Source organism: Xanthomonas sp. F14 (assembly GCF_014199865.1).
In genome coordinates, this window is the sequence record NZ_JACHOM010000001.1 from 1,508,875 (window position 1) to 1,708,119 (window position 199,245).

Annotated in this window: 149 protein-coding genes, 2 tRNA genes and 5 pseudogenes (1 of these 156 only partly in view); 64 read left to right on the forward strand and 92 right to left on the reverse strand. The window is 66.1% G+C overall.

Annotated elements, in window-relative coordinates; genetic code table 11:
- Nucleotides 1–237: the 5' portion of an ATP-binding cassette domain-containing protein gene (locus tag GGR73_RS06550; protein WP_184456095.1), read on the reverse strand. 1,656 nt of this gene lie to the left of the window's left edge; 237 of the gene's 1,893 nt are visible here — the first part of the coding sequence; the start codon lies at nt 235–237; its stop codon lies beyond the left edge, outside the window.
- Between the two features lie 109 nt (nt 238–346).
- On the opposite strand from GGR73_RS06550, the gene dbpA reads away from it, so the two are divergent.
- Nucleotides 347–1,723, forward strand: coding sequence for an ATP-dependent RNA helicase DbpA (gene dbpA, locus GGR73_RS06555; RefSeq protein WP_184456097.1), 1,377 nt, complete (start codon nt 347–349; stop codon nt 1,721–1,723).
- A gap of 146 nt (nt 1,724–1,869) precedes the next feature.
- Here dbpA and GGR73_RS06560 read toward each other — a convergent pair whose 3' ends face one another.
- Nucleotides 1,870–2,430, reverse strand: coding sequence for an adenine phosphoribosyltransferase (locus GGR73_RS06560; RefSeq protein ID WP_024939306.1), 561 nt, complete (start codon nt 2,428–2,430; stop codon nt 1,870–1,872).
- Between the two features lie 94 nt (nt 2,431–2,524).
- The gene (locus GGR73_RS06565) at nt 2,525–4,081 is read right to left on the reverse strand and encodes a protein adenylyltransferase SelO (protein WP_184456100.1); all 1,557 of its coding nucleotides are present in this window, start codon (nt 4,079–4,081) and stop codon (nt 2,525–2,527) included.
- A gap of 169 nt (nt 4,082–4,250) precedes the next feature.
- On the opposite strand from GGR73_RS06565, the gene GGR73_RS06570 reads away from it, so the two are divergent.
- Nucleotides 4,251–5,126, forward strand: coding sequence for an alpha/beta hydrolase (locus tag GGR73_RS06570; RefSeq protein ID WP_184456102.1), 876 nt, complete (start codon nt 4,251–4,253; stop codon nt 5,124–5,126).
- 106 nt (nt 5,127–5,232) lie between these two features.
- On the opposite strand, the gene GGR73_RS06575 is transcribed toward GGR73_RS06570, so the two are convergent.
- On the reverse strand, nt 5,233–5,931 hold the full coding sequence (locus GGR73_RS06575; protein ID WP_024939303.1) for a glutathione S-transferase: 699 nt from the start codon (nt 5,929–5,931) through the stop codon (nt 5,233–5,235).
- A 175-nt stretch (nt 5,932–6,106) separates the two neighbouring features.
- A complete protein-coding gene (locus tag GGR73_RS06580) occupies nt 6,107–6,316 on the reverse strand; it encodes a cold-shock protein (protein ID WP_006451993.1) in 210 nt (69 codons plus the stop codon).
- A 267-nt stretch (nt 6,317–6,583) separates the two neighbouring features.
- Here GGR73_RS06580 and GGR73_RS06585 point away from each other — a divergent pair, with 267 nt between their 5' ends.
- The 4 genes from GGR73_RS06585 to GGR73_RS06600 all read left to right on the forward strand — a co-directional run bounded on the left by GGR73_RS06585 (nt 6,584) and on the right by GGR73_RS06600 (nt 11,040).
- A complete protein-coding gene (locus tag GGR73_RS06585) occupies nt 6,584–7,063 on the forward strand; it encodes a YaiI/YqxD family protein (protein WP_104542165.1) in 480 nt (159 codons plus the stop codon).
- 62 nt (nt 7,064–7,125) lie between these two features.
- Nucleotides 7,126–7,674, forward strand: a complete 549-nt coding sequence (locus tag GGR73_RS06590; protein ID WP_184456104.1) for a YaeQ family protein — start codon at nt 7,126–7,128, stop codon at nt 7,672–7,674.
- Nucleotides 7,671–8,852 carry a BaiN/RdsA family NAD(P)/FAD-dependent oxidoreductase gene (locus GGR73_RS06595; RefSeq protein ID WP_184456106.1) on the forward strand — a complete coding sequence of 394 codons (1,182 nt, stop codon included), beginning with the start codon at nt 7,671–7,673 and terminating at the stop codon, nt 8,850–8,852. Before GGR73_RS06590 ends, GGR73_RS06595 begins: the two co-directional genes overlap by 4 nt.
- 118 nt (nt 8,853–8,970) lie before the next feature.
- Entirely contained in the window at nt 8,971–11,040 is a 2,070-nt protein-coding gene (locus GGR73_RS06600; protein ID WP_046343058.1) for a GGDEF/EAL domain-containing response regulator, read from the forward strand.
- A 104-nt stretch (nt 11,041–11,144) separates the two neighbouring features.
- Here GGR73_RS06600 and htpX read toward each other — a convergent pair whose 3' ends face one another.
- Nucleotides 11,145–12,023: a protease HtpX gene (htpX, locus tag GGR73_RS06605; protein ID WP_039516150.1), complete on the reverse strand. Its 879-nt coding sequence runs from the start codon at nt 12,021–12,023 to the stop codon at nt 11,145–11,147.
- A 97-nt stretch (nt 12,024–12,120) separates the two neighbouring features.
- Here htpX and gluQRS point away from each other — a divergent pair, with 97 nt between their 5' ends.
- The 3 genes from gluQRS (at nt 12,121) to phaR (ending at nt 14,568) form a co-directional block, all read left to right on the forward strand.
- Nucleotides 12,121–13,020, forward strand: coding sequence for a tRNA glutamyl-Q(34) synthetase GluQRS (gene gluQRS / locus GGR73_RS06610; protein WP_184456108.1), 900 nt, complete (start codon nt 12,121–12,123; stop codon nt 13,018–13,020).
- A gap of 84 nt (nt 13,021–13,104) precedes the next feature.
- Nucleotides 13,105–13,845 (forward strand): beta-ketoacyl-ACP reductase, encoded by a 741-nt coding sequence (gene phbB / locus GGR73_RS06615; RefSeq protein ID WP_184456109.1) that lies wholly within the window; start codon nt 13,105–13,107, stop codon nt 13,843–13,845.
- A 159-nt stretch (nt 13,846–14,004) separates the two neighbouring features.
- The gene (gene phaR / locus GGR73_RS06620) at nt 14,005–14,568 is read left to right on the forward strand and encodes a polyhydroxyalkanoate synthesis repressor PhaR (RefSeq protein WP_024939296.1); all 564 of its coding nucleotides are present in this window, start codon (nt 14,005–14,007) and stop codon (nt 14,566–14,568) included.
- A gap of 47 nt (nt 14,569–14,615) precedes the next feature.
- On the opposite strand, the gene GGR73_RS06625 is transcribed toward phaR, so the two are convergent.
- From GGR73_RS06625 to GGR73_RS06650, 6 genes are all read right to left on the reverse strand, one after another.
- Nucleotides 14,616–15,554 (reverse strand): TraB/GumN family protein, encoded by a 939-nt coding sequence (locus GGR73_RS06625; RefSeq protein ID WP_184456111.1) that lies wholly within the window; start codon nt 15,552–15,554, stop codon nt 14,616–14,618.
- Between the two features lie 28 nt (nt 15,555–15,582).
- Nucleotides 15,583–16,521, reverse strand: a complete 939-nt coding sequence (locus GGR73_RS06630) for a DUF1684 domain-containing protein (RefSeq protein ID WP_104552612.1) — start codon at nt 16,519–16,521, stop codon at nt 15,583–15,585.
- Complete coding sequence (gene mutL, locus GGR73_RS06635; RefSeq protein ID WP_184456113.1) at nt 16,521–18,383, reverse strand: DNA mismatch repair endonuclease MutL; 1,863 nt, start codon at nt 18,381–18,383, stop codon at nt 16,521–16,523. The genes GGR73_RS06630 and mutL overlap by 1 nt, the downstream gene beginning before the upstream one ends.
- A gap of 137 nt (nt 18,384–18,520) precedes the next feature.
- Nucleotides 18,521–20,221 (reverse strand): N-acetylmuramoyl-L-alanine amidase, encoded by a 1,701-nt coding sequence (locus GGR73_RS06640; RefSeq protein ID WP_184456115.1) that lies wholly within the window; start codon nt 20,219–20,221, stop codon nt 18,521–18,523.
- A 70-nt stretch (nt 20,222–20,291) separates the two neighbouring features.
- Nucleotides 20,292–20,792 (reverse strand): tRNA (adenosine(37)-N6)-threonylcarbamoyltransferase complex ATPase subunit type 1 TsaE, encoded by a 501-nt coding sequence (gene tsaE, locus GGR73_RS06645; RefSeq protein ID WP_054592731.1) that lies wholly within the window; start codon nt 20,790–20,792, stop codon nt 20,292–20,294.
- Nucleotides 20,789–22,276 (reverse strand): NAD(P)H-hydrate dehydratase, encoded by a 1,488-nt coding sequence (locus tag GGR73_RS06650; protein WP_184456117.1) that lies wholly within the window; start codon nt 22,274–22,276, stop codon nt 20,789–20,791. The genes tsaE and GGR73_RS06650 overlap by 4 nt, the downstream gene beginning before the upstream one ends.
- Nucleotides 22,277–22,300: 24 nt before the next feature.
- Here GGR73_RS06650 and queG point away from each other — a divergent pair, with 24 nt between their 5' ends.
- Together queG and xseA are read left to right on the forward strand one after the other, a co-directional pair.
- The gene (queG, locus tag GGR73_RS06655) at nt 22,301–23,368 is read left to right on the forward strand and encodes a tRNA epoxyqueuosine(34) reductase QueG (protein WP_024939290.1); all 1,068 of its coding nucleotides are present in this window, start codon (nt 22,301–22,303) and stop codon (nt 23,366–23,368) included.
- Between the two features lie 54 nt (nt 23,369–23,422).
- Nucleotides 23,423–24,763: an exodeoxyribonuclease VII large subunit gene (gene xseA / locus GGR73_RS06660; RefSeq protein ID WP_054592734.1), complete on the forward strand. Its 1,341-nt coding sequence runs from the start codon at nt 23,423–23,425 to the stop codon at nt 24,761–24,763.
- A gap of 231 nt (nt 24,764–24,994) precedes the next feature.
- Here xseA and GGR73_RS06665 read toward each other — a convergent pair whose 3' ends face one another.
- Nucleotides 24,995–26,242 (reverse strand): virulence factor, encoded by a 1,248-nt coding sequence (locus tag GGR73_RS06665; RefSeq protein ID WP_039529874.1) that lies wholly within the window; start codon nt 26,240–26,242, stop codon nt 24,995–24,997.
- A 249-nt stretch (nt 26,243–26,491) separates the two neighbouring features.
- Entirely contained in the window at nt 26,492–28,357 is a 1,866-nt protein-coding gene (locus tag GGR73_RS06670) for a formylglycine-generating enzyme family protein (protein ID WP_184456119.1), read from the reverse strand.
- 97 nt (nt 28,358–28,454) lie between these two features.
- Between GGR73_RS06670 and rnd the strand changes: the two genes are divergently transcribed.
- The 5 genes from rnd (at nt 28,455) to GGR73_RS06695 (ending at nt 32,215) form a co-directional block, all read left to right on the forward strand.
- On the forward strand, nt 28,455–29,549 hold the full coding sequence (gene rnd / locus GGR73_RS06675) for a ribonuclease D (protein WP_184456121.1): 1,095 nt from the start codon (nt 28,455–28,457) through the stop codon (nt 29,547–29,549).
- Nucleotides 29,550–30,021: 472 nt separating this feature from the next.
- On the forward strand, nt 30,022–30,423 hold the full coding sequence (locus tag GGR73_RS06680; RefSeq protein ID WP_039516171.1) for an H-NS histone family protein: 402 nt from the start codon (nt 30,022–30,024) through the stop codon (nt 30,421–30,423).
- An 89-nt stretch (nt 30,424–30,512) separates the two neighbouring features.
- Nucleotides 30,513–30,588 (forward strand) — tRNA-Ala (locus GGR73_RS06685).
- 172 nt (nt 30,589–30,760) lie between these two features.
- Complete coding sequence (locus GGR73_RS06690; protein ID WP_162839012.1) at nt 30,761–30,937, forward strand: hypothetical protein; 177 nt, start codon at nt 30,761–30,763, stop codon at nt 30,935–30,937.
- A 198-nt stretch (nt 30,938–31,135) separates the two neighbouring features.
- Nucleotides 31,136–32,215 carry a sensor domain-containing diguanylate cyclase gene (locus GGR73_RS06695; protein WP_184431318.1) on the forward strand — a complete coding sequence of 360 codons (1,080 nt, stop codon included), beginning with the start codon at nt 31,136–31,138 and terminating at the stop codon, nt 32,213–32,215.
- Nucleotides 32,216–32,437: 222 nt separating this feature from the next.
- Here the strand turns inward: GGR73_RS06695 and GGR73_RS06700 are convergent, their stop codons facing one another.
- Nucleotides 32,438–32,947 (reverse strand): chemotaxis protein CheW, encoded by a 510-nt coding sequence (locus GGR73_RS06700; protein ID WP_184456123.1) that lies wholly within the window; start codon nt 32,945–32,947, stop codon nt 32,438–32,440.
- An 11-nt stretch (nt 32,948–32,958) separates the two neighbouring features.
- On the reverse strand, nt 32,959–34,617 hold the full coding sequence (locus GGR73_RS06705; RefSeq protein ID WP_039813729.1) for a methyl-accepting chemotaxis protein: 1,659 nt from the start codon (nt 34,615–34,617) through the stop codon (nt 32,959–32,961).
- Between the two features lie 300 nt (nt 34,618–34,917).
- Between GGR73_RS06705 and GGR73_RS06710 the strand changes: the two genes are divergently transcribed.
- Complete coding sequence (locus GGR73_RS06710) at nt 34,918–35,538, forward strand: DNA-3-methyladenine glycosylase (protein ID WP_184456125.1); 621 nt, start codon at nt 34,918–34,920, stop codon at nt 35,536–35,538.
- Here the strand turns inward: GGR73_RS06710 and GGR73_RS06715 are convergent.
- Nucleotides 35,478–39,872, reverse strand: a complete 4,395-nt coding sequence (locus GGR73_RS06715; protein WP_184456126.1) for a DEAD/DEAH box helicase — start codon at nt 39,870–39,872, stop codon at nt 35,478–35,480. The two genes, GGR73_RS06710 and GGR73_RS06715, sit on opposite strands and share 61 nt — an antisense overlap.
- Before the next feature lie 366 nt (nt 39,873–40,238).
- On the opposite strand from GGR73_RS06715, the gene GGR73_RS06720 reads away from it, so the two are divergent.
- On the forward strand, nt 40,239–40,619 hold the full coding sequence (locus GGR73_RS06720; protein ID WP_039516191.1) for a DUF3301 domain-containing protein: 381 nt from the start codon (nt 40,239–40,241) through the stop codon (nt 40,617–40,619).
- A gap of 207 nt (nt 40,620–40,826) precedes the next feature.
- Here the strand turns inward: GGR73_RS06720 and GGR73_RS06725 are convergent, their stop codons facing one another.
- From GGR73_RS06725 to GGR73_RS06755, 7 genes are all read right to left on the reverse strand, one after another.
- The gene (locus tag GGR73_RS06725) at nt 40,827–41,267 is read right to left on the reverse strand and encodes a ClpXP protease specificity-enhancing factor (protein WP_016901612.1); all 441 of its coding nucleotides are present in this window, start codon (nt 41,265–41,267) and stop codon (nt 40,827–40,829) included.
- Nucleotides 41,268–41,345: 78 nt separating this feature from the next.
- On the reverse strand, nt 41,346–41,981 hold the full coding sequence (locus GGR73_RS06730; protein ID WP_024939278.1) for a glutathione S-transferase N-terminal domain-containing protein: 636 nt from the start codon (nt 41,979–41,981) through the stop codon (nt 41,346–41,348).
- A 386-nt stretch (nt 41,982–42,367) separates the two neighbouring features.
- A complete protein-coding gene (locus tag GGR73_RS06735; protein WP_172454219.1) occupies nt 42,368–43,126 on the reverse strand; it encodes a cytochrome c1 in 759 nt (252 codons plus the stop codon).
- Nucleotides 43,119–44,378, reverse strand: coding sequence for a cytochrome b (locus GGR73_RS06740; protein WP_024939276.1), 1,260 nt, complete (start codon nt 44,376–44,378; stop codon nt 43,119–43,121). The genes GGR73_RS06735 and GGR73_RS06740 overlap by 8 nt, the downstream gene beginning before the upstream one ends.
- Entirely contained in the window at nt 44,378–45,022 is a 645-nt protein-coding gene (petA, locus tag GGR73_RS06745) for a ubiquinol-cytochrome c reductase iron-sulfur subunit (protein WP_026064126.1), read from the reverse strand. The genes GGR73_RS06740 and petA overlap by 1 nt, the downstream gene beginning before the upstream one ends.
- 373 nt (nt 45,023–45,395) lie before the next feature.
- Nucleotides 45,396–46,382 (reverse strand): lytic transglycosylase domain-containing protein, encoded by a 987-nt coding sequence (locus GGR73_RS06750; RefSeq protein WP_184431326.1) that lies wholly within the window; start codon nt 46,380–46,382, stop codon nt 45,396–45,398.
- A 49-nt stretch (nt 46,383–46,431) separates the two neighbouring features.
- Nucleotides 46,432–47,400 (reverse strand): WYL domain-containing protein, encoded by a 969-nt coding sequence (locus GGR73_RS06755; protein WP_184456128.1) that lies wholly within the window; start codon nt 47,398–47,400, stop codon nt 46,432–46,434.
- Between the two features lie 156 nt (nt 47,401–47,556).
- Between GGR73_RS06755 and GGR73_RS06760 the strand changes: the two are divergent.
- The 8 genes and pseudogenes from GGR73_RS06760 to GGR73_RS06795 all read left to right on the forward strand — a co-directional run bounded on the left by GGR73_RS06760 (nt 47,557) and on the right by GGR73_RS06795 (nt 55,890).
- Nucleotides 47,557–48,145 (forward strand): annotated as a pseudogene (locus GGR73_RS06760) (glutathione S-transferase family protein).
- A 38-nt stretch (nt 48,146–48,183) separates the two neighbouring features.
- Nucleotides 48,184–49,638: a tRNA (N6-isopentenyl adenosine(37)-C2)-methylthiotransferase MiaB gene (gene miaB / locus GGR73_RS06765; RefSeq protein ID WP_026064129.1), complete on the forward strand. Its 1,455-nt coding sequence runs from the start codon at nt 48,184–48,186 to the stop codon at nt 49,636–49,638.
- A 756-nt stretch (nt 49,639–50,394) separates the two neighbouring features.
- A complete protein-coding gene (locus GGR73_RS06770; protein WP_184456130.1) occupies nt 50,395–51,384 on the forward strand; it encodes a PhoH family protein in 990 nt (329 codons plus the stop codon).
- Nucleotides 51,385–51,625: 241 nt separating this feature from the next.
- Complete coding sequence (gene ybeY / locus GGR73_RS06775; protein ID WP_102581541.1) at nt 51,626–52,111, forward strand: rRNA maturation RNase YbeY; 486 nt, start codon at nt 51,626–51,628, stop codon at nt 52,109–52,111.
- Nucleotides 52,111–52,629, forward strand: coding sequence for a hypothetical protein (locus GGR73_RS06780; RefSeq protein WP_184456132.1), 519 nt, complete (start codon nt 52,111–52,113; stop codon nt 52,627–52,629). Before ybeY ends, GGR73_RS06780 begins: the two co-directional genes overlap by 1 nt.
- A 98-nt stretch (nt 52,630–52,727) precedes the next feature.
- The gene (locus tag GGR73_RS06785; RefSeq protein ID WP_024939270.1) at nt 52,728–53,606 is read left to right on the forward strand and encodes an HlyC/CorC family transporter; all 879 of its coding nucleotides are present in this window, start codon (nt 52,728–52,730) and stop codon (nt 53,604–53,606) included.
- Complete coding sequence (locus tag GGR73_RS06790) at nt 53,603–54,874, forward strand: lipoprotein N-acyltransferase Lnb domain-containing protein (RefSeq protein WP_184456134.1); 1,272 nt, start codon at nt 53,603–53,605, stop codon at nt 54,872–54,874. Before GGR73_RS06785 ends, GGR73_RS06790 begins: the two co-directional genes overlap by 4 nt.
- A gap of 14 nt (nt 54,875–54,888) precedes the next feature.
- Nucleotides 54,889–55,890, forward strand: coding sequence for a magnesium and cobalt transport protein CorA (locus GGR73_RS06795; RefSeq protein WP_184456136.1), 1,002 nt, complete (start codon nt 54,889–54,891; stop codon nt 55,888–55,890).
- A gap of 178 nt (nt 55,891–56,068) precedes the next feature.
- Here GGR73_RS06795 and GGR73_RS06800 read toward each other — a convergent pair whose 3' ends face one another.
- The gene (locus GGR73_RS06800) at nt 56,069–57,433 is read right to left on the reverse strand and encodes an NAD-dependent succinate-semialdehyde dehydrogenase (protein ID WP_166770903.1); all 1,365 of its coding nucleotides are present in this window, start codon (nt 57,431–57,433) and stop codon (nt 56,069–56,071) included.
- Between the two features lie 270 nt (nt 57,434–57,703).
- On the opposite strand from GGR73_RS06800, the gene GGR73_RS06805 reads away from it, so the two are divergent.
- On the forward strand, nt 57,704–58,126 hold the full coding sequence (locus GGR73_RS06805) for a hypothetical protein (RefSeq protein ID WP_054592748.1): 423 nt from the start codon (nt 57,704–57,706) through the stop codon (nt 58,124–58,126).
- A 156-nt stretch (nt 58,127–58,282) separates the two neighbouring features.
- On the opposite strand, the gene GGR73_RS06810 is transcribed toward GGR73_RS06805, so the two are convergent.
- The 10 genes from GGR73_RS06810 to GGR73_RS06855 all read right to left on the reverse strand — a co-directional run bounded on the left by GGR73_RS06810 (nt 58,283) and on the right by GGR73_RS06855 (nt 70,941).
- Nucleotides 58,283–59,131, reverse strand: a complete 849-nt coding sequence (locus tag GGR73_RS06810) for an ABC transporter permease subunit (protein WP_184456138.1) — start codon at nt 59,129–59,131, stop codon at nt 58,283–58,285.
- Nucleotides 59,128–60,036, reverse strand: coding sequence for an ABC transporter permease subunit (locus tag GGR73_RS06815; protein ID WP_184456140.1), 909 nt, complete (start codon nt 60,034–60,036; stop codon nt 59,128–59,130). Before GGR73_RS06815 ends, GGR73_RS06810 begins: the two co-directional genes overlap by 4 nt.
- Nucleotides 60,033–61,163 carry a polyamine ABC transporter ATP-binding protein gene (locus tag GGR73_RS06820; RefSeq protein ID WP_184456142.1) on the reverse strand — a complete coding sequence of 377 codons (1,131 nt, stop codon included), beginning with the start codon at nt 61,161–61,163 and terminating at the stop codon, nt 60,033–60,035. Before GGR73_RS06820 ends, GGR73_RS06815 begins: the two co-directional genes overlap by 4 nt.
- Before the next feature lie 251 nt (nt 61,164–61,414).
- On the reverse strand, nt 61,415–62,905 hold the full coding sequence (locus tag GGR73_RS06825; protein ID WP_039526823.1) for an efflux transporter outer membrane subunit: 1,491 nt from the start codon (nt 62,903–62,905) through the stop codon (nt 61,415–61,417).
- A gap of 4 nt (nt 62,906–62,909) precedes the next feature.
- Nucleotides 62,910–64,496, reverse strand: a complete 1,587-nt coding sequence (locus GGR73_RS06830; RefSeq protein ID WP_024940507.1) for an MDR family MFS transporter — start codon at nt 64,494–64,496, stop codon at nt 62,910–62,912.
- On the reverse strand, nt 64,493–65,695 hold the full coding sequence (locus GGR73_RS06835) for an HlyD family secretion protein (protein ID WP_184456144.1): 1,203 nt from the start codon (nt 65,693–65,695) through the stop codon (nt 64,493–64,495). Before GGR73_RS06835 ends, GGR73_RS06830 begins: the two co-directional genes overlap by 4 nt.
- Nucleotides 65,696–65,891: 196 nt before the next feature.
- A complete protein-coding gene (locus tag GGR73_RS06840) occupies nt 65,892–67,007 on the reverse strand; it encodes a polyamine ABC transporter substrate-binding protein (RefSeq protein WP_024940509.1) in 1,116 nt (371 codons plus the stop codon).
- 209 nt (nt 67,008–67,216) lie between these two features.
- Nucleotides 67,217–68,593: an aspartate aminotransferase family protein gene (locus tag GGR73_RS06845; protein WP_184456146.1), complete on the reverse strand. Its 1,377-nt coding sequence runs from the start codon at nt 68,591–68,593 to the stop codon at nt 67,217–67,219.
- Between the two features lie 200 nt (nt 68,594–68,793).
- Entirely contained in the window at nt 68,794–70,179 is a 1,386-nt protein-coding gene (locus tag GGR73_RS06850) for a glutamine synthetase family protein (RefSeq protein WP_184456148.1), read from the reverse strand.
- A gap of 6 nt (nt 70,180–70,185) precedes the next feature.
- Nucleotides 70,186–70,941: a gamma-glutamyl-gamma-aminobutyrate hydrolase family protein gene (locus tag GGR73_RS06855; protein WP_184456150.1), complete on the reverse strand. Its 756-nt coding sequence runs from the start codon at nt 70,939–70,941 to the stop codon at nt 70,186–70,188.
- A 288-nt stretch (nt 70,942–71,229) separates the two neighbouring features.
- Here GGR73_RS06855 and GGR73_RS06860 point away from each other — a divergent pair, with 288 nt between their 5' ends.
- The 4 genes from GGR73_RS06860 (at nt 71,230) to GGR73_RS06875 (ending at nt 75,965) form a co-directional block, all read left to right on the forward strand.
- Nucleotides 71,230–72,609 (forward strand): glutamine synthetase family protein, encoded by a 1,380-nt coding sequence (locus tag GGR73_RS06860; RefSeq protein ID WP_184456152.1) that lies wholly within the window; start codon nt 71,230–71,232, stop codon nt 72,607–72,609.
- The gene (locus GGR73_RS06865; protein ID WP_104568327.1) at nt 72,609–73,925 is read left to right on the forward strand and encodes an NAD(P)/FAD-dependent oxidoreductase; all 1,317 of its coding nucleotides are present in this window, start codon (nt 72,609–72,611) and stop codon (nt 73,923–73,925) included. The genes GGR73_RS06860 and GGR73_RS06865 overlap by 1 nt, the downstream gene beginning before the upstream one ends.
- 97 nt (nt 73,926–74,022) lie before the next feature.
- Complete coding sequence (locus GGR73_RS06870) at nt 74,023–75,321, forward strand: diguanylate cyclase (RefSeq protein WP_039512053.1); 1,299 nt, start codon at nt 74,023–74,025, stop codon at nt 75,319–75,321.
- A 182-nt stretch (nt 75,322–75,503) separates the two neighbouring features.
- On the forward strand, nt 75,504–75,965 hold the full coding sequence (locus GGR73_RS06875) for a bacteriohemerythrin (protein ID WP_054592757.1): 462 nt from the start codon (nt 75,504–75,506) through the stop codon (nt 75,963–75,965).
- A 59-nt stretch (nt 75,966–76,024) separates the two neighbouring features.
- Here the strand turns inward: GGR73_RS06875 and GGR73_RS06880 are convergent, their stop codons facing one another.
- The 5 genes from GGR73_RS06880 to GGR73_RS06900 form a co-directional block, all read right to left on the reverse strand.
- Nucleotides 76,025–77,317 carry an MFS transporter gene (locus GGR73_RS06880; RefSeq protein ID WP_184456154.1) on the reverse strand — a complete coding sequence of 431 codons (1,293 nt, stop codon included), beginning with the start codon at nt 77,315–77,317 and terminating at the stop codon, nt 76,025–76,027.
- 1,010 nt (nt 77,318–78,327) lie between these two features.
- A complete protein-coding gene (locus GGR73_RS06885) occupies nt 78,328–78,606 on the reverse strand; it encodes a hypothetical protein (RefSeq protein WP_184378383.1) in 279 nt (92 codons plus the stop codon).
- On the reverse strand, nt 78,596–80,944 hold the full coding sequence (locus tag GGR73_RS06890) for an FdhF/YdeP family oxidoreductase (RefSeq protein WP_184456156.1): 2,349 nt from the start codon (nt 80,942–80,944) through the stop codon (nt 78,596–78,598). The genes GGR73_RS06885 and GGR73_RS06890 overlap by 11 nt, the downstream gene beginning before the upstream one ends.
- Nucleotides 80,941–81,786, reverse strand: coding sequence for a formate dehydrogenase accessory sulfurtransferase FdhD (gene fdhD / locus GGR73_RS06895; protein ID WP_184456159.1), 846 nt, complete (start codon nt 81,784–81,786; stop codon nt 80,941–80,943). The genes GGR73_RS06890 and fdhD overlap by 4 nt, the downstream gene beginning before the upstream one ends.
- A gap of 6 nt (nt 81,787–81,792) precedes the next feature.
- Entirely contained in the window at nt 81,793–83,472 is a 1,680-nt protein-coding gene (locus tag GGR73_RS06900) for an OFA family MFS transporter (protein ID WP_047125188.1), read from the reverse strand.
- A gap of 410 nt (nt 83,473–83,882) precedes the next feature.
- Here GGR73_RS06900 and GGR73_RS06905 point away from each other — a divergent pair, with 410 nt between their 5' ends.
- The 6 genes from GGR73_RS06905 (at nt 83,883) to GGR73_RS06930 (ending at nt 95,017) form a co-directional block, all read left to right on the forward strand.
- Entirely contained in the window at nt 83,883–85,235 is a 1,353-nt protein-coding gene (locus GGR73_RS06905) for an aspartate aminotransferase family protein (RefSeq protein WP_184456161.1), read from the forward strand.
- Nucleotides 85,236–85,347: 112 nt separating this feature from the next.
- Nucleotides 85,348–86,205 carry a plasmid replication/partition related protein gene (locus GGR73_RS06910; protein ID WP_104628159.1) on the forward strand — a complete coding sequence of 286 codons (858 nt, stop codon included), beginning with the start codon at nt 85,348–85,350 and terminating at the stop codon, nt 86,203–86,205.
- Nucleotides 86,206–86,665: 460 nt separating this feature from the next.
- On the forward strand, nt 86,666–87,970 hold the full coding sequence (locus tag GGR73_RS06915; RefSeq protein ID WP_024940197.1) for a DUF445 domain-containing protein: 1,305 nt from the start codon (nt 86,666–86,668) through the stop codon (nt 87,968–87,970).
- A gap of 152 nt (nt 87,971–88,122) precedes the next feature.
- Nucleotides 88,123–92,217, forward strand: coding sequence for a CHASE domain-containing protein (locus tag GGR73_RS06920; protein ID WP_184456163.1), 4,095 nt, complete (start codon nt 88,123–88,125; stop codon nt 92,215–92,217).
- A gap of 31 nt (nt 92,218–92,248) precedes the next feature.
- On the forward strand, nt 92,249–93,241 hold the full coding sequence (locus tag GGR73_RS06925) for an HD-GYP domain-containing protein (RefSeq protein ID WP_046343123.1): 993 nt from the start codon (nt 92,249–92,251) through the stop codon (nt 93,239–93,241).
- A gap of 339 nt (nt 93,242–93,580) precedes the next feature.
- Nucleotides 93,581–95,017 carry a DHA2 family efflux MFS transporter permease subunit gene (locus GGR73_RS06930; protein WP_184456165.1) on the forward strand — a complete coding sequence of 479 codons (1,437 nt, stop codon included), beginning with the start codon at nt 93,581–93,583 and terminating at the stop codon, nt 95,015–95,017.
- A 194-nt stretch (nt 95,018–95,211) separates the two neighbouring features.
- On the opposite strand, the gene GGR73_RS06935 is transcribed toward GGR73_RS06930, so the two are convergent.
- The 4 genes from GGR73_RS06935 to GGR73_RS06950 all read right to left on the reverse strand — a co-directional run bounded on the left by GGR73_RS06935 (nt 95,212) and on the right by GGR73_RS06950 (nt 97,732).
- Nucleotides 95,212–95,634, reverse strand: coding sequence for a hypothetical protein (locus GGR73_RS06935; RefSeq protein ID WP_184456167.1), 423 nt, complete (start codon nt 95,632–95,634; stop codon nt 95,212–95,214).
- The gene (locus tag GGR73_RS06940; protein WP_184456169.1) at nt 95,631–95,981 is read right to left on the reverse strand and encodes a hypothetical protein; all 351 of its coding nucleotides are present in this window, start codon (nt 95,979–95,981) and stop codon (nt 95,631–95,633) included. The genes GGR73_RS06935 and GGR73_RS06940 overlap by 4 nt, the downstream gene beginning before the upstream one ends.
- 180 nt (nt 95,982–96,161) lie before the next feature.
- Nucleotides 96,162–97,016, reverse strand: coding sequence for an oxidoreductase (locus tag GGR73_RS06945; protein ID WP_184456171.1), 855 nt, complete (start codon nt 97,014–97,016; stop codon nt 96,162–96,164).
- A 140-nt stretch (nt 97,017–97,156) separates the two neighbouring features.
- Entirely contained in the window at nt 97,157–97,732 is a 576-nt protein-coding gene (locus GGR73_RS06950) for a TetR/AcrR family transcriptional regulator (RefSeq protein ID WP_016904436.1), read from the reverse strand.
- A 131-nt stretch (nt 97,733–97,863) separates the two neighbouring features.
- Here GGR73_RS06950 and GGR73_RS06955 point away from each other — a divergent pair, with 131 nt between their 5' ends.
- From GGR73_RS06955 to GGR73_RS06965, 3 genes are all read left to right on the forward strand, one after another.
- Nucleotides 97,864–98,946, forward strand: coding sequence for an alkene reductase (locus tag GGR73_RS06955; protein WP_184456173.1), 1,083 nt, complete (start codon nt 97,864–97,866; stop codon nt 98,944–98,946).
- A 48-nt stretch (nt 98,947–98,994) separates the two neighbouring features.
- Entirely contained in the window at nt 98,995–99,783 is a 789-nt protein-coding gene (locus GGR73_RS06960; RefSeq protein WP_039522015.1) for an SDR family NAD(P)-dependent oxidoreductase, read from the forward strand.
- Between the two features lie 224 nt (nt 99,784–100,007).
- Nucleotides 100,008–101,009, forward strand: a complete 1,002-nt coding sequence (locus tag GGR73_RS06965; protein ID WP_184456176.1) for an NADP-dependent oxidoreductase — start codon at nt 100,008–100,010, stop codon at nt 101,007–101,009.
- Between the two features lie 266 nt (nt 101,010–101,275).
- Here the strand turns inward: GGR73_RS06965 and GGR73_RS06970 are convergent, their stop codons facing one another.
- Nucleotides 101,276–106,285 (reverse strand): NAD-glutamate dehydrogenase domain-containing protein, encoded by a 5,010-nt coding sequence (locus tag GGR73_RS06970; RefSeq protein WP_184456177.1) that lies wholly within the window; start codon nt 106,283–106,285, stop codon nt 101,276–101,278.
- A gap of 289 nt (nt 106,286–106,574) precedes the next feature.
- On the opposite strand from GGR73_RS06970, the gene GGR73_RS06975 reads away from it, so the two are divergent.
- Genes GGR73_RS06975 through GGR73_RS06985 form a run of 3 tightly spaced genes read left to right on the forward strand, consistent with a single transcriptional unit; the run spans nt 106,575 to nt 111,739 of the window.
- Nucleotides 106,575–107,234: a TetR/AcrR family transcriptional regulator gene (locus GGR73_RS06975; RefSeq protein WP_024940186.1), complete on the forward strand. Its 660-nt coding sequence runs from the start codon at nt 106,575–106,577 to the stop codon at nt 107,232–107,234.
- A gap of 14 nt (nt 107,235–107,248) precedes the next feature.
- A complete protein-coding gene (locus GGR73_RS06980) occupies nt 107,249–108,556 on the forward strand; it encodes an efflux RND transporter periplasmic adaptor subunit (RefSeq protein ID WP_046343141.1) in 1,308 nt (435 codons plus the stop codon).
- A gap of 12 nt (nt 108,557–108,568) precedes the next feature.
- Nucleotides 108,569–111,739 carry a multidrug efflux RND transporter permease subunit gene (locus GGR73_RS06985; protein ID WP_065031636.1) on the forward strand — a complete coding sequence of 1,057 codons (3,171 nt, stop codon included), beginning with the start codon at nt 108,569–108,571 and terminating at the stop codon, nt 111,737–111,739.
- 580 nt (nt 111,740–112,319) lie between these two features.
- Here GGR73_RS06985 and GGR73_RS06990 read toward each other — a convergent pair.
- Nucleotides 112,320–113,309: a LacI family DNA-binding transcriptional regulator gene (locus tag GGR73_RS06990; RefSeq protein WP_184456178.1), complete on the reverse strand. Its 990-nt coding sequence runs from the start codon at nt 113,307–113,309 to the stop codon at nt 112,320–112,322.
- 162 nt (nt 113,310–113,471) lie between these two features.
- Between GGR73_RS06990 and ptsP the strand changes: the two genes are divergently transcribed.
- The 4 genes from ptsP (at nt 113,472) to GGR73_RS07010 (ending at nt 120,251) form a co-directional block, all read left to right on the forward strand.
- Nucleotides 113,472–115,991: a phosphoenolpyruvate--protein phosphotransferase gene (ptsP, locus tag GGR73_RS06995; RefSeq protein ID WP_184456180.1), complete on the forward strand. Its 2,520-nt coding sequence runs from the start codon at nt 113,472–113,474 to the stop codon at nt 115,989–115,991.
- Nucleotides 115,988–116,944: a 1-phosphofructokinase gene (pfkB, locus tag GGR73_RS07000; RefSeq protein ID WP_184456181.1), complete on the forward strand. Its 957-nt coding sequence runs from the start codon at nt 115,988–115,990 to the stop codon at nt 116,942–116,944. Before ptsP ends, pfkB begins: the two co-directional genes overlap by 4 nt.
- A 113-nt stretch (nt 116,945–117,057) precedes the next feature.
- Nucleotides 117,058–118,788, forward strand: a complete 1,731-nt coding sequence (locus GGR73_RS07005) for a fructose-specific PTS transporter subunit EIIC (RefSeq protein WP_184456183.1) — start codon at nt 117,058–117,060, stop codon at nt 118,786–118,788.
- A gap of 185 nt (nt 118,789–118,973) precedes the next feature.
- The gene (locus GGR73_RS07010; protein ID WP_016904598.1) at nt 118,974–120,251 is read left to right on the forward strand and encodes a carbohydrate porin; all 1,278 of its coding nucleotides are present in this window, start codon (nt 118,974–118,976) and stop codon (nt 120,249–120,251) included.
- A 343-nt stretch (nt 120,252–120,594) separates the two neighbouring features.
- Here the strand turns inward: GGR73_RS07010 and secF are convergent, their stop codons facing one another.
- From secF to GGR73_RS07040, 6 genes are all read right to left on the reverse strand, one after another.
- Nucleotides 120,595–121,563, reverse strand: coding sequence for a protein translocase subunit SecF (gene secF, locus GGR73_RS07015; RefSeq protein ID WP_016903296.1), 969 nt, complete (start codon nt 121,561–121,563; stop codon nt 120,595–120,597).
- Nucleotides 121,564–121,675: 112 nt separating this feature from the next.
- Nucleotides 121,676–123,520, reverse strand: coding sequence for a protein translocase subunit SecD (gene secD / locus GGR73_RS07020; protein WP_039516458.1), 1,845 nt, complete (start codon nt 123,518–123,520; stop codon nt 121,676–121,678).
- Between the two features lie 168 nt (nt 123,521–123,688).
- Nucleotides 123,689–124,042, reverse strand: coding sequence for a preprotein translocase subunit YajC (yajC, locus tag GGR73_RS07025; protein ID WP_016903294.1), 354 nt, complete (start codon nt 124,040–124,042; stop codon nt 123,689–123,691).
- Between the two features lie 131 nt (nt 124,043–124,173).
- Nucleotides 124,174–125,319, reverse strand: coding sequence for a tRNA guanosine(34) transglycosylase Tgt (gene tgt, locus GGR73_RS07030; RefSeq protein ID WP_016903293.1), 1,146 nt, complete (start codon nt 125,317–125,319; stop codon nt 124,174–124,176).
- 69 nt (nt 125,320–125,388) lie between these two features.
- Nucleotides 125,389–126,459 (reverse strand): tRNA preQ1(34) S-adenosylmethionine ribosyltransferase-isomerase QueA, encoded by a 1,071-nt coding sequence (gene queA, locus GGR73_RS07035; RefSeq protein WP_047125172.1) that lies wholly within the window; start codon nt 126,457–126,459, stop codon nt 125,389–125,391.
- 204 nt (nt 126,460–126,663) lie between these two features.
- Complete coding sequence (locus GGR73_RS07040; RefSeq protein WP_016903291.1) at nt 126,664–127,095, reverse strand: Lrp/AsnC family transcriptional regulator; 432 nt, start codon at nt 127,093–127,095, stop codon at nt 126,664–126,666.
- A 121-nt stretch (nt 127,096–127,216) separates the two neighbouring features.
- Here GGR73_RS07040 and GGR73_RS07045 point away from each other — a divergent pair, with 121 nt between their 5' ends.
- Nucleotides 127,217–128,713, forward strand: coding sequence for an aminotransferase class III-fold pyridoxal phosphate-dependent enzyme (locus tag GGR73_RS07045; protein ID WP_184456184.1), 1,497 nt, complete (start codon nt 127,217–127,219; stop codon nt 128,711–128,713).
- A gap of 247 nt (nt 128,714–128,960) precedes the next feature.
- Here GGR73_RS07045 and GGR73_RS07050 read toward each other — a convergent pair whose 3' ends face one another.
- The 4 genes from GGR73_RS07050 to GGR73_RS07065 form a co-directional block, all read right to left on the reverse strand.
- Nucleotides 128,961–129,668: a glycosyltransferase family 32 protein gene (locus tag GGR73_RS07050; RefSeq protein ID WP_104607926.1), complete on the reverse strand. Its 708-nt coding sequence runs from the start codon at nt 129,666–129,668 to the stop codon at nt 128,961–128,963.
- 233 nt (nt 129,669–129,901) lie between these two features.
- Entirely contained in the window at nt 129,902–131,281 is a 1,380-nt protein-coding gene (locus tag GGR73_RS07055) for a purple acid phosphatase family protein (RefSeq protein ID WP_184456186.1), read from the reverse strand.
- Nucleotides 131,278–132,414, reverse strand: a complete 1,137-nt coding sequence (locus GGR73_RS07060) for a phytase (RefSeq protein WP_456362927.1) — start codon at nt 132,412–132,414, stop codon at nt 131,278–131,280. The genes GGR73_RS07055 and GGR73_RS07060 overlap by 4 nt, the downstream gene beginning before the upstream one ends.
- Nucleotides 132,411–134,972 carry a TonB-dependent receptor gene (locus GGR73_RS07065; protein WP_184456188.1) on the reverse strand — a complete coding sequence of 854 codons (2,562 nt, stop codon included), beginning with the start codon at nt 134,970–134,972 and terminating at the stop codon, nt 132,411–132,413. The genes GGR73_RS07060 and GGR73_RS07065 overlap by 4 nt, the downstream gene beginning before the upstream one ends.
- A 151-nt stretch (nt 134,973–135,123) precedes the next feature.
- Between GGR73_RS07065 and upp the strand changes: the two genes are divergently transcribed.
- The gene (gene upp / locus GGR73_RS07070) at nt 135,124–135,756 is read left to right on the forward strand and encodes a uracil phosphoribosyltransferase (RefSeq protein ID WP_024940024.1); all 633 of its coding nucleotides are present in this window, start codon (nt 135,124–135,126) and stop codon (nt 135,754–135,756) included.
- Nucleotides 135,757–136,060: 304 nt separating this feature from the next.
- Here the strand turns inward: upp and GGR73_RS07075 are convergent, their stop codons facing one another.
- The 7 genes from GGR73_RS07075 to rsmD all read right to left on the reverse strand — a co-directional run bounded on the left by GGR73_RS07075 (nt 136,061) and on the right by rsmD (nt 142,089).
- Nucleotides 136,061–137,818, reverse strand: a complete 1,758-nt coding sequence (locus GGR73_RS07075; protein ID WP_184456190.1) for a glycoside hydrolase family 9 protein — start codon at nt 137,816–137,818, stop codon at nt 136,061–136,063.
- 242 nt (nt 137,819–138,060) lie between these two features.
- Nucleotides 138,061–139,839 (reverse strand): gamma-glutamyltransferase, encoded by a 1,779-nt coding sequence (gene ggt / locus GGR73_RS07080; RefSeq protein ID WP_184456192.1) that lies wholly within the window; start codon nt 139,837–139,839, stop codon nt 138,061–138,063.
- The gene (locus GGR73_RS07085; RefSeq protein ID WP_003489796.1) at nt 139,836–140,120 is read right to left on the reverse strand and encodes a YfhL family 4Fe-4S dicluster ferredoxin; all 285 of its coding nucleotides are present in this window, start codon (nt 140,118–140,120) and stop codon (nt 139,836–139,838) included. Before GGR73_RS07085 ends, ggt begins: the two co-directional genes overlap by 4 nt.
- The gene (locus GGR73_RS07090; RefSeq protein WP_184431395.1) at nt 140,111–140,293 is read right to left on the reverse strand and encodes a hypothetical protein; all 183 of its coding nucleotides are present in this window, start codon (nt 140,291–140,293) and stop codon (nt 140,111–140,113) included. Before GGR73_RS07090 ends, GGR73_RS07085 begins: the two co-directional genes overlap by 10 nt.
- 58 nt (nt 140,294–140,351) lie before the next feature.
- The gene (locus GGR73_RS07095; RefSeq protein WP_184456194.1) at nt 140,352–140,849 is read right to left on the reverse strand and encodes a hypothetical protein; all 498 of its coding nucleotides are present in this window, start codon (nt 140,847–140,849) and stop codon (nt 140,352–140,354) included.
- A gap of 47 nt (nt 140,850–140,896) precedes the next feature.
- The gene (gene coaD / locus GGR73_RS07100; protein WP_016903280.1) at nt 140,897–141,403 is read right to left on the reverse strand and encodes a pantetheine-phosphate adenylyltransferase; all 507 of its coding nucleotides are present in this window, start codon (nt 141,401–141,403) and stop codon (nt 140,897–140,899) included.
- Nucleotides 141,400–142,089 (reverse strand): 16S rRNA (guanine(966)-N(2))-methyltransferase RsmD, encoded by a 690-nt coding sequence (rsmD, locus tag GGR73_RS07105; RefSeq protein WP_184456196.1) that lies wholly within the window; start codon nt 142,087–142,089, stop codon nt 141,400–141,402. Before rsmD ends, coaD begins: the two co-directional genes overlap by 4 nt.
- Nucleotides 142,090–142,260: 171 nt before the next feature.
- Here rsmD and htpG point away from each other — a divergent pair, with 171 nt between their 5' ends.
- A complete protein-coding gene (gene htpG, locus GGR73_RS07110) occupies nt 142,261–144,165 on the forward strand; it encodes a molecular chaperone HtpG (RefSeq protein ID WP_184456198.1) in 1,905 nt (634 codons plus the stop codon).
- 158 nt (nt 144,166–144,323) lie between these two features.
- Nucleotides 144,324–145,426 (forward strand): annotated as a pseudogene (locus GGR73_RS07115) (IS3 family transposase).
- A 158-nt stretch (nt 145,427–145,584) separates the two neighbouring features.
- Here the strand turns inward: GGR73_RS07115 and GGR73_RS07120 are convergent.
- The 8 genes from GGR73_RS07120 to GGR73_RS07155 are packed head-to-tail and all read right to left on the reverse strand — an operon-like array spanning nt 145,585 to nt 154,096.
- A complete protein-coding gene (locus GGR73_RS07120) occupies nt 145,585–145,764 on the reverse strand; it encodes a hypothetical protein (protein WP_184456200.1) in 180 nt (59 codons plus the stop codon).
- Nucleotides 145,765–145,800: 36 nt separating this feature from the next.
- Nucleotides 145,801–147,009 (reverse strand): ABC transporter permease, encoded by a 1,209-nt coding sequence (locus GGR73_RS07125; protein WP_184456203.1) that lies wholly within the window; start codon nt 147,007–147,009, stop codon nt 145,801–145,803.
- Between the two features lie 12 nt (nt 147,010–147,021).
- On the reverse strand, nt 147,022–148,278 hold the full coding sequence (locus GGR73_RS07130; RefSeq protein WP_184456205.1) for an ABC transporter permease: 1,257 nt from the start codon (nt 148,276–148,278) through the stop codon (nt 147,022–147,024).
- 35 nt (nt 148,279–148,313) lie between these two features.
- Nucleotides 148,314–149,045: an ABC transporter ATP-binding protein gene (locus tag GGR73_RS07135; RefSeq protein WP_184456207.1), complete on the reverse strand. Its 732-nt coding sequence runs from the start codon at nt 149,043–149,045 to the stop codon at nt 148,314–148,316.
- Nucleotides 149,042–151,162 carry a peptidase domain-containing ABC transporter gene (locus GGR73_RS07140; RefSeq protein ID WP_267477612.1) on the reverse strand — a complete coding sequence of 707 codons (2,121 nt, stop codon included), beginning with the start codon at nt 151,160–151,162 and terminating at the stop codon, nt 149,042–149,044. The genes GGR73_RS07135 and GGR73_RS07140 overlap by 4 nt, the downstream gene beginning before the upstream one ends.
- Nucleotides 151,163–151,167: 5 nt before the next feature.
- On the reverse strand, nt 151,168–152,268 hold the full coding sequence (locus tag GGR73_RS07145) for an aKG-HExxH-type peptide beta-hydroxylase (protein WP_184456211.1): 1,101 nt from the start codon (nt 152,266–152,268) through the stop codon (nt 151,168–151,170).
- On the reverse strand, nt 152,262–153,500 hold the full coding sequence (locus GGR73_RS07150) for a radical SAM protein (protein ID WP_184456213.1): 1,239 nt from the start codon (nt 153,498–153,500) through the stop codon (nt 152,262–152,264). The genes GGR73_RS07145 and GGR73_RS07150 overlap by 7 nt, the downstream gene beginning before the upstream one ends.
- A 5-nt stretch (nt 153,501–153,505) precedes the next feature.
- The gene (locus GGR73_RS07155; protein ID WP_184456214.1) at nt 153,506–154,096 is read right to left on the reverse strand and encodes a 2OG-Fe(II) oxygenase; all 591 of its coding nucleotides are present in this window, start codon (nt 154,094–154,096) and stop codon (nt 153,506–153,508) included.
- 719 nt (nt 154,097–154,815) lie between these two features.
- Here GGR73_RS07155 and GGR73_RS07160 point away from each other — a divergent pair.
- From GGR73_RS07160 to GGR73_RS07165, 3 pseudogenes are all read left to right on the forward strand, one after another.
- Nucleotides 154,816–155,778 (forward strand): annotated as a pseudogene (locus tag GGR73_RS07160) (IS5 family transposase); the annotation flags it as partial.
- A gap of 403 nt (nt 155,779–156,181) precedes the next feature.
- Nucleotides 156,182–156,482: pseudogene (locus GGR73_RS20290) on the forward strand (SymE family type I addiction module toxin); the annotation flags it as partial.
- A pseudogene (locus GGR73_RS07165) lies at nt 156,479–156,806 on the forward strand (transposase); the annotation flags it as partial. The pseudogenes GGR73_RS20290 and GGR73_RS07165, both read left to right, overlap by 4 nt.
- Before the next feature lie 159 nt (nt 156,807–156,965).
- Here GGR73_RS07165 and GGR73_RS07170 read toward each other — a convergent pair.
- The 4 genes from GGR73_RS07170 to GGR73_RS07185 form a co-directional block, all read right to left on the reverse strand.
- Entirely contained in the window at nt 156,966–159,341 is a 2,376-nt protein-coding gene (locus GGR73_RS07170) for a glycoside hydrolase family 127 protein (RefSeq protein ID WP_184456218.1), read from the reverse strand.
- A 148-nt stretch (nt 159,342–159,489) separates the two neighbouring features.
- Complete coding sequence (locus tag GGR73_RS07175; protein WP_184456221.1) at nt 159,490–162,387, reverse strand: TonB-dependent receptor domain-containing protein; 2,898 nt, start codon at nt 162,385–162,387, stop codon at nt 159,490–159,492.
- Nucleotides 162,388–162,971: 584 nt separating this feature from the next.
- A complete protein-coding gene (locus GGR73_RS07180) occupies nt 162,972–165,341 on the reverse strand; it encodes a S9 family peptidase (RefSeq protein ID WP_184456223.1) in 2,370 nt (789 codons plus the stop codon).
- Nucleotides 165,342–165,400: 59 nt separating this feature from the next.
- Complete coding sequence (locus tag GGR73_RS07185; protein WP_184456225.1) at nt 165,401–167,758, reverse strand: glucosidase family protein; 2,358 nt, start codon at nt 167,756–167,758, stop codon at nt 165,401–165,403.
- Nucleotides 167,759–168,037: 279 nt separating this feature from the next.
- On the opposite strand from GGR73_RS07185, the gene GGR73_RS07190 reads away from it, so the two are divergent.
- Nucleotides 168,038–169,204 carry a DUF5694 domain-containing protein gene (locus tag GGR73_RS07190; protein ID WP_435012167.1) on the forward strand — a complete coding sequence of 389 codons (1,167 nt, stop codon included), beginning with the start codon at nt 168,038–168,040 and terminating at the stop codon, nt 169,202–169,204.
- Between the two features lie 621 nt (nt 169,205–169,825).
- Here the strand turns inward: GGR73_RS07190 and GGR73_RS07195 are convergent.
- The 13 genes from GGR73_RS07195 to GGR73_RS07255 form a co-directional block, all read right to left on the reverse strand.
- Nucleotides 169,826–170,122, reverse strand: coding sequence for a flagellar basal body rod protein FlgC (locus tag GGR73_RS07195; protein ID WP_184456227.1), 297 nt, complete (start codon nt 170,120–170,122; stop codon nt 169,826–169,828).
- 230 nt (nt 170,123–170,352) lie between these two features.
- Nucleotides 170,353–171,993: a DUF5597 domain-containing protein gene (locus GGR73_RS07200; RefSeq protein WP_184456229.1), complete on the reverse strand. Its 1,641-nt coding sequence runs from the start codon at nt 171,991–171,993 to the stop codon at nt 170,353–170,355.
- Nucleotides 171,990–174,338, reverse strand: a complete 2,349-nt coding sequence (locus GGR73_RS07205; RefSeq protein WP_104554146.1) for a S9 family peptidase — start codon at nt 174,336–174,338, stop codon at nt 171,990–171,992. The genes GGR73_RS07200 and GGR73_RS07205 overlap by 4 nt, the downstream gene beginning before the upstream one ends.
- The gene (locus GGR73_RS07210) at nt 174,328–175,914 is read right to left on the reverse strand and encodes an APC family permease (protein ID WP_104554145.1); all 1,587 of its coding nucleotides are present in this window, start codon (nt 175,912–175,914) and stop codon (nt 174,328–174,330) included. The genes GGR73_RS07205 and GGR73_RS07210 overlap by 11 nt, the downstream gene beginning before the upstream one ends.
- A 65-nt stretch (nt 175,915–175,979) precedes the next feature.
- Nucleotides 175,980–177,851: a DUF885 family protein gene (locus tag GGR73_RS07215; protein WP_184456231.1), complete on the reverse strand. Its 1,872-nt coding sequence runs from the start codon at nt 177,849–177,851 to the stop codon at nt 175,980–175,982.
- The gene (locus GGR73_RS07220; RefSeq protein ID WP_184456233.1) at nt 177,848–179,665 is read right to left on the reverse strand and encodes a DUF885 domain-containing protein; all 1,818 of its coding nucleotides are present in this window, start codon (nt 179,663–179,665) and stop codon (nt 177,848–177,850) included. The genes GGR73_RS07215 and GGR73_RS07220 overlap by 4 nt, the downstream gene beginning before the upstream one ends.
- 115 nt (nt 179,666–179,780) lie before the next feature.
- On the reverse strand, nt 179,781–180,980 hold the full coding sequence (locus tag GGR73_RS07225; RefSeq protein ID WP_065031657.1) for a M24 family metallopeptidase: 1,200 nt from the start codon (nt 180,978–180,980) through the stop codon (nt 179,781–179,783).
- Entirely contained in the window at nt 180,977–182,593 is a 1,617-nt protein-coding gene (locus GGR73_RS07230; protein ID WP_184456235.1) for an aldehyde dehydrogenase family protein, read from the reverse strand. The genes GGR73_RS07225 and GGR73_RS07230 overlap by 4 nt, the downstream gene beginning before the upstream one ends.
- 186 nt (nt 182,594–182,779) lie before the next feature.
- Nucleotides 182,780–183,688, reverse strand: a complete 909-nt coding sequence (locus tag GGR73_RS07235; protein ID WP_054592585.1) for a dihydrodipicolinate synthase family protein — start codon at nt 183,686–183,688, stop codon at nt 182,780–182,782.
- The gene (locus tag GGR73_RS07240) at nt 183,685–184,998 is read right to left on the reverse strand and encodes an NAD(P)/FAD-dependent oxidoreductase (protein WP_046343194.1); all 1,314 of its coding nucleotides are present in this window, start codon (nt 184,996–184,998) and stop codon (nt 183,685–183,687) included. Before GGR73_RS07240 ends, GGR73_RS07235 begins: the two co-directional genes overlap by 4 nt.
- Complete coding sequence (locus GGR73_RS07245) at nt 184,991–185,236, reverse strand: 2Fe-2S iron-sulfur cluster-binding protein (protein ID WP_016902001.1); 246 nt, start codon at nt 185,234–185,236, stop codon at nt 184,991–184,993. The genes GGR73_RS07240 and GGR73_RS07245 overlap by 8 nt, the downstream gene beginning before the upstream one ends.
- On the reverse strand, nt 185,233–186,423 hold the full coding sequence (locus GGR73_RS07250; RefSeq protein ID WP_260301107.1) for an NAD(P)/FAD-dependent oxidoreductase: 1,191 nt from the start codon (nt 186,421–186,423) through the stop codon (nt 185,233–185,235). The genes GGR73_RS07245 and GGR73_RS07250 overlap by 4 nt, the downstream gene beginning before the upstream one ends.
- Nucleotides 186,423–187,361: a proline racemase family protein gene (locus GGR73_RS07255; RefSeq protein ID WP_024937897.1), complete on the reverse strand. Its 939-nt coding sequence runs from the start codon at nt 187,359–187,361 to the stop codon at nt 186,423–186,425. The genes GGR73_RS07250 and GGR73_RS07255 overlap by 1 nt, the downstream gene beginning before the upstream one ends.
- Nucleotides 187,362–187,521: 160 nt before the next feature.
- Here GGR73_RS07255 and GGR73_RS07260 point away from each other — a divergent pair, with 160 nt between their 5' ends.
- The 5 genes from GGR73_RS07260 (at nt 187,522) to GGR73_RS07280 (ending at nt 191,808) form a co-directional block, all read left to right on the forward strand.
- A complete protein-coding gene (locus GGR73_RS07260; protein ID WP_024937898.1) occupies nt 187,522–188,238 on the forward strand; it encodes an AraC family transcriptional regulator in 717 nt (238 codons plus the stop codon).
- Nucleotides 188,239–188,443: 205 nt separating this feature from the next.
- Complete coding sequence (gene ftsY, locus GGR73_RS07265) at nt 188,444–190,096, forward strand: signal recognition particle-docking protein FtsY (RefSeq protein ID WP_184456237.1); 1,653 nt, start codon at nt 188,444–188,446, stop codon at nt 190,094–190,096.
- The gene (locus tag GGR73_RS07270; protein WP_024937900.1) at nt 190,097–190,360 is read left to right on the forward strand and encodes a hypothetical protein; all 264 of its coding nucleotides are present in this window, start codon (nt 190,097–190,099) and stop codon (nt 190,358–190,360) included.
- A 73-nt stretch (nt 190,361–190,433) separates the two neighbouring features.
- Nucleotides 190,434–191,507 carry an A/G-specific adenine glycosylase gene (gene mutY / locus GGR73_RS07275; protein ID WP_184456239.1) on the forward strand — a complete coding sequence of 358 codons (1,074 nt, stop codon included), beginning with the start codon at nt 190,434–190,436 and terminating at the stop codon, nt 191,505–191,507.
- 22 nt (nt 191,508–191,529) lie between these two features.
- Nucleotides 191,530–191,808 (forward strand): oxidative damage protection protein, encoded by a 279-nt coding sequence (locus GGR73_RS07280; RefSeq protein ID WP_016902008.1) that lies wholly within the window; start codon nt 191,530–191,532, stop codon nt 191,806–191,808.
- Nucleotides 191,809–192,070: 262 nt separating this feature from the next.
- Here GGR73_RS07280 and GGR73_RS07285 read toward each other — a convergent pair whose 3' ends face one another.
- Both GGR73_RS07285 and GGR73_RS07290 read right to left on the reverse strand, forming a co-directional pair.
- On the reverse strand, nt 192,071–193,696 hold the full coding sequence (locus tag GGR73_RS07285) for a hybrid sensor histidine kinase/response regulator (protein ID WP_054592577.1): 1,626 nt from the start codon (nt 193,694–193,696) through the stop codon (nt 192,071–192,073).
- Nucleotides 193,697–193,830: 134 nt separating this feature from the next.
- Entirely contained in the window at nt 193,831–194,163 is a 333-nt protein-coding gene (locus tag GGR73_RS07290; RefSeq protein WP_039523025.1) for an SMR family transporter, read from the reverse strand.
- Between the two features lie 270 nt (nt 194,164–194,433).
- Here GGR73_RS07290 and GGR73_RS07295 point away from each other — a divergent pair, with 270 nt between their 5' ends.
- A complete protein-coding gene (locus tag GGR73_RS07295; protein WP_184456241.1) occupies nt 194,434–195,093 on the forward strand; it encodes a class I SAM-dependent methyltransferase in 660 nt (219 codons plus the stop codon).
- A gap of 149 nt (nt 195,094–195,242) precedes the next feature.
- Here GGR73_RS07295 and GGR73_RS07300 read toward each other — a convergent pair whose 3' ends face one another.
- Nucleotides 195,243–195,434 (reverse strand): hypothetical protein, encoded by a 192-nt coding sequence (locus GGR73_RS07300; RefSeq protein ID WP_080931335.1) that lies wholly within the window; start codon nt 195,432–195,434, stop codon nt 195,243–195,245.
- Between the two features lie 251 nt (nt 195,435–195,685).
- Nucleotides 195,686–195,761: transfer RNA gene (locus tag GGR73_RS07305), tRNA-Phe, on the reverse strand.
- A gap of 179 nt (nt 195,762–195,940) precedes the next feature.
- On the opposite strand from GGR73_RS07305, the gene GGR73_RS07310 reads away from it, so the two are divergent.
- The 3 genes from GGR73_RS07310 to GGR73_RS07320 all read left to right on the forward strand — a co-directional run bounded on the left by GGR73_RS07310 (nt 195,941) and on the right by GGR73_RS07320 (nt 198,923).
- On the forward strand, nt 195,941–196,477 hold the full coding sequence (locus GGR73_RS07310; protein WP_102251776.1) for a lipocalin family protein: 537 nt from the start codon (nt 195,941–195,943) through the stop codon (nt 196,475–196,477).
- Between the two features lie 138 nt (nt 196,478–196,615).
- Nucleotides 196,616–197,092: an NDR1/HIN1-like protein gene (locus GGR73_RS07315; RefSeq protein WP_039522095.1), complete on the forward strand. Its 477-nt coding sequence runs from the start codon at nt 196,616–196,618 to the stop codon at nt 197,090–197,092.
- A 37-nt stretch (nt 197,093–197,129) separates the two neighbouring features.
- Nucleotides 197,130–198,923 (forward strand): acyl-CoA dehydrogenase C-terminal domain-containing protein, encoded by a 1,794-nt coding sequence (locus tag GGR73_RS07320; RefSeq protein ID WP_184456243.1) that lies wholly within the window; start codon nt 197,130–197,132, stop codon nt 198,921–198,923.
- The last annotated feature ends 322 nt before the right edge of the window (nt 198,924–199,245 follow it).

Consider the following 199,245-nt stretch of genomic DNA (forward strand, 5'->3'; position numbering starts at 1 on the left):
GGTACCCTGCGGCACTTCCTGCTCCAGCCGCGCGATGCGCACGCCCTGTTGCACGCGCACTTCGCCGTCGTCGGGCTTGAGCTCGCCGGCAATCAGTTTCATCAAGGTCGATTTGCCGGCGCCGTTGCGGCCGATCAGGGCGATACGCTCGCCCGGCTCGATCGTGAGGTCGGTTTTTTCCAGCAACAAGGGGCCGCCGACGCTGTAGTCGACGCTTTGCAGAGTGATTAAAGGCATGGCGTAATTGTACGGGATTGGTGATTGGGGATTCGGGATTGGCACAAGCGCACGCTGCCGCGGTGACGAATCCCGAATCCCTACTCCCCAATCCCGGCTAAAATGCGCCATGAACGAATTCTCCGCGCTGCCGCTGTCGCCGGCCCTGGCCCCCGGCATCGACGCCCTTGGCTACACCGTCCTCACTCCCATCCAGGCGCAGAGCCTGCCGCCGATCCTGCAAGGGCTGGACGTCATCGCCCAGGCGCCGACCGGCAGCGGCAAGACCGCCGCCTTCGGGCTGGGCCTGCTGCAGAAGCTCGACCCGGCGCTGACCCGCGCGCAGGCGCTGGTGCTGTGCCCCACCCGCGAACTGGCCGATCAGGTCGGCAAGCAGTTGCGCAAGCTGGCCACCGGCATCCCCAACATGAAGCTGGTGGTGCTCACCGGCGGCATGCCGCTCGGCCCGCAGCTGGCCTCGCTGGAAGCGCATGACCCGCAAGTGGTGGTCGGCACGCCCGGCCGCATCCAGGAACTGGCCCGCAAGCGCGCCCTGCATCTGGGCGGCGTGCGCACGCTGGTGCTGGACGAGGCCGACCGCATGCTCGACATGGGCTTTGAAGAACCCATCCGCGAGATCGCCAGCCGCTGTGACAAGCACCGCCAGAGCCTGCTGTTCTCGGCCACCTTCCCGGACATCATCCGCACACTGGCGCGCGAGATCCTCAAGGACCCGGTCGAAATCACCGTCGAAGGCGCCGACAACGCGCCGGAAATCGACCAGCAGTTCTTCGAGGTCGACCCGACCTACCGGCAGAAGGCCGTCGCCGGCCTGCTGCTGCGCTTCAATCCCGAATCCAGCGTGGTGTTCTGCAATACCCGCAAGGAAGTGGACGAGGTGGCCGTCTCGCTGCAGGAGTTCGGCTTTTCCGCGCTCGCCCTGCACGGCGACATGGAGCAGCGCGACCGCGACGAAGTACTGGTGCGCTTCGTCAACCGCAGCTGCAACGTGCTGGTGGCCAGCGATGTAGCTGCACGCGGGCTCGACGTGGAAGACCTGTCGGCAGTGGTCAATTACGAGCTGCCCACCGATACCGAAACCTACCGCCACCGCATCGGCCGCACCGCGCGCGCCGGCAAGCGTGGATTGGCGCTCAGCCTGGTGGCCTCGCGCGAGACCGGCCGCGCGCAGGCGCTGGAAGCCGAACAGGGCCAGCCACTGAAGTGGTCGCGCGCGCCCCTGGCCACCGCCCGCCCGGCGCAGCTGCCGCAGGCGGCCATGACCACGCTACGCATCGACGGCGGCAAGACCGACAAGCTGCGTGCCGGCGACATCCTCGGCGCACTGACCGGCGAAGCGGGACTGTCGGGCGCGGCGATCGGCAAGATCGCGATCTACCCCACCCGCTCCTATGTCGCCATCGCCCGTGCGCAGGTCGCCAAGGCGCTGGCGCATCTGCATGCGGGCAAGATCAAGGGACGCCGGTTCCGGGTCAGCAAGCTGTAATCAACGCGCGGCAGCGAGCCTGCCGACCAACCGATCGGGCGGCGGCGATAGCGCCTGCCGCATGCTCCACAGGGATGCGCACGCTTGCGCATTCCCGTTTTCAGAAAGCCCGATCGGCGAGCTGCTCGATCGGCAAGACGCCTGGGTCAGTAGCTCAAGGTAGCCAGCAACGGCACGTCATTGGCCCACTTCTCGCGGCCCTGCAGCGCCAGCAACTCGACCAGCACCGCCGCGCCGACCACTTCCAGTTCCAGCTGTGCAGCCAGACTCAGGGCCGCGCGCAGCGTACCGCCGGTGGCAAGCACATCGTCGACGATCAACACGCGCGCGCCGCGTGGCAACGCGTCTTCGTGCATTTCGATGCGGTCGGTACCGTATTCCAGCGCATATTCCTGGACCAGCGTACGCCCAGGCAGTTTGCCGGGCTTGCGCACCGGCACAAAGCCGGTGCGCAGTTCGCGCGCCAGCGCCGAGCCCAGGATGAAACCGCGCGCCTCAATGCCCAGCACCGCATCCAGCGGCGTGGTGCGCCAGGGCTGCGCCATTTCATCCAGCGCCGAGGCAAAGTCCGGGCCATCCGACAGCAGCGGCGTAATGTCCTTGAAGACGATGCCCGGCTTGGGAAAATCGGCGATGTCGCGGATCCGTTCGGACCATTGATTGGGTCCGGAAGAATTGGTGCCGGCGCAGCGGGTGCAGTCAGTCATGGTGGTGGTGGCGTCTAGGCCGGTGGGGACCACCCTATTCTAGGCTGCGCGCGCTCAGGACGCCGCGTTTACGACATACCTGCATCTGAGCGCGTCAGGAACTGCAGGACAGCATCGAGCAGCCGGCGCGGTCGCGCGCCCAGTCCGGCCGCCGTGCGGCAAACGCCTCGCGGCCCGGCTGCTCGTCGTATGGGTGACGCATGACCTCCAGCAACTCCTGCACGCCGGATGGATCGCCCTGCTCGGCCAGGTCGATCGCCTGCTGCGCCAGATAATTGCGCAGCACGTAACGCGGGTTGGCCAGACGCATGCGTTCGCGCCGCGCCTCCGGCGACAGCGTGTCCTGCTGCAGCCGCTCAGCGTAGCGCTGCAGCCATTCCTGCAGCTGCGCGGCATGCGCGAGCCGCTTGTCCTGGTCATAGAACGCCTCACGCAACAGCTCAGGATCGGGATGCTCCGGCGCAAATGCGATCAGGCCACGGAAGGTCAGCGTCATGTCCATTTCCGCGTTGTGCATCAGCGCGCGCAGCGCATCGATCAGCTGTAGATCCTCGTCGCGGCAGTCGGCCAGACCCAACTTGGCGGCAGTGTCGCGGCGGTCGCAGGCCAGGTAGGTATCGCGGAAGCGGTCCAGCCCCAGCTGCAACTGCGGCTGGTCGGCGAACAGCGGCGCCAGCGCCTGTGCCAGGCGCCCCAGGTTCCAATACGCGACCTGGGGCTGGGTGCCAAAGCGGTAGCGACGGCCCTGCGCATCGGTGGTGTTCGGCGTCCAGTCCGGGTCGTAGTCGTCGACCCATCCGTAGGGGCCGTAATCGATGGTCAGCCCCAGGATCGACATGTTGTCGGTGTTCATCACCCCATGCACGAAGCCCACCCGCATCCAGTGCGCCACCATCACCGCGGTGCGCTCGCAGACCTGCGCGAACCAGGCTGCGTACAGCGCCTCGCCAGCATCTTCCAGCTGCGGGAAGTCGCGCGCGATGGTGAAGTCCACCCATTGCCGCAGCAGCGCCAGATCGCCGCGCGCACCGGGCAGCTCGAAGTTGCCGAAGCGGATGAACGAGGGCGCCACCCGGCACACGATCGCGCCCGGCTCGCGCTGCGGCCGGCCGTCGTAGAACATGTCGCGCACCACCGCATCGCCGGTGGTGACCAGGCTCAGCGCGCGCGTGGTCGGCACGCCCAGGTGATGCATCGCTTCGCTGCACAGGAATTCGCGGATCGACGAGCGCAGTACTGCCCGGCCATCGGCACCGCGCGAATAAGGTGTCGGGCCGGCACCCTTGAGCTGCAACTCGTAGCGACCGCCATCGACCCCGATTGCCTCGCCCAGCGAGATCGCCCGGCCATCGCCCAACTGGCCGGCCCAATGTCCGAACTGGTGCCCGCCATAATTGACCGCCCACGGCTGCATGCCCGGGTACAGCGCATTGCCGGCGAATACCTCGGCAAAGTGCGCGCTGCCGATCTCGGCCTCATACAGCCCCAGCCGTTGGGCGACATCGGCCGAATACGCCAGCAGGCGCGGCGCGGCCACCGGCGTCGGCATCACCGTCGACCATGCGGCGCGTACCTCGCGGCGGCGTGGACCTTGTTCGGAATCACCGGGCAGCTGCTGGCGCAGGCGGTTGTCAAACTGCAGAGTCGTCATGCGTGCCAGCGTAGGCCAACGACAGTGAACTTCGCATGGGCAACCACGCATCCGGCGTTGCGCACGTACCGTATCTTCGAGCAGCTGGCCGTCGGCAAACGGGCTCGTCCTGCACACGTTGGCGACAGCCTTAGCGTTATTCCTCCCCGCCCCTCACATGACATCGCCCATGCCCTCGCGCACTTTCCGCTGGTTTCGCCCCGCCCTGCTGCTGCTCGGCTCGCTGACACTGACCGCCTGCAGCAGCGTGTTCTTTGGCGGCATCAACGCCGCCTCCAGCCGAGACGGCATTGTCGAGCACCGCGACCAGGTGTTCGATCCGGCGCATGGTCTGGCCCTGGACGTCTACCAGCCGCGCGGCGCGGTGGATGCACCGGTGGTGGTGTTCTTCTATGGCGGCACCTGGAAGCACGGAACGCGCGCCAACTATCGCTGGGTCGGACGCGCGCTCGCGCGCCAGGGCGTGGTGGCAATGGTGGCCGACTACCGCAAGTATCCGCAGGTCGGCCTGCAGGGCTTCATGTCCGACGCTGCCGGCGCCACCGCCTGGAGCTATCGGCATGCGCACGACTACGGTGGCGACCCGACGCGCCTGGCGGTGATGGGCCACTCTGCAGGCGCGCATATGGCCGCGCTGCTGGGTACCGACGCACGCTGGCTGCAGGTGCAAGGCCTGCAACCCCGGCAACTGTGCGGGGTGGTGGGTCTGGCCGGGCCCTACGACTTCCTGCCGCTGACCGATCCGGAGCTGATCGAGATCTTCGGCAAGGCACCGGCCGCACAGCAACAATCGCAGCCGGTGCACTACGTCGGCGGCGACGAACCGCCAATGCTGCTGCTGCACGGCGATGCCGATCGCGTGGTCGAGCTGCAGAACAGCACCTCGTTGCAGCACGCCCTGCAACGCAAGGGCGGCACGGCCGAGTTGAAGGTCTACCCGGGCATGGGCCATCTCGGCATCGTGCTGGCGCTGCGCAAACCGCCCGAGCGCTCGCCCGTGCTGCGCGACACGCTGCAGTTCCTGCGGCAATGTCGGGCGCCTTGATTGGGCGAAACGGGATTGGGGAGTCGGGATTGGGGATTCGCCAAACCCTGGCAGGACACCGTCAAGGCACGGTGACCTGTAGCTTCCCTGGGCGCATACCGCAACGTCACTCGGCGGGCTTGCGCCCCATCAGCTCGAACGGGCCGCCCTTCTTCAGCGCGGCCTGGTACGCCGGACGCGCTTCGATGCGCGCGAGAAACGCGCGCAGGCGCGGATAGCTCTCCAGCCCGCCGCCACGTGCAGCGGCGGCCTGTACCGGGAAGCTCATCTGGATGTCGGCTGCGGTGAAGCGCTCACCGGCAAACCATTCGCTTGCCTGTAGCGACTGCTCCATCCAGTCCAGATGCAGCTTGAGCTGCGGACCGACAAAGCCGGACATCGCCTTGTCCACGATGGCACGTGCGATCGGCTTGGCGAAGAACGGCATCGGCGCACTGCGAATCCGCCCGAAGATCAGTGTCATCAGCAACGGCGGCATTGCCGAGCCTTCGGCGTAATGCATCCAGTAACGGAACTTCAGGCGCTCCGGCGACTCCAGCGGACGCGGTGGTGGCGACAGCGCGCATTCGGTGTCGTAGCGTTCGGTCAGGAACTCCAGGATCGCGCCGGACTCGGCCACGGTCAGCTCGCCGTCGACAACCACCGGCGACTTGCCGAGCGGGTGGATGGCACGCAATGCCGCCGGCGCCAGCATGGTCTTGGGGTCGCGCTCATGCCGCACGATCTGGTACGGCAGCGCCAGTTCCTCCAGCAGCCACAGCACGCGCTGGGAACGGGAATTATTGAGATGGTGGACAGTGATCATGGAAGAGGCTGCACGCGGAAAACGCACATGCTACCGATTGGCGTGTCGTCGCTGCGCTCACCTGGGCGGGTCGAATCGCCCGCACTCTCTATTGCACTGATCAAACCGCGCCCAATAAAAAACGCCGGTCGCTTGCGCAACCGGCGTTTTTGGCAACCTTACGGTTGCAGACGGATTAGACCGCCTGCACCTGGTCAGCCTGCATGCCCTTCTGGCCCTGCACGGCGACGAAGGTCACCTTCTGGCCTTCCTGCAGCGACTTGAAGCCGGTGCCCTGGATGGCACGGAAGTGCACGAACAGGTCCGGGCCGCTTTCCGGGGTGATGAAGCCGAAGCCCTTGGCATCGTTGAACCACTTCACGGTACCGCTCTGACGATCTGACATTTACAAACTCCTGAACTATAGATGGATAAATCGCAGCGTCCGAAAAGCCGGAGCTGAGACTGAGTTGCAGGCGTTGGTAAAGCGGAACGATGAAGCGAGATCTGTAACGATCCGGCTGCATCAGGCCACGATTCACGGTGACCCTTGCAAACACAGTGCGTGCACAGTACTCGCGTTCCCAGCAAAAAGCGACACCTTGCGTCAAATTTTTTACTGTCAGGCCGAATCCGACCACCTGTCAGGCCCCTTCCCTCTCGATTTCAGCACATGAATACGCCTCCCTTGCCGTCCCGCCCGCATATCTGGGTCGATGCCGATGCCTGCCCCGCAGTCATCCGCGACATCCTTTTCCGCGCCGCCGCACGTACCGGCACGGCGGTGACGCTGGTCGCCAATCATTTCCTGCCCACCCCTCGCCTGGCCCACGTGCGAGCGCTGCAGGTGCCTGGAGGCGCGGACGCGGCCGACGATGCCATTGCCGCACGGGTGGCCGCAGGCGACCTGGTCGTCACCCAGGACATTCCGCTGGCCGCTCGGGTACTGGAGGCGGGAGCGGCCGCCGTCAGCCCGCGTGGCGAACCGTTTACCCGCGACAGCATCAACGAGCGCCTGTCGGTCCGCGGCTTTCTGGAGCAACTGCGCGGTGCCGGCGTGGTCACCGGTGGACCGGCGGCCCTGCACCCGCGCGACCGCCAGGCATTTGCCGCCCAGCTGGACCGTTGGCTGGCCGAGATGGCGCGGCGCTGACCGCAACACGCCGGCATTGCAACGGGGGCGTATCATAAGTGCCCTTTGCAACCGGCATCCTGATGGCCCTTACCGCCACCGTCCGCAGGGCGGAACTCCAGATCAGCGACATGGACCGTGGCTACTACGCCAACCATGCGTTGACCCTGGCCCAGCACCCCTCCGAAACCGACGAGCGCCTGATGGTGCGGCTGCTGGCGTTCGCGCTGTTTGCCGACGACCGTCTGGAATTCGGTCGCGGCCTCAGCAACGAGGACGAACCCGACCTGTGGCGGCGCGACTACACCGGCGACCCGGACCTGTGGATCGACCTTGGCCAGCCGGACGAAAGCCGGGTGCGCAAGGCCTGCAATCGGTCGCGCGAGGCGGTGGTGATCGGCTATGGCGGCCAGGCCACCGAAACCTGGTGGAAGAAGCAGGCCAACGCGCTTAGCCGCCAGCGCAACCTGCGCGTGATCGAGCTGGACTCGCAGGCCACCGAGGCGCTGGGCGCGCTGATCCAGCGCGGTATGCGCTTCGACGTGATCATCCAGGACGGCGAGGTGCAGATGCTGGCCGACCACGGCAGCGTCACCCTGACCCCGATGGTGCGGCAAGCCCCCACCGAATGAGCACGCGTTGCGATGTGCTGGTCATCGGTGCCGGCGCGGCCGGACTGATGAGCGCCTTCACCGCGGGCCGGCGCGGCCGCCAGGTGCTGGTGATCGACCATGCCAACAAGGTCGGCAAGAAGATCCTGATGTCCGGTGGCGGCCGCTGCAACTTCACCAATACCGGCACCACGCCGGGCAACTTCCTCTCGGCCAACCGCCACTTCTGCAAGTCCGCCCTCGCCCGCTACAGCCCGCTGGATTTCGTGGAGATGGTCGAGCGCCACGGCATTGCCTATCACGAGAAAGAGCTGGGCCAGCTGTTCTGCGACATCTCGTCCAAGCAGATCGTGCGCATGCTGCTGGACGAGTGCGAGGCGGCGGGCGTGCAGGTGCGTACCGACTGCAAGGTGCAATCGGTGCAGCGCGGCAGCGACGGCTTCAGCGTGGAGACCAGCCAGGGACGCGTGCAGGCGCAGTCGCTGATCGTGGCAACCGGCGGGCTGTCGATTCCGAGCATGGGCGCCAGCGGCTTCGGCTACACGCTGGCCCAGCAGTTCGGCCACACCCTGTTGCCGACGCGTGCCGGGCTGGTGCCGCTGACCCTGAGCGGCAAGCACCAGGAACGGCTGCAGGACCTGTCCGGGCTGGCGCTACCGGTCCAGGCGCAGTGCAACGGGGTCAGCTTCCGCAACTTCATGCTGGTCACCCACCGCGGCGTCAGCGGCCCGGCCATCCTGCAGATCTCCTCGTACTGGCAGCCCGGCGACGACCTGCGCCTGGACCTGCTGCCCGGCCAGGATGCCGCGGCCTGGCTGCGCGACCAGAAAAATCAGCGCGGCGCCACCGAACTGCGCAACGTGCTGGCCGACGTGCTGCCGCGGCGGTTCGCCCAGCGCCTGTGCGAAGTGTGGTTGCCGGACAAGCCGGTCCGCCAGCTCGACCCACCGCAGTTGCAGGCCGCAGCCGACCTGCTGGCCGGCTTCCCGCTGATCGCCAGTGGAACCGAGGGCTATCGCACCGCTGAAGTAACGCTGGGAGGTGTCGATACCAACCAGGTCTCCAGTGCGAGCATGGAGTCGCGCCTGGTGGCCGGCCTGTACTTCGTCGGCGAGGTGCTTGATGTGACCGGCTGGTTGGGCGGCTACAACTTTCAGTGGGCATGGGCATCCGGCCATGCCGCCGGAAGCGTCGCCTGAGGTCGGCTTCGACACATGGAAACGTGGCCTGAGTCTCACCCCGGATGCGGCCGTGTCCACAGACATGGACGCAGCCGAGTTCCTTCGTGTATTAAAGCCCGTCGCTAGGGAAACGCGCATGCAAAAAGGCAAAGATCTCACCCTCCGCCTGATGATCGTCGACGACAGTGTCGAAAGCGCGGAGGCGATCGTGACCGCGCTGCGCAACGGCGGCATCGCAGTGCGTCCGTCGCGGCCGCAGACACCGGAAGAGCTCGCCAGCATGCTGTCGGGACAGATCGACCTGGCCCTGCACGGGCAGGCGCTGCAGATCCCGATGAGCGCGTTGCGGCAGCAGATCGCCGGCAGCGGCAAGGATATTCCGATCATCCTGCTGGCCGAGCGGATCGAGGAAAACGCGCTGGTCGAGGCCGCAGCGCATGGCATTCGCGCCATCGCGCTGCGTCATCGCCCCGAACACCTGCTGTCGCTGGTGCGCTCGGAATGGGCTGACCTGCAGGCACGCCGTGGCCTGCGCCGCATCGAGGCACAGATGCGCGAGACCGAGCGGCGCTGCGACGCCCTGATCGCCTCCTCGCGCGACCCGATCGCCTACGTGCACGAAGGCATGCACATCCGCGCCAACGAGGCGTATCTGGACATGTTCGGCTTCGAGTCGTTCGACGATGTCGAAGGTGTGTCGCTGCTGGACATGATTGCCGCCCAGTACGTCGACGATTTCAAGCAGCTGCTCAAGGCCATGTCCAAGGGTGAGCCGCCGCCGGCGCAGTACAAGGTCGACGCGCGCCGGCTCGAAGGCGACACCTTCCCGGCGACGATGGAGTTCGCCACCGCGACCTACGAAGGCGAGCCGTGCATCCAGGTGGTGTTCCGCCGTCGCGAGGAATTCGACCCGGAGCTGGCGCGCGAGGTCGAGGACCTGCGCCAGCGCGACCAGGTCACCGGCCTGCTCAACCGCCCCACCTTCATGGTGGCGCTGGAACAGGCGGTGGCGCGCGCCGGCCGCAGCGAAGGCCAGTCCGGCTTCCTGTTGATCGAGCCCGACCACTATGCGCGCCTGCTGCCCGAGATCGGCCTGGATTCGGCCGATGCGCTGATCGCCGCACTGGCCGCGCACGTGGCCAGCGTGAGCGATGACAGCGTGGTCGCCGCACGTTTCGGCGAGCACAGCTTTGCGTTGTTGATGGACGGCAATTACGCGCGCACGCATGCACTGGCGGAGCTGGTACGCGACGCCTTTGCGCAGCACGTCTTCAGCATCGGCGCGCGTTCGGCCACGGTGACGGTGAGCATCGGCGGCGTGCAGATCGGCGAGAAGATCGCCAGCATCGGCCAGGTGCTCAACCGCGGCACCGAGGCAGTGCGCACCACCGCCGAGCTCGGCGGCAATGCGGTCAGCATCTACGACCCGGCAGCAGCCGACCGGGCTGAAGAGGAACGCATCGAGCGCTGGGTGCAGCAACTGCGCGAGGCGCTGGTCGGCGACGGCTTCCTGCTGCATTACCAGCCGGTGCTCAACCTGCAGGGCGAGCCGCTGGAGCTGTACCAGGCCTTCCTGCGGCTGGAGCGCAACGGCGAGATGATGTCGCCGAACGCCTTCATGGCGATCGCCGAAGAACACGATCTGATCACCGAGATCGACCGCTGGGTGGTGGCACGCGCGATCCGCCAGCTCGGCGAGCGGCAACGTGCGGGACACAGGACGCACCTGCTGGTACGCATCGGGCCCAACTCGTTCTCCGATCCGCAGATGATCGACATCATCCGCGAGCAGCTGGCCGTGTACGGCGTGCCGGGCGAACGGCTGTGGCTGCAGACGCCGGAATCGAAGGTGTTCACCCATCTGCGCAATGCCCAGCAGTTCCTGGCGGCGGTGTCGGCGATGGGCTGCAAGGTCGGGTTGGAACAGTTCGGCTCGGGCCTGGACTCGTTCCAGCTGCTGGCGCATTTCCAGCCGGCCTTCCTCAAGCTCGATCGCGGCATCACCGGCGAGGTGGCCTCGGCGCGCGAAAGCCAGGAGAAGATCCGCGAGATCACCTCGCGCGCGCAGCCGGCCGGCATCCTCACCGTGGCCGAGTTCGTGGCCGATGCGCAGTCGATGAGCACCTTCTTCAGCGCCGGGGTGGACTATGTGCAAGGCGATTTCGTCGCCCCGACCGGGCCGTTGATGAACTACGAGTTCGGCTGAGACCTGCAGCCGTAGCGCATCACTGCCGCCGCGCTCCAGCCAACAAAAAACCCGCAGGACGCGGGTTTTTTGTTGGGCGGCACGCATCGGTTGGCGCTACCGTCTTACATCGCCGCACCGTTGGCGGCGCGCAGCGCGGCGATACGCTCGGACAGCGGCGGGTGGCTCAGGAACAGCCGGCGCAACCCATCGCCACCACCGCCGGAAATGCCGAACGCCTGCACCTGCGAAGGCAGGCTATTCTGGCCATGGTTGAGCGACAGGCGCTCCAATGCGGCGATCATCTTGCCGCGGCCCGCCAGTTGCGCGCCACCGGCATCGGCGCGGAATTCGCGGCGCCGCGAGAACCACATCGCGATCATCGTCGCGAACAGGCCGAACACCATCTCCAGCACGAACACGATGATGTAGTAGGCAAAGCCGCGGCCACCGTCGCGGTTGCCCGACATGGCGCTGTCGATGACGCCGCCGACCACGCGCGCCAGCACGATCACGAAGGTATTGAGCACGCCCTGCAGCAAGGCCATGGTGACCATGTCGCCATTGGCGACATGCGCGATTTCATGGCCCAGCACCGCCTCGGCCTCGTCCTGGCTCATGTTCTGCAGCAGCCCGGTGGACACCGCCACCAGCGCGTTGTTGCGGTTGGCGCCGGTGGCGAAGGCATTGATCTCCGGGCCGTCGTAGACCGCCACTTCCGGCATGCCGATGCCGGCCGCCTCGGCCTGGCGCCGCACCGTCGCCAGCAGCCAGCGCTCGGTTGGCGTGCGCGGCTCGCTGATCACCTGCGCGCCGGTGCTGCGCTTGGCCATGAACTTGGACAGCAGCAACGAGATGAACGAGCCGCCGAACCCGAACACGGCCGCCATCACCAGCAGGCCGCTCATCTGCGCGGGATTGACGCCCAGCACGGACATCACGATGCCGGCCAGCATCAGCACCGCAAAATTAGTCAGCAGGAACAGGAAAATGCGGTTGAACATGGTGCGACGACTCCACGCGAGCAGGATGGACTGCAGCGGATCTGCGGTCGTCAGCGCTTGAAATCAAGCGATCACCTGACCGACGATTCAGCCGATCATGCCAGCTCTCCCCTACCGCGGCCGCTTCGCACCCTCCCCGACCGGCCCGCTGCACTTCGGCTCCCTGCTAGCGGCATTCGGCAGCTGGCTGCTGGCGCGGCATGCCGGCGGTCAGTGGTGTGTGCGCATCGAAGACATCGATCCGCCACGTGCCGAACCCGGCGCCTCCGCACGCCAACTGCGCACGCTGGCCGCCTTCGGCCTGCACTCGGACTTGCCGGTGCTGTATCAATCCGAGCGCCACGCACAGTACGACGCCGCCGTCACCACCTTGCTGGAGGCGGGACTGGCGTTCGAATGCAGCTGCAGCCGGGCCGACCTTGCCGGCATGGGCGGCATCCACCACGCCTGCGTGGCGCCGCTGGGCGCTCGCCGTGCGGTGCGCCTGCGGGTGCCGCCACAGCCGCCGGTCAGCTTCGACGACGCGCTGCAGGGCCACGTGGTGCAGGACGTGCATGCCGAGGTCGGCGACGTGGTGCTGCGCCGCGCCGATGGCTACTGGGCGTACCAGCTGGCGGTGGTGGTCGACGATGCCGCGCAGGCCATCACCGATGTCGTGCGCGGCGCCGACCTGCTCGACTCCACCCCGCGCCAGTTGTTGCTGCAGCGCGCACTGGGCCTGCCGCAACCGCGCTACCTGCACCTGCCGCTGATCCTGGATCACACCGGCCGCAAGCTGTCCAAGTCGCACGCTGCGCCTGCGCTGGACGATGCCGATCCGCAACCGACCCTGCGCGCCGCCTGGGCCGTGCTGGGACAGCAGCCGGCAGCCTTGCCGCGCCGGGCGGCGCTGGACACCTTGCTGCAGCATGCGGTGCAGCATTTTTCGCCACAGCGCTTGCCCCGGCACCTGCATCTGGACGCGAACGGACGCGCATCGCAGCCCCGGCGTGACTAGAATTGCGCCCCGGCACCGGCGTCGGGCCAGGCAGCGCGCCTGTGCCCCGCCCGCCCCCAGTCTTACCTGTCCATTGGAGTCGTCATGACATCTCGCGTCGTATTGGTCACCGGCGGCACCGGCGGTATCGGCACCGCCATCTGCAAGCGCCTGGCCGACCAGGGCCACCGGGTGGCCAGCAACTTCCGCAACGCCGAAAAGGCCCAGGCGTGGCAGCAGCGCATGCAGACCCAGGGCTACGACATCGCCCTGTTCCACGGCGATGTGGCGTCCTCCGAACATGCGCGCAGCCTGGTCGAAGACGTCCAGGCAGCGCTGGGGCCGATCGAAATACTGGTCAACAACGCCGGCATCACCCGCGACACCACCTTCCATCGCATGACTGCCGAGCAATGGCATGACGTCATCAACACCAATCTCAACTCGGTGTTCAACGTCACCCGCCCGGTGATCGAAGGCATGCGCCAGCGCGGCTGGGGACGGGTGATCCAGATCAGTTCGATCAATGGCCTGAAGGGCCAGTACGGGCAGGCCAATTACGCGGCCGCCAAGGCTGGCATGCATGGCTTCACCATTTCGCTGGCACGCGAAAATGCCGCGTTCGGAGTGACCGTCAATACCGTGTCGCCGGGGTATGTGGCCACCGACATGGTGATGGCGGTCCCGGAAGAGGTGCGCGCCAAGATCGTTGCCGACATCCCCACCGGCCGCCTGGGCCGGCCGGAAGAAATCGCCTATGCGGTGGCATTCCTGGTTGCGGAAGAGGCCGCCTGGATTACCGGCTCCAACCTGGATATCAACGGCGGCCACCACATGGGCTGGTGAGCTTTGCTGCAACTTTGCGATGCAGCATAAAAAAGCCTTGAAAATCATGCTGCGCAACATTTTTTATGTGTCTACTTAAGAAAATAAGGCCTTGTGGCGGTTGCAAGGGCTGCTGCGGTGCGCCATCCTGCGCGCACTATCGTTGTGAGTGAACGTTCCATGGCCGGACTTCGCATCATCAAGAAGTATCCCAATCGCCGTCTCTACGACACGGAAATTTCCAGCTACATCACCATCGAGGATGTGCGTCAGCTCATCATCGACGGCGAAGAATTCGAGGTACGCGACGCCAAGAGCGGCGAAGACCTCAGCCGCGCAGTCTTGCTGCAGATCATTGCCGACCGCGAGCAGGACGGCGAGCCGATGCTGTCGACCCAGTTGCTGAGTCAGATCATCCGTTTCTACGGCGACTCGCTGCAGGGCTTCATGGGCAACTACCTGGAGCGCAGCATGCAGGTGTTCCTGGATCAGCAGCAGCAGTTCCGCCAACAGATGGGCAACCTGCTCGGGCAGACCCCGTGGGCGATGATGAACCAGCTGACCGAGCGCAACCTGGAGTTGTGGCAGGAGTTCCAGCGCAACTTTGGCGCCGGCTTCGGCCGTCCGGGCGGCCCCGGCACGCCGCCGACCCCGCCGGGTGCCAGCGGCATGGGCAGCGGCCCGATGGGCACCGGCACGCACGGCACTGCCGGCAGCGCCGGCAAGGCCCGCAACCGCGGGTAACCCACGCGCGGCGCCGGGAGCCGTGACACGCTCCGCGGCGCCACCGATCAGCGGCTTGCCTGCCCCGCGCAGGCCGAGCAGATCCGCTCCACGTGATAGCCCCGTGCGCGCAGACGCTCCACCACGCCATCGCTTCCCAGCAGGTGCAGCGCACCGACCACCACCAGCGTGGTCCCGCTGCCCTTGCCCAGCCGCTGCTCCAGCCGCGGCACCCAGCGCGCATTGCGCTCGACATTGATGTCCTGGTACAGCGCCGGGTAGTGCTGCCGCATTTCTTCGGCCATCTGCATGGACAGGGTACGCACATCGCCACTGCGCCAGGCCGCGTGCAGCTCACGTAGCTGATCGTTGGCGCCGGCATCGTCCAGCGATTCCTCCAGCAGCTGATGCTGTTCGGTGGGCGACATGCCATCGAGCAAGGCAATCTGCTCTTCGGCACGCTCCAGCCCATCGGCCGGTTTGCCACCGGCCTGTGCCTGCGCCATCAGGTAATGGTCCAGACCGGCGTTCGGGTCCATGCCTTGCCGGCTCATCTCCGCCAGGCTGATCGTCAGCGCCACGAACCAGGGTTCCAGGGTCTGCAAGCTGTCCACCGGCATCCCGTGTTTGCGGGCATAGGTGGTCAGCGCCTGCCAGGTCTTCGGATCCAGTACGTCCTGCAGGCGACGCCCGTCGCTGCGCTGCGCCGCCTGCAGCATGCGGCCGGCCAGCTCGGGCGATTGCGCATCGGAGGGCGGCAGTTCGAACACCAGCCGGTCGGCCTTGGCGAAGGCCTGCATCACATCCGGCGACAACGGGTAATCGCTGGGCTTGAGCACATGGAACGAACCCAGCAGATACAGCGTGCCGCCCTTGCCATCCACCTTCCACAACAGCGGCACCGGCGCATCGCTGCCGGCGCGCGCCCAGGTCGGCGCGACCGCTCCGCTCCATAACGCCAGAGCGATGACCGCACTGTTGGACCAGGCTATCAACCGGGCGCGCATGCTTGCCTTCACCACGTTGGTCTCCACGTCAGTGCGGCACCTTGTAGGTCTTCTCGCCGGCCGACACCGCCAGGTCGATGCGGTTTTCCGGTGGCGGCAGCGGACAGGTCGCAAAGGGGGTGAACGCGCACGGCGGGTTGTAGGCACGGTTGAAATCGACGACCACATGCCCGGAGGCGTCGGGCACGTCCAGGTCGAGAAAGCGCCCGGCCGGATAGCTGCCGTGCCCACTGGTGCGGTCGGCGAACACCACGAACATCGGCCGCCCGGGTTCGCCAATGGTCTCCAGCCGATACGCCTTGCCATCGCGCTCGAAGGTGATTGCCCCGGCGTTGGGTTGTTCGCTGCTGATGCCGACGATGTCCACGATCGGAATGGTCTTGCCGACATCATTGGGCACATAGCGCGCACTGATGCGCCAGGACGGATCGACCGGCCAGTAGTCCAGCCCGGCGAAGTGGCTGCGCGATGGCGCGTCGGCATGCTTGACCCGCAGCGCGTTGCGGTCGCCGCGATGGATCAGGCTCAACACGCCCTTGCCGTCATCGAAATGGATGAAGGTCGGCTGCGGGTCGCGATCGGACTGGAAGCGGATCCTGCCGGTCAGCGGCTTGCCGTCGACGGTCAATGCTGCGCCGCGCTCGGGCACGAACCAGACCGTATCGGCCTCGGTCGCGACCATGCCCATCTTGGGTGGCCCGACCGCCAGCCTGATGCCGCTGTCGGCACTGCTGCCGATGTAATGCGCCTTCAGCGACAGCCAGTGCAGGCCGACCAGGCTGGTCCAGCCATCGGGCGCGCGCAACTCGGTCAGGCGCGCTTCGCGCCAGGCCGCGTTGTCGGCCAGGAAGGCCTTGTCGAGTGCGGCCGGCGCTGCCGGTGGCGATGCATCCTTGCCGCAGCCGGCCAGCGCCGCACACACCAGCATGCCGAGCAGCCAGCGGTTCCCCTTGTGCAATACAGCCATCAGCGCCCCCTCAGGAACCAGCGATCGATTTCGCCCAGCGTAAACCGTGCCCAGGTCGGTCGGCCATGGTTGCATTGGCCCGAGCGCTCGGTGACTTCCATATCGCGCAGCAGTGCATTCATTTCCGGCACGGTCAGGCGCCGGTTCGCGCGCACCGCGCCGTGGCACGCCATCGTGGAGAGCAGTTCGTCGCGCGCACTGGCAATGCGCCGGCTCTGGCCATGCTCGCGCAGATCGCCGAGCACATCGCGCAACAACGCCTCCGGGTCGGCATTGGCAAGCAGCGCGGGAATGCTGCGCACATGCAGCGACTGCGGGCCGGCGCGGGTGATCTCGAAGCCCAGGCTGGCCAGCGTGTCGGCTTCGCGCTCGGCGGTGTCGGCCTCGCGCTCGCCCACCGCCAGCGTCATCGGCACCAGCAGCGGTTGTGCGTGCAGGCCGATGCTGTCGTGCGCGTTCTTCAGCCGCTCGTAGCCGATGCGTTCGTGCGCGGCATGCATGTCCACCACGATCAGGCCTTCGGCGTTCTCGGCCAGGATGTAGATGCCGTGCAACTGCGCGACGGCATACCCCAGCGGCGGCACGCCACTGTCTGCGGCAGTCGCCGGCAGGCCCATCCCGGCGCCCTCCGGCAAGGCGGCAGACTGCTGCGTGCCACTGGACGGCGGCGCATACAGCGCGCTATAGGCCGCACGCGCCTCGTCCACGCGCAGGCCCAGTGGAGTCTGCGATGGCGTCCACTGACCATAGCCGGCACCGCCGCCACCGCCTCCGCCTCCGCCTCCGTAGTTTGGTCGGTCGAGCATGCCGCCCGGCGCCGCAACCGCGTCGCTGGCGCCCTCGGCGCCAAGGCTGTTGGGCATCGCACCGGCACGCGTATGCGCCAGCGCGTCCTGCAAGGTGCGGTAGACGAAGTCGTGGATCAGCCGCGCCTCACGGAAACGCACCTCGTGCTTGGCCGGATGCACGTTGACGTCCACACGCGCCGGATCCAGTTCCAGGAACAGCACGTAGGCCGGCTGGCGCCCATGGAACAGCACATCGCCATAGGCCATCTTGACCGCGTGCGCGACGCTGCGATCGCGCACCGAGCGGCCATTGACGTAGAGATACTGCTGGTCGGTACTGGCGCGCGAGTAATGCGGCTGCGCGACCCAGCCATGCAGCCGCAGGCCGGCGCCACTGTGATCGACGCGCAAGGCCTGCCGTGCGAAATCCTCGCCCAGCGTTTCGCCCAGCCGCGCATCCGAATACAGATCGCCCGGCTTGTAGCGACGCGACGGTTTGCCGTTGTGCGAGACCCGCAATTCCACATCCGGGCGCGCCAACGCCAACGAGCGCAGCCATTCTTCGATATGCCCAAGCTCGGTGCGCTCGGCACGCAGGAACTTGCGCCGCGCCGGCACGTTGAAGAACAGCTCGCGCACTTCGACCGTGGTGCCGGGCGCATGCGCGCGTGGCATCACCTCGCTCAGGCGCCCGCCATCGATCTCCAATGCGGAGCCATGTTCGGCATCGTGGCGCCGCGAGATCAGCGTGAAACGGCTGACCGAGGCGATCGACGGCAGGGCTTCGCCGCGGAATCCGAGCGTGGCCACGGTCTCCAGATCGTCCAGCGATGCGATCTTGCTGGTGGCATGCCGCGACACCGCCAGCGGCAGTTCGTCGGGGGCGATGCCGCCACCGTTGTCGCGGATACGGATCAGCCGCACGCCGCCCTCTTCCAGCTCGATATCCACGCGGGTGGCGCCGGCATCGAGTGCGTTTTCGACCAGTTCCTTGACCACCGACGCAGGCCGCTCGACGACTTCGCCGGCAGCAATCTGGTTGATCAGGATCTCGGGGAGCTGACGGATCGCCATCAGCACAGGCGCTCGCACTGGACGCAGACTGCAGAGCGCATCGGGGGTGTCACAGGCAAGACAGAGGTCGGCACGGCAATCCGGCGGCGCGCAGGCGCCGTCATCAAGGAATCAGTGCGGAATGATAGCCGAGCGGCTCAGCGGCTGCCGCCGGCCACGGTGCCAGCGCTGGCATCGGCTTCGGCCTGCGCGCGCGCGGCAAACAGGGTGCCCGGCGGCGGCTGGCGGGTGAAGAAGGTATCGATGCCATCCAGCACGGCCGAGGCGATCTTGCGCTGGTAGGCCGGGTCGATCAGCCGGCGCTCTTCGTCCGGATTGGAAATGAAGGCGGTTTCCACCAGCATCGCCGGCATGTCGGAGGTGCGCAGCACCGCAAAGTTGGCGCGCTCCAGCTGCGGCTTGTGATTGTTGCCGATCCGCTTGAGGCCGCCGAGCACGTGCCCTGCCGCATCTTCGGAGGCCTTCATGTGGCCACTCTGCGCCAGGTCCAGCAACACGTTGGCCAGCGTGCTTTCGGTCTGCTGCAGACGCACCCCGCCGACCAGGTCGGCGGCATTTTCCTTGTCGGCCAGCCAGCGCGCGCGCTGCGAGGAGGCGCCCTTGGTCGACAGTACATAGACCGACGAGCCAGTCGCACTGCGGTTTTCGGCAGCGTCGGCGTGGATGGAGATGAAGATGTCGGCCTTGGCGGCGCGTGCCTTCTGCGCGCGCATCGGCAGCGGAATGAACACGTCGGTATCGCGCGTCAGGTAGGCCTTCATGCCGGGCGTGGCATTGATCTGGCGCGCCAGTTCGCGGCCGACTGCCAGGGTGACGTCTTTTTCGCGCTTGCCAGTGGGACCCATGGCGCCAGGATCCTGGCCGCCGTGTCCCGGATCGATGGCGACGATCAGCGGCCGCATGCCCGGTGCCATCTTGATCCGCGAGGCCTCGCTGGGCAGCACCGGACGCGGCGGCAGGTCATCGCTGTCCGCCGAGGCCATACTGCCGGCAGCCGCATTCGGCATGGCAGCCATGGCATTGGCGGATGCAGCACCCAGCGGCGCGTTGCCGCCATTCAAGATCGCAGCTGGCGATGCGGCGTTGCCTGGCAGCGCCGAGCCGGGCGCGGCACCGGCGGTGGAGACGGTGACGCGGTTCGGGGTGCCGGCGGTGCTTGCTGGCGTGGCCGTGCTGGTCGTCACCGCGGTCGTGGCGGTGCCTGGACGCGGTGTCGGCACGCCGGTGGCGACCGTGGTCGGTACCGGTGCCGGAGTCACGCTGGGCATGGCCGACGCAGGCACATACGGCGCGGGCGCCGGAGCAGGCGGCACCACCGACGCACGCTGCGCAGACGCCGCCAACGCAGCGGTTGCGCGGGCGGCTTCCGATTGTGCATTGGCCGGGCGCGGCAGCGGCGCGGCAGGCGCGGCGGTGGTGGCCACCGTGCCGGCAGCCGGCGGATCGCCCGGCCACTCGATCACCAGGGTGGATGCACTACCCAGTGTCTGCATCTGCGGCTTCAACGGGGTCACCGGCGTTGCCAGCTCGAATACCACCCGGAAGGTGCCCGGTACCGGTTGACCGGTACGCACCGACGTCACCAGGCCGGCAGCCGGCGGCAGCTTGAGGCCGCGCACACCCGAGGAATCGGGAAAGTCCACCACCAGCCGATTGGGGTTGGCCAGCGACAGCGTCTTGAATCCGCCGCTACCGGCGAGCTGGATCTCCGCACGCGTGCCGGTGGCACCGGTGCTGACGCCCACGCCCTTGATTTCGCCGGCCCACGCAGCAAAAACCGCCAGGCTGAGGCTGGCGGTCACGGTGGAAACACAGAACTGGCGGAACCCCGGTGTCATGGCGCTGGATTCAATCACCCAAACGTGGGAATTGCAAGGTGATTTCCCTTAATAATCCACAACCTGGCGTTCATTCTTCCTGTGAGCTGGCACAAAGGGACTGCAACTGAGGCAAGTCCGACAGCCGCCTCAGCCAGTCGCGGCCGGTTTCGCTGCGGCCCAGCAACGTCACGCTGCGCCCCTCGCCGTCGACTGCCAGTTCCACGTCCAGATCCACCGGCGGCAATGCACCAGCGCCGCGTTCCGGCCATTCGACCAGCCACAGGCTGGCGCTGCCCTCGTCGAGCCCGAGAAAATCCAGTTCCCCGGCCTGCCCGATGCGGTACAGATCCAGATGCCAGGCCTCGTCGCCAGTGCCGAGCGGATAGCGCTCGACCAGCGTGTAGGTGGGGCTGCGAATCGGCCCGGTGACGCCTAGTGCGCGCAGCAGGGCGCGCGCCAGCGTGGACTTGCCGGCGCCGAGATCGCCGTGCAGTTGCACCATCGCGCGGGTGGGCCGCACCGCGGCCAGGGCCTGCCCCAGGGTTTCGGTGGCCTGCGCATCGACCAGGTGTGCGCTGAGTTGGCTCATGCAATGGCTCCGGCATTGGCGAGGCGGCGCAGTTCGGGCAGCAGATCGGTCGGCAGCAGGCCGCGCTCGCCCGCGCGCGCAGCTGCATCGCCGGCACAGGCATGCAACAAGGCGCCCAAGCTGGCGGCATCGAAGGGCGACCAGCCCTGGGCCAGCAAGGCCGCGATCACGCCAGTCAGCAGGTCGCCCATGCCGCCGACCGCCATGCCCGGATTGCCGGCATCGATGATGCGCGGCACTGCGTGCGGCGCGGCGATCACGCTGCCGGCGCCCTTGAGCACCACCACTGCATCGAAACGTTTGGCCAATGCGTCTGCGGCAGCCAGTCGATCCTGCTGAACCTGCCTGGTCGACATCCCCAGCAGACGTCCAGCCTCGCCGGGATGCGGGGTCAACACGCGCGGGCCGCGCGCCGGAACCGGGTTGGCAGCCAGCAGATTCAGGCCATCGGCATCGATGACCACGGCGCTGTCCGAGGCCAGCACCGCGCGCCACAACTGCTGCGCCCAGGCGTCCTGCCCCAGGCCCGGACCCAGCGCGACCACGTCGGCGGCGTCAGCCAACGCGGCGATGTCGTCGTCGGCCTGCACCGCACGCACCATCGCTTCCGGGCAGCGCGCCAGCAGCGGTGCGACGTGCTCGGCGCGGGTGGCGACCTGCACCAGCCCTGCCCCGCTGCGCAGGGCCGCTTCGGCGGTGAGCATGATCGCGCCGCCGCTGCCGAGGTTGCCGCCGACGCACAGCACGCGACCGGACTCGCCCTTGTGCGTATTGCGTCGCCGCGGGCGCAACTGCGCGGCCAGGGCGTCGATGTTCCAGCTGTGCGCGGCCGGCGCCAGGCCGTCGAACGCGGCATCCGGCACGTCCAGCGACGCGGTTGCGCGCGTGCCGGCATGCTCCAGCGCATCGCCGGTATAGAGCCCCAGGTGCGGCACGATGAACTGCAAGGTGGCCTGCGCGCGCACCGCGGCACCGAAGGCCACGCCATGATCGGCATCGATGCCGCTGGGCACATCCAGTGCGAGCACCGGCACACCGGCGGCGTTGATGGCGTCGATCAAGGCGGTGGTCTCGGCGTCGGGCGCGCGGTTGAGGCCGATGCCGAACAGCGCATCGACGATCACATCGGCCTGCGCCAGCGACGAGGGAAACAGCTCGATCGCGCCGCCCACGCCCAGATAGTCGGTACAGGCGCGTTGCGCCAGCGGCGATGCCGGGCCGTGCTCGGGGAGATGCACCACCTGCACCTGGCGCCCGGCCCGCTGCGCCAGGCGTGCCAGCACATAGCCATCGCCACCATTGTTGCCGGTGCCGCAGACCACCACGATGCGGCGCGCCCGCGGCCAGCGCTCCAGCAGATGCTGCCAGGCGGCCTGCCCGGCGCGCTGCATCAAGATGTAACCGTCGCCGCCGAGCAGCGTGGTGGCCTGCGTGTCCAGCCTTCGCGCGGCGGCGGTGTCGTAAAGATCGAGCGGTGCGTACATGCCGGGAATTCTATACTTGTCGCCATGTCTGCCGTCCTTGCCCGCCCCGACCCCACCGACGCTGCCGCGCGCATCCGCGCGCTCGCGCGCGAGGCCGGCTTCCAACGCTGCGGCATCACCGGCATCGAGCTCGGCGAAGACGAGGCGCATCTGCGCAGCTGGCTGGAAGAAGGCCTGTACGGGACCATGCACTGGATGGCCCAGCACGGCGACAAGCGTTCGCGCCCGCAGGAGCTGGTGCCGGGCACCTTGCGCGTGCTGTCGGTCGGCATGGACTACGGCCGCAAGGACGACACTGAGGCCTGGAACACCTTGCACGACGGCCGCCGCGCCTACGTGGCGCGCTACGCACTGGGGCGCGATTACCACAAGCTGATGCGCAACCGGCTGCAGAAACTGGCCGAGCGTATCCAGGGCGAAGTCGGCGCGTTCGGCTATCGGGTCTTCGTGGATTCGGCACCGGTGCTGGAGCGCGCACTGGCGCGAAATGCCGGGCTGGGCTGGATCGGCAAACACACCTGCCTGATCGATCGCAATGGCGGCTCATGGTTCTTCCTGGGCGAGATCTACCTCGATCTGCCCTTGCCCATCGACACCCCGGCCACTGCGCATTGCGGCACCTGCACGCGCTGCATCGACGTCTGCCCGACCCAGGCCATCATCGCCCCGTACCGGCTGGATGCGCGCCGCTGCATCGCCTATCTCACCATCGAACACGACGGCGCGATTCCCGAGCAGATGCGCAAGCCGATCGGCAACCGCATCTTCGGTTGCGACGACTGCCAGCTGGTCTGCCCCTGGAACAAGTTCGCCCAGCGCACCGACGAAGCCGATTTCCGCGCCCGCAACGAGCTGGATGTGGCGACGCTGCCGCAGCTGTTCGCCTGGGACGAAGACGAGTTCCTGCGCCGCACCGAAGGCAGCCCGATCCGTCGCAGCGGCCATCAACGCTGGCTGCGCAACATCGCGGTCGGCCTGGGCAATGCGCCCGGTACGCCGGAGGTGTTGGCGGCGCTGGAAGCGCGCCGCCACGACGCCTCGGAGCTGGTGCGCGAACACGTGGGTTGGGCGCTGGCGCAACACGGCTTGTGAGGTCCCGCCCGATGCGCTCACGCATGCGCATCGCCGCTGCGGGATAATGCGGCGATGGCCGACCGCAACGAACAGATCCTCACCCCCAGCCAGCTCAATACGCTGGCACGCGACCTGCTGGAAGGCAGCTTTCCGCTGGTCTGGGTGGAGGCAGAGCTGAGCAGCGTCACGCGCCCCTCCTCGGGCCATCTGTACTTCACGCTCAAGGACGCGCGCGCGCAGATCCGTTGCGCGATGTTCAAGCCCAAGAGCACCTGGCTGAAGTTCCAGCCGCGCGAAGGGCTGCGCGTGCTCGCGCGCGGACGTCTCACGCTGTATGAAGCGCGCGGCGACTACCAGCTGGTACTCGACCACATGGAAGAGGCCGGCGAAGGCGCCCTGCGCCGGGCCTTCGACGAACTGCGTGCACGCCTGGCCGCCGAGGGTCTGTTCGACGCCGAGCGCAAGCAGCCGTTGCCGGCGCATGTGCGGCGGCTGGCAGTGATCACCTCGCCCAGCGGTGCGGCGGTGCGCGACGTGCTCAGCGTCCTGGCGCGCCGCTTTCCATTGCTGGAAGTGGACCTGCTGCCCTCGCTGGTGCAGGGCGACAGCGCCGCGGCGCAGATCACCTCGCTGCTGCAGCGCGCCGATGCCTCCGGGCGCTACGACGTCATTCTGATCACCCGCGGCGGCGGCTCGCTGGAAGACCTGTGGGCCTTCAACGACGAACGCCTGGCCCGCGCGATTGCCGCCGCGCACACGCCGGTGGTGTCGGCGGTCGGGCACGAGACCGACTTCAGCCTCAGCGATTTCGTGGCCGATGTGCGCGCGCCCACGCCCTCGGTGGCGGCAGAACTACTGGTGCCCGATCAGCGCGAGCTGGTCGCGCGCGTGCGGCGTGCGCATGCCCGCATGGCCCAGCTGCAGCAGCACGCGCTGGGCAATGCAATGCAGCGCGCCGACCGGCTCGCCCTGCGCCTGCGTGCGCACAGCCCGCAGGCGCGGCTGCAATTGCTGCAACGCCGGCAGCAGGACGCCGGCCGCCAGCTGCGCGCGCGCATGACCCAGGTGCTGGAGCGTCTGCAGGCACGCCTGCAACGGACGCAGGCGCGCCTGCACGCGCACAACCCGCAACGTGATCTGGCCAGGCTGCAGCAACGACTGCGCGCACTGCATCCGCAGGCAGCGATGCAGCGGCGCCTGCAGCATGACCAACTGCGGCTGCGCAGCCTGGCACGCTCGCTGGAAGCGGTCAGCCCGCTCGCCACCGTCGCGCGTGGCTATGCCATCGTGACCCGCCCCGCCGATGGCAGCGTGGTGCGCAGCGCCGCCGAGGTCAGCGCCGGCGAGCGCCTGCGTGCGCAGCTGGCCGATGGCAGCATCCAGGTGCGGGTCGAACCAGGCAACGACGACTGACGGCGGTAACCACGCTTGCCTGGTTGCCGTGGGCGACCAGCAAGCGCGCACGCATCGCTTTGTCGCGATAACGATGAGCTGAAGGGCGGTCGCCCGAGCAGCGCCGTGGATTGGCACAGAGGGCGCGCCTGGGTGGCGCTATCCAATTCGCCCAGGCGGGCCAAGCCTGGATCAACCCTTCAACGCGCCGCTGACCGCTCCGCGTGCAGATCAGAGGGCATCACCGGCTCTCTAACCATGACTGGGCGTCTGCGCGGCCTGCTGCCAGCCCTGCAGCAGCAGCCCGGCCAGCACCACCGGATCGTGGTCGAAGTGATGCCCGCCCGGACGCGCCACCACCTGCACGCCACGCGCACGCAACTCCGGGCACAGCGTGTCCTTTTCCTGATCGCCATAGATGCATTGCAGGCGATGCGCGTCCAGCGACTGGATCGCCGGCTCCACATCGCGCTCGGCATCGTTATGCCAGCCCAGCCAGCCACCGACACGCACCTTGAAATCGGCTTGATGGGCAAGGCCGAGCAGGCTGACAAACTGCACCGATGCGCGCTGCTGCGGCGACAGCTCGGGATAGGCAAACGGCAGCACATCGGCGCCGAACGAGTAGCCCACCAGCGCGACATGGTGGATATGCCAACGCTGTTGATAGGTCGCAATCACCCGATCCAGGTCCGCCCCGACCTGCTGCGGCGTGCGGCTGGCCCAGAAGTAGCGCAGGCTGTTCCAGCCCACCACCGACACGCCCTGCTGCTGCAATTGCGCGGCAATGCCCTTATCGAGTTCGCGCCAGCCGCCGTCGCCGGACAGCATGACCACCATGCGGTCGCTGCCGGGCGCATGCAGTTCGACCAGCGGCAGATCGCCCACGCCCTGCGCCTGGGCCGTCAGGAAATGGCCCCGGGTGGCCGCAGCGATCTGCATGGGGCTGGCAGCGTCGACCAGGTCGTCGAGGAAGCCTTGATTGGCATCGGGCACGTCGCGCGAGCAGGCCAGGCCACCATCGCTGGCGTCGCCATCGGCGACAACCGCGCCACCCAGCACGTCGGGCGCGGCCGAGGCCAGCGCCTGCCGCGCCAGCACCGCGCCATCGCCCTGCCCCACCAGCACCGGCGGCAGGAACGCGTCGACATGCTCGGCGCGCAGCAACTTCTTGCCCAATCGCTCGGCATCGTCGGCCAGGGAGCTGCAGGCTGCGTGATGCGCGCGCACCCGTTCGCGATAGCTGGCGGTATCGACCACCGCGACCAGCGCGCCGTCGTTGCTCAGCATCTCGGCAAGCCGCTGGCCGTCCTGCGCATGGCCGCTATCGGGCAACAGCACCACCATGGCCTTCGGCGTGCCTTCCGGACGTAGCACCTCCACCGAGCGGTAATGCCCGGCAGTATTTCCGTCCTGCAGATGACGCGCTACGGCGTAGCCACTGCCGCCGATCAGCAGTGCCGCGATGACCCAACGAAACACCTTGATTCCCCAGTCCATCACCGCAATCCTCGCAAGCGCTGGCGCTTGGACCGCGGCCGAGGCGGCCGGTTCCATGGCGATTGCGGGCAGCGTTCGCTGCGGTTAAGCCTGCGCGTCCTGGTCCTGCGGCGGTAAAGGCTAGGCCCTGCCTAGTGCGTTGCGGCCGACGGGCACTGCGGGGGGCGCAAGCCACACCCGGACGGCACGGCGATCGATCTGCGTGCCGGCGCAAAACGCGCATGCGCACTTAATTACTGACTACACCTGCTAGATCCCGCGCGCCACCCGGAAGCCGATCCGTGCGCTGGTGCTGTCCGAGTCCTGCGACTGCCGCCAGGCCGCACGCGTCTGCTGCGGCGAGTTGGCCCAGCTGCCGCCGCGGATCATGCGCTGCCGGCAGCCGGGATTGAACCAGGCGGCACCGTCGGCCGGCGCGCGTCGGTAGCTGGCATGCCAGCAGTCGGCCACCCATTCGCTCAGGTTGCCGCCCATGTCGTGCAGCCCCCAGGCATTGGCGCGAAAGCTGCCGACCGGCGCCGGGCCCCAGAAGCCGTCGCCGTAGCCGACAAAGCCGTTGTTCCAGTGCCGGCCGCTGCGCGAGACATCGTTGCCGCCGGTAAAGTTGCCCGCATCCAGCGGCGGCGAGCCGGCATTGCCCCAGGGATAGCGCCCGCTGGTGCCGGCGCGCACCGCGTATTCGAACTCGGCCTCGCTGGGCACGTGGTAGTGGCGGCCGGTCTGTTCCGACAGCCAGCTCGCATAGGCTTCGGCGTCGCGGATGCTGACGTGCATCACCGGGCTGTTGGGCGCGGCCTGCGCGCCGTTGTAGTCGGACTGCCAATCCACCCCGCTGCGGCGGATGAAGTTGCCGCTGCGCTCGTCGTACACCACCGAGTGCCCGCGCCGGGTGGCACGCGGGCGCGCGCCGGTCGCCTCGACGAACTGGCGGAACTCGGCAACCGTCACTTCGGTGATCGACAACGCAAAGCCGCGCGCGAAACGCACGTAATGCGCCGGGCGCTCGTTGTCGGAGGCGCCGGGCTCGGCATCGCCGGCGCCCATCTGGAACGCGCCATGCGGCACCACGATCATCTGCGGACCGCGCCCGCCGACCTTGAGCCCGTCGGTGAACACCTGCCCGGGGCGGAAGCTGCCGTAATGGGTGGCCAGTTCCAGCCGCCGGCGCAGATCGCCAGCCACCGCATCGCCCGGGTCGGCGATGCGCAGCACCTCGGCCAGTGTTTCGCCAGCCGCCTTGAGGCCGCGGGGCGAGGTGAGATCGTGCAGGCCGGCGTCGTGCAGGGCGGCGATCTGGGCACGACGCATGCGCTCGATGCGCGCACGTGCATCGGCAATGGTCGGTGCGCGCTCACGCACCTGCCCGGCCATCTGCAACCAGTAGCGTGCGCCGATGAAGTCGCTCGCCTCGGCCGCCTGCTCGGCGCGTGCCAGCAGGCCGCTTTCCACTGCAGCCAGCCCCTGGCGCGTGCGCGGGTTGTCCGGATCCAGCTGCGCCGCATCGCGAAAGTTCACCAGCGCCCCGTTGCCGTCTTCGCCCAGGCGGCCGCCACGCAGATCCTCCTCGCCGGCACGGTTGAAGCTCAGCACCCGCTGCGCAGTTTCCACTGCGCGCTGCAGTGCGCGCACCTTCGGGTCCTGCGGAGCGAGCGCCAGCGCCACGATGGCCAGCTCACGCGCCTGTTCCAGCGCGCTGTCCTGACGGTCGGTCTGCGCGATCAGCGCCTGGCCGCGCTCGATCAACCGGCGCCGCGCCTGCTCCAGCCCGCGCCGGCTGGCCGCGTCCTTGCCGTCGGCGCGTTGCTGGATTGCCAGATACAGCGGAATCGCATCGTCGGCGTCGCGATAGAGCCGATCGTCCTTCAATGCCTGGTCGGCGCGCTTGCGCACCTGCGCCAGCGGCTCATCGCCCAGGTCCACTGGCGGCGGCTGCCATTGCGTCACGGTTTCGGCGGATTCTTCGCCACCGATGGACACATTCGGCTTGCTCGGCACCGCGGCGACGGCGGCAGGTTGCGGCGCAGCGGCAGGCGCTGGCGTCGGTGTCCGCGAACAGGCGCACACGCTTAGCGCAACCAATGCCCACGCTGCGATCCGGTTACCGCACTCACCCACCACCTGCTCCTTCCAGTGCTCTGCCGCACGACAGGCGATCGCGACGTTAGGCTATTCTGCGCGTTCTGCGCAAACCCTTGCTGTCGACGGAAATCACGTGCCCCATTGGATCACCCACCCCTCCGAGCTGAGCGAACGCCTGCAGGCATCGCGTCCGTCCCGCATTGGCCTGGATACCGAATTCATTCGCGAACGCACCTACTGGCCGCAACTGGCGCTGGTGCAGATGGCCATCGGCGAGGAGATCCTGCTGATCGACCCGCTGATCCCGGGCATGAACGAGGCGCTCAGGGAATGGTTGACCGCCACCGACATCGTCAAGGTAATGCATAGCGCCAGCGAGGATCTGGTCACCTTCAAATGTGCGTGCGGGGTATTGCCGCGGCCATTGTTCGATACCCAGATCGCCGCCGCGCTGGTAGGTGTGGGGGGTGGCATGGGCTACCAGAAACTGGTGCAGGAAGTGACCGGCACCTTGCTGACCAAGGGCGAGACCCGCTCGGACTGGATGCGTCGCCCGCTGTCGCCTGCGCAGCTGGAGTACGCCGCCGACGATGTGCGTTATCTGTTCGCCATCCACGACGAACTCACCCGCCGCCTGACCGAGCAGAATCGCCTGGGCTGGCTGGCCGAGGACGCCGAGCGCCTGCTCGCCACGGTGGAGCATGACGATGGCGAGCGCTGGCCGCATGTGAGCCTGCGCACCGCGCAGTTTCTTGAGCCTGCAGCGCAGCGCCGCCTGTTGCGCCTGTTGCGCTGGCGCGACCTGCAGGCGCGCCAGAGCGATCGCCCGCGCAGCTGGATTTTGGACAACGAACTGGCCAGCCAGCTGGCGCGGTTTCCGCCCGCCGATTTGGACGCCTTGCTGCGCCAGTTCGACAAGTTTCCCAAGGCGCCGCGCAAGCTCGCCGCCGCAGTATGGGAAGCGCTCAACACGCCGTTGCCCGACGAGGACCATGCACCGCTGGCGCAGGCCGCCACCGACGGCAACAAGGCCGTGCTCAAGCGCCTGCAGGACGCGGTGGCCCAGCGCAGCCGCGAGCTGGGATTGCCCGACGGCATCCTGGCCTCGCGCCGGCATCTGGAAACCCTGATCGAACAGCGCAGCTGGCCCGCACCGCTGGGGCAATGGCGCCGCGAAGCGCTGGAAGCGCAGCTGACGCCGTTGCTGGAAGACGCTGCAGCGCAGTGAGGTGATGTAGTGGTCGCCAGGCCAGACATCCACGCGGTCGTGGCGATGCAGGCAAGGCGCAGGCTGACGTTCGCCAGCTGCGCCTGCACATCGCCCGGCCATGGATCGGACCAGCCATTCGAGCAGCATCCCCGTCGATCGCCGCATCTGCCCTTGCACAGCGCGCCATCGAAGCTCGCGCAGTCCATCGGACATGGTTGGCCATCATGCAGTCAATCTCTGGCCGGCGCTGCACGGAGATGTCATCCCGCCTGGCCTGCTGCTGTATCGTTACGGCCGGGGTCGCCGCCTGCGCAAGCACGCTCGGCGACCTCGCCAGGATACTGCGAACCCGCGACCAGACCCTGTGAATAGCCTGCTCGCGTCATGTGCAGGTGCAGGCACACGCAACGGCCGCCCCCGGGCCACATGCCATAATGACGCGCGCCCATTGGGCAACGTCTCCACCCCCTTATTCCGAGGCCATACCTCTGTGAGCAATACCACCTCCAAACTGGATTCCATTGCACAAGCCAAAGCCAAGCTGCTGGACGAGCTGCAGAAGCTGGAAGAACAGGAAAAGACCGAGCGCGCGAGCGAGGCATCCTCTGCGCATGCCACCATCGTCTCGCTGCTTGAGCAGTTTGCCGGCCACTTCAATACCAAGCAGCGCAACGATATTGCCGCTTACCTGGGCACCACCGCTGCACGCAAGGAAGTGGTCAAGAGCGGCCGCAGCGAAGTCAAGCCGAAGTACGAACTGCCGCACACCGGCGAGACCTGGTCCGGCCGCGGCCGCACGCCCAAGGCCTTTGCCGCCTGGGAAGGCTCGGTGTCGTACAAGGAATGGAAGGCCAAGAACCCGGACCTCAAGTTCCCGCTGGTTCGCGAGTGATTGCCGCAGGATCGCGCCCCCCGGGCGGCGATCCAGGCCGCCAGACTGCTTGGCGAATCGCGCGACATGTGGTTAGAATCCAGGCACGTGGGGCGGTAGCTCAGCTGGGAGAGCGTCGCGTTCGCATCGCGAAGGTCGAGGGTTCGATCCCCTTCCGCTCCACCATTGCTTCAATCGTAAAGGCCTCGGAAACGTCATGTTCCCGGGGCTTTTCCGTTCTGGGCCCCTGCACCGGCAGCGCGTCGGCCTGGTGCATGCCAGGCCCCGGTACGGCCATGTCGCCAGGATCACATCGCGCGCGCTAACGTCCGTTTCATCACCATCCCGGACGCAAGCCATGAGCAACAAGCAGAGCCAGCCCGACAAGGCCGCCGACAATCAGCACGGTGTTTCGGAGAGCCAGCAGGATCGCAAACAGGATGAGGCCGCCAAGCAGCGCCCCGGGCAGAAGGACATGCAGATCCATGACGAACAAACCCGCCGCCCCAAGGGCAACGACGGCCAGGGCGAATGAGGCGCCCGGCAAGGCGGCCCTGCAGCGCGCCAGCGTAACGTCGCTGCCCCGCCCTGCCCGATGTGGCAAGATCGGTGACGGGCGTCATCCGCTGGGGCGGATGAGGTCTGCGCCAACCAACGCGTGCGACGGTCCAAGACACGGTATCGCCATGCGCACATCCATCGCCTGACGGCGCCTTGTTCCGGTGGTCTATCCATGCAGATTCCTGACGCGTCCGCGTTGCACCTCTTTCACGCGACGCTGCTGCCGCGCAACGCCGCCGTTGCGGCGCGACTGCCGGCGAACGAAGACGAACGTCTGGCCGCATTGCAGGACTACCAGCTGCTGGACACTGCACCGGAGCCGGTCTACGACGCCTTCGCCTCGAGCGCGGCCGAGGTCTGCGGGACGCCGATGGCCCTGATTTCGCTGATCGACACGCAGCGCCAGTGGTTCAAATCGAAACTGGGCATGGCGCCACGCGAAACCCCGCGCGAACTGTCGTTCTGTGCGCACGCGATCCTCGAGCCCGATCAGGTGATGGAGGTTGGCGACACCCACCAGGATGCGCGCTTCGTGGGCAATGCGCTGGTCACCGGCGAGCCGCAGATCCGCTTCTATGCCGGCGCCCCGCTGCTGACCTCCGATGGGATCGCGCTGGGCACGCTATGCGTGCTGGATCGCACACCCCGGCGCCTGTCGGCAGCCGAGCGCGACGCACTGCAGGCGCTGGCACGGCAGGTCGTCGACACCATCGAGCTGCGCCGTGCGGCCAAGCTGGTCGAGCTGGACGCGCTGCGCGACGAACTCACCGGCATGTGGAACCGCGCCGGTCTGGAACATGCGCTGCAGACACACGCACAGAGCTCGCCCACTGCCGCCACGCCATCGCTCGCCCTGGCGCTGATCGAGCTGGATGGCTTCAAACGGCTGAGATTGCAGGCGGGCGCCGCGGCGGCGGATGCAACGCTGATCCAGGCTGCCAGGGTGATCGAAGCGCAGTTGCCGGATGCCGCCACGGTGGCACGATTGAGCCGGGATCAACTCTGTATTGCCTTGCCGGAAACAGCGGCAACCAAGGCAATGGAGCTGATCGAGGCTGTGCGCAAGGCGATCGACACGGCAAGCTGGCCAGCCGGCGCACTGACGATCAGCGCAGGGCTGGTCGAGGTGGCAGCCGGTGCCTCGCTCGACAGCAATGCCTTGCTGGCGCGCGCGCGGCACGCCCTGCAGGGCGCGATCGGCAATGGACGCAACCGCGTGCAGCGCTTCAATGGCTGGCATCTGCAGGCCTGAGCGGCAGACCGCGCGTGGGCTCGGCGAGGTAGGCCAGCAGGGCGCTGATCGACACGACTGCGCAACCTTGAATCGCTAGATCGATGCCTGTGTACGGCTGCAGGCTCTCCACTTACGACCGCAGTGCACACACACCCGCCAGCGCGCCTGTCTTGCGTGGCTAACGCGTGTAGCGATCAGCTGCCAGGCGGCAGCCGTATCGCCAGCTGCGCTTGGCCAGGCTCAGGCTGCCAGCGCATCGGCGTTGCCGGCGATTTCGTCCACCTGCAGCACCTGCTCCATCTCCAGCAGCACCACGAAGCGCTCGCCCACCTTGCCCATGCCGCGCAGCAGGTCGCGGCGGATATGCGTGCCGAACGATGGCGCCGCTTCGATGTCCTGATCGGCCAGTTCGATCACCGCGTTGACCGCATCGACCAGCACCCCGATCACCTGCGTTCCCTGCGCCTGCTCGGTGGCCAGGATCACGATGCAGCTGCGCTTGCCGATCGCGCTGTCGGCGCGCCCCAGCCGTGACTGCAGATCCACCACCGGCACCACCGCACCGCGCAGGTTGATCACCCCGCGCACGCAGGCCGGCATCGACGGCACCGGCGTGGGTGCGCGGTACTGGATGATTTCGCGAATGCCAAGAATGCTGATGGCGAAGGTTTCGCCATCCAGCTGGAAGGTCAGGTACTGGGCCGCCGCATCGGCGTCGCCAAGCATCACATCGGGGGTCTGTGCAGTCATCGATCGGTCTCTCAGAAGCGGGCGAACTGGCCTTCGTCCGGGCCCTCGGACATCGCATAGGCCGGTGCTGCGGCACTGCGCCAGCCGCGCGCACCGGGCGCACGTGCCGGGCGTGCGGCGGCCACCTTGCCGCGCTTGGGCGGCGTGCTCGCCGGCCCCTGCCCGCCCAGGCGGAAGAACGCCATGCTCTGCTGCAACTGCTCGGCCTGCGCGCTCATTTCCTCGGCAGTGGCGGCCAGTTCTTCGGATGCGCTGGCGTTCTGCTGGGTGGTCTGGCTCAGCTGCACCACCGCCGAATTGATCTGGCTGACACCGGAGGATTGTTCTTCGGAAGCCGCGGAAATCTCCTGCACCAGGTCCGAGGTGCGCTTGATGCTGGGCACGATGGTGTCGAGCAGACGGCCGGCGCGATCGGCCAGTTCGACGCTGGAACTGGCCACCTCGCCGATCTCCTGCGCGGCCACCTGGCTGCGTTCGGCCAGCTTGCGCACCTCGGCGGCCACCACGGCAAAGCCCTTGCCGTGTTCGCCGGCGCGCGCCGCTTCAATCGCTGCATTGAGCGCGAGCAGATTGGTCTGATATGCGATGTCGTCGATGATGCCGATCTTCTGCGCGATCTGCTTCATCGCCTGGGTGGTGGCGACCACCGCTTCGCCGCCTTCGATGGTCTCCTTCGCGGCCTGCGTGGCCATGCCATCGGTGATGCGGGCGTTTTCGGTGTTCTGGCTGATCGATGCGGTCATCTGCTCCAGCGAGGCGCTGGTTTCCTCCACACCGGCGGCCTGTTCGCTGGCGGCCTGCGACAACGACTGCGCGGTGGCGCTGACTTCCTCCGACGCGCTGGCCAGGGTTTCGGCACTGGTGTTGACCTCGCCGACCACCTGCGACAGCTTCTGCACCATCGTGCGCATCGCTTCGAGCAGCTGCGCGGTTTCGTCGCGGCCATGCACGTCGATGCGCATGGTCAGATCGCCTTCGGACAGCCCGTTGGCCACCGTTACCGCGCGGCGGATCGGGCCGGTGACGCTGCGGCTGATCACCACGCCGAGAACCGCGCCGAGCAGCACACCGCCGCAGATGATGGCCATCAGCAGCTTGGAGCTGCGCGCGTGGATGCTGCCGGCCTCGGCATTGGCCGAGGCAGCGCTGCGCTCGCGCAGGCCGCTCAGATCGGTCATCAAGGTATCGACTTCATCCGAGCTGGCACGCACCGCACGCGAGAGTTCGGCCAGTTCCGGATTGGCGTCGCGCAAGGCTTCGCGGTTGGCGGCGTCGATGAAGCGGCCGCGCTCTTCCAGGTATTTCTGCCAGGCGCGGTCGAACTGCGCCAGCTTGTTCCTGCCTTCCTCGGTCTGGAAGCTGGAACGCGCGCGCGTCATGTAATCGACCACCTTGGCGGTGTACTTGTCGATGTTCTGCACATGCGACTGGCGCTCTTCGGCGCTGCTGGCCAGCAACAGGTTGGCGCGTGCGCGGCCGGCGTAGATCAGATTGATATTGGCCTCCTTGACGTTCGACAAGCCGAGCAGCTCGCGCTCGTAAAGCGAGGTCGACAGGTCGCTGATCCGACCGGAGTTGGAATAACCCACCCACCCGATGCATGCGCCGATCGCCGAGACGATCAGGAACGCCACGATCAGCCTGGTTCCGATTCTGAAGTTGCCTAACATTGGGGAGTTCTCTTGAAGGTAGTGCATGCGCGACCTGCGTCGCAGGGTCGCCCGATGGCCTGGTGCGGGTGCCGCTCACTGTGTGCGGCTTGTCTAACCAATCGCTAATGGCTATCGGCGACGGCAAAACGCGCTTGAGATGCAAACGGCACTTAACCGCGTATTCACACCATCGGATATGCGCTTTTGTGACCGGTCACGCGCTCGTACGGTCCGCGTTCGGAAAATTCCTACCCCTGATTTCTGCCGTGTCCGGAACAGTCCGCTGGGACATCACGACTGCGCGGTTAGGCTTGGCGCATGTCATTACAAGCACTTCCACGCAGCTTCTATGCGCACGATGCCCGCCAGGTCGCGCCGCGCTTGCTCAACAAGGTATTGGTCAGCGCGGAAGGACGCCGCGGCCGCATCACCGAGGTCGAGGCGTATTGCGGCAGCGAAGATCCGGCCGCACATTCGTTTCGCGGCATGACCCCGCGCACGCAGGTGATGTTCGGCGCACCGGGGCATCTGTATGTGTATTTCATCTACGGCATGCACTGGGCGATCAACGCGGTGTGCGGTGGCGCGCCCGGGCATGCGGTGCTGATCCGCGCGCTCGAACCGCTGGCCGGGATCGCCACCATGCAGGCCGCGCGCAACGCCGCCCCGCTCAAGACCTTGACCACCGGTCCCGGTCGCCTGGCCCAGGCATTCGCGGTGAGCGCGACGGACAACGGGCTGGATCTGACCGACGCAGCCGCACGCCTGTGGATCGAGGACGATGGCCTGCCGCCGCCCTCCGCAGCGCTGGCGACACCGCGCATCGGCATCCGCAAGGCGGTGGATGCGCCGTGGCGCTGGGTGGTCCCAAACAATCCCTATCTGTCGCGTCCGCTGCCGCGTGCGACCGGCGCACGCGCGGTGCTGCCGGGCGACTGAGCCAGCCATTGCTCCATCGGCGTCTGCTCGGCGGCGCCCGGCCCACGCTGCAGCAGTCGCAAGGCCTGCTCGGCCTGTTCGTCGCTCAAGTCCTGCAGCGGCTGGAAGCGATCTGCCGCCCACACCGCCATCGGCAGGCCATCGAGATACGCCACACGGTTGCCCGGCACGCGCGCCACACGCTCGCCCGGCAGGAGGCTGCCCAACAGATTGCTCGGGTCGCTCGCACTGACGCACACCCATTGCTGCGGCAAGGCTTGCGCACGCACGCGGCGCAGCGCCGCGATCGCATCCGGCAACGCGAACTGCTCGCCGGACAGCCCGGCGATGAAACGCCCGCCACGGATTTCGCCACGCGCTTCCAGCCGCTGATACATGCGCAGCAACTCGCGCCACGGCGGCAACCACGCCGCCTCGCGCTCCAGCAGCCGCCAGCAGACCACGCCGTAGCGCCGCAACAAGGTATGCGCCACATGTTCGAGCATGTCCTGGTGGCGCTCGCCGGCTTCGGCCAGCGGCAGCTCCGGCAGCGCGCGCACCGGCGCCCAGCGTCCGGCATCGCGGATGCCCAGCGCGCTGGCGCGGCGCCGGTGGCGCGACAGCGCCGAGGGACGCTTGGAGGCCGGCACCAGCAGCGCGCGCAGCCCGGCGTAGCTGTCGCAATGCGCACGCCCACGCATCACCAGTTCGCTCAGGGCATCTTCCAGCTCGGTGCTCATCAGGCGGGCCGCATCGGCAATCTCGTCGAAGAACAAGGCGCCCTGCTGCTGCAACACCCCCGCCACCCGTTGCGCGCGCGAGCCCAGCGGCGCGTCGTCGGCATCGCGTGCCAGGCCGCTCCAACGTTGCGCCTCGCGACGCGGCAGCAACACGATCGGCGTGCTGCGCAACGCGGCACCGCTGCGGCCACCACCGGGCCGCAGCCGCGCCCACACGGTGCGCCCGGCGGTGCACAGCTCGTCCAGCCAGGCCGGTTGATAGTCGCGCACGCGTGCCGGCAGCAGCTCGCTCTCCCACAGCACCGCAGGCGCCTCAAAACCTTCCAGCTGCCCGACCACGCCAGCCAATGCGTCCGGCCCCGCCACCCGGCTGGCACTGTCGAGGTGCTGCCACTCGAACAGGAACCGCGCGTAATCGCGTTGCGCCACCGGCTCGATCTCGCGACGCAAGCGTCCCAGGGTATAGCGATGGATGCGCGCCAGCAGATGACGTTCGCACCATTCTTCCGCCTGTGCCTGCGCGTTGAAATGGCCGGCCATGACATAGCCCTCGCGCTGCAGGGCGGCCAGGGCAAGCACGATCTCGGACTCGGGCAAACGCAAGGCGCCGGCCAAGGCCGGCACCTGCGCCGGGCCGACCGCAGACAGGCGGCCGCGCAGCAGCTCGCGCACGGCCCAGTCGCGCTGCCAGTCGGCAACGCGGCAATCTGCCGGCGCCTGTAGCGGCGGTAGCGCAACGGCATGCGCATACAGTGGCGCAAACCAGTCGATGCGCTCGGCACTGATCCACAGCGCAGGCACGCCATCGAACGCAAGACAGCTGGCACGCCCATCGCCTGCGAGTGCAGCCAGCCAGCCCTGCCAGTGCGCATCGCCCGCTTCATCGACCGGAAGCACGCCAAGCCCAACCAACGCTTCGTGCATTTCTTCGCCATCGCGCGGCTGCGGCCAAGCCTGTTCGCGCACCGAGGCGATCGCCTCGGGATTGAGCTGCCCCAGGTCGTCGCTGCTCTGCGGGGTGTAGCGACGGCTTTGCACGGCCTGGGTGCGGCGTTCTTCCAGCGGTGCATCGTCCAGGAATGCGTACGGCCGCGCATTCAAGGCTTCAGCCGCCAGCGGCGACGGTGCCGCCAGATCGCGCGCGACCAGCGTGATCGCGCCCGACTCCAGCCCGCGCAGCACCTGCAACCAGCCCTCGCTGTCCATGGACTGATGCAGGCAGTCTTCCAGTGTCTGCGCCACCAACGGATGATCCGGCACCTCGCGCTCGCCGACCAGATTCTCCGCGCAGGCGACCTGATCGGGGAACACGGTCGCCAGCAGATCTTCCGACTTCATCCGTTGCAGTTGCGGCGCGACCTTGTTGCCACCGGCAAAGCGCGGCAGCGCCATCGCATTGGTCGCATTCCAGCGCCAGCGCACGCCGAACAGCGGCGCATCCAGCAAGGCCTGGATCAACACATGCTCTGCCGATGACGAATGCAGGTAGCGCGCCACCTCCTCCAGGGCAAAACTATGACTGGTGGACAGCGACAACACGATCGCATCCTCGGTCGCGGCGGCCTGCAGTTCGAAGTTGAAGGTGCGGCAGAAGCGCTTGCGCAACGCCAGCCCCCAGGCACGATTGATGCGGCTGCCGTACGGCGAGTGGATCACCAGCTGGGTGCCGCCGCTGGCATCGAAGAAGCGCTCCATCACCAGGCACTGCTGGGTGGGCATCGCGCCCAGCGCGGTGCAGGCATGGGCGAGATAGTCGACCAGCTGGCGTGCCGCTTCCACCGAGAGATCCAGCACGTTGTGCAGCCAATCGCAGGCCGCCTGATGTGGCGGGCTATCCAGCCGCAGCGCAATCTCGCGACGCAGACGCGACACCGCCGCCGACAATTCGTCGCTGCGGCCGGGCGCCTCGCCCAGCCAGAACGGGATGTTCGGTGGCGCGCCCTTGGCGTCCTCCACCCGGACGCGCCCGGCATCCACGCGTAGGATGCGGTAGCTGGCATTGCCGAGCTGGAACACGTCGCCGGTAAGACTTTCGACCGCAAAATCCTCGTTCACCGTGCCGATCTTTTCGGCCTGCGGTTCCAGCACCACGCTGTAGTCGCCGGTTTCTGGGATGGTGCCGCCGGAGGTCAGCGCAGTCATGCGTGCGCCGCGGCGCGCATGCAGGCGTCGATGCACCGCATCGCGATGCAGGTAGCCTGCACGCGGCCCGAGCCGTGTGCTGAAGCCGTCGCACAGCATGCGCACCACGTCATCGAAGCGCGCGCGGCTCAACTGCGCGAACGGCCAGGCGCGGCGCACCAAGGCGAACAGCGCATCTTCGTCCCAGTCCTCGCACGCGGCCTCGGCCACGATCTGTTGTGCAAGCACATCGATCGGCGCCAGCGGAATGCGCAAGGCGTCCAGCTCACCGCGGCGCACGCTGTCCAGCAATGCAGCACATTCGACCAGTTCGTCGCGGGTCTGCGGAAACAGGCGCGCCTTCGGCGTGCCGCCAACCGCATGCCCGGAGCGTCCGGCACGCTGCAGGAAGGTGGCGATCGAGCGCGGCGAACCGAGCTGGCAGACCAGGTCCACATCGCCGATATCCAGGCCGAGTTCCAGCGATGCAGTGGCCACCAGCACGGTAAGGTCGCCGGCCTTGAGTCGCTGCTCCGCCAGCAGACGCGTTTCGCGCGACAGGCTGCCGTGGTGCGCGGCGACGCGCTGCTTGCCGAGCAGATCGCCAAGATGGCGCGCAGCGCGCTCGGCCATGCGCCGCGTGTTGACGAACACCAGCGTGGTGCGATGCTGCTGCGCGAGCGTGGCGACATCGGCATACACCTGCAGCCACTGATCGTTGGACATCACCACGCTCAACGGCGTCGGCGGCAAGGCCAGGGCCAGATCGCGCCTGCGGGTGTAGCCGATATCGACGATCTCGCACTGCGGCGGCCGGCCGGCATCGCCCGCCCCGACCAGGAACTGCGCCACGGTCTCGATCGGCTTCTGCGTGGCCGACAGCCCGACGCGGGTGATCGGGCGCTCGGCCAGCCGCTGCAATCGCTCCAGGGTCAGCGCCAGATGACTGCCGCGCTTGTCCGCCGCCACCGCATGGATCTCATCGACGATGACGGTGCGCACATGCCGCAACGCAGTGCGCCCGGAGGCCGAGCCCAACAGCACATACAGCGACTCCGGCGTGGTCACCAGGATATGCGGCGGCGTGCGGCGCGCCTGTGCGCGCTCGCGTTGCGGGGTGTCGCCGGTACGCACCGCCGTGCGCACCGCCACATCCGGCAGACCGCTCGCGACCAGCGCCGTGCGGATGCCTTGTAACGGCGCATCCAGATTGAGGTGGATGTCGTTGGACAACGCCTTCAGCGGCGAGACGTAGACCACCCGGGTTTCGTCCGGCAGCGCGCCGCCATTGGCCAGGCCATCGCGGATCAACGCGTCGATGGCCGCGAAGAACGCGGTCAGCGTCTTGCCCGAGCCGGTCGGCGCGGCCACCAGCGTGTGGCGTCCGGCCTGGATCGCCGGCCACGCGGCAATCTGCGCCGGCGTGGGCGCAGCGAAGGTCTGCGCAAACCACGCAGCCACGACAGGATGGAACTGCTGCAGGACAGGATGCATAGGCGATGCCGCAGGCCGCGATGCCAGGCCAGAAGCGGCGTGTGGATTCAACGGGGCGAAGCCCAATGAATGGGGTTGCGCTGCGCCCGACACAAGCCGAGCGCGGGAATGGCGGTGAATGGTTAAAGCGGCTGTCGGCCTGACCGCGCAGCGGCCAAGCCCGGTGCGTCCGCTGCACCGCTTCGACCTGCTGCAACCTTGCCGTCAACTCCAGTTCGAACGGGCGCAATGCCGAGCACTCGCGCGACGTGACGACAGCCGTTGCTGGTAAAGCGAAGGGCTGCCTGGACGAGTGGCGGATGCCGGCCGGCGCATCGGGTCGCCAGCCACCAGCCATCAACGCAACGCTGCGGCCCGGCGCGACGATTGTCGATCGGGCGCAGGCCATGGCACATTGACGCCATGCCCAGCCTTATCCTCTTCATGATTGCCGGCGCCGCGCTGTACGCGTTCTGGAACTCCTCGCGCGCAGCGGCCGAACGTGCCGATATCCTCGGCCGCAATGCCTGCCGCGCCGCCGATGTGCAATGGCTGGATCAGAGCGTGCATTCCACCAATATCCGCATCTGCCGCAAGCCCAATGGCTGGCTGGGCTTCGAGCGGACGTTCCGGTTCGAGTATTCCTACGACGGCATCGACCGTCATAGCGGTCGCCTGGTGCTGCGCGGCGACCAATTGATCGCCTTCACCGGACCGCAGGTGGCTACGGTGACGCCGTTGAGCCCGGACCATCAGCGCCTGAATTGACCGCGATTGGATCGATGTGTGCGTCTGCAGGCAGCTTGCCTGCATGCAGCGCCGTACGACCGAAGATCAGCGTCGCTGCCGCCGATCCGCAACGCCGATGCACACATGCAACGGCGTCTTCTGGTTGAAAGATGCGCGTGCGATGCAAACCACACGCGTACATGGCGCAACAACGCACGGACGCGCGATGCGCGTCCGTGCGTGTGCTTACTTGACCACGCGCAGATGCGGACGCTTGCCCGCGCTCGGCGGCTCGTCCGGCGTGGGCGCGCTTGGCGGCGGTGCACCCGGATCCGGCGGCTCGGTACTGGTGCCGGGAATATCGTCCGGCAAGGCCATGCCCTGCCCGGTCTCGCGTGCATACACCGCAAGGACCGCGGCCATCGGCACCATCACCGGGTAACTGACGCCGCCAAAGCGCGCGGTGAACTGCACGCTTTCGTTGTCGACCTGCAGCCCGACCACGGCGCGCTCGGCGATGTTCAGCACCACACGGCCGTCCTTGACGGCACTGGCAGGCACCTGCACGCCGGGCAGCCCGGCGTCCACCAGGACGTGCGGGGTCATGCCATTGTCGTTGATCCATTCGACCAAGGCCCGCAGCAGGTACGGGCGATGGCTGGTCATGCGGGGGAAATCTTCGCTCATGACGTCATTTTACCCGCACACGGCCCGCAGCGGCGGCTGCACGATGGGGCGTCGGTCTGTTGGCATACAGCCGTCGCATCAGCCCGGCAGGTCGCGCAGTTTCTTTTCCTGATCGGTCAGGCTGCGGATGAAGCCGGGATTGCGGAAGATCCGGTTGCCGTAGTCTTCGATCGCCTTGCCGTCCTTGGGCAGACCGATCTCCAACGCGTCCAGTCGCCAGATGATCGGCGCCATCGCGCAATCGGCCAGACTCATTTCCGGATTGAGGAAGAACTTGCTGGCCTTGAACAGCGGCACCGACGCGGTGAGCAGTTCCTTCAGGCGCTTGCGGCCGGCCTCGGCCTGGGTCTTGTTGCCGAGCTGGATGGCCTGCACCTGCGGCACCCAGTCGTGCTCGATCCGCAGCATCGCCAGACGCAGACGTGCGCGCGAGAGCGGATCGACCGGCATCAACGGCGGATGCGGGTAGCGCTCGTCCAGGTATTCGCTGACCACCGATGCCGCGTACAGCACCAGGTCGCGTTCGACCAGGGTCGGGACCGAATGGTAGGGATTGAGATCGATCAGATCTTCCGGGGGATTTTGCGGGTCGACCGGCACCAGGTCGTAGGTCACCCCTTTCGCCGCCAGGACCAGACGGACCCGGTGGCACAACACGTCGTCGTTGGACGAAAACAAAGTCAAGGTATTCCGCATACGCACACTCGTCGCCATTCAAGGCTCTCCGACGACCGGAATCCGCCGGCCGCATCGGCGCGGCCGGCCCAACGCCGACCGTCACCACGGTCCTTCGAGTGTGCAATCACGTCACGCAAAAGCCAAGAGTGATAGGGCCGATTAATGCCCGGACAGGCCGCTTGTTGCGCCGAGATGCAGCTTCCGGTCACGTGCGCGTGCGGTGACGGCGCGGCAGCTAGTGCACGACATCGGAAGCGGCAGAGGCGATTTGTCGTCAACCGAAGCAGTGATTGCTTGCCGACCCTCACCGCCCCCCTCTCCCGCGGGGAGAGGGGCTCAGCGGTCGGTTTGCTGCAGCCGTTGCATGACTTGCGCATGCATGGCCGATGCGCTCTGTAGCCGATGACCGGCCTGCAGACCGGTCAGTGCACGTCCTTCCAGTATTCCTTCTTCAGCAGGTAGGCCATGAAGGTGAGCAAGGCCAGGAACAGGATCACCCACACGCCCATGCTCTGCCGCTTCAAGGCCGCCGGTTCGCCGGCGTATTCGAGGAAGTTGGCGATATCGCGCACGGTCTGATCAAACTCGACCGGCGTTTGTCGCCCTGGCTGACCGAGTTTGAGCGCCTGCACCGGCTTGTCGCCGGTCGCCTTGTCGGGCGGGCCGAACTGCGCCTGCTGCAGGCCCTGCAGCTCCCACAGCGGGTTGGGCATGGAGGCATTCGGAAACAGCTGATTGTTCCAGCCCAGGGGGCGGGTCTGATCCAGGTAGAACGACTTGAGATAGGTATAGACCCAGTCGGTGCCACGCACGCGGGCGATCAAGGTCAGATCCGGCGGCGCCTTGCCGAACCACTTGGTGGCCGCATCGTGCGGCATGGTGCCTTCGATGTGTTCGCCGATCTTGGCGCCGGTGAAGTTGAGGTTGGTCATGACCTCTTCTTCGCTCAGTCCCAGATCGCTGGCCATGCGCGAATAGCGCAGGTACTTCAGCGAGTGGCAGCCGGAGCAGTAGTTCATGAACAACTGCGCGCCACGCTGCAGCGAGGCACGGTCGCTCAGGTCGTTGCCAGCCTGCTGCACCTTTCCGCCTTCGGCTGCCAGCGCCCCTGCGGCCAGGGTCAGCCCGCACAGCAGGGCGACCACGCGCGACGTCCATGACCTCATGTTGGAATTAGTCATGGGTGGTCACCCGCTCCGGCACCGGCTTGGTCTTGTCCAGCCGCGTCCACACCGGCATGGTGATGAAGAAGGCGAAGTACAGGAAGGTCAGCACGCGCCCGACATAGGTTTCGTGTGCGTCGGTGCCAGGACCGGACCCGATCACGCCCAGCCACACGAAGCACACCACCAGCACGCCGAGCGCGACCTTGGAGATCCAGCCGCGGTAGCGGATCGAGCGCACCTTGGCCCGATCCAGCCATGGCACCAGGAACAGGATCGCGATCGCCGAGAACATCACCAGCACGCCGCCGAGCTTGTTGGGGACCACGCGCAACATCGCGTAGTACGGCGTGTAGTACCAGACCGGCTTGATGTGCTCCGGGGTCACCAGGCGATTGGCCTCGGTGAAGTTGTCGTGCTCCAGGAACAAACCGCCGAACGCCGGCGCGAAGAAGATGATGAAGGCCGCAATCAGCAGCAAGAAGCCGACCCCGACCAGATCCTTGACCGTGTAGTACGGATGGAACGGGATGCCGTCGGCCGGCTTGTGCGCGTCCCAGCGGTTGCCCTTGGGCCCCTTCTTGATCTCCACGCCATCGGGATTGTTGGAGCCCACCTCGTGCAGCGCGCCGATGTGCAGCACGATCAGCAGCAACAGCACCAGTGGCAGTGCGATCACGTGCAGCGCGAAGAAGCGGTTGAGCGTGGCATCGCCAGGCAGATAATCGCCCATGATCCATTCGGTCAGCCCGTTGCCGATTACCGGGATGGCGCCGAACAGCGAGATGATCACCTTCGCGCCCCAGAACGACATCTGCCCCCACGGCAGCACGTAGCCCATAAAGGCTTCGGCCATCAGCACCAGGTAGATCAGCATGCCGAGAATCCACACCAGCTCGCGCGGCTTCTGGTAGCTGCCGTACATCAGCCCGCGGAACATGTGCAGATACACCACGATGAAGAACAGCGAGGCGCCGGTGCTGTGCATGTAGCGGATCAGCCAGCCCCACTCCACGTCGCGCATGATGTATTCGATCGAGGCGAACGCATCGGCCGCGCTGGTCTTGTAGTGCATCGTCAGGAAGATGCCGGTGACGATCTGGTTGACCAGTACCACGATGGCCAGCGAGCCGAAGTAGTACCAGAGGTTGAAGTTCTTCGGCGCGTAGTACTCGCTGACGTGCTTGCGGTACATGGGCATCAGCCCGGGCGCGCGTTCGTTGACCCAATCGAACACACCGTTGGCGGTACGGACCAGGATATTGCTCATCAGGCAGCCCCCGTGCTGTTGGCCGACGTACCGGCACCGTCGGGATCGACGCCGATCACCAGGGTGTTGTCGTCCACATAGTGGTGTGGGGGCACCAGCAGATTGATCGGTGCCGGCACGCCGTCGAAGACGCGGCCGGACATGTCGAAGCGCGACTTGTGGCAGGGGCAGAAGTAGCCGCCCTTCCACTGCGGGTCGTAGGGCTCGGGGCGGATCTCGGCGACCATTTCCGGCGAGCAGCCCAGATGCGTGCACAGCCCGACCAGCACCGAGATGTCGGACTTGATCGAGCGGTACTCGGGGTTCTTCAGCACATAGTCCGGCTGCTGGTCCTTGTTCTCCGACTTGGGATCCTTGAGCCGGTCATCCAGCGATGGCAGTGCGTCGAGCATCGCCTTGGAGCGCTTGACGATCCAGATGGGCTGACCGCGCCATTCCAGAACCAGCCGTTGCCCTTCCTGCAAGGCGCTGATGTCGGCGGTCACCGGGGCACCGGCCAACTTGGCGCGTGCGCTGGGATTCCACGACTTCACGAACGGAACTGCGACAAATCCTGCTCCGACCGCACCGACCACGGCCGTTGTCGCGGTCAAGAACCGACGACGCCCGATATCAGCAGGTGCGTTAACCCCATCGTTGGCCATCCGGCTCTCCGATCTTGATTAGGTAGCGTGAGGCTGCCAACGGCTGGCGGGGGGTCCAGCCGCGATGAATCGACCGCAGTGTAGCGGAACGCTTAATGCACAGACAACGCAATGTACGCAGTCGAACCGGCGCAGTGCAAACACTGGATGCAGGCACGCTTCGATCACGTCACGCGCCAGGCCTGCACAAGGAGTACAGCTGTGACCCAGTGCTGACAAAAAAGACCGCGCCAGTTGCAGACATGCTGCGCGTTGGCTGCACTATCGCGTCGGTGCAACGGCGGCCTGCGCGGCCTGGTGGCCGCATGACGTCCGTTTCGGCGCGCGACTGTCAAAGCAGGCCGCAGCGGGCGCTGCGTGCAAAGCACACGGCTCAGTTGGCCGCCGTGGTCTGCCCACGATAGCGTCCGGCCAGCACGCCGACGCGTTGGACGTAGCGCTGGGTCTCGCTGTAAGGCGGCACGCCGCCATAGCGATCCACCGCGCCCTCGCCGGCGTTGTAGCCGGCAGCGGCGAGCGTGAGATCGCCATTGAAGCGCTTCAGCAACCACGAAAGATATTGCACGCCACCGCGAATATTTTGCGTTGCATCATAGGCATCGCTGACGCCGAAGCGGCGCGCGGTGCCGGGCATCAACTGCATCAGCCCCTGCGCGCCGGCCCGGCTCAGTGCCAGCGGGTTGTAGGCCGACTCTGCATGGATGATCGCGCGCACGATCGCTTCCTCGACCCCGAACTCGCGCGCGGCTGCGGTGATTTCCTGCTGATAGGCATTGGTGTTGAGCCGGATCGCACCGAAATTGACGCCGGGCTTGGCCGCGCAGGCGTAACAGGTTTCGATGAAGCTGTAATGGATGGTGCGCAGACCTTCGATGCTGGCGACCTGACGCGGGCGCGCACTGGTGTAGTGACGCACGCCGTCCTTCATATACGAATAGACCTGCCCGCTGACCACCCGGCGCGGATTGACCGCGGCGGCGGGTGCCTGCACGACCGAGGTCTCCGCCACCGGCAGCGCGCGCGGCATCACCGCCGAGGCGACCTCGGCAGCGCGGCGTGGCGCCTGGCCAACCGGCTGGCTGATGATGGTGGCCGGCGCGCCGCTGTCGATCGAGGTACTGGCGCGCGCAGGGCCAGCGACCAAACCCTGCGCCGGGCGAGCCATGGACGGCGGCGCGCGGCGCGCGGATCGCTCCGGGGTGTAGCTGCTGATGACGCTGCAGGTCGCCCCGCTCTGGCGCTTGCTCAGGTAGCTGGTGATTCCGTCGCCGCTGACACACTTGTACAAGGTGCCCGCGCAGACCGGCGCTGCCGGCAACGTGACGAGTAACAGCCCCAGCAATCTTGACATCCCCTTCATGCGGCGGAGTGTCCCAGCTTGGCCCGGGCTTGCCAAGTGGCCGCTGCGGTTATCCGGGCAGCGGCTCCAGCCGCGCCCGCAACGCGTTCAGCGCCTCGGCCAGCGGCACGCGCACGGCATCCGGGCAGATCGCATCGAACGGCAGATCGAGCAGCAGCAGATTGGCCGCCAGCGCCGACATGCTCGGCGCGCCCAGGCCCAGCCAGCAATGCGCCGGCCCGTCGGCTTCCAGCGCGCCCAGCCAGGGCGGGATGCGCGCGGCGAGTGCCTCCAGCGCGCCGTGCAGGCGTACCCGGGCCCGGCACGGGAACGGCGACTCGCCGATCGCCTTGCGCAGGAGTTGCAGTGGCTCCTCCGGCAGTGCGCGAGCGGCGAATTGCGCGCCAGTCGTCTCGACCCGGTCGATACGGTCGGCGCGCAAGGTGCGCCAGTCCTGGCGCTCGCAATCCCAGGCCAGCAGATACCAGCGCCGCCCGTAATTCACCAGCAGGGCCGGCTCAACGCAACGCGTAATCGGGGCACCGGAGTGGCGGCGATAGTCCAGCCGCAGCGTGACCCGGTCGCGGCAGGCGCTGGCCAGTTGCGCCAGCAGCGCCGCATCCACCAGGGCACCCGTCTCCCCGGTGACCGGCAAACTGGCGGTGGCCGCGTGCGCGGCACTGGCACGCTGGCCGCTGCGCCGCGGCAACAGCGGATCGAGCTTGCGCAGCACCCGCGCCGCTGCGGCATCCATGCCGCGTATCGCCGGGGCCGCTGCGCGCAGCGCGATCGCCACCGTCAACGCCTCGTCTTCTTCGAACAACAGCGGCAGGGCGGCCGCACCCTGCCCCAGCCGGTAGCCGCCACCGGCGCCGGGTACGGCATGCACCGGGTAACCCAACTCGCGCAGGCGCTCGATCGCGCGCCGCACGCTGCGCGGATGCAGTTCCAGCCGCTCGGCCAGCGCCACGCCGGACCAGCTGCGGCCGCCCTGCAGCAGCGCAAGCAGACGCAACAAGCGGGCAGCGGTCGAGGCCATCGCATTACCGTATTGCGGACGGAAACTGTCCGCAATAGCTGCGTAGGATTGCCTGGCACCTCGTTCTTTATGCCTTCCGCATCCACCAAGGAAACCGCAATGTCCGACCAGCGCCACATCACCCTGTTCCACAATCCCCGTTCGCGTTCGCGCGGCGTGCTGGTGCTGCTGGAAGAGCTCGGCGCCAGCTACGACCTGCAGATCGTCAACCTGGAAAAAGGCGAGCAACTCGCGCCCGCGTACCTGGCGATCAACCCCATGGGCAAGATTCCGGCGATCCGGCATGGCGACAGCGTGGTCACCGAACAGGGCGCGATCTACCAGTATCTGGCCGAGCTGTATCCGGAAGCCGGGCTGTCGCCGGCGCCGGGCGATGCCGACCGCGGCGCCTACCTGCGCTGGCTGGCCTTCTACGGCTCGGCGTTCGAGCCGGCGATCATCGACCGCGCGATGAAGCGCGATGCGCCGCCGCGCTCGATCTCGCCCTACGCCGACTGCGCCACGGTGCTGCAGGTGATCGATACGCAGCTGGCCAAGGGCGACTATCTCCTGGGCCAGCGCTGCAGCGCGGCCGATGTGCTGTGGGGCGGCGCGCTGGGCTGGATGGTCGATTTCGGCCTGATCGACCCACCTGCCAGCACCCGCGCCTACATCGCCCGCATGGCCGACAGGCCGGCGTTCGCACGCGCCGAGGCCACCAACGCCAAGGCCTGACCAAGCGGACGGGCCCGGCGCAAGCGGGTAAACTGTGCGGCTATCTTCTACCCGCCTGGAATAAGCGCCATGCCCGGGACATCCGTTTCCGACCTGTCCGCGGCCACCGCCGTGGACGCACCCGCCCTGTTGCCGCTGCCGGTGGCCCGCCCGTCGGCGCCTGCCGTGGTGCGCGGCAAACTCTACATCAAGACCCACGGGTGCCAGATGAACGAGTACGACTCGGCCAAGATGGCCGACGTGCTCGCCGCCTCCGAAGGCCTGGAACTGACCGACAACCCCGAAGACGCCGACGTGGTGCTGGTCAACACCTGCTCCATCCGCGAGAAGGCGCAGGAAAAGGTGTTCAGCCAGCTGGGCCGCTGGAAGGCGCTGAAGGCCGGCGGCAAGCCGGTGATCATCGGCGTGGGCGGCTGCGTGGCCTCGCAGGAAGGCGAGGCCATCGTCAAGCGCGCGCCCTATGTGGATCTGGTGTTCGGCCCGCAGACCCTGCATCGCCTGCCGGAGCTGATCCGCGCGCGGCGCGAGTCGGGCAAGTCGCAGGTGGACATCAGCTTTCCGGAAATCGAGAAGTTCGATCGCCTGCCCGAGCCGCGCGCCGAGGGTCCGTCGGCGTTCGTGTCGATCATGGAAGGCTGCTCCAAGTACTGCTCGTTCTGCGTGGTGCCCTACACCCGTGGCGAAGAAGTCAGCCGGCCGTTCGAGGACGTGCTGGTGGAGGTGGCGCAGCTGGCGGCGCAAGGCGTGCGTGAGATCAACCTGCTCGGCCAGAACGTCAACGCGTATCGCGGTGCGTACGGCGCCGATGCCGGCGACGCGGCGCAATACGCCGATCTGGGCCTGTTGATCCGCACCATCGCGCAGATCGAGGGCATCGGCCGCATCCGTTTCACCACTTCGCACCCGCTGGAATTTTCCGACTCGCTGGTGGATGCGTACCGCGATGTGCCGCAGCTGGCCAATTATCTGCATCTGCCGGTGCAGGCCGGCAGCGACCGCATCCTGTCGGCGATGAAGCGTGGCTACACCGCGCTGGAATTCAAGTCCAAGATCCGCAAGCTGCGCGCGGTGCGTCCGGATATCTCGATCAGCTCGGACTTCATCGTCGGTTTCCCCGGCGAGACCGAAGCGGATTTCGAAAAGACCATGAAGCTGATCGAGGACGTGGGCTTCGACCAGAGTTTCTCGTTCGTCTATTCGCGGCGTCCCGGCACGCCGGCCTCGGACCTGCAGGACGACACCCCGGAAGCCGTCAAGCAGGCGCGGCTTGCGCGTTTGCAGGCGCAGATCAACGCGCATGCCACACGCATTTCGCAGTCCATGGTCGGCAGCGTGCAACGGGTGCTAGTGGAAGGCCCGTCGCGGCGCGATCCGAATGAATTGACCGGCAAGAGCGAGAACATGCGTCCGGTGAATTTCCCCGGCAATCCGCGCCTGATCGGGCAGTTCGTCGATGTCCTGATCACCGAGGCGATGAGCAATTCGCTGCGCGGTCTTATCCAGGTGGACGACAGCGAAAGCTGATACCGAATAGGTGCCGGGGCGCGTGGCGCCACGGCATGCATCGCGTCTTGCTGACTGGAAGGTGCGCGTTGGTTGGTCACTACTTTCGTAGTGCTGCGACCGGCTACGCGATGCTGCGTCTGCCTGCCATCGTTGTTGCGTTGCTTTGCGTAGCTGCGTGCGTGTAACACGCTGGCAATTGCGTTGAGGTCACGCGCGTCGTGCCTCGCACCTCGATCGTCGGCAAGCACGCAGCTGGTTGCTTGCCGCACTGCATTCGCCGATCGGCGCTCCAGCATCTGCGCGCTACTAAGCCGTGGTCGGTCTAGGTCAACAACGGCGCGCACTGCTCGCATACGCCAGGCATGGTCGTGATCGCGCACAACAACAACACCGACGTCCCTGGTCACACGGCACGCAAGGTAAGTGATCAAAAATTCACCACTTGTCTGCAACGCCTTGCGGCATAAGGCGTGCGAGCACTTACCCACAGGCTTTGCCGAATTCGATCCACACCGCTTGTGGACAACCGCCATCGCAGTGGTGATTTTTTCACCATGCCCCTGCCGCACCTTGTGCGAGTAGGCGCCACGATTTTTATCCACAGGTTAGTGATACGTGACTCCACAGCGATTGTGGAAAACCCGCGCGCACCGCCGGGGATCGGCCAGACCGTGCGCTTGCAGTGGCCTTGCGTGTTGGTGGGATCACACGCTGCGCGCTACCCTCGTCTGCCGCCCAACCGACCAGCGCATGCGTGCGCGGTCCGATCCGACCATGAACTCACCTGCACATCGCGACTTCACCCTGGAACCCGACGACACCGAGCGCCTGGCCAACCTGGCCGGCCCGTTCGACGCGCACCTGCGCCAGATCGAACTCAAGCTCGGCGTGGAGATCGCCAACCGCGGCAACATCTTCCGTGTCACCGGCCCGGAGCCGGCGATCACCGCCGCACAGACGCTGCTAACCGCCTTGTACGAGGAAGCCACCTCCACCACCTTCGACAACCACGCCATCCACCTGCGCCTGAACGATGCCAACGTCGAGCAGGTGGTCGATCGTTCCTACGTGGCCCAGGACGTGGCGATCAAGGTCAAACGCGGCACCGTGCGTGGCCGCGGCGCCAACCAGGCCAAGTACCTGCACGCGATCGCCACGCACGACATCAATTTCGGTATTGGCCCGGCCGGTACCGGCAAGACCTTCCTGGCGGTGGCCAGCGCAGTGGAAGCCTTGAACGAGTCGCGCGTACAGCGCCTGATCCTGGTGCGCCCGGCGGTGGAAGCCGGCGAGAAGCTGGGCTTCCTGCCCGGCGATCTCAGCCAGAAGGTGGATCCGTACCTGCGCCCGCTCTACGACGCGCTCTACGAAATGCTGGGCGTGGAAAAAGTGGTCAAGCTGCTGGAAAAGAACGTCATCGAGATCGCGCCGCTGGCCTATATGCGCGGCCGCACGCTCAACGATGCCTACGTGATCCTGGACGAGGCACAGAACACCACCATCGAGCAGATGAAGATGTTCCTGACCCGGCTGGGCTTCGGCTCCACCGCGGTGGTCACCGGCGACCTGACCCAGATCGACCTGCCCAAACACGTCAAGTCCGGCCTGCGCGACGCAATCGAAGTGCTGCGCGAGGTGGACGGCGCCAGCTTCACCTTCTTCGAAGCGCGCGACGTGGTGCGCCACCCGCTGGTGCAGCGCATCGTCACGGCCTATGAAAAGCGCGATCAGCAGGACGCTGCCGCCAAGCAACAGCCTGAGTGAGTTCGCGCCCTGTCAGCCTGGTGCTGACAGACGCAGTCGTCGCCGTCGCCGGGCATCCCGATCGCGTGCGGTCTGGCTGCATGACCAGCCAGGATTCGTTTCAAGCTTGCGGGTGCGGGATTACAATCGCGGCTGCGGGCGGGGCCCGATCGGCAGTTCGAGCTACCGCGTGGCCCACGGGCCTGCGTTGCTACTGCTGATCACCTGCACGCGCTGACCCTCTGCCCAGGAAACTCTCGCCATGACCCGTGGACCTGTCCGCCTCGACGTCGCTGTCAGTTATGCGCTGCCGCGCGCCGGTCTGCCGTCGGCGGTGAGTTTTCGCAAGTGGGTGGCCGCTGCGCTGAAGGGACGCATCCGCGAGGCCGACCTGGCGGTGCGGATTGTCGACGAGAAGGAAGGCTGCTCGCTCAACCATCATTACCGGGGCAAGGATTACGCCACCAATGTGCTGAGCTTCCCGGCCGATTTACCCGAAGGCCTGCCCAAGGGTGTCAAGATGCCGCTGCTCGGCGATCTGGTGATCTGCGCGCCGGTGGTGGCGCGCGAGGCGGCCGAACAAGGCAAGTCGCTGGCCGCGCATTACGCCCATCTGACCGTGCACGGCACGCTGCATCTGCTCGGCTGGGACCACGAAGACGACAAGGAAGCCGATGCGATGGAGCAACTCGAACGCGAGATCCTGGCAGATCTCGGCATCGACGACCCGTACGCGGGAGAAAGCTGATGCGGGCCTGCCTCGCCGCCGCGTCGCTGTTGCTGGCCTGCTCCAGCGCCTGGGCGCAGGCCGCGCCGGCACGCCCCGACCTGCCGGCCCTGATCGAATGCCGCCAGCGCATTGGCGACTTCAACGCGCTGGCACCGGTGCTGGCCGACCCGCTCAAGGCGGTGGCGCTGGGCTGGACGCCGCTGGACCAGGCCAACCTGTTCATGACCGAGTACACGCTCAACACGCCGATCAGCGTGTTCGGCCACAGCACCACCCACATCGCGTTCTCCGGCGCCAGCGTCATGGCGCTGCTGGACCTGCCCGACCCCCGCCCGCTGGCCAGACAGCTGAACCTGGAACTGGGCGTGGATAACGCCGACAAGGTCATGTACGGCCGCGAGCTGGTCAGCGAAGACACCACCAACCCCAAGACCGGCGAGGCGATGATCGAATCGATCGTGCTCAGCGTCTCCAACGTGAAGTCGCATCCGGGCAAGACCGTAGTCGGCTGCGGCTACAGCCTGGACCTGCCCTGACGCGCAGCGCCCACCCGGGCCCCGTCCACAGCGCCTTAGCGGCTTCCTGTTAGACTGACGGCTATCGCCTGGTTTGCCGGGTGCCGTCCCACGTCACGATGTCCGAAGACGACAGTAGCCAATCCCAAGAAACACCCGAAAAACGCCGTAGCTGGCTCGAGCGCCTGAGCGCTGCCTTCTCTGGCGAACCCCATACCCGCGACGAACTGGTCGCGCTGCTGCGGACCGCCGAACAGGATGGTCTCATCGCTGCAGACACCTTGCGCATGATGGAAGGCGCAATCTCCGTGTCCGAGCTCACCGTGGGCGATGTGATGATCTCGCGCTCGCAGATGGTCTCGCTGCCGGTGGAGGCGCGCTTTATCGACCTGATGAAGCAGGTGGTGGAATCCGGCCATTCGCGCTTCCCGGTGCACGGCGAGAACAAGGACGAAGTGCTCGGCATCCTGCTGGCCAAGGACTTGTTGCGCGGCGTGGTCGCCGACAACGGCCCCGGCAACGTGCGCGAACTGCTGCGCCCGGCGGTGCTGATCCCCGAGTCCAAGAAGCTCAACGTGCTGCTCAAGGAATTCCGGCTGTCGCGCAACCACATGGCGATCGTGGTGGACGAGTACGGCGGCGTCGCCGGGCTGGTCACCATCGAAGACGTGCTGGAGCAGATCGTCGGCCAGATTGACGATGAGCACGACGATGCCGAAGACGAGAATTCGCTGATCGCGATCCAGGCCGACGGCCGCTATGTGGTCGATGCGCTGACGCCGATCGAAGACTTCAACGAGCGCTTTGGTGCCGACTTCCCCGATGACGAGTACGACACCGTCGGCGGCCTGGTCACCGATGCGATCGGCCACCTGCCGGAAACCGGCGAAGAGCTGACGCTGGGGCGCTTTGCCTTCCGTGTGGCCAAGGCCGATGCGCGACGCGTGCACGCCTTCCACGTGACCATTCTGCCGCCAGACCCGCAGGACGACGCTTGAACCGTTGGTACCGCGTGAGTGCTGCAGCGCCAAGCCGCGGCAGCATCCGGCGCTGGGCGGCAGCGTGTCTGCTGCTGTTGCTGGCGTGGTTGGTGGCACCTGCCGCCATGGCCCAGGCCACCGGGCAGGCGCCAGCCCAGCCCAATGTGCCGGCACCGCGGGTCGGCGTGGTCACCATGCAGCCGGGCGAGGTGTTCTTCGAGCGCTTCGGCCACGATGCCATCGTGGTGGTCGATCCCGTCACCGGGCAGGCCACCTCGTACAACTTTGGCTTCTTCGACCCCGGCGAGCCGGATTTCGTCCCCCGCTTTGCGCGCGGCGAGATGATGTATTACCTGGTCGCGTTGCCGCTGGAAGAAGACCTGCAGCAGTACCGTGCGGTCGGCCGCGGCGTCAGCATCCAGTGGCTGGACCTGCCACCGGACCAGGCGCGCGCGCTGGCTGACGGGCTGGCCATCCGCAGCCAGCCCGAGAACGCGCGCTACCACTACGATTACTTCGTGGCCAACTGCGCCACCATGGTCCGCGACACGCTGGACCGCGCCATGGGTGGCGCGTTGAAATCGCAACTGGCCGGGCGCTCGCGCGGCAATACCTTCCGCAGCGAAGCGGTGCGCCTGGCCTCCCCTGCCCCGTGGATGTGGCTGGGCTTCGACCTGGGCCTGGGGCCGTATGCGGACCGCCCGCTGTCGCGCTGGGAAGAAGCCTTCGTGCCGATGCGCCTGGCCGACAGCCTGACCCAGGTGCACAACAGCGCCGGCCGCCCGTTGGTGCAGTCCACCCAGGTCTTGCTGCCGCATCGCATCGCACCGGAGCCGGCGGAACAGCAGCGCCACTGGTGGCCATGGCTGCTGACCGGGCTGATCGTCGCTGCCGGCGTGCTGGCACTCGGTCGCCGGCAACGCGTGCTGGCCGCCCTGGCCCTGCCGTACTGGCTGCTGTGCGCGATCGGCGGCGGCTTGCTGGTGTATCTGTGGGGCTTCACCGCGCATCAGTCGGCCTGGGCCAATCGCAACCTGTTGCTGGTCAACCCGCTGTGCGTGCTGCTGTTGATCGGCGGCATCGCCGTGCTGCGCGGGCGCCGGCCCGGGCGCTGGTTCGATGTGCTGCGCTGGGTGGTGGCCGCCGCGGCACTGCTGGCACTGCTGATCCACTGGCTGTCGTTCCAGGCGCAGGACAACCTGCAGTGGGTGCTGCTGCTGTTGCCGATCCATGCCGCGCTCGCCATCGCGTTGCGGCGGCGTGACTTGTCCGTCCGCACGCGCTGATCCAGGATGCGCCCATGAACCACCACGGCCGCCATCCGGACAACCCCTCCTGCGTCATCACCTGCGCCTATTACGACGGCCAGGGCCAGCGCCACGACATCAGCCTGGAGCAGATCAGCGACGTGCTGCAGCGCCCGGATGGCTTTGTCTGGGTCGGCCTGTACGAGCCGCAGGAGTCGGTGCTGCACAAACTGCAGGATGAGTTCGGCCTGCACGATCTGGCCATCGAGGATGCGCTCAAGGCGCACCAACGTCCCAAGGCCGAGAGCTACGGCAATTCCTTGTTCGTGGTGGTCAACACCGCACAACTGGTCAACGAGCGCATCCGCTACGGCGAGACGCACGCGTTTCTGGGCGCGCGCTTTCTGTTGACGGTGCGCCATGGCGCATCGCTGTCGTACACGCCGGTGCGGCACCGGGTCGAACGCGAACCGGCGATGCTGCGCATGGGCGCCTCGTTCTGCCTGTATGGCGTGCTCGACTTCGTGGTCGACAACTACCTGCCGATCATGGACGAGTTCCGCGACACGCTGGAAGGCCTGGAAAAGGACATCTTCGCCGACAACTACAAGCGCGAAACCGTGGTGCGCCTGTACGAGCTCAAGCGCGAACTCAACAAGATGCGGTTGGTCGTGGCGCCATTGCAGGACGTGCTCTCGCACCTCAAGCGCAACCCCGGCTCGCTGATCCACGACGAGGTCGGCATCTACCTGCGCGACGTGCTCGACCATGCCGTGCGCATCAACGACGCCATCGACACCTTGCGCGAAATGCTGGGTACCGCGCTGAGCGTCAACCTGTCGATGGTGACCCTGGCCCAGGGCGAAACCGTCAAACGCCTGGGCGCCTGGGCCGCCCTGCTGGCCGCGCCCACCCTGATCACCAGCTGGTACGGCATGAACTTCACCCACATGCCCGAACTGGACAAACCTTACGCCTACCCACTGCTGGTAGCCGGCGTGGTCGCCTCGTGCCTGGTGCTGTATCGCCTGTTCAAGCGAGCGCGGTGGCTTTAGGCCGCTTTGCGGCTGGGATTTGGGAGTGGGGATTGGGGATTGGTTGGAGCAGGACGAGTGACTTCTGCTCGCTTGCTGCACTTACCCTCATCCGCTCTTCGGGTACCTTCTCCCGAGGGGGAGAAGGAAGGCTGCCTGATTTTATGAATCCCCAATCCCGAATCCCCAATCCCCGCACTCAAGCCACATAGATCGTCTTGATGTTCATGAACTCGTGGATGCCGTGCTCGGCCAGCTCGCGGCCGAAGCCCGAGCGCTTGATGCCACCGAACGGTAGCCGCACGTCACTCTTGACCACCGAATTGACGAACGCCGCGCCGCACTGCAATTGCTGCGCGACGCGCTCGCCGCGCTTGGCATCGGAGGTCCACACGCTGCCGCCCAGGCCAAAGCTGGTGTCGTTGGCCACGCGTACTGCTTCTGCTTCATCCCGCACGCGAATGACCGACGCGACCGGGCCGAAAAACTCCTCCTCGTAGGCCGGCATGCCCGGGGCGACATGATCGAGGATGGTGGCCGGATAGCCTGCATGCGAACCGGGTACCGGTTCGCCGCCCAGCAGCACCTTGGCACCCTTTTCCACACTGTGTTGCACCTGCTTGTGCAGCTCGTCGCGCAGATCCGCGCGGGCCATCGGCGCCAGCGTGGTGCCCTCCTGTTGCGGGTCGCCGAGCACGCGCTGGGAGGCAGCGGCAACGAAGCGTTCGATGAAGCGATCGGCGATGGCGTCCACCACGATGAAGCGCTTGGCGGCGATGCAGGTCTGCCCGCTGTTGTCGAACCGCGACTGCACGGCGGAGGCGACGGTGTGCTCTAGGTCGGCGTCTTCCAGCACCACGAACGCATCGCTGCCGCCGAGTTCCATCACGCACTTCTTCAACTGATCGCCCGCATTTGCAGCCAGCGAACGTCCGGCGCGCTCGCTGCCGGTCAGCGTCACTGCGGCAATGCGATCGTCACGCAACACGTCTGCAGCCTGGTCATTGTCGATATGCAGCACATCGAACACGCCGGGCGGAATACCGGCGGCATCCAGCACCTCCTTCATCGCATCGGCGCAGCGCGGCACATTGCTGGCGTGCTTGAGCAGCGCCACATTGCCGGCCATCAGACCCGGGGCGAGGAAACGGAACGCCTGCCACAGCGGAAAATTCCATGGCATCACCGCAAACACGCAGCCCAGTGGCTCGTAGCGCACATAGCTGGACTGCGCCTCGGTCGGGATATCGCGCGGTGCCAGGTAGTCGGCTGCATGTTCGGCGTAATAGGCGCAGCCCTGCGCGCACTTGTCCACCTCGGCCAGCGCCTCGTGGCGCAGCTTGCCCATCTCGGCGGTCATGATGCGCTGCAGGTCGTCGCGCCGCCGGGTCAGCTCTTCGCCGACCCGGCGCAGCAGTGCGCCGCGCTCGGCCAGCGGCAGCGCCGCCCACTGCGGAAACGCCTTGGCGGAAGCAGCCAGACGCGTCTCGATGGCGGCGGCGTCCAGGGTGTGCTGGGTATGTTCGACTTGGCCAGTGGCCGGGTTGACGGTGTCGTAGGACATGACGGTCTCCTGTTACAGGCCCGCCATGCTAGTCGCCGGCAAGTTGCAGCCGCGTCACAACTGCAGCAAATCGCTGCAACGCTGTGTTTACCCACGCCGCGACGCAATGCCGCACCTCGATCGCACCGCTCGCGGATCACTGGCAACCGGAACAACGCTCCCAGCCACGCGAACGAAAGCGTCCCTGCCCTGTCCCGACCGTCCCACCGCACAAAAATGCTCTAGCATTCGGCACTTGGCAGCTTCATCCATTCACGGAAGACCACCACGATGCGCCGGGATCTCATTGTTCTAGTTGTACTTGGCATCGGCGCCTGCCTGCCGGGATGCGCCGTCCTGCAGGACATGCTGCACGGCCCGCGTCCCGGCCCGAACGGATTTGTCACCGTGAGCTGCACCAACACGCTGCCCAATCCCAGCCAACCCTGCGAGGAACAGGCACTGCGGGCCTGCTCGGAGACTGCCATCCGCCAATTCGTTACCGCGCACTCGTCGCCGAACATGGTCACGATCTATCCGAGCAAGCAGAAATCCAAGGACGACGGCGACAAGAACGGCAAGAACAGGGACAAGGATCGCGCCGACGAACAACCCAAGGTCGAGCAACAGGGCTACGACATCAGCGCCGAGTATCAGTGCTACCTGACCAAGCCGCAGCCCTGGGACAGCGGGTACACGCCTCCGGCCAGGTAACAGCGGCCCAACCAACTGCCGTGCCCGGCGTCCGGTGGCCGAATCAGGCGTCCGCAATCGGCGTGCAGCCATCGTGGATGTCTGTGGCGTCGGCGTTCGCAGCCGTCTGGCCGCCGCTGGTGGCGATGCATTCGCCCCCCCCATGTTGGTGCCTGCTCAGGAAGCAGCTTGCAGCGCCAGTTGCGCATCGCGCTGGCGGCGTCTTTCGCCACGCGCCAGCAGCCACCAGCCGATCACTGCGGCGATCGACACCGCCAGCACCATCAGCGTGGCAAGTGCGTTGATCTTGGGGCTGATGCCCAGCCGCACCGACGCAAACACCTTGATCGGCAAGGTGGTCGAACTGGGCCCGGCCAGAAAGCTGGCGATCACCACGTCGTCCAGCGACAGCGAGAATGCGAGCAGCCAGCCCGATACCAATGCCGGAGCGATGATCGGCAAGGTGATCAGGAAGAACACCTTCAGCGGTGTCGCGCCCAGATCCATCGCCGCCTCTTCCAGCGAGCGATCCAGTTCCTGCAGGCGCGAGGAAATCACCACCGTGACGAACGAGACGGTGAAGGTGACATGCGCCGCCCAGATTGCCACCGCGCCACGCGGTGCGATCCCGAGGACACCGCCCATCGAAACCAGCAACAACAGGATCGACAGGCCGATGATCACTTCCGGCATCACCAGCGGTGCGGTGATCAATGCACCGAACAGGGTCTTGCCGGGAAAACGCCGCATGCGCACCATCGCCAGCGCCGCCATCGTCCCCAGCACCGTCGATGCACAGGCGGTCCAGAACGCGACTTGCAGGCTGACCCAGGCCGCCTCCAGCAACTGGCGATCGCGCAGCAATTCGCCGTACCAACGCGTGGAAAAGCCGCCCCACACCATCGCCAGGCGCGAGGCGTTGAACGAGTAGACCATCAGCAACAGGATCGGCAGATACAGAAAGCCGAAGCCCAGCGCGAGCACGCCAGCGCCCAGCAGGCGCGTGCCGGGAGAGGCGCGCATCATGTCAGCCGCCCTTCCAGCTCGCGCTGCTGATAACGGTGGAACAGCACGATCGGCACCAGCAACAGCAGCAACATCACCGTAGCCACCGCCGCGGCCACCGGCCAGTCGCGATTATTGAAGAACTCGCCCCACAGCACGCGGCCGATCATCAAGGTGTCCGGCCCGCCCAGCATTTCCGGAATCACGAATTCGCCCACCGCCGGGATCATCACCAGCATGCAGCCGGCAACGATGCCGTTGCGCGACAGCGGCAAGGTGATGCGCACGAAGGCCTGCCACGGCCGCGCGCCCAGATCGTAGGCGGCTTCGAGCAATCGCTGGTCGTGCTTGACCAGATTGGCGTACAACGGCAACACCATGAACGGCAGATAGCAGTAAACGATGCCGATGTAGGCGGCCAGCGGCGTGTACAGCAACTGCAAGGGCTGGCGGATCACTCCCAGCGCCAGCAGCGCCTGATTGAGCAGGCCGTTGCCGTCGAGGATGCCGATCCAGGCGTAGACGCGGATCAGGAACGAGGTCCATGACGGCAGCACCACCAGCATCATCGCCACATTGCGCGTGGCCAGCGGCAGACGCGCAATGACATAGGCCATCGGGTAGCCGATCAACAGCGCAAACACGGTCGACAGCGCGGCGATCCTGATCGAACTCGCATACGCCGCCAGGTACTGGCTGTCGCGCAGCATGACCAGATAATTGCCCAGATGCAGCTTGACGCTCACCGCCCCATCGGCCGCAACGGCGAACAGCGGCGTGTACGGCGGCATCGCGGTGGCGCGCTCGGCGAAGGAGATCTTCAGCACGATCAGGAACGGGATCGCAAAGAACACCAGCAGCCACAGATACGGTGCGGCGATCACACCCCAGCGCGCGCCCGGCAATGCGCGGATCAGGCGACTCATGCGGTGAGTACCACGCCGTCGTCCTCGCCCCAGTTCAGCCAGACGGTGTCGCCCCAGGTCAGCGCTTCGCTGGCCCAACGCTGACGGTTGGCGAAGTTGGCCATCAGCGTGAAACCGCCGGGCAGGCGCACGTGATAGACCGAATGGCTACCGAAATAGGCGATGTCCTCGATCACGCCCTGCGCCTTGTTGCAGGCCTGGGCCGGTTCGTCCTTGCCGATGAGGAGTTTTTCCGGGCGCAGCGCGAACGCCACTGCCTGCCCTTCGAAACCGGTGATGCCGTGGCCGATCCGGATATTGGCGTCGAAGGCCGGCGCCTTCAGGCCGACGTAGTCGGGTTTGTCCTCGACGATCACCGCGTCGATCAGATTGACCGAGCCGATGAAGTCGGCAGCGAACCGGTTGGCCGGTTGTTCGTAGATTTCGTCCGGGGTGCCGACCTGCTGGATCCAGCCCTGGTCCATCAACGCGATGCGGGTGGCCATGCTCATGGCCTCCTCCTGATCATGAGTGACCATGACGCAGGTGACGCCGGAGGTCTCGATGATGTTGACCAGTTCCAGCTGCATCTGCGCGCGCAGCTTCTTGTCCAGCGCGCCCATCGGTTCGTCCAGCAGCAGCAGCTTGGGCCGCTTGGCCAGCGAGCGCGCCAACGCCACACGTTGCTGCTGCCCGCCGGACAATTGATGCGGCTTGCGCCTGGCCAGGTTGCCAAGCTGCACAAGCTCCAGCATTTCGCCCACGCGCGCCGCGATCGCCGGCTTGGAAAGCGCCTCCTGCTTCAGCCCAAAGGCGATGTTCTGTTCCACGCTCATGTGCGGAAACAGCGCATACGACTGGAACATCATGTTGATCGGGCGCTCGTACGGCGGCAAACCGTCGATCGGCTGGCCATCGAGCACGATGCGGCCTTTGGTCGGCCGCTCGAAGCCGGCCAGGCAGCGCAGCAGGGTGGACTTGCCGCTGCCCGAGCCGCCCAGCAGCGCGAAGATCTCGCCCTTGCGGATCTGCAGGCTGACATCATCGACCGCGACGACGCCATCGAATTCCTTGCGGACCTCGTTGATGCTCAGATAGGCGTTGTCGCCAGGGGAAAGCGGCGCCACTGCGGCCTCGGTAACTGCCATGGATCCTCTCGATTGCGAAGCGTGGCCCGGCACCGACTGTGCACCTCAGGACGCCGGCGCCGCCAGTGCTTGGTGCGACATCAGCGCTCGTCCATTTGCGTCCAGGCGTCTCGCCTGCAGCGAGCCGACGACGAACTGCTACATCTGGTGACCGCCTGCCGGCGCGGGCGCTGCAGCAACACGGTGTCTGCAACGGCAGAGCGACACCCTAGCGCGACCGGAGCGCCGACGCCCGCCGCGACGGCTATCGATCAGCGTGGCTCCGGCACCGGCGCGCTCCAGCCCAGACCCAGGCTCTTCTGCAGCGCGACGTAGTTCACCAGCAACTGTACCTGTGCCTGTGCGGCGGCGTCCTGCGCGGACAGCTGCTGGCGCTGCACGTCGAGCAGATCGATCGACGAGGTGGCACCGGCATCGCGCCGTTGCTGCATCAAGCCGGCCGAACGCGTGGCCGAGGCTTCGGCCTGCCGCGCCACCACCAGCTGCTTGCGCGCCGAGCCGAAGCGCGCCAATGCCGAATTGGCATCCTGCAACGCAGCCAGCACCGCGCCCTCGTACGCCGCCTCGCGCCCGGCGTTGCCGGCACGCGCCTGCTCCACCTGTGCCTTGGTGCGGCCGAAGTCGAAGATCGACCAGCGCAGCATCGGCACCGCCAGCGTGGTCAAGGCATCGGAATTGAAATCGCTGGGCGAGCCGGCGACCCAGCTCAGGCCGCCCAGCAGGCTCACCTGCGGAAAATACCCGTTCAACGCCTCGCCGATCTGCGCGCTGGAGGCAGCCAGTTCGCGCTCGGCCTTGCGCACATCGGGGCGGCGACGGATCAGGGCGCCGGCATCGTCCACGCGCACCTGGGTGGGCAGCATCGGCAATGGCTGCGGCGCGCTCAACTGCGCGTCCAGCGCGCCGGGCTCGCGCCCCACCATCAGCGCCAGTTGATCCAGCGCTTCCTGCGACTGCATTTCCAGCGGCAGGCGCTGCGCCTGTTGCTGCTGCACTTGCGTGGCGATCTGTTCGACCTGCAGGTCCGAGGCCGCGCCGCGCTCGCGGCGCTGCTGGGTCAGGCGCAGGGTCTGCCCGATCTTGTCCAGGTTCGCATCGGCGATCGCCAGCCGCGCCTGCAAGCCGCGGTAGTTGAGGTACACCTGCCCCACTTCGGCTGCCAGCTGCACCTGCGCATCGGCCAGCTCGGCCTCCGAGGCCTGCGCCTGTGCCAGCGCGCCTTCGGCGGCGCGACGGCGGCGGCCGAAGAAATCCAGTTCCCAGCTGGCGTCGAAACCGGCGCTGTAGATCTGGGTCTTTTCCAGATCCAGCGCCTCGCTACCCTGTGCCGGTGGCTGGCCGTTCTGGCCGTTCTGCAAGCCGCCCAGCGTATCGACGATGGTCTGCGGCGGCTCGGCATACGCATACACCGCGCTGGCGTTGAGCTTGGGCAGACGTTCGGCACGGCGCTGGCTGGCCAGTGCACGGTTGGCACGCAGCCGCGCCTGCGCCGCACGCAGGTTGGGACTGTCGGCCAGGGCCTGGGTGACCAGCTGGGTGAGGGTCGGGTCCTGCAGTTGCTCCCACCAATGATTCAATGGCGCGGCAGCGACCACGTCGGCGCCAGCAGCGCGATGCAGGGCCGGCGCCTGCACCGCCGTGTCGGCCACTGCCGGGGGCTTGGTGTAGTTGGGGCCGAGCATGCAGCCGCCGAGCAAAACCACGCTCAACGCCGCAGCCAGGGGCATGCGGATCAGGCGCATGGAATCAGTGCATTGCAAGGTGCGCCCCCTTGGGTAACGGCTTGAGCAAAAAGGCCAGCGGAATCGTGCAGACCACGATCACGCCGAAGATCCAGAACAGATCGCTATAGGTCATCACCAGGGCCTGCTGCTGCACCAGGCGCGCCAGCTGCGCGACCGAGCGAATGGCCGCCTCGCCGCCGGCACTGCCCTGCATCTGCGCAGTCAGCCCGGAAAGAAAGTCCTGCGCGCGCGAGGAATTGGCGGTGATTGCGCTGCCGATGGTTTCGGTATGGAAGGTCATGCGGCGCTCCTGGAAGGTGGAGATCAGCGCAAGCCCCACCGAGCCGCCCAGGTTGCGGCCGGCGTTGAACAGGCCCGACGCATCGCCGGCCAGTTCGGGCGGCACAGATGAAATGGCCGCCTGGTTCAACGACATCATCGCCAGCGCCAGGCCGCAGCCCTGCAACAACTGGCCGGCGACAAAATGCATGCCCACGGTGTCGGCGGTCAGCGACAGATTGGCGAAGCAGGCCGCGGCAAAGCAGATCAGCCCGGCGATCACCAGGATGCGCACGTCCACCACCTCCAGCAGCTTGGGCATCATCGGCATCAACAGCACGGTCGGCAGGCCTGACAGCAGCAGCACGTAGCCGGCCTGCTCGGTGTTGTAGCCGGAGATCACCGCCAGGAACTGAGGAATCATGTACATGACGCCGAACAGGATCATGCCCACCGCCATGATCATGACGAACACCGCGCCGAAACTGCGATGCAGCAGCAGCGACAGGTGGATCACCGGCGGCCGCTTGCGGAACTGGCCCACGACCAGTGCAGCGAATCCGCTGAGCGCGATCACGCTCAGCGCGTTGATCTCGCTGGATTCGAACCAGCGCTCGCGCTGGCCCTCTTCCAGCACCACGGTGAGCCCGCCCAGGCCGGCGGTCAGGCCGTAGATGCCCAGCCAGTCGGCATTGAGCAGGCCGGCCCAGTCGCCTTTTTCATGCTTGAGGCCAAGCAGCAGCAAGGCCACCAGGCCGACGCAGATCGGCACGTTGATGAAGAAGGCGTAGTGCCAGCTGACGTTCTCGGTGAGCCAGCCGCCGAGCAGCGGGCCGATCACCGGGCCCATGATCACGGTCATGCCGAACAGCGCGGTGCCCATCGTTTGTTGGCTCGGCGGCAGCCGGGTCGCAACGATGGTCAGCGCGGTCGGAATCAGCGCACCGCCGGCCAGGCCCTGCCCCACACGGCCGATGATCATCATCGTCAACGAGGTCGACAGCCCGCACACCACCGAAAACGCGGTGAACATCAGCGCGCAGATCAGCAGGAAGTTGCGCAGGCCCAGCGTGCGCACGAACCAGCCGGTCAGCGGGATCATGATGATCTCGGCAACCAGGTACGCGGTGGAGATCCAGGTGCCTTCGGTGCCGCTGGCGCCGACCTCGCCCTGGATGGTGGGCAGCGCCGCGTTGACGATGGAGATGTCCAGCGTCGCCATGAACGAGCCGATGGTGCCGGCCAGCACCGCCAGCCAGGCGCCCGGCTCGGCCTTCTCGCGTTGCGCGCTGCCGCCGGCACGCGGGCCGGTGGCTGCCGTTGCATTCATCGCGCGCGCTCCTGCGCCTGCACGCGATCGGATTCCTCCTCGGCCCGTTGCTTGGCGTCCTTGGCCGAGCGCGTGTCCACGGTGACCTCGACCGACATGCCCGGCACCAGCACCTTGCGCGCCTCGTCGCCGGCCAGCACGCGGATGCGCACCGGCACGCGCTGCACCACCTTGGTGAAGTTGCCGGTGGCATTTTCCGGCGGCAGCAATGCGAACTGCGAGCCGGTGCCCGGCGACAGGCTCTCGACCTTGCCGTGCAGCTTGACGCCCGACAAGGCATCGACCTCGATCTCGGCCGGCTGGCCGGGACGCATCAGGCCGACCTGGGTTTCCTTGAAATTGGCGATCAGGTACAGCGATTCCTGCGGCACGATGGTCATGGTGCGGGTGCCGGCCCCGAGGAACTGGCCGACCTGCACGGTCTTGTCGCCGACACGGCCGTGGATGCGGCTGGTCAGCAAGGTGTCTTCCACCGCCACGCGGGCCTGGTCGGCATCGGCGCTGGCCTGCTTGAGGCCGGCCTGGGCCTGCTCCAGCTGCGCGTTGCTGGCCAGGATCTGGCTCTGCGCGCCCTTGGCCTGCGCCTGCGCGGCCTGGTACTGGGCGCGTGCACGTTGCAGCTCGTGCTGCAGGCTTTCCTGGTGCTCGTGGGTGTCGGCGCCGGAGGCGGCCAACGGGGCGAAGCGCTTCACTTCGGCTTGGGCGAAGGTCAGACTTGCCGCTGCCGAGGTGACCTGGCTACGCGCCTGCACCAGCGCTGACTCCTGCCCGGACACGTTGGCCGTGGCCGCGGCGATATCGGCCTGGCGCGCGGCGATCGCGGCTTCGGCCTGCTGCAGGTTCGCCTGGTAGGTGCGGTCGTCGATCTGCAGCAGCGGCTGGCCGGCTTCCACGATCTGGTTGTCGCCCACCATCACCTTGGTCACGTAGCCGCTGACCCGCGGCGCCACGGCCACCGAGTCGGCCTGCAGGTAGGCATTGTTGGTGTCCTGCATGTAGCGGCCCTTGACCAGGTAATAGGCCAGCCAGATCACCAGCAGCACCACCACCAGCACCCCGACCACGATCAGCGTCCATTTGACCTTTGGGTTCTTCAACGGCGAGGGCTTGGGCGGCTCCTGCTCGTTGTGCGCGCCGGTGCCTTGCGCATCCGTGCCCGAAGGCTGGCCGTCGTTGGACTGCTGGTCGTGGTTGCTCAAGGTGAGGCGTCCTGTGTCGTGGGCGAGGCGCGCGCGACGACGTACCGCATCAGCGGTCCGGCGAAGGCGGCGCAACCATACAATTATTTGAACCGCCCGGTACAGATTGCGTGACGACCGCAGTCAGCGCGCGCTCGGACTTGCAGGCGCACGCCTGGCAAGCGCTCTTACAAAACTGGAAGAGCGACTGCGACGGTCAGCGACCGGTCTTGATCTCGGTCCACAGCCGCGTATACAGCCGGTCCACCTCCGGCGGATTGATCGCATAGGTGAACATCTTGGCGGTCACCTCCGGCGGCGGGTAGATGGTGGGGTCGTTGCGGATCGCCGCGTCCACCAGCGGCGTGGCGGTGCGTACCGGGTTGGCGTAGTGGATGAAGTTGCTGTTGGCCGCGGCCACGTCCGGCTTCAACAGATAATTGATGAAGGCGTAGGCGTTGTCGGGGTGCTTGGCGTCCTTGGGAATGGCCAGCATGTCGAACCACTGCGGCGCGCCTTCCTTGGGGATCGCATAGGCCACCTTGATGCCGTTGCCGGCTTCCACCGCGCGGTCGCGCGCCTGGATGATGTCGCCCGACCAGCCCACCGCCAGGCAGGTGTTGCCGTTGGCCAGCGAGCTCACGTACTGGCTGGAATGAAAGTTCTGCACGTACGGGCGGATCGTCTTGATCAGCGCGGCAGCCTGCTCGATCTCGGCCGGCACGCTGCTGTGCGGATCCAGGCCCAGATAATTGAGCGCGATCGGAATCAGGTCCGAGGGCGTGTCCAGCAGGGTCACGCCACAGTCCTTCAACCTGGACAGGTTTTCCGGCTTGAACACCAGGTCCCAGCTGTTGGCGACCTCGGTGTTGCCGAAGATCGCCTTGAGCTTGTCCACGTTGTAGCCGATGCCGGTGGTGCCGATCATGTACGGCACGCCATAGGCGTTGCCCGGGTCCTGCGCGGCAATGCGCCGCATGATGTCCGGGTCCAGATTGGCCAGATTGGGGATCTTGGCCTTGTCCAGCGGCAGGAACACGCCGGCCTGGATCTGCCGGCCGAAGAAGTTCAGCGTGGGCACCACCACGTCGTAATCGCTGCCACCGGCGAGCAGCTTGGTTTCCACCATCTCGTCGCTGTCGAACACGTCGTAGGTGACCTTGATGCCGGTGCTCTTCTCGAACGCGGGAATGGTGTCTTCGGCGATGTAGTCCGAGTAGTTGTAGACGTTGAGCACCTTGGCCCGCGCCTCGGCACCGCCGGGTGCATTGCTGCCACCGCAGGCGGCCAGCAAGGTGGTGGACAGCGTCAGGGCGAGCAGTCGCAGCGTCATGCGGGTCTCCAGGGCAGCGCGATCAGGGCGGGCCGGGATGCGGCCGGTCGAAGGGCCAGCCTACCCATGGTGGTTGTGTTTGCACAGCGCGGCGTGGCGGAAACCAACCGTGCGCACCCGCTGGCCGGCGCGGCCGGTGCCGCAAGCGCCTCTGCCGGCCGCCCTGGCGGGTGTGCGCGACCGGCAAAGCTTGACGTGCGCCGGCCGGCTTAGGCGGCAACGATGCCTAGCGCCTGCGCAGTATCGTCCAGCGCCGCCCAGGCCTTGTCGAACAGCTCATCGACCTGTTCGCAGGTGATGATCAACGGCGGCGACAGCAGCATCGCATCGTAGGTGGCACGCAGGATCAGCCCGCGCCGCAGCGCGAAATCGCGGCACAGCGCACCGACCCGACCGCGTTCGGGGAAATAGACCCCGCGCCGGCGCTTGTCCGGCACCAGTTCCAGAGCCCCGACCAGGCCGGCGATACGCGCCTCGCCGACCAGCCGGTGCTCGCCCAGCTCGGCCCAGCGTTGTGCCAGATACGGCGCGATCCGGGTACGCGCAGTGTCCACGATGCCTTCGTCCTGCAGCAGGCGCAGGTTCTCCAGCGCCACCGCCGCGCAGACCGGATGCCCCGCATAGGTGCCGCCGTGCGCGAGCTCGCCGCCCTGCGCCTTGAGCACGCCGGCCACGCGATCGTTGAACATCGCCGCCGCCAACGGGATATAGCCGGAGGTGATGCCCTTGGCCAGCGTCATCACGTCGGGCTGGAAGCCGAAATAATCCGCACCGAACCAGGCACCGGTACGCCCGAACCCGCAGATCACCTCGTCGGCCACCAGCAGCACGTCGTAGCGCTTGCAGATGCGCTCGATTTCCGGCCAGTAGCTGCGCGGCGGGATGTACACCCCGATCGCACCCATGATCGGTTCACCGATGAAGGCCGCCACGTGTTGCGGCCCGAGTTGCAGGATCCGGTCTTCCAGCCGACGCGCCGCCAGCAGCCCGTACTCGTCCGGGTCCATCTCCCCGCCATCGCCGAAGTGATACGGCGGCGCGATGTGGTGGATATCCGGAATCGGCAGGCCACCCTGCCTGTGCATGCCGCGCATGCCGCCCAGGCTGGCGCCGGCCATGGTGGTGCCGTGATAGCCGTCATGACGGCCGATGAAGATGCGTTTTTCCGGCTGCCCCTGCACCGCCCAGAAATGCCGCACCAGCCGCAGGATGGTGTCGTTGGCCTCCGACCCGGAATTGGCGAAGAACGCATGGTTCAGATCGCCCGGCGTCAGCTCCGCCAGCTTGGCGGCCAGATGGATGGTGGGCTCGGTGGTGCACTGGAAAAAGCTGTTGTAGTACGCCAGCTGTTCCATCTGCCGCGCCGCCGCCTGTGCCAGCTCCTTGCGCCCGTAGCCGACATTCACGCACCACAAGCCGCCGAACGCATCCAGCAACTTGTTGCCCTGCGCGTCCCAGACATACACGCCCTCGCCGCGGGTCAGGATGCGCGTACCCTTTTCGGCCAGTGCCGCGTTGTCGTTGAACGGATGCAGGTGATGGGCGGCATCGAGCTGCTGCAAGGTTTCCAACACAGTAGGGTGCACGGCTTGCTCCGGAAGTGGCTCACGCCAGTGGCGCGAATGCAGTGGCGTTACGAAAGGCAGCTGGCGCAAAACGCATCGGACGCCTGCAGTGCACGTGGGCCTGGACCATGGCCAGACGACCTGCCCTCATCCGCCCTTCGGGCACCTTCTCCCGAGGGGAGACGGGAGCGGCGCGGCACGCTGCGCCGAGCGCAGACGCTTCACACATTCAACAACAGGAACTCCCGCTCCCACGAACTGATCACGCGGAAGAACGTCTCGTACTCTTTGCGCTTGACCGAGATGTAGGCGCGCACGAAGCGCCGCCCCAGCATCTCCTGCAAGGCCTCGCAGCCCTCCAGTCCGTCCAGCGCCTCGCCCAGCGAGCGCGGCAGATCGTAGCCCTGCTGCTTGCCGTTGCTGCTGATCGGCGCGGTCGGTTCGAGCTTCTCGCGGATGCCGAGCAACCCGCAGGCCAGGGTCGCCGCCATCGCCAGGTACGGATTGGCGTCGGAGCCGGCAAAGCGGCTTTCCACCCGCATGTTCTGCGGCACATCGATCGGCACCCGCAGCCCGCAGGTGCGATTGTCGAAACCCCACAGCACATTGCTCGGCGACACCTCGCCGAACATCAGCCGCCGGTAGGAATTGACGTTGGGCGCCAGCAGCCCCATCGCCATCGGAATGTATTTCTGCAGGCCACCAAGATAGTGCGCAAAGGTGTCGCTGAAGCCGCCTTCGCGTTTGCCGCTGAACACGTTCTTGCCGGTGCCGGCATGCAGCAGGCTCTGATGGATATGCATCGCACTGCCCGGCTCGGTCTCCATCGGCTTGGCCAGAAACGTCGCATACACGCCATGCCGCAGCGCGGCCTCGCGCATGGTGCGCTTGAACAGGAACACCTGATCGGCGCGCGAGAGCGCATCGGCGTGGGTGAAGTTGACCTCCAGCTGCGCGGCGCCGGATTCGTGGATCAGCGTATCCACGTCCAGTTCCATCGCATCGCAGTAGTCGTACATCAGGTCCAGGATGGGGTCGAACTCGTTGACCGCATCGATCGAATACGACTGCCGCGCAGTCTCCGGCCGACCCGAGCGCCCGGCCGGCGGCAACAACGGAAAGTCCGGGTCGGTGTTCTTCTGCACCAGGAAGAATTCCAGCTCCGGCGCCACCACCGGTTGCAGCTTGGCTTCGGCAAAGGCGTCCAGCACGCGCCGCAGCACATTGCGCGGGGCAAGCTCATGCGGCTGGCCGTCCTTGGTGTAGCAATCGTGGATGACCTGCGCAGTGGGATCGGCCGCCCACGGCACCATGCGCACGGTGGATGCATCCGGGCGCAGATGCATGTCCGAATCCGATGGCGAGGTCAGCTCGTAGTAATCGTCAGGGAAATCGCCGGTGACGGTGGTGGCGAAGATGCCTTCCGGCAGCCGGGTGCCGTAGTCGTGCGAAAACTTGTCCGCCGGAATGATCTTGCCGCGTGCGTTGCCGGTGATGTCCGGCACCAAGCACTCGACCTCGGTGATGTGGCGGTCCTTGAGCCAGCGGCGCAGCGCGCTCTCGGGCTGCTTGGGCGTGGATGTGCGCGAACGGGTGCGGATCGACATGCAACCTCACTGACCGCGTCGAGCGGCGTATTGGCGACAGGCCTCGCCGAAGGCCTGGAAGATGGCACGGTAGAACGGATGCTGTGTGACACGCCACTCCGGATGCCACTGCACCGCGAGCAGAAAGCCCGGCCCGGGGCCGCGAAAGGCTTCGATCAGGCCATCCGGCGCGGTTGCCTCGATCAGCAGGCCGTCGGCCAGGCGCGCAATGCCCTGCCCGTGCAGCGAGTTCACCGCGACCTGCGCGCTGTCGCTCATGCCGGCCAGCAGGCCGCCAGGATGCAGCTGCACCGGATGCGCCGGGCCGTACTGCGTGTCCAGCGGCATGGCACGGTCTTCGCGGTGATCAAGCAGGCCGGGCACGTCATGCACGCGTTGGTGCAGGCGCCCGCCCAGCGCCACATTGACCTCCTGCAGCCCGCGGCAGATCGCCAGCACCGGCAGGCCGCGCGCCAGTGCCTGCGGGATCAGTCCCAGGCTGGTGGCATCGCGCGCCGGGTCGTGCGGATTGCCCTCCCAGCTTGGCTCGTCGCTGTAGTGATGCGGCTCGACATTGCTGACCGCACCGGTCAGCAACAGGCCATCCAGACGATTCAGCCACGCGCGCGCATCCAGCGTGGGCTGCAGGCTCGGCAACAGCACCGGCATGGCTCCGGCTGCGTCCACCACCGCGCGGATGTACTTTTCGCCGGTGGCCAGAAACGGATGCGGCCCTTGCTGGATGCGATCGGTCGGCAACCCGACCAGTGGAACGACAGCCATGCGGATCTCCCGGTTGAACGCGGCTGCATCACGCGTGCGCTTGCCATCGCGCAGGCGCTGGCACTGTACAGGGCACAGGTGGCGCGCAGCTGGCGGCTTGCGCATCACCTGCATCCCTCCGACCGCGACAACTTGTCAGCGCGTGGTCGCCACGGGTTGATGGGAGTCGCAGCGGATGCCTGCGAACTTACCGTGCGGCCACCTGCATTGCCAGGGTCCACGCGCGCACTGTTGCGAAAGATCACATGTGCTTTGCTAGTCTGAGCGGCGACCTTGCAGGTGGTGCCCATGGTTTCCGAGAACTCCGTCGCGTGCTTGCCCGCCGCCGATGCCGCCACGCTGGCGCGGATCGATGGCTGCGAAGCGGTCGATCTGCTGTTGCCCGACACCAATGGCGTGCTGCGTGGCAAGCGTGTGACAGCCGAGGTCCTGGCCAAGGTCTATCGCGATGGCGTGTGCCTGCCGATGTCGCTGATCGCCACCGACATCACCGGCAATACCGTCGAGGAAACCGGGCTGGGCTACGCCATCGGCGATGCCGATCGCATCTGCCGGCCGATCGCCGGCTCGCTGCGTCCGGTGCCGTGGGCACCGCGGCCGATGGCGCAGCTGCTGCTGGCAATGCATCAGCCGGACGGCAGCGTGTTCGAGGTCGCGCCGCGCGCGGTCTTGCAGCGCGTGCTGCACGGTTTTGCTGCGCTCGGCCTGACCCCGGTCATTGCGGTGGAACTGGAGTTCTACCTGTTCGATGCGGTGCCCGATGCGCAAGGACGCCCGCAGACGCCGCGCGATCCGCAGACCGGTGTGCGCAGCGACAGCACCCAGGTGTATTCCTTGCAGGACCTGGACGACCAGCGCAGCTTCACCGACGCGGTGACTGACGCCTGTCGCCAGCAAGGCATCCCGGCCGACACCGCCGTGGCCGAGTACGCACCCGGCCAGTTCGAAATCAACCTGCAGCATCGCGCCGATGCGGTAGCCGCCTGCGACGAGGCGATCCTGCTCAAGCGCACCATCAAGGCGATTTCGCAACAGCAGGGCAAGCTCGCCAGCTTCATGGCCAAGCCGTTTCCCGGCCAGGCCGGCAGCGGCCTGCACCTGCATGTGAGCCTGCTCGATGCCGACGGGCACAACGTGTTTGCCGGCAGCGTCGATGTACCCGCCGACCGCCTGCGCCATGCCATCGCCGGCCTGCAGCGGCACGCCGATGCCTCGCTGCTGATGTTCGCGCCGCACGCCAACAGTTACCGCAGGTTCGTCAGCAATGCCTTCGTGCCGCTGGATGCGAGCTGGGGCTTCAACAACCGCACCGTGGCGCTGCGCATCCCGCATAGCGATGCACGCAACACCCGTATCGAGCATCGCATCGCCGGCGCCGATGCCAACCCGTACCTGGCTGCCGCCGCCGTGCTGGCCGCCATGCTGGACGGCCTGCAACATCCCGGCGAGCCCAGCGCGGCAGTCACCGGCAATGCCTATGCGCAAGCGGTCTTTCGGCCGCGCACCTGGCAAGCCGCGGTGGATGCATTCGGCGCCAGCGACTTTGTCGGCGCGCAGTTCGGCAGCCAGTTCCAGCACGTATTCGGCCAGCAGAAACAGCGCGAGCTGCTCGACTACCAGGCGCAGGTGCCGGATCTGGATTACGCCCGGTACCTGCGGATCGTCTGATGGACGGCCCGGCCACATCGCTGCCGCCTGCCGATCCGTCGGGTAACGGCTATCCCGACAGCTGGTACGCCCGCAGCACGCCGGCCTTGCCCCAGCAACCATGCCTGCAGGGCGTGCAACGTGCCGATGTCTGCATCCTCGGCGCCGGCTACACCGGCCTCGCCGCCGCGCTCGCCCTGGCCGAGGCCGGCTACAAGGTCATCGTGCTGGAAGCCAGGCGCATCGGCTGGGGCGCCTCCGGGCGCAACGGCGGCCAGGCCATCGTCGGCTACGGCTGCGAGCAGGAAACCCTGGAAGCGCTGGTCGGCGATGCCGACGCGCGGCTGCTGTTCGACTTCTCGCGCGACGGCATGCACCTGCTGCGCGCGCGCATCGACCGCCACGCCATCGCCTGCGACTGGCGCGACGGCCACGCTCATGTGCCGCTGAAGCCGCGCCAGGTGCAGGCCTTGCAGCACGGCATCGTGCGCATGGCCGAGCGCTACGACTACCCGCTGGAATGGTGGGACCGCGCGCGTACGCGGCAGGTGCTGGACAGCCCGCTCTACCTGGGCGCGATGTTCGATCCGGCCAGCGGCCATCTGCATCCGCTGGCCTATGCGCTGGGCCTGGCGCGCGCAGCGCTGGCGGCCGGCGTGCGCATCCACGAGGCCTCGCCCGTCTCGCGGCTAGAGCACGGCACGCGCGTGACCATGCAGACCGACCAGGGCAGCGTCAGCGCCGAGTTCGGCGTGATCGCCGGCAATGCCCTGCTGCAGGGCATTTCCACGGCGCTGGAGCGCCGCATCATGCCGGTCGGCACCTATGTCGGTGCGACGCCGCCGCTGGGCCAGGCCCGTGCACGCGCGCTGATCGCCAACGACATGGCGGTCGCCGACACCAACTGGGCGCTGGACTACTACCGGCTCAGCGCCGACCACCGGCTGCTGTTCGGCGGACGCGCCAGCTACTCCTCGCGCCCGCCGCACGGCCTGGATCGGTTGATGACACGGCGCATGCACACGGTCTTCCCGCAACTGCGCGACGTGCCGCTGCAAACGCTGTGGGGCGGCTACGTGGACATCTCGCGCAACCGCGCCCCGCACTGGGGCCGGCTGGGGCCCAACGTGTATTTCGCCCAGGGATTCTCCGGGCATGGCGTCGCCGCCACCGGCCTGGCCGGCCAGGTCATCGCCGAGGCCATCGCCGGCCAGAGCCGACGGCTGGACGTGTTCGCACGCATTCCGCATCGGCCCTTCCCCGGGGGGCGCCTGCTGCGCACGCCGCTGCTGGTGGCAGCGATGAGTTGGTACCGGCTGCGCGATGCGTTGTGGTGATATAGGGCGCCGTCTTGGGCGCTTTGAGACGCGGCGCTCAAGTTTTGGCGAGCAGGGCCGTTAGCTGGTATGACGGTTCGATCCGCACGGCCAGCCGATGTCCCCAGGTACCCTACATCGCAATAGTGAAAGCGCAGTCCTGCCGCAACGCGTGTTGCTGGTGGAGAACTCGCGCACTTTCACCAGCATGCTGCGCGAGGCCATCGAGCAACGCGTGGAGCTGCCGGTCACGGTCGTGTCGACGCTGGCGGAAGCCGCCCGTGTACTGGACGAAGAAGACGGCTGGTTTCTGGTCCTGACCGGCCTGGTATTGGTGGACGGCGACCGCGACAAGGTCGTGGAATTCTTCCTCTCGCGCAAGCTGCCCACGGTGGTGGTCAGCGGCGTCTATGACGAGGATCTGCGCCAGCGTGTGCTGCAGCAGCAGATCATCGATTACGTGCTCAAGAACGCGCCCGGCAGCATCGAATATCTGGCCTGGCTGGTGCAACGCCTGGAACGCAATCGCCGCATCGCCGCGCTGGTGGTGGACGATTCCCTGTCCGCACGGACCTATGCGGCCGCGTTGCTGTCGATGTACGGCTACCGCGTGGTGCTGGCGGCCGACGGTGCGGCTGGCCTGCAGGCGATCGAGCGCGACCCCGGCATCCGCCTGACCATCGTCGACCAGGAAATGCCCGGCATGGAAGGGGTGGAATTCACCCGCAGGCTGCGCGCGATCCGTTCGCGCGACAAGGTCGCGGTGATCGGCATCTCCGGCAACAGCGACTCATCGCTGATCCCGCGTTTCCTGAAGAACGGCGCCAACGATTTCCTGCGCAAGCCGTTCTCGCGCGAAGAGTTCTTCTGCCGTGTGTCGCAGAACGTGGACCAGCTGGAATTGATCGGCACGCTGCAGGACCTGGCCACCCGCGACTTCCTCACCGGCCTGCCCAACCGGCGCTATTTCCTGGAACAAAGCCAGCGAGTGATCCCCACCCTGCTGTCGCAGGAGCAGACGGTCACTGCGGCGATGCTGGACATCGACCACTTCAAGCACATCAACGACACCTGGGGCCACGAAGCCGGCGACCAGGCGCTACGCGCGGTGGCCGCATCGGTCTCCAGTCATGCGCGGCCGCAGGATCTGGTGGCGCGTTTTGGCGGCGAAGAATTCTGCCTGCTGGTCCCGGGGCTGGATGCCGCCAACGCCACCAGCTACTTCGAAACCCTGCGTGAACGCATCAGCGCGCTGCGCGTGCGGATCGGCGACGAGACCCTCAGCATGACGGTGAGCATCGGAGTGTGCATCGCCACCGAAGACGGCCAGTCGCTGCACCATCTGCTGGGCGAGGCGGACAAGTACCTGTACCTGGCCAAGGCCGGCGGCCGCAACCAGGTGCGTCTGGCAAGCTGAGCGGCGCAGGTTCGTGCGCCGCACGGCCGGCGGCGCGCCCGATCCGGCGGTATCGCCGGCAACATAGAATCGTCCCGCAGCACGCACGCCGCCCGCGCGCCGTAGCCGGATTTGATCCAGATCAACGCGTTGGCGATCACGCGCGCCTATCGTGCCCTCATCGTATGGAACAAGGGCGAACGATGGCTTTGCTGGTCTGGCAGGACGACCTCAACACCGGGATCGAGGTCATCGATCACCAACACCGGCGCATCGTGGAAATGATCAATCAGTTGCATGCCGCGCAAACCAGCCTGCAACGCCTGGCAGTGGCCGAGGTGATCGACGAATTGATCGACTACACGCTGTCGCATTTTGCCTTCGAGGAAGAACTGATGGAGGAAGCCGGCTACCCCTTCAGCCTGGCGCACAAGCGCGTGCACGAGGTCTTCGGCAAACGTGTCGGCGAGTACCGGCTGCGGTTCCAGGCCGGCGAAGACGTCTGCGACGAACTCCGCAGCATGCTCTCGCGCTGGTTGTTCAACCATATCCGCGGCGACGACCAGGCCTATGCGCCGCAGGTGATCGCACATCTGGACCAGTTCGCGCGCAGCCACCAGCACGGCAACTGGCTGGGACGCACACTCAAGCGGCTGTTCCGCTAGCGACCACTCTGCACCTGGGCGCAATCCACCTCAACGATGACGCCGACTCGCGTACGCCTTCAAACGCCAACCGGGCGACGCGATCTGCGGGCCACGATCAACGCCAGCAGGCTCAACACCGCCGCGGCGCCCAGATACTGCCCGACCGCCTGCACGCCATAGCGTGCGGCCAGTTGCGTGGCCACGTACGGCGCCGGTGCCGCCCCCAGGATGCTGGCCAGGTTGAACGACAGCGAGGCTCCGGTGTAGCGCACCTCGGTGGGATACAGCTCGGCCAGCAGCGTGCCGCAGGGGCCGTAGGTCAGGCCCATGAAGAAGAACCCCAGTGCAAGGAACGCGAGCACCTGCAACGGGTGATTGGCCTGGAACAGCGGCGCGAACGCCAACCCGAACGCGATGATCGCCACACTGGCCAGCATCATCGCCAGCGGCGCGCCATGCCGGTCGCCGAACCTGGCCGACAGCGGGATGCCGATCGCGAAAAACACGATCCCGGCCATCTGCAACAGCAGGAATTGCTCCTTGTCGTAGCCCAGGGTCTTGGTCCCGTAGCCCAGCGCGAACACGGTCATCAGATAGAACAGCACGAAGGTGGCGAATGCGCCCAGCGTGCCGATGATCAGCGCCGGCCAGTGCTGCGAGATCACCGTCCCCAGCGGCAGGCGCACGCGCGTCTTGCGGTCCAGGGCCTTCTGGAAGTCCGGCGTCTCGGTGATGCTCAGGCGCACCCACAGGCCGGTCAGCACCAGCAATGCGCTGGCCAGAAACGGCACCCGCCAGCCCCATTGCATGAACTGCGCATCGTCGAGCACCGCGCCCATGCCGAGAAAGGTGCCAGTGGACAGCAGAAAGCCCAGCGGCGCACCCAGCTGCGGAAACATGCCGTACCACACGCGCTTGCCGGGCGGTGCATTTTCGGTGGCAAGCAGCACGGCCCCGCCCCACTCGCCCCCCAGGCCCAGACCCTGGCCAAAGCGGCACAGCGCCAGCAACGCAGGTGCGAACACGCCGATCTGCGCGTAACTGGGCAGCAAGCCGATCGCCACGGTGGACAGGCCCATCGTCAGCAGCGCCGCCACCAACGTGGCCTTGCGCCCGATCCGGTCGCCGAAATGGCCGAACACTGCAGAGCCCACCGGCCGCGCGATAAAGGCCACCGCAAACGTCGCCAGCGACTGCAGCATCGCCGCACTGCCATCGCCCGCCGGAAAAAACAGCGTCGGGAACACCAGCACCGCAGCGGTGGCGTAGATATAGAAATCGAAGAACTCGATGGTGGTGCCGATCAGACTGGCGAACAGCACGCGCGCGGGCGAATTGATGGGAGCAGCAAGCGGCGCAGCAGCAGTCATCGTTGATCGGCATCCAGACAAGACAAGTCAGCCGATTCTGGCAGATTGCAGCAACGGTTTGCGCAGACCAACCTGCTCACGAAAGGTTACAGCCGTGACTGCCTGCCTTTCGGGCAGTGGCAGCCTGATGTCTTTCGGAATCTCGGTTGCGTTGGAGTCGCCGGGCAGTGTTGATAGATGCTTGTTAGAGCGACTGCTCTGTGGCCTTGTTGCAGGGCCCTTGCCCGCCCACCATCGCAGGACACGCCGCAAGTACATCCTTGTAGGCTCTTACGCGGCATCCATGCCGCGTAAGAGCCCGCGACGGTGAGCGGACAAGGACCAGTCAAGATGGTCGGTGTGCGCAGTTAAGAGCAGTGCGTGATGCGCGTTGTTCGTATCACCTTGCGCCCGATCAGCTCCCGACGCAGGCCGAGCAACCGGCAGGCTTTCAACACGCGACTTACAAACGTCTCATCTTCCCACCGCAAGCCGAGAAATAAGCTTTGAGGAAAGCAGCCGACCAACTCTCTGGTGCGGTGTCCTTGCCGGTTGTGGGACCCTCGGCGGCATGGATGCCGCCGAGGAGCCTCCACGGATGGATTCACGGCGTGTCCCGCAAGCGGTGAGGGCACCGCGCGCTCGATCAACCAGGCTTTTGACCCAAGTCTTAGACTGCATCCATAACGGCGCCACGATTGAAGAGCTCGGTGGGTCTTGGAGTGGTCGGATAGTGCTGATAGATCGCTTGCAGAGCGTCGGGTCTGCGACTTTGCTGCGGGGCCCTTGCCCGCCCACCATCGCAGGACACGCCGCAAGTACGTCCATGTAGGCTCTTACGCGGCATCCATGCCGCGTAAGGTCCCGCGACGGTGAGCGGACAAGGACCAGTCAAGATGGTCGGTGTGTTTGGTTGCAAGCAAAGCGTAGCCTGCGTTGTTCGGATCAGGTTGCGTCTGATCGAGCTTCCCGTACAAGTGAAGAGGCTTCAGTCTCCTGCTCTCCTCAGCCGGGAAGAACCAGCAAGTTACTCAGTCGCACGGCTGCGTTTGCGTCATTGCACGTTGCGCATGCGCTGCCAGCCCGAGATCCGTCAGCACTGCAAATTGGCGCTCGCCGCGGTCTTCCAGCTGGATCCAGCCTGGACCGGGTTGACCATCCAGGCTGGCACTGCCCAGCCACGCCAGGGTGCGCAGCAGCACGCTCATGCGCACGCCCAGTTGCTTGCACAGGCGCGCCAGCGACACGCCCTCGGGCGTGTCGGCCAACGCGGCAAGCAGCAGCGCGGTGAGCTGCGGATCAGCGGACAAGCACCGCTCCGATGTCGCGTGGCGCCGCATCGGCGGTTTCGGCGCGGTGCGGCAGCACGATCACCGGAATCGACTTGGAGGTGGGCGTGCGCGCTTCGTCGGCGAAGCTGGACAGCGGCACCAGCGCGTTGGTTTCCGGGTAGTACGCCGCCAGGCAGCCGCGCGGAATGTTGTAGTCCACCAGCAGGAAGCGACGCGCCTCGCGGTGCACACCGTCCTCGCACAGGCTCTCCAGGTCCACCCAGTCGCCGGCCTTCATGTTCAACGCCGCGATATCCGCGCCATTGATGAAGAGCACGCGGCGCTCGCCGAACACGCCACGGTAGCGATCATCCAGCCCGTAGATGGTGGTGTTGTATTGATCGTGCGAGCGCGTGGTGGCCAGCGTAAACACCATCTGCTCGGTGTGGCTGCGGCGTGCGCGATGGATCGGGTTGTCGGTCGGCACCGCGTGCGGTTTGAACACCGCGCGCTTCTCGGGCGTCACCCACTGGCGATCGCGCGCGGTGTTGGACAGGCGGAAGCCGCCCGGCACCCGCACGCGCTGGTTGAAGTCGGCAAAATCGGGGAACACCTGGGCAATCAGGTCGCGAATGCGGTCGTAGTCGCCCACCAGCCAACGCCAGCGGATCGCGCTGCGCGTACCCAGCGTCGCCTCGGCCAGCCGCGCCACGATCGCCGGCTCGGACAACAGCTCCGACGAGGCCGGCGGATTGATGCCGGCCGACAGGTGCACCATGCTCATCGAATCTTCCACCGTCACGCCTTGCGAGCCAGCGTCCTGGATGTCGATTTCGGTACGGCCCAGGCATGGCAGGATCAGCGCATCGCGCCCGTGCACCAGGTGGCTGCGATTGAGCTTGGTGGTGACATGCACGGTCAATTCGCAATTGCGCAGCGCACGATGCGTGGCGTCGGTATCCGGCGTGGCGGCGGCAAAATTGCCGCCCATCGCGAAGAACACCTTGCCGCGCCCGTCCAGCATCGCCTCGATCGCACCGACAGTGTCGAAACCGTCTTCTCGCGGCGGCGCGAACCCGAACAGCGTTTGCAACTTGTCCAGAAACGCGGCCGGCGGTTTTTCGTAGATCATCATCGTGCGGTCGCCCTGCACGTTGCTGTGTCCGCGCACCGGGCACACGCCCGCGCCCGGCCGGCCCAGATGGCCGCGCAGCAACAGCAGGTTGGTGATCATGTGGATGGTGGCCACCGAATGCTTGTGCTGGGTGATGCCCATGCCCCAGCAGGCGATCACGCGCTCGGCATTGAGATAGAGTTCGCCGGCCTTGCGCAGCGCCGCTTCGTCCAGCCCGGACTCTTCGACAATGGTGTCCCAGGATTCGCCATGCACCTCGGCAGCGAAGGCGTCGAAGTTTGCGGTGTGGGCCTCGATGAATTCCAGATCCAGCAGGCGTGGCGTGCCGTCGCGCTGGGCCTGTGCGTCGCGCTCCAGCACATGCTTGATGATGCCCTTGACCGCGGCCAGATCGCCGCCGATCTTGAGCTGGAAATAATCCGAGGCGATGCGGGTGGAGCCGTTGTGCAGCATCTCCAGCTTGTCCTGCGGGTCGGCGAACTTCTCCAGCCCGCGCTCGCGCAGCGGATTGAATGCCGCAATCGCCGCGCCGCGCTTGGAGGCCTGACGCAACTCGCCGAGCATGCGCGGGTGATTGGTGCCCGGATTCTGCCCGAAGATGAAGATCGCATCGGCCAGTTCGAAATCATGCAGCGACACCGTGCCCTTGCCCACGCCGATCTGCGAACGCAGCGCGGTGCCGGAGGGCTCGTGGCACATGTTGGAGCAGTCGGGGAAATTGTTGGTGCCGAACTCGCGCACGAACAACTGATACAGGAAGGCCGCTTCGTTGCTGGTGCGCCCGGAGGTGTAGAAGATCGCCTCGTCCGGCGATGCCAGTCCGTTGAGGTGCCCGGCGATCTGCGCGAAGGCCTCGTCCCAGCTCACCGGCACGTAGTGGTCGGTGGCCGCGTCGTAACGCATCGGCTGGGTCAGCCGGCCCTGCCCTTCCAGCCAGTAGTCGCTGTACTGCGACAGCAGGCTGACGCTGTGCGAGGCGAACAGCTCCGGCCCGGCGCGGCGCGCCGTGGACTCGGCCGCAACGGCCTTGGCGCCGTTCTCGCAGAACTCGAAGGTGGAGGTGTGATCGCGGTCGGGCCAGGCGCAGCCGGGGCAGTCGAAACCGTCCGGCTGGTTGGCGTGCAGCAGCGTCTTGGCGCCCTGCACCGCGATGTCCTGTTCCATCAGGTGCTTGGCAACCGAGCGCAATGCGCCCCAGCCGCCGGCGGGATTGTCGTATTGCTGGATGGTCTTCTTGCTCATGCGGGCTCTCCCACGCCAACGCCCAGATTCAGGCGCTGCGGATGGCTGTAAACGACACAATCGTGATCGCGGGCAAACCCGATCAGGGTCAGTCCCGCACTGTCGGCCAGGCTGATCGCCAGCGCGGTCGGTGCCGAAATCGCTGCCAGCAGCGGGATCCGGGCCTGCGCGGCTTTCATGGCCATTTCGTAACTGGCGCGGCTGGTGACCACCGCAAACCCTTGCGATGCATCGACGCGCTCCCGCGCCAGCGCACCGATCAACTTGTCGAGCGCGTTATGCCGGCCGACGTCTTCGCGCACGTAGCGCACCACACCGTGCACATCGGCCCAACCGGCGGCATGCACCGCGCCGGTCTGTGCGGCGATCGGCTGCTGCACGTGCAGCGCTTCCAGCGCACGCGCCAAGGCCTGCGCATCGATCTGCAACGCCGATTGCAGCAGCGGCGGCACACGCAGCACCGCCTCGATCGATTCGTTGCCGCACACCCCGCAACCGCTGCGGCCATCCAGATTGCGCCGTCGCCGGTCCAGCGCAGCGGCACGTTCGGGCGGGATCTCGATCTGCAGCGAGGCGCCTTCCAGAAACGTCTCCACCGCCACCACCCGCAGATCCTGCGGCTGGTCGACGATGCCTTCGCTCAGCGAGAACCCGAATGCAAAATCTTCCAGGTCTTCCGGCGTGGCCATCATCACCGCGAACGGCACGCCGTTGTAGTGGAAGGCGACCGGCATTTCGGCCGCCACCATGTCCTGCACCGTGGCGTTACGGCCGCCGCGGTGGCGGACAACCGTGCGCACCACACTGCCGGCGCGCACGGAACGGGAAGACGGAAGTGTCATCTCATCTCAATGAAACAGCACGAAGGCTTTCTGCAGCGTGACCCAGATGCCCCAAGACATCGGCACGCCCACCGCCAGCCAGGCCAGCGCGACCAGGGCGGGGTTGCCGCCATGCCCGATGCGCGCCATCTGCTCCGGCGGCAGCACCGCCTTGCCGCTGCGGTCCACCTTCTCGTGCGCCAGCTGCTTCTCGCGCGCCAGTTCTTCCGGCGTCATGAAATGACGCGCGGCCACCGGGCGCACCAACAGGTTGCAGATCAGACCGAGCACCAACATGCCGGCGAGGATGTACATGGTGGTGTTGTAGACCTGTGACGGCGGGCTGCCGTGGGCCAGCTGGTACTCGCGCATGTAGCCGACCACCACCGGACCGAGGATGCCGGCGGTGGCCCAGGCGGTCAGCAGGCGGCCGTGGATGGCACCGACCATCTGGGTGCCGAACAGGTCGGCCAGATATGCCGGGATGGTGGCGAAGCCGCCGCCGTACATCGACAGGATGATGCAGAAGATGCCCGCAAACAGCGCGATGCCGCCCACACCGCCGGCCGACGGCGCAGCCGCGTACAGGCAGATGCCCAGCACGAAGAACAGCGTGTAGGTGTTCTTGCGGCCGAGCTTGTCGGACATGCTGGCCCAGAAGAAGCGCCCGCCGATGTTGAACAGGCTGAGCAGGCCGGTGAAGCCGGCCGCGATGGCCGCGATGCTGGCCAGCTGCGCCGTGTCCAGGCTGCCGAAGCCGACGTCCACCCCGATCAACCGGCCGCCGAACACTTCCTGCAGCATCGGCGAGGACATGCCGATCACGCCGATGCCGGCTGACACGTTCAGGCACAGCACGCCCCACAGCAGCCAGAACTGCGGGATGCCCCAGACCTTGCTCACGTGCACGTGGTTGGCAGTGATCATGGCGTTGTTGCTGGCCACCGGCGCGGTCCAGCCGGCGGGGGTCCAGCCGCTCGGCGGCACGCGGTAGCCGAACGCGCCGGCCATCATGAAGACGAAGTACAGCGCCGCCATCACCAGGAAGGTTTCCAGTACGCCCACCGAGGTCGGCGTGGCGAAGTGACGCATCAGCGCATCGGCCAGCGGGCTGCCGATCATCGCGCCGCCACCGAAGCCCATGATCGCCATGCCGGTCGCCATGCCGCGGCGGTCCGGGAACCACTTGATCAGCGTCGACACCGGCGAGATGTAGCCCAGGCCCAGACCAATGCCGCCGATCACGCCCGAGCCCAGCCACAGCATCCAGATCTGATGGAAGTGGATGCCGGCTGCCGAAATCACCAGGCCACCGCACCAGCACAGCGCCGAGACCACACCGGCCTTGCGCGGGCCGGCACGTTCCAGCCAGCCGCCCCAGATCGCCGCCGAGCAGCCCAGCAGCACGAAGAACAGCGTGTACATCCACTGCAGCTCGCTGATCTTCCAGTCGCAGGTGGTGGCGACCATGCGCGCGAACAGGCCCATGTCGGCCGGGCACGCGATCGCCTCGGTGATGCCCAGCGCCTTGGACAGCGGCAACCAGAACACGCTGAAGCCATAGGCCATGCCGATACACAGGTGGATCGCCAATGCCGCCGGCGGTACCAACCAACGATTGAAGCCCGGACGCGCAACGATGCGCTCCTTGGACAGCAGGCCGGCGTCTGCGCCGTTGGCGCTCGCCACGGTGGACCCTTGTGTCATTCCCGTTCCCCTAAAAAAGTGCGATGAAGTGTGTCCGGAGCGCCCGACAGGATGGCTGCATGCAGGCGGTGTCAGTGGTTCCGAAAACGATTGATGGCTGCGATCGATTGACGTGTTGCGATAAGGGCAGCGGCGACTACCAGGCCCAACTGGCACTCGTCTGGCGCATCATCGGCGATCGTTGAATCTTTGCAATGCTCCGGCACGCCCCGCAGCCAGTCAAAAACCCGTCATGCCCTGCGCCACAAGGCGTTCCCAAAGCATAGCGGCCGACGTTGCGACTAATTGACTAGTCCATGCGGATCGGCGCATGCGGGTCCGCAAATCGTGCTCGCCGTCGCGCTCGGCCGGGGTGACGGCCGAGGCGCGGTGGCCGTACAGTCGGACGCTTTCCAGCGACGGAGTCCGCCATGCACGACCACCCTCTGCGCGATGGCGCGCACGCGCTGCCGGCACCGGCGCACCTGGACGCGTTCTGGATGCCGTTCACCGCCAACCGCCAGTTCAAGGCGCGCCCGCGCCTGCTGGCCTCCGCTGCCGGCATGTACTACCGCGATGTCGACGGCCGCCAGATCCTGGACGGCACCGCCGGGCTGTGGTGCTGCAATGCCGGCCACGCCCGCGAGCGCATCGTGGCGGCGATCCGTGAGCAGGCCGGCACGCTGGATTTCGCCCCGACCTTCCAGATGGGTTCACCGCTGCCGTTCGTGCTGGCACAGCGGCTGGCCGCGATCGCACCGCCCGGCCTGGGCCATGTGTTCTTCACCAACTCGGGCTCGGAGGCGGTCGATAGTGCGATGAAGATCGTGCTGGCCTACCACCGCCTGCGCGGCGAGGGCCAGCGCACCCGCTTCATCGGGCGCGAGAAGGCCTATCACGGGGTCGGCTTCGGCGGCATGTCGATCGGCGGGCTACCCAACAACCGCAAATGGTTCGGCCCCCTGCTGGCCGGCACCGACCATCTGCGGCATACGCTGGATCTGCAACGCAATGCCTACGCGCGCGGGCTGCCGGCGCACGGCGCCGAACTGGCCGACGATCTGGAACGCCTGATCACCCTGCACGATGCCTCCACCATTGCGGCGGTCTTCGTCGAGCCGGTATCCGGCTCGGCCGGGGTGATCCTGCCGCCGGAAGGCTATCTGCAGCGGCTGCGCGCCATCTGCGACCGCCACGGCATCGTGCTGGTGTTCGACGAGGTCATCACCGGCTTCGGACGGGTCGGCGAGGCGTTCGCGGCGCAACGCTTCGGCGTCACGCCGGACCTGATCACCGCCGCCAAGGGGCTGACCAGCGGTAGCGTGCCGATGGGCGCGGTCCTGGTGGCCGATGCGATCCACGCGGCCTTCATGCAGGGGCCGCAGAACGCGATCGAGCTCTTCCACGGCTACACCTATTCCGGCCATCCGCTGGCCTGCGCCGCGGCCATCGCCGCGCTGGACACTTACGCCGAAGAACACCTGTTCGACCGCGCGATCACGCTGGGCCCGCAATGGGAAGACGCACTGCACAGCCTGCGCGGGCTGCCGCACGTCATCGACATCCGCAACATCGGCCTGATCGGCGCGATCGAGTTGGCGCCACGTGACGGCGCGCCGGGCGCACGCGGCTACGAGGTGTTCGAGCGTTGCTTCCACGACGGCGGCCTGCTGGTGCGCGTCACCGGCGATGTCATCGCGCTGTCACCACCACTGATCGTCACCCCCGAGCAGATCGGGCAGATGATCGAAACGCTGGGGAATATCCTGCTCAGCACTGCCTGACGACCAAGGCACAGGCGCCCGCGTGTAACGCCGGCACGCGGCGCGGTCAAGCGCGCAAAGCCGGGGCAGGCTCACTACAATGCCGGGCCCGCACTTCCCCCGCAGTTGCCGCATGAACATCGTTGTCAAAGAAGAACTCAAGGCCTACATCGACCCGCTGACGCCCGACGAGCACGAGGCGCTGGAGCGCAGCCTGCTGGCCGAAGGCTGCCGCGATGCGCTGGTGCTGTGGGGCGATGTGCTGGTGGATGGCCACAACCGCTACGGCATCTGCCAGAAGCACGACCTGCCGTTCCAGACCGTACAGAACCCGCGCTTCCAGTCGATGCAGGACGTGCAGCTGTGGATGATCGAGCAGCACCTGGGCCGGCGCAGCGTATCGGACTTCCAGCGCGGCGTGCTGGCGCTGCGCAAGCGCGAGATCCTGGCCGCGCGCCAGCGCAGCCAGCGCGACGCCGACGCCGCTGCCGAAGCGCCGGCGGTGGCCGACGTTGAGCAGCCGGCCACCGGCGTCGACCACGACGCCATGCCGGCGGCCACGGACAACGACAGCCCGCCGTGGGAAGAGACCTCCACCCCGGTCAGCCGCGCCGAACTGGCGCGCGAGGCCCGCCTGAGCAACAACCAGGTGGTGATGATCGAACGCATCCACAAGCAGGCCGCCCCGGAAGTGGTGCAGGCGGTCAAGGCCGGCGAGATTTCGATCAGCGCCGCCGCTGCCGTGGCCACCTTGTCCGAGGACGAGCAACGCGCCGCCGCGCAGGCCGGCAAGGCCGAGCTCAAACAGGCTGCCAAGCGCGTACGCGACGCCAAGCGCAAACCCAAGCCCGACGAGGCCGAAGGCGGCGAAGCCGAACGCCGCGACATGAAAGCCCTGCAACGCCGCGTCAGCGAACTGGAAAACGAAAACGCCGCGCTGCAGGCCAAGGTGACCGCGCTGCAATCGCAGCTGGAGCGCCTGCGCGGCTAAGTGCCGGACGGTGCATCACCGTAGGAGCGCACCCGGGTGCGACGCGGCTTTCCCGGTAACGCTGTCGCGCTCAGGCGCGCTCCTACAGGACCGATCGGCTACTACCGCGATCGCTGCAACCACTCGTAGGAGCGCACCCGGGCGCGACGCGGCTTTCCCGGGAACCCCATCGCGCTCAGGCGCGCTCCTACAGGACCGATCGGCTACTACCGCGATCGCTACAACCACCCGTAGGAGCGCACCCGGGCGCGACATGGCCTTCCCGGTAACCCCATCGCGCTCAGGCGCGCTCCTACAGAACCGGTCAGCTGCTACCGCGATCGCCGCAAACACCCGTAGGAGCGCACCCGGGCGCGACATGGCGTTCCCGGTAACGCCGTCGCGCTCAGGCGCGCTCCTACCGCGCCGTCACGCCCGGCTGTGGACATGCCGTGCTCCGGCGACTGGGTACACTGCGCAGATGGAACCAAGCGTTAGCACTCCCCGCCCCGTCGATCCCCGTCGTGCCCAGCTGCAGCGCATGAAGCTGTTGGCGGTGGCCCTGCTGCTGGCCATGTTCGCCGGCTTCGTCGTCAGCCACCTGATGGGCGAACAAGGCGTCTGGGCCTGGGTCTCGGCCTTCTGCGAAGCGGCCACGGTCGGCGCACTGGCCGACTGGTTCGCGGTAGTGGCCTTGTTCCGGCGGCCGATGGGCCTGCCGATTCCGCACACCGCCATCCTGCCGCGCGGCAAGGACCGTCTGGCCGACGGCCTGGCGGTATTCGTGCGCGACCAGTTCCTCGCCCCCGAGGCGTTGATGGACAAACTGCGCGTGTTCGACCCGGCGAGCCGCCTCGGCGAATGGCTGGCCAAACCCGAACAGGCGCGCATGCTCGCGCAGATGGCGCGCAGCTGGATGCTGCAGGCGCTGGAACTGCTGGACGAGGCCGCGGTGCGCCGCGCGATCCAGCGCTTCGTGGTCGACCGTCTGCGCAAATGGAATGCCGCCGCCACCGTCGGCGATGTGATGGCACTGCTCACCACCGATGGCCGGCATCAGAAATTGCTGGACGAGGTGCTGCTGCGCCTGGGCGAGTGGCTGGATCAGGAGCAGGTCAAGACGCGCGCCTCGGCCTTGATCGTGCGCTACGCGCGGCGCGAGTGGCCCAAGCTGGTCGGCACGGTGAACTGGGTCAAGCCGATCGAGGAGATCGGCGACAGCCTGGCCGACCGCATGGCGCGGGCGGCGATCGAGGAGTTGCAGGACATCCTGAAGACCCCCGAGCACCCGATCAGGCTCGACTACGAAGCGTGGCTGCAACGCTACATCGCGCGCCTGCGCGACGAGCCGGCAATGGCCGAGCGCGTGGAGGAGCTCAAGCAACGCGTGATCGAACATCCGGCCTTGCAGGACTACGTGCAAGGCCTGTGGGGCGAGATCCGCGATGCACTGCGCAACGACCTGGCGCGTGAAGAATCGTCGATGGCCGCGCACATGGAGCGCTCCATGCAATCGCTCGGCCAGGCCTTGTCGCAGGATCCCTCGCTGCGCGAAGCCCTCAACCAGCACATGTTGCAGGCCGCCGACAAACTCACCACGCGTCTGCGCGCATCGGTGACCGACCATATCGCGTCGACGATGAAAAGTTGGGACGAACGTCACCTCGTCGAACAATTGGAATTGGGTGTCGGACGCGATCTGCAATACATTCGGTTCAATGGAACGTTGGTGGGCGGACTGATCGGGCTTGCCCTTCACGCATTATCGATCTGGCTGGCGTTCTGATGCATTGGCAATGACGTTGATCGCCCACCGGAAGCACGTGCGGACGCCGGGGAGTTTGCACGGGTTCTGATGATCGTCAGGCGCCACCACGAGACCGACCTCGCCGTCGGCCAGCACACCGGGCACGCAACAGGCAAGGCAAAGGAACAGAAATGCCGAATGGCCGCTGGGATCTGCGCAGAAAATACGGGCGCCGCGCATCGATCGGTGCCCTGCTGATTCTCGCCACAGGTCTGATTGCCGCCATTCTCGCCGGCCTGTCGCTACAGCGACATAACGAGCTCGAGCGCGAGCAGCGTTTCAACTATGTCGTGCGCACGCTGACACGCAACATCAGCGAGCGCATGTATACCTTCGAACACGGGTTGCGCGGCGCACGCGGTGCCTTGATCGGCGCCGGCAAGGATGTCATCAGTCGCGACCGCTTCACCTTGTACAGCCGCTCGCGCGATTACACGCGCGAGTTCCCCGGCGTACTGGGTTACGGCTACATCCATCGCGTCGCGCCCGCCGACGAAGAGGCCTTCCTGCAGGCCGCACGCGCGGACGGTGCACCGGACATCAAGCGCCGGCCGCTGGCGCCCTGGGACGGCGAGCGTTACATCGTGCTGTATTTCGAACCGGAGTCCTCGGGCAACCGTCCGATCGGTCTGGACATCGCCTCCGATCCGCGTCGACGCGCGGCGGCACTGCAGGCCGCACGCAGCGGCGTGCCGATCATGACCTCGCCGATCTCGCTGTCCGGTTATCGCATTCCCAGCGAGAGCGGATTCTTGGTGCTGCTGGCGGTCTATCGCGAGGGCATGCCGCTGCAGACGCCGCAACAGCGCATGGCCGCGACCAGCGGCTGGGTCTACGCGCCCTTCAGCGTCGAACAGATGGTGGAAAGCACCCTGGGCGAGCGTGACGACGTGGCGCTGGATCTGTCAGACCGCAACGAGCCCACTCACAACTTCTTTCGCAGCGGCACGCCGTCCAGCGACAGCGCGCGTCGCCCGCCGGTGATCCAGCAGCTGCAGATCTACGGCCGCACCTGGATCATCACCGCCCACCCCACCGCCAGCTTCCTGGCCTCGCTCAACCAGACCTCGCCATGGCTGACCGGCGGTCTGGTGCTGGGCGTGTCGGTGCTGCTGGCGGCATTGCTGGTGCTGTATTTCAGCAACGGCCTGCGGCGCGAGGAAGTGCTGCGCAAACAGATGGAGCTGGCGGCACTGGTCAGCCACTCCAGCGAGGCCATCGTTGCCGAAACCCCGGACGGACACATCACCCACTGGAATCCCGCTGCCGAAGCGATGTTCGGCTACAGCGCGGACGAGGCGATCGGCCAGAACCTGACGATGCTGCTGTCGCCGCAGCCATATGCGATCCCCGACATCGAGCACGCCGACGAGCACCATTCGGTCGATACCTCGGCGGCGCTGAGCATGCGCCATCGCGATGGGCATCTGGTCCATGTGCTGGCCAGCAAGGCCCCGATCATCGAACGCGATGCCACCCTGAGCGGGCACTCGCATTTCTTCCGCGACATCTCCGAGCGGGTGCGTTCGCATCAGCGCATCGTCGACCTGAATGCATCGCTCGAACACCAGGTCGCCGAACGCACCAGCGAATTGATGAAGTTCTCCGCGCTGCACCGGGCGATCCTGGCACACGCCGGCTTTGCCATCATCGCCACCGACTCCGGCGGCTTTGTCACGCTGTTCAATCGCGCCGCGGAAAAACTGCTGGGCTACAACGCCGACGAGGTGATCGGCCGCCGCAAGGCCGGCCAGTTCATCGAGCAGGAGGAACTGCAGGAGCGCGCGCACCTGCTGTCCGAGCAGACCGGCGCCCCGGTGGCGCATACGCTGGAGGCAATCGCCGCGCTGACCAGCCTGGGCCGCAGCGACACCAGCGAATGGACCTACGTCAGCCACGAAGGCCGCCGCCTGCCGGTGCTGCTGACCCTGAGCACCCTGCGCGACGATAACGACCAGGTGATCGGTTACCTGGGCATGGCGGTGGACCTGACCGAGCAGAAACTGCACGAGAAACAACTGCGCCTGGCGATGGATGCGGCCAAGAGCGCCAACCAGTCCAAGTCCGATTTCCTGGCCAACATGAGCCACGAGATCCGCACCCCGATGAACGCGATCCTGGGCATGCTGTACCTGCTCCAGCGCAGCGAACTGCCCGGTGCCGCGCAGGACATGGTGACCAAGATCGACCGCTCCGCGCGCTCGCTGCTGGAGATCATCAACGACATCCTGGACTTCTCCAAGATCGAGGCCGGGCGCATCGATCTGGAACGCGCACCGTTCGACCTCAATCAACTGTTCGACAACATCGCCGACCTGATGCGTTCCTCGCTCAGCACCAAACCGGTGGAAATGATCGTCGAACCGCTGCCGCGCGACTGCCGCTGGTTGCTCGGCGATGCGCTGCGCATCAACCAGGTGCTGGTCAACCTGGTCGGCAACGCGATCAAGTTCACCGAGCAGGGCGAAGTGGTGCTGTCGGTACGGCGCTTTCCCAGCGGCGATCCGAACAAGCTCAAGCTGCTGTTCTCGGTGCGCGACACCGGCATCGGCATTTCCAAGGAAAAGCAGAGCCTGATCTTCTCGCCGTTCCTGCAGGCCGACACCTCCACCAGCCGGCGCTACGGCGGCAGCGGCCTGGGCCTGACCATCAGCCGGCGCCTGATCGAATTGATGGGCGGCGAGCTGGAAGTGGAAAGCGTGCCCGGCCGCGGCAGCGAGTTCTACTTCGTGGTGACGCTGGAAAAATCCGCCCCGCCGCTGGCGCAGCGCGACCTGCCGGCGCTGCCGCCGGAAGCGATGCCACGGGTGTTGATCGCCGACGACCACGATGCGGCGCTCAACAACCTGGTGCGCATCGCCAGCGAACTCGGCTGGCGCGTGGATGCGGTCGCCAGCGGCCAGGCCGCCCTGCAGGCGATCGAGCAGGCCAGCGAGCCCTACGACATCTTCCTGCTCGACTGGCGCATGCCCGATATCGACGGCGTGGCGATCGCGCGGCAGATCCGCGCACGCGCCGTGCCCGGCCCGCATCCGGTGATCGTCATGGTCACCGCCTACGAGCGCCGGCTGCTGGAGCAGCATCCCGAGCAACAGGACCTGGATGCGGTGATGACCAAGCCGGTGACCAGCGCGGCGCTGCACCGGCTGGTGGAGCAACTGGTCCACGAACGCCCCGGCGCGCGGCCGGTGGCGCCCACCTTCGTGGCGCGTCGGCTGGAAGGCGCGCATCTGCTGCTGGTGGACGACAGCGAAATCAACTGCGAAGTGGCGCAGCGCATTCTTGAAGGCGAAGGCGCCATGGTCACGGTCGCCCACGACGGCGAACAGGCCATCAACACGCTGCGGCGTGCGCCGGAGCTGTTCCAGCTGGTGTTGATGGACGTGCAGATGCCGGTGGTCGATGGCTATGAAGCCACGCGGCGGCTGCGGCAGATCCCCGCGCTGGCCAGCCTGCCGGTGATCGCGCTGACTGCCGGCGCCTTTCGCCCGCAACAGGAGAAAGCGCTGGAAGCGGGCATGAACGGTTTCATCGCCAAGCCGTTCAATGTGGAGGAACTGGTCACCGCCATCCGCCACTTCCTGCAGCCGGGTGTACGGCGCATCCCGTCGCTGCCGCACGAGGCCGCTGTGCAGGGCGGCCCCGAGTGGGAACACGCCGACCCGGAGGTGCTGGATGCGGCGCGTGCACGCAGCCTGTGGCGCGAGCGCGAACCGTACGAGCGCTATCTGCTCAAACTGCTGCGCGACAACCCCGAGCCGGCCGAGGCCGCAGCCGAACATCTGCGCCGCAACGAGCTGCCGGCGATCGGTGCGCTGGCGCACAAGCTGCGCGGCGCGGCCGGGTCGCTGGCATTGCCAGCCCTGGCCGGTGCCGCCAGCGACCTGGAAACCCGCATCGAGCAGGGACACGACATCACCTCGGCACTGCTCGCACTCAAGGACACCATGCAGCGTACCGCCGCGGCGATCCATGCCTTCCTGCAACACGGCGACAGCGACGCGGAAGCAGGCGATGACGATGCCGCGCTGGACGCGGACAGCGTGCAGATCCTGGAAGCGGCCCTGGGCAGCGACGATGCCGACAGGATCGACCACGCGCTGCTGATCTGCGCGCCGCATCTGCCGCGCAACCTGCAGGAAGCACTGCAGCGTGCGGTGGAAGATTTCGACTTCCGTCGCGCCGAGGCCACCTTGCGCGACTGGCAAGCCACTCACCTGCGCTGACCGCTCACCACGCCGGTGGCAAGGAGCCTCCATGCCGCATCGTCCCCTGCTGTGTGTCGACGATGAATCCAGCAACCTGGCCACCCTGCGCCAGCTGCTGCGCGACGATTTTCCGCTGGTGTTCGCCAAGTCCGGCGGCGAAGCGCTGGAGGCGGTGCTCCGCCACACGCCGGCGTTGATCCTGCTGGATGTCGAGCTGCCCGACATGGACGGCTATGCGGTGGCGCGCACGCTCAAGCAGCAGCCCGCCAGCACGGCCATCCCGATCCTGTTCGTGACCTCGCGCAGCAGCGAGCACGACGAACGTACCGGACTGGAAGCGGGCGCGGCCGATTACGTCAGCAAGCCCTACTCGCCCGCCCTGCTCAAGGCGCGCATCGCCACCCAGTTGAAGCTGGCCGAAAGCGCGCGCCTGGCGCAGCACTATCGCGATGCGATCCATCTGCTCGGTACCGCCGGGCAAGGTCAGGATGCCGACACCGGCGCGCATATCTGGCGCATGGCCGCCTATGCGCAGGTGCTGGCCGAGCAGGTCGGCTGGCCTGCGCAACGGGCGCAGCTGCTGCAGGATGCCGCGCCCCTGCACGACGCCGGCAAGATCGCGGTGCCCGGCAACATCCTGCACAAGCCCGGTGCATTGGACGAACACGAACGCACCGTGGTGCGCCAGCACCCGCAGGTCGGCCACGACCTGCTGCGGCACGGGCGCGGGCCGGTGTTTCAGCTGGCTGCGGAAATCGCGCTGCATCACCACGAATGCTGGGACGGCAGCGGCTATCCCAACGGCCTGGCCGGCGAGGCCATTCCCGAATCGGCGCGCATCGTGGCGGTGGCCGACGTGTTCGACGCGCTGTGCGGGCGGCGCGCCTACAAGGCGCCGTGGACGGTGGACGATGCGATGCGCAAGCTCGACAGCATGGCAGGCAAGCAACTGGAACCGCGCCTGGTGCAGCAATTTCGCGAGGCGTTGCCGCAGGTCCTGCAGATCATGGATGCCTGGGATAGCGCGGCGCCGGGGACCTGAAGAGCCGGGAATCGGGAATCGGGATTGGGGATTGGGATTGGGGATTGGGGAATCGGGAATCGAAGAGCGGGGAGCGCGGGACGGGCTGATCAGTTTCTGGGCCGATCGGGTGAGTTGGCACAAGGCATTCGCGCCCGTCTTTCGGGGCGTACGGCTCTCTCAGGTGGGCTGGTGGTGTTATCGGCCCTGTGATGCGTACGCAGTGTTGCCTGGCGCGTGCTTGAACACCGCTTCGCACGGGCGGACAATAGCCATGTTGCGCCGCACAACACCGTGCGACGCGGGCCGGTCCGATCGCCATCTGCGCGCCACCGATGCGGCCCCGCAACCGAGAGTCCGATGTCCTCCAGCGTGTCCGAGGCCGGCGTCACGCCGCCGCGTTATCCCGATTACCGCATCATCTCGCTGATCCTGGCCTGCGCCATCTTCATGGAGCAGATGGACGCCACCGTGCTGGCGACCGCGCTGCCGACCCTGGCGCGCGATTTCGGCGTTGCCGCGCCGGCGATGAGCATCGCCATGACCAGCTACCTGCTGGCGCTGGCGGTGCTGATCCCGGCCAGCGGCGCGATCGCCGACCGCTTCGGCCTGCGCCGCGTGTTCGGCGCATCGATCTGGGTGTTCGTCGGCGGCTCGATCCTGTGTTCGCTGGCCGACAGCCTGCCCACCATGGTCGCCGCGCGCGTACTGCAAGGCGCCGGCGGCGCGATGATGGCCCCGCTCGGCCGGCTGATCCTGCTGCGCACGGTGGAGCGCCGTCACCTGGTGTCGGCCATGGCCTGGACGCTGGTGCCGGCCTTCATCGGCCCGATGCTGGGCCCGCCGCTGGGCGGCTTTTTCGTCTCGTATCTGGACTGGCGCTGGATCTTCTACATCAACGTGCCGATCGGCATTGCCGGCTTTTTGCTGGTACGCCGTTTCATCCCGGAAATTCCCACCGACACCACACCCGCACGTTTCGACCTGCGCGGTTTTGTGCTGTGCGGCACCGCGTTGGGCTGCCTGTTGTTCGGCCTGGAAATGGTCAGCCAGCAGGACGGCATCGGTACCGCGAGCTGGCTGCTGGCCATCGGCGGCAGCGCTGCGCTGGGGTATCTGGGGCATGCACGCCACCACCCCGCTCCGCTGCTGGACCTGAGCCTGCTGCGGATCGATTCGTTCCGCTTGTCGGTGATCGGCGGTGCGCTGATGCGCATCACCCAGGGCGCGCATTCATTCCTGCTGCCGCTGCTGTTCCAGATCGGCTTCGGCATGAGTGCCGCGCACAGCGGGCGCCTGATCCTGGCCACCGCGCTCGGCGCACTGCTGATGCGCAGCATCACCCCGCAGTTGCTGCGCCGCTTCGGCTATCGCAACAGCCTGATCGGCAACGGTGTGCTCGCCAGCCTGGGCTACATGGTCTGTGCGTTGTTCCGGCCCGACTGGCCGCCGGCGCTGATGTTCGGCCTGCTGCTGTGCTGCGGCGCCTTCATGTCGTTCCAGTTCGCCGCCTACAACACCATCGCCTACGAAAACGTGCCCGCATCGCGCATGAGCCGCGCCAGCAGCCTGTACACCACCTTGCAGCAACTGATGCTCTCGGTCGGCGTATGCGCCGGCGCAATGATCCTCAAGCTGGCGATGCTGGCCGGCGATCACACCCAGCCTGCGCAACGCGATTTTTCGCTGGCGTTCTGCGTGGTCAGCCTGATTTCGCTCAGCGCCACCTGGTGGCATGTACGTTTCGACAAGGATGCCGGGCAGGAAATGAGCGGGCACCGGGCTTCGAGCGGCTGACCGCGAGGCTGCGTAGCCGGCGCAGCTACATAGCCGTGACTGGAATCGGCGTGCACTGCCCCGGCAACTGCGGTTTCCATGCGACATCCTCATCCAGTTGCCAACTGCTCGCACTGCTTGGTTGACCAGTCTTGCAGCGTGTCATGTCCGCCAACTCGCATGACAGCACCCCACAGGCGCCGTCATGCCTGCCATCACCGCGCCTTGTCGTTTTGCCGCGACGCGGCCCCGGCACGCGTCACCAGCAGGAACGCCAGCGGAAAGCCGATCTCGATCGCAACTGCCGCGAAGATGCCGGCGTTGACATGCCCGGCCACCCACTCCGCCACGCCCAGCACTGCCAACAACAGGCACGCGGTGACGAAGCCCGCAACCACGGCACGGCGCCCTGGCGACGGTGGCGCCGTTCGCACCAGCAGCAGCATGACGCCGATGGCCGCATACAGCGGTGCGGCGCGTCGGCCGAGCACGCCCAGCGCGTCGCTGTCGAAGGCCACGCCCCAATTGGCCAGCATGGCCGCAGGCGCCAGCAGCCAGGCAGCGCCCAACGCGAAGAACGACAACGCGGACAGCGTGGCCAGGTAGCGAAATGCGCGCGATGCGATCGGCGCGCTCATGCGTTCACCTCCACGACCGTGCGCCCCTGCACCTTCCGCGCGTCGCCGCCAGAGTGGGGCTGATGCAATCCGCGGCCGCTGGTCAGCACCCGGTCTGCAACCGCAATGCCGGCATCGCGGGATGCCTGGACTACACCGGCAAGATCGACGCCAGGAATCAGCGGAAGATGGCAAGTGATCGGGCCACCTCTGCTCACCGCCACCGCCATCGCGTGGTGGCAGTTGCCGGTCGAATACTCGACAGCAACCCTCACCTCGCCCGGCATAAACGCGTCTTCGTTGAACCGGACCAGCCTGGTAACCACCGGCTCGCTGGTCTGAACGCTGAGCACTGCATTGAAGGTCATTGCCTTCTCCTGTTGGGGTCAAGACCGCGCGCGACCGCGTCACCACCGACGCATTGGTAACGGCATGCACACTGCAGTCGCTGCGGCTCGTTTGTGCAGCAGTGCAACCCGGCGTGGCGCAGCTGAAACCTGTTGCGCTCATCGCCAGGGCCGGCATTTGCAGTGGTTTGTCGGCCGGGCTTATCCGGCGTGGGATGGCGTCGTGGTCTCGGGTGGCGTCTTCGCATCGAGCTGCAGGTTCTTACGAATCAACGCCTGGAACACACCCGCCGGCGCAAACCGCCGCAGGAACTGCAGCTGTCCGGCGATCTTGCCCGCGGTGTAGCGCACATTGGGCTGCTGCGCGCGCGCCGCCTTCACCACCACGTCGGCGACGACGGAGGGCTCGTCCGCGCTTGCCATTGCCTGCGCCACCACCTGGCCGACCTGGGTACGGACCTGACGGTAGTTTTCCAGTGGCGCATCCGGGGCGAGAGTGTTCGCCTCGAACTGGGTTTTGGTGTAGGCCGGCTCGATTACCGTGACCCGGATTCCGTAGCTGCGCAGCTCGTGGTCCACCGCTTCGGAGTAGCCCTCCACCGCGTGCTTGCTGGCCGCGTACAGCGCCGCATACGGCGTGGGCACCAGCCCGATGATCGAGCCGATGTTGATGATGCGGCCACTGCCCTGGCGGCGCATGTGCGGCACCACTGCGCGCGTCATGCGCACGACACCGAGGAAGTTGGTGTCGAGGATGGCCTTGGCCTGCTCGATCGAGCTTTCCTCCGCAGCGGCGGGAGACACACCGAAACCGGCGTTATTGACCAGCAGGTCGATGCGCCCTTCCCGTCGCAGCAGCTCCTGGATCGCGGCGTCGACCGATTCGTCGCTGGTCACATCCAGCGCCAGCAGCGTGAAGGCGCGCTGCCCGGACTGCGCGCCGCGACGGCTGGTGCCGTACACCGTATAGCCGGCGGCAGCCAGCGCGTTGGCAGTTGCTTCGCCGATGCCGGAGGAGGCGCCGGTCACCAGCGCAACAGGGGGTTTGCTTGTCATTGGAATTCCTTGAGTGCAGTGAGTGACAGGGCGGCAGTCGATTGACGATCACGCCGCGACTGGGAAGCGATGGCTTGGCTAAAAACGCAGTCCTACCGGTGAAAGCTCGACCACGTGTGTGGCGGATGCACGCCTGTCGGTTAGTTGGATGCCTGCAACGACGACAGGATCTGGTCGCGACACACCGCGATGATTTCGTCGGCCAGTGGCGAATCGTTCGGGCACGACCGCGACAGCACGATGGCGCCGATGGCGTGCGCCATCATGTCCAGGTTGCTGGCGCGCTCCGCTGCTGCCTCGGCGGTGCCGGGCGCAGCGCCGCTGCGGTCGAGCGAGGCCAACAGGTTTTCGACCCCGGCGGCGAACGCCTCGCGCACTTCCTCCGGCTGGCGCGCGGCATCGGCGCCCAGCGCCGCCATCGTGCAGCCGGTGGCAAGGCTGTCGCGATGTCCGCGCGACAGATAGAAGTTCACGAAATCCGCCTTGTCCACGTGCTCGGTCTGCGCGGCGATGTTGGCCAGCCCGCAGGCCGCCGATTCGGCCATCAGATCCGCCTTGGAGCGGAACTGCTTGTAGAAGCCGCCGTGGGTGAACCCTGCAGCGGCCATCAGATCGGCGATGCCGATCCCTTCGTAACCGCGCTCGCGAAACAGCACCGAGGCCGTCTCGACGACGTGCGCCCGGTTTGCCTGCGCCTGTGCCTTGGTCACTTTCATCGTTGGGACACTCCGTGCTGGTGCGGGACTGGGTAGAGCGACAGCTTACTTTGATGTCGTTCGTCATCAAAGTGTTGACACTTTAGATTTTGATCGTAATCTTTGTCAACCTCTGATTCCGAGCTCCCCCAATGACCCACCCTTCGCTGTTCGAACCCTATGCACTGGGCGCGCTGACCCTGGCCAACCGCATCGTGATGGCCCCGCTGACCCGCAACCGTGCGGGCGCCGGCCTGGTGCCGAGCGCACTGGCGGCCACCTACTACGCCCAACGCGCCTCGGCCGGCCTGCTGATCACCGAGGCCACCCAGATCTCGCCGCAGGCCCAGGGCTATCAGGACACCCCCGGCCTGTACACGCCCGAGCAGATCGCCGGCTGGCGTGCGGTCACCGACGCCGTGCATGCCAAGGGCGGGCGCATTTTCGTGCAGCTGTGGCATGTGGGCCGGGTGTCGCATGTCGACCTGCAGCCGGGCGGCGCTGCACCGGTTGCGCCGTCGGCGATCCGCGCGGCGACCAAGGTGTTCGTCAACAACGGCTTTGCCGATGTCTCCGAACCACGCGCGCTTGCGCTGCACGAACTGCCGGGCATCGTCGACGACTTCCGCCAGGCAGCGGCCAATGCGATTGCCGCCGGCTTCGATGGCGTCGAAATCCACGGCGCCAACGGCTACCTGCTGGAGCAGTTCATCAAGGACGGTGCCAACCAGCGCACCGATGCCTACGGCGGCTCGATCGAAAACCGCGCGCGCCTGTTGCTGGAGGTGGTCGCTGCAGTGAGCAAGCAGATCGGCGCCGATCGCACCGGCGTGCGCATCTCGCCGGTGTCGCCGGCAAGCGGCATTTCCGGCAGCGATCCGCAGCCGCACTACGACTACATCGCCGAGCAGCTCGATGCGCTGGGCATCGTCTACCTGCACGTGGTCGAAGGTGCGACCGGCGGCCCGCGCGACGCGGCCCCGTTCGACTATGCCGCGCTGCGCAGCAAGTTCACCCGTACCTATCTGGCCAACAACGGCTACGACCTGGAACTGGCCAACGCCCAGTTGCGCGCAGGCAACGTCGACCTGGTGGCCTTCGGCCGCCCGTTCATCAGCAACCCCGATCTTGTCGAACGTCTGCACACCGGCGCAGCGCTGGCGCCGTTGAACCCGGCCACGCTCTACGGCGGTGGTGCCGAAGGTTATATCGACTACCCGTCCCTCGCCGGCTGAGGCTGTCTCGCCTGGCGTCTTTCATCCACTGTCATCAAGGAACCCTGCATGTCCACACTTCCCGCTGTCCTCATCACTGGCGCCTCCACCGGTATCGGCGCCGTCTACGCCGAGCGCTTTGCGCAACGCGGCCACAACCTGGTGCTGGTCGCACGCGACAAGGCCCGCCTGGATGCGCTGGCGGCGCGTCTGCACGCTGCGCATGGCGTCAGCGTCGACGTGCTGCAGGCCGACCTGACCCAGCCCGCCGACCTGACCGCAGTGGAAGCCCGCCTGCGCGATGACGCGCAGATCGGCATCCTGATCAACAACGCCGGCATGGCGCAGTCCGGCGGCATCCTGCAGCAGAACGCCGAGGCGATCGACCGCCTGCTCGCGCTCAATGTCACCGCGTTGACGCGCCTATCTGCCGCGGTTGCGCCGCGCTTTGCGCAGTCCGGCAGCGGCGCGATCGTCAACCTCGGCTCGGTGGTGGGCTTCGCTCCCGAATTCGGCATGAGCGTCTACGGCGCCACCAAGGCCTTCGTGCTGTTCCTGTCGCAGGGGCTGCACCTGGAGCTAGGAGCTAAGGGCGTGTATGTGCAGGCCGTGTTGCCGGCCGGTACGCGCACCGAGATCTGGGGGCGTGCCGGTATCGACGTCAACACGCTCAGCGATCTGATGGACGTGGGCGAACTGGTCGATGCGGCACTGGTTGGTTTCGATCGCCGCGAACTGGTCACCATCCCGCCGCTGCACGTGGCCGAACGTTGGGACGCACTGGATGGCGCGCGCCAGGGACTGCTGTCTGACATCCGCCAGGCCACCGCCGCCGAGCGCTATCAGCCGGCGGCCTGACCGGCCCGGCGGCGCGCCCGCCCGCAGCGCTTGCCACGGTGAGCGCTGCGGGCCTGCGCTGATGTGTCGCGCATTCGCCCTGCTGCATGGATGCGTCGATGCAAACCGCCCACATGGCGATCAGGCGGCAGGCACGCAGTTGCCAGCGCACAGGTGAAGGCGGCCGGGGCCCACATCGCGCCTGGCCACGCATCCAGACAACGACAGCAGTGGACCCGAACCAGATGAAAGCACTCACCTTCAAACGCTATGGCAAATCTCCCGACATCGGCTTCAGCGAGCGCGCCCGCCCGACGCTGCAGCCCGACGAACTGCTGGTCGAGGTGCACGCGGCAGGCGTGAACCCGATCGACAACATGATTCCCACCGGCATCTTCAAACCCGTGGTGAAGTTCGAATTGCCCGCCACGCTGGGCAGCGACGTGGCCGGAATCGTCATTGACGTCGGCAGCCGCGTCACCCGCTTCAAGCGGGGCGATGCGATTTTTGCCAGCGTGTTCGATCTTGGCCGCGGCATCATCGCCGAGTATGTCGCGGTACCGGAAAGCGCCGCAGCGCTGAAGCCGGCCAATCTGGATTTTGTGCAGGCGGCATCGCTGCCAATGGTCGCGCTCACGTCCTGGCAGGCCCTGAAGGAACGTGCCGACCTGCAGCCCGGCCAGAAAGTGTTCATTCCTGCCGGTTCCGGCGGTATCGGCACCATCGCGATCCAGCTGGCAAAACACCTCGGCGCCACCGTCGGCACCACCACCAGTACCGGCAATGTCGCGCTGGTGGACAGCCTTGGCGCAGACGAGGTAGTCGACTACAGGCAACAGGACTTCGAGACCGTGCTGCGCGGCTACGACATCGCGCTTGGCACGATGCGGGGCGATACGATCAAAAAATCGCTCACCATCCTCAAGCGCGGCGGCAGGATCGTGTCGCTGGTCGGGCCGCTGGATGCAGCCTTTGCCCGCGCACGCCGGTTGAATGTCGTGCTGCAATTCGTCTTCGCCATGATGAGCCGCAAGATCATCCGTCTGGCGAACAAGCACAACGTCGCCTATTCGTTCCTGTTCGTACGCCCCAATGGCACGCAGCTGGCCAAAATCGGCGAACTGCTCGAAGCCGAACGCCTCCGCCCGGTCATCGACAAGGTGTTTGCGTTCGACCAGGCAAAGCAGGCGCTGGAGTATCTGGCGCAAGGCCGCGCCAAGGGCAAGGTGGTCGTCAAGATCAAGTAAGAAGCAGGATACAGGGCACCCAATCTGCGGCTTGTCTGCAGGGCCCTGGCGGCATTGTTGCCGCCAAGGGCCCTGCACGGACGAATTCACGGCGTGTCCCACGTGCGGTGAGGGCACCGCACGCTCGACTCACCAGCAAGCGTCGTTTGAAGTGAACAGCATCAAGCCCAAAGGCGGCTCTTTGATGCAAGACAACGACGTTGCCCACTCACTACAACGAGGATGATGACGAAGCACTCGCTCCGCCATCACCTCGCTGCACACGCTTACATCCCGTGCGCCGCCAGCTGCCCGAGACGCTGCACTGCGACCGACACGGTCGGGTAGTCCAGGGTCTTCTGCTCGGCCACATCGGCGAGCATGGCCAGGGTGAAGCGCAGGCTGGAATCGTCGCGTGCCAGCCAATTGGCCACCTTGTCCTCGGCGCTGCTGCCGGGCAGGGTCAGCACCTGCGCCACCAGTGCGCGTTGATGGGCGGCCAGCTCGTCGCGCAGCACGCCGCGTGCCACCGCGTGCCAGCGGCCGTTGACCTCCAGCGCGTCGATCTGCTCGAACAACCACGGCAAACGCAGCGCTTCGCCCAGGCGGAAATGCACCTTGGACACGTCCACCGGCTTGAGCTTGCGGGTGCGTGCGGTTTCGATGATGTCGAAGGCCGGTTCCAGATAGCGTAGCTCGGACAACTGCTGCGCCAGCTCCGGCGGTAGGCCCTTGTCCTGCCATTCCTGCACGTTGGCTTCGTACTGCGGGCGCTGCGTATCGGAGAGCACACCGGAGGCGACACGGATGTCGTTGAACGGGCCGTGGTAACGCTCCACCGCCGCGGTGATGCCCGGCATCTGGCCCGGACGCAACAGCAGCCAACGCACGAACGAGCGCTGCAGGCGCCAGATCACTTCCAGCGCATCGATCTGCACCGACTCGGGTACCTTGCCGTCCAATGCGTCGATCTGCGTCCACAGCGCGCGTGCATCCAGCGTCTCGCGGCTGATGGTGTAGGCCTTGGCGACCTCGGCGATGCTGCGGCCGGTGTCTTCCTGCATGCGCATCAGGAAGGTGGCGCCCATGCGGTTGATGGTGGTGTTGGTCACCGCGGTGGCGATGATCTCGCGCTTGAGGCGGTGACGCTCCATCGCATCGGCGTACTTTTTCTGCAGCGGCTGCGGGAAGTAGCGCTGCAATTCCTTGGACAGATACGGGTCTTCCGGAATATCCGATTCCAGCAGCTGCTGGAACGCCACCAGCTTGGAGTACGACAACAGCACCGACAGCTCCGGGCGCGACAAGCCCTGCCCGCGCGCCTTGCGTGCGGACAGTTCGGCATCGGAGGGCAGGAACTCGATCTGGCGATCGAGCAGGCCCTGCAATTCCAATGTGCGGATGAAGTGCTGCTTGGAGCCGAGACGTTTGACGCTCATCCGCTCCATCAGGCTGATCGCCTGGTTCTGGCGGTAGTTGTCCCACAACACCAGGTCGGCCACTTCGTCGGTCATCGACGCGAGCAATGTGTTGCGCGCGTCGTAGGTGAGCTTCTTGGCCTGCACCATGTCGTTGAGCAGGATCTTGATGTTCACCTCGTGATCGGAGGTGTCCACGCCGGCCGAGTTGTCGATGAAGTCGGTGTTGAGCAGCACCCCGGCCTGCGCGGCCTCGATGCGGCCGAGCTGGGTCAAGCCCAGGTTGCCACCCTCGCCTACTACCTTGCAGCGCAGCTCGCCGCCATTGACGCGCAGGCCGTTGTTGGCGCGGTCGCCCACATCGGCGTGCGACTCGCTGGACGCCTTGACGTAGGTGCCGATGCCGCCATTCCAGAACAGGTCCACCGGCGCCTTGAGGATGGCGTTCATCAGCTCGTTGGGCGAGAGCTGCTTGACGTTGGATTCCAGGCCCAGGACCTCGCGCACCGGCGCGCTGATGTCGATGGATTTGAGCGTGCGCGGATAGATGCCGCCACCGGCGCTGATCAGCTTTGCCTCGTAGTCGGCCCAGCTGGAACGCGGCAGCTTGAACAGGCGCTCGCGCTCGGCGAACGAGGCAGCTGCATCCGGATTGGGATCCAGGAAGATATGCCGGTGATCGAACGCGGCCAGCAGGCGGATATGCCGTGACAACAGCATGCCGTTGCCGAACACGTCGCCGGACATGTCGCCGATGCCGACCACGCTGAAGTCCTGGCTCTGGCAATCGCGCCCCATCGCACGGAAGTGGCGCTTGACCGACTCCCACGCACCGCGCGCGGTGATGCCCATGCCCTTGTGGTCGTAACCGACCGAACCGCCGGAAGCGAACGCATCGCCCAGCCAGAAGCCGTGGTCCAGCGCCAACCCGTTGGCGATGTCGGAGAACGTGGCGGTGCCCTTGTCGGCCGCGACCACCAGGTACGGATCATCCTGGTCGTGACGCACCACCTGCGGCGGCGGCACGATCTTGCCGCCGACGATGTTGTCGGTGATGTCGAGCAGGCTCTGGATGAACAGCTTGTAGCAGGCGATGCCTTCGGCCTGGATCGCATCGCGGTCGCCGCCGACCGGCGAGCGCTTGACGTAGAAACCGCCCTTGGCCCCGACCGGCACGATGACGGTGTTCTTGACCATCTGCGCCTTGACCAGGCCCAGCACCTCGGTGCGGAAATCCTCGCGCCGGTCCGACCAGCGCAGGCCGCCACGCGCCACCGCGCCGAAGCGCAGGTGCACGCCCTCCACCCGCGGGCTGTAGACGAAGATCTCGCGGTATGGGCGCGGCTTGGGCAGGTCCGGCACGATCGAAGAATCCAGCTTGAAGCTGATGCAGTGGCCGTGCTTGCCGCTCTTGTCGGTCTGGTAATAGTTGGTGCGCAGCGTCGCATCGATCACACCGATAAAGCTGCGCAGGATGCGGTCCTCGTCCAGGCTGGAGACGCGGTCCATCAGCTTCAGCAGCGTCGCGCGGGTGGCTTCCTGCTGCGCATCGCGGTCGCTTCCGCGCGCCTGCAACACCGGCTCCAGGGCCTTGAGCGTGGCCTCGTCGTCACCTGCCAGCACCGACAGTTCCTCGCGCAGGCGTTCCTGCCCGGCGAAGATCTGCGCCTTGGTCTCGCTGCCGGTGGCCGGATCGAAGCGCGCTTCGAACAGTTCCACCAGCAGGCGCGCCAGCAGCGGGTAACGGGTAAACGTCGCCTCGACATAGGCCTGCGAGAACGGCACAGCGGTCTGCAGCAGATACTTGCAGTAGCCGCGCAGCAGCGCGACCTGGCGCCAGTGCAGGCCGGCGGCCAGAATCAGGCGGTTGAAGCCGTCGTTTTCGGCATCGCCGCTCCAGATCCGCTCGAAGGCTTCGCCGAAACCGGCGTCGGCATTGGCTGCGTTGATCTTGCCGGAGGTCGATTCGACCTCGAAATCCTGGATGTAGACCGGCGTCTCGCCGACCTGCAGCCGGTACGGCCGCTCGGAGATCACCCGCAGGCCCATGTTCTCCATCATCGGCATCGCGTCGGACAACGGGATGTCGTCGAGCTGGCGATACAGCTTCAGGCGCAGGCCCTCGCCGGCGTCCAGCCGCACGCCGTCGTCACGACGGATCTCCTGCAGGCTCAGGTGCAGATCGTCCGGGCCGTCCAGTGCGGCCAGATGCTCGACGTCGGACACCGCCGATTCGATCGACGAGTCCTCGATATAGCCGGCCGGCAGCGCACGCCCGAAGTTGGCGGCCATGCGCAGGCCATTGACCTCGCCATGCCGCGCCACCAGCGCCTCGCGCAGGGCATCGCGCCAGTTGCGCAGCAGATGCGCCAGCCGCGACTCGAGTTCGGTGGTGTTGAATTCCAGCGCCTCGCCACTCTTGGGCCGCACGATCAGGTGCAGCTGCGCCAGCGGCGACTCGCCCAGCACCACGCTGGAATCGATGTATTCGCCGTGCAGCGCGTCCTTGAGCAAGGCCTCGATGCGCAGCCGCACATCGGTGTTGAAGCGTTCGCGCGGGATGTACACCAGCGCGGAGATGAAGCGGCTGTACTTGTCGCGGCGCAGGAACATGCGGCTGCGCACGCGCTCCTGCAGGCCGAGGATGCCGATCGCGGTGCGATACAGCTCTTCCTCGTTGGACTGGAACAGCTCCTCGCGCGGCAGCGTCTCGAGGATGTGCCGCAACGCCTTGCCGCTGTGGCTGCTCGGGGTCAGCCCGGACTTGCTCATCACGTATTCGTGGCGCTGGCGCACCAGCGGGATTTCCCACGGGCGGCGGTTGTAGGCGCTGGAGGTGAACAGGCCCAGGAAGCGCTGCTCGCCGACGATGCGGCCCTTGGCATCGAATTCCAGGATGCCGATGTAATCCATGTAGCCGACCCGATGCACGCGCGAGCGCGCATTGGTCTTGGTCAGGATCAGCGCATCCTTGAGCTTGGCCGAGGTGTTCAGGCCGTGCGCCGCCAGCGTGGTCACCGGGCGCGCCGGTGAGGTGTCGCGCCCGCGCATCAGGCCCAGGCCGGTTTCTTCCACCGGCGCCAGCACGTCCTGGCCGTCCTGCTTCTCCACGCGGTACTCGCGATAGCCGAAGAAGGTGAAGTGATCGGCCGCCGCCCAGCGCAGGAATTCCTGCGCCTCGTGGCGGCTGATGTCGTCCATCGGCAGGCGGCGGGTGGCCAGGTCGTCGGCCAGCATCACCATCTTTTCGCGCATCGACGCCCAGTCGTGCACGATCGCGCGCACCTCGCCCAGCACCTTGCGCACCGCCGCCTCCACCTTGGGCATGTCCTCGGCGGGCTGGCGGTCGATCTCCAGCACCATCAGCGACTCGCTCTTGCCCTCGCCCACCGCGGTCAGCTTGCCGGCCTTGTCGCGCGCAATGCGCAGCACCGGGTGGCCGAGCACGTGCACGCCGATGCCCAGGTCCGACAGCGTCATGCTCACCGAGTCCACCAGGAACGGCATGTCGTCGTTGACGATCTGCAGCAGCGTGTGCGGCGATTCGTAACCGTGGCTCTTCAGGGTCGGGTTGAACACCCGCACGTTGACCGTACCGGCCTTGCGCGTGCGCGCAAATTCCAGCATGTCCGCCGCCAGGGCCGCCCACTGTTCGGCCGGGTGGTTGGGGAACTCGTCCTCTTCCATGCGCCGGTAGAAGTCGGCGGCGAACAACTGCACCTCGGACTGGCGGGCGGCCGGGTAGCGCTTGCGCAACGCGGCAAACACCGGCTCCAGGGTGACCGCCTGCGGCGCGGTGGCAAGCACGGGGACGGCATGGTCGGCGACCGGTTTGACCGACGTCGTGGACGATTTCGAAGCAGCTTTCTTGGCTGTCATGAGAGCGCTGGGATGCTCGGTGGAAAACCTGAATTGTACCGGCGCCGGATGAAGACGCCTTGCTGCATAGCGCAAAATCCTGGTCGGACGCCCGCCCCCGGCGCGGCGCAAAAGCGCTACCCGACTGTAATTCCTGCAGCGGCGCCGGATTGGCGCCTGCATGGCCACCCGCCAGACCGCCACAACCGGCAAAGTCCGGCCGGGCGCTTGGGCCACAAGGCGTTGCGCAGACAGAACTGCGACCGTCAAGCCTGTTTAAAAACTAAACTGGACGGTATAGTCTACCGCCATGACCCCCCGTTCCCACCGTGCTGCCCGGCGCTCGGACTGCGATCGCCGCATCCATGCGGCTGTGCATACGCTGCTTGCCGAGCGCGGCATGCGGCTGAGCATGGACGCGGTGGCCGAGCGCGCCGGCTGCTCCAAGCAGACTCTCTATAGTTATTACGGTTGTAAAGAAAACCTGCTGCGCGATGTGCTCCAGGACCATGTGCACCTGGCCACGGTGCCGCTGGGCACCGCCTCGGGCGAGTTGCGCGAGGATCTGCTGGCCTTCGCGCTGGCCCACCTTGACCGCCTGAACCGCCCGGATGTGTTACAGACCTGCCGGTTGGTGGAAGCCGAATCGCACCGGTTCCCCGATCAGTCGCAGCAGATCTTCCAGGACGGGGTCGTCGGCATGCAGCAGCGCCTGGCGCAGCGCTTCGAGCAGGCGATGCAGGCCGGCCAGCTGCGCCATGACGATCCGCACTGTATGGCCGAACTGCTGTTGAGCATGATCGTCGGTCTGGATTTCGACCGGCAACGCTTTCAGGTTCCCCACCGCGCCGGCCTTCCCGCCAGGCAGCAGTGGGCGCAATTCGCTGTCGACACCTTCCTGCGCGCATTTGCCGCGGTCGCTGCCACGCCTTCGCTGTCCCCGCTTTCCTTTCTCACTTCAAGACCCTAACGGAGTTCCTCCTGATGATCGCCCCGCTCCGCACATTCGGCCTGGCCTGTGCCATCACCCTGGCGCTGGCTGCCTGCAGCAAGCCCGAACAACAGCAGGCGCCGCCGCCGCCGGAAGTGTCGGTGCTGGAAATGAAGCCGCAGACCCTGCCGCTGGAACGCGACCTGGTCGGCCGGCTGTCGGCATTCCGCTCGGCCGACGTGCGCGCGCGTGTGGACGGCGTGCTGCTCAAGCGCCTGTACACCGAAGGTACCGACGTCAAGGAAGGCCAGCCGCTGTTCGAGATCGACCCGGCGCCGCTGAAGGCCACGCTGCTGCAGGCGCAAGGGCAGCTGGCCGCCGCCCAGGCGACCTATGCTAATGCCCAGGTCGCCGCCAAGCGCGCGCGCAGCCTGGCTCCGCAGCAATATGTGTCGCGTGCCGACATCGACAATGCCGAAGCCACCGAGCGCTCCTCCGGCGCCAACGTGCAGCAGGCACGCGGCCAGGTCGAGTCCGCCCGCATCCAGCTCGGCTTTGCCAGCGTCACCTCGCCGATCACCGGCCGCGCCGGCATCCAGCGCGTGACCGAAGGTGCGCTGGTGGGCGCCGGTGAGGCGACCCTGCTGACCACGGTCGACCAGATCGACCCGCTGTACGTGAACTTTGCGATGAGCAGCGAAGAACTGGCCGCCCTGCGCCAGGCCCAGAGCAGCGGCAACGTGCAGCTCAGCGGCGATGGCAAGTCCACCATCAACGTGGAACTGGGCAACGGCACGCAGTACCCGCACCCGGGTACGCTGGATGTGTCGGCGGTGACGGTGGACCCGAGCACCGGTGCGGTGTCGCTGCGCGCGACCCTGCCCAATCCGGAGCAGGCGCTGCTGCCGGGCGCGTTCGTGACCTTCAAGGCCAGCCTTGGCCAGCGCAACAACGCCTACCTGGTGCCGCAGCAGGCCGTGCAGCGCGATGCCACCGGCGCCTACGCGCTGGTGCTGGGCAAGGACGGCAAGGTGGTGCGCAAGAATCTCACCGTCGATGGCCAGCAGAAGGGCCAGTGGATCGTCACCGCGGGCGTGACCCCGGGCGACCAGGTGATCGTCGACGGCGTGCAGAAGGCGAAGGAAGGCCAGCCGGCCAAGGGCGTGCCGTGGGATCCGAACAAGCCGGCGCAGGGCGGCCAGCCCGGCGCACCGGGCGCGGCTCCCGCCGCTGCCCAGGGCGGCGGCGCGCAGGCCGCACCGGCGGCCGACAAGGCCGATGCAGCGGCACCGGCCGCGCAGGAACAGTCCAAGCCGGACGCTGCGGCGCAGCCGGCCGACTCCCAGTCCAAGCAGCAGTAACGGAACCCGGACATGCCTAAGTTTTTCATCGAACACCCTGTCTTTGCCTGGGTGGTGGCGATCCTGATCTCGCTTGCGGGCGTGATCTCGATCCTGAATCTGGGTATCGAGTCGTACCCCACGATCGCCCCGCCGCAGGTCACCGTTACCGCCAACTTTCCCGGCGCCAGCGCCGATACCGCCGAAAAAGCGGTGACCCAGGTCATCGAGCAGCAGCTCACCGGTATCGACCACCTGCTGTACTTCAACTCGTCCTCGGCCGCCAACGGCCGCGTGACCATCACGCTGACCTTCGAAACCGGCACCGACGCGGATATCGCGCAGGTGCAGGTGCAGAACAAGGTGTCGCTGGCCACGCCTCGCCTGCCCTCGGAAGTCACCCAGCAGGGTGTGGTGGTGGCCAAGGCCAACGCCGGCTTCCTGATGGTGGCCGCGTTGCGCTCGGACAACCCGTCGATCAACCGCGACGCGCTCAACGACATCGTCGGCTCGCGCGTGCTCGAGCAGATCTCGCGCGTGCCCGGCGTGGGCAGCACCAACCAGTTCGGCGCCGAGTACGCGATGAACATCTGGTTGAACCCGGAGAAGCTGCAGGGCTACAACCTGTCGGCCACCCAGGTGCTGACCGCGGTGCGCAACCAGAACGTGCAGTTCGCGGCCGGTTCGGTGGGCGCCGACCCGACCCCGGAAGGCATCAGCTTCACCGCCACGGTCTCGGCCGAGGGCCGCTTCAGCTCGCCGGACCAGTTCGAGAACATCATCCTGCGCACCGACAACAACGGCGCCACGGTGCGGTTGAAGGACGTCGCACGGGTCACCGTGGGGCCTAGCAACTACGGCTTCGACACCCAGTACAACGGCAAGCCCACCGGCGCCTTCGGTATCCAGCTGTTGCCGGGTGCCAACGCCCTGAACGTCTCCGAGGCGGTCGGTGCCAAGCTCGACGAACTGCAGCCGACCTTCCCGCAGGGCGTGACCTGGTTTGCGCCGTACGAATCGACCACCTTCGTGCGCATCTCCATCGAGGAAGTGATCCACACGCTGGTGGAAGCCATCGTGCTGGTGTTCCTGGTGATGCTGCTGTTCCTGCAGAACTTCCGCGCCACCGTCATCCCCACGCTGGTGATTCCGGTCGCGCTGCTGGGCACGTTCTTCGGCATGTACATGATCGGCTTCACCATCAACCAGCTGACGCTGTTTGCGATGGTGCTGGCGATCGGCATCGTGGTCGACGACGCGATCGTGGTGATCGAGAACGTCGAACGCATCATGAGCGAGGAACACCTGGAGCCGAAGGCGGCCACCCAGAAGGCGATGACCCAGATCACCGGCGCGGTGGTGGCCATCACCGTGGTGCTGGCAGCGGTGTTCATCCCCTCCTCGCTGCAACCGGGCGCTTCGGGCGCGATCTACAAGCAGTTCGCACTGACCATCGCCATGTCGATGGGGTTCTCCGCGTTCCTGGCGTTGAGCTTCACCCCGGCGCTGTGCGGCGCGTTCCTCAAGTCGACCCATTCGACCAAGAAGAACTGGATCTACCGCACCTTCGACAAGTACTACGACAAGCTGGCGCATCGCTATGTCGGCGTGGTCGGCCACACCCTCAAGCGCTCGCCGCCGTGGATGATCGTGTTCGTGGTGCTGGTGGTGCTGTGCGGCTTCCTGTTCACCCGCATGCCGGGCAGCTTCCTGCCGGAAGAGGATCAGGGCTTTGCGGTGGCCATCGTGCAGCTGCCGCCGGGCGCGACCAAGATCCGCACCAACGAGGCCTTCGCGCAGATGCGTGCGGTGCTGGAGAAGCAGCCGGCCGTGGAAGGCATGCTGCAGATCGCCGGCTTCAGCTTCCTGGGTTCGGGCGAAAACGTCGGCATGGGCTTCATCCGGCTCAAGCCGTGGGAAGAGCGTGACGTCACTGCCGAGCAGTTGATCCAGCAGCTCAACGGTGCCTTCTACGGCATCAAGGGCGCGCAGATCTTCGTGGTCAACCTGCCCACCGTGCAGGGCCTGGGCCAGTTCGGCGGCTTCGACATGTGGCTGCAGGACCGCTCCGGCGCAGGCCAGCAAGCTTTGACCCAGGCGCGCAACATCGTGCTGGGCAAGGCGGCGGAAAAGCAGGACACCATGGTGGGCGTGCGCCCGAATGGCCTGGAAGACGCGCCGCAGCTGCAGTTGCACGTGGACCGTGTGCAGGCGCAGTCGATGGGCCTGGACGTCAGCGACGTCTACAGCTCGATCCAGCTGATGCTGGCGCCTGTCTACATCAACGACTACTTTTCCGAAGGCCGCATCAAGCGCGTCAACATCCGTGCCGACGACCAGTTCCGTACCGGCCCGGAGTCGCTGCGCAGCTTCTTCAGCCCCAGCGCCACGGCCACCGGTGCCGATGGTCAGCCGGGAATGATTCCGCTGAGCAATGTGGTCAAGGCCGACTGGACCTACGCCTCGCCGGCACTGAACCGCTACAACGGCTATTCGGCGGTGAATATCGTCGGCAACCCGGCGCCGGGCGGCAGCTCCGGCCAGGCGATGACCGCGATGGAGGAGATCGTCAACAACGACCTGCCGCCGGGCTTCGGTTTCGACTGGAGCGGCATGTCGTACCAGGAAATCATTGCCGGTAATGCGGCCACGCTGTTGCTGGCGTTGTCGGTGGTGGTGGTGTTCCTGTGCCTGGCCGCGCTCTACGAGAGCTGGTCGATTCCGGTGGCGGTGCTGATGGTGGTGCCGATCGGCGTGCTGGGTGCGATCACCTTCTCGATGCTGCGCGGTCTGCCGAACGATCTGTACTTCAAGATCGGCATGATCACCGTGATCGGCCTGGCGGCGAAGAATGCGATCCTGATCGTGGAGTTCGCGGTGGAGCAGCGTGCGGCAGGCAAGACGCTGCGCGAGGCGACGCTGGAAGCGGCGCATCTGCGCTTCCGCCCGATCCTGATGACTTCGTTCGCCTTCATCCTAGGTGTGCTGCCGCTGGCCATCTCCACCGGTGCCGGCGCCAACTCGCGTCACTCCATCGGTACCGGCGTGATCGGCGGCATGGTGTTCGCCACCGTGCTCGGCGTGATCTTCATTCCGCTGTTCTTCGTGGTGGTGCGCCGCATGCTGGGCGACAAGCTGGACGAACAGTCCAAGGAATACCTGCTCGCGCAGAACGACTCGGGCCCGCATCGTCCGGATCGCTGATCCCGGACATGGCGCAGAACGAAAAGCCCCGGCAGTGCCGGGGCTTTTTTTTGGCTGCGCTGCAGTCATGTCTCGTAGGAGCGCACCCGGGCGCGATGGGCCTCACCGGTAACGCCCGTCGCGCCCGGGTGCGCTCCTACGGAGTGGCGGGGATTGGTGACATGGCGTGCCTGGGCAGGACCCGCACAGCGCGATCCGCAACGAACGCCACGCCGTCGTAGGAGCGCACCTGGGCGCGATAGGCCTCACCGGTAACGCCCGTCGCGCTCGGGTGCGCTCCTACGAAGTGGCGGGAATTGGTGACATGGCGTGCTTCGACAGGACCCGCGCAGCGCGATCCGCGACAACCGCCATGCCGTCGTAGGAGCGCACCTGGGCGCGATAGGGCTCACCGGTAACGCCCGTCGCGCCCGGGTGCGCTCCTACGGAGTGGCGGGGATTGGTGACATGGCGTGCTTCGACAGGACCCGCACAGCGCGACCCGCGACAACCGCCATGCCGTCGTAGGAGCGCACCTGGGCGCGATAGGCCTCACCGGTAACGCCCGTCGCGCCCGGGTGCGCGCCTACGATGCCGGCGGCTAGGTGCGCGGGCGTGCGCCGGTAGAGCCGCGGACCATGCAGCGGCCGGTCATCACCATGCGGCGGATCGGTAGCTGCGGATTGCTCAAACGCTCGAGCAGCAGCGACATCGCCGCGCGGCCCATGTCCTCGACCGGTTGCTCGACCACGGTGATGCCCGGCTCGACCAGGTCGGTCCAGCGCTCGTTGTCGAAGCCGGCCAGCGCCAGGTCGTCGGGGATGCGCAGACCGGCGGTGCGGGCGGCCTTGAGCGCGCCCATCAACAACAGGCTGTTACTGGTCACGATGGCGTCGGGGCGGTCAGCGCCGGCCAGCCACTGGCCGACTTCGGCGATCGCCGCTTCGGCGGTGGGCGCCACTTCGCGGTAAGCCGGCGTCAGCCCCGGCACCGCCATCGCGGCCAGATAGCCGTTGCGGCGCTCGGTCGCGGTGGTACTGGTGCCGAACAGCCCACCGATTCGCCGATAGCCCTGCGCCTGCAGGTGCGCGACCAGCTCGTCCATGGCCGCAGCGTTATCCAGCACCACGCTGTCGTAGCGGCTGCCGGGGCCGGCGCGGTCCACCAGCACGGTCGGATAATCCAGCACCAGCTCGTGCATGCGCCCGACCGTGCTGCGGGTCGGCGCAAAGATCAGCCCGGTAATGCGTTCTTCCTGCATCAACTGCAGGTACAGCGCCTCGCGCTCGGGATCTTCGTCGGTATTGCACAGGGTCACGCGCATGCCGGCGCGGTAGGCCACCTCCTCCACCGCGCGGATCAGCGCGGTGAAGTAGGGGTTGCGGATGTCGGCGACGATCACCCCGAGGATGCCGGACTGCTGGGATCGCAGGCGCCGCGCCATCAAGTTGGGCCGGTAGCCGGTCTGGCGCACCGCCGCCTCGACCTTGGCCCGTACTTCCTCGCTGACCGGGCCGGTGCCCAGCGCGCGCGAGACCGTCGATTTGGAAACCCCGGCCACCCGGGCCACGTCATTGATGCTGATACTCACTGGGACCGTTCCCGCTCCATTTGCGCACCTGGGGCCAGGCGCCGTCTCTGATTCGATGCTAACCCGAAAGCACTACAACGTTTTTGTGCAGCGCACATTGACCTGGAACATGGGAACGTTCCCACTATACTGCCCAGCCCGTCCCCACCCCCGGAGTCCGTCTTGTCCTCTCCGTCGCCAGCCGCCCCCGTCACCCCCGAACTCGTGCGCCTGCGTGCGCATGCCCGCGACAAGGACGATGCCATCGCGCAGGCCGCCCAGTTGCTGGTCGCCGCCGGCTGCGTGGCGCCGGGCTACGACGCCAGCATGCGGCGCCGCGAAGGCCTGGCGAACACCTTCCTCGGCCACGGCTTGGCGATCCCGCACGGCGTCGGCGAAGACCGCCACCTGGTGCGCCGCGATGGCATCGCCGTGCTGCAGTTGCCCGAGGGCGTGGAGTGGAACCCGGGCCAGACCACCCGGCTGGTGGTCGGCATCGCCGCCCAGTCCGACACCCACATCACCCTGCTGCGCCGGCTGACCCGCCTGATCCAGGACCCGGCCCAGCTGGAAGCGCTGTTCACCACCGATGACCCCGGCGTGATCGTGGCGGCCTTGACCGGCGACCGCGCACCCGACAGCAGCGCCGCGCCGGCCACCGATCTGGCCGAATCCTTCGAATGGACCATCGCCTACCCCAGCGGCCTGCACGCCCGCCCGGCCACGCGCTGGGCCGAGACCGCGCGCGGTTTCTCGGCGCGCGCCCAGGTGCGCGCCGGCGACCAGGCCGCCGATGCCAAGAGCCTGGTCGGCCTGCTGCAGCTGGGCCTGCGTGCCGGCGACAGCATCACCGTTTCGGCCGAAGGCACTGATGCGGGTGCGCTGCTCAAGCGCCTGCGCGCAGTGATGGACAGCCTGACCGCGCAGGAAAAGGCCGATGCCGAGCGTGCCGCGCAACGCCGCGCCGCCCCGGTGGCCGGCTGGACGCCGCCGCAGGCGCAGCCGGCCATCGTCGGCATCGGCGCCAGCCCGGGCGTGGCGATCGGCATCGTGCACCGGCTGCGCGCGGCGCAGACCGAGGTGGCCGATCAACCGGTCGGCCTGGGCGATGGCGGCGCGCTGCTGCACGACGCGCTGACCCGCACCCGCCAGCAGCTGGCGGCGATCCAGGACGACACCCAGCGCCGGCTCGGCGCCTCGGACGCGGCGATCTTCAAGGCCCAGGCCGAGCTGCTCAACGACACCGACCTGATCACCCGCACCTGCCAGCTGATGGTCGAAGGCCACGGCGTGGCGTGGTCCTGGCACCAGGCGGTGGAACAGATCGCCTCGGGCCTGGCCGCACTCGGCAACCCGGTGCTGGCCGGCCGCGCGGCCGACCTGCGCGACGTCGGCCGCCGCGTGCTGGGCCAGCTCGACCCGGCTGCCGCCGGCGCCGGCCTGACCGACCTGCCCGAGCAGCCCTGCATCCTGCTGGCCGGCGATCTGTCGCCGTCGGACACCGCCAACCTGGACACCGCACGCGTGCTCGGTCTGGCCACCGCGCAAGGCGGGCCGACCTCGCATACCGCGATCCTGTCGCGCACGCTCGGACTGCCGGCGCTGGTCGCGGCCGGCGGCCAACTCATGGATATCGAAGACGGCGTCACCGCCATCATCGACGGCAGCAGTGGGCGGCTGTACATCAACCCGTCCGAGCTGGACCTGGATGCGGCGCGCACGCATATCGCCGAGCAGCAGGCGATCCGCGAGCGCGAAGCCGCGCAGCGCGCCTTGCCAGCCGAAACCAGCGACGGCCACCACATCGACATCGGCGCCAACGTCAACCTGCCCGACCAGGTTGCGATGGCGCTGACCCAGGGCGCCGACGGCGTCGGCCTGATGCGGACCGAATTCCTGTTCCTGGAAAGCGGCAGTACGCCCAGCGAGGACGAGCAGCACGCAACCTACCTGGCGATGGCGCAGGCGCTGGATGGCCGCCCGCTGATCGTGCGCGCGCTGGACATCGGCGGCGACAAGCAGGTGGCGCATCTGGAGCTGCCGCACGAGGAAAACCCGTTCCTGGGCGTCCGCGGCGCGCGCCTGCTGCTGCGTCGCCCGGACCTGCTCGAACCGCAGCTGCGTGCGCTGTACCGCGCCGCCAAGGACGGGGCGCGGCTGTCGATCATGTTCCCGATGATCACCTCGGTGCCGGAGCTGATCACCCTGCGCACCATCTGCGCGCGCATCCGCGCCGAACTCGACGCGCCCGAGGTGCCGATCGGCATCATGATCGAGGTGCCCGCCGCCGCCGCGCAGGCCGACGTGCTGGCGCGCCATGCGGACTTCTTCTCGATCGGCACCAACGACCTGACCCAGTACGTGCTGGCGATCGACCGCCAGAACCCGGAGCTGGCCGCCGAAGCCGACAGCCTGCACCCGGCGGTGCTGCGCATGATCCGCAGCACGATCGAAGGTGCGCGCAAACACGACCGCTGGGTCGGCGTGTGCGGCGGCCTGGCCGGCGATCCGTTCGGCGCCAGCCTGCTGGCCGGACTGGGCGTGCAGGAACTGTCGATGACGCCCAACGACATCCCGGCGGTCAAGGCACGCCTGCGCGGCACCGCGCTGAGCACGCTGCAACAGCTCGCCGAGCAGGCGCTGAACTGCGAAACCGCAGAGCAGGTGCGCGCCCTGGAAGCGCAGCGCGAGGGCCAGGCATGAACCTGCACGCCATCACGGTGACGCTGAACCCGGCGATCGACCAGACCATCCAGCTCGACAGCCTGCAGCCGGGTGCGGTGCATCGCGCCAGCAGCGTGCGCAACGATGCCGGCGGCAAGGGCATCAACGTGGCCGCCTGTCTGGCCGACTGGGGCAGCCCGGTCGCCGCGCTCGGTGTGCTCGGGGTCGGCAATGCCGGCGTGTTCGAGGCGCTGTTCCGCGAGCGCGGCATTGCCGATCACTGCCAGCGCGTGGCCGGCGAGACCCGTACCAATCTCAAGCTGGTCGAAGCGCGCAGCAACGACACCACCGACATCAACCTGCCCGGCCTGCGCCTGGGCCAGCCGCACCTGCAGGGCGTGGCCGATCACCTCGCCCCGCTGCTGCGCCCCGGCCTGCCGGTGGTGCTGTCGGGCAGCCTGCCGGCCGGCCTGCCGGACGACAGCTGGGCGCAGCTGCAGGCCCAGGCCAGCGCTGCCGGTGCGCGCGTGCTGCTGGACACCAGTGGCGCGCCGCTGGTGGCCGCACTTGGTGCCGAACGCCAGGCGCTGCCGTACGCGGTCAAGCCGAACCGGCACGAACTGGAAGCCTGGACCGGCCGCCCGCTGAGCGACCGTGCCGCCCTCAGCGCCGCCGCGCACGAACTGATCGCGCGCGGCATCCAGCTGGTGGTCATTTCGATGGGGACCGAAGGCGCGCTGTTCGTGCAGCGCGACCAGCGCCTGATCGCGCGTCCGCCGCGCCTGGCGCAGGGCAGCAGCGTGGGCGCCGGTGACGCGATGGTGGCCGGCCTGGCCGCCGCGCTGCTCGGCGAGTCCACCGATCTGGAAAGTTGCGCACGGCTGGCGACCGCGTTCTCGCTCAGCCGGCTGGAAAGCGGCGATGCGCGCCGGCTGAACCCGCAGCAGGTGCGCAAGCTCGCCGGCGAGATCGTCATCGACCCGCTCTCGTAGCACCACCGCCGGCGCGAACGCTGGCCGCGCCAACGCAGCGCGCCGGCGTTATGCGCAAGACACCACGTATCCCGCCGGCGCTTGCCGGCGACCGAACAACGCAGGAGATTTGCATGTCCTCTTCCATCGTGGTCATCGCCGCTGGCGACCGCAGCACCGAAGCCGTCCTGGCGGCCGAAGCGCTGCGCCGCGCGGCCACCGCCGCCGGGCGCAGCGTGACGATCGAAATCCGCAGCGACCAGGGCGTGCTCGGCGCATTGCCGGGCGAACTGGCCAGCGCCGCCAGCCAGGTGCTGGTGATCGGCGACGCCGATGCCAACACCGCCCGCTTCGGCGACGCGCAACTGCTGCGCCTGAGCCTGGGCGCGGTACTGGACGACCCGGCCGCCGCAGTGAACCAGCTCGCCGCACCGGCTGCCGCCAATGCATCGGCTGCCGCAGGCAGCGCGGGCAGCAAGCGCATCGTTGCGATCACCTCCTGCCCCACCGGCATCGCGCACACCTTCATGGCCGCCGAAGGCCTGCAGCAGGCCGCCAAGAAACTCGGCTACCAGATCCGCGTGGAAACCCAGGGCTCGGTCGGCGCGCAAGACGCCCTGACCGACGCAGAAATCCGCGATGCCGACCTGGTGCTGATCGCCGCCGATCGCGAGGTCGACCTGGCCCGCTTCGGCGGCAAGCGCCTGTTCAAGAGTGGCACCAAGCCGGCGATCAACGATGGCCCTGCCTTGATCCAGAAAGCGCTGGCCGAAGCCGGCGTGCACGGCGGCGCAGCGCCGGTCGCGGGCGCCGCCAAGGCCGAAAACACCGGCAACGGCCGCACCGGCGCCTACAAGCACCTGATGACCGGCGTGTCGTTCATGCTGCCCTTCGTCACCGCTGGCGGCCTGTTGATCGCGCTGGCATTTGCACTCGGCGGCATCTATGCCGGCGACGATGCCCACCAGGGCACGCTGGCCTGGTCGCTGTTCCAGATCGGCGCCAAGGCCGGCTTTACCCTGATGGTGCCCGCGCTGGCCGGTTATATCGCCTACTCCATCGCCGACCGCCCCGGCATCGCGCCCGGCATGATCGGCGGCCTGGTTGCAGCCAACCTCAATGCCGGCTTCCTCGGCGGCATCATCGCCGGCTTCATCGCCGGCTACGGCGTGGCCGCGCTCAACCGCTACATCCGCCTGCCGCGCAACCTGGAAGGACTCAAGCCGGTGCTGATCCTGCCAGTGCTGGGCACGCTGCTGGTCGGCCTGGCGATGATGTACGTGTTCGGCCAGCCGGTGGCCGACCTGCTGGCCTGGCTCACCGCCTGGCTGCGCGGCATGCAGGGCAGCAGCGCGTTGCTGCTGGGCCTGTTGCTCGGCGGCATGATGGCCTTCGACATGGGCGGGCCGGTCAACAAGGCCGCCTATGCGTTCTCCACCGGCCTGATCGCCAGCCAGGTCTACACCCCGATGGCCGCCGCCATGGTCGCCGGCATGACCCCGCCGCTGGGCATCGCGCTGGCCACCTGGGTGTTCCGCAACCGCTTCACCGTGGAAGAGCGCGGCTCGGCCACGGCCGCCGGCGTGCTCGGGCTGGCCTTCGTCACCGAAGGCGCCATCCCGTATGCCGCGCGCGACCCGCTGCGCACCATTCCGGCGCTGGTGATCGGCTCGGCCGTGGCCGGCGCGATCTCGATGACCGCCGGCGCCGAGTTGAAGGCACCGCACGGCGGCATCTTCGTGCTGCTGATCCCCAACGCGGTGACCCACCTGCTCAATTACGTGCTGGCCCTGGTGGTCGGCGTGGTGGTCACCGCGGTGGCACTGCGCCTGCTCAAGAAGCCGGTGGCCGACGTGGTCGCCTGACCTTCGGCCACCCCGCCACTGGCGCTTGCCGCCCGCGCATGCGCCACGCCTGATCGCCGCCCCGCCCCACCCCTGACTGGTTTCACCGCTGCGCTGCGCACCCTCGTGCGCGGCCAGCGGCTTGCCCATCCCCTAGCTGTCGCGTTCGCCACCCGGCCACGCCTTCCTTCGTTCGGAGTCCTGCCATGACCGTCCTCGCCCCCCGCCATGCCCGTCCCCGCCTGCTGTGCCTGTCGCTGGCACTGGCGCTGACCCCGCTCGCCCACGCGCAGGATGCCGCCGATGCCTTCAAGCTCAAGCTGGGTTACACCGGCGAAGCCGCCTCGATGATCGATGGCGGCCGCAAGAACGGCGACGCCTATGCCGGCCAGCTGATGGTCGGTACCGACGTCGACATGGACCGCCTGTTCGGCTGGGGCGGCGCCACCGTCAAGCTGTACGTCACCAACCGCCACGGCACCAACCTGGCCAACAGCAGCATCGGCAACAGCACCTCGGTGCAGGAGATCTACGGTGGCCAGGGCACGCGGCTGGCCAACTTCACCCTGCTGCAGAAACTGTTCGACGACCGCCTGGAACTGGAGGCCGGCCGCAGCGTGGCCAACATCCACTTCCTCGGCTCGGACCTGTGCCAGTACTTCCAGGGCAACTCGGCCTGCGGCAACCCCACCTTCGTGTTCCGCACCAGCAACTTCACCTACTGGCCGGTGTCCAGCTGGGCCGCGCATGCCACCGCCTGGGTCACGCCCAAGGTCTATGTGCACGTGGGCGCCTACGAGGTGAACCCGGTGCAGGCGCAGGACGGCCAGCACGGCCTGAAGTGGAGCACCGACGACACCACCGGCGTGGTGGTGCCTTACGCGGTCGGCTACAAGAACAAGGGCGGCGACGGCAGCATGGCCGCGATGTACGAACTGGGCGGCTGGCAGGACAACTCCGACTACACCGACCCGCTGCGCGACCGCAACGGCAACCCGGCCGTGCTCAGCGGCCTGGGCTACGAGAACAAGCAGGGCCGCTCGGGCATGTTCGCCCGCTTCGAACAACAGGTCACCAACCCGGATCCGTCCGGCGCCCGTGGCCTGACCGTGTTCGGCGCCATCCTCAAGAGCACCGGCGGCCAGGCGATCGAGGACCACTTCGTGCAACTGGGCCTGGTGCAGAAAGGCACCTTCGCCAGCCGCCCGCAGGACAACATTGCGTTTGTGATCACCCAGCAGAAGTACAGCGACGAGGCGATCGAAAACCTGCGCCTGGCGCGCGCCTCGGCCGGCGGCACCGGCACCCCGGCCGACAACCAGATCATGATGGAGCTGAGCTACGGCATCCAGGTCACCAAGCGCCTGCGCATCGCGCCGAACCTGCATTACGTGATCAACCCCGACCAGTTCAACGAACCGACCCGTACCAACGATCTGAAGAACGCGCTGATTGCAGGCATGCGGATCGACTGGAATCTGTAAGTCCGCGAGGATCGGTGCGTGCGTTGCAGGACGTTGCAGCACACTCACCTAGCTCGGTAGGAGCGCGCCTGAGCGCGATGAGGCATTCCCGATAAAGCCCGGTCGCGCTCTGGCGCGCTCCTACGACGCATTGCACTGCATGGCTGACCTGGTTTCGGCGGGTTTAGCCAGCGCACTTCGCCTTGCTTCGTAGGAGCGCACCTGGGCGCGATGAGGCGTTACCGATAAAGCCCGGTCGCGCTCAGGCGCGCTCCTACGACGCGCTGCGCTGACCTGCTTGATGCGCCAAAACGAAAAAACCGCGCAGCGCGCGGTTTTTTCGTGATCGAAGATCGATGACCAATCAGGGACGACGCGCCAGCGCCTCCACGTCCTTGGCCTTGGGCAGCAGATCCTGCTTGGTGACGGCAAACGGCCCGATGCTCAGCATCGGCACTGCCACGATCACCGAGGAGATCACCACGATCACCGCGCCGATCATGTGCGTCTCGGCCAGGCCCTCCATCGACTCGCCGCCGTAGATGTACAGGGCCAGCGCCGACAGGAAGAACATCACCGCGGTGATCACCGTGCGCGACAGCGTCTGGTTGATCGAGCGGTTCAGCACCTCCAGCGGCTCCACCCGCAACGCGCGGAAGTTTTCGCGCACGCGGTCGAACACCACGATGATGTCGTTGATCGCAAAGCCCATCACCGACAACAGGCCGGCCAGCACGGTCAGGTCGAACTCGCGGCCGGTCAGCGACACGAAGGCCACGGTGACCAGCAGGTCGAACAGAGCGGTCAGGCTGGCGACCACCGCGAACTTCCACTCGAAGCGGAAGGCGATATAGATCAGAAAGCCCACCAGCATGAACACGGTAGCGTACACGCCGTTCAAGGCCAGGTCCTTGCCGACCTGCGGGCCGACGAACTCGCCCGGCTGCACGGTGGCGGGATTCTGCGCGGTGCTGACCGCCTTGCGCACTTCTTCGGCGACGGTGGTTGCGGCATCGTCGCGGTTGTTGTGCTGCTCGCGCGCCTGCAGGCGGATCATCACTTCGTTGCCGCCGCGCGCGTTCTGCACCTGGGCGTTCTCGAAGCCGGCCTTGGCCAGTTGCTCGCGCACCTGATCCACGTCCACGGTCTTCTGGAACGAGGTCTGCACCAGCGTGCCGCCGGTGAATTCCAATGCGTAGTTGAAGCCCTTGCCGACGATGACGCCGACCGAGGCCACCGCGATCACCAGCATCAGGATCAGCACCGGCTTGCGCAGGCGCATGAAGTCGATCTTGGTGTCGTTGGGAATGAGATGGAGCGGGAACAATTTCATGGAAAAGATCTTCCGTTTAGACGTTGCACACCGTCAGGATGCGCAGCGCTTGCGAAGGGATTCATCCCCCGCCCCTTGCAGCGCGCTGCAGGGACAAGGCCGGACTCGCATCTCAGATGGCGACGGTCTTCAGCTTCTTGCGGCGGCCGTAGATCAGCACCGCCAGCGCACGCGACACGGTGATCGCGGTGAACATCGAGGCGAAGATACCGATCATCATGGTCAGCGCGAAGCCCTTCAGCGGGCCGGTGCCGAACGCGTACAAGGCCACCGCCACGATCAAACCGGTGAGGTTGGCGTCCAGGATGGTGCCGCCGGCCTTTTCATAACCGGCGGCAATCGCCGATTTGGCCGGCACGCCCAGTCGCAGCTCCTCGCGGATACGCTCGTTGATCAGCACATTGGCGTCCACCGACAGGCCCACCGACAAGGCCAGGCCGGCAAACCCGGGCAGCGTCATGGTCGCGCCGAACAGCGACATCACCGCCACCACGATCAGCAGGTTGAACAACAGCGCCACCGAGGTGATCGCGCCGAACACGCGGTAGTAGACGGTGAAGAACACCAGCGTGAACAGGAACGAGTAGATCACCGCAGTGACGCCGCGCTCCACGTTCTCCGCGCCCAGACTCGGGCCGATCACGTATTCCTCGACAAAATCCATCGGTGCGGCCAGCGAACCGGATTTCAGCAGCTTGGCCAGGTTCTCGGCCTCCACCTTCTCCAGGCCGGTGGTCTGGAAGTTCTTGCCGAACACGCCGGCGATGCGGGTCGGCGACAGCGCCTCTTCCTTGACCCGCACGCTGCGCACTTCCTTGCCGTCGACCATGCTGACGGTGGGAATGCGCTCGATGTAGACCACCGACATCAGCTTGCCGACGTTGGCGCTGGTGTAGTCCAGCATGCGCTGGCCGGCGACGTTGTTGAGCGTCACCGCCACCGCCGGCATGCCGTTCTGGTCGGTGCTGACGCTGGCGCTGACCATCTGGTCACCGGTCACCAGCGCGCGCTTGTTGAGCAGCACCGGCGCACCGGTATCGCGTACGCGGTAGACCTTGGCTTCGGGCGGGATGCTGCCGCTGCGCACGGCGTCTTCGGCATTGCCTTCGACCACCGCACGGAATTCCAGCGAGGCGGTGGCGCCGATCAGGCGCTTGGCCTCGGCGGTGTCCTGCAGGCCGGGCAGTTCGACCACGATGCGGTCCTCGCCCTGGCGCTGGATGGTCGGTTCGGACACGCCCAGCGCGTTGACGCGGTTACGCAAGGTGGTGAGGTTCTGCTCGATCGCGCCGCTGGCGATCTGCTTGAGTTCGGCCTCCGGCACCTTGACCGAGATGTTCTGGCCGCTGACGTCGTAGGTCAGGGTCGGCTGCGACTTGGCCAGCGCGGTACGCGCTGCGTCGACGCTGGCGCCTTCGCTCAGGCTGACCTGGATGCTGTTGTCGCCGCGGCGCTCGACCGAGCGGTAGGCGATACGGCCGTCACGCAGCGTGGTGCGGATGTCTTCGGCAAAGCCGTCCAGGCGCTTTTCCAGCGCGGCCTTCTGGTCCACCTGCATGGCGAAGTGCACGCCGCCGACCAGGTCCAGGCCCAGCACCATCGGCCGGCCGCCCAGCTTGGCCAGCCAGTCCGGCACGGTCGAGGCCAGATTCAGCGCCACCGTGTAGTTTTCGCCCAGTTGCTGGCGCAGCACGTCGTTGGCACGGGTCTGTGCCTGCAGGTTGGGCAGGCGCACCATCAGGCTGTCGCCTTCCCGGGTGACGGCCTTCGGCGTGATGCCGGCGGCCTTGAGGTCGGCGTCGATGCGGCTGCGCAAGGCATCGTCGAGCTGGGCGCCGCGGCTGGCGGTGATCTGCACGGACGGGTCCTTCTGGTAGATGTTGGGCAACGCGTACAACGCGCTGACCGCTAGCACCAGCAGGATCAGGAAATACTTCCAGCGAGGAAATTCGAGCATTGCGACAGTCCCGCGCGACACCATCCCGGCGACGCGCCTAGCAGTGAGAACGACTTCCAGCGGCCAACACAACGTCGCCAGCGGTCGTCAGGTGGATGCGGCGGAGAACGCCGGTTCGCGGCACCGACTGCGCCCACCTGACAGTGGGCGCAGCGGGTTGGTTGCCGCTTAGTTGGCAGACTTCAGCGTGCCCTTGGGCAGCACGTGGCCCACGGCACTCTTCTGTACGCGGATGCGCACGTTGTCGGCCACTTCCACGGTGATGAAGTTGTCGCCGATATCGGTGATCACGCCCGCCACGCCGCCGGAGGTGATGACCTCGTCGCCGCGCGCCAGCTTGTCCAGCAGCGACTTGTGCTCCTTCTGGCGCTTCATCTGCGGGCGGATCATCAGGAAGTACATGACCGCGATCAGGATGATCGGCAGCGCGAAGGTGGACAGGCCGCCCATCGGGCCGGGCGCCGGCGCGCCGCCAGTGGCCTGCGCCTGGGCGACGGGGATCAGGAAATCGAGCAGATTCATTCAGTGCATCCTAGTTTGGGTGCCAGCGCGCCAACCGGCCGCTCGCTATTCAGGTACCGCCGGAGCGGAACAGCCGGGAATTATGCCATGCAGGTTCCAAACCGTCCGCGCAAGGGCGCGGACGGCCGGTCTCAGCTGGTTTCCCCCGGCAACGGCGGCGTGATGGCGCCGCGTGCCGCATAGAAGGACCGCCGGAACTCGGCAAAGGTTCCCGAGGCGATCGCCGCACGCAGGTCGGCCATCAACTTCTCGTAGTACCAGAGGTTGTGCAGGGTGCCCAGCATCGGCGCCAGCATCTCGTTGCAGCGGTCCAGATGGCGCAGGTAGGAGCGCGTGTAGCCGCTGCTGCAGGCATGGCAGCCGCAGCCCGGCTCGATGGTGTCCAGGTCGCGCTCGTACTTGGCGTTGCGGATGCGCACGGTGCCGAAGGAGGTGAAGTAATGCCCGTTGCGCGCATTGCGGGTGGGCATCACGCAGTCGAACATGTCCACGCCCCGTGCCACGCCTTCGACCAGGTCCTCCGGCCGGCCCACCCCCATCAGGTAACGCGGGCGGTCGGCCGGCAGGCGCGGATGCAGGTGTTCCAGCATCGCGTTGCGCTCGTGCTCCGGCTCGCCCACCGCCAGCCCGCCGATGGCGTAGCCGTCGAACCCGATGCCCTGCAGCCCGTCCAGCGAGCGGCTGCGCAGGTCCGGATGCACCCCACCCTGCACGATGCCGAACAGCGCCGCGTCGTTGCCCAGCCCGTCATGCGCCTGCCGCGAGCGCTGCGCCCAGCGCAGGCTCAGCTCCATCGAGCGCCGCGCCACCTCTTCGGTGGCCGGGTACGGCGTGCATTCGTCGAAGATCATCACGATGTCCGAATCGAGCACCTTCTGGATCTGCATGCTCTCTTCCGGGCCCAGGAACACCCGCGCGCCATCGGTGGGCGAGGCGAAGGTCACGCCCTGCTCGGTGATCTTGCGGCGATGCGCCAGCGAAAACACCTGGAACCCGCCCGAATCGGTGAGGATCGGCCCGTCCCAGCGCGCAAACCCGTGCAAGCCGCCGTGATCGCCGATCACATCCAGGCCCGGGCGCAGATACAGGTGGAAGGTATTGCCCAGGATGATCTCCGCACCCAGCGCGCGGATCTGCTCGGGCAGGATGCCCTTGACCGAGCCATAGGTGCCCACCGGCATGAACGCCGGCGTCTCGACGGTGCCACGCGGAAAGGTCAGACGCCCACGCCGGGCATGGCCGTCGGTGGCTTGGAGCTGGAACTGGAGTCGGGACATTGAAAGGCCGGGATTGGAAATTGGGGATTCGGGATTGGCAAAAGCGAGAAGGCGGCGAGCGGAGTGCTGTTACGAATCCCCACTCCCGACTCCCCAATCCCTGCTCCACAGCAACATCGCATCGCCGTAGGAAAAGAAGCGATAGCGCTGTTCGATGGCGTGTTGATAGGCGGCGAAGATGCGCTCGCGGCCGGCGAAGGCCGAGACCATCATCAGCAGCGTGCTTTCGGGCAGATGGAAGTTGGTGACCATCGCATCGACGCTGCGGATGCGGTAGCCGGGCAGGATGAAGATCTGGGTTTCGCCGGCAAATGGCAGCAGTTCGCCCTCGGGCGCGGCATCGCTGGTGCGCCAGGCACTTTCCAGCGAGCGCACCACCGTGGTTCCCACCGCGATGACGCGGCCGCCGCGGGCCCGGGTGCGGCGCACCTGCTCGACCAGCGCGGCACCGACATTGAGCCATTCGGTGTGCATCACGTGCTGGTCGAGCGCATCCACGCGTACCGGCTGGAAGGTGCCGGCGCCCACATGCAAGGTGACATGGCCGAACTCCACCCCGCGCTCGCGCAGGCGTGCCAGCAATGCCTCGTCGAAATGCAGCCCGGCGGTGGGCGCGGCGACCGCACCGACCTCGCGCGCGAACACGGTCTGGTAGCGCTCGCGGTCTTCCACTCCCGGCTCGCGGCGGATGTACGGCGGCAGCGGCAGGCGCCCGGCTTCCAGCAGCCAGTGCTCCAGCGGGGAGGGAATGTCGAAGCGCAGCAGATAGAACTCGCCGTCGCGGCCCAGCACCTCGGCCTGGCCGCCGGCATCCAGCGCGATCAGGCTGCCGGCCTTGGGCGACTTGCTGGCGCCGATCTGCACCCGCGCCTCGCGCTCGCCGAGCAGGCGCTCGATCAGGATTTCCACCCGCCCGCCGCTGGCCTTTTGCCCGAACAGCCGCGCCGGGATCACCCGGGTATCGTTGAAGATCAGCAGATCGCCCGGCTGCAGCAGCTCGGGCAGATCCCGCACCTGCCGGTCGACCAGCGCCTGCGGCGACGGCGGCACCACCAGCAAGCGGCTGGCCGCCCGCTCGGCCAACGGCGCCTGGGCAATCAGCTCGTCGGGCAGCGAATAGTTGAAATCGGACTTCTTCAAGGCCGCAGGATGTGTTGGCTGAGGAGCCGGATATTGTAACTGCGGCGGGGATTGGGGATTCGGGATTGGGGATTCGCAGTGAGGCGGGGATTGGGGATTCGGGATTGGGGATTCGCAAGAGCAGGATCCGCGGACCGGAACGCGTCCGACACCAGCCAGCCCGCTTTTACGAATCCCCAATCCCGAATTCCCAATCCCCGCCCCTCACCGCTCAAACTTCGTTGACAAAATGATCGACGTCGTCGTGCGCTCCACGCCGTCGATCGCGCCGATGGCGTCGGTGAGCACGTCCATCTCGTTGACGCCGCCGACCACGCCCAGGGCGATCAGGTCGTAGGCGCCGCTGACCGAGTGCAGCAGGCGTACCTGCGGGATGTCGCGCAGCGCCTTGACCACGGCCGGCATCTTCTTGGGCAGCACGGTGATCAGGATATGCGCGCGGATGCGGCCCTGTTCGTAGGCGTCGTGGGTGCGCACGGTGTAGCCGCTGATCACGCCGTCGCGTTCGAGTTTTTCGATCCGGCTCTGCACGGTGGTGCGCGACAGCCCGAGCCGGCGCGCAATCTGCGCGGTGGAGGCACGCGCGTCCTCGCGCAGCAGCGACAGCAGGCGTTCGTCGGAGGGAGTGATTTTCACTTTTGCCTAATTGGTTCGTCGATTCGACGAAAATACCCGACTTCCTGCCCGGATTCACGCTGCCAAACGCCGATCTTCTGCCGATAATAGGAAGGGAACGCCACCTTGCAGGAGATGCGCCATGTCCGTCCTCGCCCCGCTCGCCCCGCTGCGTGCCCACGCCGGCCGCCGCCTGACCGATGGCCTGAACGATGCCAGCATCGCGCGTCTGGCCGCCAACCACCCGGATCTTGCACGCGCCATCGACGCCGCGGCCGCCGAGTACGCGCAGGTGCGCGCGGAGGCCGCCGACCTGCTGGACCTGGACGAAGACGCCCAGATCGGTGCGGTGCAGGACGGCTTCATCAATTTCTATGCCGACGATGCGGTGACCCCGTACGTGGCGCTGGCCGCGCGCGGTCCCTGGGTGATCACGCTGAAGGGCGCGGTGCTGTACGACGCCGGCGGCTACGGCATGCTCGGCTTCGGCCACACCCCCGCGCCGGTGCTCGAGGCGATGGCGCGTCCGCAGGTGATGGCCAACGTGATGACCCCCAGCCTGGCGCAGCGCCGGCTCGACCGCGCCCTGCGCGCCGAGATCGGCCATACCCGTGGCGGCTGTCCGTTCGCACGCTTCATGTGTCTCAACTCCGGCTCCGAAGCGGTCGGTCTGGCCGCGCGCATCGTCGATACCAACGCCAAGCTGCACACCGACCCGGGCGCGCGCCACGCCGGTGCCAGCATCAAGCGCGTGGTGGTCAAGGGCAGCTTCCATGGCCGTACCGACCGCCCCGGCCTGTATTCCGATTCCAGCCGCAAGACCTACACCAAGTACCTGGCCAGCTACCGCGACGAAGACTCGGTGATCGCGATCGCGCCGTACGACGTGGCGGCGCTGCAGCGCGCCTTCGACGAGGCCGCGCGCAATCACTGGTTTATCGAGGCGGTGTTCCTGGAGCCGGTGATGGGCGAAGGCGACCCGGGCCGCGCATTGCCGGCCGCGTTCTATGCCGCGGCGCGCGAACTGACCCGCCTGCATGGCAGCCTGCTGCTGGTGGATTCGATCCAGGCCGGTCTGCGCGCGCACGGCGTGCTGTCGGTGGTGGATTACCCCGGCTTCGAGCAGCTCGACCCGCCGGATCTGGAGACCTATTCCAAGGCGCTCAACGCCGCGCAGTACCCGCTGTCGGTACTGGCAGTGACCGAACACGCCGCGCAGGTGTACCGCAAGGGCACCTACGGCAACACCATGACTACCAATCCGCGTGCGCTCGATGTCGCCTGCGCCACGCTGGCGTTGTTCACCCCGCAGGTGCGCGAGAACATCCGCACCCGCGGCGCGCAGGCGATCGCCAAGCTGGAAGCACTGCAGTCCGAGCTGGGCGGTTTGATCACCAAGGTGCAGGGCACCGGCTTGCTGTTCTCCTGCGAGCTGGCGCCGCAATTCAAGTGCTATGGCGCCGGTTCCACCGAAGAGTGGTTGCGCCATCACGGCGTCAACGTCATCCACGGCGGTGAGAATTCGCTGCGCTTCACCCCGCACTTTGCGATGGGCGAAGACGAACTCGATCTGCTGGTCGGGTTGATCGCGCGTGCGCTGAAGGAAGGTCCGCGCCAGGCCCAGGCCGAGGCGGCCTGAGAGCCCCCCCTGCAGGACTTGGCGAGCCGTCCTCAAGTGTGAGCGGACGGCGCGCAGAAGCTTCGGTATCCGAGCGGTACCCGCCGAATCCCAGCACCGTCCGCGCCCACCGCTTGGTGGGCGCCGTGGTGCTGTGAGTCGCTTGAACGCCAGGCGACGCAGGCAGTCCTTGCGCGCCGGACAGGCGCGCGCCGCACCCGAGCTCACCGCGCGCCCTTGCTGTCGCGGCGATATGCTGCCCGGCCGGTCAGATCGGCACGGCGCTCAGCTTGCGGCGCAGGTAATTGGTCACGGCCCGGCGTGGTGACTTGCCGCGCCAGGACGCCCAGCACAGGTGCGAGCCCACCGCGACGGTGCCGCCACGGTGACCGAGCCCGAACCAGGTGCGATCCGGATGGAACGCATCGCGCGCCGGGAACACGATGCCGGCAAACTCGCCGGCGTGCGCGTTGTAGAAACGCGTCAAGCCGCGCGGGCCGGAGATCATCGGAATCTGCCGGTGGTCTTCCAGCATCTCGGGCGCATGCGTGGTGAAGATGTGCTCGATGAAGGCGCGCCAGAACGGATGCCCTGCCTCCGAGCCGAACACGGCGTTGCCGATCTTGAACTGCTCGTTGCCGGGCGCGCCCTCTTCGATCGGCAGCACGCATTGCTGTGCCAGTACGTCCGCGCCAAGCGTGCGCAGCAGCTTGTAGTCGGTGTCGAAATAGAAGCCACCGTAGCTGTGCATATAGGCGCAGCGCGCGATGTCGGCCTTCATCACGCCGAAGCGTATCGCCTCGTAGCGGTCGGCGAATTCCGGGAACGCGCGCCGCATCAGTGCGGAGTTGTCGGCGTCGTCCCAGACATGGCAGGTCCAGCCCGGCAACAGCCGCTGCAGGCGGGCCTGGATCTTGCGCTCTTCCCAAAGCAAGTGCTTGGTCGGCGCAGTGAGATGGAACACGTGGGGGATCATGGGGGCTTCTCGGGGCTGGGGGAACCAGACCTCCATCGAAGCACCGCACCGAAGCCGGCTACCCGGATGGAGCTCCGGTTAGCCGCAACAGTAATCCCATTATTAGTGTGACGTAATTCACAATTTTAAATGGTTATGCCTGCCGCCGATTCGCGTCATCAATCCAGAACCGAAGTTCGCTCACAGCCTCGTCATCCGGTACGGCGGGTCTCGCAACGCTGCTGTCCTGTGCCTCACTCCCAGCAACGGTCTGCGCGTCCCTTCAGGGTTGCGCTGCGCGGGCAATCGCGCGGTGCGATGCGCCCGGCTTCCTGCTCCACCAGCCGCTTGCCGCCATCGCTGCCGCGCTCCAGCTCGAACGCATCGTAGAGACGTCCGGTGGCGGTGCGCGACTCGTAACGCAACTTCTGGTTGTCGATGCGAAGCACCTGATAGAGCTGGGTGTCTTCGCCGACCGGACGCATGGTCTTGCGCGCCATGTCCGAGAGCCGGTACTGCTTGGGCCCGGCCACCGAGACCACGAACACCGGCGTCGCCTGCCCTGCGTCATCGCCGCGCCGGCCGTAGGTGTGGTCGTGGCCCTGCAGCACCAGATCGACCTTGTGGCGGCGGATCACCGGCAGCACCTGCTCGACCAGCTTCTGGTTCTCGCGATCGGCGCGCGGGGAAAAGAACGGCTGGTGGATCAACACGATCGACCACGGATGCGGGTTGTCGGCCAGTACCGTGTCCAGCCACTGCGCCTGTGCCGGGCCGGTGCCCAGATCCAGCACCGAGGTGCCGTCCAGCACGGCGATGCGCACGCCCTGATAGTCGAACCAGTAGCTGGTGCGCGCCGTGGCCGACGGCCCGTTGCGCGGCAGGGCGAAGGTCACCGGCCAGTGGTTGCCGAGCGTGCGCGTGGCCTGCGGGGTGTCCTCGCCCTCTTCGTGATATTCGTGATTGCCCGGCGCCGGTGCCACTGCGGTGCCTTCCAGCAACCAGCGCCCGGCTTCGAACCACTCGGCCCACTCGTTGTCGTCCTGGCCGTCCTTGCCGCTGACCAGGTCGCCGGCAAACAGGGCCAGCCGCGCGTCCGGTGCCGAGCGCCAGGCTTGGCGGATCACCCGCGAGACCAGGCTGAGGTTCTTGTTCTGGGTGTCGCCGAAGTACAGCAGCGTCAGCGGTGTGTCGGCGCTGGCGGCGGTGCGGAAATGATTCCACGCGCCCCAGGTGCGGTTGCCCTGCACGCGGTAGGCGTACAGCGTGTCCGGCTTCAGCCCGTCGATGTCGGCGCGGTGGTGGTGCGAGCTGCCGTTTTCGCTGGCCAGCGTGGCGGTGCTGGCACGGATGCGCCGCGGCGTACCCACGTCGGGCGAGTCGCCGGCAACCACCAGTTCCAGCCACGGCTGGTCGACGCTGGCATCGGTACGCCAGGCCACTGCGAAACCGGTCGCCGCCGCCTGCGCGGGCGTGGCGACGATGCGGTCCGGGAAGCCATCGGCAACATAGTGGGTAGAACCCGCCGGCACCTGGGTATTCGGTTCGGCGGCGCGCTCGGCGGCAAACGCCCGCGTGCCTGCCATCGCCACCAGCAACAGCGCTGCAGACAGCGCCGCACGTGCAGCGCTCATGGCGCGCACTCTTTCAGGCGCAGCGTGCGTGCGATATCGCGCCAGTCGAATGCCGCCACCGCCTGGTCGTCATGCAGTGCGTAGAACACCCCGCCCGGAAAGCGCGTATCGCCGCGTTGATCCAGCCACACGCCGTCGGTATTGGCAGTCACCCGGCCAGCGAAGGCACCGACATGCGCCAGGCTCTGGCGATCGAATACCTGGAACACACTGCGGTCCTTGAACTGATCGGTGGCGATCCAGTAGCCGCTACCGTCCTTGCACGCAAACAGCGTCATGCCTTCGGCCTGCGCCTTGAACAGGCCACTGCCGACATTGCGGCCGCGATAGCGTCCGTCCATGCCGTATTCGCGCAACTGCGTGCCCACGGCGACGTCTTCTTCGGCAATCATCAGGCGCGCATGCGCTTCATCGCCGAACACCGACTCGGCAATGCGCACTGCGCCCGCGTCGCTGGTATCGCCGAAGCTCTGCGTCAGCCGCGCCTGCCAGCCCTGCCCTGCGTTGTTCAACTGATAGCGACGGAAACGCTGACCGAGTTCGGCCAGCGGCGGCGGCACATCCTTGTTGGCCGGCGACATGTAGTTGTCGCTGACCACCACCTCGTAGCCGCCGTCGTGCTTGCGCACCCACAGGCCGTAGGGTTCGCGCAATTCGTCCTGGCCGAAGCTCGTCAGCGGCTTGAAGTCGGGCAGCGAGAACACCTGCACGCGGCGGTTGTCGCGCTCGACCACGAACACCAGATCGTCGACCACCGAAATCCCGTTCGGGCGATCCAGCTTGCCCAGCGCCTTGCCCTTGCCGCCGACCACGCGCAGGCGCTTGCCGCTATCGCCATCGAACACCACCAGCGCATGCGTGGCCTTGGCGGTGGCGATCAACCAGCGGCGGCCATCGGGCGCACTCCAGCTGGCCGGCGAATCCAGATTGTCGGCCGGGGTCAGCGCGGTGATGAAGGCTTCCGGCACTACTTCATGTGCCACCTTGGCCTCGCTGAGCAAGGGGTCTTTCAGCAATGCCTCGTCGGCTTCGCGGTCGGCCGGTGCGCTGGCGCAGGCGGTCAGCGCCAGCGCACCGGCGAGCAGCGTGGTGTGGAGTAACGTTGTGTGGAGCCGCGTGCGCGTTGCGATCACAGTGCCACCTTCAGGCCGAGCGCATAGGTGCGGCCGTATTCTTCGTTCTGCAGCGTGCGCGAGGGCACGCCCTGGTACAGCTCCAGCGGTTCGTCCAGCAGGTTCTGCGCTTCCAGATACAGGCTGACGTGGCTGTTGAATTGGTAGTTCATGCTGAAATCCAGCTGGATATGCGGGGCGACATAGATATCGTACGCGCGGCTTTCGCCGATGGTGTCCAGGTACTCGCTGCGGTACACCGCCGCAACCCGCGCACTGAAGCCGTATTTTTCGTAGCCCAGGTGGCCGCTGTAGATGCGCTTGGACGAGCGCGGCAAGGTGAAGTCCTCGCCGGCGCGATCGCTCAGGCCGGGATCGAAGTCGCTGTCCAGCACGGTGGCGCTGGCGCCGACCAGCAGGCCGTTCCAGCCTTCGGGCAGGAAGTCCAGCGCCTGCTGCCAGTTGAATTCGGCGCCGCGCACCTTGGCGGTGTCGCCGTTGATCGAGCGCGTGACCTGCAGGTCGGGGAACTCGGCATCGTTGGTGCTGATGGTCTGCACGATGTAGTCGTCGATCGACTTGTTGAACACGCCGAGCGAGATCAGACCGGTGCTGCCGATGTACTTTTCGAACGAGAGGTCCAGGTTGGTGGAGCGATACGGATCGAGATCGGGGTTGCCGACGTTCACCTCGTTGTCGCCGCGATTGATGCTCACGCGCGGGGAGACATCACCGAACGCAGGCCGCGACAAGGTCTTGTTGGCGGCAAACCGCAGTACCCAGTCGTTGCCGGTGTCGTAGCGCAGATGCAGGCCAGGCAGCACATTGGTGTAGCTGCTGGAGGCTTCGCGCGGCGTCACCGTGGCGGTGCGGCCGTTCTCGGCCACGTCGACCTGATTGCCGGTGGCGTCGAACTGGGTGTTTTCCACGCGCACACCGGCAATCGCGCGCAGCGCACCGATGTCCCAGGTGCCCATCACATAGGTGGCGAACACGTCTTCGGTGGCCTTGTAGTCGTCCTGCAGCGAGGTCTGCAGATTGCCGCCGACATCCTGCGGGCGTGCGCTGTACAGATTGCCGGAGGTGTTCCAGTAACGGCGCATGCCGTCCGAGCCGATGCTTTCGCCCAGCGTGCCGCCACGGTGTTCCGGCGCGGCGGTGGTCCAGTCGCTCAGATCGATCGCCGGCCCGCGACGCAGCTCGCTTTCGTCCACATTGACATCGCGCTCGCGCCAGCGGCCGAGTACACCCATCTTCAGGCTGGAATGCTCGCCGTCGAAGCGTACATTGATCTGCGCGCTGCGCTCGCTGTCGTCCACCCGCTTGGGCGCAAGCACGAAGCGGTCGAACACGAAATCGTCGTTGCTCTGCCAGCCGTTATCGGAAAAGCCAAGGCGCGGAATGCCGCTGTTCTGGTCGACCGTGGCCGACAGATCGTCGCCGTCATAGTTGAAGCGCGCTTCCATCTCGTCGTTCACGCGCTCGGTGGTCTTGGTGTAGCCCAGCTTGTAATCCACCGTGGCCGCGCTCAGACGGTTTTCACCGCCCACGCTCAAGGCCATGGTGTCCTCCTTCTTGGTGCGATAGCGCACGCGCTTGGAGATGGCATCGGCCGGCAGGTCGGCCACCTCGTAGGTGCCATCGCCATTGGCGCTGACCTGCCCATCGGCCAGGCCGAAGATGGTGCGCTGGCGCGTTTCGGCATCGTCGAAGCGGCTGTACAGCGTGCGCAGGTAATAGCGGTTGTCCGCATCCGGGCGCCAGTCCAGATTGAGGTTGGCGCCCATGCGGGTGCGCTCGATGAAGTACTTGCGACGCTGCACCTCGCCGGCGAACAGATCGTCGGCCGCACCGCCGTCGAAGCTGTCGTAGGCCACCTCGGTATTGTCGGATTCGAATTCGCGGTCCTGGTAGTTCACGCCCACTGCGACGCCGAAGGTGCCGTCGAAGATATCGCTGTAGTTGAACGCGCCCTTCGGGCTGGTCTTGCCCGACAGCGACTGGTGGCTGCCTTCGATCGAGCCGCGCAGCGTGCGGCCATCGCGATCGAACGCGGAAGTGGACTCGACCTGGATCGCACCGCCGATGGAATCGCCCGGCATGTCCGGGGTCGGCGACTTGACCACCTTCAGCCGTTCGGTGGAGTCGGACGGAATCACGTCCAGCGGTGCCGAGCGCGTGCCGTCTTCCGGCGTGCCCATGGTCATGCCGTCGATGGTGACGCTGTTGAGCGCCGAATCCAGGCCGCGGATCACCACGAAGCGGCCTTCGCCCTGATCGCGGGTGACGCTGACGCCGGGCAGGCGCTGCAAGGATTCTGCAACATTCTTGTCGGGGTAACGGCCCATCGCATCGGAGGCCACCGCATCCTGGATCGCATCGGAGCCACGCTTGAGATCGACTGCGCGCACCTGCGATTCCACCTGCGGGCGCACTTCCAGGCGCTCCAGATCGATGGCCGCCGCGCCGGATGCACCGGTGACAGCTGCCGCACCCTCGGCCGCCTGCGCAAGCGGGCTCCACGCGGCCGCCGCCAACGTCAGCGTGATCGCCAGGCACAGCGGAGTCTTGTTCAACACGGGTGCTTCCCCAATCGGTTAAGAATGGGTGGGCACACTATGTCTACGACGTTTCACTGACATGACATATGCAAGCGCGATCACGCGCAATGTGTGGCGACGCTGCCGCCGGCTGCGGCACACTGTGGGTCTCTCCCGCCTGTCGCTGCCCATGAAAATCGTCGAAGTGCGTCACCCCCTCGTCCAGCACAAGATCGGTCTGCTGCGCGATGCCGCCTTGAGCACCAAGGGCTTCCGCGAACTGGTCACCGAGCTGGGCACCCTGCTGGCCTACGAGGCCACCGCCAATCTGGACACCGAATCGCACGTGCAACCCGGCTGGGCCGGCCCGGTGACCGTGCAGCGGATTGCCGGCGCAAAAATCACCCTGGTACCGATCCTGCGCGCAGGGTTGGGCATGCTGCCCGGCGTGCTGGCGCTGATCCCGGCCGCGCGCGTGAGCGTGGTCGGCCTGCAGCGCGACGAAGAAACCCTGCAGCCGGTGCCCTACTTCGAACGCCTCACCGGCCGCCTGGAAGAGCGCGATGCACTCATCCTGGACCCGATGCTGGCCACCGGCGGCACGCTGATCGCCACCATCGACATGCTCAAGCGCGCCGGCGCGCGGCGGATCAAGGGCATCTTCCTGGTCGCCGCACCGGAAGGCCTCAAGGCACTGGAAGCCGTGCATCCGGACGTGGAGGTCTACACCGCCGCGATCGACGACCACCTCAACGACAAGGGCTACATCCTGCCCGGCCTGGGTGATGCAGGCGACCGCATCTTCGGAACGCGGGTGGAATGAGCTGCGGTGGCTTGAAGCCCCTCTGCCTGCGGGGTGAGAAGACACCGCTTGCGCGCCATTGGCGCGCTTGCCTTGAAGCGCCCGCGCAGCAAGCGCGGGCCGGGGTGCGCAGTGGGGTTGGGGTGAAGGTCCGTCGAGCGAAGCAGTCGGGGAGTCACTTCTGACGGCGCGTGGCGACACGTTTGTCATTGCCGGCATTGGTAGCTCCCCTGAGGCGCACCCTCATCCGGCGCTACGCGCCACCTTCTCCCGATGGGAGAAGGAACGGCGGCGGCATCGGGCATCGCGTTGAAAAACGCCCGCCCTACTGCGTCGATGCCTGGATCGCCGCACTCACATACACCAGCGGCGCATTCCAGTTGATCGCCACCTCGTTGCTGGCATAGCTGCAGGTATTGTCCAGATACGACAGCGCCGGCAGCCTGGAGGGATACGCCACCTTGCAGTCCTTGGCGTCCTGCTGGCCCGGTTGCGGACCACCGGCCAGCCAGCCGGGGACCGGTGCGTCGATGCCGTCGGCCTCGGAGGGGCGGTGGTGGATATGCATCGGGCTGCGCAGCCCCACACCCGTGACGAACGACAGGCCCAACGGATTGCGCCCCAGGATGTAATCCAGCTGCGACTGCGCGGCATCCAGATACGGCCGCTGCCGGGTCAGCCGATAGCCCTGCATCAACATCATCGCGCGGTTGAGCACCACCGCATTGCTGCCCCACACGAAGTCGGTGTCGGTCATCGCCAGACGCCAGGGCGAGGCCTGCCACTCATCGGCAAGACGCTGCGCCAGGCCAGTGATCTCACGGGTGATGCGTGCGCGATCGGCATGCGGGGTGAGCCGGTCGCGATGTTCGACCAGCGACATCCAGGCCAGGCCGCCGACGTTGCTCCAGCCCGGCACGCTCGCCGGTACGTTGCGCGCAATCATTGCGTCGTAGAAGCCGTCCTCGCGCGTGCTCACGTACAGCTCGGCCGCAGCCCAGGCAAATTCGTCGTCCACCTGCGCATCGTCGTAGCCGCCGGTGCGCACGTCGTCGGGCTGGCGATAGATCACATCCGGGTGTTGCTGCGCCCACGCCCAGGCACTGCGCGCGGCGTTCAACATGCGCGCCGACGCGCCCGGATACTGCTTGTCGAACGGCGCATAGACGCGGCTGGCTGCCGCCATCACTGCGGCGAAATCCAGCGTGGCGGCGGTGGCCTTCATCACCACATAGCGTTGTTGCGTAGCCTGCGCGGGCATCACCAGTCCGTCGAACTGCTTGTCGGTGAGCTTGTGGTACACGCCACCGTCGGCCGGGTCCTGCATGGCCAGCATCCATTCCAGATTCCACCAGGTCTCCTGCAGGATGCCGGGCACGCCGGGCGCATCGTCGGGGATGGTCAGGGCCTGCGCCTTGAACAGTGCCGGGTACTGCTCATAGGCGGCCAGCAAGGTGTAGGTGCTGATGCCGGAATTGACGATGTACTTGTTGTAGTCGCCGGCGTCGTACCAGCCGTTGGGCGCACTGATCACGCTGTCGGCCGGGCGCGTGGCCGATGCCGCCGAAGGATGGATGCGCACCTGCGTATCCGGATGCCCGGCCGCGCGCGCATACGGCCCGGTGAACTGCGCCGGCAGCGCGGTGCTGGCGCGATTGAAATAGAACGCCTTCAGCGATGCGTCGAGCACGGGCCGATACGCGCTGGCCGCGATCGGGAACGGATCGGATGCCGGCTGCCCGTCGATCTTCAACCGGTAGGTGCCCGGCGCGTGCAGGCTGGAGAAATCCGCCACCCGCGCCTGCTGGCCGGCCGGCGTCCACAGCGCGGCGGCCTGCAGCCTGCCCTCCAGCACCTGGCGGCCCTGCGCATCCTCGACCGTGAAACGGTCCGCGGTGGGCGCCGCGCCTTGCGGCAATCCGAGCACCGCAAGCTTGGCCGAACCCGGCAGATAGCCGAGCTGATTGACGTGGATGGCAGCGCCGGTTGCCGCGGCGGTCTGGTCGCCGGTGGTGTCGGCCGCGCAAGCGGCGATGGGCGATGCAATCACCATGCCGGTGAGCAGAGTCTGGAAAATGTTCATGCCGCGATGGTCGCTGCATTGGCGCAGGGCGACAAGTCCAATCCTGGCATAGGCAACCGCGTGGAAATGCATCGCTGCGGTCGCGTGCCTGCATCGATGGAGGCGAGCACCTGCGGCCAACCGCAGCATCGCGCAGGCCATGCCATGGCACGGCGCGGAACATGCAATGGGACAACACCCGCTGCCTTCCGACCATGCCTGCCCTCGCCGACGAGGACAGGCATATCTCGATCACTCAGCGATCAGCGCGCCGCAGCCTCCAGCTGCACCTGCGCCTTGCCCACCGGGTTGCGCGGGTCGCTCCCGCCGGTGAGCACGTTGCTGCGCTTATCCCATTCCACCGTCTGCAGGTTGCCCCAGACGTGGCTGGAACCGCGGCCGCCCTCGGCGGTATCGCCCGGCAGCTTGAGCGCGTGACCCATCGCCTGCAGCGCCTTGGCGGTCTGTGGCGAGAACGCGTTGCTCTCGGCCTCGATCACGTCTGGCAGCCACTGGTGGTGATAGCGCGGCAAGGCGCTGACCTGCTGCGCGTCCAGGCCGGCGTCGTAGCCCAGAATACCGAGCAGCACCATGGTGATGATGCGGCTGCCACCCGGCGTGCCGATCACCGCGACTTTGTCGGCCGATTCCATGAAGGTCGGCGTCATCGAGCTGAGCATGCGCTTGCCCGGCTTGGGGGCGTTGGCCGCGTAGCCCATCACGCCGAAGGCATTGGGCGTGCCCGGCTTGAGCGCGAAGTCGTCCATCTCGTCGTTGAGCAGCACGCCGGTGCCCTTGGGGATCAGGCCCGAGCCGTACAGCAGGTTGACGGTCTGGGTGGCGCCGACGCGGTTGCCTTCGCCGTCGATGATGGAAAAGTGCGTGGTCTCGTCGTCTTCCAGCGGGGTCGGGTTGCCCGACAGCAGGTCGCTGGGGGTGGCCTTGTCCGGGTTGATCGTGGCGCGCAGGCCTTGTGCGTAATCCTTGCTGGTCAGCACGCGCTGCGGCACGGCGACAAAGTCCGGGTCGCCCAGGAAGAAGGTGCGGTCGCGGTAGGCGCGGCGCATCGCTTCCACCACCAGATGGGTACGGTGCGCATCGTCGAGCGTGTCCAGCTCCCAGCCTTCCAGGATCTGCAGCATGGCGGCAAGTGCGATCCCGCCGGAGGACGGCGGCGGCGCGGTGGTGATCTTCCAGCCGCGGTAATCGAACTGGATCGGCGTACGCTGCTTGACCCGGTACCCGGACAGCTCGGCGGCCTTCCATTGCCCGCCGGCCTGCTTGACGCCAGCCAGCAGTTTCTTGGCGGTTTCGCCCTTGTAGAAACCATCGAAGCCCTTCTCACCGAGCAGCTGCAGGGTATGCGCCAGCTCGGGCTGCTTGAAGATGTCGCCTTCGGCAATCGGCTTGCCGCCGCGCAGATATACCTCACGCGTGCCGGGATAACGCTCCATCACCTCGCGCCGCGAGGCATAGCCCTTGGCCATGCGCGCATACACCGGGAAGCCTTCGCTGGCGATGCGGATCGACGGCGCCAGCGACTGCTTCAGCGGCAGCCGGCCGTGCTTGGTGGCCAGTTCCACCAGCGCTGCCGGCAGCCCGGGAATACCGGCCGACCAGGGACCGTTGACCGAGCGGTCGCGGTCCAGCGCGCCCTGCTTGTCGAGGAACTGCGCCTCGCTGGCCGACTCGGGCGCGGTCTCGCGCGCGTCCAGCATCACGTCCTTGCCGGTCTTGGCATCGTGCAGCAGGAAGAAGCCGCCGCCACCCAGCCCCGAGCTGATCGGCTCGACCACCGCCAGCGTGGACGACACCGCGATCGCCGCATCGAACGCATTGCCGCCCTCGCGCAGGATCTGCAGGCCGGCGTCGGTGGCCAGTGCATGACCGCTGGCAATCGCCGCACCGGGCGGGTGCCCCGCCACCGGGGAGGTCGTGGCTGCTGCAGGCTTGGCGCCATCAGCAGCCCAGGCCGGCGGTGCCAGCACCAGGGCCAGCAGCAACAGGCCGCGCGAAGAGAAACGTCGGGAAAAGATGCTCACGGGGCGGGAGGCTCCTGTTCGTACAGTTCGGGGTGGTCGCGCTGCAGCTGCATGAGCTTGGCGAGCAGTTGATCGTGGGTTTCCGGTATCGCCGGATCCGGGTCGATGCATTCGACCGGGCACACCACCACGCATTGCGCTTCGTCGAAATGGCCCACGCACTCGGTGCAACGTGCGGGGTCGATCACGTAGATGGTTTCGCCCATCGAGATGGCCTGGTTCGGGCACGCCGGCTCGCAGACATCGCAGTTGACGCAGAGCTCGTTGATTTTCAGCGACATATCGGCACCACCATGCGATGTGGCGCGGCGCGATGCAACGCCAGGCGCTGGAACGCAACGTACTGCTGGAAGCGGACGCACGGGGCGTAGCGCGATGCACAGACAACGCCATGCATGTGGCCGGTAACCGGTCCGAGCGGACCGGCGCCGACGGCGTGCGGGATCAGCAGCATGCTGCGATCCCGCACAGCGGCCGGACGCGCCCTCCCGCGCCTCCGGCCTGGTACGGCATTACTTGGCTTCAACGAAGGTGTATTCCACGCCCTTGGGCTGGACGATGCCTTGCACCCGCGCATTCTCGGCCGCATTGCCGATGAACAGCACGCGCACGCCCTTCATCGAATCGGCCGGCACGTCCTTGAACGCGGCGTCGATCAGGTCGGCGATCTTGGTCGAGGCGGACGAACCGAAGGCCAGCATGTTGCCCGGCTGCACGCCACGCGCGAGTGCGGTCTTGACGCTTTCCAGCTGACGCTCGTAGCTGCCGGCGAACTCGGCATCGGACTCCGGCGGCAAGTAATACAGGAACGGGCTGTTGGTGGTGGTGCCCAGGTTCTGGCCGACCACTTCCTGCAGGTACTTCTTCCAGCCGGCGTTGTCATCCTTGGCCGGCGCGGTCAGCGCAGCCGGAGCGGCGGCGGCGGTCGGTGCCGGCTCTTCCTTCTTGCAGGCGGTGACGGCCAGAGCGGCGACCGAAGCGAGCACCAGCGCGCGCATTGTGTGTTTCATGAAACTCCTCCCTTTGAAAAGCATGTGGTGATGTGACTGCTAGAGAATCAGGCCTGCGCGCGGGACTCGCGCACCTGCCGTAAGGCTTCGACGACCGAAGCCGGAACGAAACCGGACACGTCCCCGCCCAGCCGCGCGATTTCGCGCACCAGCGAGGACGAGATGAAGCTGTACTGCTCGGCCGGGGTGAGGAACAGCGTCTCCACCTCCGGGATCAGATGGCGGTTCATGCTGGCCATCTGGAACTCGTATTCGAAGTCGGACACCGCGCGCAGGCCGCGCAACAGCACGCCGGCGCCCATGTCGCGCACGAAGTGGGCCAGCAGCGTGTCGAAGCCGCGCACTTCCACATTGGCGTGCGCGGCCAGTGCTTCCTGGGCCAGCTCCACGCGGCGCTCCAGCGGCAGGGCCGGGCCCTTGGAGGGGCTGTAGGCCACGCCGACCACCACGCGCTCGAACAACGGCGCGGCGCGGTTCACCAGATCGATATGCCCGTTGGTGATCGGGTCGAAGGTACCGGGATAGACGGCGGTGCGGCTATTGGCCACGCTCATACGGAAACTACCGGGGTCGGATCGCCGTTCAGTGTAGCAGCGGCCCGGCGGTACAGCGCATAGCGCACCTGCTGGGTGGCGCCTTCACGGTGCAGATGCCAGCCGGCCGGCACCTGCGGCGGGACCTCGGCCGGGCCTTCCAGGTATAGCCAGGCGTCGGCGCTCAGGTGCGCGGGCAGGCGTTCCAGCACGCTGGGCCACAGCCCGGCGGCAAACGGCGGGTCGACGAACGCGATGCTGGCCTGCGCCACCGGCGCACGTTCCAGCCAGCGCAGCGCATCCTCCTGCAGCACCTGCACCTGATCGGCCGCATCCAGCCTGGTCACGTGCTGGCGCAAGCGCTGCACCAGGCCAGGGTCGCGCTCGATCAGGGTCGCGTGCGCGGCGCCGCGCGACACCGCCTCCAGGCCCAGCGCACCCGACCCGGCAAACAGGTCCAGCACACGCGCGCCGGGCAGGCGCGGCATCAGCCAGTTGAATACCGTCTCGCGGACGCGGTCGCTGCTCGGGCGCAGGCCGGGCAGGTCCGGCACCGCCAGCTTGGTGTTGCGCCAGCGCCCGCCGACGATGCGCACCTGCCCTTCCGCGCCGCGTGGCGCCGGCCGTGCGGGGCGGCTCATCGCCACGCGCCGGGTGCGGGCGAACGGGTGCAGGACGACGGCAGCGCAAATGGCGACATGGCTCAAGGCAGGACGGTTGGCCGGCCATGATACCGCCGCGATCGCCGCAACCGCCCTCCTCGATCGCTATGGACGCAGGCGATCTGGCGCACGCCCGCCTTGAAAAATCCCCACACGGCCTCATCCCCCAGGCCATCGGCCGCGTTGCGGCCTGGGCCACCATGGAGCACGACCCCAATGACCGTTGATACCGACAAGCAGACGCTTGGCTTCCAGACCGAGGTCAAGCAGCTGCTGCAGCTGATGATCCACTCGTTGTACTCAAACAAGGAAATCTTCCTGCGCGAGCTGGTCTCCAATGCCGCCGACGCCGCCGACAAGCTGCGTTTCGAGGCACTGGTGAAGCCGGAGCTGCTGGAAGGCGGCGGCGAGCTGCGCATCCGCGTGGACTACGACAAGGACGCGCGCACCGTCACCATCGACGACAACGGCATCGGCATGAGCCGCGAGGATGCGGTCTCGCATCTGGGCACCATCGCCAAGTCCGGCACCGCCGACTTCCTCAAGCACCTCAGCGGCGACCAGAAGAAGGACGCCAACCTGATCGGCCAGTTCGGCGTGGGCTTCTATAGTGCCTTCATTGTCGCCGACCAGGTCGACGTGTACTCGCGTCGCGCCGGCCTGCCCGCCAACGAGGGCGTGCACTGGTCCTCGCGTGGCGAAGGCGAGTTTGAAGTCGCCAGCGTCGACAAGCCCGAGCGCGGCACCCGCATCGTGCTGCACCTGAAGGACGGCGAAGACAGCTTTGCCGACGGCTGGACGCTGCGCGGCATCCTCAAGAAATACTCCGACCATATCGGCCTGCCGATCGAGATGCGCAAGGAGCACCACGGCGAACAGGCCGACGCGCCCGCCGAGCCGGAGTGGGAAGCGGTCAACCGCGCCAGCGCGCTGTGGACGCGGCCCAAGTCCGAGATCAAGGACGAGGAATATCAGGAGTTCTACAAGCACGTCGCGCATGATGCCGGCAACCCGCTGGCGTGGAGCCACAACAAGGTCGAAGGCAAGCTGGAGTACACCTCGCTGCTGTTCGTGCCCGGCCGCGCCCCGTTCGACCTGTATCACCGCGATTCGGCCAAGGGCCTGAAGCTGTACGTGCAGCGCGTTTTCATCATGGACCAGGCCGAGCAGTTCCTGCCGCTGTACCTGCGTTTCATCAAGGGCGTGGTGGATTCGTCCGACCTGTCGCTCAATGTCTCGCGCGAGATCCTGCAGTCCGGCCCGGTGGTCGACTCGATGAAGTCGGCGCTGACCAAGCGCTCGCTGGACATGCTGGAGAAGCTGGCCAAGGACAAGCCGGACGACTATGCAACGTTCTGGCGCAACTTCGGCCAGGCGCTGAAGGAAGGCCCGGCCGAGGATTACGCCAACCGCGAGAAGATCGCCGGCCTGCTGCGCTTCTCCTCCACGCATGACACCACCGGCACGCAGAGCGTGGGCCTGGCCGATTACGTGGGTCGTCTGGCCGAGGGCCAGGACAAGCTGTACTACCTCACCGGCGAGAGCTACGCGCAGATCAAGGACAGCCCGCACCTGGAAGTCTTCCGCAAGAAGGGCATCGAAGTGCTGCTGCTCACCGACCGCATCGACGAGTGGCTGATGAGCTATCTCACCGAGTTCGACGGCAAGTCGTTCGTGGATGTGGCACGCGGCGACCTGGACCTGGGCAAGCTGGATTCGGAAGAAGACAAGAAGGCGCAGGAAGAAGTCGCCAAATCCAAGGAAGGCCTGGCCTCGCGCATCAAGGCCGCCCTGGGCGACGACGTGGCCGAAGTGCGCGTCTCGCACCGCCTGACCGATTCCCCGGCAATCCTGGCCATCGGCCAGGGCGACTTGGGCCTGCAGATGCGTCAACTGCTGGAAGCCAGCGGCCAGGCCGTGCCGGAGTCCAAGCCGGTATTCGAATTCAACCCGGCCCACCCGCTGATCGAAAAGTTGGATGCGGAAGCCGACATGGACCGCTTCGGCGATCTAAGCCGGGTGCTGTTCGACCAGGCGGCGCTGGCGGCGGGCGACAGCCTCAAGGACCCGGCCGGGTATGTGCGACGGTTGAACAAGTTGCTGTTGGAGTTGTCGGCGTAAGCCTGATCAAATTTTCTTACTTCAAAGACCGGCTTAATCGCCGGTCTTTGCGTTATGGGCTAGTGAAAAAAATGGGCTCAACCCCTGTCCCCTGTCCGTAAGCTTGATCCAGATATTGTTAGAGGTCTCCGGGCAAACTAGCCTCAAGGAGACAACTGATGCGCAAGAGCAAATTCACCGAGAACCAGATCGTCACGGCGCTGAAGCAGTTTGAGGCCGGAAGACAGGTCTAGGAAGTCTGCAGTGAGCTGGGCAGTTCCGATGCGACGTACTACGTCTGGAAGTCCAAGTACGGCGGCATGGAAGCGTCGGACTCGCAGTATTTCCGTGACGTTGAAGCCGAGCACGCTAAGCTCAAGCGGATGTACGCCGAGCTGGCAATGGAGAACCATGCGTTGAAGGATCTGATCGCAAAAAAATGCTGTAGACTTGGCGTACAAGTGCCCGCTTCTAGCCTGGTTGCCGGATTGCCGCGGCTGGAGCGAACGCCGGGCCTGTGTGGTGGTTGAGATCTCACGGTCAACGGCACGCTACCGCCGTCGACCAGATCGGGATAGGAAGTGATCGCATTGTTGGTTGAGCTCGCTGAGCGTTTTCCCGAACGCGGCTTCGGCAAGCTATTTCAACTGATTCGCCGCCGAGGTTTGATCTGGAATCACAAGCGTATCTGGCGTGTATATTGCCTGATGAAGCTCAATCAGCGTCGACGAAGGAAGAAGCGTCTACCAAACCGACACCCGATGCCGTTGGTGGCTGCGAGCAGATCAATAGCAGCTGGTCAATCGACTTCATGTCAGACGCGCTTTGGGACGGGCGGCTATTCCGTAAATTCAATGTGAGCGACGATTTCAGTCGTGCGGCATTGGCCATCGAGATTGATCTGAACTTTCCTGCGACACTCGTTATCCGCACCTTGGAACGAATTGCGGCGTGGCGCGGCTATCCGGGAAGCTTCGCCTGGACAATGGCCCGGAGTTCATCACGTTGGCGTTAGCGGAATGGGCAGAACGCAAGAACATTGCGTTTGGACTTCATCGCGCCAGGACGGCCGATGCAAAACGGCTTCATCGAACGCTTCAATGGCAGCTTCCGACGCGGCGTGTTGAATATGCGCGTCTTCCACAATCTGGGAGAAGTGTGCAAACAGGCAGAGCAGTGGTTGGCTGACTACCATACCAAGATACCTCACGACAGCCTTGGCGGGCTGACGCCCGCCGAGTTCCTCCAGTACCACGAACCGGAAACCTCTAATTTAGCCTAGTATTGAACCGCGGGGAGTCGAAAAAATATGGTTCCCCCGATGACGCCTACTTCTTTCTGAAGATCCGCGCCGTTTTCCCCGGACCCGGGTGAAGAATCAATTTTCAATGGGGTGGTGATCTCTACGCGGGAAATGTAGAGATCACCGATTGCATTTAGCTAGATGATCAAACTTGAGTGATGATCGATGTGTGTGCTGCCGTGGGCCGCAGCGATTTGTTCGAGATGATGATCCAGCACTTCGTTCATTCGACTATCGATCTGCGCGGCCTTGCCGGCATCGACCGATCCATTGTCAAGATTGAGCTTCCTAGCAAGCTCTTCAATGAGCTTATTCATGTTCGCCTCCTTCGGCAGTTGGTTTTCAGGGTACCGCTACAATGACCTTGCCAACAACGCAGGGTCAATTTGGCATGCTCGTCGCACGGCACCAATTGCCGCGAACTGAGCGAGCACGATAAGTGCAACCATGCCGATAGCGCCGTAGGCCAGCGGCATACGAGGTAGTTCATACGCCGTCATCAACAATGCGTTGAAGGCATACGCGAGAAGAACTCCGAACAATGCGCCAACAAGCGAAAGAAAAGCCGTCTCGCACAGGTAATGACGTGCAATGTCCTTGCGGGTGGCTCCCAAGGCGCGCCGGATACCAGTGCTTGAATCGCGTTGGGCAATCCAATGGCCAAGGAGTCCTGCAAGCCCACCAACCGAGATATAGATAAGCGTGATAAGAACTATCAATAGGAGATACATCGCCGCTCTCTCGCCGCCATAGTAGGAGCGGCGAAGTTCCTCCAGCGTCGCTGCCCCCAAAGCTGACCCTCTACCATCAAGGGTCGACAAGCGCTCTTGAGCTTGGCGCATCACCTCACCGCGATTGGACGAATCGGTACGAAGGAGATAGTTGCCTCGATCGACACGCACAGGAACGATGATGGAGTAATCGTAACCGTCGGAGTTACCTGCGTTATCGTTCGGTTGCGCGAGCTTGTCAACCACGCCGACAATCTGCGATGGCTTATTACCCCAGCTATATATAGATCGACCAATTGGATTCGAATCGCCGAAGAGCTTCTCACCAACAGCTGACGACACAATTATCGCGGGCGCATAACTCTCGCTCGCCTCATAGTCATCCCAATCCTGATATTCCTCCGTAGTGAAGGCCCGTCCACGTGTCAGGCGTAATCCCAGAGTCTCGATAAAATCGCGGTCGCCTGTATAGACACTCGCCGTCAAATTGGCAGCTTCTTGCTGTGGCGCCAGATTGATTGAAGTGCTCCAGGAGGAACCTCCATAAAGCACTTGATTCACGGACGAGACCGCTTTAACTCCGGGAAGCTGACGCAGTGCGCCAAGTTCATTTTCCAGGTAGTCAACGGTACGATGTTGCGACGACGCACGTTGCACTTGTATGTACACGATCTCGTTTTCGATTGCGCCACTAGTACGGAGAATGCGGTCAAAACGAAGACCCGCAAGAAAGAATAAATTGCAGACAATAGCGCATGCTATTGCACCCTGTAGTACAACCAGGAAGGTCATCACGCGATTGCGCAGCAGTGGCTTCAAAACTTGGTCCATCATATGGCGTTCTTACGCACCTTGTTTCAGGCTAGTCGCCGGGGGCACACGCATCGCGCGCCAACTTGGAAACGCGCCGGCAAGAAGCATTGATGTGAGCGCTGCTAACAGCGTCGTCCCAAACATCGTGAGGTTCATCCGCGCTAGCCCTGCATACGCGTATGGCTGTTGCCGGAGAATCCAAAGGGCCAAGATCGAAATCATTATGCTTAGGCCAGCGCCTAAGGAGCCGAGCAGACCCGCCTCGATCATGAACTGCGCAAAAATGCTGGCACGCGAGGCACCTATTGCCCGGCGTATCGCAATCTCATGACGTCTGCGCATGAAAATGGTAAGGATCAGGCCAGACGCGTTCACGATGGCTAGAATCAATAGGCCGGTCGCGACCCATGACTGGATCCAAACGTCGCGCGGTACGATCTTTTGTGAACGTAGCCATTCGCGAACGTTCTGCATACGCACATTTTCTGGCTCCAAGAATCGACCAATTGCATTTTGATGTCGCGCGTAGTTGTCAAGATAAGCACGATACGAATTTCTATCGCTGGGGGATGTCAGCTCCACCCAGTACCCGACCCAGCTGCAAGGTGCTCCTGTGGCCCTGCGCGGATCGCCCCCCCCCTCTAATGACGGAACATCGGCCCAGCAGCTGAGCTCGCCGGAAAAATTAAGGCGGTTGCCCAGCGCAGTGGTGAATGGAATGAACAACTGGTCCTGGTTGCGGAAGTGGTCTCCGGATAAATCATAGAATCGTGGGATTGGCCGCCAAGAGTCGGTAATGCCGATAATCCGGAACACAAAGCCATCGATTACAAGGTCTCGACCAACGCTATCTGGCGTGCCAAAGAGCTTCTCGCTCAAGCCCTTGTCGATCAATGCAACCTGCGCTTGGGACGATTCTTCTTGCCTTGTCCAAACGCGACCGCGTACGATCGGAACAAGAAACATCGAGAAGAAGTCAGTTGTTGTATATCTCGAGATTGCATGCGATGCGGCCCCTTCCTTATTCGGAATTCGAAGCATGGATGGGCCAGCAGCCACCATTGTCTGGCGAGCACCATGTCCGTCGCGAAGTAAGGTTTCAGCATCCAAGCGAGTTAGATAAGAGGAGACCTCCTCACCTATTACGCGGCGTGGATCTAAATGGATACGAAAAAGTCTGTCACTTTTCTCCGGGATCGGATCTTTAGCGAGAATGTATACCGATGTCCAAGCTGCCATTGCCAACCCGATCCCGAGCCCCACGATACTCACCACAAGCAACGCCAAGCCAGGGCTCCGTAGAATCTGCTTCAGCCCAGAAGTCAGAAAGTGTCTGTACACAAGCCCGCTCCTGCTTCGTCTTCGCTAAATAGTTTCGTCGCAGGGACTTCATGCACTACGCCATCGACAATATGTAGAGTGCGGCGCGCATAACGTGCGCAGTCGCGGTCATGAGTTACCATGACTATGGCGGTGCCGTCGGCATTTATTTGTTTCACTATCTCCATCACAGTTTTGGCGGACTCCGTGTCCAGGTTTCCAGTAAGCTCGTCTAAGAGAATTAACTCGGGTTCGCCGGCAATGGCACGCGCAATAGCGGCTCGCTGCTGCTGTCCACCGGATAGCTGACTTGGCATATGCATCAACCTGCCCTGTAAGCCAAACCTAGCCAAGGCGACCTCGGCGCGCTCGCGACTATGCTCGAGTCGGCGATAGAGCATCGGCAACTCAACGTTTTCGATTATGCTAAGTGTGGGAATCAGGTTGAAGCTTTGAAACACGAATCCAATGCTCTCACTGCGGATTTGGCTCAGCACCCTATCGGAACATTTGGCTATGTCCTGGCCCAAGATCTTGAATCGGCCAGATGTTGGCGGCTCAAGTAGGCCGAGGATGCTCAGGAGCGTCGTCTTGCCAGATCCTGATGGCCCCATTATCGCCACAAACTCACCTTCGGCGATATCTAAGTCGACGGGCTGCAGCGCCCACGTGAGCACCGACTCGGTTTGGTAGACCTTTTTGACGCCTCGCAGGCTAAATATGTTTGACGTCATGTGATTTGATGCCCCAGTTCTGCCACCGCAAGACTGTCCAGATTTTTTTGCGTACCAAGCGTCTCTGCAAGTTGCACGCGGACCGACCTGACCCCATCTTCGCCTACAATCAGGTGCTGCGTGGCAAAACCTAGGGCGAGGTGTGGTCGGTGAGTAATTAAAATAGTTGTGCAGCCCAACTTCGCGATATTTGAAAGCACCAGTTTCTCGCTGCTTTCATCAAGGAAGCAGGTGGCCTCATCCAAAAAGAGAATATACGGCCTACGATAGATCGCGCGCGCTAGTGTGATTCGCTGCCTCTGACCCACCGAAAGTGGACAGATGGAAGCGCCCACCTTGGTGTTGAGTCCCATCGGCAGTTCGCTCAGAACGAGCTTTAGATCAACAGCTTCAATACTAGCATCAAGCCGTTCTTGGTCAAGGCTCTCCGCGCCCAGTATGTTTTCGATAATTGTGCCAAGGAATAGCTTGTCATCCTGCATGACAAGATCAACGTATCGCTTTAGCGCTTGCAGAGTCGTGGAATTCACTGGGTGCCCAGCTAGCCACAGCTGCCCACCTGTCGCCTGATAGAACCCACTGAGACACTTGGCCAAGGTTGACTTCCCCGCTCCGTTCTGACCAGTTATTACTACGAAGTCGCCGCTAGCGATATCGAGTGTTACCGACTTCAGTACGGGCTCATCGTGGATTGAATAGGAGAATCTCAGGTCTGTGCAAGTAATCGTGCCTGTAGGGGCTGCAATATCCGCGCTAAAGTGATCCGCTTCCGGCTTTGTTCGAAGAACATCCTCTAATTTTCGTAGCCGCTGGGTCACGCGCTCAACGTCTGCCAGACGATCTACCGTATAAAGGGCTCTGCTAAGTCCGAGTGTTCCTACAAGAAGGATGAGAATGAGATTAAACTGCCCACCAGCTAGTTGAAGCGCTGCAATGGGAACGATTGCAACGGCCAATAAGATTCGCACGCCCTTCAAGATACTGTCCTGAGTCGCGATCGGCTCCTGGGCGGTGCGCACGCGCGAGCTTGCTTTTCTCCAGTCCGCGAGTCGTTTCTGTTCAAGTCCGTGGGCCTTCGTTGAGAGAACGGTCGCCAAAGTCTCAACCATGAGCCCACTTTCATCAGCTCTCGCCTTGCTGAGTCTAGCTTCAAGAGTGCGTGAGCGACTAGATAGGCCAAACCTAAGTATTGCATATATCACTACAGCGCTGGCAACGAGGATGCAGCAGGCTGGTGAGGCCACAGCGAGTAGGCTGAGTGCCAAGGTGGCAAGCACGCCGTCCACGATTGCGAGAGGAAACGACCCGCAAAGCAACTGATCGAGATCCTCAACCGCGCGATAACGCTCAACAAGATGCCCATGTTGTCGTACTTCAAAGAAGTTGACCGGCAGTGCAAGATGCTTGGTGACGATGTCATCGGCGAGGCCTGCGCCCAGTGCGATACCCATGCGTCGGACGGCTTGGTCGCGCATAAATGTTAGTAATGACGCAAAGATCGCCAACAGGATAATGGCCACCGGCACTCTCACAGAAGTGACCTCCAGCCAATCCAGAACTGTCTTGTGCAGCAAGAATGGGATGCCAAGCGCGAGCGATTCGGCAACTAGGCCTAGCGCCAATCCCACCGCGACCAGACGAAAGAGTTCTGATCTGACGCTAGCGGCCAAGTGCCGAACGACGCTAAAAGGCGTATAACGCCCCTGCCCACTAGAGAATGTCTGGTCCAAATCGAACTCTACAGCGACGCCAGAGTAGCTCTCGGTTAGTTCTTCAAGAGATAGGGATAAAGCGCCAATTGCAGGATCGTGGATACGAAAAACCTTTCCTCGAACGGCCTTAAGAACGACCAGATGTTCCATGTCCCAGTGCAGCATCACTGGCAAGCGCAGGTCTTTCAACTGAGCAGCCGAACACCGATACGCCCTGCCATTCATGCCAATTGATTTCGCAACCTGCAAAAGACTGCGTAGTGTGAGCCCTTTCAATGACACACGATACTTCTCACGGAGCTGAAAGACATCGATCGGCATTCCAAAGAAGCGCGCGATCATGGCCAGGCAAACGAGACCGCACTCTGCAGTTTCGCTTTGATATAGAACAGGGAGCCGATGCATGGTTCTCACGCTGATTCGAGTTCAAAGACCGTCGTGCGCAGAGGCAAATACAGGTCCTGGCCAATCTCCGTCAGATATTCCAGCCTTGAATCGAGCTCTGACCCAAGCTGATGCGCACTGGTTTTGGCGTGCTCAATCTCCTGATCAAGCACGCTGCCGTGCATGTCACCGGTGCGCGTTCGAAGGAGCATAAGCGCCGCGTAGATATTGGCGAACGCATGATAGCCTAATAGAACTCGGTCGAGCGGGCGGTGCGTGTTCTTCAGGATCGAATAGGCAGTTGGCGCATTGGCGACGGTGACAGGCCCCACCCACTGACCTAGGTGGAAATACTGGTGAGAGCACTCGTGCACGAGTTGCGCTAGTAGCCGAGGCAGCGTGCTCGGAGCCGTAATCTGGATGTTTCCCGGAAAAATTGATGATGAACGGCTCTGTGTTTTTCGCGGATCGGTAGGGTGGAGGAGCGTTATCTCCTTGATGGGCAGTAAGACCCACAGGAGGTACTCCGGAACCGAGTCCCTTAGGGTCGTCAACACGCCGTCTACGGCTTCAATGCTGCCGGCGCGGTCCTCTGTGAGGGGCCACATTGTCTCAAGAGGCTCCTTGTATTGGAGCCACTCTCCTTGCGAGTGCACCAGCGCATAGGACCCAAGCAACTCCACCATATCGCCTGACGACATTAGATAATGGCCATGGTCAGTTCGCCTAAAAACGAAATCGCCGCTTTCCTTCGACCTAACAATCACACTGTCCGGGCTTGCTTTGATCCTGTAACGACAAGGCGGCAGCGCCCTCCCACCGAGCATTAAGGGCTGGTTCCCGCTTGGGAGTTCCGCATCGAACTCGGAAATGAGTCCGGCGGCGTGAGAAATTATGGCCATCTGAATGTCCGCCCATATCGGCTCAGCCTGCCACGAGAGTCGGACGAAGCCAACCGGCGGCAACCACCCCTTACCCATTAATGGACGGCGATCTATACCCTTGGATATTCTCGCGCCCCCTTCCTCTTCGAGCTTATCCAGCAAGGCATAGAACAATTTGTCGGCCACGTAGCCGTAGAGCGACATGTAATCACCGACCATGGGGTTTGATAGCTCCTTCAGCATGGAAGTGCTTCCTTGCGTTGCTTGAGGACATTAACCATAAATTCGGCGCTGGTTAGGGGGACTGACTCGAGACGATTAGCCAGTTTATCGAGAGAAACAATGGACTTCTGAACAAGAAACCGGGCCGTTTCTTCATGAATCATCTGCAACACATCACATAGAACCGATTCGTTTTCGAACGGCGCGGCCTTGGAATATCTGTTGTAGAGGGCGCCCGATCTGCATGATTTGAACCAAGCACACGTGCTGCATTTCGCAGGAACATGATCAATTGCTCTCGTCAACCGCCCGAATAATTCACTAGTGACCAAGTCCCTGAGATTATGATCAAAGATGTTGAGGTGCGTTTCGGCAAACTCACTATCAAGTGCAATTATATTGTCGTCTACGAGGAGACTCCCATCACTAGCGACTGTGGCGATGAAATGCTGGGTAGCATGACGCTTTGAGTTGCGTTCAATACCAGCATCCGAATACATGGCAAGGATGACATCGGTCAGCCCGCGAATGAAATACGGGGTTGGAAACACATACTTGTCGAGCCAGGTAGCCACCAAAGGCCGAATGCGCTCTACTGACTTGCCCCACGACACCGCGCTGGGCTCGTCATACCCCCCTCGTGGATAATTAAGACTTGGGCTAGTAGCCCCAATTTCACCGATTAGAAAATCCAAGAGACGGCTCAGATCTTCATTCGCATCGACAACGGCAAGGATGCCGGAACGAGAAACTCGGCCCGCCTTCCGTGCGCTCTCCACCAGACGCAACCCCGCTAGCGCTTTGTCGTAACTCCCTCGACCTTGGTGATCAGGACGATTACGATCGTGAGCTTCTCGTTCGCCGTCGATGCTGATGCCGGCCTTTACATCAAATCGCTCGAAGATATCAATCCACTCCTCGTCGATCAGCGTCCCATTGGTCTGAACCGCAAACGTTATCGACCTCTTTTCAGCTTCAACGATCCGTAACGTTTCGCATATCTCAACAAACCGCTTTTTCTTGAGGAGTAGCGGCTCGCCTCCGTGAAATACGACGTTAATCCTAGATAGATTCAAGGCGTCGTAAGAACGTCGAAGAAACCCGGGAAGTGCGGCTACGACCTCGTTTCGTATGGTTGGGGGACGCTTTGTAGCATCGTACTCATGATTGAAGTAATAACAGTAAGGACACGCTAAATTGCACCGTTCAGTGATCTTAAGGACGATATCGAAAGACAGAGCATTTTCTTCCATGGCGTTTACCTAAGAGGCGGTCCGCTAATCCAGTTGATAAGGACTCGTCGCACACCCGATTGAACAGGGTTTGCGCGATGGTGTCGGTGCGAAGGAAATACGACGGCAGATCCGGCCAGCCTTCCATTGGAGGACGAAACCGATATGCCAGGGAACATCTCGAACTCCCCACCGGTGTAATCATTGGGGTCCGACAGTTCGATCGAGATGCTGATCTTCCGGCGCGATGCATAGCCCGGCCCAGAGTCCGCGTGCCACTGCTGAAAATGATCACCAGCCCTATACTCGCAAAGCTTCAACTCTTCGGTCGTCTCGCGGACGTCCAGCCCCCAGTGTTTGGCTGCCGCAAAGAAGACCTTGTCGATCCTGTCGTAGATCCACTGACTTGAGTCACTACGGGGCCAAAAGGCCGTAAGCACTTTGCGTCGCTCAGCGACTACCAAGAAACCTTCTCGCTCCAACGTTTGTCCAGGCACCATTTCGAAATCATTGAATAGTTGATTGAGCTCAACGAGTTCGTAGGGCAAAAATACGTTGGGGATTAGGAGATAAGGCACATGCAGCCTACTCTCGAGCACATTCCAGTCATCTGACATGACGCCCTCAACTGATTTGGGGACGGAAAGGTTTTGAAGCAGCTTAGGGACGTCTTCGCATGGCCCGAGCCGTTTGGCGCGCGGGTGGCCCAGCCCCGGAGCATGGCTTGCCAAAACTTGACTTGCCAAAAAGCCCGGAGATATCGGTATGTGCGAATGATCCCTTGCAGGAAAATCCAACTCTCAACGCGCGACTAACGCGGCGCATGTGAGTACGGCCAGCTCCGACCAAAAGCGTAGGGCCTAGTCTCTGAAAAATGAGCGGTAGCGTGTTAGCGGGTCGAGGATGTCGAACACCGATGCGCTCGCATACGGAAAACGAAGCGTAATCCATCATCTCTACTTATTCCTTTAGTAGCGATTTGCCATCTTGGCTTCAGCTAAGAGCCGTTGAAGCAGCGGCTGATTATGTGCTTGACAACTGACTCCGCCAAGCCCTACCTCCCCTGCAGTAGAGCTGCAATGCGGCAATAAGTCAAGGCTCTGATCTGTTGAGTCGTGACATCTCGATTGATGAGCCGCGCGACTGTTTTGCGCCGGTGAAGTCGATGATGTGAGCACACGAACTCAAACAGTTGACGGTTCTAACGCCAAACTCATCTGCCGGCTAGCGCGAGGATGGCGCGGCCTGCCAGCGGCATGGCGCTGGACTAAGAGCACCTAAGGAACCTCTGAACAACGCACCGTAGATAAGCGCCCCCCATGTTGAGAAGTGATCTATGCAACTGACGTTTCCGTGACGCTGATTGCCTGGGCAAGCGCAAGCAGACCCGCCAGGAGAATTCCTGGCCGAGATCGATCAAGTCGTTCCGTGGCAGCAATTGCTTGAACTGGTCGAACCGCACTATCCGGTGTCAGGGCGGCCAGGTCGGCAGCCGTACGCACTGGCGACAATGTTGCGGATTCACTTGCTGCAGCAGTGGCTACGCGTTGAGCGATCCGGCAACGTAAGAAGAGTTGCATGAAATCCCGACCTAGCTGCGTTTTGCCCAGCTCGGTGGTTTGGACAACGTTCCTGCCGATACAACGATTCTCAACTTTCGCCGCCTATTGGAAACCCATGGCCTTGCTGCGCAGATGCCGGAAGCGGTCAAAGCGCATTTGGCGCGCAAGGGTCAGAGCCTGCGGTCCGGTACGATTGTCGATGCGACGCTGATCACTGCAACCAGTTCGACCAGGAACGCCGACCATGCGCGCGCCCCTGAGATGCATCAGCCCAAGAAAGGAAACCAATGGTATTTCGGGATGAAGGCGCACATCGGCGTGGATGAGTTTTCAGGGTTGGTGCACCACGTCCATTGCACGGACGCCAATGCTGCCCATGTCACGGTGACGCACAAGCTGTTGCACAGTAACGAAGACAGCGTGTTCGGCGACAGCGGCTACACCGGAACAGACAAACGCGAAGAACTGCGGACCTGCGAGGCAGCATTTTTCATTGCCGCCAAGCCCGCGCGACTTCAGGCCGTCAGCAACAAACGCGGGCGTGCCCGGGAAGAACGTTGGGAACACTTCAACTTCGGTTTGCGCGCGAAGGTGCGGCATTCGTTCGGCGTGATCAAGCGCCAGTTTGGCTACACCAAGGTCCGCTATCGCGACTTGGCCAAAAAAAAGCCGCGCAAGTGCTGACGTTGTTTGCGCTCTCAAATCTGTGGATGGTGCGCCGGCAGCTACTGCCGGCCAGGGTAATGCCGCCCTGCGGCAGGATAAGCCAGCAAAAGGCGCATGGATTACAACGCAGACGCCAACAGTGCACGCCGCCTCGGCGGTGCTCATTGAATCTACAAGATGCTGGTTAGTTGTTCAGACCGTCCCTAGTAGCGGTACCCACCTCCATCAAACCGGTAGGTTTTTGTGCCTGTTCGCAGGCGCAAACCTATGCGATGCCTGCGTCGGGAGGCGGATAAAACAACACTCCCTAGGGAGAAATACGCCCGCCGGCTATGAGCGATTTCTAACCTCCCGACATCTCGTCGCCATCGGGCGGCGATGCCTGTTCTTCGGAGGAGGCGTTGTCATGGCAGATGTATCGATAGTGCAGATTGGTGGGCGTCGTCGCTCCATGGTGCTTGCAGAGGTGAGGCCATGTGCCGGGCGCAGTCTCTAACCGCCAAGCGGCCCAAATCGAATTCCAAGCAGCGCAGCTGCCGCCAAGCAAACAGTCTTGCCGGTGAAAGACCCGCAGCCCATGCGGCTGGTGCCCTCGCCCACGTTAGATGTGGACAACCCGGATTTCGACCGTCGCCCCAGGCACCCCTTAGACGATCTGTCACCGCGTCTGCCCCGCAAGGCACGCACGCCGACAAGCTGCACGGTGGGCTATGCGTTCTACAATGCAGAGCCGGGCCGGTCACACAGCCAGCGGATTCCCAGCGTGCGTTGGCGCACATGGCGGCGGTGCTGCCGGAACTGGGCCGACTGAGCGTCGAGGCCATCGCCAAGCTGGTCGGAGTGGCACCACTGGCGCGCGACAGCGGCGCGATGCGCGGGGTGCGGCGCATCTGGGGCGGGCGGGCCGGCATCCGCCAGGTGCTGTACATGGCCACCCTAGTGGCAGTGTGCTTCAATCCGCCGCTGCGCGATTTTTATCAACGGCTGCGTCACAAGGGCAAGGCCCCCCAAGGTGGCTCTGGTGGCGGCCATGCGCAAGTTGCTGGTCATCCTCAACGCCAAGATGCGAGATCAACTGGCTGCTACCGCCGCCAGTTGATCAAGACAGTTGCTCTCCCGTGGGAAGAGGGGCTTGATGTTGCATGTCTGAGTTATTACGTATAGCTGCGGGCGCGGTTTCTTCGCTCTGTGGTGCCATGCGCTCTCCAGAGGTCGCGCGAGGGCGTGTCATTCCTTCGAGACACCCTCGCTACAGCACTCACGCCGACTCCAGCACCCAGCACCCGAACGCTGGCCCTGCCGAATAGCCGGTCTCCGGCTCGATGCGGATTTGCAAGGTGGCGCGGCCTGCCACTGCTGCAGGCAAGGCGTAATCCACATCGACGAAGTTCAGGCCGCGGTTGCCGTCCAGGCGTTCGTTGGCGATGAGCTCGCCGTCGGCGAGGATGCGGAAGCGGCGGCGGGTTTCGTCGCCCCAGTAGCGCAGGCGCAGGATCCTGGCCTGGGTGGTGTTGCGCAGGGTGAAGGCGATGAAGCCGCCGGTGCGGGCGTCGCGGCCGGCACGGCGGCGGTAGCTCAGTGCGTAGGAGCTTTCGCTGTGCAGGCCGTGGGCTTTTTCAGAGGCTTCATCGCCCAGGGCAATGCGGTCCAGTGCGCGCGTGTCCAATGCCTGTTGTTTCGCGTCTGCTGCGGCCTGCTCGGCTTGATGCTGCTGCCATGCAGCGGCGTCGCGATGCTCCAGGTAGGGCGCGCTGCGGCGATCGAACTGCGCGTAGAACGGCGAGAAGCGCCAGTGCTGGCTGCCGTCGCTGTAGTCGAACGCGGTCTGGCCCACCACCGGCTGCAGGCGCTGCAAGACCTCATCGCCGCCGATCAACGCCGGGGTCTTGCCCGACCAGGGTTTTGCCGCAGCACCCAGGTCGGCCGCCAGCACCAGCGGCCCGCGCAGCACCGAGACCCAGGCCGGGTCGTCCGGCGTGGCTTCCAGGCGCAGCGGCATCTCGAACGACAGCGTGAGCGTGTCGCCGGCGCGCCAGACGCGGGCGATGCGCAGGTAGCCCTCGTTGACTGTGGCATCGACCGGCTGGCCGTTAAGCTGCAGCCTCGGCGACTGCGCCCAACCAGGCACGCGCAGTGCGAGCGTGCGTTGCTCGGCCGGCGCGGCGTCGATGCGTAGCGAGGCGCTGCCCTGCTCCGGCATCGTGCTGTGCAGGGTCATGTCCAGCCCGGCAGCATCGCGCACGCTGGAGGGCACATACAGATTGACGTAAACGCCCTGCCCGTCGTGCCAGTAGATGGAATCGCCGAACTGGGCATGTGCCTCCATGCCGCTGCCGACGCAGCACCAGAAATCGTCGAACGGCGACGACCAGGCGCGCGCTTCGCCGGCCAGCATCGGTGTCATGTAGGTGAACATGCCGGTGCGCGGATGCTGCTGCGCCAACACGTGGTTGAGCAGCGTGCGCTCGTAGTAATCGAAGAACTCGGCCTGCGGGCCCCATTGGTACAGGTGCCGGGTGAGCTTGAGCATGTTGTAGCTGGCGCAGTGCTCGCAGGTCTGCTCGGTGACAAACTTCGAGATGCTGTCCGGCTGCTGGAAATACTCGCGGTCACCGTTGCCGCCGATCACGTAGGTGTGGTGGTCGGTGACGGTGTGCCAGAAGAAGCGCGCGGCCGCGCCCGACGCGGCATCGCCAGTGACTTCGTACTCGCGTGCCAGGCCGATCAGCTTGGGGATGTTGGTATTGGAATGCTGGTGCACCAGCTCGTCGCGTTGGGCGATAAGCGGATCCAGCACGGCGTGATGGTGCAGGCGCTGCGCCAGTGCCAGCCATTGCGCATCGCCGGTCCGCACATGCAGCTCGACGAAGGATTCGTTGAGGCCACCGAATTCGCACGACAGCACCTTCTGCAGCTGCGCGTCGTCGAGTGCGGCGAAGATGCCTTGCAGATAGCCGGCCAGGCTTACCGCCACCTGCAGCGCCTGCGCGTTGTCGCAATGCGCATGCACGTCGAGCAGGCCGGCAAACAACTTGTGCCAGGTGTAGAGCGGTGCCCAGCTGCCGTTGAGGTAGAACGGCGCCGGGTCGATCTTGCCGCGCCTGAGTTCATCGAACACCACGCGCCCGCTTTCGATCTTCCCTACGGCGTTCTTGCGGGTGAATCCGGCGACGTAGCCATCGCCTGCATGCGCCTGGCAGCGTGCCAGCGCTGCGACCAGGTACCCGGCGCGCGTGCGGCATTGCGCATCGCCGGTCTGCGCATGCATCAGTGCCAATGCGCTGAGATAGTGACCGAGCGTATGCCCGGCGATGGTGTCCGCCTCCCAGCCGCCGTATGCAGGCGCCTTGGGATCGAGGCCGGCGTACAGTACGAAGTTGTGCAACAGCCGGTCCGGCTCCAGCCGCATCAGGTAACGACGGTTGGTGTGCAGCGCGTCCAGGAACAACGACGGCGTGAGCCGCACCTGCGCCAGCGGCACGGCGCGCACGCTGCCGGGTCGTGCGGCACTGGCCTGGGCCGGAAAGCGCAGCAAACCCGCCGCAACCGCCAGGCTGCTCCAGGCCAGAAAGCGCCGCCGCGACAGGCTCGGCGCCTGGTCGTTGGGCAACTCGCTCGAATACGTCTCGGTCATGGGCTCAGCTTAGCTCCTGTCGGCGCGCACAGACCGCGCGCGCCATTGCAACAACCGCCTGCGCAGTCGCACCAACACGCGCGTGCATACGCATGACGCCCGCGACCGATGGCATCTGGCCGCACGCCAGCGCGATACAGCGGCCCGATCAGAACTTCACCGTGGCACGCGCCCAGTAGAACCGACCCAGCAGATCGTAGGTGGCCACATCGGTATTGGCGTTACCGACGTTGTTGGAGTAATACAACGGCGGCTGTTTGTTGGCGATATTGTCCACGCCCACTTCGAAGCGCGTGTGCCACGGTTCGACGTTGTAGCCCAGCTGCAGGTTGTTGTAGACGTAGGCGCCGATCTTGCGCACCACCATCGGCTCGCTGGAATCGGCGGACAGGCTCTGGTCCGGATCCGAATTGCCGATGGCGGTGTGCCCCACATAACGGATGCGCCAGGTGGCGCTCCAGTCGTCCAATGCCCAGTTCACCGTGCCCAGCGCACGCCAGCGCGGGAAATTGCCGTAGGCCTGGGTGTAGCGGCCGACGTTGTGGATGGTGACCGAGCTGGGGTCGGTGGTATCGGGCAGCACGTCGTAACGGGTGAGATAGGTGCCGTTGAGCCCGGCGCTGAGATTGCCCCATGCGGTGGGCGGCGCGCGGTAGGTCAGGTTGAAGTCCATGCCCTTGGCCCACAGCTTGCCCAGGTTGACGGTGGGTTCGGCGATGTAATTGATGGTGCCGTTGCCGTTGCGATGGATCAACGCGCAGAAGGAGCTGGCCGGGTTGGCGAAGCATTGATTGAGCACGGTCTGCGCCGACACCGTGGTGATGGTGTCTTCCAGATCGATGCGCCACCAGTCCGCGCTCAGCGACAGCCCATCGATCCACTGCGGGTCGTACACTAGTCCCACGTCGTAGGACTTGCCGGTTTCCGGCTTGAGCTGGTACCCGGCCACTGCTGCGCCGGACACCTTGCCCGACACCTGGCCATCGGATTGCTGGTAGCTGCCATCGGTGGGCACATTGGCGCAGGCCACGCCATTGCCACCGGTGTAGCCATTGCATGGGTCGTTGACGGTGGCCGCATCGCCGGCCACGCCGGCGTACAGCTCGTTGATGTTGGGCGCGCGGAACACCTCCGACACCGTGCCGCGGATCAGCAGGTTCTCGATCGGGCGATATTCCAGCGAGATCTTGCTGTTGGTCTTGCTGCCGACCGAGCTGAAGTCGGAAAAGCGCGTGCCCAGCGTGATGTTCAAGGCGTTGATGCCGGGCAGGTCCTTCAGCAGCGGAAACAGCGCTTCGGCATAGGCCTCCTTGACGTCGAAACTGCCGGCCAACGTGGACGAACAGAATTCGATCACTCCGCACAGGCCGTCTTCATCGCCGGTCCATAGCGGGTCGGAGGCAGTGGTCGAACGCTCCTTGCGATAGGAGACGCCGGTCGCCAGGCTGACCGTGCCGGCCGGCAGTTCGAACAGCGAGCCATTGGCATTGGCCTCGAATTGCTTGACCGTATAGACGCTGGTCACGATGGGGTTGACCACCATGCCCTGCAGCGCGGACAGGTTGGCGCTGTCGTTGAGGTTGAAGAAGTTCAGCGGTGTGCAGCCGGCGATCGCCGCGCCCGCGCTGCCGCACTTGACCACGCCATCGCTGTCCAGGAACGAGGGGCCGATGGCCTGATTGAACGCGGCATAGTCCAGAAAGCCGTTGTTGATCGACTTCTGTTTGACCTTGCCGTAGTTGAAGGTGGCATCCCACTGCCAGGAACTGTCGCCGAAGCGGCCGCGCAAGCCGGGGCTGATCTGGAAGTTGTAGGTGTTGTATTGATAGCTGCGATTGCCCAGCACGGTGGCGCGCGTATTGAGGTCGTTGTACGAGGTGCCGGTGCTGCGATCGGTGCCGAAGTTCACCCCGAACGGGTTGTAGTAGCTCTGCGACGACACCAGGATGTTGTCGCCGTTGGCGAAGATCGGAATCGGCGCAATGATCGAGGCGGATTCAGTTTTACTGAACCAGGTATTGACGTAGCCCTCGACGTTGTCGGTGAAGCGATAGGTGCCCAGCAAAAACGCATTGGTGCGCTTCTGCGGGGTCTGCAACAGGTTGAACGGCTGGTAGTTGTAGGAGTCGGCGCTGGCGTTGTAACAGTGGAAATCGCCCGCGCCGGCGCGACCGCTCACGCCGCTATTGAGGGTGACACGCCCGCAGCCGTTGGCCTGCGCAAGCTGCGTGGACTGATCCGAGCCATCGTTGAAATTCACGGTGCCGGTGGGCGTTGCGGACGAACCCTGCTTCACCGGTTGCCCGTTGGTCAACGCAAGCGCGTCCTTGGAATAGTCGCGCGCCGCTGCCGAGACCGGATCGATGTTATGGTACGACAGGCCGCCGATCAGGCTGCCACGCTCCCAGGTCTTGCCGGTGGTCAGGGTGAAGTTGCGCCGGTTGCCGTCGCCTTCGCTACTGGTGCCGAAGTCGCTGCTGAACTGCACACCGTCGAACTGGCTGCGCAGGATGAAATTGACCACGCCGCCGATGGCGTCGGAGCCATACACCGCAGAGGCGCCGTCGCTGAGCACTTCGATGCGCTCGATCATGCTGGACGGAATGGCGTTGACGTCGTTGTAGGCCAGACGAATACCGTTGACCAGCACCAAGGTGCGCTTGTCGCCCAGACCACGCAGCGAAATGGCCGACGCGCCGGTGCCGCCGCCGTTGTTGGTATACGGATTGGTGGCGTTGCCGGCGATCGACGGCAGCTCCTGCAGCAGATCGCCCACCGTGGCCTTGCCGGTCGCGGCGATCTGTTCCTGGCTGACCGTGACCACCGGGTTGGCGGTTTCGGTATCCACGCGGCGCAGACGCGAGCCGGTGACGACCACGCTGTCCAGCGTTTGCGGCGCATCACTACTGCCGCCGGCCTGCTGCGCAGACACCGGTGCGCTGACGCCTGCAGACAGCGCCAGCAGCAATGCGGCGCTGAGCATGCTCGGCGCCGGGCGCGTGGACGTGCCGGAGGTCCGGGAGAAAGGCAACAGCGGCATCGGCATGCAAGGCTCCTGATTCGTATGGCAGACAAACGATGGGCAACACACACCCGTGCCGGCAGACGCCAGCGCAGGGCAAGATGGATGGCAGACGCGCACGCAGCGAAACTTCTCGCCAGCGCTGTGCTGCAGACATGCAGACAACCTGCGACGCGCACGACCACACAGGGTCACGCAGCAGCGCGTGTTGTCAAAAAGGGTGTCGGTTCCGCACCGGAGCCGCCCATGCGCTCCAGTTTCATCAGCTGGTCACAATGTGCCTGTGCGCACGCGCCACGTCTTGTCGCATTTGACGACAGCGCATGCGGAAAACTGCATGGTTCGCAAATGAACCAGCCTGCCTTGACGTTGCACTCTGCAGCAACGTCTGCAGCTGGACACCACGCCTAAGGCGATGGACGGGACATCCGAGGCGATGTATCGCCTGCAACCATGTGCGATGACAGTCGATCTAGAAATCGAGCACTGCGCATGCATGCAGCAGCGCGGCGACGGCAATCAGCATGCACTGCCCTGCCCGCCCTGTTTCAGCGACCGTGGTCTAGGCACTGCAGTCGAACGGTCGGCCGGCAGACCGGCCTCACGGATCACGGCGCCTGCGTCGTCGCAGCCTGGTCGTGGTTCCAGTCCGGCGTTGGCGCTTGCTGCATCCAGCGCAGGAAGAAATCCAGCAGGCGGCGCTTGCCGTAGTCGCCACCGGCGCCGTGATCGCCGCCGGGCACCACCAGCAGGTCGAAATCCTTGCCCGCCTTGATCAGCCGATCGGCCACCTGCAAGGTGCTGGCCGGATCGACATTCATGTCCATGTCGCCAGTGACCAGCAGCAGATGCCCTTGCAGGCGCGCGGCGTTTTCCACGTTCGACGATTCGGCATACCACGGCCCGACCGGCCAGCCCATCCATTGCTCGTTCCACCAGATCTTGTCCATGCGGTTGTCGTGGCAACCGGAATTGGCCACGCCTGCCACATAGAATTCCGGATGGAACAGCAGCGCACCCAAGGCGTTCTGGCCACCGGCCGAGGTGCCGTATACACCGACGCCGCCGTCGATGGCGTACCACGGGTACTGTGCGGCAGCGGCCTTGTGCCAGGCGATGCGATCCGGCAGGCCCGCATCCTTGAGGTTGCGCCAGGCCACATCGTGGAAGGCGCGCGAGCGATTGTTGGTGCCCATGCCGTCGATCTGCGCGACCGCAAATCCCAGCGCAGTCAGCGCTGATGTGCGGGTGGTGAACGTCTTGGGCACGAAGGACCCTTGCGGCCCGGCGTAGATGTATTCGATCACGCGGTAACGCTGCTGTGGCCGCATTTGCGTGGGGCGCTGGATCACGCCCCAGATCTCGGTCTTGCCGTCGCGGCCGGTGGTGTGGAACGGCAACGGTGGCTGCCAGCCGGCAGCCTGCAGACGGCTCAGGTCGGTGCGCTCCACCGTGCGTGCCAGGCTGCCGTCGGCACTGCGCCGCAGCTCCAGCACCGGGCCCAGGTCCACGCGCGAGTACAGGTCCAGATACCATTTGCCGTCCGGCGAATAACTCACCTGGTGATCGGCGGCTGCCGGCGTCAATGCAGTGAGCCCGGTGCCGTCCAGACCGATGCGATAGGCATGGCGGTAATACGGGTCCTCGCCGGGCTGCATGCCGGAGGCGGTGAAATACAGCTGGCCTGCGGCCTCGTCGAGGTAGTCGAGCTTGCGCACCACCCAGTCGCCCTGCGTGACCTGGCGGATCACCGCACCGCTGTGGCCGTCGTACAGATAGACGTGCTCCCAGCCATCGCGCTCGGAGGCCCACAGGATCTGCGCGCCGTCGGCCAGATCACGCCGCGCATGCTTGCCGCCGTCCTCGTGCGTTCCGCTGAGTTCGGAGTATTCGATGAAGGTGGGCGAGGTCTCTTCGATCAGGGTGCGCGCGTCAGCCGTGCGTGCGTCCACTTCGATGACCCGATACAGCTGGTGCCCGCGCGCGTTGTATTCGAAGGTGAGCCCGCGGCTGTCCTTCCACCAGACCATCTCGCTCAAGCTGAAGGCATTGGGCAGCAGCGTCATCGCCACCGGATGCGCGGCGCGCGTGGCGATGTCGAACAATACCGGCTGCATCACCGGCAAGGCATCGCCGGGCTTGGGATAGACCTGCTGGTGCAACTTCGGCTGCAGCTGATCGGCCGGCGCCGATTCGATGTAATAGACCATGCGTGGCGGCGGTGCCTTGACCCGATACGCAGCCAGATGCTGCGAGTCCGGCGACCACACCACGCTGTCGAGTGCGTAGTAATCGTCGGCACTGCCATCGCGGCTGAGCACGCTGCGCTCGCCACCATCGACCGGCGCGATCACCAGATTGGCCTGCTCCACCCAGGCGCGCCAGCGGCCATCCGGCGATAGCTTGGCCTGCCGCTCGCCCTGCTTGAGCGGCAGGCGCATGTCCATCGACTCGGCCTGCACGTCGCGTTCGGGCACATGCGCGCAGCGATAGCGGGCCAGATCGCACTGCCAGCCCAGCTTCGCCAGCTGGAAGCCCAGGCGCTGCCGGTCCAGGGTGAGTTCCTCCAGCTGCAGTTGCGTGGCGTCGATGGCTTGCGCACCGGCCTGGGTCAGGGCCGCCGCCAGCCGCGCATGATCGAAGGCCAGCGTGTTGCGGCCGCTGTCCGCATCCACCAGGCGGTACTCGATGGCCGGCGCCTGATCGGCACGTGCCACGCCACGCCGATACAGGAAATGCCCTGCATCGATCCATACCGGCGCCGTCGGTTGCCTGTCGACCAGCGACGCATAGTGATCGGCCAGATCAATCGCCTGCGCATACTGCGCAGGTGTGGGCGTGGGCAGGGGCGTGGTTGCCACAGATGCAGCTGATGCAGCCGCTGCGCTTGCCGAGAGCGTCCAGAGTGCGATGCTCAGGCAGCATGCTGCGACGCTACGCTGCCTGGAGGTCTGGGTGTGATGCAGCAGTGGCTTCATGCGTTTATCCGCGGAGATGGTGTGGTCATGGCTGGCACGGTCATCGCGCCAATGGGCCATCACCCGTACCAGGCCTGCACCTTCACCGCCGCTGTGCTGCCGGGCAATGCCACACGATCGGCATGCGGGCCCTGCGCACGTGCCGGTTTGCCGTCGACGAGCACGCGGATGAGCGTTGTGCCCTTGGGCACCCGCAAGCTCAGCCAGGTGTGCCTGGGTGACCGTTCCGGCAGTTGCACCTCGGCATCGATGCGGCGTGCCGCCACGTCGGCGCGCAAGGTCAGCGTGAGCTTGCCCCAGCGTGTGGGCGCTGCGGTGATGCCGATCGCGGCGCCACTGCCCAGCCATGCGCGCGGCAGCGCACGCGCAAGGAACAACTGCTCGCCTGCGCTGTCGTCGCTGACCAGCATCCAGCGCAGCAGCAACGGGATGGTCATCTGCGCGGGGATGCAGAACAGCGGCATGCCACCGGTGATGCCGCTGACCTCGCCGGCGGTCCAGCTGCCGCGGGTATGCACCTGGTAGCGGTGCGCATAGACGAACAACAGATACTCTTCGATGCGGTCCAGCCGCAGCAGCTGTTGCGCATAGCCGTAGGAAATGAAGCCGAGCAGATCGCGGCTGCCCGGCTCCGGCGGCGCGATGTTGGCCACCACGCCGATGCTGGTGCCGCCATGGCCGCGCAGGCAATCGATCACCAGGTTGGCCAGGTCGTCGGGCAGCACATCGGCCTGCAGCAATTCCGCATACGCGCGGTGCGGCCATTGCTGCTCGCTGGGCTTTTCCTGCAGCAGCGATTGGCGAAACGTGAGTTTGGTGCCCGGCAACGGGCCGATATACGGCGGCGACAGCTCGCGGCGCACGTTGGCACGCAGACTGGCTTCCAGCCGTGTGCGCAACTGCCTGGCGCGACGCTGCCATTGCGTGGCCAGACCGGCATCGCCACCGAGCGTGCTCCAGACCTGGGCGATGTCTTCCCAGCCGCGTATCGTCAGCGCGCTGTTGGCGTAATACGGTTTCCACCACAGCGACGGGTCGGGGAACAGGCAGGCATCGGATTCGTTCCAGCCGTGCAGCAGGCCATGGCCATGCGCGTTGCGCGGTAATGCCAGCGCCTGGTCGTGCAGCTCGCACAGCAGCTGCGCGGTGGCGGCGATCTTGGGCAGCAGGCGGCGCAGCCGGGCCGCATCGCCGGTGTAGCGCAGATAGCGCGCCAGCAGCGACAGGGTCAGCCCGAACTGCGCGACTTCCGGCCCGCGCATGTTCGGCAGGCCATCGTCCTGCACGAAGTCGTCGAAGTAGTTGTCCAGTACCGCAGCGGCCTGCGCGAAGCGGCCCCATTCCAGGTTGGCGTAGAACGAGCTGGTGAAAGTGTCCTGGAAGCCGTCGTACTCGTTGCCGTAGTAGTCGCGCTCCACCGCACCGTACTTCGGATAATCGCCACCGGGCCGCACCACCAGCTCGCGCGCGAACGCGAACTGCGCCATGTCGTTCCAGCTGGCATCGGGCAGCTGCGCCTGCACCGTGCCGTCCAGGGCCTGCTGCCAATACGCGGCGAAGTCGATCAACGCCGCGTAGAACTGCTCAGCCGTGGCCGGCTTGCGCGACGGTGCAAACGCGGGATAGCTGTGGGTGTAATGCACGCCGACGATCTCGCCGCCGCGCACCTGCATCGTGCGATGCCAGGTCTGCACCACGAAGCGATCGCTGGCACGCACATCGGCGAACACCAGCACGTCGTACCAACTATCGACCTCGCCTTCGCGCCGCATCACCTTGCGCACCGCCGGCATCCAGCCACCCAGCAGGCCTTCCTCGCGCCGTTTGATCAACGCCTCTTCGCCCAGCTCGGCGAAGGCGTGTTCCGGCCGCGAGGTGCGGCTGCGGCCGTTGGGCAGGATCGGCATGGTGTCCAGGCCTTCGCGCGTGCCGACGAAGGTGGTCCACGGCCAGCGCCCGCCATTGTCCTTGGGGTCGAGCAGCGAGGCCGGCGGCGGCGCGACATCGCGCACCTGCGCCTCGTCCGGGTCGCCATCGCGCAGCAGGCGGTCGGCGAGCATATCCGCCTCGGCCATCGCCACCTCGGCCAGCGACATCCCGAAGTACGGCTTGCCCTCGGCCGGGTAGGCCGGCTCGGTGCGTTTGTCCAGGCGCAGCATGCCGCTGTCGGTCCACAGCGTCAGCTGGCCCTGCGGGTTGTCGAGATGTTCGTAGACGGTCCACTGCTGCTGCAGGTGTTCAAAACTGCACAGCTTGCTGCCCACATGCGCGGCCGATGGCAGCGCCTCAAGACGCGGCAGCGCCGGTGGCGGCAACGTCGCCGGGGTGTGCGACGTGCCCGGCAGCGCGAGCGCGGCACCCGCGCCCACCGCCGCGGTTGCCGCCATGCCCTGACGCAAAAAGCTTCTGCGGTCCATCGTCGCGCCCTCAGTTGATCTCATCCACATCCTGCGCGACAGCGCGGCTTGCGTCTTGTGGCAGCTGTCTGGCACGTATGCGGAAATCCGCACACAAGCAGCTGTTGCTGCGCTGCCATCGCAGCAACGGCGCAGCGCCCAGTTGCCGCCCCCTGCCATTTAGCCACGTGACTTTCTGGCCACGCCGGTACCTGCGGTGGCAGCCACACTGGCTGCACAGACGCAGGCGACATCGTCGCCAGAGCGCCACGCAACCCAAGCCCACCCACAAGGACCGCCATGCAGCCATCCCTACCGCGCATCGCGCACAGTGCCCGCGCCGCAGCGCGGTTTTTCGATGCCGGCAGCGCGTCTGCCAGGCGGTTGCAACGTCCGGCGCATTGCTGGCTGTGGCTGGCCTTGATCGCGCCCTGCATCGCGCAGGCGCAGGTGGACCTGTCGCAGCTGGATGCCGAGATGGCCGCGCCACGCACCCAGGTGCTGGTGCTCGGCAGCGTGCATCTGTCGCAGTTGCCCAAGGGCAGCGATATCGGTGCAGCACAGCTGCAACCGTTGATGGACCGGCTGGCCGCGTACGCGCCGACCATCATCACCACAGAGGACCTGTCGGGCGAAACCTGCGACCTGATGCGGCGCCATCCTGCCGTCTATCTGCCCGAGGACACCACGACCTATTGCCCCGACACCAGCGAGGCGGCGCGTGCCACCGGGCTGGACGTTCCCACCGCTCTCGGCCAGGTCCGTGCAGCGCTCCGCAGCTTGCCCAGTGCGCCCACACCGGCACAGCGTCGGCACCTGGCTGCGCTGTTTCTGGCCTCGGGCGAGCCACCATCTGCGCTGGTGCAATGGCTGCAGCTTGCGCCAGCCGAACAGCGCAGCGGCGATGGCTTGGATGCGGCGCTGGTGGCGCGACTGCGCAGCATGGAACAGCGCCCCAACGAGAGTTACCAGATCGCCGCACGGTTGGCGGCACGCCTTGGCCTGCAGCGCGTCCATCCGGCCGACGATCACACCGGCGACAACGTGGACGTGGCCGACCCGGCGGCGTACGGCAAGGCGATCCAGGCCGCCTGGGACAAGGCCGCGCCGCGGGCGCGCGCCATGCGTGAGCGCGAGGACCAGCTGGCAAGTCAAGGCAAGTTGCTGGAGCTCTATCGCGCGATCAACCTGCCGGCCAGCCAGCAGCTGGCCATCGCGGTGGATTTTCGCGCCGCACTGAGCGAGGGCTCGCCGCAGCGCTACGGCTATCGCTATGTATCCGGCTGGGAGATCCGCAACCTGCGCATGGTGTCCAATGTACGCGCCAGCTTTGCCGACCAACCCGGTGCGAAGGTTCTGGCAGTGGTCGGTGCCATGCACAAGCCCTGGTTCGACAACTGGTTGGGACAGCTGCAGGGCGTGGATATCGTGGATGCGGCGCAGGTGCTGGGCAGTGACGGGCCGTGAGTACAACGCCGTCAGCATGACGCTCCAGGCCAAACGCGAGTCAGTCGAAGGCGCGGTGCCCTCGCCGCTCGCCGGACACGCCCGTGAACCCGCCCGTGGGGGCTCGGTGGCGGCATTGATGCCGCCGCACGGTCCCGCAATCGGCGAGAACACCGCATCAGAGAGTTAGTCGGTGATTCGGCAAAAAATCTGCTTGTTGCTCGGGCTGCATTGGAAGGCTGATCGGAGGCGACGCTATCCAAGCAACACACGTCATGGTTTGCTCGCGACCTTGCAAACCGACCATCTCGACTGGTCCTTGCCCGCCTACCGTCGCGGGACCTTACGCGGCATGGATGCCGCGTAAGAGCCTACACGGACGTACTTGCGGCGTGTCCCGCGACGGTGGGCGGGCAAGGACCCGGCAGCCAGGTAACAGATCAGCCGCTCTACGCTGCGGGCTGCCCGCACCCGCAGAAAAGACAACCATAGTTATCGATACCAACATAAGCAGCAGCCATCAATCCCCGACTCAGACACGCAGAACGTGCACCTGCCCGTCGTGTCACCAGGTGGGACTAGCGCGCCGGCCATGTACCCCAAGCACCAGATCGACAACCGGCCTCCGTCCAATCCAGGCTCTCAGGTCAGCACATCCAGCAAGCTACCCAGCATTTCGTCGGAGCGCCGCAGCGCAGTGGCGTTGGCCTGGAAGTCGTTGCGTGCCGAGAGGCCTTCGACCAGATCGGTGGCCGGTGCCGATGGATCGGCGTTGGCGTCGACCACGCTGGCTGCCACTCCACCATTGAGCTGCGTGCTGGCTGCAACGGCCTGACGTGGACTGCCGTCCACCGGCTGACGCGCCACATTGCTGGCGGCCACCTGCTGGCGCAGTGCGGCGACCTGCATTCCGGAACTGGCGATACTGCTGATGCTCATGATGGCTCCGGTGCAGAAACTGAGAAATAATCAATGACGTTTGTTTACCAACCAATCAACACAATCGTTGCCGGCAGTCGCGCCGCGCTGCTGTCCTTCTTACGCCCACCGAGGCGCGTGGCGAGCGTGTCTCACGAGGTGGAATCAGCTGACAGAAGCCGCAATGACGTGTCCCACCCATCAATTCCGATCACGCCCACCTCACGGCTGCCCAGCCGCCTCACGCAGGCTCAATAGGTGCCTACCCGCACACGCAACACCACAGGCACCTCTCCCGCCGCATCCACACGACCGACGTTGAGCCCGTAGTCGGTCTGGTCGCCGTTGAGCTGTCTTTCGACCTGCCAGCGCCCGTCCACGTACCGCCCCTGCTCCACCCGCAACAGTTGTCCATGACGGGTATCGGCCGCCTCGCGGAAAAATTCAATCCGCGCGGCCATGCCGGTGACCAGGAACTCCTCCGGCCCCAGCTGCGCCACCAGCAGCCGGCCGGCGTGGTCGTCGTTGCCGGGCAGGATTGCCGGCGCATCGCCCCACATCGGCGCACCGAACGACACCTTGGCCTGCCAGTCGCCGAAGCGCAGCGTGCGTTGCGGCGCGCCGGGCTGTTCGGCCACCGCCTGCAGCCGGCCGTCGAAGGCGGCCTGGGCGATCACGCGCTGCAGCGGGGCCAGCAGCTTGAAGTTGGCGGCGTGTGCAGCGATCGCGTCACGGTTGGCCTGGCTGTCCTGGTTGCCATCCATGCCGAACACCGAAAAGCCGATCCCGCCCTGCCCCAGCACATGGAACAGATACGGCGCGGTGGCCGCCTCGAAGCCGGTCTCCGAGACCCAGGCCGGGTTGTCCGGCCGCGCGTACTGGCCGATGACCTTGGTGTACTCGTTGTAGTCGCTGGTGTAGATATCGGTGCCGATGAAGTCGACCGACGGCGTGGCCGCGCGCCACAGCGCGAACACATTCACCGTCGCACCGCCGGACGGATAATCCATGCCCGGGTAACGCTTGCCCTTGTAGCGCAGCCAGGTGTTGACGTAGAGCGGCAGCGGATAAGCGTGCTTGCCGGCTGCGGCCACCTGTTCGATATACGCCGCCGTCGCATGCGCATTGAAGGCTTCGGCGGCTTCGGCACCGAATAGCTGCTGCCAGCTGCCTTGCGGCTTGCCCAGTTTTTGCGCGATCGCAGCGGGCACCGGTTGCGCGAACGCCGCCTCGCCGGCCGGGCCATGGTCGCGCACCGTGCCGATCGCGCCGGGCTCGTTTTCCACCTGTACCAGGATCACCGTGTGGCGGTCGCCATCGACCTTGCGCAGGTGCTGCATCAATGCGGTGAACGCACGCACATCGGCCTGCACGTTGGTGGCCACATGCGGCGACAGCACATCCACCGGTTCGCCATTGGCATCACGCATGCGTGGGTAAGTGGCGTCGTCGCGCTTGATCCACTCCGGCACGTAATGCATCTGGCCGTTCTTCCAGCTGCCGAACCACAGCAGGGCCACGCGCAGGCCGCGCTTGCGCGCGCCGGCAATCAAGGCATCCACGTTGGTGGTATCGAAGCGCCCGGGCGCCGGCTCGAACTGCTCCCAGTACACCGGCGCTTCCACCGTGTTGGCGTGCAGCGCGACCACCTCGTCCAGCGCCTTGGGCAGCACCGCCGGCCAGGCGCTGGAATTGTGCAACTGCGCGGCCAGCACGGTGTATGGCGCGCCATCGACGAACAGCGCATGGCGGCCGTTCTGGGTAATGAAGCGCGGCAGTTCTTCCGCGCTGGCCAGCGATGGCACGCAACCGGCCAACATCGCCAGCGACCACAGCAGGACTGCGATGCGACCGCGCGGCCGCGGCATCTTCAGGGCAAGCAAACGCATCATCGCGCCTCCGACGGTAGTGAATTCCAATGCGGCGTGGGTTCGTCGCGCAGATGGCGTACGAAGAAGTCGTACTGGCGACGCTGCACATAATCGATCGGCCCACTGGAACGGCCTACCGAATGCTCGCCACCAGGCACGTTGAGCAGCTCGAAGTCCTTGCCGGCCTTGATCAGCGCATCGACCACCTGCGCGGTGGAGGCCGGGTCCACATTGCTGTCCTGCTCGCCGACGATCAGCAGCAGGTCGCCCTGCAACTTGGCCGCATTGACCACGCCCGAGGCCTGCGCATAACCGGCATCCACCGGCCAGCCCATCCACTGCTCGTTCCAGCTGATCTTGTCCATGCGGTTGTCGTAGCACCCGGCGAACGCCACGCCCACCTTGTAGAAGTCCGGATGGCGTTCGAGCGCGCCCAGCGTGCTCTGCCCACCGGCCGAGGCGCCATAGATGCCGACCCGGCCGATGTCGTAGGAAGGGTCCCTGGCCGCCAACGCACGGTGCCAGGCAATGCGATCGGCAAAGCCGGAATCGCCCAGGTTCTTCCACGCCACATCATGAAAGGCCTTGGAGCGGTTGGCGGTGCCCATGCCGTCGATCATCACCACGATAAAGCCCAGATCCGCCTGCGCCTGCATGCCGATCTGCTTGTCGCCACCGGAGTGATAGCCAAACGGCCAGAACGTCTTCGGCACGAAGGAGTCGTGCGGGCCGGCGTAGATGTTCTCGATCACCGGATACTTCTTGTGCGGGTCGTAATCGCGTGGGCGCACCACCATGCCCCAGATGTCGGTGCGGCCATCGCGGCCCTTGGCCACAAAGGTCTCCGGCGCGCGCCAGCCGGCGGCCAGCAACCTGTCGATCTTGCCCTGCTCCACCTGCTGCAGCAGCCGGCCATCGATTGCGTGCAGCTCCATCACCGGCGGCAGATCCGGGCGCGAGTAGACATCGACGTAATGCCGGCCGTCGTCTGCGATCGCCACGTCATGATCGGCATCGCTGTGGGTCAGCCGGGTCAACCGGCGGCCGTCGAAATCCACGCTGTACAGCTGCCGGTAGTACGGGTCCTTGCCCGCATCCATGCCGCTGGCGGTGAACCAGATGCGCCGCTGCGCGTCGTCCACGCGCAGCACATCGCGCACGATCCACGGCCCGCGCGTGAGCTGCCGCTTGAACCTGCCGCTGCGGCCATCGACCAGGTACAGGTGCCGCCAGCCGTCGCGTTCGGAGATCCACAGCAAATCATCGCCGCGCCCATCCACGTCATGGCGGAAACTGCGGTCGGCGTAGACGAAGGTGCGCGCATCTTCGCCGACCGCCACGTGCGCGCGACCGCTCTGCGCATCCACCGCGATCACCCGCATGCGCTGAAAGCCGCGCTGCACGTAGTCGAAGCTCACGCTGCGGCCATCGCTGCGCCACTGCAGCGGCGACAGCGCATACGGATTGGCGAACAAGGCGGTGTCCACCTCGCGGCGTGTGCCGTCCACGGCAAACAGCACCGGCCGCTCCACATCCACCGCATCGCCAGGCTTGGGATATAGCTGGGTGCGCACGCGCGGCTGGCCGCCGCCTGCAGGCGCCGCTTCCACGCGGGTGACGCGGCGGGCCAACCCGGGACGCACGCGATACACCGCCAGCCTCTGCGAGTCCGGCGACCAGGCGATGCTTTCCGGGTCGAAATAATCGTCTGCGCGGCCATCGTCGCTGAGCCGGGTCAGCTGGCCATCGGCAACACGACGCAGCAGCAGGTTCCAGCCATCGGCGAGCGCTTCCCAACGGCCATCGGGCGAACGGCGCGGCGTGGTGTCGGCTGGCACCGCAGGGTCGCGCACCACACCGAAGCCGCGTGGACGCTGCTGCGTGGCGGCGTCATCGCGGGCGCAGCGGTCGTCCGTCAGGCTGCAACGCCAGGGCGCTTCGCCAAGCGCGAAGCGAATCGCCCCGTCGCTGCGCTCGCCGTCCGGCGCATAGGCAAAGCGCTCGAACGGCAACTGCAACGCGGTGTAGGGTGTGCCGGTCGCTGCACTCAATGCCTGCGCCACGCGCAGCTGGTCGAACGCCGGCGTTTTCTGCAGCGTGGCGACATCCATACGGACGAAGGCGAATCCGCCCGGCACCGTCTTGCGGTAATAGAACGTGCCGTTGTCCTGCCATTGCGCCGGCCAGGCCACGTTCTCGGTCAGCGTGCTCCAGTGCGCGCGCAAGCCCAGCGCGCGTTGGTAGTCGGCCACGCTGGGCGCGGCCTGTGCCGCCGTCGATAGGAACACGATGCACGCAGCCACCCCGTTCAAGCAGCCACGCAACCAGCGCGAGGCACCCGCGCCGTGGCGCAGCTCACTCGCCATCGTCCTCCTCCAGTGCCAGCTCATCGCCGCGCAAGCCGCTGCGCGCGCCCCAGTGATAGATGAAGAATGCAATCACCGCCACGCTCAAGGTGTCGAACGGATGCGCGATCCAGCCGTGACCGCCGAACGTCCCGGCCCAGGACACCGCCATCACCAGCACGAAGAACACGATCAACCACAGCGATGCGCGCACCTGGCGCAGCAGGCGTGCCCTGCCCTGGCGCGATGGCAGGCGATACAGCACATACAGCACGAACGCGACCACCTGCAGGCCAAGCAACCACGACAAGGTGGGCCAGGTCGACCAGTAGACGATCAAGGCGGCAACGATGAACGACAGCGGCCCCAGCACGGCAAGGCCACGGACGCGGAACGGCCGCGGCAAGTCCGGCGCACTGCGGCGCAACGCCGCCACCGTCACCGGCGCCACCGCGTAGCTCAGCACCAAGGCGGCCGACACCACGCCGATCAGGGTCTCCCACGAGGGGAACGGCAGCGTCCAGAAGATCGACAAGCCCAGGCTCAACCACAATGCCGGACGCGGGATGCCCGATTGCGGATCCACCCGCGTCAGCACCGGCAAGAACCCGCCGCTACGCGCCCAGCCGTACACCACGCGCGGGGTGGCATTCATGTAGATGTTGCCGGTACCGCTGGGCGAGACCATTGCATCGCAGATCACCAGCGCAGCCAGCCACGCCATCCCCAACGCCAGCGCGATGTCGTGATACGGCAGCGCAAACACCTTGTCGATACCGCTCCAGCCTGGTGCCAGTTGCGCGGCGGGAATGCTGCCAAGGAATGCCAGCTGCAGCAGCACGTAGATCACCGTGGACAAGGCCACCGACAGGATCAGGGCGATCGGGATATTGCGCTGCGGGTCGCGCACCTCGCTGGCCACCGACACGATCGGGGTCAGGCCCAGGTAGGCAAAGATGATGCCGCCGGCAGAGATCGCCGCTTCCACCCCGGCCATGCCCGAGGGCGCAAACCCGTGCACGCTCAGGTTGCCCGGGTTGAAGTGCTTCATCAGCAGCACGATCACCAGGATCGGCACCAGGAACTTGAAAATGCTGACGATGTTGTTGGCCAACGCAAAGGTCTTGACGCTGAAATAGTTGAGCAGGAAGAACAGCACCAGCAAGGCCAGTTGCACCAGCCAGCCCCACACGCTGGGATGGCTGCCGCCGGGTTGGTTGAGCAGCGGAAACCACGCCGCCGCGTACTGGCGCGCCGCTTCCACCTCGATCGCGATCAGGCTGGAAAACGCGATCAGGGTGATGAAGCCGGTCAACGAGCCGAGCAAGGCGCCATGCGAATACTCCGGGTAGCGCACCACGCCACCGGCGCGCGGCAGCGCGGCACCGAGTTCGCAATACACCAGGCCGAGCAGCAACACCGCGATGCCGCCAAGGATCCACGACAGGATGCCGGCCGGCCCGGCAATGGAAGAGACATGGCTGGCCGAGAACAACCAGCCCGAGCCGAAGATCGAACCCAGCCCGATAAAGGTCAGGTCGGTCAGGCTGAGTCGCTTGTGGAACTTGCCCTGCGTGGTCGCACCGTGTGTGGTCATTGGTCGCCCCGAAGCGTGGATACGCGGTTGGTGTAGCGAAGAACGTCGGCTGGTGATGTCCCGGATCAGTCGCTGGCAGAGGCCTTGGCCGCTGCTGCCGCCGGCCCGGCAGCATCTTCGGCGGCATACGGCGAGACACCACCGTCGGCGATGAAGCGGTCGATGCGCGCCTCCAGCACCGGCAATGGCACCGAGCCGGTCTGCAGCACCGCATCGTGGAAATGGCGCAGGTCGAATTTTTCGCCCAGGGCGGCTTCGGTCTTGCGCCGCAGCTCCAGGATCTTCAGCTCGCCCAGGTAATACGACAACGCCTGCCCCGGCCAGGCGATGTAGCGGTCCACCTCGGTGGTGACTTCGTGCTCGCTCAAGGCGGTGTTGTCGCGCAGGTAGGCCTGCGCCTGCGCGCGCGTCCAGCCCTTGTGGTGGATGCCGGTATCGATCACCAGGCGGCAGGCGCGCCACATCTGGTAGGTGAGATAGCCGAAGCGGTCATAGGGCGTGTCGTACATGCCCATTTCCTGGCCCAGGTACTCCGAATACAGGGCCCAGCCTTCGCCATAGGCAGAGATGTAGGCGTAGCGGCGAAACTCCGGCAGCCCCTGTGCCTCTGCCGCCAGCGGCATCTGCAGCGCGTGGCCGGGCGAGGACTCGTGCAGCGTCAGTGCGGTCAGGTTGTACAGCGGCCGCGACGGCAGGTTGTAGGTGTTGACCAGATAGATGCCGGGCCCACCGCGCCCGCCGGTGTAGAACGGCGCCAGCTCCGGCGGTACCGGCTCGATCGCGAAGCGTCGGCGCGGCAGCCGGCCGATGTAATCGCCCACCTTGGCGTCCACGCGCTTGGCGATCCAGGCGGCCTGCTTGAGCAACTGTTCCGGCGTCTTGGCATAGAACTGCGGGTCGCTGCGCAGGAACTGCAGGAAGGCCGGAAACACTGCCTGCCCGGCCGGTGCCTTGAAGCCGCTGGCGGCGATGGTCTGATCCATCTGCGTGCGCAGCTTGGCCACTTCCTGCAGACCGATCTGGTGGATCTGCTCCGGGCTCAACTCCAGCGTGGTGAATTCGCGGATCTGCGCGCGGTAATACGCCTGCCCGTCCGGCAAGGCTTCGCCGGCCAGCGTGGTGCGCGCGCGCGGTTGGTACTCGTTGCGGATGAAGCCCAGCAGCTTCGCGTAGGCCGGCAGCACCTGCGTATCGATGGTCTGCACTGCCTGCTGGCGCAATTGCGCCTGCACATCGGCAGGCAGCGTGGCCGGCATCTGCTTGAACGGTGCGTAGAACGGATTGGCCTCGCCCTTGGCCTGCACCACGTCGGCGATGGACTGGTCGCGCCCGGTCAGGGTCACCCGGGGCTGGCTGAAACCGCGCGCCAGGCCCGCACGCATATTGTCGGTGTGCTCGGCGAAATAGCGCGGGATATCGGCCAGCATCTTCAGATAGCGCTGGTAGTCCTCGCGCGTGCGCAGCTTGGCTTCGGCACTGAAGCCCAGGTCGCTCCAGAACGCCGAGTCGCTGTTGAACGGCATTTCCCAGGCGCGAAAATGCTGCTGATCCAGCAGCACCAGCAGCTGCTGCCGGTACACCTGGTAGCTCACCTGATCTTCGGCCGGCAACTGCGCTGCCGGAATCGCATCCAGCTCCTTCAACGTCTGTTGCCAGTACGCGGTGCGCAGGTTTTGCGTGGCCACATCGACCTTGGGCAGATGGTCGGACTGCCTGTCCTGCGTGGCCTGGTTGTCTTCATCCACCGCGCCAGACAGCTGCGCCTGCCGCCAGCGCCATTCGCGCGTGTACAGCGCCTTGAAGCGTTCCGCCGCACTGTCTTGCGTGCTTGCTGCGGGTGCAGGTGCTGCGGCCTGTGCTTGCGACACCGTGCCGCCCAGGCTGGCAACAATCAGCACGCTCAATGCGCTCGCGCGCCAGACACTGCTGGTCTTCATCCGCGTGCCTCCGGCGCCGCCTTGGCCTGTGCAATCCACTGGCGCACGCGCTGCTGCAGCATCGCCAGCGGCATTGCGCCGCCGCCGAGCACCGCATCGTGGAAGGCGCGCACATCGAAGCGATCGCCGAGCTCTTTTTCCGCCTCCGCACGCAGCGCAAGAATCTGCAGCTGCCCCAACTTGTAGCCCAAGGCCTGGCCCGGCCAGACGATGTAGCGATCGGTTTCGGACTGGATGCTGGGCTCGTCATCGGACGGATGCGCGTGGAAGAAATCCACCATCTGCTGGCGGTTCCAGCGCTTGTAATGCACGCCGGTGTCGAGCACCAGGCGATTGGCGCGCAACAGCTCGCCGGACAGCCGGCCGTAGTCGTTGTACGGGTCCTTGAAGAAACCGATCTCCTTGCCCAGGCGCTCGGCGTACAGCGCCCAGCCTTCGATATAGGCGTTGTAGCCGGCCTGCTGGCGGAACGGCGGCAATGGCAACGTCTGCGCAAGCGAGATCTGCAGGTGATGGCCCGGCACGCCCTCGTGATAGGCGGTGGTTTCGATATTGACCAGCGTGCGGCTGGCGAAGTCGCTGGTGTTGACCTTGACGATGGCCGGCTTGGTGCCTTCCGGATTGCTCTGCCAGTACTCGGCGCCGGGCGCGCTGCGTCGGAATGCGGGCATCGCCTGCACTTCCAGCGGCGTTTTCGGCAGGTGACCGAACAGCTTGGGCAACTCGGGTTCCATCGCGGCGATGTAATCGCGGTACTGCTGCAGGATCTGCTCGCCGGAGCTGGCGAAGTGGCGCTTGTCGGTGTCCACCGCCTTGCGGAAGCTGGCCAGGTCGGCAAAGCCCTGCGCCTTGGCGATCACCGTCATCTCGCCTTCGATGCGCGCCACTTCCTTCAGGCCGATCTGATGGATCTCCTCCGGCGCCATGTCGGTGGTGGTCTGGGTATGGATGGCGTAGCGATAGCGGCGTTCGCCATCGGGCAGCGACCATACCCCTTCCTGCGCACGCCCTTGCGCGGCGTACTCGTCGCGCACGAACGCGGCCAGCTTGGTGTAGGCCGGGCGCACCTGCTGCTCGATCGCCGCAAGCAACTGCGTGCGCAGCGCAGCGCGCTGCTCGGACGGCACCGCGGCGTCGAGTTTTTTCAGCGGCGAGGCGAACGGGCTCTGCTCGCCGGTCAGCGCGGCGATCTTGTCGATCTGCTCGGGCAGGCGCTCCAGCAGATAACGCGGCTGCACCAGCCCCTCCTTGGCGCCCTGCCGCGACACCGCGATCACCTGGTCGATCACCGTCGGAATCGTCTGCAGGCGCTTGATGTAATCCTGATAATCCTTGGCGTTCTCGAACGGAAACGCATCGCCGTAACCGGCCAGCCCCAGCTGGATGCCGCCGATCGGCTCCAGCGGCATCGCATAGGTTTTCAGGTCGATGCCTTCCAGCTTGTCGCGCAACTGGCCGAGCATCATCTGCAGGCTGAGCTGGCGCTGCTCGTCCAGCGTCTTGCTGTCGATCGCTTCGAATTGCGTGAGCAGCTCGGCGGTGGCCGTGCGCTCGGCCTGCACGGCCTGAAGCGAATAGTCGCTCCAACGATCGTTGTACCGCTTGTCGCCGATGATGCTGGCGAACTCCGGGTTGTGCTGCAACTGGTACTGCCATTGCTTGTCCAGCAGCGCATCGAAGGCCTTGGCGGCTTGCTCGCCGGTTGGCGCAGCGGTGGCTGCAGCCGCCGTTTCCGCTGCCGGCGGCGCCGGCTTGCAGGCTGTGAACAAGGCGGCGGCCAGCAGGCCGATGGCGACGGGACGCAGGTGGTTCATGCAGTTACTCCAAGATGCAATGGCGGCTGTAGGAGCGCGCCTGAGCGCGACGGCTTTAACGGGACTGCCCGTCGCGCCCGGGCGCGCTCCTACGCGTGCGTGAGCCTGTAACGGCTCATGCGAACGGTTGGTCGATCGCCGGCGACGGCGGCGTAAACCACTGCGCGTCGGTATCGGTGACGTAAAAGTGGTCTTCCAGGCGCACCCCGAACGCACCGGGCACCACGATCATCGGCTCGTTGCTGGCGCACATGCCCGGCTGCAGCGGCTGCGCATTGCCGCGCACCAGATACGGCGCTTCGTGGATCGCCAGGCCGCAGCCATGGCCGGTGCGGTGCGGCAATCCCGGCAAGCGGTAGTCCGGCCCCAGCCCTGCCGCCTCCAGCACGCTGCGCGCGGCCTGGTCCACCGCTTCGCAGGCGAGCCCGGGGCGGATCGCCGCAAACGCCGCTGCCTGCGCCGCCTGTTCCAGATCCCAGATACGCCGTTGCGCGTCGTCGGGCGCGCCGTAGATCCAGGTGCGGGTGATATCGGAGTGGTAGCCCTGCACGGTGCAGCCGGTGTCGATCAGCACCAGCTCGCCTGCGCGCAGGTGCTGCACGCCGGGAATGCCGTGCGGGAATGCGGTGGCATGGCCGAACTGCACGATGCAGAAGGTCGAGCCGTTGTCCGCACCCAGCGCGCGATGCGCCTCGTCGATGAAGCGCACCAGCTGGTCGGTGCCGATGCCCTCCTGCGCGATGCCGGCGGCCAGCCGCTGCACCAGCAAGGTCATGTCGCAGGCCTGCTGCATCAGCGCCAGTTCGGCCGGCGACTTGCACATGCGGCAGCCGTCGATGATGGCCGCGGCATCGCGGATCGCCGTGCCCAGGTGCGCGCGCAGGCCGGTGTGCACGGCAAAGGCGATGCCCGGATCCAGCGCCAGTGCATGCGCGTGGCGGTCGTCCATCACCTGCACCACCAGTGCGTACGGGTCCTCGTGTTCTTCCCACAGATGTTTGGCGACCGCGATCTTCAGCACCGCATCCAGCGAGCCTTCTTCGAAGGCGGGGCAGATCAGCACCGGGTCGCCGTCCAGCGTGAGCAGCAGCGCGACCAGGCGCTCGCTCGCGCCCCAGGGCACGCCGGTGAAATAACGCAGCGACGTGCCGGCGCCGATCAACAGCGCATCCACGCCGTGCGCGCGCATCAGGCGGCGTGCGCGTTCGATGCGCTGTGCGTATTCCTGCGTGGCGATCGGCGCGGCGCGCTGCGTCCACGGCGTCAATTGCGCGCGCGCCTGTTCCAGCGACAGCCCGCCGATCTGGCTGCTCATGCGCCGGCTCCGAGGTCGGCGGTGCTCCATTGCCCATCGACCAGGCGCGCCACGCCACCCGGATTGCGCTGGCGCAAGTCGGCCGGCAGCAGGGCGTCCGGCACCGCGTCGTAGCTGTGCAGGGCGGCGAAGCGGCGGATCGAACCGGGCATGCCCACCGCGGTGAAGCCCGGGTGCCCGGTGCTGGGAAACGGCCCGCCATGGTTCTGCGCCGCGCTCACCGCCACGCCGGTCGGCATCTTGCTGTTGATCAACCGCCCCACCCGCGCCCGCAGCACCGGGGCGATGGCCTGCCAGGCCGCATCGTCGCTGCCATCGGTTGCGCGGTACAAGGTGCCGGTGAGGTTGCCTTCGAATGCAGCGGCGATTTGCGTCATCTGCGCCACGTCGCGTGCACGCACCAGCAGGCTCACCGGGCCGAAGGCCTCGGTCTGCAACGCATGCGGGCTGGTGAGGAACGCCTGCCCATCCACGCTCAACAAGGTCGGCGCATGGCGATAGCCGTCTTCGCCGGTATGCCCGCCGGCAAGCAGCGCGGCGCCGGCAGCGCGCAGCGCTGCCACACCGTGTTGCACGCCTTCCACGCCTGTGCTGGAAAACAGCACCATCGGCATGGCGGCTTCGAAGTGAGCCGTGGTCGCGGCCACGAATGCATCGCCGGCCTCGCCCTGCGGCACCACCACCACCCCGGGATTGGTGCAGAACTGGCCGCTGCCCAGCGTGCACGAGGAGAAGAATTCCTGCGCCAGCGCGGCGCCGCGTTCGGCCAGTGCGCCCGGCAGCAGGAACACCGGGTTGACGCTGGACAGCTCGGCATAGAACGGCACGCCGGCCGCATCGGCTGCGGCCTTCAGCGCCAGCCCGCCCGCACGGCTGCCGGTGAAGCCGATCGCCCCCAGCCGCGCATCGCCGGCCAGCCGCAGGCCGGTGGCGTTGTCGAAGTGATACAGCAACTGCACCGCCGCAGCCGGCAGGCTCGCCGCAAGCAAGGCTGTGTGCGCAAGCTGCGCCATGCGCTGGCTGGTGGCCGGATGCAGCGGATGCGCCTTGGCGATCACCGGGTTGCGCGCGGCAATGGCCGAGGCGAAATCGCTGCCGGCAATCGCATTGAAGGCGAACGGGAAATTGTTCGGGCCAAACACCACCACCGGCTTGCCGAGTGGCGCCAGATGCGAACGCAGATCGGCAGCGGTATCGATGATGGGTTGGGTCCAGCTATAGCTGCGCACCGCCTGGGCGGCCTGACGCAACTGCCCGCTGGTGCGCGGCAGCTCGTTGCCGCGCAAGCGTGTGGGTGCCGGCAATGCGGTCTCTGCGTGGGCAAGCGTCACCAGGGTGTCGGCATCGGCATCCAGCGCGTCGGCGTAGGCGTCCAGGAATGCGGCGATCCGTTCGACCGGTGCCGCTGCAAGTTCCGCTGCAACCGCTTGCGCTGCCGCAACCGCGGTTTCGACATCCTCCGCACCGCTGACCGGAAACTGCGGCCCGATCGCCTCGCCCGTGCTTGGGTCGGCGGCACGGAAGCTGGCGCTCGCCGCGCGGCTGGGTTGCCACCGGCCGGCCAGCAATACCTCGGCCTGCTGTGCGGGAGGGGATTGGAGCGTCTCGTTCATTGCGGCACCTTCGGTTGCATGAGGACAGACCCTGCGCACTGTGCGGCAGCGGCCGACCAAAAAACGACGAGGATGCCGCGCTGATGCGACATCCTCATCGACCCACCTCGCGCTACGCCGGCCACCGCGTCCGCGCGTGCATCCGTGCGCGGCGCTCATCCGGTGGCGTGCAGCGCGAGCTCATCGTCAGGACAGTGTGGGCGCAGTGGCGATGGCGTGGTCGATGACCTTGAGCGCGGCCTCGCGCTCGGCACCGTCGACCACCAGGCGCGGCGCGCGTACGCGCTCGCTGCCCAGGCCGACCTTTTCCTGCACCAGTTTGATCAACTGCACGAACTTGGGCACGGTATCCAGGCGCAGCAGCGGCAGGAACCAGTCGTAGAGTTCCTTGGCCGCAGGGTATCCACCGTCGCGCGCGAGTTCGAACAGGCGCACCGATTCCTTCGGGTAGGCGTTGACCAGGCCGGCGATCCAGCCCTTGGCGCCCATGCTCAGGCCTTCGACGATGGCATCGTCCATGCCCACCAGCAGCGCCAGACGATCGCCCAGCAGCTCCTGCAGCGCGGCGAAGCGGCGCACGTCGCCCGAGGACTCCTTCACTGCCTGCAGGTTGGGGAATTCGGCGGCCAGCTCGGCGATCTGCGCGGGGCCGAAATCGGTCTTGTAGGCCACCGGGTTGTTGTACAGGATCACCGGCAGGTCGGTGGCGGCGATCACCGCACGCACATGCGCGCCCATCTCGCGCCAGTCGGTGGAGTAGACGTAGGGCGGCAACACCATCAGCCCGCCGCAACCGAGGTCCTTGGCCGCCTTGGCCAGCGCCACCGCCTCACCGGTCGCCAGGCTGGCGATGCCCGGCACCACCGGCACGCGGCCGTTCAATGCGCCGACCAGCGTCTTGAGCACGGCGATCTTGTCGTCCACGCTCAAGGTGGCCGCTTCGCCCAGCGAGCCCAGCGGCACGATCGCGGTGCAGCCGGCATCCACCAGTTGATTGGCGTGCTTGGCGAGGAAGTCGTGATCGATCTCGCCGGAGGCGGTGAACGGGGTGGTGATGGCCGGCAGCACGCCGTGCCAGAACGCAGCAATACTCATGGATGATTCCCTTGCGAGTCGGAAGTGAACGGGTCGGCCAGCGCCGCGAGGCGGACCGGGAACAACGGCGGCCGGCGGCCGGCGTCGGTGGAAAGCGCGGGCGGGCAACGCCCCAGTTCGGCGAGCGCGGTGCCGCAGATGCGGCCCTGGCAGGCGCCCATGCCGCAGCGCGAAGCGAGCTTGGCATCGCGTGCATCGTTGAAGTTGTCCAGCGCGCCCAGCGGCACGTCTTCGCAGCGGCACACCAGCGTGTCGGGCTGCGCCAGCGCGCGGATGCGTGGATCAAGCGCGAACTGCTGTTGCAGCACCCCGGCGAACGCACGCGCGGCACGCCGCCGCGGCTGCAGGCGCAGCGCCGCGTCCGGCGCGTCGGCAGCCATATGCCCGGCCATCGCGCCTTCGATCAGCGCGCAGTCGCGCCCGCCGATGCCGCAGGCCTCGCCCGCAGCAAAGACCTGCCGCACGCTGGTGCGCAGCAGTGCGTCCACATGCAGCTGTTGATGCGCGCCGTACGCGTCCAGCCGGCAACCGAGCAGCTGTGCGAGCTCGGTGTTCGGCACCAGGCCATAGCCAACCGCCAACTGGTCGCAGGCAACACGGGTGCGACCGGTGGGCCCTTCGATCTCGATTTCGCGCAGTTGCGTGTCGCCGTGTGCGGCAACGACAAAGCTTCCGGCGCGATACGCCACCGCGCGCAATTGCAGACGCAGCGCCACCGCCTGCGCCGCCTTGCCCGGCCAACGCCACAGCTGCAATGCGAACTGCCGCAACGCAGCTGCAGAGGTCTGTTCGTGGATGCCAAGCACCTGCGCGCCATGCCGTTGCAAGGTCGCCGCACTGGCCAGCAGCAGCGGGCCGCTGCCGGCGACCACCACACGCTTGCCGGCCAGCGGCCAGCCCTGTTTGGCCAGCGCCTGCGCCGCGCCGGCGCCGGTGACGCCGGGCAAGGTCCAGCCCGGAAACGGCAGCAGCAATTCGCGCGCGCCGGTGGCCAGCACCAGGGCGGCGTAATGCAGTTGCAGGGAACCGTGCGGGCCATCGGCCAGCAGCCAGCCCGGCTGCGCCAGCAGGATCTGCGTTTGCGTCAGCAGCGTGATCGACGCCGCGCCCTGCACCTGTCGCAACAGCGCGCGCGCATCGGCCGGCGCGCCGTGCCGCACATCGTTGCGCCACACCTGCCCGCCGGCACGCGGCTGCAGGTCGACCACGCCCACCCGCACGCCATGACTGGCCGCTGCCTGCGCTGCCGCCAGGCCGGCCGGGCCGGCGCCGATCACCAGCACATCGAAATGCTGCACGCGCTCAGCCATCGGTGCGTACCTGCATGCCGTCGCGCGCATCCACCAGGCAGGCGCGTTGCTGGCCGACGCCATCGATGCGCACCCGGCATTCGAAACACACGCCCATGCCGCACAACGGCGCGCGCGGCTGGCCGCTGCACGACTGCCGGAACTGCAGCGTCGCCTGCGCCACCGCAGCGGCCACGCTGGCGCCGGCCGGCACCTCGACCGCTTGCGCATCCACGTGCAGGCGCACCGTCGCGCTCATGCGGCTGCACCATGCACGGCGCGCGCCGGAGCGTATGGGCTGGGGTCGATGGCCGGGGTGCGCCCGAGCAGGCTGTCCACGATCACCCGGGCGCTCCCCAGCGCCGTGGTGACGCCCAGCCCCTCGTGACCGGCGGCCACCCACACATCGCGCCGGCCGGGCACCACCCCGAGATACGGGCGCCCGTCCGGCGTGGCCGGGCGCAGCCCGGTCCACACCCGGATCGCCTGCAACTCGCGCAGCACCGGCAGATAGGCGAATGCGCGCTGCAGCATCTGCTGCAACACCGGCAGCGACAGCGCGCGGTCGTGCTCGCCGAACTGGCGCGAGGAGCCGATCAGGATCTGCCCGGTCGGCCGCGGCTGCACATTGAAGGCCACGCTGGTGGCGTCGGCGCCATGCGCCGAATCGGCATAGCCCAGTTCCAGTAGCTGATGCCGGATCAAACCAGGATGGCGGTCGGTGATGACCAGATGGCCCTTGCGCGGGCGTAGCGCCAGCTCAGGCAACAACTGCGGCAAGGCCACCCCGCTGGCCACCAGCACCGGGCCGGCCAACAGCTGGCCATCGTCCAGACGCACCCCATGCGCCTGCAACTGCTCCACCTTGCGGCCGGCAAACAGCTGCGCGCCCGCCTTGCAGGCCAGGCTCACCAGATGCCGCGCCACCCGCGGCGGATACACCACGGCCTCACCCGGCACCAGCATGCCGCCGGCCAGGCCCGCCACCAGTTGCGGCTCCAGTGCATACAACTGGCTGGCATCGATGGCGTCGGCATGCAGGCCGGCCGCCGCCAGCCGCGCGATCTTGGCCGGCACCGCCGCCAGTTCGCGCGCATCACGGGCCACCCACAGCGTGCCGCAGCGGCTGAATTCGGCCTCGCTCAGTTGTGCGAAGCGCTCCCACAGCCGCAGCGAATACGCCGACAACGCCAGCTCGGCCGGGTCGTCGTCCATCGCCACCAGGTGCCCCATCGCCGCCGCGGTGGAACCGCCGCCGATCGGCCCCGGCTCGACGATCGCCACGCGCAGCCCTTCGCACGCGGCCGCCTCGGCGCAGGCCGCGCCGACGATGCCCGCGCCCACCACGATCAGGTCGTAGCTGCGTCGCGTGGACGCTGCCGACGGCGCCGCATCGGCGGCCGGCGCGCTGCCAACTCCCTCCGATGCGGGCCGCACGTCGTCCATCAGGCCACGATGCCCCAGGCGAACGGGTCGGCCGGGTCGATCAGCAGCTGCGCGCGCGCGGTGATGTAGGCGTGCCCGCTGATGCGTGGCGCAATGCCGCGCCCGCTCAGGCGATAGCTCCCTTCGAAGGCGCTGCCCAGAATGCCCTGCTGTACCCAGCGCTCGCCTTCGGCCAGCTTGCCGTCGGCGGCCAGGCAGGCCAGCTTGGCGCTGGTGCCGGTGCCGCACGGCGAACGGTCGTAGGCCAGCCCCGGGCACAGCACGAAGTTGCGCGCCACGCCACTGCCGTCCGGTGCGCTGCCGTTGATTTCGATATGGTCGATCTCGCCACCGGCCTCGCCGGTGATGCCGGCCGCTTCCAGCGCCAGCCGGATCGCTTCGGTATAGGCGGTCAGCTCGCGCTGATGCGCCAGGTCCAGCGCACACGGCGCCTGCCCGGTGATGAAGAACCAGTTGCCGCCCCAGGCCACATCGCCACGCACCGGCCCGTAACCGGGCACGTCCACGTCCACCTCGGTCGCGACGCGATAGCTGTCGACATTGTCGACCGACACCGTGCCGTCTTCGGCCAGTTCCACGCCGACCGTGCCGACCGGCGTCTCGATGCGGTGCTGGCCCGGTGCGATGCGCCCCAGCTCGGCCAGCGTGCGCACCACGCCGATGGTGCCGTGCCCGCACATGCCCAGGTAGCCCACGTTGTTGAAGAAGATCACCCCGGTGCAGGCGCTGGGGTCGCGGGCCGGCAGCAGCAAGGCGCCGACCATGGTGTCCGAGCCGCGCGGTTCGCAGGCGATCGCGCTGCGCCACTGGTCGAAATCGCGGCCAAACCGCTCGCGGCATTGCGCCAGATCGCCATCGCCCAGATCGGGGAAGCCGGAGAGGACCACGCGGGTAGGTTCGCCGGCCGTATGGGAGTCGATGACGTCGATGGTGTGCATGGCTCATGCTCCCACTGCCGGCTGGCGGACGACTAGCGTCCAATGCGAGTTGCAAATGCGGAAATCCGCACAATCGACAACCCGGTTCACAGCCCCGCGTTTGCGCTAGGATCAATACAGGGCTGCGCCTTTCGTGCAGCCGTCAATCGTGACCGCCACCATGACGCCGATGGACCTCAACCTTCCCGCGCTGGAAATGCAGACGCTGTTCGATGCGCTGCCGGACGTGGTGTTCTTCATCAAGGACAGCGAGGGCCGCTACACCCATTGCAACCTGACGCTGGTGCGCCGGCTCGGACGTAAATTGCGCAGCGAAATCATCGGCCGCTCGCCACTGGAAGTGTTCCCGCTGCCGCTGGGCGGCAGCTACATGATGCAGGACCGCCGCGTGCTGTGTGGCGAGCTCATCGACAACCAGCTGGAGGTGCATCTGTATCCCAACCGCCTGCCCGGCTGGTGCCTGACCTTCAAGCGCCCGCTGTGCGAGGCCAATGAAGTGATTGGCGTGGTCGGCATTTCGCGCGATCTGGGCCAGCCCGACAGCCGGCACTCGGCGTACGAGCGCCTGAGCCAGGTGATGGATCACATGCAGGCCAACTTCGGCGACAACCTGCGGGTGCAGAGCCTGGCCGACCTGGCCGGCCTGTCGGTGGCGCAGCTGGAACGGCACTTCCGCCGCGTGTTCCAGGTGACCCCGCAGCAACTGCTGACCAAGCTGCGGATCGAATCGGCGATGCGGTTGCTGTACGGCGACGACAGCATCGCCAGCATCGGGCAACGCTGCGGCTTTGCCGACCAGAGCGCATTCGCGCGTCAGTTCAAGGCAACCGTCGGCATGACCCCGCGCGATTACCGTGCGCTCAAGGGGCAGTTGTAGGCGCGCAAACACACGCTGACACACCGCTGGCACAAATGCCGAATTCGGCAGCATTGGCGATACTGCGGCGATGTAGTTTGCGCAGGTCGTTGCACCGCTGTCGCGACGCGCAGGAGGTGGCACAGGCAGGGCCGCGCTGAAGGTCGCGTCAAGGCGGCCCCGGGCCCGGATGGTAGACTTTCTGGTTTCCCCTACCGCGTTGCCAATGGCCAGCTTTTTCCGCCGTAACAAGCCAACCACGCCCGACAGCGCGCGTACCTCGCGCTATAGCCTGGAAGAACTGGCAGCCGCATTCCCCACCGCGCCGTCTGCCGCCACCCCGGCATCGCCGGTCGAGGCAATGCCGACTGCCGAACCCGGCACATCGGCCACACCAGCGTCGCCCGCGCCTGCTGCACCGGCACGCAGCGATGCGGTAACGCCGACGCCAGCCATAACGCCGCCGGCCGCGTCACCGGCCGACCAGCTTGCCCAGGACATCGCCGCGCGCACTGGCCAGGCGCAGAGCATTGCTGCAGTCCCCAATGCACCCACGCCGCCGGCCACGCCGGCACCTGCGGCCCTGCAGGCGCTGCCCGATCCGCTTCCGTCTGCCGCGCCGCACGCACCCACGGTAGTGGTGCCGCCACCGGTGGTCGTGCCGCCGCACAGCGCACCCGCGCAGCCGGCAGGCACGCCGGCACCGACGCCTGCGCAAGGCGCCGCGCCCGCAGTCGTACCGTCGACTGCAACACCTGCTGCCACGCCTACTGTCGTGACACCCGCTGTCGTGACACCTGCCGCCGCAACAGCTGCGCCCGCAGTGACACCGGCCGTCGCCCCGTTGCCTGCCGCCGCGCCCAGCGTCGTCGCCCCGGCCGTGATCAGCGCCCCAGTGCCGGCCAGTTCTGACAACGACAGCATCGTCGGCCAGCGCGATGCGCTACCTGCCGCCCCGGCCGGCAAGCCTGGCTGGCGCGACCGCCTGCGCAACAGCAGCTTCGCGCGCAGCTTCGGCGGTCTGTTCTCGCGCAACCCCAAGCTCGACGACGACCTGCTCGACGAGATCGAAACCGCGCTGATCACCGCCGACGTCGGCATCGGCGCGACCACCACCCTGGTCGAAGGGCTGCGCAAGCGCATGAAGTCGCGCGAGTTCGCCGATGCGCAGGCGATGTTCAAGGCCTTGCGCGCCGATCTGATCGCGCTGCTGCAGCCGGTTTCCAAACCGCTGGTCATCGACCGCTCGGCCAAGCCCTTCGTGGTGCTCACCGTCGGCGTCAACGGCGTCGGCAAGACCACCACCATCGGCAAGCTGGCCAAGCGCTTCAAGGACGACGGCAACAGCCTGATGCTGGCCGCCGGCGACACCTTCCGCGCCGCGGCGGTGGCGCAGCTGCAGGCCTGGGGCGATCGCAACGGCGTGGCCGTGATCGCGCAGGGGCAGAATGCCGACGCCGCCTCGGTGGCGTTCGACGCGCTGCAGGCCGCCAAGGCGCGTGGCACCGAGGTGTTGATCGCCGACACCGCCGGCCGCCTGCACACCCAGACCGGGCTGATGAACGAACTGGGCAAGATCCGCCGCGTGCTCGGCAAGATCGATGCCGCCGCACCGCACGAGGTGCTGATGGTCATCGACGGCACCACCGGCCAGAACGCCATCTCGCAGCTGCGCCAGTTCCATGCCGCGGTCGGCGTCACCGGCCTGGTCGTCACCAAGCTCGATGGCACCGCCAAGGGCGGCGTGGTGTTCGCACTGGCGCGCGAGTTCAATATCCCAATCCGCTTCGCCGGCATCGGCGAACGCCCGGAAGACCTGCGCGTGTTCGACCCGGTCGCCTTCGTCGACGCCCTGCTGCCGGAAGCACTGGGCAGCTGAGTGGCAGAGGCCTGCCCGCATCTGCAAGCGCTGTGCGCGCAGGCGCTGCAGGCAGGCTGCACGCTACGGGGAGTGTCCGGCGACTGGTCGCGCGCCAAGCGTGTGCTGGAGTTCGCCCAGCCATTGCCGGCGGCGTTGCGCAAGCAGGCGCGGCGCAACGCGGAGCTGGTCCATTACCATGCACCGGCCGCACCGCACTGGCCTGGCGATGAAGGCTTCTTCTGCGACCAATGCCGGGTTGGACTTGCGTTTCCGCTGCACTGATCGGCCTACCGCCATACGCGCACAGCCGGGCGTCATCCGCCCGACGTCATCGCCCCCTTCGCCAGCAGACCTCATGCCAGCCGATCACGCCACTGCCACCACTGACGCCTTTGTCGACCGCCTGCTGCACTGGTTCGACGGCCACGGCCGCCACGACCTGCCCTGGCAACATCCGCGCGCGCCTTACCGGGTGTGGTTGTCGGAAATCATGCTGCAGCAGACCCAGGTTGCGGTGGTCATTCCGTATTTCCACAAGTTCGTCGCCCGCTTTCCGACCCTGGCCGACCTGGCCGCAGCCGACAACGACACCGTGATGGCGCACTGGGCCGGGTTGGGCTACTACGCACGCGCACGCAACCTGCATGCCGCAGCCCGGCAATGCGTCGCCCTGCACGATGGCGAGCTGCCACGCGATGTCGATGCCTTGCTGGCGCTGCCCGGCATCGGCCGCAGCACCGCCGGCGCGATCCTCAGCCAGGCCTGGAACGACCGCTTCGCGATCATGGACGGCAACGTCAAACGCGTGCTGACGCGCTTCCACGGCATTGCTGGCTACCCCGGCCTGCCGGCGATCGAAAAGCAGTTATGGCAACTGGCGACGACGCATGTGGCGCAGGTGCCGGCCGGCCGCCTGGCCGACTACACCCAGGCGCAGATGGATTTCGGCGCCACGCTATGCACACGCGCCAAACCGGCCTGCGTGCTGTGCCCGCTGCAGGACGATTGCGTGGCGCGCCGCGATGGCCTGGTGGACGCACTGCCCACGCCCAAGCCCGGCAAGGCGTTGCCCGAGCGCGAAGCCACCGCCTTGCTGCTGGAAAATGCTGACAGACAGATCCTGCTGCAGCGCCGCCCACCGACCGGCATCTGGGCCTCGCTGTGGACGCTGCCGCAGGCCGAGACCGACAGTGGCATGCGCACATGGTTCGACAAACACATCGATGGCAACTACGACCGCGCCGACGAACTGCCGCTGATCGTGCACACCTTCAGTCACTACCGCCTGCATCTGCAGCCGTTGCGCCTCGGCAAGGTCGCACTGCGCCCGGCGGTACGCGACAATGACGACCTGCGCTGGGTCGCCCGCGCCGATCTCGCATCGCTGGGCTTGCCGGCGCCGATCCGCAAACTGCTCGACGCCCTCTAGGCGCGCACTCAAAGGAATCCGCATGTCCCGCACCGTGTTCTGCCAGTACCAGCAATGCGACACCGAAGGCCTGGATTTTGTGCCGTATCCCGGCGAGCTCGGCCAGCGCGTGTTCGCGCAGATCGGCAAGAGCGCATGGCAGGCCTGGCTGGCGCATCAGACCATGCTGATCAACGAAAACCGGTTGTCGCCACGCGACCCCAAGCACCGCGCGTTTCTCGAAGCCGAGTTGCAGAAGTTCCTGTTCGAACGCAATGCCGACAAGCCGGATGGCTATGTCGCGCCGATGAGCGAAGAATAAGCACGTCGGGATTCAGCGCGGCCAACAGACCACTGCGCTCACTGCCGGGCGGGCGCGGCCGGTAACCGGGATCGGCATGCATCACGCATGCCCTCCAGATCCTGCGCAACACTTCCTTCGGGCCGGGCACTGCTGGCCGCGGCTTTAGACAGGACAAAAAGAGCGCAGCGCAGGATAGACCTGCAGCGCAGCAGCCGCTACACGATCGCAGCGACCATCTGCAGGCGACATCCGGGCATTGCACCGCCCGGATGCGTGCGCCTCAACCGACGCCGGTCGGCCCGTCCAGCAGCATGCGGATCCGCTTGAGCAGCTCCTTCTGCGTATACGGTTTGTTGACCACGTCGAACTCCGCGCCGCCCACGTCGGTGCGCTGGATGCTGGCATCGGCATAACCGGTGGTCAGCAGGACCTTGATCCTGGGCAGCATGCGCCGCGCCTCGCGGGCCAGCACCACGCCATTCATGCCGCCGGGCATGATCAGATCGGTGAATAGCGCATCCACTTCCGCATGCTGCTCGAGTAACTCGATCGCCTCGCGCCCGCTGGCTGCAGAGAGAATGCGGTAACCGGCGTTTTCCAGGAACATCCTGGCCACCACCGCCACGTCCTGCTTGTCTTCCACCACCAGGATGGTTTCGCTGCCGCCCTTGTCGATGGCACGGCTCTTGACGGCCTGCAGGTCGTTCTCGAATTCGTTAGATGCGGGGAAATACAACCGCACCGTGGTGCCTTCGCCCACTTCGCTGTAGATGCGCACGGTGCCGCCGGACTGCTTGACGAAGCCGTACACCATCGACAGACCCAGGCCTGTGCCCTGCCCCTCGTCCTTGGTGGTAAAGAACGGCTCCATGACGCGGCTGGCCACCTCCGGCGGCATGCCCAAGCCCGTGTCGCTGACGGCAATGCTCACATAACGACCCGGCGCCAACTGGTGGTGCATGGCCAGATCGTGGCTGGTGATTTCCACGTTCTGGGTCTGCACGGTCACTTCCTTGCGCTCGGACTGCGCCATCGCATCGCGCGCATTGATCAGCACGTTCAACAGCGCCACTTCGGCCTGGGTGGTGTCGATCTGGCAGTTCCACAGCCCCTCTTCCAGCGACTGCCGCAGGCTGATGCCGCCCCCCAGCGTGCGCTCGGCCATGTTGTTCATGCCCGACACCAGGCCATTGAGATTGACTACCCGCCCCCGCAATTTCTGCTTGCGCGAAAACGCCAGCAATTGCTGGGTCAGGGTGGCCGCCTTGGCCGCGGCGGTTGCGGCATGTTCGGCGCTGAAGGCGATGCGTTCGGCATTCCTGGCGGCATCGCCGGAGACCATCATCTGGATCACTTCCAGATGCCCGGACATCACCTGCAGCAGATTGTTGAAATCGTGCGCGATGCCGCCGGTCAACTGCCCCAGCGCTTCCATCTTCTGCGCCTGGCGCAAGGCGTCCTCGGCATCGCGACGACGACTCACGTCCAGCTGCGAACCGAAGAAGTAGACCAGGTTGCCTTGCTCGTCGAACACCGGCGAGACGAACAGCGCGTTCCAGAACGAGGAGCCATCCTTGCGATAATTCAGCACCTCGGTGGCGAATTCGCGGCGTTGCTCGATGGACTCGCGCACGTCCTGCACGCTGGCCGGATCGGTTTCCGGGCCCTGCAGGAAACGGCAGTTGTTGCCGATGATCTCCTCGGACGAATACCCGGTCATTTCCAGGAACGCCCGGTTGGCGAACACGATCGGATTGTCGGGCAGGTGCGGGTCGGTGACCGTCATCGGCATGCGCGTGGTTTCCACCGCGGCAAAAAAGATATCCGAGCGATGCTTCTCCACAGGCAGGCTGCGAGATTCGCTGATATGAGGCGCCCGCAGCTCTCCGTTACCAGGATCGTTCAAGTGCATGTTCTCCGCGGGGCCATTCCCGTGGCGATAGTCTAGTTGGGGCCGGTGAGTTGATTCCTCACATCCATGAGCCTTTCCCGTACGGCCGCGCTCGCCGATGCAACCCGGCGTGCGGCAGGCAGCACGCGCTAATGCGGCGCCACCTTGGAAAACACGTTGATGACCACCGCACCGGCCACGATCAGGCCCATGCCCAGCAGCGCCGGCGCATCCAGCCGTTGTCCGTGCACGGCCCAGGCCACCAGCGAAATCAACACGATGCCCGCGCCCGACCACATGGCGTAGGCGATGCCGACCGGGATCACGCGCAGCGTCAGCGCCAGGAAATAGAACGAAATGCCGTAGCCCAGCACGGTGAGCAGCGATGGCCACATGCGCGTGAAGCCTTCGCTCGATTTGAGCGCCGCCGTGGCGGTGACTTCTGCGCAGATCGCGATTGCCAGGAATATCCAGTTCTTCATCGCCGCACCTTGCCCGTGGAATGCGGCGACCATAGCCGCAGGCACCGGCTTGCTTGCAAGCGCGCCGCTGTGCGCCATTGCCCGCGCCGTCGCTTGCTGAAAGCAGGCTAATGCAGGCACGGTGGACCGGCACTGGCAGGCAGGTGCATCGGTCGTTTTGCCGTAGCATGCACAGGCAGCAAGCAGCTCTTGCGCTTCATTCGGCCGTTCTGGCGCCGTTGCGCGCGTCTTTCCAGCCAGCGCAGGCTCTGGCAATCATGCGATGCCACCATGCCGGGCTACCAGACCCAGATTCACGAGTTGACCTTCGGGCAACTGACCTACGTCATCCGCGCACTTGCCGACAAACAGCAATACGCCGATCCGGACGAGAGTGCGGCCGATGCCGGCATCTCCTCGGCGCAGTGGAGCCTGTTCGGGCAGGTCTGGCCTGCCGGCCAGCTATTGGCCGAAGCAATGGCCACGCGCCCGATCGAAGGCCGGCGCATTCTCGAACTCGGCTGCGGCCTGGGGCTGGCCAGCCTGGTGTTGCGCCGGCGCGGCGCCGACGTGGTCGCCAGCGATCATCACCCGCTGGCAGAGGTGTTCCTGGCGTACAACGCCGCACTCAACTCCCTGGACTCGGTGCCGTATCGCCGGCTCGACTGGGATGCCGGCGCGCTGAACATGGGCCAGTTCGACATGATCATCGCCAGCGACGTGCTGTATGAAACCCGCCACGCCACCATGTTGGCCAGCCTCATTCCCGCGCTGGCCAGGCCTTCGTGCGAGATCGTCATCAGCGATCCGGGCCGCGGCAACGCCAACGCGCTCTCGCGCATGCTGGCGGACATCGGGTTTTCGTTGGTCGCCGGCGAACGCCAGGCCGCAGCGCAGGTGGCCAAGGCGCCGCGCCTGTTCGTCTACCGGCGCAACATGGACAACTGGTAGCCCGCAGCGGGTTAGGTGTCCCTGCCGCGTGACTCGGGTGCAGACGTATCGGCAGACAGCGCGATCGGCCTGCACGGATCGGCCTTGCGCTTCTGGCGCCCGCTCATGCGCATCGGCGAGCCTGGCGCCGTAGAGCGGGCGCCAAGTCGTCAGAGCCGGTATTCCTTCGGGTCCAGAAACTCGGCAAGACAGGAACCCACGCGCAGTGCCTGCTCGCGCGCATCGCCGCGGTATTCGCCCTGCCCTGCGCCTTCGATCGTGGCGATCGGCGAAGGATGGTCGCGGTGATACACAAACGCCGTCGACGACCACTGGGTCTGTCCAGGTGCCTGACTTTCCATCGTTTCCACGCGGAACTCACCGCAGTAGCCGTGAATCAACGTGCGTCGAAGTGTTCTGTGCGTCATGCCCGGAAGTATCGCCACGCGCAGTTGAAGACCACGTGGAAAACCGCCGCCGCAGGCGCCAGGTCTGCCGGCAAACGCAACAAGTCCATCCGCAGCAATCGCCGCAACGTGGCATCGACAAAACAAGGAAGAGAGTTTGCACATCCGGCGATTGCCGGGACGCCTTGCGAACGAAGGCGTGGAAATGGTGGCCGAGGACGGAATCGAACCGCCGACACGGGGATTTTCAATCCCCTGCTCTACCAACTGAGCTACTCGGCCACTATCGCAACATGCTGCCTGCGTTGCGAGGACGCGCATCATAGCGAGCAGGCGCAGTTTGAGCAAGCGTTGCGATGAACTTTGTTGCGGGCCGGCGCGGCGACCGCGCTTTCCTGCATCGGTTCACACCGCGCGGAAGGCGGCATGGCCTAGCCTGCGCAGATCCCGAGGAGAGTGTCATGCGCCTGCCCTGCCTGCTGTTGTCGTTCGCCTTGCTGCTGCCGTTGATGGCCGCGGCCCAACAGCCGGTACGCGCAGTGCCGCAACTGGACATCTCCCGCTACGCCGGGCAGTGGCACGAGATCGCGCATCTTCCGGTGTCGTTCCAGAAGAAGTGCCGCAGCGACATCACCGCCAGCTACACCTTGCGCGACGATGGCTTGATCGGCGTGCGCAACGGCTGCCGCAGCGCCGATGGCGAGCTGACCCAGGCCGAGGGAGTGGCACGGCCGGTCGAGGGCCGGCCCGGGCAGCTGCAGGTGCGCTTTGCGCCGGAGTGGCTGAGCTGGTTGCCGCTGGTGTGGGCCGACTATTGGGTGATCGCGCTCGACCCGGACTACCAATGGGCGGTAGTCGGCGAGCCGGATCGCAAATACCTGTGGATCCTGTCGCGCTCGCCACAGATGCCGCGCGCGCAGCTCGAGCAACTCAAGCGTCAGGCCACGCAGATGGGCTATGACCTGTCGCCGCTGATCGTGGCTGCGCCCTTGCGTTGACGCCAGCAGCCTGAACGCAGGCCGTGCTGCGTCGTGTGCCGCAACGCCTGCGCACGGACACGCCGCAAGGCAGCAAGGCAGCGTCCGTACTGCGTAGTATTCTTGGCGCCGCCTTACACCCGCCAAGGACCTCAGTACATGCGTCGTGCCTACCGTCTCCTGATCGTGTCGCTGGCCTGCGGCCTGCTGCTGAGCGCCTGCGGCGGTGCGGTCCGCCGCGTGTCCGAGCCGGCCGCCAGCATCCAGCAATTGACCGTGCGTGCCGATGGTTCCTGGTCGGTCGATCTGCGGCTGCAGAACTACAGCAGCATCCCGATGCAGTTCGAGCGCGTGGCGCTGGAGATTTCCGCCGGCGATCAGTTGGCCGGCAAGCTCGACCAGAGCGTCGGCATCTCGATCGGCCCGGAAACCGCCGACGTGGTGACCGTCAGCGTGCAGCCGACCTCGCTGGGCCGTCTCACTGTGGCCGATGTGCTCGCCGGCGGCCGCTCGCTGCCTTACTCGCTCAAGGGCACGGTGTGGGCGACGCCGCAGGATAAGAAGCAGCGCGATTTCAGCGTCGAATCACGTAACACGCTCAGCCCGGCCCCCGGCCTCAACGGCGTGCTGCGCTGACGCGCACGCCTTCCCGCACTCGTTTGAAGGATTCCGCATGAGCAGCTACACCGCCCCGCTGACCGATTTCCGCTTCGCCCTGCACGACGTGCTCGGCGCGCAGGCCCTGTTCGCCCGGCTCGGCTATTCCGACGCCAGCACCGACATCATCGACGCCGTGCTCGAGGAAGCCGGCCGCTTCACCGCGCAGGTGCTGGCGCCGCTCAACAGCATCGGCGACGAAATCGGCTGTGCCTTCGACAAGAGCACCCACGCGGTGACCACCCCGCCCGGCTTCCGTGCGGCCTACGACCAGTTCGTGGAAGGCGGCTGGAACGGGCTCACCGCCGAGACGCAGTTCGGTGGCCAGGGCATGCCGCACACGCTGGGCGTACCGTTGAGCGAAATGATCAACGCCGCCAACCTGGCCTGGGGCAACTTCCCGCTGCTGTCGCACGGCGCGATGGAAGCGCTGCGCCAGCACGGCGAAACCTGGCAGCAGGATGTCTTCCTCAAGCCACTGATCGACGGCCGCTGGACCGGCACCATGTGCCTGACCGAGCCGCATTGCGGCACCGACCTGGGCCTGCTCAAGACCCGCGCCGAGCCCAACGCCGACGGCAGCTATGCCATCACCGGCACCAAGATCTTCATCACCGCCGGCGAGCACGACCTCACCGACAACATCGTGCATCTGGTGCTGGCCAAGTTGCCGGACGCACCGGCCGGCGCCAAGGGCATCTCGCTGTTCGTCACCCCCAAGTTCAAGGTGGACCGCGACGGCAACGTGGGCGAACGTAATGCGCTGCACTGCGGCTCGATCGAGCACAAGATGGGCATCAAGGGCTCGGTGACCTGCGTGATGAACTTCGAAGGCGCGCAAGGCTATCTGGTCGGCCAGCCGCATAAGGGCCTGCAGGCCATGTTTACGATGATGAATACCGCGCGCCTGAGTGTGGGTCTGCAGGGCATCGGCCTGTCCGAGCGTGCGTATCAGAACGCGCTGCGCTACACCCGCGAGCGCCTGCAGTCGCGCGCGCTCAGCGGTGCCAAATTCCCCGACAAGCCGGCCGACCCGATCATCGTGCACCCGGACGTGCGCCGCATGCTGCTGACCATCAAGTCGCTGACCGAAGGCAGCCGCCTGCTGGCGCTGCACGCGGCCAGCCTGGTCGATGTGGCCCACCGCGGCACCACCGAGCAGGAACGCGCCGACGCCGAGACCCTGGTGAGCTTCCTCACCCCGATCTCCAAGGCCTGCCAGACCGAGTGGTCGATCGAGAACACCTACCACGCGCTGCAGTGCTTCGGCGGCCACGGCTATATCCGCGAATACGGCATGGAGCAGCTGGCCCGCGACGCGCGCATCACCACCATCTACGAAGGCACCACCGGCATCCAGGCGCTGGACCTGATCGGCCGCAAGACCGCTGCCAGCCAGGCGGCGGGACTCAAGCTGTTCCTGGCCGATGTGGAAACCTTCGCCAATGCGCAGGAAAGCAATGCCGCGCTGGCCGAGTTCATCAAGCCGCTGCGCGACAAGTGCAGCGAGTGGGCGATGCTGACCCGCGACGTGCTCGATCGCGCCGCCCGCAACCCGGACGAACTCGGTGCCGCCAGCTACGACTACCTGTTCTATTCCGGCTATGTGGTGCTGGCGTACTGGTGGGCGCGTAGCGTGGCCGCTGCCGATGCTTCCGCGCACAGCGAGGAGTTCAAGCGCGCCAAGCGCGAAACCGCCCGCTTCTACTTCGCACGCATGTTGCCGCGCACGCTGACCCATGCCGCCACCATCCGCAGCGGCGCAGCGCCGTTGATGACGCTGGAAGCGGAGTTGTTCGGCGAAGCCTGAGCAAGCGTCATCATCGCGGCGGGCTGCCGCCGTCGTAGGAGCGGACCTGGCCGCGATGAGGCGGTACCGATCGGCAAGATGTCGCGCCCGGGTGCGCTCCTACGGCAACACCGCAGGATTCCGCCGCGGTCGTAGGAGCGGACCTGGCCGCGACGAGGCAGTACCGATCGGCAAGACCTCGCGCCCGGGTGCGCGCCTACGGCAACACCGCAGGATTCCGCCGCCGTCGTAGGAGCGGACCTGGCCGCGACGAGGCAGTACCGATCGGCAAGACCTCGCGCCCGGGTGCGCGCCTACGGCAACACCGCAGGATTCCGCCGCC

Excerpts from the sequence above, each read along its gene's own strand:
- dbpA (WP_184456097.1), top strand. The coding sequence starts at position 347 with ATGAACGAATTCTCCGCGCTGCCGCTGTCGCCGGCCCTGGCCCCCGGC.
- GGR73_RS06560 (WP_024939306.1), bottom strand. The coding sequence starts at position 2,430 with ATGACTGACTGCACCCGCTGCGCCGGCACCAATTCTTCCGGACCCAAT.
- GGR73_RS06565 (WP_184456100.1), bottom strand. The coding sequence starts at position 4,081 with ATGACGACTCTGCAGTTTGACAACCGCCTGCGCCAGCAGCTGCCCGGT.
- GGR73_RS06570 (WP_184456102.1), top strand. The coding sequence starts at position 4,251 with ATGCCCTCGCGCACTTTCCGCTGGTTTCGCCCCGCCCTGCTGCTGCTC.
- GGR73_RS06575 (WP_024939303.1), bottom strand. The coding sequence starts at position 5,931 with ATGATCACTGTCCACCATCTCAATAATTCCCGTTCCCAGCGCGTGCTG.
- GGR73_RS06580 (WP_006451993.1), bottom strand. The coding sequence starts at position 6,316 with ATGTCAGATCGTCAGAGCGGTACCGTGAAGTGGTTCAACGATGCCAAG.
- GGR73_RS06585 (WP_104542165.1), top strand. The coding sequence starts at position 6,584 with ATGAATACGCCTCCCTTGCCGTCCCGCCCGCATATCTGGGTCGATGCC.
- GGR73_RS06590 (WP_184456104.1), top strand. The coding sequence starts at position 7,126 with ATGGCCCTTACCGCCACCGTCCGCAGGGCGGAACTCCAGATCAGCGAC.
- GGR73_RS06595 (WP_184456106.1), top strand. The coding sequence starts at position 7,671 with ATGAGCACGCGTTGCGATGTGCTGGTCATCGGTGCCGGCGCGGCCGGA.
- GGR73_RS06600 (WP_046343058.1), top strand. The coding sequence starts at position 8,971 with ATGCAAAAAGGCAAAGATCTCACCCTCCGCCTGATGATCGTCGACGAC.
- htpX (WP_039516150.1), bottom strand. The coding sequence starts at position 12,023 with ATGTTCAACCGCATTTTCCTGTTCCTGCTGACTAATTTTGCGGTGCTG.
- gluQRS (WP_184456108.1), top strand. The coding sequence starts at position 12,121 with ATGCCAGCTCTCCCCTACCGCGGCCGCTTCGCACCCTCCCCGACCGGC.
- phbB (WP_184456109.1), top strand. The coding sequence starts at position 13,105 with ATGACATCTCGCGTCGTATTGGTCACCGGCGGCACCGGCGGTATCGGC.
- phaR (WP_024939296.1), top strand. The coding sequence starts at position 14,005 with ATGGCCGGACTTCGCATCATCAAGAAGTATCCCAATCGCCGTCTCTAC.
- GGR73_RS06625 (WP_184456111.1), bottom strand. The coding sequence starts at position 15,554 with ATGCGCGCCCGGTTGATAGCCTGGTCCAACAGTGCGGTCATCGCTCTG.
- GGR73_RS06630 (WP_104552612.1), bottom strand. The coding sequence starts at position 16,521 with ATGGCTGTATTGCACAAGGGGAACCGCTGGCTGCTCGGCATGCTGGTG.
- mutL (WP_184456113.1), bottom strand. The coding sequence starts at position 18,383 with ATGGCGATCCGTCAGCTCCCCGAGATCCTGATCAACCAGATTGCTGCC.
- GGR73_RS06640 (WP_184456115.1), bottom strand. The coding sequence starts at position 20,221 with ATGACACCGGGGTTCCGCCAGTTCTGTGTTTCCACCGTGACCGCCAGC.
- tsaE (WP_054592731.1), bottom strand. The coding sequence starts at position 20,792 with ATGAGCCAACTCAGCGCACACCTGGTCGATGCGCAGGCCACCGAAACC.
- GGR73_RS06650 (WP_184456117.1), bottom strand. The coding sequence starts at position 22,276 with ATGTACGCACCGCTCGATCTTTACGACACCGCCGCCGCGCGAAGGCTG.
- queG (WP_024939290.1), top strand. The coding sequence starts at position 22,301 with ATGTCTGCCGTCCTTGCCCGCCCCGACCCCACCGACGCTGCCGCGCGC.
- xseA (WP_054592734.1), top strand. The coding sequence starts at position 23,423 with ATGGCCGACCGCAACGAACAGATCCTCACCCCCAGCCAGCTCAATACG.
- GGR73_RS06665 (WP_039529874.1), bottom strand. The coding sequence starts at position 26,242 with ATGGACTGGGGAATCAAGGTGTTTCGTTGGGTCATCGCGGCACTGCTG.
- GGR73_RS06690 (WP_162839012.1), top strand. The coding sequence starts at position 30,761 with ATGAGCAACAAGCAGAGCCAGCCCGACAAGGCCGCCGACAATCAGCAC.
- GGR73_RS06695 (WP_184431318.1), top strand. The coding sequence starts at position 31,136 with ATGCAGATTCCTGACGCGTCCGCGTTGCACCTCTTTCACGCGACGCTG.
- GGR73_RS06700 (WP_184456123.1), bottom strand. The coding sequence starts at position 32,947 with ATGACTGCACAGACCCCCGATGTGATGCTTGGCGACGCCGATGCGGCG.
- GGR73_RS06705 (WP_039813729.1), bottom strand. The coding sequence starts at position 34,617 with ATGTTAGGCAACTTCAGAATCGGAACCAGGCTGATCGTGGCGTTCCTG.
- GGR73_RS06710 (WP_184456125.1), top strand. The coding sequence starts at position 34,918 with ATGTCATTACAAGCACTTCCACGCAGCTTCTATGCGCACGATGCCCGC.
- GGR73_RS06715 (WP_184456126.1), bottom strand. The coding sequence starts at position 39,872 with ATGCATCCTGTCCTGCAGCAGTTCCATCCTGTCGTGGCTGCGTGGTTT.
- GGR73_RS06725 (WP_016901612.1), bottom strand. The coding sequence starts at position 41,267 with ATGAGCGAAGATTTCCCCCGCATGACCAGCCATCGCCCGTACCTGCTG.
- GGR73_RS06730 (WP_024939278.1), bottom strand. The coding sequence starts at position 41,981 with ATGGCGACGAGTGTGCGTATGCGGAATACCTTGACTTTGTTTTCGTCC.
- GGR73_RS06735 (WP_172454219.1), bottom strand. The coding sequence starts at position 43,126 with ATGACTAATTCCAACATGAGGTCATGGACGTCGCGCGTGGTCGCCCTG.
- GGR73_RS06740 (WP_024939276.1), bottom strand. The coding sequence starts at position 44,378 with ATGAGCAATATCCTGGTCCGTACCGCCAACGGTGTGTTCGATTGGGTC.
- petA (WP_026064126.1), bottom strand. The coding sequence starts at position 45,022 with ATGGCCAACGATGGGGTTAACGCACCTGCTGATATCGGGCGTCGTCGG.
- GGR73_RS06750 (WP_184431326.1), bottom strand. The coding sequence starts at position 46,382 with ATGAAGGGGATGTCAAGATTGCTGGGGCTGTTACTCGTCACGTTGCCG.
- GGR73_RS06755 (WP_184456128.1), bottom strand. The coding sequence starts at position 47,400 with ATGGCCTCGACCGCTGCCCGCTTGTTGCGTCTGCTTGCGCTGCTGCAG.
- miaB (WP_026064129.1), top strand. The coding sequence starts at position 48,184 with ATGCCCGGGACATCCGTTTCCGACCTGTCCGCGGCCACCGCCGTGGAC.
- GGR73_RS06770 (WP_184456130.1), top strand. The coding sequence starts at position 50,395 with ATGAACTCACCTGCACATCGCGACTTCACCCTGGAACCCGACGACACC.
- ybeY (WP_102581541.1), top strand. The coding sequence starts at position 51,626 with ATGACCCGTGGACCTGTCCGCCTCGACGTCGCTGTCAGTTATGCGCTG.
- GGR73_RS06780 (WP_184456132.1), top strand. The coding sequence starts at position 52,111 with ATGCGGGCCTGCCTCGCCGCCGCGTCGCTGTTGCTGGCCTGCTCCAGC.
- GGR73_RS06785 (WP_024939270.1), top strand. The coding sequence starts at position 52,728 with ATGTCCGAAGACGACAGTAGCCAATCCCAAGAAACACCCGAAAAACGC.
- GGR73_RS06795 (WP_184456136.1), top strand. The coding sequence starts at position 54,889 with ATGAACCACCACGGCCGCCATCCGGACAACCCCTCCTGCGTCATCACC.
- GGR73_RS06800 (WP_166770903.1), bottom strand. The coding sequence starts at position 57,433 with ATGTCCTACGACACCGTCAACCCGGCCACTGGCCAAGTCGAACATACC.
- GGR73_RS06805 (WP_054592748.1), top strand. The coding sequence starts at position 57,704 with ATGCGCCGGGATCTCATTGTTCTAGTTGTACTTGGCATCGGCGCCTGC.
- GGR73_RS06810 (WP_184456138.1), bottom strand. The coding sequence starts at position 59,131 with ATGATGCGCGCCTCTCCCGGCACGCGCCTGCTGGGCGCTGGCGTGCTC.
- GGR73_RS06815 (WP_184456140.1), bottom strand. The coding sequence starts at position 60,036 with ATGAGTCGCCTGATCCGCGCATTGCCGGGCGCGCGCTGGGGTGTGATC.
- GGR73_RS06820 (WP_184456142.1), bottom strand. The coding sequence starts at position 61,163 with ATGGCAGTTACCGAGGCCGCAGTGGCGCCGCTTTCCCCTGGCGACAAC.
- GGR73_RS06825 (WP_039526823.1), bottom strand. The coding sequence starts at position 62,905 with ATGCGCCTGATCCGCATGCCCCTGGCTGCGGCGTTGAGCGTGGTTTTG.
- GGR73_RS06830 (WP_024940507.1), bottom strand. The coding sequence starts at position 64,496 with ATGAATGCAACGGCAGCCACCGGCCCGCGTGCCGGCGGCAGCGCGCAA.
- GGR73_RS06840 (WP_024940509.1), bottom strand. The coding sequence starts at position 67,007 with ATGACGCTGCGACTGCTCGCCCTGACGCTGTCCACCACCTTGCTGGCC.
- GGR73_RS06850 (WP_184456148.1), bottom strand. The coding sequence starts at position 70,179 with ATGTCGATCCGCACCCGTTCGCGCACATCCACGCCCAAGCAGCCCGAG.
- GGR73_RS06855 (WP_184456150.1), bottom strand. The coding sequence starts at position 70,941 with ATGGCTGTCGTTCCACTGGTCGGGTTGCCGACCGATCGCATCCAGCAA.
- GGR73_RS06860 (WP_184456152.1), top strand. The coding sequence starts at position 71,230 with ATGGTTTCCGAGAACTCCGTCGCGTGCTTGCCCGCCGCCGATGCCGCC.
- GGR73_RS06865 (WP_104568327.1), top strand. The coding sequence starts at position 72,609 with ATGGACGGCCCGGCCACATCGCTGCCGCCTGCCGATCCGTCGGGTAAC.
- GGR73_RS06870 (WP_039512053.1), top strand. The coding sequence starts at position 74,023 with ATGTCCCCAGGTACCCTACATCGCAATAGTGAAAGCGCAGTCCTGCCG.
- GGR73_RS06875 (WP_054592757.1), top strand. The coding sequence starts at position 75,504 with ATGGCTTTGCTGGTCTGGCAGGACGACCTCAACACCGGGATCGAGGTC.
- GGR73_RS06880 (WP_184456154.1), bottom strand. The coding sequence starts at position 77,317 with ATGACTGCTGCTGCGCCGCTTGCTGCTCCCATCAATTCGCCCGCGCGC.
- GGR73_RS06890 (WP_184456156.1), bottom strand. The coding sequence starts at position 80,944 with ATGAGCAAGAAGACCATCCAGCAATACGACAATCCCGCCGGCGGCTGG.
- fdhD (WP_184456159.1), bottom strand. The coding sequence starts at position 81,786 with ATGACACTTCCGTCTTCCCGTTCCGTGCGCGCCGGCAGTGTGGTGCGC.
- GGR73_RS06900 (WP_047125188.1), bottom strand. The coding sequence starts at position 83,472 with ATGACACAAGGGTCCACCGTGGCGAGCGCCAACGGCGCAGACGCCGGC.
- GGR73_RS06905 (WP_184456161.1), top strand. The coding sequence starts at position 83,883 with ATGCACGACCACCCTCTGCGCGATGGCGCGCACGCGCTGCCGGCACCG.
- GGR73_RS06910 (WP_104628159.1), top strand. The coding sequence starts at position 85,348 with ATGAACATCGTTGTCAAAGAAGAACTCAAGGCCTACATCGACCCGCTG.
- GGR73_RS06915 (WP_024940197.1), top strand. The coding sequence starts at position 86,666 with ATGGAACCAAGCGTTAGCACTCCCCGCCCCGTCGATCCCCGTCGTGCC.
- GGR73_RS06920 (WP_184456163.1), top strand. The coding sequence starts at position 88,123 with ATGCCGAATGGCCGCTGGGATCTGCGCAGAAAATACGGGCGCCGCGCA.
- GGR73_RS06925 (WP_046343123.1), top strand. The coding sequence starts at position 92,249 with ATGCCGCATCGTCCCCTGCTGTGTGTCGACGATGAATCCAGCAACCTG.
- GGR73_RS06930 (WP_184456165.1), top strand. The coding sequence starts at position 93,581 with ATGTCCTCCAGCGTGTCCGAGGCCGGCGTCACGCCGCCGCGTTATCCC.
- GGR73_RS06935 (WP_184456167.1), bottom strand. The coding sequence starts at position 95,634 with ATGAGCGCGCCGATCGCATCGCGCGCATTTCGCTACCTGGCCACGCTG.
- GGR73_RS06940 (WP_184456169.1), bottom strand. The coding sequence starts at position 95,981 with ATGACCTTCAATGCAGTGCTCAGCGTTCAGACCAGCGAGCCGGTGGTT.
- GGR73_RS06945 (WP_184456171.1), bottom strand. The coding sequence starts at position 97,016 with ATGACAAGCAAACCCCCTGTTGCGCTGGTGACCGGCGCCTCCTCCGGC.
- GGR73_RS06950 (WP_016904436.1), bottom strand. The coding sequence starts at position 97,732 with ATGAAAGTGACCAAGGCACAGGCGCAGGCAAACCGGGCGCACGTCGTC.
- GGR73_RS06955 (WP_184456173.1), top strand. The coding sequence starts at position 97,864 with ATGACCCACCCTTCGCTGTTCGAACCCTATGCACTGGGCGCGCTGACC.
- GGR73_RS06960 (WP_039522015.1), top strand. The coding sequence starts at position 98,995 with ATGTCCACACTTCCCGCTGTCCTCATCACTGGCGCCTCCACCGGTATC.
- GGR73_RS06965 (WP_184456176.1), top strand. The coding sequence starts at position 100,008 with ATGAAAGCACTCACCTTCAAACGCTATGGCAAATCTCCCGACATCGGC.
- GGR73_RS06970 (WP_184456177.1), bottom strand. The coding sequence starts at position 106,285 with ATGACAGCCAAGAAAGCTGCTTCGAAATCGTCCACGACGTCGGTCAAA.
- GGR73_RS06975 (WP_024940186.1), top strand. The coding sequence starts at position 106,575 with ATGACCCCCCGTTCCCACCGTGCTGCCCGGCGCTCGGACTGCGATCGC.
- GGR73_RS06980 (WP_046343141.1), top strand. The coding sequence starts at position 107,249 with ATGATCGCCCCGCTCCGCACATTCGGCCTGGCCTGTGCCATCACCCTG.
- GGR73_RS06985 (WP_065031636.1), top strand. The coding sequence starts at position 108,569 with ATGCCTAAGTTTTTCATCGAACACCCTGTCTTTGCCTGGGTGGTGGCG.
- pfkB (WP_184456181.1), top strand. The coding sequence starts at position 115,988 with ATGAACCTGCACGCCATCACGGTGACGCTGAACCCGGCGATCGACCAG.
- GGR73_RS07005 (WP_184456183.1), top strand. The coding sequence starts at position 117,058 with ATGTCCTCTTCCATCGTGGTCATCGCCGCTGGCGACCGCAGCACCGAA.
- GGR73_RS07010 (WP_016904598.1), top strand. The coding sequence starts at position 118,974 with ATGACCGTCCTCGCCCCCCGCCATGCCCGTCCCCGCCTGCTGTGCCTG.
- secF (WP_016903296.1), bottom strand. The coding sequence starts at position 121,563 with ATGAAATTGTTCCCGCTCCATCTCATTCCCAACGACACCAAGATCGAC.
- secD (WP_039516458.1), bottom strand. The coding sequence starts at position 123,520 with ATGCTCGAATTTCCTCGCTGGAAGTATTTCCTGATCCTGCTGGTGCTA.
- yajC (WP_016903294.1), bottom strand. The coding sequence starts at position 124,042 with ATGAATCTGCTCGATTTCCTGATCCCCGTCGCCCAGGCGCAGGCCACT.
- tgt (WP_016903293.1), bottom strand. The coding sequence starts at position 125,319 with ATGTCCCGACTCCAGTTCCAGCTCCAAGCCACCGACGGCCATGCCCGG.
- GGR73_RS07045 (WP_184456184.1), top strand. The coding sequence starts at position 127,217 with ATGTCCGTCCTCGCCCCGCTCGCCCCGCTGCGTGCCCACGCCGGCCGC.
- GGR73_RS07050 (WP_104607926.1), bottom strand. The coding sequence starts at position 129,668 with ATGATCCCCCACGTGTTCCATCTCACTGCGCCGACCAAGCACTTGCTT.
- GGR73_RS07055 (WP_184456186.1), bottom strand. The coding sequence starts at position 131,281 with ATGAGCGCTGCACGTGCGGCGCTGTCTGCAGCGCTGTTGCTGGTGGCG.
- upp (WP_024940024.1), top strand. The coding sequence starts at position 135,124 with ATGAAAATCGTCGAAGTGCGTCACCCCCTCGTCCAGCACAAGATCGGT.
- GGR73_RS07075 (WP_184456190.1), bottom strand. The coding sequence starts at position 137,818 with ATGAACATTTTCCAGACTCTGCTCACCGGCATGGTGATTGCATCGCCC.
- GGR73_RS07085 (WP_003489796.1), bottom strand. The coding sequence starts at position 140,120 with ATGTCGCTGAAAATCAACGAGCTCTGCGTCAACTGCGATGTCTGCGAG.
- GGR73_RS07090 (WP_184431395.1), bottom strand. The coding sequence starts at position 140,293 with ATGCTGCTGATCCCGCACGCCGTCGGCGCCGGTCCGCTCGGACCGGTT.
- GGR73_RS07095 (WP_184456194.1), bottom strand. The coding sequence starts at position 140,849 with ATGAAACACACAATGCGCGCGCTGGTGCTCGCTTCGGTCGCCGCTCTG.
- coaD (WP_016903280.1), bottom strand. The coding sequence starts at position 141,403 with ATGAGCGTGGCCAATAGCCGCACCGCCGTCTATCCCGGTACCTTCGAC.
- htpG (WP_184456198.1), top strand. The coding sequence starts at position 142,261 with ATGACCGTTGATACCGACAAGCAGACGCTTGGCTTCCAGACCGAGGTC.
- GGR73_RS07120 (WP_184456200.1), bottom strand. The coding sequence starts at position 145,764 with ATGAATAAGCTCATTGAAGAGCTTGCTAGGAAGCTCAATCTTGACAAT.
- GGR73_RS07125 (WP_184456203.1), bottom strand. The coding sequence starts at position 147,009 with ATGGACCAAGTTTTGAAGCCACTGCTGCGCAATCGCGTGATGACCTTC.
- GGR73_RS07135 (WP_184456207.1), bottom strand. The coding sequence starts at position 149,045 with ATGACGTCAAACATATTTAGCCTGCGAGGCGTCAAAAAGGTCTACCAA.
- GGR73_RS07140 (WP_267477612.1), bottom strand. The coding sequence starts at position 151,162 with ATGCATCGGCTCCCTGTTCTATATCAAAGCGAAACTGCAGAGTGCGGT.
- GGR73_RS07145 (WP_184456211.1), bottom strand. The coding sequence starts at position 152,268 with ATGCTGAAGGAGCTATCAAACCCCATGGTCGGTGATTACATGTCGCTC.
- GGR73_RS07150 (WP_184456213.1), bottom strand. The coding sequence starts at position 153,500 with ATGGAAGAAAATGCTCTGTCTTTCGATATCGTCCTTAAGATCACTGAA.
- GGR73_RS07155 (WP_184456214.1), bottom strand. The coding sequence starts at position 154,096 with ATGTCAGATGACTGGAATGTGCTCGAGAGTAGGCTGCATGTGCCTTAT.
- GGR73_RS07170 (WP_184456218.1), bottom strand. The coding sequence starts at position 159,341 with ATGACCGAGACGTATTCGAGCGAGTTGCCCAACGACCAGGCGCCGAGC.
- GGR73_RS07175 (WP_184456221.1), bottom strand. The coding sequence starts at position 162,387 with ATGCCGATGCCGCTGTTGCCTTTCTCCCGGACCTCCGGCACGTCCACG.
- GGR73_RS07180 (WP_184456223.1), bottom strand. The coding sequence starts at position 165,341 with ATGAAGCCACTGCTGCATCACACCCAGACCTCCAGGCAGCGTAGCGTC.
- GGR73_RS07185 (WP_184456225.1), bottom strand. The coding sequence starts at position 167,758 with ATGGACCGCAGAAGCTTTTTGCGTCAGGGCATGGCGGCAACCGCGGCG.
- GGR73_RS07190 (WP_435012167.1), top strand. The coding sequence starts at position 168,038 with ATGCAGCCATCCCTACCGCGCATCGCGCACAGTGCCCGCGCCGCAGCG.
- GGR73_RS07195 (WP_184456227.1), bottom strand. The coding sequence starts at position 170,122 with ATGAGCATCAGCAGTATCGCCAGTTCCGGAATGCAGGTCGCCGCACTG.
- GGR73_RS07200 (WP_184456229.1), bottom strand. The coding sequence starts at position 171,993 with ATGATGCGTTTGCTTGCCCTGAAGATGCCGCGGCCGCGCGGTCGCATC.
- GGR73_RS07205 (WP_104554146.1), bottom strand. The coding sequence starts at position 174,338 with ATGGCGAGTGAGCTGCGCCACGGCGCGGGTGCCTCGCGCTGGTTGCGT.
- GGR73_RS07210 (WP_104554145.1), bottom strand. The coding sequence starts at position 175,914 with ATGACCACACACGGTGCGACCACGCAGGGCAAGTTCCACAAGCGACTC.
- GGR73_RS07215 (WP_184456231.1), bottom strand. The coding sequence starts at position 177,851 with ATGAAGACCAGCAGTGTCTGGCGCGCGAGCGCATTGAGCGTGCTGATT.
- GGR73_RS07220 (WP_184456233.1), bottom strand. The coding sequence starts at position 179,665 with ATGAACCACCTGCGTCCCGTCGCCATCGGCCTGCTGGCCGCCGCCTTG.
- GGR73_RS07225 (WP_065031657.1), bottom strand. The coding sequence starts at position 180,980 with ATGAGCAGCCAGATCGGCGGGCTGTCGCTGGAACAGGCGCGCGCGCAA.
- GGR73_RS07230 (WP_184456235.1), bottom strand. The coding sequence starts at position 182,593 with ATGAACGAGACGCTCCAATCCCCTCCCGCACAGCAGGCCGAGGTATTG.
- GGR73_RS07235 (WP_054592585.1), bottom strand. The coding sequence starts at position 183,688 with ATGAGTATTGCTGCGTTCTGGCACGGCGTGCTGCCGGCCATCACCACC.
- GGR73_RS07240 (WP_046343194.1), bottom strand. The coding sequence starts at position 184,998 with ATGGCTGAGCGCGTGCAGCATTTCGATGTGCTGGTGATCGGCGCCGGC.
- GGR73_RS07245 (WP_016902001.1), bottom strand. The coding sequence starts at position 185,236 with ATGAGCGCGACGGTGCGCCTGCACGTGGATGCGCAAGCGGTCGAGGTG.
- GGR73_RS07250 (WP_260301107.1), bottom strand. The coding sequence starts at position 186,423 with ATGGACGACGTGCGGCCCGCATCGGAGGGAGTTGGCAGCGCGCCGGCC.
- GGR73_RS07255 (WP_024937897.1), bottom strand. The coding sequence starts at position 187,361 with ATGCACACCATCGACGTCATCGACTCCCATACGGCCGGCGAACCTACC.
- GGR73_RS07260 (WP_024937898.1), top strand. The coding sequence starts at position 187,522 with ATGACGCCGATGGACCTCAACCTTCCCGCGCTGGAAATGCAGACGCTG.
- ftsY (WP_184456237.1), top strand. The coding sequence starts at position 188,444 with ATGGCCAGCTTTTTCCGCCGTAACAAGCCAACCACGCCCGACAGCGCG.
- mutY (WP_184456239.1), top strand. The coding sequence starts at position 190,434 with ATGCCAGCCGATCACGCCACTGCCACCACTGACGCCTTTGTCGACCGC.
- GGR73_RS07280 (WP_016902008.1), top strand. The coding sequence starts at position 191,530 with ATGTCCCGCACCGTGTTCTGCCAGTACCAGCAATGCGACACCGAAGGC.
- GGR73_RS07290 (WP_039523025.1), bottom strand. The coding sequence starts at position 194,163 with ATGAAGAACTGGATATTCCTGGCAATCGCGATCTGCGCAGAAGTCACC.
- GGR73_RS07295 (WP_184456241.1), top strand. The coding sequence starts at position 194,434 with ATGCCGGGCTACCAGACCCAGATTCACGAGTTGACCTTCGGGCAACTG.
- GGR73_RS07300 (WP_080931335.1), bottom strand. The coding sequence starts at position 195,434 with ATGGAAAGTCAGGCACCTGGACAGACCCAGTGGTCGTCGACGGCGTTT.
- GGR73_RS07310 (WP_102251776.1), top strand. The coding sequence starts at position 195,941 with ATGCGCCTGCCCTGCCTGCTGTTGTCGTTCGCCTTGCTGCTGCCGTTG.
- GGR73_RS07315 (WP_039522095.1), top strand. The coding sequence starts at position 196,616 with ATGCGTCGTGCCTACCGTCTCCTGATCGTGTCGCTGGCCTGCGGCCTG.
- GGR73_RS07320 (WP_184456243.1), top strand. The coding sequence starts at position 197,130 with ATGAGCAGCTACACCGCCCCGCTGACCGATTTCCGCTTCGCCCTGCAC.